Here is a 188629-nt window from a genome sequence, read left to right as displayed (position 1 = left end):
TGGTGTTCCTCCATATATCTACGCATTTCACCGCTACACATGGAATTCCACTCTCCTCTTCTGCACTCAAGTCTCCCAGTTTCCAATGACCCTCCCCGGTTGAGCCGGGGGCTTTCACATCAGACTTAAGAAACCGCCTGCGCTCGCTTTACGCCCAATAAATCCGGACAACGCTTGCCACCTACGTATTACCGCGGCTGCTGGCACGTAGTTAGCCGTGGCTTTCTGGTTAGATACCGTCAGGGGACGTTCAGTTACTAACGTCCTTGTTCTTCTCTAACAACAGAGTTTTACGATCCGAAAACCTTCTTCACTCACGCGGCGTTGCTCGGTCAGACTTTCGTCCATTGCCGAAGATTCCCTACTGCTGCCTCCCGTAGGAGTCTGGGCCGTGTCTCAGTCCCAGTGTGGCCGATCACCCTCTCAGGTCGGCTATGCATCGTGGCCTTGGTGAGCCGTTACCTCACCAACTAGCTAATGCACCGCGGGTCCATCCATCAGCGACACCCGAAAGCGCCTTTCACTCTTATGCCATGCGGCATAAACTGTTATGCGGTATTAGCACCTGTTTCCAAGTGTTATCCCCCTCTGATGGGTAGGTTACCCACGTGTTACTCACCCGTCCGCCACTCCTCTTTCCAATTGAGTGCAAGCACTTGGGAGGAAAGAAGCGTTCGACTTGCATGTATTAGGCACGCCGCCAGCGTTCGTCCTGAGCCAGGATCAAACTCTCATAATAAAAGTTAGAACAATCTTGCGATTGTTAAGCTCAATTTGTTTGCTAGCATATTGCTTGCTTGTTAAAAATGTTTGTTGTCTTGAATTGAATCAAGACGCCCTACACATTTGGTTCGTCTATTCTTTGTTCAGTTTTCAAAGGTCTACGTTACCTCGCAGCAACTTTTATATCATAACAAACTTTCGTTTGAATGTCAAGAACTTTTTTAAAAAAGTTTTTTTAAGTTGTTTTGCTCGGTCGTTGCCGTCTGCTGTGACAACTTCTATATCTTATCATTATCTCAGTTGTTTGTCAACAACTTTTTAAAACTTTTTTGTTATTTTATAACAAGTTTTTTTGATCAAATGATTGATTTAAAAGCAATCTCTTTAACGACTTTGTTATTCTAACATGTTATTTATCTTTTCGTCAAGAAAAATTTTTAACTTTTTAAAACTTTTTTCTTAACGAACTGTTTGTCAGAACAGATATTAATATACCAAGGATTTTTCTAAAACGCAACTATTATTTTGCAGAAAAATAACATTTTTTTCAATTTCGAACGATGAATATTTTCTGCAAAGAAAACATTCGTTTCTTTATCTTATAATCCCTTTTCTCTTACTGAAATGTTCGTTAATCATTCGTAAAAAAAGCAACGTACTTTATTGTACGTTGCTCTCTTCTTTTATTCCAGCGATTGGAATAAAAATTCTAAAGATTGTTCCTTGATGCAATACGCTTTCTGCATCAATACGTCCTTTATAGTTTTCGACTAATTGTTTTGCAATCGATAGACCTAAGCCATTACCGCCTTTATTTCTTGCACGGGCTTTATCTACTCGATAGAATCGATCAAATATTTTCTCCAAGTCTTCTTCAGTGATTCCTTCACCAAAATCTTGCACAGCTATTTCAAATTCATTCATCGTTCGAGAAATGGAAATATGCACTTCTTTTCGATCTGTTGAATATTTAATCGCATTATCTAATAGAATAATTAGCAATTGTTCAAAGTGATTACGATAGATTTTCAGTTCAACTTCGGTTGGTAAATCGTCATCTAATGTGATATGAAACTCAGGATAAACCAATTGGAAGTTATTAAATACTTGGTAGACTACTTGTTTAGCATCTGTTCGTTCATTTGCATATTGGGTGTCCACTTGTTCAGCGCGTGAAAGGTCAAGCATTTCTTGGACCAAACTCTTCATACGACTAATTTCTTGTAAACTGGCCTTTAATGATTCATCTAAAATTTCAGGATCGTCTTTCCCCCAACGATTTAAAAGGTTTAAATGGCCTTCCATAATCGCAACGGGCGTTCTTAATTCATGGGAAACATCTTCAACAAACTGCTCTTGTTGTTCGATATAGCGTCTCATACGATCTAACATTTCATTAAAGATTTCCGAGATATCTGCTAACTCATCTCTCGTATTAATCTCCGGCATGTGGACATCTGATTGCGGGTCTTTGCGGATTGTATCCATCGTATCTCTCAATACTTTTAATGGTTTTAAGAAATAAGAAGAGAGGATAAAGCCTAAGACACTACTTACAATCAGAGAAATCACTTCTAAAACTACAAGTGTTAATAATAAATGATTACGAATTTCATAAAAAGAAGAAAGTTCATAAAACGCTTGAATATAGCCAATCTTTTCTCGTGTTTCTTTTGAAAAAATAGGTTCCACGGAATAAAAACCGGTTTTATCAAAAACGGTTCGAACAACAGGTAATTGTCGATCCAATTGTAATAACTTATCATATTCATTTTGTGTTTTAAAAACTAGCTTTTGGTTTGTGTCATACACAGATAAATAAAGTTCTGGTTGTCCTAGTTCAGATATGAAACTGTCCATTTCCATAAACGAACCTTCTACTGCTGTATGCTTATTATAGTAGTTTTCATCTCTTTCACTCGGCGTTTTTAAATAGTCAAAAACGTCTGTTACCGTTAAATTTTCATTGGCATTAGCTAATCGATTTGTTACTTCTGCAATCGTTGCTTCGACATTTTCCTTTTCTTTGGCAACAATAAGACTAACAGAAGACTTATAGGTAATCACCGCAAAAATGGTAAAAACTACAAATATAAAGAAAGAACTTGCGAAAGCCCACTTTATAGTTAAAGATGGGCCTTCCAGTTCTTTTTTAATCGTTCTTTTCATTAATTAGTTCTCACGAACGCATAACGTAGCCAGTTCCACGGACAGTTTGGATGTAGCTTTCTTCTCCAGGTACGTCAATTTTATTTCGTAAGTAGCGGATATACACATCCACAACGTTTGTTTCTACTTCTGTTTCATAGCCCCAAACTTTATTTAGTAACACATCACGTGCCAAGACAACATTCACGTTTTCCATTAGCGTTAATAGTAATTCGTATTCGCGTTTTGTTAATTCAATCATTTCAGAATTACGACGAACGACACGATTTTCTTTTTCAATTGTTAAGTCACGATATGTAATCGTTGTTTGTTTTGCAACGTTTTTATCGCCCTCAATATCAATACGACGAAGTAACGCACGTAAACGAGCTAACAATTCTTCAATTGCAAATGGTTTAACAATATAATCATCCGCTCCATGGTCTAAACCAGAAACACGGTCAATTACTGAATCACGCGCAGTCATCATAATAATTGGTGTATTTTTCACTTGGCGAACACGGCGACATACTTCTAATCCATTCAATTCTGGTAACATCAAATCAAGAAGGATAGCATCCCATTCGTTGTTAAGAGCGGCTTCCAATCCTGTACGACCATTGTAGTGTACTTCTGTCGTATACCCCTCATGTTTTAATTCAAGCTCAACGAATCTCGCTAAGTTCTTTTCATCTTCAATAATTAAAATGTTGCTCATTTGATTAATTGTCCTTTCTCTTTAAAAGCTATACTCAAGCTCAACCTTTTTATTCCTTACTACTTATTAGAGAATTACTACTCAATCTGTCTGGTTCTTTTTTAAGCCACAGTAAAACCATGAGCATGGTGAGCCACACTCATGGTCTCCAGCGTGTTTATTCTTCGTTGTACCAGCTGTAATGGTAGATTCCTTCTTTGTCTGTGCGTTCGTACGTATGAGCACCGAAGTAATCACGTTGTGCTTGAATTAAATTCGCTGGTAAGCGATCTGAACGATAAGAATCGTAATAAGCAATTGCAGATGAGAATGTTGGTACAGGAACACCTGCTTGAACAGCAATCGCAACAACTTCACGAACGGCTTGTTGATATTTTTTCGTAATTTCTACGAAGTATTCATCTAACAACAAGTTTTCAAGTGCTGGATTTTTTTCATATGCATCGGTAATTTTTTGTAAGAATTGTGCACGGATAATACAACCTGCTCGCCAGATTTTTGCAATTTCACCAAATGGTAAATCCCATCCGTATTCTTCAGAAGCTGCACGGAGTTGTGCAAAACCTTGCGCATAACTCATTAATTTACTAAAGTATAATGCTTCGCGAATTTTTTCAATCAATTCTTTTTTATCACCTGCAAAGTTAAAGGCTGCAGGTTTTGATAAAATGCCACTTGCTTTTACGCGTTCTTCTTTGTAAGCCGAAATAAAACGTGCAAATACTGATTCTGTAATTAATGGTAATGGTACGCCAAGATCTAACGCACTTTGGCTTGTCCATTTACCTGTTCCTTTGTTGCCTGCTGCATCAAGAATAACATCAACGATTGGTTGGTCGGTTCCTTCATCATCTTTACGTGTCAAAATGTCAGCCGTGATCTCGATAAGGTAACTGTCTAATTCGCCTTCGTTCCATTCTTTGAAAATCTCTGCCATTTCATCAACAGATAAACCTAAGATTTGTTTCATTAAATCGTAGGATTCAGCAATTAATTGCATGTCCCCATATTCAATCCCATTATGAACCATTTTTACATAATGTCCAGCACCATTTGGGCCAATGTAAGTCACACATGGTTCACCGTCTTCTGCTTTAGCTGAAATTTTTTCAAGAATTGGCGCAACTAACTCATACGCTTCTTTTTGTCCGCCAGGCATGATAGACGGTCCTTTCAAGGCTCCTTCTTCTCCGCCAGAAACGCCAGTACCAATAAAGTTAATTCCTGAGTTTGCTAGTTCTTCATTACGTCGCATTGTGTCTTTGAAGAACGTATTACCGCCATCAATTAAGATGTCGCCTTTATCAAGGTGTGGTAACAATTCTTGGATTGTCGCATCTGTTGCAGGTCCAGCTTTAACCATCAACATAATTCGACGAGGTTTTTCAATTGCATTCACAAATTCCTCAATTGAGTATGTTGCTTGAAAGTTTTTGTCAGGATGTTCTTCAACCACTTCTGTTGTTTTTGATCCTGTACGGTTATACAGCGCAACTGTATAGCCTCTGCTTTCAATGTTTAAAGCAAGATTTTTTCCCATGACAGCCATGCCGACTACGCCAAATTGTTGTTTTGTCATTTTATGACCTCCTATATTATAATCAACGAAAATTCTATGAGCATTCTCTTATAATCCTCACTATTATAACGCACTATCTTTCATATGAAAACAATATAGTGCCAATAAATTTCCAATTTCTTCATATTTTCTTAAAAAAATACAAATCCCCTAGGCTCCATGGTTAGCCTAGGGGATTCAACATTTCAAAAAATGTTTTTATGCTTATGCTTCTTTAGACATTACGTCTTTTCCATCGTAGTGACCACATGCTGGACATACGTGATGGCTTTTTTTCATTTCACCACAGTTTGAGCATGCATTTAAGCCTTTGATTGTTAATTTGTAGTGTGTGCGACGTTTTGCTTTTTTCGCTTTAGAAGTTCTTCTAGCTGGTACTGCCATTGTTGTTCCACCTCCTTGTAAAGATGCGTGTATTTACATACACAATATATTCCAACCTAGCTGTTATCTTCCTCTTCAGCATTATCGCTGAGTAATTCTGATAGTTTAGCCAGACGAGGATCCACTGTTTGTTCTGCTGCTTTCTGCTTACTTTCCAAATATGCTTCTTCTGAAATCACTTCCCAGTCATTGCCACTTGGCATTTCTTGACTGTTTTGTTCTTCTTCCGTAAGCACTTGAATTGGAATGGACAATAGAATGTTGTCTTCGACAGATTCATCTAAATCAATTGTTGGCTTGTCCAATAAAATAATCTCTTCAGCTGCAAATCGTTCATCTCTTGTATCCATTTGTTCTTTTGTCATAAAGACTTCATCGACCGTGATTTGCATTGGCAAAGCCACAGGTTCTAAAGAACGGGATGAAGGAACGGTTACAGTTACCTGAATAGTGTAATGAAGTAAATATTCTGATTTATTGACTGCTAATAAGCCTTCTACTTTGATTGGACTAACATCCAACAAGGTATCATCTCGTTGAAGAAGCTCTTCTTTAAGATGCAATGTTTCTGAAAACACTAGCGGCTCTTCTTTGTATTTATTTAATTCTAACAAAGACCACTTCATAATTATCACTCCTAAGCAACAAAAGCTATTATACAGGGGTATGAAAGCTTTGTCAATGAAATTTTCTTGACAGCCCTTTCTTATTTCCTGTTTTTCTTTCGTTTTTTTTATAATTGTTTTTCTGTTGAAGATAACTTAGCGCTTATTTAATTAAATAACAAAATTTTTGTGTGAAATAACATAAATAATTTAAAACTCAGACATAATTTTACTATTTGCGCCCAACTCTTTATTTACTGAATACGTGTTTTCTGAACATTTCATACCACTGTCTTCCTTGTAAAAAAAGCTGAGACAAACTGACGAATCGGTTTGTCCCAGCTTTGCGTCCGAGTACATATTGCTTAAAATCAAATGATTGAATTAATTAGACTTAGATAGCTGTTGTTGCTCCGCGGTAAACAATACCACGACGAGGATCAACAGTAATCACTTCGTCATTATTAATTAATGATGTTGCATCTGCAGCACCTACGATAACTGGAATATTTTGCGCAATCGCTACAACAGCTGCATGAGAAGTTAAACCACCTTCTTCAACAACTAATGCTGATGCTTTTTCAATTGCAGGCATGTATTCTTTATCTGTTGTTTTTGTAACTAAAATAGCTCCTTCAGTCGCTTTAGCAACTGCTTCTTCAGCAGTTCCTGCAACAACGGCTTTTGCAATAATTGCTTCTTCGCCGACACCTTGACCTTGAACTAATTTAGAACCGATCATTTGAATTTTCATTAAGTTTGTTGTGCCTTTTTCGCCAACTGGAACACCAGCAGTGATAATGATTAAATCACCTTCTGAAGCATAACCTTCTTCTTGTGATACTTTTGAAGCTAAATTAAACATTTCATCTGTGCTTGATGGTTTGTCAGCAACTGTTGCGTAAACACCCCATGATAATGATAAGCTACGTGCTTTTTGTTCTGAGAACGTAATTGCAACGATATGTGCTTTTGGACGGTATTTAGAGATCATACGTGCTGTATGGCCTGATTCTGTTGCCGCAACGATTGTTTGGATACCCAAGTTACGTGCTGTATGGCCAACAGATTGTCCGATTGCTTCAGTCATATCTGTTTTGCTATATAATTTCAATGCGAATGAATCTTGGTTAACTAATGTTTCTTCTGTACGAACTGCAATACGAGCCATTGTTTGAACAGCTTCTAATGGGTAATCCCCTGCTGCAGTTTCGCCTGATAACATTACTGCATCTGTTCCATCGTAGATTGCGTTTGCTACGTCATTTGCTTCCGCACGTGTTGGACGTGGGTTACGTTGCATTGAATCTAACATTTGTGTTGCAGTGATAACTGGTTTACCTAAAGCATTACATTTTTTAATTAAAGCTTTTTGGACAACTGGAACATCTTCTGTTGGAATTTCAACACCCATGTCACCACGAGCAACCATTAAACCATCAGAAACTTTTAAGATTTCATCGATATTATCGATACCTTCTTGGTTTTCGATTTTAGGAATGATTTGGATGTGTGTTGCGTTTTCTTCTTCTAAAATTTTAGTGATTTCTAAAACGTCAGAAGCACGACGAACGAAGCTAGCTGCGATAAAGTCAATTCCTTGACCAATTCCGAAACGGATATCGTTAGCATCTTTTTCAGTGATCCCTGGTAAGTTTACAGAAACGCCTGGTACGTTAACGCCTTTTTTGTTTTTCAAGACGCCTTCGTTTTTAACAACTGTTACGATTTCGTTTGCATCACGGTCGATATCAGTTACTTCTAAATCGATTAAACCATCATCTAAAAGAATGTGTGAACCTACGTTTACATCATTGATTAATTCTGGATAAGTGATTGAGAATTTTTCATTTGTTCCTAAAACTTCTGTCATAGAAATACGTACTGAGTCACCAATTTTCATTGTGATTGCGCCATTTTCCATGTCATTTGTGCGGATTTCAGGACCTTTTGTATCTAGTAAGATCGCTACGCGTTTCCCTGTAATTTTTACAGCTTCACGAATGTTTTTAATACGAGCACCATGCTCTTCGTAGTCACCATGTGAAAAGTTCAAACGGCAAACATTCATACCTGCATTAATTAAGTTTACTAGCATATCAACGGATTCACTAGCTGGTCCAATCGTACATACGATTTTCGTTTTTTTCATTACTAAAACGCTCCTATTCCAAATTTGTTTATACAAAGCTAATAAGATTAGCTAATATACAAGATTAAAAAGAAATTTCATGATTTAACTCATAAAGAGATAAATCTGGTTTGTGTTTATTGTTTTCTAACGTATCAATAATATCAGCTGCAACTACTTGGTTATCTAACATACCGATACATAAACCGCCTTTGCCTTCTTTTAGAAGTTCAACAGCATATGACCCAAATTTACTTGCTAATACACGGTCACGAGCACTTGGCGAGCCCCCACGAACCACGTGTCCTAAAATTGATACACGCGTATGGAAATCACCGTATTCAGAAAGTTTATCAGCAAATTCATTTCCACCCATTACGCCTTCTGCTAAAATGATTAAGCAATGTTTTTTCCCGCGGTCGCGGCCTTCTTGAATACGTTTGGCAACGTTTTTCATATCAAAATCATGTTCAGGAATAATGATTTCATCTGCTCCGCCTGCCACGCCTGACCACAATGCGATATCACCAGCGTTACGTCCCATTACTTCGATAACGAATGTACGAACATGAGAAGTTGCTGTATCACGAATTCGGTCAATTGATTCCAAAACAGTGTTAATCGCTGTATCAAAACCGATTGTGAAATCTGTTCCAGGAATATCATTATCAATTGTTCCAGGAATTCCAACAGCGGGGAAACCACGTTTTGTCAAAGCCATTGCGCCATGATAAGAACCGTCTCCACCAATAACAACTAAGCCTTCAATACCGAATTTTTTCAATTGTTCGATTCCTTTTAATTGCCCTTCTTCAGTAGCAAATTCAGGATAACGAGCAGAGTACAAGAATGTTCCACCACGTTGAATCTTATCGCCAACGTCAGCAACATCTAAACGACGGATGTCGCCTGCGACTAAACCGGCAAATCCATAGTTAATACCGTAAACTTCGATTCCATCAAAAATACTTTTGCGTACGACTGCACGAATTGCAGCGTTCATTCCAGGGGCATCTCCCCCGCTGGTTAAAATACCAATGCGTTTCATTCGCTATTTCACCTCATATAATATACTTTCAACTGCCAAAAGAAACCTTTTCGCAAAAATTGATATACAAAAATATTACGTCATTCATTTTACCATTAAAGAACCAAAATGTCTTGAGTTAAGAAGAAAAAAATGAAAAAAGTTGAAAACAACTAGTATTTTTTACCGTAAATCATTTGAAAATGACGTTTTGCTCGCCTAAAACGTAAGCTAATTGTTGCTGACTAGCGCTTGTATGAGCGACCCAATTTTCTTCATTTAATACTATTTTCTTTCCTGTTTTTTCAAAATAGACAATCACTGGAATATGTCCAGCGTGACGACTGAGTACCTCTTTCATTTTCTGAAAAACGTCCGTTTGTTCGACATCTTTTGTAATTCTGATAAAACACGTTTCGTCACTAATTGATGTTTCTACTTGTTGCGCTTTTTCTATTCGTTGAACCAATATTTGCAATTCTTGATTGTAAGTACTGCGTTCCACTTTTCCTTCCACATAATAAACTTGCCCTTTCTCGACACTCTGTCTTAACTGGCGAAAAACGGTTGGGAACAACGTTAGTGAAATACTTCCTGTTGTATCATCCCCATCAACAAAGGCCATTTGTTCTCCCTTTTTGGTCCGAATCGTCCGAATGTTTTTGACATAAATCAATAATTTCGTGGGCTGATTTTCAACAAGTTCATGAACAAGTTGCGTTTGCTTGGCTAAGCGTGTTTTTTTGAACTCTTCTGTCGGATGTCCTGATAAATAGACCCCTAAATATTGTTCTTCTTGTTCTAGTCGCTCTTCTAACGGATAATCGGCAATTTCTTCTTCCTTGGGCTTCAATGTTTCTAACAAATCCATACTACCACCGCTGAGAAGAATACTTTGGATATTACTCTCTAAACCTACCGCTAATTGACGGCGATTAGGCGCAATTTCGTCAAATGCACCGATGGCAATCAATGGTTCGATATTTTCAACTTTCAACCACTTACGGTCAATTCGCAAAAGAAACTCATCGAACGTTTTGTACGGTCCATTTTCTCGGCGTTCATTTAAAATATTTTGAATGAAGTCTCGGCGGATTCCTTTTAAAGAACTAAAACCAAATAAAATTTGCTGTTGCTGATTTAGGTAAAAGCTGTAGTGACTTTGGTTAATTGACGGCTGCAAAATCGTCTGCTTGTTTTTTCTAGCTTCGCCAATATATTCTTTAATTTTTGTTGGATTATGACGAACAGAATGCAACAATGCGACATAAAAAGCACTCGGATAATGAACCTTCAAGTAAGCCATTTGAAAACCAATAAAGGAATAGGCAAATGCATGCGAGCGGTTAAAGCCATAATTAGCAAAGCGCTCAATATAATCGTACACTTGGTTAGCTGTTTCTTGGGGATAGCCTTGTTGTAACGCACCATTAACAAAATGATTCCGTTCTTCATCTAGCACATCTTTTTTCTTTTTACTAATGGCCCGACGTAAAATGTCAGCTTGCCCTAAAGAGAAGCCAGCCATTTTCGCAGCAACTTGCATAATCTGCTCTTGGTAAACAATAATTCCGTACGTATTTTCCAAAATGGGGGCGAGACTAGGCTCTGGATAACTAATTTGTTCCAAGCCTTTTTTCCGGCGGATGAAAACATCAATATTTTGCATCGGACCAGGACGATACAGGGCATTGACAGCAGCAATATCTTCAATGCTAGTTGGCCCTAATTTTCTTAATACATTCCGAATTCCAGCAGATTCAAACTGAAAAACACCACTTGTTTCCCCTTTTCTAAATAAAGCCAGCGTCGTTTCGTCATCTAATGGAATCTGATTCAAACGAATGGTTTGATTATAGACGCGTTTAACAGCTGTGAGGGTATCATCAATGATGGATAAATTTCTTAAGCCCAAGAAATCCATTTTCAGAAGACCAATTTTTTCAACATCATTCATAGTAAATTGGGTCAATAAAATTTCATTCGATCCTAGTTGTAACGGAACCAAATTCAAAAGATTTTCATCACTAATTACCACACCTGCTGCGTGCGTAGAAACATGGCGAGGCAATCCTTCTAGCTGAACAGCTGTTTTATAGAGCAATTGATTATTTGGTGAAAAATTGACCAATTCTTGCATCCGTTTTGACTCTTGGTATGCTTCTTCTAACGTAATTTTCAGCTTGTTGGGGACAGCTGCCGACCAACGATTCGCTTCACTCTGGGACAACCCGAAAACACGTGCAACGTCCCGTAAAACCATTTTCGCAGCCATCGTACCAAACGTGGCAATTTGCGCCATGTGATAATGACCATATTTTTGACTGACATAAGCTAAAACTTCCTCCCGCCGATTATCAGGAATATCTAAATCAATATCGGGCATCGTGTAGCGTTCCGGATTCAAAAAACGTTCAAAGAGCAAATCATATTTGATTGGATCTACATCTGTAATTGATAGCACATAGGACACTAAAGAGCCTGCAGCTGAACCTCGGCCAGCGCCTGTAACAATTTGATTGTTATGACAGAAGTCCATCACATCCCAAACGATTAAAAAGTAATCATCAAAGCCCATATTGTGAATGATGGTTAACTCTTTTTCTAATCGTTTTTGGTAAACTTCATTTAGATGAGGCACTCTTTCTGGTAATTTTTCTAAACACAATGTGCGTAAATAAGAACCAGCCGTTTGATTATCAGGCACAGGAAAATGCGGTAATAATTTTTGATGTAAAGGAATGTCAACTCGGCAATTTTCAGCTAGCTGAATCGTATTCTGGACCACTTCTGCACCAGCTATTTGAAGCATTTGTTCCATCGTCGTCTCTGCTTCACGCAAGTAATTCAGACCTTCTATTTCCGGTGTTTGGCTTGTAATATTCAATTGATTATTTTCTTTGATGCTCTCAAGAACAGTTACGGCAAAGCCTTCTTCCCTTGTTAAATGACGTACCTCTTGCAAAGCCACGCCAGGTAATTGTTCTCTTTGGTAAAAAGAAAAGAGCGCTGGATTGCGTTGTTGATTCATTGAAAAAGAATGTTCAACAAATAACGACTGGGGATCAAAATATGAAGCAAGTTGTTGGAAAGCGTGAACCGCTTGTTGTTCATCTTCAAAAAATGTTTGGGCGACTTCTCCTTTGGCTGACAAAGTCACGGCAAATAAATCACTTAATAAGGATTGATGTTCCGCTAAGTAAAAGGGACCCTCTGTCGTCATTTTGCTGCTAGATAGTTGCATTAATTGCTGATACCCTTTTAAATTTTTAGCAAATAAAAGCAACTCGGAATGCCCTTCTTTTTCTGCTGGGGTATATTCTAATCTTAAACCGATAATTGGTTGAATTCCCGCTTCTTGGCATGCTTCATAAAATTCAACCACCCCATGCAAGACATTGATATCGGTAATCGCTAATGTTTGATAACCTAACGCTTTCGCTTGTTTTACATAGGAACGAATCCTAACCGTACTAGATAAAAGCGAATAGGAAGTAACGGTATGTAATTGTGGAAATGACATTGGACAGCTCCTTTTTGAATCCTTGCTATTTTTTGCCTCTTCTCTTATTTTCCTATCGCGGATTCTTTACTTTTAAAGAAAATATGCTAAACTAAGAGCTAGAAAAGAGGTGCTCATATGCGTTATCTTGTTGTATTTTTCTGGACCTTCGCATTAGGCCAAGTCGTTGGATATATCGGCGGTGCATTATCTGGTGGTTCATACGACTTTAAAATGACAACGATTCTATCGTTGGCAACAGCCGTTATTATTTTATTAATTGCACACTTTGCAGTACCGAAAGAAACCAAACCTGTTAAATAAGAAAAAACCAGTTACTAAAGTTATTGTAACTGGTTTTTTTATCTTTTCAACTGTTTAGAGCTTTTTATTTAAAACTTTTCGGAAATTAAAGAAGGACAACCCAATGTTTCCTAAAACGAAACAAGCGGTTACCAGAAAAACAGAAGAATAGCCAAAACCATGGGCAACTGTCGACCCTACCATCGGTCCTAAAACTTGACCGAAATTACTACACATCTGATTGTAACTATAAACTCTACTTACGCCCTCTGTTGGCGTTATTTTACTAATTAACGTATTAATTGATGGCATTAAAGCACCTGTTGAAAAACCTAAAAGGAATCGTAAAACACCTAACTGAAAAGGTGTTTGCACAAACGCCATGGGAATGTAACAAATAAAAGAAAGAATTAATCCGCCTAATAAAACTTTTTGGTTCCCAATGCGGTCCCCAATTTTTCCCAAAGTTGGAGAAGAAATAATTGCTGAAACGCCGGCAATCGAAACAATCAAACCACTAACAAATAATACATTCTCTGTATCGCCACTTAAAGATCGAATATATAGCGTTAAGATTGGGCTGATACTTGTAATTCCTAATTGTAAAATTAACGTAGTCACAAACAAACCAATCAATACTGAAACATGATCCATCTTACTAAAAATTTCTTTCGTCGTTAATAAATCCTTTTTCTCAACTGGTTGAAAATCTTCTTTAACTAAAAAGATAGTCAACAACGTTGTAATGAATAAAATAACGCCGGTAATAATAAAGACATTTTCCATTCCAAACCACTGTGCCAACGCACCGCCAATCGATGGCGCAATTAACGTCCCAGCAATTGCACCTGTTGATAATGTCCCTAGAGCCCAGCCATTTTTCTCTTTTGGCGCCTGCGACGCAATCATCGCTGTTGCGTTAGGAATATAGCCGGATAAAATCCCGTTCATAAAACGCATAATCAACAGCCAGTATACATTAGGGACAAATGCTAACGCCCCCATTGTGATCGTCATTCCTGCTGCAGCCCGAATCATCATAATTTTCCGACCTTTTCGATCAGCTAAATTTCCCCAAATCGGTGCAACAATCGCAGCAGCAAACGCCGTGACAGAAATTGCCAATCCAGAAAACAACTCTACTTGACTCTTAGGCGTCCCTAATTGTTCAACATATACTGGAATAAACGGCATAACTAAGCTAATACTCGCCCCTGTAAAAAAGCAACCAATCCATGCGACTAATAAATTCTGCTTCCATTTTATTTTCATACTTTTATCCACCTTATCACCTCTTCACCTACCACTATACTCTAAAAGAGTGAATCTCTCAAAAGAAAATTCTTTTTTTAAAAAAGTCTAGCAGACCGGTCAAAACGACCAATCTGCCAGACTTCTTAACACTTGGGCTTAAGATAAACAGCTGAATAAATGCAACACCTTCAAAGCTAACCGCTGTTATCTCAGCCTCACTTCTATTTACTATAAAATAGCTAAGATTACAAAGTTTAAGATAAACAACGCATCAATGACCCAAATAATTGGTGAAACTTCTTTGGCTTTTCCTTTGACTACTTTCACCACTGCATAAAAGATGAACCCAGCAGCAATCCCATAAGAGATGCTATAACATAATCCCATGAAAATTGAAGCAAAAAATGCTGGAATCGCATCTTCTAAATCCGTCCAATTGATGTCTTTGAAAGAAGCTAACATCATAATTCCCACTAAAATTAACGCTGGAGCCGTAGCTTGTGCTGGCACAATAGCAATAAGTGGTGAAAAAAGACTACTTAGGGCAAATAGAATTGCTACCACTACCGATGTCAAACCTGTTCGACCACCCGCACCGATTCCTGCTGCACTTTCTACATAAGTTGTCGTATTCGATGTACCAAAAATCGCACCGATAGATGTTGCAATAGCATCTGCAAATAGAGCTTTGTCCATTTTAGTGCTGAAGCCCTTACTATCTTCTAAAGCTAATTCATCTTCTTTAGAGAAAATCCCTGTTCGACGTCCCGTACCGATAAATGTTCCAATTGTATCAAACGTATCTGATAAACTGAAAGCAATAATGGTCATTAAGACTTGAGGAATTTTTGAAGAATCACTAAACAATGACTGTAAGCCCTCAGCACCAAAAGCAGCGCCAAAAGTTGTACCTAATTCTTTAAATGAATTGCCCAACGAATTAGCATGCCAATCAACCGAAGCAGTGTCTACCACCCCCATTGGAATTGCGACTAACGTAGTAACCACAATGCCAATTAAAATAGCCCCACGAACATTCGTGACAACTAAAATCGTTGTTAAAACTAACCCAATTACCGCCAAAATAATGGTTGGATTATCAAAATTTCCTAAAGCGGGCACGATACTCGAACCATTCACAACACCATTTTGAGGTTCTGCTTGTACTGTGAAACTTAGTAAGCCAGCATTTTTCAACCCTACATAAGCGACAAAAATTCCAATCCCACCACCAATAGCATGTTGTAAACTCTCTGGAATTGCTTTAATAATCATTTTGCGAATTTTTGTCACTGTAATCAAAATGTTAATCAAACCACAAATAAAAACCATTGCTAATGCTTGTTGCCAAGTATACCCCATCCCAAAAACGACCGTAAACGTGAAGAAAGCATTGAGTCCCATTCCCGGTGCTTGAGCGTAAGGTACATTAGCAAACAGCCCCATAATTAATGTACCGATGATTGAAGCAATAATGGTCGCTAAAAAAACAGCCTGAAAAGGCATCCCTGTTTCTGAAAGAATGGACGGATTAACAAATAAAATATAACTCATTGCAAAAAAGGTCGTAACCCCCGCCATTATTTCAGTTGATACCGTTGTCTTGTTTTCCTTTAATTTGAAAAACGTATTCATAATTGCACTTCTCTCCCTTAAAATCCATGTTTTCGAATAATTACTCTTTGATTATAAGAGAATCACTATCTTTTTACAACAAAATATTAACTATTATATATATATTTCTATATAACGTTCGTGTTTTTCGGATGTAAAAAAAGAAAAAGCTTTACATTGCTTCTTCTTTTCCTAATAATTGGATTAGCCCAAACAACAGCATCTGTAGAAACATCATTAATAAAATAAACATTAATTTTTGAAGGGACCAGTCAAAAAAGATAATTTTCACTGTTTCAATTGGACTCATAAAAAGATAGACACTGTGTAATCGATCAAAACGTCCAACATAAATCGCCAAAGCAGACAAGAAATGAAGGCTGGCTTGAAAGACTACAATTGTTCTATAGCCGCAATAACTTTGCAATTTCTGGCTAACAGTTGTTACTGTTTTCATCCCTAAAAGCCCATATATAACAATCCCGCTGGTTAAGCAAACAAACGCCCACCAATCACCAATTTGGTTTGCAAAAATCGTATTAAAGCCTCGATAAATAGATAGCGTTTCTAAATGAAAAAAATCCGTAAATAGGTACGGCGCATTAGGATAAAAAATTAACCAAGCAAAACCTATCAACCAATCCCTTTTACGTTTTTCTGCGTTTAAAAGATAACTAAGTTCAATTGGAATATAGGCTAACAACACGTTCAACGCCATAAAATGAAAATGCGTAGCAAATAACCACATATAGATACAATAGACTAAGGTGATCACTCGTAAATAATTTCTAGAATTTTTCAAGATGCTCTGCGCTCCTTTTTCAAACGGTTTATTTTAGTGTAGCATACTTCTTAAGCTTTTTTTTAAACCTTATAAATGAACATGCTTCTCCCCTTGATAATCTTCGGTTTTATGCTAGACTGAGTAAAAGGCATTTAGGAGGAATTTTTACTTGAAAAAATTAATTGCTATTGATTTAGACGGCACAACATTAAATGCACAGTCTTTAATCAGTCCAAAAACCGAACAAACACTAAAAAAAGCGATTGACAACGGTCATTACGTCAGTATTGCCACTGGACGTCCCTATAGAATGAGTCATCAATTTTACCAACAACTTGGCCTAACGACCCCTATGGTTAACTTTAACGGTGCTTTAGTCCACATTCCAGAGAAAAAATGGGACTTGGAAAGCGAAGCCAATATTGAGCGTGACCTAGTCTTTGACATTTTGGCACAGAAAAAAGAATTACAATTAGATTTTGTTGCTGCTGAAAACAAAGAAACATTTTATATCGATACGTTAGATGGGTTCGATCCGAAATTTTTTGCTTCCAAAGCAACCTTAGATAATTTACTTACTGCTAAAAATTTACGAACAAATCCTACCTCAATGATGGTTCGGACCACACCAAACCAAGCTGAAAAAGTTGCTGATACATTGACAAAACAATATGGTGATTATATTGATGTCCGCACTTGGGGCGGTCCAATGCCTATTTTAGAAATGGTCGCAAAAGGAATTCAAAAAGCCCATGGCGTTGATCAAGTGGCGAACTTTTTATCTGTCAAACCAGCTGATATCATTGCTTTTGGCGATGAACATAATGACGAAGAAATGTTAAGTTATGCTGGTTGGGGTGTTGCTATGAACAATGCCACGGATAAAATTAAATCCGTAGCCAACGATGTCACTGAAAAAACAAATGATCAAGATGGTTTAGCAGATTATTTAGAAAATTATTTAGATCTATAAAAGGCTAAGATAAAAGTATTTCTTTAAAAAGAACTTGCTTTGGTTTAGCTGATAATCTTAAGATTACGAAAGTGGGGCATAAGTCGAAACGACTTATGCCCTACTTTCGTTTTTTTATTCCTTCAATGAATTTTGAAACGTGCTGATTCTTTCAGCTAATCTTTGATAAGTAGTAAAAGACGGATGCTTTAGCTCTTGTTCTTCGTTAACGGATAAAGTTTGTTGTGTCGTAATGGCCTTTGTTAGTGCATCTACAAAATGAATAAAAGAATTGTTGGTTTGTTTATTATATCCTGGTGAATAATATTTCGATTGACGATAAAAAGGCCGCAGAGCTGTTTCTGTGATTTTTTCCTGTTCATCTGAAAAGTATTCATCATAGCTGACATGTTTTATTTTCTGCTCTTCTGTTATCACTTGAAGTCGAGCGATTAGGCCATTGCCTAAATCTTCTGCGTAACCGATATACGTTTCTTTCGATGGCTCTTTTAGCCAAGTGTCCATCTCTGCTGCTAAAGGCATTAAACCTTAACGCGCAGAAGTTGATGAACCACGTACCGTATAAAAATTACCTGTGACACGATTTTCGTCACGCATTTGTTTTTCTACATAAGTAATACCATTAACAACGGTGACTAACGTATCGTCTGTGCGCGTGTTGCTTGCTTGAAATTCAGGATAATCCGACAGGCGTTTGTTGACACCCGAATAGCGTGTATCATAATAAGGATCACTAGCAAACTCTGTAAACTCAACATTCAGAATCCTTTGCGTTTCAGGTTCCGTAATAATCTCTACAATGCCGTAATTTCCGCCAGTAAATACACCTTCATTTTTATAATAGTTACCCGTCATTAATCCCAAAGGCGGTTGATTGGACCAAAACATTTTTTCCTTTTTTTCTTCTGGTGTATATTTTGCTGGTGGGGTTGTCCCAAATGTCGTTTGTGTGGCCCCTGTAACCACTTCGTACGTGTATTCATGAGAATCAAAAGTCAATTGATTAGCAATCAGTTCTTCATTTTTAGTCGGCGCTTGTTTTTCCGCCGCAGAAGTCGTTTGATTGGTGACGGTAACTTGCTTCACTTGCTTTGTCTCTTGCGGACCACTTGTTGTTTGTTTCGTTGGCTCTTGATCTGGCGTACAACCGACCAAAACAAATAATCCGATAAAAACCAACATTCCTTTAATATGTTTCATTCACTTCTCTCCTTTTTATAAACGCTTAATTTCCTCTTATCTCCAGTGTAGCAAACATTTATAAACCAAAACTGACGGAAAAATGAATAAATAATAAACAAAAACGCTAAGCCTCTTGCAGCTTAAGAGACTTAGCGTTTTTTTATTTAATTGCTTGGCGCTTTTGGCGCAACCACTCTTCTTTAATGTGTTCAGATAGGCGAATCATTCGTTTACCAACTTCACTATATTGGTTAGTAGCTAAATTGGCTAAAGAAATTCGAACTGACCATTTGTCACTCCCGAAAGCATCCGCTTTTAAAAGCATTAATTTTTCTTTTTCTGCTAAAGAGGTTAATACTTTTGTGATCGTCCAAGATTTCGTTAAATAACTTGAAAATTCTGGGCCATAACGTTTTTCTGTCCAATCTCTAAAGTTAATTTCACAATAATATGCTGTATTTAAACTTGCTAAAGGCTCTTCAATACCTAAAGTGCGGAACAAGAGCTTTTCACGCGTATGACAAATATCCATCACTTCGTCTTTATATGCTTGACCGTCTTTTAACAAAGCATACAAACTAAATAAAGCCATCATCGCTTGCTGAATAGAAGAAAGTCCCGCTGCATGGTTCAACGCAATATCGCGGCTGTCTGCGACTAAGCGGCTGATAAAGTTAATTTGACTTGTGTCTGCATTCAATGTAGCATAACGTGCCTGTAATTCCATTTTTCGAGCCACTGGCAATTCTTTTAATAATTGATCAAAGATGTTCTCTTGGCTAACCGCAATAGTCCCCACACGCCAACCAGTAGCGCCAAAGTATTTAGAATAAGAATAGATACAAGCTGTATTGTAAGGTAACTCCGTAAATAGTGAACGGAAAGCTGGCACAAAAGTTCCGTAAACGTCATCTGTTAAAATCATTAACTTAGGGTTATCCACTGCAACGATTTGTTTGATTTGTTCAATGGTAGGTTTTCCCATAGCATTAGCAGTTGGATTGCTGGGATTTACGACAAAAACCGCTTTGATGGACGGGTCTTTTAGTTTATCAATTTCCTTGTTTGAGTATTGATACGTCGTTTTTCCATCAATAATCATTTGCTCTGCTTTGATTTTAACCACGTCAAAATCATAACGTGGTAGTTCTGGAATTTCTAGATAAGGAGCAAACGTTGGTAATAACAACGCAATACGATCACCTTTTTCTAGTAAATAATTATTTGCCAACGTATCAAACAAGTAACAAATCCCTGCTGTACCACCTTCAACGGCAAAAATATCAAACGGTTGTGCTTCGCTGGAAAATAATTCTTGATTTAAATATGCTTTAATCGGTTGTTCACACGCCTTCAAGCAACGAACAGGATTCGGATAATTATCCCCAATCACATAGTCTAACATGGCATCTAACCACATTTCCTTATCCATCCCAAAATAGTTATGCTCTGCTGTCCAAATTTCTTGTAAGAAGGTTGCCCCTTTGCTAGGATTTTCTGCTAAAAAGTTTAAGAAGCGTTGCGTTCTACCAAAACTTGGCTGAATCATACCAGCCGTTTGTTCGCTCCCCTCTCTTAACGTTTCTTTTGTAGCAAATTGACCTAATAAAAAAAAGGCTTCCCTTGGTGTTGGCGCCGTCCAATTAGGATTGCCTCGCCCTGCATTTAACAATGTTTCTAAATTATGATTTTCTTCATGTAATTTCTTCTCTAAAAATAGACTTAATTCAAACGGACTAAGATTTTCTGTCAATTCATCACTTGTTATCATTTTATCCTCCTGAAGCACATGCGGTCATTTAGTATTTAGTATGTAGTCTATACTACTCTTCTACCTCCAGATGTCAACCATTTAAGCGGAATATTCTGACAATTAATAAAAAAGAAACAATCCTTTATAAAAAATAAAGGATTGCTTCTTTTTCGCTGATTAACCAAAGAACCGTTGCATCTCAATTTTTGCTGATTGGACAGAATCAGAAGCATGAATTAAATTTTTGGTGACAGACAACCCATAATCCGCTCGTAAGGTGCCACTTTCAGCATCTAACGGATTCGTTGCTCCAACTAATTTACGCACTTTTTTAACCACATTGTCCCCTACAACGACCATCACAACCACTGGGCCACTTGTCATATAGGCTAATAATTCAGGGAAAAATAGTTCATCTTTTAAATGCTCATAGTGTTCCTTCACTGTTTCTACTGTTAGTCGTTCGAATTTAAGGTGCAATAAGTCAATACCTTTATCTTCAAAACGTTGAATGATTTTGCCAACTAACTTCCGTTCAACGCCATCTGGCTTAATAATTACTAAACTTGTTTCCTTCATTTTTTCCATCCCTTTCAAAACTTCCTTTTGCCCTTTCCCAAGGGGTAGCTACAGAATAAAATGAAAGCGGATACTTTGTCAATGATAAATTTTCTTTTCCTTTTGATTAAATAAAAAATTAAAGATTATTCACAAGGTTTGTGAATTGTTCTTTCAGTTCTGTATTGCTTGTTTCTTTTAAAAACAAATAAGGTTGCTCCTCTACTGGCTGTTCTTTACTCACATAAACTTTGGCTTCACCATTCACTAAAGTAAATAAATAGACATGCTTCTGGGCAACTTGTGTCGCACTGTCAGAGTATACTGCCACTAGGCAATAACCCCCTTCGCTGCCTGTTTCTGACCAATTTAACCAAATGGGATTGTTCCCAATAGCTGGTTGTATTTTAGGTTCATAACTCAATAAATCATCAGGCACTTGAATCGTGTAAAAAGCTACAGAGTGACCTGGTTGGTACGCTTGATAGTTCTGATTGCGTTCTTGACCCCAGATTTCCATGTATTGTCCTAACTGTTTTGCTTTTTGCTGATTCCAAATCGTCCCTTCTTCTGTAACTAATTCAGTTAATTCTTGTGTTTGCGTTGTTTGCTCTAATTCCAACGCCGTGGTTTGACTAACTTCGGTTGCTGAAATTGCTCTTGTTTCTTCAGTATTTACATTGTTTGTTTGTACGGTTTGTACTTTCTGTGATTCCTCTTTCGATTTTTGCCAACCACAGCTAGATAAAACGCTTCCAAAAACCGCTATCATAATAATCCCGTTTAGTTTCATTCCTTAAACTCCTGTTTTTATTTTTATTCTATCGAAATAAACCTAAAATCTCAATCCCTTTCTTTGGATAGTTGAAAACCATTTGGGAACTAGTAATTCTCCACAATTATAGTCCTCTAGTAATTGTTGGTATTGCTGTTCCATAGTCCTGATTTCTTTTTCACCAAAGCTCAGTGCCCAAACTAAAGAATAGAGTCCTGCGTGAAAAGTATAAAGCTTTTGAAACTGCCAAAATAAGGTAGGAACTTTCCCAGCAAAATAACCTTGTAATTGACCATAAGCAAACAATGGCGAAACATTTCTTGAAAAAAATTGTAACTTGTAAAATTCTTCATAAGGATCCCCAAAATCCCATCGATTAAAATCAATCACACCGACCTGCCTAGTTGGCAAGTAAATAAAATTTCCCACATGGAAATCTCCATGCTGATAAACCACAGGCCGTTGTTGCAATAACGGTAATTGTTTTTCTAAATATGAAATTATTGGCTGCTGGTACGGCATACAAAATTGAGATTCCTTATACTTATTTAGTTGGCTCTGCTTTTTTTCGTATAAATTTTGCGCAAGCTCTCTTTGACTAATCCTTTCAGGCAACAAAAGCTTATGGATTTTGTTTAAATAGCGGCCTGCCTCTACGCCTAAGTTCAGTTGTCTTTTGGGAGAAAGAGCGGGTAAAACATCGCTTAAGTCTTCACCTTCTAGATACGTTAATAACATGTATCCTTGTTCACTTTCAGGAATAGGTGCACATAAAAAAGGTTTAGAACTGGGAAATCCTAACGCCGCTACTTTTTTGATAAATTGATATTCTTGTTGTTTGGCTAATAACTCTTCTTGTTGAAAAATTCGCAATAAAAAGGTTTCTTGATTTTTGGTAACTTTAAACTTTAAATCAGTTGACCAACCACGGTGAATAGCTTCAACTTTTTGCCATTGCTGAAACTCTGGAATCTTTTCAAACGCCCTCATTACTTTCGCCTCCATTTCCCTATTGGTTTTAGTATACCAAAGAAAAAAGGCTGGAGACAATTGGGGATAAATTGTCTCTAGCCTTCACTGGTTATTGTTTTCTAGTTTTCCTTATATAAATCGTTCCACTCGTTACTAAGAAAGCTCCTCCTAAAACAATCCAGAAAGTACTAGGTACTTCTGCACCTGCTTTTGGTAATACTTTTTTGGGAAGCTGTTCTTGTTTCCCAATCATATTTTTATCAGAAAAAGCATGTGTACTTCCTGTTGATTTGGTTCCCTGATTTGCTGATGAATTCAGCGAATTAGCTAAGGATGACTCACTAGTAGTTTTTCCAGCTTTGTCTGGGTTTTGGTTTTTTCCTTCGATTGGTTCTTCACTTGTTTTTGTTTCTTTGTCTTTATCTGGTTTGCCACTTGCATCTGAGTCTTTGTCCTTTTCTGGTTCGCCACTTGCATTTGGCTCTTTGTCTTTTTCTGGTTCTTTATCTTTATCTGGTTCGCCACTTGCATTTGGTTCTTTGTCTTTTTCTGGTTCGCCACTTATATCTGGTCCTTTATCTTTATCTGGTTCGCCACTTGTATCTGGTTCTTTGCCTTTGTCTGGTTCTTCTACATGTGGTTGATTTATCTTGTGGTTATTTTCAAATAAAGCACCTAATTGTAGCAACGTTCGGTCTTCATTTAATGCACTATTAAATTGAATCCCCAAAGGCAGTCCTTCTTTTGAAACGTAAGTTGGTACACTTAATGCTGGATGTCCAAATAAATTTGCTTGTTGTGTAAACGGTGTATATGTGAACGCCGTCAGCCATTGGTCATAAATCAATTGTTTTTGTTCTACTGGTGACAATTGATCAATTTTTTCCATCTGTGCTGCATGTTCTGGCTTTAGTAACGGATTATCAATACTAGGTGCCGTGGCAGCTGTCGTTGGTGTTAATAAGATAGGATACTGTTGATAAAATTCGTCCATCGCTTGTGCTTGTAAAGCAATATCTGTCCAAGCCGCAGTTGTCTCTTCACTCGTTATATTTTTTCCTGTTTGAAAAAGCGCCCATGTTAACAGTTCTACATCATTTCGTTCAAGCGGTCTTTTCAATTTCTGCCGCGCCATAAAATCGGCAATTCCTGCTGAGCCAGCAGCTACAGTATAATAATTTTTCATTAGACGTTCCCCATCAACAGGGTGCTTCACTTCAACCAATGTGTACCCTTGGTCTTTTAAAAAAGCAACAGCTTCAGCGACCGCCTCTTTTGCTTCGGCACTTACAGGCGTTCCGGCAGGGGATTCTGTTGTATAAGCAATGGGTTGCGCTTGACTTAAATGTCCCGCAGGAAGATCTTTTTTGGTTAATAAGGTTTCAAATAATGCATTTGTATCCGCCACGGTTCGACTTAAACCAAAGTGAACAGTTTGACCTTTTGCACTATTAGAATTGCCAATGATTACTCCTCTAGAAGGTTTCAAGCCTACGGTGCCTGTCCAAGAAGCAGGGATGCGGATAGAGCCACCAGCATCACTTCCAGAAGCAATGGGAACAAATGCCGCGGCGACACTAGCACCCGCTCCGCCTGAAGAACCACCTGAATAATGGTTAGGATTCCATGGATTGACGGAAACGCCATATAACTTTGAATCTGAAATATTCTTCCAACCTAATTCTGGATAATTCGTTTGACCAATGATTATGAATCCGGCATTTTGTAGTGCTTTGACAAAGGTCGATGTCCCACCAGCTACTTGATCTCGGAGAAAACCAAAACCGTTCGTGTTGCTTTCACCTTTCAAGGATTGTCCTAACCCTTTTAGTAAGAGCGGCACACCTAGAAATGGTTGACCTGTATCTTGTAAAGCTTTTGCTTCTGTCAAAGCCGCTTCTTCTCGTAAAGTAATGACCGCATTTAATGTAGGATTTTCACGTTTAGTGATGGCCAACGCAATTTTTACTAGTTCTTCGCTCGTCACCTTTTTTTCTCTTACTAAAGTTGCTAACTCCAGTGCAGTTGCTTGTTTATAATCTGTTTCTGAAAAAACACTCTCTGCAGAAACAGCTTTTCCATCTGTATCACTATTTTGTATCTCATTTGTGGTTTCAGTGGTTACTGCAACCACATTTCGGCTACTGCTTTCGGCGATTGCCGAAGAGGATTCTTTTTCCTGCATCACCGTTTGGCTAGTAGTTTCAGATTCCAAGTTAGCTACAGTCTGACTGGTTTCTGTTGTTACTGATTCCGTCTCTGTTTGAACGGTTGTTTCTAGTATACTTTCTTGTGCCAACATTGGTACCCCTACCAGTGTTTGGCTAATTAATAAAATAATCCCTAACATTTTGAACAAAATCGACTTCTTCATAAGTCACATCCTTTATCTATTAATACAGTTAAAAAATCTGTATTACTTATAGCATAAATGAAAGCGATTAAAAAGTAAAGTTCTCTTGAAAATTCCCATGTTCAACTTTTAGGCTAGGTTCTTTTTATATGCTAAAATAGAATAGAAACGGAGGTTTTTTAATGGAATGGATTGAAATTAAGCACGCAACACAAAATAATTTGAAGAATATCTCTGTCAATATCCCTAAAAAGCAACTAACTGTTGTTACTGGACTTTCGGGTTCAGGAAAGTCCTCCTTAGTATTTGACACATTAGCCGCTGAATCACGTCGTGAACTAAATGATACATTTAGTTCGTTTGTTCAAAATTACTTACCCAAATATGGTCGTCCAGAAGTTGAAAAAATCGAGAATCTTCCTGTTGCAATTGTCATTGACCAGAAAAAAGTAGCAGGTAATTCTCGTTCGACAGTGGGAACGTACACAGATATTTATACGTTTTTACGTTTGCTGTTTTCACGAGCAGGTTCTCCATTTGTTGGTTATTCAGATACTTTTTCGTTTAATCATCCAGATGGAAAATGTCCAACATGCGACGGCTTAGGAAAGATTACCGAAATCAATCTTCATCAGCTAGTTGATTATGACAAATCATTAAACGAAGGGCCTATCGATTTCCCCACATTTACAGTTGGCAACTGGCGGTGGAAGCGTTATGCCCATAGTGATCTATTTGATTTGGATAAAAAAATCAAGGACTATTCTCCTGAAGAGTTAGCATTATTTTTATATGCTCCACAACAAAAACTAGCTAATCCACCCAAAGAGTGGCCTCATACAGCTTTGTATGAAGGAATCGTCCCGCGTATGCAACGTAGCATATTGCATACAGACGAAGGCAAACGTCATCAAAAATACCTTAATCACTTTGTTACCGTAAAAAGATGTCCTGATTGTTTAGGAAGTAGAGTCAATGAACGTGTTCGTAGCTGCAAAATTAATCAGAAAAGTATTGCTGATGCTGTTGACATGCCACTCACTGAATTACATTCTTTTATTCGTTCGATGGACCTTTCCTTAATAAAAAATATTCAAGAAGAGCTACTTGTACGTCTAGAAGCATTAATTAATATCGGTCTCTCCTACCTCACATTAGGACGAGCAACTGAAACACTTTCTGGTGGTGAAGCACAGCGGATTAAAATTGCTAAGTATGTAAACAGCGCCTTAAACGATATTATGTATATTTTAGATGAACCAAGTGCTGGCTTACATCCAAAGGACATCGAACGGATCAGTCGTGCATTGCTCAATTTAAAAAATAAAGGAAACACCGTGGTTCTGGTGGAACACAATCCACAATTAATTAGAGAAGCTGATTTTATCATCGATATAGGACCTTTCGCAGGCGAAAATGGTGGCCATGTCCAGTTTTCAGGAACGTATGACGCATTTTTAGCCTCCAAAACCTTGACTAGTCAAGCGCTTCAAGAGCCGCTCCCTTTAAACGACCAACCAAGAAAAGCAAGGAAGTCTTTATCAATCGAACATGCGACACTGCATAATTTAAACAATCTATCTGTCGAAGTTCCGTTAGGAGTTTTGACTGTTATTTGTGGGGTCGCTGGTTCAGGTAAATCATCATTAGCGGAAGAAATTTATCAAAAAGCCCAAGCTGATAACCAAGAAATTATTCATCTTTCACAAAAAAGCATTACCGCAAATTTACGATCCACACCAATGACCTATCTCAATATTTTTGATAAGGTCCGCAAACTGTTTGCGGAAGAAAATCATGTTAGTCCAGCTTTATTTAGCTATAATTCCAAAGGCGCCTGTCCTACTTGCAAGGGGAAAGGAATAATTGTCTCCGATATGTCTTTTATGGAGGATGTTACTAGTGTTTGCGAAACCTGTCACGGAACGCGTTACAAAGAAGAGGTGCTTCATTATCTGTATAACGGAAAAAATATCGTTGAAGTACTAGCTTTAAGCGTTAAAGATGGCTATGATTTTTTCAAAGACCAGCCTTTTGCTCTTTCATTAAAAAATTTACTGGAAGTTGGCTTAAGCTACCTTAAACTCAATCAATCGCTCTCAACATTATCCGGTGGCGAATTGCAAAGGGTAAAATTAGCAGACACACTTCACCAAAAAAAAGCTATCTATTTAATGGATGAACCTACAGATGGCTTACACTTAATTGATATCCAACAAAGTCTTCAACTTTTCAATCGAATGGTAGAAGAAGGAAACAGCTTAATTTTATTAGAACATCACATTGATGTGATTAAAAGTGCCGACTGGTTGATTGAACTAGGCCCCGAAGGTGGAGAAAAAGGCGGACAGCTTCTTTTTACAGGAACGCCAGCAAATATGCTAAATTCCACTCATTCTATTACTAAAGGCTATCTGTAAAATAAAAAGTACAAACGGTGCAAGCAACAAGCACCGTTTGTACTTTTTCTATTTCAACCCCACTTCCATCTTCACAGGTTGGTGATCTGTATATTTAAATTGTTCGTTCTTTGTTTTCACGCTATGAACAGCCACATTATCAGAAACAATAAAACCATCAATTACATACACTTGGGATGTTTCATAAGAGCCAGTGTATGGCTTATTAAGCACCCGCACAGTCGGCTGTTGATCATCATAAGCAAGTGAAAAATGTTTAGGTAAGTCTGCTGGATCAATTTCTCCTGGTGCCCAACCAGCTTCCCCTAGGTCAGGATATCGATGACTGCCTTTGAAAACTTGATTAAAGTCACCTCCAGCAATTACATAGTTTCCTTTAGCGTATTCTTGGGATAATACGTCAGCTAACTTTTTGCTTTGAGCAATCTTCCCTTCTCCATTGTCATAGGCTTCCAAATGTAAGTTAAAAACCACTAATTCTTTGTCTGTGCCTTTAATTGAAAAGCGCGTTTCTAGAAGCGCTCGTTTTAAGTTACTAATGCTAACGGGCCAACGAAAGGGATTGGGTAAAGCAATGCGTTTAGCCTCTGTTATTTTTTCATTTGATAATGTTAATAAACCACTTTCTACTCGTCCAATCGGCGGCCAAGGAATGGGCACATAATCTACCTTAAAATTATAAGCAAATGCGCTGTTCAGCTGTAGCTGTTTTTGTAATTCTTCCTCTTGATTGACTTCATAAGAACGTTGCGAGCGACGATCGACTTCTTGGAATAAGTAAATCATCGCTGGTAATTCTTTTAAAGTTCCTTCAATGCCTGTTAAATTCTGTTGGACCATTGCCTTATTAACTGGTTGGACAGTTTTGCCACCGTCCATAAAAAAATCTTCTGTTTGTCCTAGGCCAGCATAGCCTATGTTATACGTGACTAAAGAAATGGATTGCTTTTTTTCGATGGTTTGCTCTGAAAATTGTTTATTTATAGCAACTGGTTCAACCGCTCGTGGTCGAAACTCTCGGAAGGTTAAATATCCTATCAAAATTAAAGCTATGCTTAGAAGAAGGACCATCAAGCTACCGAGATATTTAAAAAACTTTTTCATTGATTCCGATGTTCCTTTCACATTATGTCAAACCAAAAGTAGTAATTATCTTCGTTGCTACTTCTTCTGGTGTCATGTTTGAATTATTTATTTTCGTTATTTTTACATTTGGAAATGTACTTTCTAGTTCACCTTCGTGGCTTACTAATCGATGTTCTTTAAAGGTATTGAGTAATTCTTTTCGAGAAGAGTCGACATCGCGTTTTGAAGGTTTTGCCTCTAGCCGCTCTGGATGAACATTTCGTTCTAGACGGATTGCTGTTGAAGAGACGAGTTCGACGAAATAGACGGCTTCATGTTTATTAAGAAAAATTTCTGATATTTCTTCTAAAAATTGAAAATCCTGTTCTTGATCAAAAGCAATCACCACTGTAAAAATAATATTTTTTGTTGTATTTGTGGCTGGATTTTCTACAAAGGCATGAAAAAGTTCCTTTCTAACGGAATCAGACAATTGAAACGCACGTTCCGTATACCCAAGATAGTTTGCAAATAAGTCAATGGTTTGATGATTAAATAGTAATTTAGCATCTAACTGCTTTTCTAAAGCCTTGCCAACGGTCATTTTCCCGACAGCTTGGGCACCAATTAAAACGATTAAAGACATCAACTTTCCCTCCTCTAGTCTAATTTTTAGGTGGCTATCTTCTACTATATCACACTATATTACAACACCTTACAAAACTGTTCGGAAAATTTTCTGTTTTTTATTACAAAAAAAAGACAAAAGACTCTATAATGAGAGAGGACTCGATTGATTATAGATGAGATAGGTGACGGAGAATGGCAATAGAAAAATATTTTGAAACAATAGATGGCAGTCAAATTTTTTATCAAATTTTTGGCAAAGAAACAAATTATCCCCTTGTGTTACTTCATGGTAATGGCAATGATCATACTTTTTTTAATTATCAAATTTCTTATTTCTCCAAGGAGTATCAAGTTATTGCGGTGGATACCCGCGGACATGGACGTTCCACCAATACACAAAGTCAATTAACTTTTCCGCTTTTGGCAGAAGATTTAGCTGGTATTATTCAACAAGAACACTTAACAAAAATTAATTTATTGGGCTTTAGTGACGGAGCAAATATTGCCATGGTTTTTACCCATTTATATCCTGATTTCGTCAACAAACTCGTCTTAAATTCTGGAAATGTCACCATGTCTGGTCTGAAAAAATATGTAACGATTGCCACTTATTTTCAATATTGGTTTTGTCGTATTGGCGCTTTTTTTTCAAAAAAATTGCGCGCACAGCTCCCTATCGTGGCTCTGTTATTTGAAGATACTGGACTGACAAAACAAGATTTAGAACACATCCCCTGTCCTACTCTTGTTATTACTGGCAGTCGAGATTTAATTGCGCTTTCCCATTCACGGGCGATTGCTGATGCCATTCCTGATGGTAAATTGGTCTTGGTAAATAAACAGGGTCATTTATTTGCCAAAAACTCACCAGATATTTTTAATAAAACAATCGAAAAATTCTTAAAGGAAATGAAGGTGTCTAAATGAAACAAATTATTCATTGGATCAAAACGCATACAGGATTACTAAAAACACTGTTTGTTATTGCGGTCTCAATTATTGTTGTTGCCCAACTTTTATCAATTGGTAAAACGATCTCATTTGAACAGTTAAAACAGATTTTTGATGAGATTCCGCTATGGAAATTGTTATTGATGATGGTTATCGGTTTAGTTTCCGTTACTCCGATGCTAAATTATGACTTAACATTAAATCGCATTTTAAACTTGAAAGTCTCAAAACGGGAACTCCTTGAATCTAGCTGGATTGTCAATACCATCAATAATATTGGTGGATTCGGTGGTTTGGTCAGCATGGGACTTCGTTCTGAATTTTATGGAAATAAAACAGAGGAAAAGAAAATTTTACCTGCGTTAACCCATATTTTACTTTTTGTGTTATCCGGTCTATCTATTTATAGTATTCTTTGCTTTTTCCTTGTTCAGTTTGACCCAAAGATGGCTTATTTACAGCAATATTGGATTTGGTTATTAGGTGGCGGTCTTTATTTCCCATTACTTTATCTTATTTTACATTTCCAAAAAAATAGTTCCTTTGGTAACCTCGATGCAAAAAATCGCTTATCTTTAGTTGTTTCTTCGTTTTTAGAATGGACAGGTGTTTTAATTACCTTTATCAGTATTGGTTACTTATTAGATGTACCGATTCCTTTAATTGATATTGTTCCTTTATATGTAGCAGCTTCGATTATTGGGATTGCTTCGATGATTCCAGGGGCTTTAGGTAGTTTTGATGTCATGATGATTTTAGGACTGAGCAACTTAGGTGTCGATCGTGAAATTATTGTTTTGTGGTTATTGCTCTATCGTTTATTCTATTATATTATTCCTTTCTTAATTGGCTGTTTGTTCTTTACAAAACACTTAAGCCAAAAATTGGATACTCATTATCGACAATTACTGAAACAAATTACTTTGGAAATTGCCCACAAATTAGAAGTGGTTTTACTTTATTTTTCAGGAATTATGATGGTGCTCCTAGCCACTATTCCAGAAGCCTTCACTCAAGTGCATTGGTTAAGAGATATTAACCCCTTCCGTTCACATATTATTATTCAAATTCCGAGTATTGTTTTAGGCTTTGCATTATTAATTATGGGACGTGGGATTGCTGATCGTGTTAAAAGAGCCTATTATCCAACGATTATTTTATTAATTGGTGCTATCTTGTATTCATTTGTTGTTGACTTTAGTATGTTTTCCATTTTCTATTTAGCTATTTTATTATTTATCGTTATTTTTTCAAAATCAGAATTGTACCGTGAACAACTGGTTTACTCTTGGGAGTGGATGACGATTGATGGGTTTATCTTTGGCTTGTTGACTTTGTTATACCTGGTAATTGGTGTTTATAATTTACCGAACTTCCCACACCATCGTCATCATTTTGTGGAATTTTTCTTGTTCCCTTCCGAACGGATCTGGTTGTCAGGATTTATCGCTATCCTCTTAGTTATGAGTTTTAACTTTCTATTTGTTCGCTACCTCCAAGGGAAAAAACACCAAGTGGGTGAGTTTCCAGAAGATAGTATCTTGCATAATATCTTAACAACTTATGGCGGGAATATTGACAGTGAACTTGTCTTTCTTCATGATAAACAGGTTTTCTTATATCCCAAAGAAGAACCGACTGTCTTTTTACAATTCAACACCATTAATAATAAATGCGTTGTGATGGGCAATCCTTCGGGGAACAAAGAAGATTTTCCTGCGGCGATTGATGCATTCCTTAAAGAAACAGATCGTTTCGGCTATGTCCCCGTCTTTTACGAAACCAATGAGGACAGCGTGATGTTACTACACGAATATGGCTACGAATTTATCAAAATGGGCGAAGAAGCCTTAGTTAATCTAGAAACATTTACGATGTCTGGGAAAAAATTCAAAGGCACCCGAGCAGTGTTTAATAAAATTACCAAAGCCGGCTATTCATTTGACGTACTCCAACCTCCTTTTAGTGCCGAACAAATGCACGAATTAAAAGCTATTTCAGATAGTTGGTTAGACAATCGAAAAGAAAAAGGCTTTTCACTGGGATTTTTCGATGAAGCGTATCTTCAAAGAAACCCAATTGCTGTTGTCCGAAATGCTGAAGGAGAAATGGTCTCTTTCGCTAATATCATTCCTAGTTACACAAATGAAGTTGGTACCATCGACTTGATGCGTCACCATAAAGAAAAAGCCCCTTCTGGAAGTATGGATTTCCTATTTATTCATTTATTTGAATATATGAAAACAGAAAATATTCATTATTTCAATTTAGGGATGGCTCCGTTAGCCAACGTTGGTCAATCAAGAAAAAGTTTTATTCAAGAACGGATTGCTGCGTTAATTTATGAATTTGGTTCAGAAATCTACTCCTTCCAAGGATTACGCGAATACAAGGAAAAATTTGCTAGCAAATGGCAACCCCGCTATACACTTTATTCTAAAAGTAGCTGGATTGTCTACGTGATGATCGCTTTACTCATTGTCGATCAAAAAAATATTGACTAACAAAAAGAAGCCCAATTAAGTATAAAAAGCTTGGCAACTTCACTGAAATTTAGTGAGGTTGCCAAGCTTTTTAATTTCTTTCATCTAGTTTTTCTTTAATTAAAAAGGCTGTTTCTTCGACAGATTTTGCGGTTACATCAATCACTGGGATACCATACTTCGCAAAAATTTCTTCGGCATAGGCTAATTCTTGTTCAATCCGTTCAACATTGGTATAACTGGTCTCATTACCTAAACCTAAAGAAGCCAACCGACTGCTACGAATCTGACCTAATGTTTCTGGCGAACAAACTAAACCAATCATTTTTTGTGGATCCATTTCTTCCAAAATTGGCGGCAATGGAACTTCTGGAATTAATGGTAAGTTAGAAACGCGGTAGCCTTGATTTGCTAAATACATACTGACTGGCGTTTTTGAGGTCCGCGAAACGCCTAACAACAATATATCAGAATCAAGAAACCCTTGAGGATTTTTGCCATCATCATATTTTACAGCAAATTCAATCGCTGAGATTTTATCAAAATAGGCACGATCTAGTTGGTGGCGTCGTCCAGGCTCTTCAATAGGATCTACTCCGGCTTTCGCTTGAATTAATTCAAAAAATGGCGCCATTAAATCTAAATATAACAACCCTGTTCGTTCACTAAATTCTTTCGCCGCTGTGATTAGTTGTTTACTGACTAATGTACTGACAACTAAGGCTTTATCTTTTAAGGCATCTTTTAAAATCTCCAATAATTCTTCTTCTGTTGTGACAAAAGAAAAATTGTATCGATTAAGAAAAGAAATATCTGGATATTGTGCGCTTGCTGCAGCTAACAATTTTTGTGATGTTTCTCCAAGTGAATCGGAAATAGTATAAACAATGATCTCTTTTTTCATAATTAAGCTCCCTTATCTATTTTGTGCGGCTTCTTTCGCTTGTTGCGTAATATAGGTTAAAATTTTCGTTTTCGTAATTTTTCCAATAACTTTTTTAGGATTTTCTTTTTCAACGACTGGCAAAGAATCCACTTCGTATTTTTGCAAAGTGTCAGCAGCTTCAAGAATAGTAAATTCTGGTGTGCAGGTTTTCACATGTGGCACTCTTGTCATACAAACAGCAACAGGTGTGCCATCAATATTTGTATTTAAAGAGGCCCGTAATAAATCTTTTCGTGACAAAACCCCTAATAATTCTTTTGCTTCATCCATGACATAAAGAGAACCGACATCATACATAAATAAGTTGGTAATCGCATCTCGAATTGAGGTGTCTTGGACAACCATCAATGGTGGACTCATGATCTCCTGAACTTTTGTTTGAAAAACGTCAAAAAAGAAAAAAGCCTCCATATTATCACTTTCGTAAGTATAACCAACTTTCGGACTTGCTTTTAAAATTCCTGAAAGTGTTAAAAAAGACAAATCAGAACGCAATGTCGCACGTGAAACGGCTAGTATGTCCGAAATGCGTTCACCACTAACTGGCTGATGCTCTTTTACAACAGCGATAATTTGCTCTTGTCGTTTACTTAATTTCATCATTTCCTCCTCAATTCCTCTTAAACAAATTGTGCATTCGCTTACAATTATACACATATTTATTGTTTTTTCAACATATTGATAAGAAACTTTTTCTATTGACAAACTTATTTCCGTCTATTATGATGTTTATTGAACATATAAGACACATATTAAACGGAGGTCACGCATGAAAAAGTTTATTTATTCTTTTAACGAAACACACAATGAAGGTAAAGAGACTCTTGGTGGTAAAGGGGCGAACTTGGCAGAAATGACACGCTTAGGTTTGCCGATTCCGCAAGGATTCACGATTACAACCCGTTGCTGTATGGACTATTTGGCAGATGCTACTTTCTTTGAAGAACACTTACAATCAGAAATTTTGAAAGCGGTTAAAAATCTAGAAACTGAAACAGGCAAATCTTTTACCGCGGACAATGAGATTCTCTTAGTTTCCGTTCGCAGCGGTGCTGCCTTCTCGATGCCTGGTATGATGGATACTATTTTAAATTTAGGTTTAAATGATCAACGTGTGAAAAAATTTGCGACCTTAACCTCTCCTGGTTTTGCTTTTGACTGCTATCGCCGACTTATTCAAATGTTTGGAGACGTCGTCTATCACATTCCCAAAGAATTATTTGACCAACAAAAAGAGCGCTTGGAACAAGAGCTAAACAAAAAAATTATCGCTTTTCAAGAAGCAGATCATTTCGCCTTGATTGTCCGCTACCAAGAAGTTTTTGAACAACATCAGGTGGTCTTCCCGCAAGACCCTGTCGCACAACTTTTTGAAGCAATCAAAGCTGTTTTTGATTCATGGAATAATCAACGTGCGGTGGTTTATCGAAACTTACATCATATTGCACATGATTTAGGTACAGCTGTCAACATTCAAGAAATGGTTTTCGGCAATCGTGGACTAGACAGTGGCACTGGCGTTGTTTTCACTAGAAATCCGGTCACAGGGGAAAATCAACTGTTTGGAGAGTTTCTTTTGAACGCGCAAGGAGAAGATGTAGTGGCTGGTATTCGGACGCCAGAACCCATTCGTCGTTTACGTTTGACTATGCCAAAAGTTTATCAAGATTTTCGCCATTACGCAGAACTTTTAGAATATCATTATCGTGACATGCAAGATATTGAATTTACCATTGAAAATGAAAAATTATATATTTTACAAACAAGAAACGGGAAACGAACCGCCGCAGCTACGGTTAAAATTGCTTTAGACTTAGCCAAAGAAAATCGCATTACTAAACAAGAAGCACTGTTGCGTGTGACACCTGATACGATTGATCAATTAATTCATCCCGTGTTTGATCAAGAGAAACGACAACACATGGAACGCTTAGCTATGGGTCTTCCTGCTAGTCCTGGTGCAGCAAGTGGCCAAATTGTTTTTACAGCAGAAAAAGCCAAAGAACTGACCAATCTAGGAAAGAAAGTCATTCTTGTTCGTCAAGAAACTTCACCAGAAGATATTGAAGGCATGGTTGTAAGCGAAGCAATTGTGACCAGTCGTGGCGGAATGACTTCTCATGCCGCTGTGGTCGCACGAGGAATGGGAACTTGCTGTGTGACTGGTTGTGAAAGTTTAACCGTCAATGAAGAAGCCAAACAACTACACTGCGGGCCACAGGTCATCTTAGAAGGAACAATCATTTCCGTCGATGGCTCAACGGGGGAAATTTATCTTGGCGAAATTCCTACAATTTCTGCTGATAATAACGATGACCTTCAAGAGCTCTTGTCTTGGGCAGATGCATATGCTGATTTAACTGTTCGTGCCAATGCAGAAACTACACAAGATTTAGAGACTGCTATCCGTTTTGGCGCAGCGGGGATTGGTTTAGCGCGAACAGAGCATATGTTTTTCGGTGAAGAGCGTGTCTTGGAAATGCGTCGCCTGATTTTAGCAGAGTCTGAAAAGGAAGCAACCTATGCGTTGGAGCAACTTCTTCATTTTCAACAGGAAGACTTTTATCAAATGCTGAAAGTAGTTCAAGACAAGCCCATGGTGGTCCGCTTGTTAGATCCGCCGATGCATGAGTTTTTACCTCATGAAAAGAATGATATTCAATTATTGGCGAAGCAACTACAACGGTTCCCGGTGACCATCGCCAAACAAATTGAACGGTTACAAGAAACCAATCCAATGTTGGGCCATCGTGGTTGTCGTTTAGGTGTGACCCAACCACAAATATACAAAATGCAAGTTACAGCCTTATTTACTAGTGCCATTCGATTAGTCAAAGAAGGAATTACTGTTTATCCAGAAGTGATGATTCCTCTAATCGCCGAAAAAGAAGAACTTCTCTATCTCAAACGCATTTTAAAAGAAACGATTGACGGTCTCTTTGAAGAACATAAGATGACTCCTTTCCCTTACGAAATCGGGACAATGATTGAACTACCGAGAGCTTGTCTGATTGCGGATCAGTTAGCAGAAGAAGCAGACTTTTTCAGCTTTGGAACAAATGATTTAACACAAATGACCTATGGTTTTTCTCGTGATGATATCGGTAAATTCATTAATACGTATCGAGAAAAGAAAATCATTACCCAAGATCCGTTTCAATCACTAGATCAAACAGGTGTTGGTCAACTGATTCAATTAGCTGTAGAGAAAGCGCGTCGCACTAAACCAAACATGAGTATTGGCGTATGTGGAGAAGTCGGTGGTGATCCGCAATCCATCACGTTTTTCCAAACACTTGGCCTAAACTACATCTCTTGCTCACCTTATCGGGTACCTATTGCGAAACTCGCAGCTGCCCAAGCCAAAATTTTAACCGAACCGGCTGTGACTGAAGAACAAATGGTCCTTCTTTAATTTAACGTGTGTAACAAATGATTCATCCTTACAAGATAAAAAGTGCTAGGAACATCAGTCGAAACGGCTGATGTTCCTAGCACTAAATTTTAAGATCAATGATTGCACTCTGGTTATTTTCTTATAAACGCGGCATCTTTTGTCAAGGGGTCTGTTACATCTGATACATATCTTTCTACTTTCATATGCAAATCATATTTTTCTCTAAGTTCCGTAATACGGGTCATCATTGGAGAAGCGTGGTGTTTGTCTAATGCTTCCTGATCTGTCCAACTATCAATCAGCAGAACTGTTTCTTCATCGTCCATTGGAAAAAAGTATTCATAGCGACTATTCCCTTTTTCTGCACGAATCGCCTCTACAATTCCGCTGGCAATCATTTCTTTGGCAAATTCTCTTGCACCTCCATTTGTCCCACTATAATAAATATTTATAGTAATCGCCATCTGTCTTCCCCCCTAAATTTACTTGCCTTTTTACGTTCCCGACTGGAATTGAACCAGCGACCTACCGCTTAGGAGGCGGTTGCTCTATCCTACTGAGCTACGAGAACAATCTGTTTTAATTTTAGAAGTCTTCACTACATCTGTCAATAGACAAAAAGAAAGTATCCTGCATAAATAATTATGCGAGATACTTTCTTTCAGTGAAACACGTCGTTCGTTTATCTATTATTTTTTTTGCCGCCGATCAAGAATCATTTTTCCTAAATAATAAAGTCCTGTCGCAATAGCTATATATTGCCCAATTTTATTATTGCGTGCAACTTTTTCTTGTTTCGTTTTCGCCATTGTCCCCATCACCTTTCTAAAATAATTCTTTTTACATTTTTATTATAGTAGGTTCTGTCATTTTTTGCGAATAAACACACTTTTAAAAATAATCTTCTAAAATTGGCATGCCTTTGACTAAACGTTGGCCTAAACGTCGAACTGCCGTTGCGTCTCCTTGCAAGCGTTCATAAAAAGATAACGTTTCTGTTGAACGATAGCCCAAGAATAGTTGCGTCCACGTTTGGATATCTGCTTTCAAAGCAGCAGTCCCTTCCTTTTCCACAGCACCTTTAGTCACTGTCGCTTTTCCTTGTTCGTCAATTGTGATTGTCCAAATACCTTCATTCCATGGCCCATAGGAATCTTCAATCTCTAAAGAATACGTTTCTTTTTCTCCTGATTGAAATGGATACTTTTCCAGAAATGTTTGTAACTCAACGATTCGTGCCATCATGTAAGGTAAAATTTTTACAGAAGCTGCTGGCGTTGGCATTAAATCATTTAAATCTTTTCCAGCAAAACCATTAATCCAATGGAACGATTGAACGGAACCACTATGTGAGCCAATAAACCCAGCTAAAGCTTTAAAAGCTGTATTAGTTAAATAGTTCCATTCTACGATTTCAAAGGTGCCAGCAGCTATCCGATAAATCACATAGCCTTCCGCTTTCCCTTCTGACGAATAATAAATCGCTTGATTATTTGGTTTACTTGCACGATTCAGCGTATAATCCAGCCACCAAGTTTCACGGATCACACCACCAGAGTGCGCTCTTTGATTTTCAAGGTATACGTCTTTAATGACCTCTTTACCGTCAGCCCAAGAAACTCGTTTAATGGTACCCGGAACTCGTTTAACACGTGGCCAATCTTCCGTTTTAATTGTATACTCTGCTTGTTCAAATGTTTGTTCATAGCCATATTGACGATAAAATGGATATGAAAACGGTGCTAAGTAAGAAAGGGCAACCTTTTGTTTCGCTAAATCAGCCAACATTTCTTTCATAATAGCAGAGATGCCGCCTTCACCACGATATTCTGGATAAGAAGCCACATAGCCAATTCCAGCCATGGGATAGCGGACACCATGGAAATTCACTTGAAAAGGTGTCGCCATCACTTGACTTGTTAATTGCTCATCAATTAGGAAGCCATAGCTTTGCGTATGTGACAACAATTTTTCAAAACGTTCTTGGCGTTCAGCCGTGGGTTCCTGATTAAAAGCATAGATGACAAGATCAAACATCTCTTTCATTTCTTCTTTGCCCATTTTTTTGACTCTTTTAGTTGTCATTTTCTTTCCTCCTCGCACATTGTATCAATTCATTTTATCACAGAAACAGTTCTCTTTCTAAAAGCCGTTATTTGCTGTCATTTCTTTGAACCAACGACCGCTTTTCTTAATGGTCCGTTTCGCATCATCATCTAAATCCACAGCGATGAAGCCATAACGATTTTTATAGGCATTAAGCCAAGACCAGTTATCCATACACGTCCACATATGATATCCTTGAACATTACTACCTTCTTGAATCGCTTGATGCACCCATTTCAAGTGATCCTGCACGAATTCAATCCGATAATCATCTTCAATGACTCCTTGTTCATTGACAAAGCGTTCTTCTCCTTCTACGCCCATGCCATTTTCTGAAATGTAGCAGCGAATGTTGCCATAATTTTCTTTTAAATTCATTAATGTATCATAAATACCTTTTTCGTAGATTTCCCAGCCACGGTAAGGATTCATTTTTTTGCCAGGCATATCGTAGACATCATAAAAATCTTCTGGAAGTAAGCCTTCTGGTCGTGTTTCAACAGGTGTTTCTTTTGCTTTGGCACGACGTGGTTGATAGTAGTTTACTCCTAATAAGTCCACAGTATTTTCAGCAATTATTGCTAAATCTTCTGGCGTTGTTTCTGGCAACAAGTCATTTGCTTTCGCCCAAGCAACCATATCTTCTGGAAAATGACCTTTAACAGCCGGGTCTAAAAACGAACGGTTAAAGAAACCATCGACAAATTTAGCCGCATTTACATCGGCTTCGTTGTGCTCATCACGAGGATAAGTCGGCGTTAAGTTTAAAATAATGCCAATTTCACCTGATAAGTTCATAGAATGATAGACGGCAATCGCTTTGGCACTAGCTAAAGCTTCATGATAGAGTACTTGAATCCCTTCTTTTAGATTCACTTTATCAGGATAATGCCAGCCATAGAGATAACCACCTTCAACTGGTACAATTGGTTCATTGTGCGTAAACCATTTTTTCACGCGATCGCCAAACAATTCAAAACAGGTTTTGGCAAAGTCAACATACAAATCAACCACTTCACGGCTTTCCCAACCACCTTTTTCTTGAAGTACCATCGGCATATCAAAATGATACAAGTTCATAAAGGGCTCAATCCCTTGTTCTAATAAATCATCAATCACTTGATTATAAAAATCAACTGCTGTTTGATTGACTTTTCCTGTTGTAGGATCTGGAATTAAACGGCTCCATTGAATGGATGTTCGAAAAGAGTTATGTCCCGTTTCTTTCATTAACTGAATATCTTCTTGGTATTTTTTATAAAATTGTGAGGTCTTATCTGGACCGACTTGTTGAAAAAATTTTTCTGGCGCTTCTTGATACCAAAAATCCCAAATATTTTGACCTTTACCATCACCTTCAAAAACGCCTTCTGTTTGAGGACCGCTGGCTGCAGAACCCCACCAAAAATTTTCTGGAAATTGATATTTCATGTTATTTGCTCCTTTACGATTTAATCATTAAAAAAAGGATTGAACCCTCCGTAAGAGTCCGGACGATTCAATCCTTCGATTTTTTACTCGGCTGCTTCTGCGGCTGCTTCTTGTTTCAAGTATTGATCTGTTGCTACTTTTACGAAAGGCATGTAGATCAAAATAGAAATCAATAAGTTAACAGCTGCTAAAACTCCGCCGGCGATACTCTTCGTTGCTAAAAATCCGCCAATAATTGGTGGTGTTACCCAAGGTGGCATAAAGGTTGCAGCTGGTACTAAACCAGTTGCTGTCGCCACATACGCAACAGTTACAAGAACCATTGGGACTAAAATGAATGGGATAAACATAATTGGGTTTAAAACAATTGGTAAACCGAACATGACTGGTTCATTAATATTAAATAGTCCTGGTGCTAAACTTAAGTTTGTAATGACTTTGTATGGTTTGTTACGACGACCTACGATAAAGATAGCAATTAACAGACCTAATGTTGCCCCTGTTCCACCTAAGTTTACAAATGAATCAAAGAAAGGTTTGTTTACAATATAAGGAATTGCTTTACCTGCTTCTAAAGCTTTAATGTTCGCATCAATCGCTGGTACGTTGATTGTTTGCATTAATGGGTCAACCATGTTGGCACCATGTAAACCAAAGAACCATAAGAATGGTGTAATGAAAGCTAACAATAATGCTGATGGGTAGCTGTTTGCAAGTCCCATAAATGGTTGTTGAACTGCTTCATAGAATGAAATAACGATATTGTCAATTCCTAAAGCAAATAGAATTGATGTAATTAAACTAAATAAACTGATTGTAATCATTGCTGGTAATAATGCCGCAAATGATTTTGCTACTGCTGGTGGTACACCATCAGGCATTTTGATAACTAATTTAGGATTGCCAGATAAACGTTGGAATAGTTCTCCTGAAATAAGTGCAATAATCAAAGCAATAAATAATCCAGTTGCGCCCATGCCTTCTAAGCCGCCAACTGCGAAGAATGAAGCTACAGAAACTGTACCGGCTGCAATGCCGTCTTTTCCATAAGATTTAACTAAATTGTGTGCTACTAAAAAGGCTACTAAAACGGCAAAGATTGCGAATGTACCGTTCCAAATGTTACCACCAAAGCTTTTCCAAATTGGTGCATCGTTATACATCATTGGGAAAATTTTGTTTAAAAAGTCCTCATATCCTGGAATTGGAATATTATTAATTAATACCGCCAAAGCCCCTAAAATCATTAATGGCATCGTTACGACAAACGCGTCACGAATTGCTACCAAGTGCCGTTGCGCTGCGATAACTGACGCTTTCGGCATAAAGTGTTTCTCCATCCATTGAACAAATCCGTCCATTGTTATTCCTCCTAATTAACGCTTTCTCAAGCGCGTTTTTCTTATAAGACGCATTGACAACGAGATTACTCGTTATCAATACGGCGATAAAGATCGATAATTTCTTTTGCTAAATCTGTAAATGCAATCGCAGTCATTAAATGATCTTGACTGTGCACTGTTAACAATGTTACTTGCATGTTATTGCCTTTTGCTTCTTCTGTTAACATTCCTGTTTGCGAATGATGTGCATGTACAAGTGATTCTTCTGCATCTGCAATTTTTTTGTCTGCTAATTCAAAATCCCCCGATTTTGCTGCGGCAATCGCTTCCATTGCATCGCTTTTAGCATTTCCGCCATACATGATTAAACCCATGATTGCTTCTAAGTTCTGTTGTCCGTCCATTACCTCTACCCCATTTTCTGCTCTAGTTTGATGATCCCATTAATGAAATTGCTTGATCTAAAACTTTTTCGCCATTCATCATGCCATAGTCCGCCATGTTAATTACATCTAAAGGAATCCCTTTTGGTTGTAATTTTTGTTCAAATTGCCCTTTCATGAAACGAACTTGTGGGCCTAATAATAAAACATTCACCTCTTTATTTTCCAAGTTTGTATCTGCTTCAGAAGCCGATACTGCAAAGATGTCTGCTTCCATACCACGATCTTCTGCTGCTTTTTGCATTTTTGTTACTAATAAACTTGTGCTCATTCCTGCGGAACAAACTAACATAATTGTTTTTTTTGCCATTTTCCTTCATCTCCTAAATTCTCTTTGTTTTGCTTTACACCTTTATATAAGCAAGAAGCGTGCCAAGTTTTAACACATTAAAAACCTTGATATGACAACGTTTATTGATATAGAAAGCGTGTACACACTAAAAATAAAACGATTACACACAGCTTTTTTGTGTGCGTTTCCAAAATAATAGGGCAACAAAAGAAAGTGAGCGATAACCCGAAACGACTCATCGCTCACTTTCTAAAGCTGAAGAGAATCAACTGGACAAAAGCCGCTTTTTCCCTTTAAGCAGTTTCCATCATTTTAAGCATTTTATAAAACTGTTTCTTTTTAAAATAACTTAAAAAGATACCTAATACTGCATCATTCAGTTTTTGTAACGCCCCATAAGAAACCATTGTTTCTGTATAACGCAGTTCACAGCTTTTTTCATCAATTGGCTGTAGCTCATACCGCACCGAGAAATCATTTTTAGTTGTGGATGTTCGAAATTGATAGGTCTTATTTTCTACAGCTTCTTCAATAACTATTTTCGCGCGACTATTTTTACTATATTCTTTGATATATTCAAACTTACGTAACTGCTTTCTTGTAAGAGTTTTGCCTGTTTGCTTACGGATATCAAAAATAACAGAATTCATTAATTGCGTGTAAAATTCATCTGCTGAAATAGTTAATGTTTTCGTAATTTCCATTACCGTTTCACCTCATCCTTTGTCGCCTCTTCTTCAGCAACTTTTTTTCCTTTAAAAAACAGGTAACCACCAAGTCCAATGAGAAAAATCCCCGTTGTCAGACTTAATAAATCATAGTTTAAGGAGCTGGGATTCAACGAATACAAAACAATCAAGAAGCCAATACTACATAAAAATAATCCATTTCTAATCATTTTCATCCATCCTATCTTTTTAGACTACCGTTGCTTGGAAGTATAAAACGCCACCCCAAGGTTGTTCCTTAATCAGCTGTTTTGCAACTTGTGCAGCAGTTTCAGGGTCTCCTTCAACTTCAAAAAATAACTTAATACCATTTTTTTCTTTAAAAGTAAATGTTTCATTTTCCCCTTGATATGCCTCTAATAAAGTAATAATTTCCTCTTGCTTCATTGCACTTGCAATCGAAATCATGCCGCTCGCTCCTTTCTATACAAGTAATTGCTGTTTTTATTGCTTATTGCTCTCTTTCGCCTAATGCAGGATCCATTTTGTTAGCAGCGATAACAAACGGTGTCCAAATCAAGAAAGTGACTACCATACATACCAACGCTACGATTGGTGCGCGCCAGTCGGCACCTGTCGCTAAGAAAGATAATAGCAACGGCGGTGTCACCCATGCGACTTGTTGAGAAACTGGGGCGACTAGCCCAAGATACGTTGCAACCCAGCCAATTGTAGTAGCAACTAATGGCGCAATTACAAATGGAATAAACATAATTGGATTCAGAACAACTGGTAAACCAAACATAATCGGTTCATTGATATTAAAGATCCCAGGCCCTAATGATAATTTACCAACTGTTAAATAATCTGCTCGTTTGGAGAATAACAAGATTGCAATAATTAGGACGATTGTACCGCCTGAACCACCAAACCAAGCAAAAGCATCAAACGAACCACGGACCCACATGTAGGCTTTACCGTCGTCAATAGCGGCTAAAACCGCAGCTGTTCCTGTTTTTCCTTCATAACCTTTTTGGAAAATATCAATATTGATTAATTGTGCTTGTCCCCAAATTCCTTCAAGAACTGGTGCCAAAACGTTTGGCCCATGAATACCAAAGAACCAGAAAATTTGAACAAAAACCGTTACGATTAACACAGCGCCTAGTCCTTGTGATAACCCAAGGAACGGTTCCGCGATATATTTTTGAATTAAGTCAATTAATAATTGACCGCCTGAAAGTTTTGACACCGTAAAGTTAATAATTGCTACGACATACAATGCGATTGTTGCTGGTAAAATTGCCGCAAACGCTTTTGAAACTGCTGGTGGTACAGAATCAGGCATTTTTATTGTTAAATCCGCTTGCATTAATTTACAAAAAATAATGGTTGATAAAGCGCCCATAATCATCACCGTAAAGAAAGCGTTACCATTTAGATGGTTGAGATTTAACCAACCCCATGGATTGACAGTCAATTGATTATTAGCAATTGACGCACCAATTTCTGCCCCATTAATTGCGTTGGCAATCTTTTCTGGCACTTTTACAGCTAATTCAGCTGTGTTATTTGGTGCAAAAGCAACACCTGAAATTAAGGTAGCTAAACTGACAATCCCACCAGCTAGCTCATTCACATTGTATGCTTTCGCTAAGTTATAGCCCCAAGAAAAAGCGAAAATCAAACCAGCGATAGCCAATGTACCATTCCAAACAAAACCATTAATCCCAATGATGACATTCAATACTGCAAAAATACCTTTGTCTGCTTCCAAACTTGCCGCATAAGTTGAGACAAACTCTTGGGGAAGATCTCGAATAATTGCGTTAATCATTACGGCGACTGATCCAGCCATTGTCGCAGGTAATGTACCAATAAAAGCATCCCTTAGTGCCACCAGATGTTTCTGTGCACCAATTTTTGCGGCAGTTGGTAAGATATATTTTTCCATCCATGCCATTAATCCGTTCATTTTTATTCCTCCTGTATCCATTTATATTTATTAAAAAGGCAGTAGCCTCATTAAACGAATGAATCGAGCGTACAAAACAAAACCTTTGGTAACATGCACTATCCTTATTTGCTATTCACTTTTCCTAAACGTTTTAATTCCTTATCCCATTAATGAGATTGCTTGATCTAAAACTTTTTCGCCATTCATCATGCCATAATCTGCCATGTTAATTACATCTAAAGGAATCCCTTTTGGTTGTAATTTTTGTTCAAATTGCCCTTTCATGAAACGAACTTGTGGACCTAAAAGTAAAACATTCACCTCTTTATTTTCCAAGTTTGTATCTGCTTCAGAAGCCGATACTGCAAAGATGTCTGCTTCCATGCCACGATCTTCTGCTGCTTTTTGCATTTTTGTTACTAATAAACTCGTGCTCATTCCTGCGGAACAAACTAACATAATTGTTTTTTTTGCCATTTTTTCTTCATCTCCTTAAAAGTTATGACGTTATACACTTTATTTATAGCAATAATTGTGCCAAGTTTTCCCCTCATTAAAATACTGATATAACAGCTTTTGTCATAAAAAAAAGCGTGCACACACTAAAAGAAAACGCTTACACACATGGAATTGTGTGTAACTTACAAAAAGAAAACATCAAGAAAAAAGAGAGCGTTTTCTCATTTCTTGATGTTTTTTTATTTATTATTGTTTACTTTTAATTTCATTTTCTAAAAACATTTGGGTAACATGCGCAACTTCCGCTTCTGGAATCGTCACACGATACGCCCGTTCAATTAACATAAAATTCGTGCGTACGACATCGATTTCTAAACGATGTGTTTTAACATATTCCGCTAAGTTTGGAAAATTTCTTGTTTCTTCTCCTTTAATTAAAGCATCTACCAGAAAAGCCAAATGAATCATGATTCCGGCATCCACCCCTGGTTCAACAATAATATGCATATCTGTTTGTATTTGATGAACTGTTTTTTGTAACATGAGAATTAATTTTTGTAAGGAGTCCACAGAAGTAATGACGCCACTTAGTGAATGAACAATTGTATCAATCGCCACTTCATCACTAGCAATCCGTTTCAGTACATTTAATTTTTCATCATCAAAAATATCATAGACGGAAAAGAAGGGAATATTTTGATATTCAACATCCACAGTTCCCGCAATGGCCTTAATTTCATATTCTTCCATCAAGTTGTCGATATGCTTTTTAAACGTTTCTCGTTCAATAAATTGCATTTGAATCAGTTCCACTTTTGTTTCATCAATAACGGGTAAGATTCGTTGGTATAGTTTTGCGGCGACCCCTTCTCCTGTAAAGCACGTCACGATTACTGCTTTTTTTACGTTTTGACGTTTTTGCAGACTAGAGCGAAATTGTTCTCTCACAACGCTTTCAAAAGAAAGTTGAATATTTTGGTAAATGTCCTCTAAACTTCGTCCCACGCTTGCCATTCGAATAGCTTCTAAGACAATCATCGTGCTCGTCATTGTAATCGCCTTCGTTCGGATACCTGTTTCTTCAAACAACATATTTCCAAACGAATTTAATGAACCCATATCCGTCAGTAATAAAATCCCATTATTTAACGATTCTTTTTGCGTAATTACTTGGTTTCGTAATTGTTCATACATTGTTTGAACTTCCATCGTTAACGGCATATTCATCGCTGTTCCGATTGATGTTCCTAAAAGTTCTTGGGCGGTTTTCAACATACTTGAGGCAGTAGAATCCCCATGCATTAAGACGAACACACCAACATTATTTTCTGGAGTTCTTTCTTCTTTACCGACATTTATAGATAAAAACATACTAATAAAGCCAATTTCATCGAAAGGAATCTCTATGTTGTTCTCTTCTTCAATAATAGAAGATAAATCTAAGGCTACTTGAAATTCTTTTTTCATGTTTTTACGGACATTATTTAAATCAGGATGGACAATCACATGACCTTCTTTGACACGTTCAATCGTACTTTGTAAATGAAGCGCAAAGGCAAAGCGTGCTGTTTCGTTGTACGTGTGTTCCAAACGCTCTTCTGCGATATCATAAAGACGATTCGTTAAGTCCCAAATAGCTTCTGGTAATAACTCCTTATGTAAAGAATGTTGGGTTAATTCTTCGACATAATTTTTAAAATACGCATTCATATCTTTGGAAATCAATTCTTCTAAATCAACATTTTCTAAGTCAGCTTCGGACAAGTCAGCGACTTTTTCTTCGATTTCATTGTAAACTTGCATGTCTCTAGCTGGATCTTGTGACCAAACAATTTTGTTGGTGCCTGGCTGGAAAGATAAATAATTACTTTTACTATCGACAAATTGATCCAAGCGCTCAGGTACTTCTTTAATTTTTAATAATCCTTTTTGGACAGGTAACGACAAATCCCGTTTACGGATAACCAAATGTTCTAAATTGTGCGTCCGATAATAAAGAAATGACTTAGCACAAACCAATTTTAAGTCCCGCTTCACCTGACCAATATTTCCTTCTGCATCGTATAACATAAAAGCCAAAACTGCTTCGCGTTCGATATCAATTTGTTGGCCCAAACGTGTTGCCTCTTGCTGAATAAATAACGAAATGATGGCATAACGCTCATCTAGCGTCCGTGCATCTAAAGATGGTAATGTAATCGACATCGGAATCCGCCGATTGAAAGTGGTTAAAAAGTTTTCTGAGGATTCCGTTGTCGCACCAATAATTTGAACAGAGGCTTCATAGGTTTGACCACTTTCTCCTAATGGACGGTACACGCCTTTATCAATAAACGTAAAGAGCATTTCTTGACCTTCTGGCGGTAAGCGATGAATTTCATCTAAAAAGAGAATCCCGCCATCTGCTTTTGCCATTAAGCCTGGACTATCTTCATTCGCACCAGTATAGGCGCCTTTTTTTACGCCAAAGATATGACCAAATAATAATTGTGGGTTTTGTGCATAATCAGCACAATTAAAAGAGACAAAAGGGGCATCTTCATCTAAGGTTTTTGAATCAATTGCAAAACGGTACATACATTCAGCAAAAAGAGATTTCCCTGTTCCTGTTTTCCCAAAAATAATCGTATGCAAACCTCTTGGTGGATATAAAATAGCCGCCTTGGCCTGCTGAATACTCACTTTTAAAGAATCATTGGCACCTACTAATGTGTCAAAACTAACAGAGGTGGACTCATCTACATGGACTTGTTCTCCTTCATTGATTGTTGGCACTGAATAGATAACAGGACGTCCAGTACTTCTAGTAATTTTCTTTTCTTTGAATAATTCATTTAAATAACGGCTGGCATTACTGCGATCAATCATTAACTGTTCTGCTACCGCTCCTGCCGTTAAGCCAGTTTCATTTTTTTGAAGTAACGCTAAGATTTCTTCCTTCCGAGATTTCATGGAATCCTCCTCGATACAACGTTCTGCTTGAAGCTCGTAAAGCGTTATTTCTTCGCTTTACGAGCTCCTTTGTTTTTCGTGTTTTTCTTTTTGTTTTTCTTCTTTTTGCGTGTTTCTTGCGGTTCTTTGACAACAGAATTTACTGTTTCTGGTTTTCTTTCTTTCGTACTCTTTTTTTCTGAATACGTATCTTTGACTACGTTCTTTTTTTCTAGTTCATCTTTGGCTTTTGGCTGCTCATGAAGTGCACCATCATATAAAAAGATTTCCTGATAAGGAATGGCCAATTGTTTCATCAAACGTTGATAATCCCTTTTGGTGCCATCGTTGATAAACGTAATCACTGCCCCTTGTGCACCCATCCGGCCAACGCGACCAGAACGATGAATATAGCTCTCTTCGGTTAAAGGAACATCTACGTTTACGACGTAAGGGACCCCTGTGAAATCTAAGCCCCGTGCCGCAATATCCGTGGTTAATAACAACTTCACTCGTTCTGCTTTAAATTGATCGATCGCCAATTTACGCAACTGTTTACTTTGATCTGAAGCCAGACCAATAGCCGGCACATTCTCATAAACTAATTTTTCTTCTGCTGCACCTAAATCAGCAACTTGATTGAAAAAGACCATGCTTCTGAATGCTTCTGTATGGACCAAACGACGTAAGTAATCAGCTTTTTTTCTTGGTGCTAACCGAATAAAGTAGTGGGCGACTTGACCTGCTGAAGTATCTTCTTCCGTCACATCAATCACCTGTAATTTTTGGCTTAAAGATTGCGCTTGATTCACGACACGATCAGCAGTCGCTGAATAAAAAACAAGTTGGTATTCGGTTGGTGTGTGTGTCAAAATTTGCTTGGTTAAACTTAGCTCTTCCTCTTGGAAAAGTTGATCAACTTCATCCATTACAATTGTTTTTAACAACTGAGCTTTGACTTTTTTATTCTTCATTAACTCTAAAATCCGACCTGGTGTTCCGATTAACACTTCAGGACGTTTTTTTAACTTGTCAATCTGGCGTGAAACATTTGCCCCGCCGATTAACGTTTGAACCGTTAATTGAAGTGGCTTAGCCCAAGTCCGAGCAACTTCAGCAATTTGCATAGCTAATTCTTGAGATGGAGCAATAATCAACAATTGATTTCCCTGTCCTTTTTCAACAGTTAAGAGTAAAGGCAGCATGTAAGCAAGTGTTTTTCCAGTTCCTGTCGGCGAAATTCCTAAAACATTTTCTCCTTCGCGAAGGGGCGTAAAACTTTTTTCTTGAATTGTTGATGGTTCGTTAAAGCCAGAAACTTGCCACTGTTCTTGCCAAGCCTCTGGAAGTTGTTCTAAAAATCTCATATTGTTCCTTTCCTATCGCTTAATTCTTATTTATCAGCATCAAAAATAATGCCGGCACTATGACGTAAATCAGTGACTACTTTATTGACATTTCGAGCAAGCTCAACCCATTCTTCATACTTGGTGCCCCAATACTTATCTGTTGGGTTATTTAAAACTGCTGCAAAATCACGGGCTTCTTCAATCATTGGATTATCGGCTACTTGAATATCTAAGACATCACGTTCTTCATGTGCGCGATCATGGTACTCAGCCGAAGAAATAGCATTGACACTATCTAAAATCAAGGTCCCGTTTTCAAAGTAAATTTCGGATGGGGCAAAAGAATCACTAATTTTCCCAGTGTTTAACGTCACGTCAAACTGATCATATCGTAAAATAATTGTTCCTAAGCCATCGACACCTGTCGCAATTTTACTAGCAAAATAATGGCTTTCGTTTGGTACGCCAAACCAGCCCAAGGCTGCATAAACTAAATAAACGCCTAAATCTGCTAAGGCTCCCCCAGAAAAATGAGGAGAAAAAATATTTGGCTCTTTGCCTTCTAATACTTGATCATAGCGAGAAGAATATTTCATATACGTAAAATTCGCACCTAAAATTTGGTTTTTTAATGGCAATAATTCAGCAATTTTTTGGAAACTTTGCTCATGAATATTACGGGCCGCTTCAAAGAAATACACACGATTTTTATTCGCTAATTCAATAATTTCTGCCATCTCATCAGGTGTTGAAAAAGCTGGTTTTTCAACAATTACATTTTTTTTCGCTAAAATTGCTTGTTTCGCTTGTTCAAAATGTAATGAATTTGGTGAGGCAATATAAACCGTATCCATATGTGCAATACCAAAAAACGTCTCTAAATCAATTGCATATTCCACATCCCCATAGCGAGAACCAAATTCTTGTGCCGTTGCTAGTTTCCGAGAATAAACAGCCGTTAAATCGTACGCACCCGTTTCTAAAGCTGCTGCAACAAATTGATGACTAATCCAATTGGTACCAATTACGCCTAAATGTATCATAATCAAAAACCTCCATTTTTTGTTTATTTACTCTCTTTATAATAGTAATCTCTCGTACAAAAGTCACGTAATTACCCTGCCTTAAAGCGCTAGGAGTTCTTCAAGTTATTTATTAGGATCATCAAATGCCTGTAATAAATCAAAGGTTACCTGTGACTTAAGTTCAATCGTTGCTGGTGTTACGTGGCAATTGTAAGCAAGGACTTGCACACCTTGATCAATTGCAGCACCCAGATTTTCAGCAAAGGCAGGTTGCATCTCTTGGTGAATCGTTGCTTGCTTAATTTCTTCAAATTGGACCACAAACAAAATGTAACAGCGGTAACCCGCTTTAGTTGCAGCCATTAGTTCAGTGACATGCTTCAAGCCACGAAGTGTTGGCGCGTCAGGAAAAGCACCGATGCCTTTATTTTCTAAAGTCATGCCTTTCACTTCGACAAAAGCTTGTTCGTCTGCATCCGTTTCCACTAGAAAATCAAATTTTGAATGTGCAAATCGTTGCTCACGTTTAACAGTTTGGATCGTACCAACTAAACCAGGAAGCACAATTTGACCATTTTTTAACGCTTCATTGACTAATGTATTCGGTACTTGGCTATCAATATTAATCCAAAAAGAACCTTTTTTTACTGCAATCAAATCGTAATCTGTTTTTCTTTTAGGCGATGGTTGATAACTAAGCGCCACAACAGCACCTGGTAAAAAAACTTCTTTCCCTCTGCCAGTATTTTTGACATGTGTGATTACTTCTTCATTCGTTTCCATTAAACGACAGTGTGCAATAAACCGATTGGGTCGTTCGATAAAATAAGCAAGTTGGACATTTGGGTACTTCATACACAGACTTCCTTTCTTACACACTATACCATAAAAAAACAAGGAAAAGTATAGACCAAAACCAACAATTTTACTATCTTGTGTCAATCATTAAATATTTGTCAATTCTCAGCGATTTAGTCGAATATTTTAGACAAGTTCTATATAATAAAGGTAACGAAGACGAATAAATGAAATGAAGGTTAGGAGGAATTTCTTTGAAAAAACATTGGACTTTCTTGGTTGGTGCATCTTTACTTACTGGATTAGCAGGCTCTATCCTCTGGAAAAAAAATAAACAGCTCCCTTCCCCACAGGAGCTTCAACACAACTATACTGGACATTGGTGGTTTGTAGACGTGAAGAAAGCCACGCAACACACCTTGGAAATCACCTCATCTTTCAATGTTTTCATTGATGGCAAACAAATGCATGCCTTGCTTGTTGAATTAACCCCTAAACGCTTAGTTATCTTAGACAAGTTAGGTTACCATTTAATCATTCAATGTGAAAATGGTGTCCCTGCGACGCTTTACGATGAAGCCGACGACGAAACCTACACACTAGAACGGGCCATTTACAATTAATAAATCACCCACGACACATAAAATGAAGTATGTGCGGTGGGTGATTTATTTTTTTACATCCCTTGCAAAAGCATTCAGAAAGTTTTCTTACAACTTGAATATTATTAAATAGTCAAATGCGCCTTTTTCTGATAAACTTAGGATGATGTTTTTTTGAAAGGATGAGCCCCTATGACACCAAATCGCGAAGACTATTTAAAATTAATTTTTGAATTAGGTGGCGACGAAGTTAAAGTGAATAATAAACAAATTGTTTCTGGACTCGATGTTTCGGCAGCTTCGGTTAGTGAGATGATTTCAAAGTTAGTAAAAGAAGATTTGGTTGAGCATTCTCCTTATCAAGGGGTACAATTAACTGAAAAAGGCTTAAAAAAAGCGAGTACGTTAATTCGCAAACACCGAATCTGGGAAGTCTTTTTAGTAGAGCACTTAAATTACACTTGGAATGATGTGCACGAAGAAGCAGAAGTTTTAGAACATGTTACTTCACAGACGCTTGTGAACCGTTTAGCGGATTATTTAAATCATCCAGAATTTTGTCCACACGGTGGTGTTATTCCCGAAGATAATCAACCCATTCATGAGGAGAAACGCCAAACGTTAACAGACTACCCTGTTGGCACAAAAATTCGGATTGCACGTGTCTTAGACGAAAAAGAATTACTGGATTATTTAGTTTCCATTGATTTAAATATTCAAGAAGAATATACGATTAAAGAAATTGCTGCATATGAAGGACCGATCACCATTTATAATGAAAACAAAGAATTATCCGTCAGCTTTAAAGCAGCAAACACAATTTTTGTTGAGCCGTTGATTAGAGAAAGTGAGGAAAACTAATGAATGAAAAAGTAGCATTATTTACTATTTTCGGGGGGACAGGTGATCTTGCCAAACGCAAATTGTATCCTTCCCTGTTCCGCTTATATAAAAAAGGATTATTAGCTGAGCGTTTTGCGGTGATTGGTACCGCACGTCGGGAATGGACAGACGAATACTATCGTGAAATCGTTCGTGAAACCATTCAAGACTTAAATCCTACGGCCGAAGAGGCAACTGAATTTTCTAGTCATTTCTATTACCAATCACATAATGTGAATGATACGGAACATTATAATACCTTAAAAGAATTATCTGATCGCCTAAATGAACAATACCACTTAGAAGGCAATCATGTTTACTATTTAGCTATGGCCCCTCAATTCTTTGGAACCATTGTTAATCACTTGAAATCACAACATATTATTTCGGAAGAAGGCTTTGATCGTCTAATTATCGAAAAGCCATTTGGTTCTGATTATGAATCTGCCTACGAATTAAATGAAGAAATTCGTGCTGCATTTCCTGAACAAGATATTTTCCGAATTGACCATTACTTAGGCAAAGAAATGATCCAAAATATTTCAGCCATTCGTTTTGCCAATAATATTTTTGAATCACAATGGAACAATCGTTACATTGATAATGTCCAAATCACCTTCGCTGAAAGCTTAGGTGTCGAGGATCGTGGCGGCTATTATGACCACAGTGGCGCACTAAAAGATATGGTTCAAAATCATATTTTACAAGTCGTTGCTTTGCTTTCTATGGAGCCTCCTGTTGCCTTTTCTGAAAAAGAAATTCGGACTGAAAAAGTAAAAGCTTTACGTGCCATCCGCCTTTATTCTGAAGAAGAAGCCCTTCAAAATTTCGTGCGTGGACAATACGGCGAAGGTCAGCTAGCTGATCAAACATTTGCAGCCTATCGTGATGAACCGAATGTGGCAGAAACTTCATCCACTGAAACTTTTGTTGCTGGTAAATTTTTAATTGATAATTTCCGTTGGTCTGGCGTCCCTTTCTATGTTCGCACAGGTAAACGATTAACTGAAAAAGGCACACGCATTAACATCGTCTTTAAACAAGTACCTATTAATGTCTTCAAAGATGATACGTGTGAAGAATGCGATAAAACCGATTTACCACCGAATGTTTTAACTATCTATATCCAACCAACTGAAGGATTTTCATTAACCTTAAATGGAAAAGAAATCGGTCAAGGGTTCAATACAACTCCAGTGAAACTTGATTTCCGTCAAAGTGCTGAAATGACTGAAAATAGTCCAGAAGCATACGAAAAACTTCTATTAGACTGCCTAAATGGCGATAGTACAAACTTCTCTCATTGGGACGAAGTTGCCCAATCTTGGCGCATTGTTGACATTATTCGACATGCTTGGGATAAAACAGACGTTTCTTTCCCTAATTATGCCGCTGGCACAATGGGCCCGCAAGCTGCCTTCGACTTATTAGAAAAAGATGGCTTTACTTGGGAATGGCAACCAGATAACTGGTACCGTGACCGCGGTCAACTTGATCAATAAATAAGCCAAAAAAGATCCGCTAGTTAACGACTAGCGGATCTTTTTTCTTGTTTATTCGAATCCTTCAGCAACCGCTTCTGGATAATTTTCTTCAACAATGTGTGCACAACGGCCACAAAGTGTTGGTAATTTTTCATCTGAGCCGACATCTTGACGAACGGAACGACAACGGTCGCACGTTTCGCCTTCTGCTTTTTCAACTAAAATAGCCATGTCTTCAAATTGAACAGCTTCACTAGGTGCTACTTCTTTTGATACTTCAAAGTCGGAAACAATTAGTAATTGAGCAATATCTGCATCAACAGCTGTCATTAATTGACGAATTTGTTCATTTGGATAAACAGTTACTTTAGCTTCTAACGATTTACCGATTAATTTAGAATGACGAGCTTCTTCCAACGCTTTTAAGACATTGTCACGGAAATCCATAAAGGCTGCCCATGTATCCATCAATTCTTCTTCATTAGTAAACGTTTCGTAACCTGGGAATTCAGCTAATTGCACATACTCTTCTTCTTCTTGTAAGAAACTCCAAATTTCTTCCGCTGTATGTGGAATAATTGGTGTCAATAATTTTGTTAATGAAACCAATGTTTGATAGAAAACAGTCTGCATACAACGACGTTGATAATCATTTTCTGCTTCAATATAAACGACATCTTTCGCAAAGTCTAAATAGAAAGAAGATAGATCCACAGTTAAGAAGTTCATAACTGTCCGATAAATATGCATGAAATTATATTTTTCATAACCATTTTCACGGATTTCTTGAATGACTTGATTTAAACGAACCGTCATGTATTTATCTACAGAACGTAAATCAGCATAAGCTACAGTATGCTCAGCTGGATTAAAATCACTCGTATTCGCTAACAAGAAACGCATAGTATTACGGATTTTCCGGTACACTTCAGATACTTGGTTTAAGATATCCATTGAGACACGCACATCGGCTTCCGCGTCAACACTACTTACCCACAAGCGTAAGATATCTGCACCCATTTGATTGATAACTTTTTCAGGTAAGATAGTATTGCCTAACGATTTACTCATCTTACGGCCTTCGCCATCGAGAACCATCCCTTGAGAAATAATTGATTTATAAGGCGCTACTCCATTGATAGCGACACTTGTTGTAATACTTGAGTTAAACCAACCACGATATTGGTCAGAACCTTCTAAATACATATCTGCTGGGAAAGTTAACTCTTCTCTTTCTCGTAAAACTCCTTCATGTGAAGAACCTGAGTCAAACCAAACGTCCATGATATCTGTTTCTTTGGTAAACTCGCCATTTGGTGAACCTGGATGTGTAAAGCCTGCTGGTAGTAACTCTTTTGCTTCACGCATAAACCAGATATTTGATCCATGTTCTGCAAATAAATTCGCTACATGTTCAATTGTTTCTGGCGTAATGATGGCTTCCCCGTTTTCAGCATAGAAGATCGGTAATGGTACACCCCACGCTCTTTGGCGAGAGATTACCCAATCACCACGGTCACGAATCATATTATATAAACGTGTTTTTCCCCAAGGAATTAGCCAGTCAACTTTCTCAACTTCATCTAAAATATCTTGACGGAATTTAGAGATTGAAGCAAACCATTGTGGCGTTGCACGGTAGATAACTGGTTTTTTGGTACGCCAATCATGTGGATAACTATGCGTAAAGAAATCTAATTTTAATAACGCGCCTTTTTCTTCTAATAACTCAGTAATCATTGGATTCGCTTTGTCATAGAAAATTCCTTCAAAACCAGGTGCTTCATCTGTAAAGACCCCACGGCTGTCAACAGGAGAAATAACAGGTAAATCATATTTACGGCTGACAATATAATCATCTTCCCCATGTCCTGGTGCGGTATGAACTAAGCCAGTCCCGGCATCTAGCGTCACGTGGTCGCCTAGCATAACAAGTGATGTTCGATCATAGAATGGATGTTGAGCTGTCATACGATCTAATTTTTCACCAGAAAATTCTCGCAAGACTTCTACTTCTTCCCAACCAACCGCTTCTTTAACTGTTGCTAATAAATCTTTAGCAATTACAAATTTACGACCGTCTGCCTTCACTTCAACATACGTAAAATCAGGATTAACTGAAATACCTAAGTTGGCTGGTAATGTCCAAGGGGTTGTCGTCCAGATGACGAAGGCTGTCTCGTTATCTAAAAGACCTTTACCATCGGCCACATTAAAAGCTACGTAAATAGAAGGTGATTTTACATCTTTGTATTCAATTTCTGCTTCTGCTAAAGAAGATTCACTTGAAGGAGACCAATAAATTGGTTTTAAGCCTTTATAAATATAGCCTTTTTCTGCCATCTTACCAAAAACACGAATTTCTGCTGCTTCATACTCTGGATCTAACGTAATGTATGGATGTTCCCAATCGCCTGACACACCTAAACGTTTAAAATCGTTACGTTGTTTATCGACTTGTGATAAGGCATACTCTTTACATTTTTCGCGATACTCAGCGACAGTCATTTCTTTACGTTTAACCCCTTTATTGGTTAACACTTGCTCAATTGGTAAACCATGAGTATCCCAACCAGGCACATAAGGAGAACGGAAACCAGACATTGATTTTGAACGAATAATAATATCTTTACTGATTTTATTCAAAGAATGTCCTAAATGAATATTTCCGTTTGCATACGGAGGGCCATCATGTAAAACAAAGGTTGGTTTTCCTTCGTTTAATTTTTGACGTTGTTCATATAAGCCTTTTTCTTCCCAGTCTTTTTGCCATTCTGCTTCACGGTTTGGCAAGTTCCCACGCATTGGAAAAGCTGTTTTTCCTAATTGCAATGTTTCTTTCATTTTCATATGCATTTGCCTCGCTTTCATTTTATCGATTTAATTGTGTTAGTTCATACTAAAGATGAACGATAGCTGATAAAAGTAGATAAAAAAAGAGTACTCCATCCCAAGGGACGAAGTACTCGTGTTACCACCCAAATTCAAAGTAGAGTTGCCCCTACTTTCTCTGAAATTGATAACGGTAATTATCCGGCAGTTCCTACTCAAGTGTTCAGAACTGCATCTAGGATAGAGGATCTGTTTAATGCCAGTGTCTGTCAAACTTTCACTATCATTGACTCGCTGCTAAGAATAAACATTAAACGTTCTGTTCTATCTATTTTGATTCTTCTTCAATTGTTTCTTCAGTGACTTCAATTACAGGCTTTTTTTCTACTACAGCATCTGTGTTCTCTTCAGAGTTTACAACAGTTTCATTTTCGTTGTCAAGGTCTTGTTCATCAAGAATTTCCTTAACTGCTGTATGTTTGTCTCCGACATAACTAGAAAAAGGCTTTAAAATCTCTTCCCACTCTTCACTCTTCACTTGCTCTAATTGAGTTTCAAGCATTAAGCTTAAGCGTTGATGGAAGACACGTGTTTTCTTCTTCAAGTCTTCTGTTTCCCCAGCTAATTGGCGAGCACGTTCAATTGCTTCTGCTAAGATTTGTGTTGATTTCGCTTCAGCATCTGCAATCATTGCATTTGATTTACGTTCAGCTTCTACCAAGGTTTCTTTGGCTTGGTTATCTGCCGAAGTGATAATCATTTCTGATTCTTTGTTGGCACTTGATTTCACTTTATCAGCGGTATCTTGTGCAACAATAATTGATTGGTTCAATGCATCTTTCAATTCATTGAAGTATTGTAATTTTTCTTCTGCGTGTTTTAATGATTTCTCAAGTTCACGATTTTTTTGTAATGCATCTTCATAATCACGTGTAACTTGATCTAAAAAGTCATCTACATCGTCTTGGTTATAGCCTCTCATTTTTGTTGAGAAGTCTTTGTTTTGAATATCTAATGGAGTTAATGCCATATTCCTTCACCTCTTTGGATTATTTTTGTAAAACCCCTTATGAACACATTCTCATACTAATCCTGAAATAGCAAATATCTTACTTTTTTTATTATACACAACTTCGTCTGAATGAACAGCCAAAATGGTTTTCTTAAACAAAAGTTCGAGATTATTTTCTCAATACCCCTAAGAGGACACGAAATTTTTCTTTCTTTGTTTTTCCTTCTAATTCTTGAATCTGAAGGCGCCCAAATCCCCGTATCGAAACAATATCTAATAAGTCTAAAGCAAAATCTGGTCGTGTCGTTTCTGTCCAATTGACTTTTACTTTACCAGATTCGATCAATTGTTTTGATCGCTGCCTTGAAATATTAAATACGGCGGAAATCACACTATCCAGCCGCAAAGAGCTCATAGTCGTTCGCTCTTCCTGCCAACCATCCTTCGGTATCAAAATTTGTGTATAATCACGCTCTTCTAAACGAACAGTAATTTTACCAATTTTGTCGACTTGGTTAACAACGAAGCCAGCTACTTCTTGTGCTATAAAAACCTGCCACTTATCACCATCGGAAATAATATCTCCAAAGGCTTCCCTACGAACCCCAACATTCATCAAGGTGCCTAAAATTTTCCCATGAGATAATGTCGCAAATTTAGATGGATAAATAATTTCAAATAATACAACACCAAAATCTGTCTCTTCTGGTATGTAATACGCTGGATAAATCAAGCAGCGTTTTCGTTCTGCTTGCTCATAACCACCATAAAAAGTAAACGATAAATCACTGTTTTGTCGAATCAACGTTTCCAAAATATACGCCTGTCTAGGATCAAGAAAGTCTGTCAAATAAGGCGCGTATTGCATCTCCACTTGCTCTAGCCAATCCCCGACAGTGTCAATAAAAGGATGTTCATCTTTGCGGAAATGTTGATACACATTTGCGTTCATAGATAAATCATCCTTTCTAAAAGTTATTAATAAACAATAGCTCGTAAAATGACTGCTAAGCCACCCGCTGCTAGGTTAAGGACAATAATCCCTACCATTACGTTAAATCCAACCATTCCAATCCTTAAATTCAAACGGTCAAACAAACTTAAGTATGGTTCACAAATTCTAGAGAGCAAACGCCCAAAAGCAGAATCATATGCTCCTGGAAACCATGAAAGTAGCGCGTAAATCACTAGTAATCCTGAATAGATTTGAACGCCTTTGTATAATAGAGTAATCAGTGTTGCGATAATAACACCTCCCTAAGGCTTAGAAATCAAAGAATTGTTTGTTGGCTAAAGATTGTGCTGTCGCACTATCAATTTCCATATTCGCTGGTGTGCATAAGAAGATTTCATTGCCAACGCGCTGAATATCTCCGTCTAAAGCATACACAGTACCAGTTAAGAAATCAACGATGCGTCGTGCTTGGTCTTCTTCTACTAATGTAAAATTAACTAGCACAGCTTCTTCAGCAAATAAATGTTTCGCAATGCTCATTGCTTCTGAATACACACGTGGTTCAATAATAGTAATTTTATGTGTTTTTGCATTGGCGGTGCTTTCTTGTGCTCGTCTTGTATTCGTAGTCGCTGATTGATTAGAACTACGCATAGAAACCACTTTTTTCTCTGTGTAAGCAGCTTGTTGTGTGTCTCTTTCTTGATGCGCTTCAGCAGAACGATAGCGTGCAGAAGGTTTTTCAACTACAGGCTCACTTTGTTGTGTATAAGCTGGCTGACTGTAACTTTCCTGTTGTTGAACAGGGCGTTGTGGTTTAGGCCGAGCTGCACGACGCGGTGGTTCATTAACTGCTTTGCGCTCTTCATATTCTTCGTAGTTATCATAATAATCATCTTCTTCGCCAGATAAGCCAAAAAAGCTCGATAACGCATCCTTGTTAAAAATTGACATAAATTCCTCTCCTTTACGCATCTCTGAATAACGCTGTTCCGATTCGTATAAAAGTTGCACCTTCTTCAACTGCGATTGGGAAATCGTTACTCATTCCCATGCTAAGTTCTGTACAAGGAGCAAAAGATAAATGTTTCTCATTTACGGTCATTTGCAGCTCTTTTAATTCTCTAAATGTTGCATGTAATACTTCTTCACTTGCCCCAAAAGGTGCCATAGTCATTAGACCGACGATTTGAATTTTGTCCAAATCAGCAAGTTCTTGAATGAAAGGTAAGACGTCTTCTTTACGAAAGCCGTGCTTGCTTTCTTCCCCAGTTATATTCACTTCAACAAAACAACGAATAACTTTCGTTGCTCTTTTTTGAATTTCTTTGGCTAGACTCAGACTATCTAATGCATGAAAATAATCTATCTCATTAATAATTAATTTTACCTTCCTACGTTGTAAATTACCAATTAAATGCCACTGAATATCATTAAATTTTTCCAATCCAGCTTTCTTTTCTAGTAACTTATCTACTCGGTTTTCAGCTAAATTCTGGACACCAAGCTGAACAAGCTCTGCTGCTTCCTCAATTCCTACTGATTTAGTGACGCCAATCATTGTCACATCAGCAACAGAGCGCTGTGAGCTTTTGCATGCTAGCTGAAGTTGATTATTAATATTTGTTAAGTTTTCAGCTATCATTTCTAATCGATGCTCCTTATCGTTTTCTGCGGAAAAATGGTGGCGTACTTAATTCGTCATCATTGTGATTTGGTTCTTCACGGTGGAATGTGTCAAATTCTTTTTTGTCTACTTGTTCTAATGAAGATTCATCAACTTTTGGACGTGTATTTTGTTCTCTGCGAATATCCCAATCGCCAAAAGCACTTGCTTCTTCTTGTGATTTTGGTTGATCCATTTCCACAGATTGAGTTGTTTGTTGCATTGGTTGAACCGCTTGTCTTGTTTGACGGTGCGGTTTTCTATCCTTTTTTGATTCATCAATACCTGTAGCGATTACTGTTACACGAATTTCGTCGCCTAAATCTTCATTGATTGATGTACCTAGGATGATGTTCACATCACCTGAAGCAGCATTTGTAACGATATCTGAAGCATCTTGTGCTTCAAACAAGGTCATGTCTAAGCCACCAGTAATGTTTAATAAGACTTGTTCCGCACCATCGATTGATGTTTCTAACAATGGTGAAGAAATAGCTTTTTTCGTTGCTTCAATTACGCGTTCTTCGCCGCTCGCTACACCAATTCCCATTAAAGCTGTTCCTTGGTTTTCCATCACTGTTTTCACGTCAGCAAAGTCCAAGTTTACGTAACCTGGTGCAGTGATTAAATCTGAAATCCCTTGAACACCTTGACGTAATACATTATCAGCTTCTCTAAATGCTTCAAGCATTGGCGTTTTCTTGTCAACGACTTCTAATAAGCGGTTATTTGAGATAATTAATAGTGTATCAACGTTTTCTTTTAATAAGGCAATTCCTTCAGCGGCAAAACGACCACGTTTTGGACCTTCAAAACTAAATGGACGAGTTACTACACCAACTGTTAAAGCGCCTAATTCTTTAGCGATTTTTGCAACTACTGGCGCAGCACCTGTACCAGTTCCGCCACCCATACCAGCAGTAATGAAAATCATATCCGCGCCTTGTAATGATTCTGAAATCACTTGTTCACTTTCTTCTGCAGCTTTTTGGCCAACTTCAGGTTGTGAACCAGCACCTAAACCACGAGTGTATTTAGGGCCTAATTGAATCACTGTTTCTGCTTTTGAATGTTTTAATGCTTGAACGTCTGTATTGGCTGTGATAAATTCCACGCCTTTAACGTTTTCTTCGATCATACGGTTTACAGCGTTTCCGCCGCCGCCACCTACACCGATAACTTTAATGACTGCACCGTTGTTAATGTTATTGTCTAATGAAAATTCCATGATATCGTATCCTCCTGTTTATGTGATTAGTCGAAAATGTTCGAGAAGAAGTCTTTGATTTTGCCTGTCACTTTTTCACCAGACTCACGTTCGTTGAATTCTTCGTATTCTTCTTGAGGCTGTTCAGCATATGTGTCATAGCGAACTTCTTGTTGGACAGCGACTGATTGTGCTGGTTTCGATTTTTCACCAGGGATTGCATATTTGGCAATGTGATAAATATCGTTTAGTTGCGCTGAATATTCCACAATGCTAATGACATTAGCAAAGACTGGGTTACGTAAGCCCATGTGATTTGGTACGTATAGTTTTACGTTGGCTTCAAAAATCTCTTGCGCCAAATCGACAATACCTGGCATACTAGCGGCGCCACCAGTTAACACAACGCCTCCAGGTAATTCAAACGCATCAATTTCATCCAGAACTTCTTTTGATTTTCTCAAAATTTGTTCCACACGCGCTTCAATAATTTCTGAAAGGTAACGTTCGTCCACTCTTACAGGCTCTGACTTACCGATAACATCAACAGGAAACTCTTCGTTTGCTGAAGTTCTTTCTGGATAAGCATCCCCATAATTAATTTTTAAGGCTTCGGCGTTGTTAAAAGAAGTATTCAATACGATTGAGATATCTTTAGTGATGAACTCGCCGCCTTCTTGGTTAACATGAGTAAATTTCAATTGTTTGTCGTGGATAACAGATGTCGTTGTTTGACCGCCACCCATATCAATGACAATTGTTCCAAAGTCTTTTTCGCCATCTGTTAAAATTGTTTCCGTTAAAGCAAGCGGTGTAATCACTAATTCGTTAATTCCTAAGCCAGCTTTTTCAACACATTTACGGATGTTATGGATGATTGTTTTTGGTCCAGTATAGACAACGCCAAACATCTCCATGCGAACGCCAAGCATTCCACGTGGGTCTTTGATGCCTTCAAAGCCGTCGACGGTAAAGTCTTGCGGTAAGATTGCAACAATTTGACGTTCAGGAGGAGTTGAACGAACCAAAGCTGCAGATGCGACGTTGCGCACATCCTCATCTGTAATTTCTTTTGATTCACTGCTAACAGCTATCATTCCTTGACAGCTTTCTACTTCTAATAAATTCGCTGGTAATCCAACATTTACGCTTTTAATTTGAATGCCGGCTTTTTCTTCGGCTTGTCGAACGGCCCGTTGGATTGCTTGAACTGTTTGATCAATATCGACGACAATCCCTCGATTCAAACCGTCTGATTTTGCATTTCCAACGCCGATGATGTTCATTTGACCTTCAATATATTCAGCGACAACTACTTTGACAGAAGTTGTACCAATATCGAGGCCTACATACATTCCTGTTTTTGCCATGAACGGAATTCCTCCTCCTATTAATTCCAATATCTAAGCGGACAAAGGCGTCCGTTTAACTATCTCTTTTTTAGTATTATTCACTTCTTCCAATTTTACCATAAAAATGGGGGTTTTAGAAAGCAGATTATACGAATTTGTTCGTTAATTTTTGAAACATTTTTGTAAAAAACTTATTCTGCTTGTTGCACTTCTTGATTTTCTCCATTTGTCGGCGTACCGTTATTCGCTCCATCCGTTGCTACGCCTGCATTTGGGTCCACAACTTCTTGATTTTCAACCGCTGAATCTTCGGAAACTTCACTGCCCGTTTCTTCACTTTCTTTTTCATACGGATAAGAAAAAATGCCGACTTCCATATCAACGATTCCAGGTTTGTCCATTTGTTCGGCTACTTGTGAATAATAAGCCATTTTCTCACTTAAATCAGAAATATTAACAATCACTCGGTTTCCATCATTCATATAGACATTAATCAAGTCTTTATTGGTTTTGGATGGTGCATATTTAATTTCTGAAATTCCTTGTTTAATTTCTTGAGGTAATTTGTTGTAAGAGGCCATTAATTCAGGGATTAATTTATCCTCTTTGAAATTCTCAAAAATTGGTTTGCCACTTTCAGCAGCTTTGGTGGTTTCCGCCAAAGTTTTACCATTCTCTAAAATCGGATGATAGCCGCCTTTAGTCGCAGCAAGAGCGACAATTTGATACTCTTGAATATCAATTTTAAATGAATTAATACCATTTAACTTAATGTTCGCCTTTTTTATAATTGGAAACTTTTTCTGAATATTTGCAGAAAAATAATTTCTATTTGAATACTGCTCCCATAAGCCACTGCCCGTTTCAAGTTTTGACTGCTGAATAATCGCTTGACTCTCCACACTTTTGTTGCCTGAAACTGTTACTTCACTCAATCGACTAAGAGGCGAAACAAAATACAATGCCACTAAAATGGCTGTCCCTAAACAAGTTAAAATAAAGGCTAAACGCCTGTATAAGCGCTTGTTCCGTGTTTTCTTAACGTTCGGTAAACGATCTGCAAAATGCTCCTCTTCTTCCACTGTTTCTTGTGGAAGATGTTGTTGAGGCTCTTCTTGACTTTGTTCTTGTAAAGTGATGGTGACTTCTGCTTGTTCGTTTTCACCTTTTAAAGCAGCTTCTTCCGCTTGCTTCTTCAAATATTCTTGGTTTTGTTTTTGCCAAGGTGTCAGTTCAGGTTGAGACTCTTCCGATTTTTTTGGAGGTAATGGTTTTCTTTTTTTGAATATATCGTTCTCGTTACTAATCTTCCACACCTCCTATCTCAGACTAACGTTTTCACAACTTGATACAAACGATCACTTGCATCTGGGATGCCTTCCCCTTTGGACGCCGTTGCCATCTGTTGTCTTTTTTCATTGTTTAATAAAATATCATCAATTGCCGCAACTAAACGAGCGCCGGTCAATTCTGCATCTGGAATCATTTCAACAGCACCAACTTTTACTAAGCTTTGCGCGTTTTTCGTTTGATGATCATTCGTGACGTAAGGACTCGGAATTAAAATTGCTGGTAATCCTAATGCGGTGAACTCCGCAATTGAGGTTGCTCCTGCACGTCCCACCATTAAATCGGTATTAGCCATCACTTCAACCATTTTATCAATATACGGTTGCACACTTATGTTTGTCAATTTCTTTTCAGAAAGCTTTAGACTTTCTTGAAGTTCCTGATAATATCTTTCTCCTGAAGCGTATAAAACTTGATACTCTCTCTCTTCAAACAAAGGAAAGGCCTGTTCAAACGCTTGATTGATTTTCAAGGCGCCACGACTTCCGCCAAATAAAACCACCGTTTTCTTTGCTGGATCCAAGCCAAACTCTGATAAAATAGCTGACTTTTTCACCGTTACGACTTCTTGTCCCCGCGGGTTCCCTGTTAAAATTGTTTTTTCTTTCGGGAAAAAACTAGCGACATCTGGAAAACAAATCGCAATTTTATCCACATAACGACTTAAAAATTTATTTGTCATTCCGGGGATACTATTTTGTTCATGAATAATTGTCGGTATTTTCAATTGGTGGGCCGCATAAACTACTGCACCAGAAACATAACCACCTGTACCAATGACCACATCTGGTTGAAATTCACGAATAATTTTTTTTGCTTTATTAATGCTTGTTAAAAATAAATAAATTGTTTTAAAATTTTGAGGACTTAGCGAACGCTTGAATCCTTGAATTTTAATCGTTTTAAATGGAATTTTCGCCTTTGGCACAATTTGACTTTCTAGACCATTTTCTGTTCCCACATACAAGAATTCTGTTGCAGGTGCTTCTTTTTTGACGTGTTCGACGAAGGATAACGCAGGGTAGATATGCCCACCTGTGCCACCACCAGTTACTAGTATCTTCATTTTCTCACATTTCACTTTCTTTTAATTGTTGAACAGCTTGCATAAAGGCTTCCCCGCGTACTTCAAAATTCGGGTATTGGTCCCAACTTGCGCAAGCAGGTGATAGTAAAATAGTATCATCTTTTTCCGAATAATCAAAGGCAATGGTAACCGCCGTTTGAACATTTTCAGCAAATAAAATTGTTTCAATGTTCGCTTTTTTAGCAGCTTCCGCCAATTTTTCTTTGGTTTCTCCAAATAAAACAATTGCTTTGAGTCCCAGCAGAGCAGGAACCAATTCATCAAATGAGTTACCGCGATCCAAGCCACCCGCAAGTAAAAGTAGCTTTTGGTTGTCAAACCCACTTAACGCCATCTCTGTAGCTAAAATATTGGTTGCTTTTGAATCGTTATAAAAACGTCTTTGCTGAACTTCGCCAACAAATTGCGTTCGATGGGGAACGCCTGAAAAGTTTGTCAAAGTTTGTCTAATCTGAGCATTCGATACATTTTTTAATTTAGCTACACAAATCGCTGCGAGTGCATTTTCAATATTGTGACTGCCAGGAATCCCTAGCTCATCGGCGGGCATAATATATTCTTCATTAAAATATAATTTCCCCTCTAAAAGATAAGCCCCTTCTACTGCTTCTTTCGTTGAAAAAGGCAATACGTTGGCTGCTGTGGTTTTAGCTAACGTTTGAAGCTCTACTTGATTCCAATTTAAAATCAAGGTGTCCTCTGCGGTCATGTTTTTTTGAATGGCCCATTTTGCAGCAACATATTCTTTCCGCGAACCATGATAATCCAAGTGTGCTTCAAAAATATTTGTAATTACTGCGATTTGTGGGTGAAACGTCTCAATTCCCATTAACTGAAAACTAGAAAGTTCCATCACAAGATCATCCTTGGCCGTTGCTTCTTGAGCCACCGTACTCGCTGGAAAACCAATATTTCCCGCCAAACGTGCCTCACCAGCCGTTCTGTCAGCGTTTAGCAGTAAACCAATCATCGTGGTCGTGGTTGTTTTGCCATTGGTGCCCGTAATGCCGACAATTGGACATTCGGCAATTTGACCTGCTAATTCCACCTCAGTTATGATAGGAATTTTCCGAGTTAGTGCTTCTGCCACAAGTGGGTTTGTATAAGGAATGCCAGGATTTTTAACAATTAGTTCAAATTCTTCATCCAACAATTCAATTGGATGCCCCCCTGTAACAACACGAATACCCAAGGTTAATAAATCTTGGGCGTCAGGGTTTTGATCAAATTGTTTTGCGTCATTAACGGTAACGAGCGCACCTAACTCATGTAAGAGTTTCGCTGCGCTGACACCACTTTTAGCTAGTCCTAAAACCAACACTTTTTTGTTTTGATAGGTTGTTATTTTTTTCATTGTCAATTTCCCCTTTGATAGATTAGAAAAGAATCCATAATGTGATTCCTGAACAGATTAAACCGACAGACCAAAAGACAAAATCAATTTTCCATTCAGACCAACCACACATTTCAAAATGGTGATGAATTGGTGACATTTTAAAAATCCGTCGACCAAATAATTTAAATGAAGCAACTTGTAAAATAACACTTGCTGTTTCACAAACGTAGACAAGTCCAATTAAAAGTAGCGTCCATTCTTGATGCAAAATAATTGAAATTGCTGCTAACAATCCACCTAATGCTAATGAACCAACATCACCCATGAAGATTTTTGCTGGTTTTCTATTATAAGGGAAAAAGCCAATCAGCCCACCAATCACACTTAGGCAGATAATCACAACATCAAATTGTTGTTGTTTCCAGGCAATAATTGCATAAGTACCAAATGAAATTGTTCCTAAACCAGCAACTAAGCCATCAATCCCATCTGTCAAATTCACGGCATTAGAAAAACCGACTAACCAAAAAATAATAAACACGCCATAAAAAATACCTAACGGAACTTCTGCTACTCCAAACAAATCTAAGGTGTCTGAAAAGCCTTCACTTCGATAAACAAAGTAGAAAACCAACCCACCAAAAATTTGACCAATTAATTTTTGACGAGAATTTAAGCCCATGTTCCGTTTTTTAAAGACTTTAATGAAATCATCCAAATAACCTAGCAAACCGTATAACACTAAAATAAATAGAATAATTAGTAGCGACGGCGTAAATTGGTGGAAAAATAACCCCATTGCTAGCGAAGTAATCAAGCTGGCTACAAGGAAAACGACTCCACCCATTGTAGGGGTACCTGTTTTCACGCTATGCCAAGTTGGGCCATCTTCACGAGTAACCTGCCCTTGTTTTTTCATTTGAAAATAGCCAATGAATAGTGGCATTACGCTCACTGTAATGGCAAAACTCACCACTATGGGAATAAAAATCTGTGTCCACTCCATGTTATCTCTCCTAATTATTCTACGTTATTATTCTGTGCCTTCTAAAGTCACGGTTAATTTTTTCTCCGTAATTTCAGTTTCAGCAGCGATACTTTGTTTCGTCACATAGCCTTCACCTTTAAACTCGACAGTCAAACCTAATAGATCGCCAAACTTGGTAACATCGCTCTTGGACCAGCCGGTTAAATCAGGCATATAGTTCGTTCCATTTGTGATCAAAATCAATTTCTGATTAGGCATTAATTTTTCACCAGACGGCGTTGATTGTTTTTTGATTTTTTCACCATCACCGATAATCACAGGATCAACCCCGTTCACTTTGGCATTGGCCAACGCTTCCGCTGGTGTCATGTTTTTATAATCAGCAACTGTGACTTTATCAGAAGCTACTTTCGTTGTTTCCGGATCTGTCTCTTTAATGTCTAACGCTAATTTCATTAATGGGTTTGCAATTGCCGCCATTGCTTCTGAAGGCGAACCTGATTTTGCTTGTCTAAGTGTAATATACAAAACATATTCAGGATTATCCGCTGGGACCATTTCCACTACAGAAGACAAGACTTGACTTGCTCCATCAACGTACCCTTTACCATCTGAAATCTGGGCAGTTCCTGTTTTGGCAGCAACATGATAGCCTGGTACTTTATAAATATCATACGCAATCCCGTAAGTCGGGTCTTCAACAGTATCAATCATGTACGTACGAATCTGTTGAGCTGTTTGCGCTTTGATTGGGGTTCCTACGATTTGTGGTTCCGTAATCGTTTCTTTTCCTGTATTTTTGTCAACAATTTTGCTGATGTAATGAGGTTGCAACATTGAACCGTCATTTGCAATAGCTGAGAAACCTTTCATCATTTGGAAATTAGTAACTGTAATTGCTTGACCAAATGCCGACATTGCTCTATCTACAAAGTTTGTTCCTGGCAATTTACCAGCAGATTCACCACTTAAACCTGAATGCGTGCTCGTACCAAAACCAAATTTTTTCAAATATTCCATCCATTTTTCATCACCCATTTTTTGTTCTAGTTTTACCATACCAATATTACTAGACCAAGAAATGGCTTGACGATAATTCAAATATTCTTTCCCGTTCAACCGAGTGTAGTCATGGTCATTCACAGTTACATCCCCAACTTGAATTCCACCAACACGATTGAATAATTCATTAGGATTAAACTGTCCTTGTTCCATAGAAGCAGCTGTTGTAAATAATTTGATTGTTGAGCCTGGTTCATAAGGACTTTCAACTAATAGGTTCTGCCACGTACCATTATCGTCTAACCCTTGTTTCGTTTCAGGATTAAATGTTGGCCGTTGAGACATGGCAACAATTTCGCCTGTTTTTGCTTCCATTAACATGGCAGTCATAGAAACTGGTTCATATTTTTCATTAACTTGCGTCATTAAATCTTCTAAGGTATTTTGCAAGCGACTATCCAGCGTTGTGTAAATATCTTGACCATCCACTGCTTTTTTCTCTTCCGCCACAGTTCCTGGTAAGGCATTACCGTAAATATCTTTTTCAAAATACACACGGCCATCGGTTCCGCTTAAAATATCATTATAGGTCTGTTCTAGTCCCATCGCACCTACTAAGCCTTCTTTATCATCATCTGGATTGGCTGCTTTTGTATAGCCAATAAAGTGAGAAGCAAACTGCCCATTGGGATATAATCTGGCTGGATGTTCATTGAAATAAACACCTGAGATTTTTTTCTTTTTCAAATCTGCTTCAATTTTTTGGCGTGTTTCCAAGGTGATGTTTTGACCACCTGTACCAAATTCCACTTGATATTGTGTTGACCCATCTTCATGGATCCCATTATTCAAGTATTTCAATGCTGTTTTTTTGTCTAGTTTGGTATATTTCGCTAAAATTTCAGCAATATCATCGAAGTCTTTTTTCTCCGCATATAGCTTTTCATTATTTTGTCCCGTATATTTTTTTGATAATACGACATATAACGAATAGGAAGTAGCATCTTCTGCGATTGGATTACCATATCGATCTAAAATTGATCCTCGCTTAGCTTTTACCACTTGGCTTCCTTCATATAAAGAAGCTGTTTTTTCCTTTAGTGAGACACCGGCTACTTTGCCTGTTGCCACAATGTATGTCGTTCTAAAGGCAAATAAAAAGAACAATCCAATACTCGTAGCGAATAAAATGATGCCTACTTTTTTACGATTGTTCATCGGATTTAAGTTTTTCTTTTTCATGAATTGTTTAAATTTATGTCTTTTACTCATTATTTAACAGTCCTAACATTGTCGCCGTTATTTTCTAGTCCTTGTTTTTTAGCGACATCTTTGATTCGATCTGATTTAGAAAGTTCGCTTCTTTCTTGTTCCAATTTCAAAGCGTTATCTTCCTTTTCTTTAATGACTGCTTGTGTTTCTGTAATATCGTTCATGGTTTGGACAATTGTCGTTCTTACTTGAATTGTCGCAATTGCAATACCAATCGTTGCACAAACTAATACAACACCGATTAATTTTTCTAGTAAAGAGACATTTTTTAGTTTCTTTTTGGGTAATAGAGCGGGGACAGGTAGTGTTTCCTCTTGCATTTTTCTGTCTTGCTCTGTTGCCACAGTTGGCTGATCCATTTCTGGTGCTTCATAATGGAAATCATTTACTTTCTTCAATTCAGCCATGTGTCTACCCCTCTCTCTATCTAGATTTTATTTTTTCGGCAATGCGTAACTTCGCACTTCGTGAACGATTATTCTCAGATAACTCACTGTCACTTGGTAAAATTGGTTTTCTGGTAATTACTTTTAATTCTGGTTGAAATTCTTCTGGCACCACTGGAATGCCTGGTGGCAAATCTTGTACCGTACTGTATTCTTTAAACATTGTTTTAACAATACGATCTTCTAACGAATGGAACGTAATCACACTGATTCTGCCATTTTTCGCTAGCAAATCAATTGCTTGTTCTAGCGACTCTTCAACTGCCCCTAATTCATCATTAACGGCAATGCGAATTGCTTGGAAAATTCGTTTTGCAGGATGTCCACCTTTGCGTCTTGCTGGAGCTGGAATCGCCGTCTTAATAATCTCAACGAGTTCACCTGTTGTTTCAATTGGTTGCTTTTCGCGAACACGTTCAATTTCTCGAGCAATCTGTTTCGAAAATTTCTCTTCCCCATAACGAAAGAAAATTTTTACTAACTCACTATAGCTATACGTATTCACCACTTCGCGAGCCGTCAAGGGTGCGTCTTGATCCATGCGCATATCTAAGGGCGCGTCTTGATGATAGCTAAAACCACGTTCCGCTTCATCTAATTGTGGTGAAGAAACACCTAGATCGTATAGAATCCCATCAACATGGAACACCCCGTGTTCTGCCAATTCTTCTTTAATATTTCTAAAATTTGATTTGATGAAGGTCACTTGACCTTTGTCTACATATTTCTGCAAACGAGTCTTAGCATGTGCCAACGCTTTTTGGTCTTGATCAAAGGCATATAAATGACCGTGCTCATTCAATTGTGTCAGTAAGTATTCACTATGTCCGGCACCACCGAGTGTGCAATCTACGTATACGCCATCCGGCTTCACTTGTAATCCATCCACTGTTTCTTTTAAAAGAACAGTGTAATGGCGAAATTCTTCAGTCATCATTTGCCTCATTCCTAAAATCCAAAATCAATCATTGTTTCTGCTAATTCATCAAAGTTTTCTTCAGCTTCATCAGAGAATGCATGCCAACGTTCGTCACTCCAAATTTCAATTCGGTTAGAGACGCCGATAACAACACAGCCTTTTTCTAAACTGGCATGTGTTCGTAAATTCGCCGGAATATTGATACGACCTTGCTTATCAATCTCACATTCTGTTGCAGCGGAATAAAAGAATCGTACAAAGGTACGTGCATCTTTCTTAGCTAAGGGCATTTCTTGAAGTTTTGCTTCAAGTTGTGACCATTCATTTAAAGGATAACCAAATAAACAGCCATCCATCCCTCTCGTTACCACAAATTTTTCGCCAAGTTCCTCACGAAACTTTGATGGAACGATTAGGCGGCCTTTGGCATCGATATTATGTTGGTATTCACCCATAAGCATAGCCAATACACCCGCTTTTCCACTTGATAGAACAAGTCTACCACATCCCACCACTTTCTACCACTATAAATCTAAAAACTTCTATTTTTTAACTGTTATTTAAAATTTCTGTAATATTTACAGGGTTTTATGTAACAAGCATCACCCAACAAAAAATGTTATTATAACAAGGTTTTTACTATGTTTTTTATAAAATAACCCCACAAATAACAAAAAAACCCCACGGAGTGGGGAGTTGTGGGGGACATTTTCCCACAGCGTATTTCCCCTATTGTCTCCACGCTTTATTACAGTAGATAATGACTGATATTTAGCAAGATAAGCAACACATACAACACAAACGTTAGTAAAAACGTCAACCGCCAAAACATCTTGAAATATCGTCTATATAAAATCTCTCCATAATAATAAGCTTGAAACAGGGCAACAGCGACTCCTAATAACAAAATAGAAATCACAAAATACGGCATAATCGATTCATCATAACTATCTTTGGATAACTCATGGATCCCTATGAATAAAAACGGAATGGCCAAATCCGGTGCTTTTATTTTCCAACGTTCCGTTAGGGAAAAAGTGGACACGAGAAAATTGCACGCAAAGAGCACAATTACCGGAAAAATATACCAAAATAACATTATTGCCGAAAACGACACCATTCTCTCAACAAATCCTTTCATTCCACCTGCTATAACTATACTTCATCAACGTTACACAGATGTTTCATTTCGTTTAAATATATGTGCTAAAAGCCCTTTTTGCTTGCTTTTTCATATAAAAAACGGATTACTTATCAAACCATTTTCAAAACGAGGCCTCACCTATCGCGGCCACTTATTTTTGAATGTTTTTTATAAGCTTTTCTTCTCGTATTGTGTCATACTTCTATTATAATGGATTTAGAACAAAAAATGTTGATTCGGGGTGAATCTTTTGATTAATTATTTATTATTAAAAAATGACTATTTTGAACCTTGTTCACCAGACGATGAAGCCCTAAGTTGGATTTCGGTAGAATCTCCTACAGAAGAAGAAATCGAGCGTCTCGTCAATCAATACCACTTACCAACAGATTATCTTACCGGCGTTTTAGATGATGAAGAAAATGCTCGAGTGGAAGGTTTCCGCCACGAAAAATTACAAACGCCTACGTTACTTTTATTTCGTTATCCCAAAGCGAGTATCAGTCCTAGTGGCTATCTGCAAGTAGAAACGGTGCCGATTGCTTTAATCGCAACCGTCGATAACAAACTAATTACTGTTAGCAATGGGCCTAACGACATCGTTCATGGGATTCAAAAAGAGGCGTTCACGCATCAAGATCTTTCTATTGAGAAGGCCTTAATTTTAGCCCTTTCATGGAAGATGGCCCTTTCCTTCAATAAAAACTTACAAGCACTTATCCAACAAACCAACAAACTTGAAGGAGAGCTCCAAGTAGCCACAGAAAATAGTCAATTGTATCAGATTATGGACATTCAAAAAAGTCTAGTTTATTTCGAAGCAGCTTTAACGGATAATTTAAAAGTATTAAAACGTTTATATAGCGCTGAAATTTTTAATCATCCAGAAAAACATTTGCCATTTTTAAGGGATATTCTGATTGAACTAGAACAAGGACTGAATACGACTAAAATACAACTAAAATTAGTTGATAACATTAGTAATACTTTTTCAGCAATCGTTTCAAATAACTTAAATAATGTCATGAAAATTTTAACATCCTTAACAATTGTCCTAACCATCCCGACCATCATCGGGGGAATCTACGGCATGAATGTGAAACTCCCTTTTGCAGAGCATGAATATTCTTTTTGGATTATTTTTGCTATCACTACCTTAATCTGCGTAATTAGTATTCGAATTTTAAAGAAAAAGAATCTCTTATAACTTTAGGTTGCTGTTTTCAGGAAAAGGTTGTACACTATTAGCAGAAATTAAAAAGGACGTGTCATTTATGAACGACAAAGAACAAAGTCGCTTTTCAAAAATCACGAAAGTCGTGGTTTGGCTAATGCTGATCGCAATTGTAGGTTCAACTGTTTTAACAGCAATTCTTAGTCTTTAAACTGGAGAACTTTTTCACACATTAAAAGTAAAAAAACAGTCCCTTCTATCAATTGAAGGGGCTGTTTTTTTACTTGCTCAAATAGAGCGGCTATTTTTTCGCCATCGCCAACAGCTCTTGTGCATGTTCAATGGTTAATTTCGTAATTTCACTTCCTGCGAGCATACGCGCAATTTCGTTTACTCGCTCTTTTTCAGATAAAATTCGGACGCTTGTTTCTGTCCGACCCGCCACGATTTCTTTTTCAATAAAATAATGTTCATCGGCAACGGCCGCCACTTGTGGCAAGTGCGTGATACACAACACCTGCGAATTTTCTGAAATTTGATAAATTTTATCGGCAATCGCCTGTGCTACTCGGCCACTAACTCCTGTATCCACTTCATCAAAAACAATACTAGTGATCCCTTGCGTTTGAGAAAAGATTGTTTTCATAGCTAGCATCACTCGCGAAAGTTCTCCGCCAGAAGCCACCCGAACTAACGGTTTTAATGGTTCCCCTGGGTTAGTAGTAATATAAAATTCTACTCCGTCTAAGCCATTTTCTTGTAAATGCTCAAGTTCTGTAAAACGGACTTCAAATTCCGTTCGCTCCAAATATAGTTCTTTTAATTCGGTTAAAATTTGTTGTTCGAGCTCTTTGGCTAGGCGCTTTCGTTCTTTTCGTAAAGCTAATGCTTGTTGATGAGCGGCTTGTTGTTTCTCTGCAAGCAACGCTTCTAAGTCACCTGTACCACCTTCCAAAAAATCAGCCTCTGCTAACTCTTTGGTGATTTCTTCATAGTAAGATAAAATCGTTTCGATTGAATCGCCATATTTACGTTTCATTTGACGGATTAATTCCAAACGATTTTCTACTTCATTCAAGCGGCCTTCGTCTAGTTCTAAGCCATCAATCAACCTAGAAAGATCTCCACTGGCTTCTTGTAGTAAGTAGTAAGCATTTTGAACAGTATCTGACAATGTTTTATATTCTGAATCAAGGGATTCAATCGAAGCGAGTTCATTCATACTTGTTCCGATTTTATCCAAACTACTATCGTCTTCACCATTTAGCGCGGCATAACTAATCGTCAGTGCATCAGCAATCTTTTGAAAATTGTTCAGTTTATTGCGTTCTTCTAACAATTGTTCTTCTTCGCCAGCGACTAACTGTGCACTAGCAATTTCATCACTTTGAAAATGAAGCATGTCCATTCTTTGGGCAAATTCTTTTTCATTTTTTTGTCGCTTTCTGACTTTGGCTTCGAGTGCGCGATACTCTTGATACGCCTGTGTATATTTTTCTTTGATTGCTAAAAGTTTTTTCCCACCAAATTCATCTAACATATCAATATGGCGTTCACTTTGCATCAATTCTTGATGTTCGTTTTGGCCATGAATATCTACTAAATATTCCCCAATTCTTTTTAAATTAGTAATGTTGACAATTCGTCCGTTGACACGGCAAACATTTTTACCAGAAGCGGAAATATCTCGTTGAATCACTAAAGAATCTTCTTCTGTTTCAATACCTAATTCTTCTAATAATTGCTTTAATTCTTGACTTTTCGGCATTGAAAAAAGTCCTTCTAAGGTGCATTTATTTGCTCCTTGACGAATATAGTCACTGGAGCCACGTCCGCCTGTGAGTAATCCCATTGCATCAATAATGATGGATTTCCCCGCACCCGTTTCTCCCGTTAAAACGGTCATACCCATTTGAAACTCTAATTGTAACGAAGAGATAATCGCAAAATTTTTCACGGAAAGTTCTTGTAACATCTTGTTCACCTCATTCTTTATAGATAGCTTAACAGCTCTTTATGAAGTTTTTCTGCTGCTTCCTCAGTTCGTGCAATCATGAGGACACTATCATCATCGTTGATGACGGCAAAAAGTTTCTCTTGGTAATTCTTTTCGATTAAACTACCACACGCCGCCGCATTGCCAGGAATGGTTCGTAATACGACATATTTTTCCATTTGTTCTGCAGCTACAAAGGCATCTTTTAAAAGCTTTGCAAGTTTAGCACTCGTATTAGCTTGTGTTTCTAATGGAAGGCTATATCGATAACCCCCTTCTGCAGATGGAACTTTGATCAGTTTCATATCTTTAATGTCGCGAGAAATTGTTGCTTGTGTTACAGCTACGCCCTTTTCTTGTAAGTAGTTGACAAAATCTTCTTGCTTTTGAATATTTTTTTCAGTCAATAAACGTGTAATTAAACGGTGTCTATCTTGCTTTCTCATGGCGCCGCTCTCCTTTTCAGTTTACTCTTGCCCTCATCATAGCTTATTTTTATGCATTTTAAAAGATGAATTACTAGATTTATACAAAAAAGAAGCTTTCACCTATAGGCGTCCACTTCTTTCTTCTAACTTTTCTCATCATTCCGCTAATTTTTGATGCGCATGCGCGACAACTTCTTCAATGGATTCTGGCGCTTGATAGGATCCTTCCCCTTCAACAGAAACTAAATGTGCCAAAAATTCAATGTTTCCTTCGCCACCAGTGATTGGTGAAAAATCTAAGTTTTTCACATCATAACCGTTATTCATGGCAAAGCGTGTAATTTCCTCCACAACCATTTGATGGGTTTCTGGATCACGCACGATTCCTTTTTTCCCAACAAACTCTTTGCCAGCTTCGAATTGTGGCTTAATTAACGCCACCACACTACCGCCTTTTTTCAAAATATCATGAAGAGGTGGCAAAATTAAGCGTAATGAAATAAAGGAAACATCAATCGTTGCAATATCCGGCACCCCTTCAGTGAAATCTTCAGGTTTACTATAGCGAAAATTGGTACGTTCCATTACCACCACGCGTTCATCTTGCCGAATTTTCCATGCTAGTTGGTTATAGCCAACATCTAAAGCGTAACTCAAACGAGCCCCATTTTGTAAAGCAACATCGGTAAAACCACCTGTGGAGGAACCAATATCTAACATTGTTTTGCCTTGAACGTTGATTGCAAAAACATTTAGTGCCTTCTCTAGTTTTAAGCCCCCACGAGAAACATAAGGCATTACTTGGCCCTTAGTATGTAAGGGTGTCTCCACAGAAATTTTTTCCCCTGGTTTATCTAAACGTTCATTTTTATCATTGTAAACCAAACCAGCCATCACACTACGTTTGGCTTTTTCTCGTGTTTCAAATAGTCCTTGATTAAACGCCAAGACATCGACGCGTTCTTTTTTCATAAGTGCCTTCTTTCTATCTCAATTGTAACTGAGTTAACAAGTTTGCTAAATGTTCTTCTGAAAAGTTGGGAACATTTGCTTTGATTTTTTCTAAAACAGCGCTACCTTCTGCTAATTGATGTGTTAGCGCATCTTTCGCACCGGCAATCCCTAAAAGAGCTGGATACGTACTTTTATTCAACGCTTCATCTCGGCCTACTTTTTTACCTAAATCTGCTTCTGTACTTGTGGCATCTAATAAGTCATCACGAATTTGAAAAGCCAAGCCATAGTGATGCGCAAACTGTGTCAGTAAACCAATGACTTCTTCTGTTTGATTGGCTAATATGCCCCCAGCAATTAAGGCGAATTCAATTAGCGCTCCGGTTTTCTTTTCATGAACAGCCGCTAACTCTTCTAAAGTCAAGCTGACTTTTTCTCCTTCAATATCACCCATTTGGCCGGCAACCATGCCTTGATTCCCCGCTGCCTTTGCCAGTTGTTGCATCAGTAAAACTTTTTCACTTAAGCCTAATTGGCTCAAAGAAAGTAACTGAAATGCGCCTGTTAATAAGCCGTCCCCTGCTAAAATGGCAGTCGCTTCACCAAACACTTTGTGATTGGTTGGTTTGCCACGACGTAAATCATCATCATCCATTGCTGGTAAATCATCATGAATTAATGAATACGTATGAATCATCTCTAAAGAGGCAGCCACTTGATAGTCTTGTGTTTCCATCTCTTTTTGAAAAGCGGCCACTGTTGTTAGCACTAATAGCGGGCGTAATCGTTTGCCACCTGCGTGTATTGAGTAGAGCATTGCTTCTTTCAAACGCTCATTTTCAGTATATTCTGCGATAAAATCGACCATGACTTTTTCAACCAACGGTAAATGCTGTTGACTAAAATTCGTCATTACGCTTCCTCGCTCTCTTCAAAAACAATTTCTTTATTGTTTTCTGTCATCATTTTCGTTAAAGTTTTTTCCGCTTTTTCCAATGTATCTTGACATTGTTTACTTAATGCCATGCCCTCTTGAAAGGCAACTAAGGCTTCTTCCAAAGGAACATCTCCTCGTTCTAAGCGCTGAACGATTTCTTCTAAGGCATTTAATGATTCTTCAAACGTTTTTTCTTTTGCTGGCATGTTAAAACTCCTCTTTTTTCGCTGTTATTGTTTCGACGTTTGCTTGAACTGTACCGTCAGCATAATGAATCGTTAATTGATCTGCTGGCTGTAACTCGGTAACAGTTTTAACGACACGGTCCTCTTTTGTAGTATAACTATATCCTCGACCCATAATTTTGAGTGGGCTGAGTAAGTCTAATTGTTGAACAGCAGACGTGAATTGCTTTTGTTTGTTTAGGAACAATTGTGTCATTTGTGTTTGCAAGTTTCGTTGTAAAAACGCCAACTGTTGCTGACTTTCTCTTAATTGTCCCTTTGGTGTCTGTTGTTGCAATTGAGCGATAATTCCTTGGGCTTGACGTTGTTTTTGGTGATGAATCGTTGTCATTGCTTGGAAAAGACGTTGCGTCATTCGATCTAATTTAATCGTTTGACCTTCATAAAGTCGCTCAGGTTGCTTAAACACATAAGAATTTTGTAGTCGTTGGAAACGTTCTGTTCGTTGTTGTAAGAGATATAAAAAGCTTTGTTCTAAACGACTACGCCGTTCACTAATTCTTAATAGTTCTTCATTTAAAACTGGTACCGCTAGTTCCGCTGCTGCCGTTGGCGTTGCTGCACGAACATCTGCTACCATATCGGCAATTGTCACATCTGTTTCGTGACCAACCGATGAAATAATCGGTGTGGTGGCAGCATGAATGGCTCGAGCCACTTTTTCTTCATTAAATGGCCATAAATCCTCGATTGAACCACCGCCACGGCCGATGATCATCGTATCAAAATCGCCTTGCGCATCGGCTCGCTGAATGTTCCGCACAATGTCATCCGCCGCCTGCTCGCCTTGGACCAAGGTTGGAAAAAGGACCAGTTGTGCAATCGGATACCGTCTTTTAACTGTCGTAATGATATCCCGAATAACAGCACCACTAGGACTTGTAACCACAGCGATTCGTTTGGGATAACGAGGCAACTGTTGTTTAGGCCCTTCAAAAAGTCCTTCTTTTCCTAGTTTTTCTCTTAATTCTGCCAATGCTTGATAAAGTGCACCTACACCATCTGGTTCCATATGTTCAATATAAATTTGATAGGAGCCGCTGTTTTCATAAAGCGAAATCCGCCCCACCACCATGACTTTCATGCCTTCTTTTGGTTGAAACTTCAATTTTTGAAAGGCTGATTTAAACATAATTGCAGAAATCTTCGCATGGTCATCTTTTAAACTGAAGTACTGATGCGCGTTCGCTCGGAAGCGAAAGTTCGAAATTTCACCTGTTAAATAGACACGTCCTAAGTAAGGGTCTGCATCAAATTTACGTTTTAAATACTTCGTTAAGGCTGTTACTGTTAAATATTGTTGCGTCATTTTTTCACCTTACTTTTGTTTTTTTGCTGCCTCGACTGTTTGATACATTAACATGGTAATCGTCATTGGGCCAACACCTTTGGGAACCGGCGTGATATAGCTTGCAATTTCAGAAACTTCATCGAATGCTACATCACCAATCAGTTTTCCTTCTTGATTGCGATTCATACCCACATCAATCACTACCGCACCTGGTTTCACGAACTCTTTGGTGACAAAATGCCCGCGTCCAATTGCTACAACTAAAATATCCGCTTCTTTTGCAACTTCTGCTAAATGTTCAGTTTTAGAGTGGGCAATCGTCACGGTCGCATTTTTCATTAACAATAATTGTGCCATTGGCTTGCCAACAATATTACTTCGACCAATAACCACCGCACGTTTACCTGTTAAATCAATATCATAAGCTTCAAACATCTTCATAATTCCATACGGCGTGCAAGGAATCATTTCAGGTTTGCCTACAAACAAACGGCCTAAATTCATTGGATGGAACCCATCTACATCTTTTTTGGGATCAATCGCTAATAAAATCTTTTCTTCATCAATATGTTTTGGCAAAGGTAGTTGTACAAGAATGCCATGAAAGCGTGAATCTTGATTATATTTGTCAATCTCAGCCAATAATTCTTCTTCTGAAATAGTTTCTGGTAGTTTTTCGACCTTTGACAGAATGCCAATTTTGGCTGCTGCACGTTCTTTATTTCTCACATACGTTTGGCTGGCAGGATTTTCCCCAACTAATAAAACAACTAATCCTGGTTGGATGCCTTGTTGTGTCATCTTTTCTACATCTTTTTGAATCTCTGCTTGCATTTGATCTGCTAATTCACGACCGTTAATTACTGTACTCATTCCTTCGCTCCCTCTATTGTTTCTTTACTTCTTTAATAGTATTTATTTTAGCATATAACCCAGTATCTTAACACCAGTTAGATAGTAAAAAAAGATTCAGAGCTTACGCCTCTGAATCAATTTCTTTCATTACATTTGATAACACACCATTAACAAATTTACGTGAACGGTCGTCGCTGTATTTTTTACTTAACTCAACGGCTTCATTTAATGCCACAATGTTTGGCACATCTGAAACGTATAGCATTTCAAAAATAGCTAAACGTAAAATAACAATATCTATTTTTGCTAAGCGTTGCATAGACCAGTTATTACCTAAATGGTTCGTAATCACTTCGTCTAGTTCTGCTTTGCGGCTACACACACCGCCGACAAGTAAATCTAAATACGTAGGGACTAGGTCTTCGCCATCTTCACTGACGATTTCCCGATTATCATAAGCCAATGCATAATCAATGGCATCTTGTTTGGTTAAATCAGCATTAAAATCTAAAGGAAAAAGGGCTTGGAGCGCTTTTTCACGAATCTCGTGACGGGTTAATTCTGTTTTACTCATTCTCTTCTCCATCTTCATCTTCTGGGAATAATTCATTTAAGTCTGGTTGAGGGATTTTTTCAGGTACTACCGCTACAACATGAATATTCACTTCAACTAAATCAATATCTGTCATAAATAAGACTTGTTGTTTCACACGGTCTTGCATTTCTAACGCAACTTTTGGTACAGAAACACCGTAGTTCAAGTAACAATAGATATCGACTTTTAAGCCTTCTTCTTCTGTTCGTAAATATACACCTTTGCCGTGTGCTGCACGGCCTAATAATTCATTCACATTATTGGCAAACGTGCCGCGCATCCCATAAACGCCCTCTACTTTTGAAGCAGCGATTCCGATAATTACTTCAATGACTTCAGGAGCGATCACGATTTCTCCTAAAGAATCGTTTGCATTGATTACAAGATTTTTTTCTTCTGACATTTGGTTGTCCTCCTTATCTATTACGCACAAAATCGTTAAATAAACGATTTATTTGATGAATCACTAAGTCTCTTAAGGATTCTCTTTTAAGCAACGGATGATTCTTAAAAATTAAAACAACACTGGTTTCTTCAGTTAGTTGTGAAAGAACGTCCAAATTTTGCTTATCAATACTCGTTCTTAGTTTATCATTAATTAGCCTATTTCGCTACCAGAAAAGCTAAGTTCTGACTAAAAGAACAGATAATTTCTTGTCATAAATTTCTAATTCAAGCCTTTAGACGTAAAAATAAGAAAGACCAAGTAATTTTGGCTTTCTTATTTTTACATCTTTATTCTTCAGGATAACGTTCCATTAGTTTCGTCCGATGCTTTTGCATAATCATTTCTAAAGAGATGTCATATTTATCGGCTAAAATAAATAAATTATCCAACACATCGCCTAACTCTTCCGTTAAATTTTCCAGATTCTCTTCATCCGCCAAAACTGTTTCATCCGGTCGATCACGGCCAATTTCAATTGTCCGAATGGCCCGACAAACTTCGCCGACTTCTTCTGTTAAAAAGTTGGAACGAATAAACGGATCATATTGATACCAGTTACGTTTTTTATAAAACGCACTAATAAACCGCTGATACTCTTGGATATCCATGTTCTCCCAACCTTTATAAAATGATTAATTCTTTTGGCGCATGTGTTAATACACGATTACCTTCAGCAGTAATTAATAAATCGTCCTCAATACGCACGCCACCAATTCCTGGCAAATAAATTCCAGGTTCGTCCGTAATCACATTCCCTGGTACAAACTGTTTATCTGCTCGGAATGAAACATTTGGTCCTTCATGAATTTCTAACCCAATGCCATGACCAGTGCTGTGACCAAACGCATCGCCATAGCCATAGGAAGCAATATGATCCCGTGCAATCGCATCTAATTGAATGCCCGTCAACCCAGGTTTAGCTTCTGCTAACACTTTTAATTGTGCTTCTAAAACAATGTCATAAATTTCTTTTAGTTTTGGCTGAATACTACCAATGGCAAATGTCCGTGTCATATCAGAAACATAGCCTTCATAATAACAACCGAAATCTAAAGTGATTAACTCACCTTTTTCGATGACTTTATGGCTAGCAACACCATGTGGCATCGCCGAACGTAGACCGCTGGCCACAATTGTCTCAAAAGAAACACCACTGGCTCCTTTTGACCGCATGAAGAAATCTAATTGATTAGCCACTTCAATCTCTGTCATTCCAGGTTTAATCATCTCTAAGACAAAGGCAAATCCTTGATCCGCGATGGCACACGCTTTTTCAATAATCGCTACTTCTTCTTCATCTTTCACTTCTCTTAATTCTTCAATCAAACCCATTACAGGAACTAATTCACATGGTAAAATTTCTTCCAATAAGCTATAATCAGCGAAACTAACTTGCGTTTCTTCAAAAGCTAAATTATCTAATTGCAAACGTTCAGCTAAATCTGCTACTTCGTCAAAAATATGTCCTGTGTTTTTAACGATAGTAAAACCAGTTGCTTGTTCCGCAGCTTGTTCCGTATAACGAAAATCCGTTACAAAAAAAGCTTTATCTAATGTAATCATTGCCAAGCCCGTTGTCCCAGTAAAATTGGTTAAATAACGTAAATTATACGGACTTGTCACTAAAAATCCTTGTAAATTATTTTCTTTCATTAACTCCCGTAGCTTTTCGACTCTTGCCATCATTGGTTCGACCTTCTTTCTTTTTTCTCATTTTTCATTATAGCAAATTTACTTCAGAAAAGCATGAATCACCAAAAAACTTCATCGAGAAAGTTTACTGAAAATTTTACCTTTCCTTATTTTTTGCTTAACACTTTTGTAGTAAACTAATTTAGCGACTTCAAGGAGGAAATTATGAACGTTTATTTATTTCTGGCACTATTTTTCATTATTATCGGCATTTTAAGCTATAGTTTTTTTATTGAACCTAACTGCTTAGTCATACACAAAAATCAAATTAAAGTAACAGAATCAGGGAAAACCTTACGGATTGTTCAACTCTCTGATATTCATTTAAAAAAGAATTATTCTGTGAAGGCCTTAAAACAGATTGTTGAAAAAACAAATACATTACAACCAGACATAGTCGTTTTTACAGGAGACTTATTTGATGATTATGCCCGTTTCGGTATCGAAATTCAGGATGAAGTGAGTCAACTTTTCCGTAAAATTAACGCCCCATATGGCAAATTCGCTATTTATGGCAACCACGAGTATAGCGGCTTAGATACCAATTTTTACGAAACAATCTTAGAAGCTGCCGACTTTACCGTACTAAAAAACACGGGCAAATTACTGCCTGTCTCACACCGTATCTCCTTGTACGTCGCTGGTTTAGAAGATTCGTTATATGGACAAACCGACTTAGCTGCAGCTTTAGTCAACCGCCCTACTGGAACGCCCACTCTGCTACTAACCCATGAGCCAGATGTCGCAGACTCAGCAGTCAACAAAAACATTGACCTCATTTTAGCAGGACATAGTCACGGCGGACAGATTCGCTTGCCTTTTTTCACTTACAAAAATCAGCTTGCTAAAAAGTATACACATGGGCTTTATCATTTAGAAGATGAAACGCCGCTAATTGTTCACCCAGGAATCGGAACCACTAAAATCAGCGCACGCTTTGGTGTCTTACCAACAATTGAACTGATTGAGTTAACTATTTAACTATGCATTAAAAAGACCGCCCCACGTTAGAGAAAAATTCTCACGTTAGACGGTCTTTGATTATGTTCGATTAATGATGAAAATCTTGCTCGTGATCTTCTTCTACTTTCGCTTTTCCTAGCGTATAAAATTTGCTGCCATTTAACCCGAGAATAAATAGCACAACCACTAGTAAAAGAATTGATAAAGATAACAATAAAGTCTGCAAGCCATCGCCATGTGCAACCATTAATTGACGTAAAATTGCGGTTAAACAAATTAAAATCAAATAACGAATCGGAATATGGTGTCCTTCTTGAATATAGCGAAGAATCATCATAATAAACTCAAATAACATAAAGAATGAAATAATTTCTTGCATGATAACTGAAAAATTATCCGGCGTCATTGGCTTCATGAGATATGTAGCGAGGTCAACTAAATAACTAGCCATAAATACTAATAAGAAAACTCCTAAAATCCCTAATACAATATCCAAAATCAAATTCACGTACTTCTTTACTACACTAAAATTCTTCTGCATAATACCCTTCTTTCTTTTGACTCAATTATGTTATAACATGCTTGTTATTACATTAAATATATCATCAATTAACCTTGTCAGACAAGCAGTTAAACCCAATGTGAGATTTTTTTTATTTTGAGATGTTTCTTCATTTTCCGGCTAACCCTTTATGCAAGACAAAAAAAGCTGAATCCGCAGATTCAGCTTTTTAATCGTATTAGTTAGCTACTGGATAAACTGATACTTGTTTTTTGTCGCGGCCTTTACGTTCGAAACGTACCACACCGTCAACTTTTGCAAATAACGTATCGTCGCCACCGATTCCAACGTTCACACCTGGATAAATTTTAGTTCCGCGTTGACGGTATAAAATTGAACCACCTGTAACTGTTTGGCCATCAGCACTTTTAGCGCCTAATCGTTTAGATTCAGAGTCACGGCCGTTTGATGTAGAACCGCCACCTTTTTTATGGGCAAATAATTGTAAATTCATAGTCAATAACATAGTCTGCACCTCCTATTTCTCAGTGATTGTTTTTATTTGAATAAATTCAGTATTTTCGTTCTCTATTGATTGTAAACCTAATAAAAGATTTTCTAATAGAATTTGGGCAATATTTTTTTGTTCCTGATTGACAGTTGTTAACATCTCGACATAAAGGTAGCCACCTTCTACATCGTCAACTTCGACAATCGGTTCAAAACCTGCTAAGGCATCAATCCCATTGACTGTGCTAATTGCTAAGGCAGAAACTGCCGCGCAAACCACATCGCTGCCATAAGGACCTGCTTCAGCATGCCCGGTTAATTCGAATGAAACGATTCGGCCGGAGCCTGTCCGTTTAAAAGAACCTTTAATCATTGATAGGCCTTCTTTCCTGTCAACAAGAGAGATTAAGCGTTGATTGCTTCGATCATAACTTTTGTATACGGTTGACGGTGACCTTGTTTACGGTGAGAGTGTTTTTTAGGTTTGTATTGGAAAGTCACGACTTTCTTTTGTTTGCCGTGTTTTTCAACAGTTCCTTCAACAGTTGCGCCTGCAACAGTTGGCGCACCAACTTTTGTAGATTCGCCACCTACTAAGATAACTTCGTCAAAAACAACTTTCTCGCCAGCCTCAACGTTTAATTTTTCAACGTAGATTGCTTGACCTACTTCAACTTTCACTTGTTTACCACCAGTTTTGATAATTGCGTACATGCTATACAGCACCTCCTTCTTCTAGACTTAGACTCGCCATCCCAAGTGATGATTACTCATGCTTAAAAACTTGTTCTGTGCGGTTGTAGCTGTGGAGACCACAATTACAACACTAACTATAATAACAGAACCAGAAAACCTCGTCAATATAAACTCTCTATTTTCTTCACTTTCTCTCTCCAAAAAAACTTCTTCTGTTATTTAAATTTCCGATTGACTTTCTAACACTACTTCCATTATAATTAGCTTTGTTGTGTTACAACTATTGTCATAGTAGCTCAGCAGGATAGAGCATCCGCCTTCTAAGCGGACGGCTGTACATCCGCCAACAATCTTTTGCGTCCGTAGCTCAGCTGGATAGAGCATTCGCCTTCTAAGCGAAATGTCGGGGGTTCGAACCCCTCCGGACGCGTTTAAAGCGTTGTTCAATCAACGTTTTGACAATTTAATAGGTGGTTAGTAAAGTATCTATTTTGCTAACACTTGCTTAAAATGATCTGTTAGTTGACCTCGAAATCTGCTAACAGGTTTTTTATTTTCCTAAAAATCATATCAAAACACCTCGTTTTTGCTAACACTTTTGAACAACATTTTATTTCTCCCCACTAGCTCTCTTCTATTTTCCCAGTAGCAATAAATTTTCACGCATACTTTTTGGTAAAGCTTGCACAACTTTCAACAACTCTTGCTCTTCCTCACCTAAAACTTCAATGTTATTTTTAGGTTCTTCGCCATAAAATTCATCGTTTAATTTAACCGCATTAAATCGTCTATCTTCATCGAGAATATGACTATAAACATCAGTAACCATATCTGCTTTTGAATGTCCTGTATCCCCCTGAACACTTTTAATATCACCATTGGTCATTTTTAGCTTATAGCTCGTGCTTAAGTGTCGTAAGCTATGAAACTCTATCTTAGGTAGATTATGTTTCTTACAGAGCTTTTTAAGCCTATTTCCAATCACTGTGTTTTCACAAGGACGTCCATCTTCGAGACAAAAAACAAGATTAAAATCGTGGTACTCTGAACCCAAAATTCTTTTCAGATTTTCTTGCTTCTTTTTATGTTGTAAAATCATATTTACAACTACCTTTGGAATCCAGACAGTTCGATAACTAGACTCTGTTTTAGGAGTCATTAAAACAACTCGAGTTGTGTTCGTTGGAAGCGTGGGAAAGATTTTTACAATATCTTTCTCTTGTAATCTATCTATAGCTTCTTTAGAAACTCTTGATAATTGCTTTTCGACAACTAATCTCGCTCTATTTTCTGCAACAGTGACTTCATCAATAAAAAGGTTATCCCATGTTAAACCTAATATTTCACCTATGCGTAAAGAGCAAGAGAAAGCTACGTGCATACAAATTTCAAGTAGATCATCCTCTACTACCTCTAACGCTTTTTTAAATGTCTCAATTTCCCAAACAGTTCTTGTATATTTAGGAATTTTAGGTAAAACAGCTGATTTTGCAGGATTAGTAGATGTCATAGGTAAATACTCCCAAGCAATTGCTTGCTTTAGCGCTGAACGTATAATATCATGAATTTTTTTCACATTTGCAGGTTGAAGTAACTTTCCTCTAGCAGGACGATTTCCTGCTGCTTCTTCTACTGTTAACAATTGATTGTAATACTCTGAAAGCATTCGTGGTTTTATATCGGTTAGCAATACATCTCCAATATAAGGAGTAATGTATTTGTTAATCAGCATTTCTTTATTCCTCAATGTATTTACTGACCATGTTACACGTCCATAAATTTCCACATAACATGCCAAGAATTCTTTAAAAGTAATTCTGTTTGTCTCAGAAATTTCATCAGGACTCATTACAGCATCATTTTCAGGGGGAACTAGAACTGAACCATGAACGGATTGATAGTATTCAATAAATTTTTGTCGTTGAACAGCTTCTTTCTGTAAATCATAAGACTCCCATTTCTGCTTTGTCTTATTTTCTGAATCAACATAACGATAAATTACTGCAAAATTTTTATTTCTTTTCTTCAAAGTAGCCATCAAAAAAACTCTCCTAATCTGAATGATTAGTGTTAGCAACATTATTCAACCAATTATCGAAAGATTTTTTTGAAACACGTATAACTCTACCTATTCTTACAACTGCAAACCTATTTTCTTTAATAAGTTTATAAGCTGTTTTGTTGCTAATTGATAACAATTCAGCAACTTCTTTGATAGTATATGTTTCTTTAACATCCATTGCTTTTATGGCAAAACTCCTTCCTCAAACTAGTGATAGCTTGAATTAATTATAACATATTTTAAACGCTTTCTTCTTTTGTTAGGCTACTCTTTTGCATTGAGTACATAGGAATTTCACCTCTCCGCAATTTACGCCGAGCTTTACAGAAGTATCATTATCTTTCTAAAGGTCATGGCTACTACATACGCACACATATAGCTTATTGCATTTATTTGACCGCAAAAGCGATAAACCAACAATGGCTAACTTTAGAAATAAACGTACCTAACAAATCTATTTAGTTTTCAAGGAACAAATTTGAATCTTCACTGTATAAATAACCAATTAATTTCAAAAATGAAACTTTAAAACTAAAGTTTTTACCAACTTTTCAATAAGAAAAAACCTGCTGAGACTTCCCTCAAAGCAGGCTTTAGCTTATTTTAAATTTCTAAGATTATGAAATAGTTTTATTTTTCCCTTTGGCAATTCTTTTTTCATTCAATTTTCTCCACATTAAGAATGTATTATCAAGCTGATTTTCGGAAAAAGCAGTATGTTGGCGTATTTGTTCATTCACCCAACTAGATATCTCGACAATCGGAATATTTCTCCTTAATTTATCATCCAATTCTTTTAACAATTGATCATAATTTAGTAAATCATCTACAATTGGAATTTTAACATTGATGAGATCTCCGGGTAATATTTCTAGTGCCCCACCACCAAAAATCCTTCCTTCCAACTCAAAAGTTAAAAGCGTAGGAGAAGAATACATTAAAAATAAAAATTTAGATATGTTTATACCCTCACGAAATTTAATTCTATGAAAAGTATCTGTACTAGTCGCTTGAATTTCATTTTTTACAATACGAGGAAATTCTCCAATCCGCCTCAACATAAATGCATCCGGTACCCAAATGGAAGGGATATCGAACCAACGTTTCCTTAAGCTTAATTTATAGCCATTATTCTCACCATTTTCAATTCCATAGTCTATATAGTTTTGGGCATTTCTCGATAACTCTTTACCGTTAAAATCCAACATCCATACTTTTTGATTAGCGCTAATGTTTTTTTCTAAATCCTTTTGTTCATAAAAAACACCGTTTACTTCTATACTTCTTCCTAATAACGGACGCGCATATTCCTGCAAATCATAACTTTGAACAATAGAATTATTAACCACAAAAAAGTTATTATTACCCGTAGTGACTCCTATTTCACCTTTAGCAAATTCATTAAAACTCTTCATAAACTTTGGAAAATCAAGTTCATAGAAGATTCTTTCTTCTCGTGAAAGATAAAACTTAGTCCATTTTTCAGAACCATAGGATGTGTATTGATCGAAAGGCACATTAAATATATCGTTATTTAATCCGCTACTGTTCTCTAAATTAATAATTCTTAAATTATGAGTTCTAGATCGTTGTAAATCTAGAATATTTTTTTCACCAAGTAACAACACAACATCTTGTTGTATTCCTTCGAACACTAACTCGTCAAAAGTAATTATAGTTAAAGAAGACAGACTATTAAACAAAAAATCTCTTAATTGCTTAGCATAAGATACTTGCAATAAATCTGTTGGCAAAATAAAAGCAATTTTCCCTTCCTCTTTAACCATTTCAACCGAAGCAATTGTGAAAGCCATCCAAGCATTGATTAATTTGTTAGATCTTACTCCATTATTTTCAAGGATGTCACTTTGGAAATCACGTTGCTCTTTTGTAAGATATTGATATCTAATATACGGAGGATTTCCTAGAACAACATCATACCCTTCTGTTTCTCCTTTAAGCTTTTGGCTTCTAAATTCTTCATAAAAATCATAAAAATCTATATTTTCAACCTTAAAATTAGGAAAATCTTCTGTTTTTCTAACAATCTTACTTGCTTCTTCCTCTAAAATCTCCACTGCTGTAACATCTATATTTCCATCAATACCTTTTAAACTTTCTATAAACACCCCGTCACCAGCAGACGGTTCCAAAATCTTTTGGTATCTATCAGGTTCAATTGCCCAAGTAGTTAAAAATTCTGCAATTTCAATAGGTGTATAGTATCCTCCACGTAGCTTTTGTGATGTTTGCTTGTTCTTATCATTCACTTTGATTCTCCACCTTAAATTGAATTAACTCATTAAATAAAGTATTTATTTTATCTATATATGCAGCTTTTTTCTTTTCTTTAAACTCTAGTTCTCTAGTTGTTAATTTAAGATTTATTGAATTATTTATAGATTCTATTTTTTTTACATAATCTTCAATCAGCTTATACCTATCAAACTCAAAATTATTAGTGAAATCAATTGGTAATAGCGGAATGTCTTTGTATGTTCCAGTGCCATGTGTATAGAACTCTCCTTCAAATGAACTACCAATAGTTTGAAAAATCATATCCGTGAACGGATGACTTAACCAAGCTTGAATATACTCTAAACTATAAGGAGACCCTTGCTTCATTAATAATGCAATAAATCCAGCCGTCCCCCCTGAAGCAAACAACATCCTGTTACGATCAATATTGAAATTGGGTTGATTTGACATTACTCCTACAAGTATTTTATCAACATTGGATTCTTTTAAAAACTGAGTTCGGCCATATTGATACCATTCGCTAACATATTGAACATCCCTTTTACCACCTAATGATTTAGGAAGCAGTTCTTTTTTATGTCTAATTAGATAACTCAACGTATTTGGATATTTAGCTTCCATTGTTGCATAATCAATAATTTTACCATTAATATATGGAAAAATAACATATTTACTTGCTTTCATCTGCATATATGATTTCCCCTGTACCTTAGAAGGGGTTTGATAGAACTCTTTTAATAAAGCTTTCTCTATTGTAACATATTCAATATCTTTCTTTTTAGTTACTTTAAAAGTAACAGTTTCTTCATTTTCTTTCACTATAAATTTTTTATCAAGCAAAAAAACAGTATTCGCACTTGTTTGAATCCCGTTTACTGGAGTTATTTCTGACTCTATATTCGGAAAATTATTCATTGCAAATCGATATTGGCTCCTTAACTCTTCATTTTGAGTCAAAAACCAATGAGAGTTACCCAAATCTCGAATATCATAAGTTAATCCATTATCACTTTTAAATGCATCATCTACAGATTTGACAACAGAATATTGAAATTTAGGACTAGAAAATTTTCCAAATTGTACAACTGCAACATAGTTAATAACATTTTGAAATAATTGAGTTGTTTTAAAATCAAGTATTGATGATAATCCTTGATTTTGATAAATTCTTTCTCTAAGTTTATTCGCAGCTCCAACTGTAAAGAATTTATTTGGAACCAATAAAATGGCTATACCATTTTCGTCTAAAAGATCTAGAGTACGTTCTATAAATAAAAAATACTTGTCATACTGCTTATAAGAAGAATAATACTTAGACTTATAAATTTCAATTTCTATTTCAGAAGTAGATTCTAATATTTCCTTTGTTTGAAGATAAGGAGGATTCCCTACTATTATATCAAAATTCATTCCATCAAAAATTGTATCTGACATCGGTGCTATATCTGTAGCATCTTCATAAGAAAGAGTAGTGTAATCTATATCACTTTCATTTACTAATGAATTACCACAAACAATAGTATCTTTCAAAGATGGAAGTAACGGAGTTATTTCTTTTATTCGATCTTTTTTTTCATAGGATAGCAATCGAAGTAACAACGAAAATCTAGTAAGTTGGACAGCTTGATTATTAATATCAAAACCTCTAAGCACATTTTGAATAATTTTCTTTTTTATTTTAAATGGAACTAAATATGGTGTAGGTGCAACCTTCTCTTTATTTGAGTACCAATCTACTAAATAATTCTCTATATAATTATATGTCTCAATAAGAAAAATACCTGATCCCACTGCTAAATCACCGATTTTTAATCGTAAAATTTCATCCGGCGTTAACCCATCAATCTTTTTTTTCATAACTTTTTGAACCATCAATTTTACAAGTGAATCTGGAGTGGAAATAACAGCTTTAATTTTAGCGCTCTTTGTTTTCTCCAATTTGACATTATTAAAAGTATCAAAAACAATTTCTTCTTGTAAAAAATTTTCATAAATTCTACTCAAGATTGATAAATCAATTACTGAAAAATCATATGAAGCATTTGGAAAATACAAACTTTCAACAATAGTTTTTAAAGTACTTTCTTTTATATTTAAAATAACATCTGGTGTTTCAAAAATACCTGAATTATATCTTTTATCTAAATCTTTAAAATAAGATTGATAATCAATATGTTTATTGATTGTTCTCTTCAGTTTTTCAGTGTCTTCAAATCTATTATCTTCAATAAATCTCAAAAAAATAAGTTGATTCAAAAATATTTGTACGCTTTCATTTAACGTAATTGGATCTTTAAAGTCCGCTACCGAGCTAGTGATTAAATCCTTAGCCACTAAAAGTCTCCATTCATTTAACTGCTCTAAAAAAACTTGATCCAAAGCCAGTTTTGTTGCATTGGATGGTGCAATACTATTAGTCCAATAGTCAAATTTGCCACTTACGACGCTTTCCCGTGACAACAAATCATATATTTCGTCAAACTTGTCAACAAAGTCTTTATAATGATAAAGTTTATATCTATTATTAGCTACTGTATCTTTTTCTTTGGGTTGCTGATAGGTAGTGTAAATTGCAAGATATTCGAAATTTGTTAGAACTGAAATTCTATGACCGCTATTCCATCCATATCGTCGTACTTGCATAGCTGGTTCAATTTCCTTATCTATATCAACACTTACTTTTTTTGCTTCTACATAAAAAATACTTGAACTATTCATTCGGATTGAATAATCTGGCCTATCAAAACGATTGGAATATTCCTCTGCAACAACTTCTCGATCATTAAAAGTCAAATTATCTGGATTTGATATATCCCAACCTAGCAACCTAAGAAATTTATCAATATATTGTTGTCTTGTCATTTGCTCGTTAAACTTAGAATTTTTGGCTTTATATAAATTGTAATCACGTTCAAAAGCTGCAACGATTTTTTTTAATTCTTCTTTTTCCATCAAATGATTCATCGTAAACACCCTTTTCATAAAAAATAAAACCTTTTTAATAGGCTAAATTGTTTGCTTAATTATAACAAATCGGTCTAAACTATACTATGTTTTTATTGTGATGAATTAATTTTCTACCTGTACTAGTTAAGCTTGAAGAATCTATCAATGTTTGAGATACTGTATACAAAGGTATACAAAATGAGATTTCTATCTAATAATGTTAAGTCCGACAGAATATTGTATACTTACTTTTACAGGATTAACTATTAAAGGAGAGAATAATTTGTCTTTAGAAAATGAATTAGAACAAAAAAGTAATCAAATCTATAGAGACTCTTACCAAATGTCTATTGGTGAATTAATTAACATTTACAGAGATGAAGAAATGGACATCCATCCAGAATTTCAAAGGCTATTTCGCTGGAATAACTTTCAAAAAACTCGTTTGATTGAATCAGTAATGCTGAATATTCCAATACCTCAAATTTTTGTTAGCCAAAATGAAGACGGAGTATGGGATATTATCGACGGTGTTCAACGTTTGTCTACTATTTTTCAATTCGTAGGAATCCTTAAAGACGAAAACAACAATTTAGTGCCACCTTTAGTTCTAGAAAAAACGGAATCCCTACCTTCTTTTGAAGGTTTAACTTGGAATTCTGGTGACTTATGCTTTACAAAAAAACAACAACTAGATTTTAAAAGATCTAGATTTGACATCACAATAATGAAAAAAGAAAGTGATTCCAATACTAAGTATGAGTTATTTCAACGACTTAACACTGGAGGAACCTCTTTAACTGGACAAGAGGTTAGAAATTGCTTAATTATTATGAGTAATAAAAGTTACTATGATTTTCTGTTGGAGTTAGAAAAAAATTCAGATTTTTTACAAACTATTCCAATTACCTCAAGAAAAGAAGACGAGCAATATCGTCTGGAGTTGATACTGCGCCTTCTAATAAGCTTAAATTTTGATTTTGATAAAATAAATAACTATAATGACTTTTCTCAATTATTAGATAAAGAAGCGATTCATATGTGTGAAAATAACTCTTTAGATGAAAAAGAGTTCCAGGCTAAATTCAATACTTCGTTCAAAATTCTCAATAATTTGTTTGGGGAAGACTCTTTCAAAAAATATCATCATGATAAATTTAGCGGACCTTTCCTAGCATCTTCTTTTCAAACAATATCAACTGGTATGTTAGCTAATATTGATGAAATAGAAAAACTTCCTGATGTTAATACATGGTTGTCAGAGAAAATTAAAGATATTTATGATAATCCTATATTTCTAAAAAATACTACTCCCGGTGCACGAGCTATTCCTAGATTCAAAGAGTTGTCACAATTTGGAATAGCACATTTTAAACCATGAAAATTAAATCTGTAAATAAACTGAATGATTTAATTGATGAAGATTTATCTTGGAGAAAAATTGAAATTTCATCTACAAAAAAAATTATTCAGAAGGCTAATGGATTAGCAAAAGAAACAGCTTTACGTGCTGGAGTAGCACTTCTTTATGCCCACTGGGAAGGTAGCATTAAAAATATGTGCACCTATTATTTAACTTATGTTTCTCAATTAAAGCTTCCATACTCTCAGTTAAAAGATAACTTTGTGGCACTTGCCATGAAAAAGAAAATCACTGAATTCAATACCACTCACAAGAATGAATATCATACGCAATTTATAGGAGAAATATTTTCTTGCAAAAACCAACAAGCTAAAATTCCATGCGAATCTATAATTAACACTGAGAGTAATTTAAACTCGATAGTATTCATGAATATCATGAATACTATCGGCCTAAGCTACACTGAATATTCATTAAAGTTTAAATTAATTGACGAGGTTCTTTTAGCAAATAGGAACTCCATTGCTCATGGGGAAAAAATTTCATACTATATTGATGAAGATCGATACTTTGAATTATGTGAAAAAATTATAGAAATCATAGATAAGGTTTCTATACAAATTTTAAATGCCGCAGTCCAAAAAGAATATCTATCTAGTAGAACTAGCTAATATGTCTGTAACAACTTATTATCCTTTTGAGCAATTACTTTATGGAAGCTCTACAACATCCCTATCTTGATGTTGTAGAGCTTCTGTATCTTTAAATTCTATCAGTATCAAATTGCCGAACAGCTTTAATAAATCGTTCAGATAAAATTTGATAGCAATCTTCATCAAAAGAACCTTTAGTATCTTTTGATAGCTTAACTAACAAATATTCAAAACGTTGAAATAACTGTGTCATTGCTTGAATATCGCCTTTTTGTGCTTTAATAATAAGTTTTGTTAACTCTGCATATTCATCCATCGCTCTCTCCCCTTATTTGTTTATTAAAAATTAGATAAGGAGGTGGACGTATACGTTTTCTATCTATTTGATATAAAAAGACTTTCTTAATTTTTTTATTATAGCTTTTCGCTTTTTTGAAACCGCTTGACTAGTTATGTTCAGCTCTTTAGCAATCGAAGGATCTTTTTTTCCTGCAATATATCTCTCAAATAAAATAAATTTTTCATCGTAAGAAAGATTTTCTATTGCATTAATTAATTCCACATTATCAAATAGTACAACAAACGCTTCCATTTTGAATTCAGTAAGTTCCTCAAAAAATTTAAAAGATTTATCCTCAATACTCTCAAGAAGATTTTCATCACTCATTAAATCGATACGGTTTTTAACTACATTACGCATATAATTTTTCTTCTCGTTAGTTAATACTTTTTGAATGTAACATATGAATAAATAACCTATCTCTCTTTCTTTAGTCATATCAGTTACTTCCTTTTTGATTTGTATTGCCAATAACCTCTGCCAACTTTTTCAACTGAAAAATTATTTGAATCCATTATTCTGGGTAAAATATTGTTAGAAAAATTGTTATATAAAATATGCACATCATACTCGTTTATCAATTGATCAAATAATTCTTTGCTCCTAATTGGATATTCGGAGCTTTTTAAAATTTCAACAACATACCCAGCAATTCGTTCAAAGGGATAATATTTTCTTTTCTTCGAATAGCTTATTTTTTTCTTGAATTTATTTTCTTGTTTATCTAAAAATTCATTTTTTGTACTTTCGTGTTCTTTAAACTTATTAATTTTTGAAGTCATAGACAATGTATCTAGTTTAACTTTTAGATCATAATATTGCTTACTCAATTCCCTGCGCTCTTCAACTATTTCTCTCATTAAAGCATAAATTATTTTCTTTTCCTCATCCATGTTCACCCCTCCTATATTTTTATTTTCTTCATAGATAAATAACCTCAAAAAAGTAAAAATGAAACCTTTAAAAAAAAAGAAAGTGATAATCTATAGAATCATCACTTCAAGTTAGTATTAAAATGTTTTGTTTACATTCTATAAGAGGAGAAAATATTTTTATTAAATATTAATTTAAACAGTTAAATGTAAATTATTATTTTTACTGTATGGAAAAAGGACGTACCATAAATACGCCCTCTTAAAATTTGTAAATAATTGAAAACAAAAAATTTTCAATACCAATAATTTACTATTTTTTTAGAATAACAATCTCTTTATAATATGGCTCCTTCTTCCGGTGTTATATTTGAATCTGCCTTCTTTATTTTGAATAATGTAATAACCTTTTTATTTCTTTTTGTATATGTTACTTCAACCTTATTATTAGTTCTCAGTAAGCTTAGAACAATTAGTTTATTCTTATTTTCTTTAGACAGTCCAAGTTCTTCCAGCAACTCTTCAAAAGTTAGCTGACTTTGCTTGTCCATTAATACCTTTTCAATTTCTTCTTGATTTACACACATCTACAAATACTCCTTTTTCTGAGATGCACTACTCGTCTTCGTTACGTCTTTTAACTCTGTTCATTAGAATGATCACAATTAAACATATAAAAACAACTCCTATAATTGTATAGATATAAGTTACAGAAGTTCCTGTATTTGGAAGAAATTTTTTTAATCCACTATGTGATTCACCACTTCCTCCATGCGTACTTCCTTTAATTATATCTTCACTGCTACTTGAATTTTTACTTCCATCAACACTACTGTCTGTTGAGCTATCAACACTACTGTCCTCGTTAGTATCACTTGTTTGAACCTCATAAAAACCTACGTTACCTTCAGATTTTGAACTGTTTCCTGTTTGCGCTGCTACCGACTGTGCAGTAAACCCTAGACTAAATAATACAAGCACTACTACCATTAAAATATTCTTTTTTTTCAATGTTCTCTCTCCTTATTACTTTTATAATATTTTTTCTGCGATACTCACGTAGTATCTAGCCTATTCATTTACTACAGAATCAGACAACGTCCATTCTAAAACCGCTTGGTACGTATCAGCTAAAGCTTCTCCAGTAAAAACTTTCAAATTTAATCCAGACGAATCTTCCCACCCTTGAGAAATATTTTTAACATCATGTGTTGTACTCGTCCCGCTACATACTATTCTAGATTCTGTTTCACTAATAACTTGTTTATTACCATCTTCTAATATATAACTTAATTCTCCACCTAGCTTGTGATTACTATTTTTCCCAGTAAATGGTGAAGTAAGTTGAGCAGATATACTCCAAGAGGATCCTAATGTTCTTAAGTCTTGAATTTTTAAAGCTCCTGTAAATGAAGCTAGTCCATAAGTTTCATTTGTATTTGATAATTGATGACTCCCAAAATTTACTTCAGATGGTGCTTCAATAAATAATAGTTCTCCATTATATACATAGGTTACGGTTTGCTCTTCCTTGTTAAACACCCCTTTAGCATTTTCTGGAAGTTGTGTTTCATCTAATGTATAGTTATCAATCTTAAGTTTATACTCAGGCGTTGTTACATCGTATTCTTCATTTACTTTTCCATTAAGAACTTGGCTTTCATGAATCTCATCACCATCAGTATCCACGTACTTAACTATAACAGATGCTGGTTCTTCATTGGGATCTTCAACTTCTATTTCTGATTCGCATTCCATGTCCACTTCATTATGAGTAGTACTATCGTTCGCTGTAATGGATGCTATATTTAATATCTTATGATTCTCTACTTGATCATTTATTGTGCCATTATATTTTACTTTCATTCCCATTTGATTTTCAAATTCACCAAAAGAAATCTGTATCTTCTGATCTGTATTTTCGATTATCTGTACAGTATTGGTAATTTCACTTTCATTTCCTTCTGCATCCACTTCAAAAACTTGTAAGCTTTCTTTATTATAAGAGAAGCCTTTAGGCATATTATCCTCCAAAATAACTTCCGTTAGTCTACCTGATTCTTTTACATTTTTGTAAGTAATAGAATACTCTAAAGAATCCCCGATATAATTCAAATTAGACTCATTTCCACGTGTGAGGTTTTTAACAGTTTTTTCCCCTTCAGCAGAGTATGCTCTTTTAAAAGCTCCAGAAACACCAGAGACATACTCGCCCTTACTTGTTTTCAACACTGATTTTTGTCTAAACGGAATTAGTTTTTTTTCTCCAATTACACCTGGTTTTAATGCAAATTCAAAGCGTAAGCCTAAATCGCCCTTCTCAGTGTTCCGATTCAAATAATTTGGTAGCGTGCTTAAATCATAATGTACATGAACTGAATGAGAACTTTCATCATATTCATAATCAGGAAAACTACTTGGATCAGCAGTTACATAGTTCTGACCACTCCCAGCTTTTGGAGGATAAGTAGCCAAACCTTTATCTCCTGTCCCCTTAAACTCCAACAGTTCATCTAGCTCAAGCGTGACATCCAAACTTTCAAATGTACCTATACGGTTTGTAGCTAAACCTAATTTCTGTAAACCACTTCTAGCATCTATCCACAACCTTCCTTGCTGAGCCCATTTCTGATCTTCATAGTATGGTGCTATAAAAAAATCATCTTCTGTTGTATTGTGGTTTCCTCCATAAAAAGCACCACTCCCATCACTCACCCAAGGCATCGCCCGTAAATAACGGCTTTCTCCCGATCCATTGCTTTCTGAATTTTCCCAGTAATGATCTTCGATAGTGTCATCCAGTGCATAGACCTGCTTAACATTGGTTAAAACACCCATAATTGCTATCAATGTTATCAAATATTTTAAAACTTTATCTTTCAAATTACTTCTACTCCTCTTCCGTCTTATTACGTTCTAACTTTCTATTCAATTGCCTAATTTTCTCGTTTTTCTTTGCATTATTGTTCATATAAAACCCTACAAGAACTAGAATAACCATGAGCAAAATTACTGCAATAATTATATAAATATTTTTCATACTCTTTTTAGGTGCTACTGCCTTTTTATTTAATGATTTACTCTCTTTTTTATCAATCTTAAATGCTTTATTAAATGACCATTTCTGTTCTTTTGAAACAATTGTCACTTGTGCTGTGTATTCACCAGGTGCAAATTCCTTATCTTTTGTACTTAATTCATAATTATATACAGAATTCGGTGCTATTTGTCCGTTTTCTTTTTTATCCGAATAAACTACCTTTTTACTCCCCTTAGAAAATACTTTGGCATCAACAATAACTTTATTTAAAAAACCAGGACTTGCGTTTTCAATAGGTATTTTGATAGAATTTCTACCATTAATTTGATCTGCACTAATTTCTCCCAAAGATACATCATTTTTAGTTATTTCTTTATCACCATTTAAAACAACAGCAATCGTATAGGCATATTGATTTTTCACTGCCATACTACTTTTTGATGTACTTTTTTCCTCCATAGGTTGCTGTACGAAGTTTAACCCACCTGCTACTACACCAGAAAAAGCCTTTTCTGGCATTGTCACTTTAAATTTAACCTGTTTTTCTTCCCCAGGATTCAACTCAACTTTTGTAACATCTGGCTTAATTATTTGAGTAATATCATTCACCAAATTAATATTTTTGAAATTTTTACTATTCTTGTATTCTACTACTCCATTTGAGTTAGTTGTTGTCTTATCTACATACGTATCTATTGTTATCTCATGATTACTGATGTTTTTCACTGTAACCATTAAGTTATCTTCACTGTTAGGTTCCAACTGTAAATCAAAGTATGAAACATCTTTATTTTTCTGATGTGCTGAAGGATTAACTTGAATACTATAATCCACTCCTGATGCAAATGTATCTTGCTCACCCATAACTATAATAAAAACTAGCGCTACCAAACTAAATAAAATTTTAACTATATTTTTCATAATTGAACCTTTCCAAAAAGTAAAAATTTGCCAATAAGATCTTTGCTAACATTCATCTCATTGGCAAATTCTACTATTTTTAATTAAGCATTATCCACTGTGTCATTTAATGACCAAGTTAAAGTTGTTGAATAGCTACCAATAACTTTTGACGTATCTCCTGGAACACTTAAAGTTACACTATCGGTATCAAACAATTCGACTGTTTTACCAGCACCTTCACCATTTGCGGCTGTCAAAATAGTAGCTGTTTCTCCAGTTGGTTTCAATGCAACATTTTCACTGACTGTAGCTGTTCCTTGTGAATCTGCATCTAATGTAGGTGTTACAAATGTAATTTGAGCATTTTCTAATTCGGAATCTCCATTTTTAAATTGTGCTTCTTGTGCCACTTGTACTGTCCATCCAGCTAATGTTCCACGGATATCTTGAACGGATGTTTTAGCTGCTGTTTTATTTCCATATTCTTCATCATCAGCTGAAATTGGATTATTTCCAAAATCCAAGTCTGCTACTTCTGTTAAAGTTAAAGCTCCATCTGCTGGAGTAGTGAAGCCTACTGTACCGTCTGTTGTATTAGTATCAATTTCTGCTGCTGATACTCCCGCCCCAATTGCTAAAGTTCCTAATACTGCTGCTGTTGTTAATAATGTTTTTTTCATTTCTTTTTTTTCCCTTCTTTTCCTAATTAATTATTTATGATTAAGCTAAATATTTAGCAATAACCCTTATTTAATACAGACTTCTCTATTAATCATTTGCAACGCTATCAGAAATTGTCCATTCAAGAACTGCTGTGTAAGCATCTACTAATGCAGTTCCTGATTTTACGTGCAATTGAAATCCAGATTCATCTCCCCAAGTATCAGAGATACTTTTGATTTCGTGGTCTTCTGTTTTATCAGAATAAATAACCGTTGATTCCTTATCGCTAATTGTTTGAGTCAATCCTGTTGAATCTATATAATTTAATGCATCTGCTAACGAACCACCTTGTCTTTCACCAACAAATGGTTGTTTCAGTTGAACAGCAATCTCATAAGTAGAACCTAATTTTTTTAAACTTTGGACTTCTAAATTTCCCGCATGGCTTGCTACTGCATAATTTTCATCATTTTTTGACAACGAATGTTCGCCAAAACTAATAACTGCCGGTACCTCTTTAAATAACACTGTTCCAGCATAAGTATAAGTGATTGTTTGATTTTCTTCTGTATATGTTCCTGTTTCTTCACCTTCTACTTTTGAAAAAGTATAGCCTTCTATTTCTTGTGGGCTTGTTTGATAAGGCTCTCCTATCGCACCACTGAGTATAGTGTCTTCTGCAATTTTCTCTCCGTCTTCATCTTTATAACTTACAGTAACTGTGCCTTCTTCGGGTGCAGAATCATCTTTATAAATGTAAGTAACAGTGACACCAGCTATCGTAAACACTCCTGTAGCATTATCGGGGAATCGATCTTCGTCTAATGTATACCCAGGGATTTCTAAGAGAAACCTGCTTGTAGTGACATCATATTCTAGACCACTTGTACCTATATCTTTTTTAGGCGGATGTATTTCTTTTCCTTTAGTATCTTTATACTCCACTGTTAATTTTTGTTGGTTAATTAATTCTTGTACATACGTACCTGGCTTTGATCCGTCATACTCAGCCATAAATTGTTTGCTTGAACTAAACCTCACCTCGTCATCATCAACATATATCCAATTTGAGGTATAATTGGGATTAGTACTTAGCATAATAAGATCACTCTCTGAAATAATGGTTTTAGCTCCAAGTGTCAAGCCTCTTAGTGCCGGCTGACCCTTTTGACCCGACGCTACACTATAGTAAGTAAAAAGCATTTCACTTTTATTAGCATTTGTTAAATCCAATCCCGAAATGTCTAAGTTATTTATTTTTGCATTCTTAAACATGCCTTTAACATTATCCGGCATGCCTTTAATATTACTTAAATCCAAGAATTCTAATCCATCATTAACAAAAAAATCAGTCTTTTTACTGACATACATACTAGTATTTTTAAACATATTACTAGCACTTTTTAAATTTGTAGAACCCAAGGCACTAGAATTTTCTATATTTTCAAGCTTAGCACATCCCGCAAACATACTATCGGTTTGCTCTAAACTTGTCATCTTAGAGCCAGTGAAATCTACAGTTTTCAGAGTTCCATAAGTTCCAAATTGTCCAACTCCTGTAGGATCCACAAACATACGTGCTGCATTCTTTAAATTAGATAAATCTAGATTTCGCATATAAATCGATTCTACGGTAAAGTTTTGACTAAACATATCCGCCGTATTTTCAACGTTATGAGTATCCCAGCCAGAAATATCAATAGTTTTTACATTGTAACTCTTAAACATGTTCGACATATCTGTAACTTGACTAGTATTTAATTTTTCCAAGCCTTGAATTGATTTTATTTCGTTGGGTTCCTTTGCTTTATCTCCTCCTGAAACCGATGCAAAGAAAAAGCCTGAATAAGGTTGTAACACCACTTCTCCTTCGAATATGATTGTCAGCGGTGAAGTATTGCTTGTATAGTTGCTATATGGAAAGGTATGTTTACCTTTTCTATCACCTTCTGGGGCCTCACCGGCTCCTATATGAAGGATATTCGTGTTTGGCTCTAGTTCATATGGACAAGTCCCCCACACTCCAGATATACGAGTTTCTTTCTCGTTAGTAGTTTCTGTACTAGCAGTTTCTTTACTATTCTTTGTCGTACTATCAGTATTTTCAACAAATTCTTCTGTTGTAGATTCACCACTTGTTGATGAGATCTCTGCTGTATCATTTATAGATGAATCTAATAAATTTTCTTGATTAGTATTAGAGGAAGTTTCTGTAACTGTTTGTGTCTCAGAAGTACTCTCTGTCTCAACAGCTCGTGATATTAGTGGGACACATATTGTTGCAGATGCCAACATACCTACAAAACTAATTGCTTTTAATTTGCTTCTCATTTTCTCCTCCTAATTTATCTATAATTGTATTTATCCGTAACGACAAAATATAGTTTACTCATTTCACAAGAATAAAGGTGATAAAAAAACGACCCTAAAGTTTCCTTTTTCTTGCGAAACATTCTTTTATTCGTTATTTTTTTATTATCAATAAAAGAAAGGACGTTATAATTATGAGAATCGTTTATAACAAAAATTGGAAAAATTTAGAAACAATAAATGTAGGGTATGCTAGAGTTAGCTCTAGTGACGATCGTCAAAAACTAGGTTTACAAGTTCAAATTGATTCACTCAAGACATGTGACATTATATTTACGGAAAAAGATAGCGGAGGGAAAGATTCACGGCCTGAATTAAATAATGCTCTTGCATTAGCAAAAAAACTAGCAAATAAAGGAAAACAAGTAATTTTCATCATTTACAAGCTAGATAGGTTGACAAGAAAAATGACTACTTTAAATCATATTGTGGAAGATTTAACTGAAAATAATATTAAGCTAGTTAGCTTACAAGAAAATATTGAAACGAGTTCCTTAGTCGGTAAATTGTTATGTACTGTATTGGGTTTTGTAGCAGAAATAGAACTAGATAATATTAAAATGCGTACTGCTGCAGGACTAAAAAAAGCCAAAGAAAACGGAGTTATACTGGGGAATAAACCATTAACTACAAAGCAAGTTGAAAATATATTGTCATTGTATACATCAAGTAATCTGACAGTTAAAGAAATTTCACAGCAATTAAACTTAAGCGAAAGTTCCATCTATAAAGTTGCTAGGATTAATGGGGTATCCAGAAAACAAAAAATATTTATGAACGATTAACTAATCGTACACTTTTTTATCTAAACAAGTTCTTATGATATAATTGTGTAGATAATTTCTTCACTCTGTGCCAAACGGACGCGTTTGAAGAAGTACCTTATTCAAATTAAATAAACCATTAATTCAGCTAGATTAGATGCGAAATTTTGCCTAATAGCTGTTTTTTTATTATGTAATCCCAACCTTCTTCAAACGTCCGTTTGAAGAAGTCTGTACCCCTTATCTATCTTAAATCAAAATATCCCAACTTATTTATAGTTATCTAATATATACAATTGGGGACGATAATTTTGATGGAAAACACACTTTTTGAAAAAAAACATATTTATTCAATACATTTACTGAAATATCTGTATGAAAAACAAGAATTTGTTTTAATTGAAGATTTAGCAATGAATTTAAAAATTAATAGAAAATCCGTAACTCAATACTTAAACAATATTCAAGCTATCATATCTCAATCAAAAAAATTAAATGATGATATCCTCAAAATTCAAAACAGACAAGGCGCCTATTTTTCTGGAACTCCTTTTGAGTATAATTATATTTGTAAACAAATACTCAAATCTTCATTGACCTTTGAAATATTGGAAGTTCTTTTTTTTAAAAACGAGCCTTCCCTTGTTTCTTTCTGTCGAAATAATTTCACTACCGATTCCAGTGTTCGCTTAAAAATAAAAAAGCTCAATATGCTTGCTGAAAAACAAAATATACACATTTATATTTCAAAAGGACTTATAAAAGTTTCAGGAGAAGAAAGTCAAATCAGATACTTTGCCTACATTCTATTTTGGAAATTTTTCAAGGGAATTGAATGGCCCTTCCCACAACTAGACGAAGTCAAAATAAAAGAATCTGCAATAAATATTTTATCTAAACTAAATATTCCAGCCACAAATATTTCTGTACGATCTTTGATGTACATCATTGCTATAAATATTAGTAGATCACGTTCACATTTTCCTATAGAATCTGACTTTGGATACTTCCTTATGCCTGATCTTCCAATCATTGATTCTTCTATATATAATTTAATAGAACATGAGCTTGGATTGCCTCGTCCGTTACTTGAAAATGAACTACGATATTTAACTATTCAATTGCTGGGATATCCACAATTTTATTTATATTCTGACATGTTTTCAAAATTGCAAGCATATTTAAAAAGTAGTACATCTCCTATTTCTAAAATGTATACGAAAGCGATTAAACTATTTAATACAAGTATAGACTGGACACTTCTTTCTATAGAAGAGAAACATATAAGTGAAGCAACTATCATGGCTGCACTTATATCTTCATTTCTTTTTCCAAATTTTAGTTTCAATTCACTGGGTACCTATTCTGGAAATGTTCTCCGCCAACATGTTCCAAAATTAATGGATAAGATGGATACTTATATAAATCAAATTGTTGGAGATATCACATTTCCGTTCAATAAAAATTATCTAGTCGCTCATTTAACAGAAGCATACTGTTATGTACACAATTATATTGACGTAGAAAAATGTATATATTTTACATTAGAAAGTGATTTCGACTTCATAACACATCAATTACTAATAAAAAAATAGAGCAATTTTTAAATGTATTTTTCAACGTAAAATATGTTAAAAACTCCCTCTCTAATCCTGACTTTGCAATACAAACAATCGAATTATCTAAAAATAGAACGCAAGATATTCCGACTTTTGTAATGAAGAAACCAATTAAAATAAATGAGTTTTCTCTTTTGCTCAACTGGGTACAAACTAATTTTCCATCACAAATACAAAATTAATAAAAACAAAAAAGTTCGATCTAATAACTGAAGATGTAGTTATTAAATCGAACTTTTTTAGCTATAAAATAATTTTAATGCCAAATTTTCAAAGAAATAATCATAGCACTCTATTTTTGTAATGTCTTTCAATCCAGGATAAATACTTTCGGCTTCTTTTACAACGTTTGCATCTTCTTTTACCACAATTAATCTACGAAAAGATAAATTTTTTTCTGAAGTAAAGCCAACTGCATACATTGAAAATCTATCCATTATCAAAAACTCTATTTTTTCTTCACCATTAATTAATTCACTAGAAATATGTCCGTGCAAAAAATATTCTAAGGATTCTTCTTGTTTAAGAGCCACTAATTTTTGAATTTCCTCTTGACTTTTATCAGCATCTGTAACAATTCGATGAAGAACATTATTTTCCTTATCAAAAATATGATAAATACTGCAATCTATCATTTTTTTTAATACTCTCATTCAGACAACTCCAATCTTTATTTTCTATGTAACAGAGCATACTCTTATTTTTCTTTTATTTGTACTAAATTTTAGGATGCATATCTTCCCTTTTTTTAATTTGTATGCTCCCCTCTTCATAAGAATATAGCTTTAAAACAATAACATGGGATGATTGACTGACTTTCTAAACATTTGACATTATTTCCCCTCAAAAATCCTTGTTTACTAAATTTTCACAAAAAATAACTACGTGGAATTAATGTTTTGCTACAAAAAAATAGCTTTTCACGAAAATATTGTTTACATTTTTGCGAGAAGCTATTTATTTTCTGTTTGACTGTTTTTACTAGTTCACTTCTTTATCAGTTATTTTAAAACAACTTTTACGATATTACTGGTTTTATAGTTAGATTTCACTTGAAGATAAAGTGTTTCACCTGTTTTAGGATTATAGTTTGATCATTTAGTTAGTGTGAATTTCCCATTACTGTCTGCTTGTGTTTGAAAATAATCAATCAAATTGCCTTTTTCAATTGCAAAGTAAATACATACACCAAACTTCTTTGCGCCAAAAAAAGGAACTCTAGAAGTTATTTATAGGAAAAATTAAATACAGAATATTTTTCCATGGATATTAATACAGTGCTCCTTTTAATGATTATTAGTCGATTGAGTTAAAAACAAAGATTGTTTCTTTTCTTGACAATCTACATTTTCTTATTGAACAATAATCCAATTTCCCTGCTTTTCAAGCAACAATTGAAACTGTGAAATTTGTATCGCCTTGGTCTCCTTATCCAAATATTTGACAGAAACTGCTACTCTGACTTTTTTATCTTCTTTTTGGTATATCGGTTGAATTAATTCTGAAAATACTAACTCTTTTTCAATTGATTTTAAGGATTTGTTACTAACATAATAGTCTAACTCTTTTTGGCTAGCTTTAGGATACAATCGGAAAAATGTTTCTAAAAATGTTGTGATTTCTTCATTTGTTTTACTATCAATTGTCCCATCATTCTCTAGCTGTTTTGGTTCATACTTTGACTTTTCTGTTTTAGAAGTAAGTGTTGGATTTTGTGTAATCACCATATCACCATTTGTCTCCACATGAATAGTTAATTTATATGCAGAGGTAAGATTCGTTGTTTTTTTATTTTCAGTTATCCCTTGTTCTACAGAAAAAAGTACAGTATAGGTTTCTTTACTTACTTGTTCAATCTCCCAAAACTGAACATCTCTAACTGTTGCAGTAGTTGGTATGTCCACTCGAATCATTTCTTGATTAAGTTCTTGTAACGCTGGCGTTAAATATTTTTCAAGCTCTTTGTTTCGCTGTTCCAATACTTCGGGTATCTGTTGCCAAGAATAATAAGTTTTAACAAAATTCTCCACAAAACTTTGAATTTTAGTTGTATCAACTAAGGTTAGTTGAATGACTTCTTTCTCTTTTATCGTATGCGTATCAATTGCAGTAAAATTCTTATACACGCCAAAACTAAGGCTAGCCAATAATAATCCCCAAAGGAAGACAGTTGATTTTCGTTTTAAGCCTACATGAATTGTTTTGGCTTTCTGTTCCTTGTTAATTTTAGTTGCTCTTTTTATTTCAAATTTCATAGTTATCCTTCTTTCTTTAAGTATAAACTCTTCCTACACCGATTAGATGGCTTTGCCAGTAAGAATCGGTTAAATCTGCATATCCAATTGGATCTCCAGCATGGTACATTTGATTATTCCCAAGATAAATGCCAACATGCGTCACATATGTTCCTGCATCATACGTAGAATGAAAAAAGACCAAATCTCCTGCTTTTCCTTCTGAAAGAGGAAAGTGTTTCGTTTCATCATACTGTGCTTGTGCAACACGAGATAACACAATTCCTGCTTTTCCGTAACACCATTGAGTCAAGCCCGAACAATCAAATGATGTTTCCGGGGTTGACCCTCCAAATACGTAAGGAAATCCTTGATATTTCAATGCTTCATCCATAATTTTCTGAACAATCTCATCATCAAAATGGATACTCCCACCTAAAAACTGAGAAACTAATTTTACATAGAACTGATTCCCATAGTTATACCGCCAGCCGCCATTAACTGGAATGGCAATTGGATTGGGATAAGCGACTTTTACTCCACCAGATTTCTCTTTTGAAAAACTTTCTGCCAGCTCATAAGAATATTTTTTCCCACGAATACTTACATAAGAAATAAATCCGCCGCCATAATTATACGATTGAATCACTGTATCAATATCACAACCGTTTGCTTCCATACTTTTCACTAATTCTGAAAAATATTTGCAGCCTTGCTTAATGGATTCTTCTGTGGATAGACTATTTGGTGGTAATCCTAGCGATTCAGAACTCTGCATCACATCTTCTACAGTTCCTCCTGATTCCACTTGAATAATCGCTAAGATATAGTTGACATACTCTTCAATACCAAATTCTTTACAATATTTCTCGACCATTGGCTTATGCTTAAGTACTTCGACAGAAACATTGCTACCACCATTATTATTTGTCACATTTTCTTCTAAGCTTTCATCTGAAAGTAAAATAGCTACAAAAAACAACAACCCAAACAAAAAGAAAAACAGCCCTGAAAATCCTATCGTAAATTTAGCCTTTAGCATTTTCATCATTTACGACGTCCTTTCTTTTGTTTGGTAGAAATTCCTTTAGGTACCTTGTTTGAATTATTCATAGCTATTACTTGTTTCCGTTGATGATTTTTAGTTATTTCTCTTTTCTTTACAGTTGGACGCTTTACAGCTTTTCTAAACTCCTCTTGCGTACGTTTCGGTGCTCTACGAGGAGGTATATTGATTCGTTCATGTGTAGCTTTTGCTAGTTTCTTGGGCTGTTGTGAAATAGAGTTCTTCTCCTGTAATTTTTCTTTAAGGGACTGTTGTGGATTTTGACGAAGTTGTTTTGCTCTTTCCATTTCCAATCTCCGTTGTGCAATAGTTGCTTGCCGCTGTTTTCGTTGATTTAATCGTTCTTGTTGCCTTATTTGTTGTGTATTCCCCACTGTCTGTTGGAAGTCAGTCAAGTTCCGAACCATCTTTTGCTTTCCTTTATACGCAGCATACTTTGTATTCGTTGGAAGTTCTCTTGCTTTCTCCATTGGACGTTTTACATTATCTATCACTCGATTTTTACTATCTAAAACAATTCCTACCTGTTTACCTAATCTTTTTCCTGCCGTTGTTCTAATAGGAGTTGCTTGTTCCTGATGGTTGTTTTTAGAAATAACATTTTTTTGATTTGGTCGAGTGTGGGTATCCGTAGATGCTCTGACATTTTTATTCGTTTTTGGCTGAAGATACTTCTTTTTATCTCCGCCCATTGAACGAGTTATTTTTCTTTGTAACTGTCTAGTTTGACGACTCATCATCTGTCTTGGTCTACGCATCATTTGTCGTCCCATACTTTGTAAATCTCCTCCTTGCAAAGCAAAAAGACTCATCAAATCCCCTAGTTTGAAATAAATACCACCAAAAGTTACCATTTGTAAAAACGCAATTAAAAAGAATGGAGAATTTGTTGATAGAGTATACAACATGGTAGAGATGCTGAACGCAACAGTAATAATTAGCGTAATTCCTGCACGTGCCATGATTGTATTAAATAGCTTTGTAATTGCTCTTTTGGATGTTCCTTCAAAAGTAGGAACCATACTCATCAAAAAGCTAACAGGTAAAAACATAGCATAAAGAATAAACAACACTTGAGAAAAAATCATGGTTGCAGTGAGTAAAAAAACAAAAGCAGAGATACCAATATTAAAGAAAAAGAGGAAAAAAACAGTTCCCAAACGATTAATTGTTTTTGTAATCGTCAAGTTACTATTGTCTTTTTCCTCAATTTCCGTTTTAATAATCTCTTCTCGATCTTTACCATCATTCAAATTCGGACTTGCTGAAATTAATTCTTCTACACGTTCTTCACCAAGGGATTCTTTATCCGAATCACCATATTGCAAAAGTAACCAAGGTTGTTCGACTTGAATGGAGAATAAGGCATCTCGAATCAAATCTACACTGTCTTTTCCTTTACTTTCAGAATGAGGCAAAATCATCTTTGTTCCAATATCCAAGCTAGCAGTACTGACATCTTTAGAAAAATCGTTAATTTTTTTAATGTAATCAGGTGCATATGCAATGAATGAAGCTGATAAAATAAAAACAACGATAAAATTTATTACTGAACGTGTGGCTTTACTTGTTTCTCGTTTGATTAAACCTGTATAAGCCACGTAAATCCCTATTATTAAAACTAAAAGAAGTAAGAAACCCACATAAAATCCCGAATTTGAAAAACCATTCGCACTTACTCCAGAAATTGTTTGCATGTTTTTCCCAATCGCTTCTGCAGTATCAGTAATAAAATCTAACTTGTAGGCTTCTTGTATTAAGTATCCTGTTGCATTGGATAAATAAAGTGAGATTGTCCAAATAAAATTGGTAATAGCGTATAATCCATACATGACTTGTTTTCCAATACCATCTCCCCAGTTCCACGGCAGCCAATCCCAACTACTATCTACATAAAAATCCAATTGAAAATTATCTAATGGGTATTGGGAATAACGATTATTTGCATTGATAGTATCATCTACAAGACCAGTTGCTTGAGCAATGGTTCCAACAGAAAGTAATAAGAAAAAAAGAAATCCTATCGTAACAACTAAATATTTAGCCATACGTAGTAATTTCTTATGAGTAATCATCCATTTTTTTATTTTTTCGCAAAAGTTTGTGTACCTTCGTTGCCACTTTTTTCCGTTCATTCTACCACCTCTTTTCGTAGTGGTGGACGAGTATCAAAAGCCTGCAATAGCTCTTTAAAAATGGGATGGAATTGCATCACCCCTACCCGACCATATAAATCAGAAATCAAACATTGTCCATTCTCTAAATCTCTTAATCGTTTTTGATTCGCTTCATCCTCACTGTCTACACCGAAAAACGTTAAAGTCTTCTTAATCTCTACCAAATCAGTTGAACGAAAAGCAAATTTCAATCCAATATTATTTTTCATTTTTTCATCCAATAAATCATCAGCGTTTTGAGTTACAAAATAAACACCAGCATTCATTGCTCGACCTGCTCGGACAAGTTTCATTGATAGTGTTTTTCCTTGTGCAACTTGTAAAAAGCTCCATGCTTCATCCAAATCAACAATTTTAAAAATAGAGCGATCCGAATGAATAAAGTCTAATGCAAAAGTGCTAATAACGATTAACATTGCCACACTCAATAATTCTAATGTGGTATATTCTTCAAATCCAGTATCTGCATCTGGTAAAACTAAATCTGCTACTTGAATAATATTTAACTGTTTTTCTAAACTTATAGATTGTTGAATCGAACCATCACTAAACAGAAGGTGGGCAAAATCATAGTCTGTAAAACTTTCAATGTGGTCAGCAATATGATGACTGATAACAGAATTCTCATATCGTAATTCATCAATAACTCGTAATAACCCCCGCTGCTTACTTTGAGTTACTTGACGAATTGCTTTTCGTAATACAGGAAATTTCTCTCCGTCTCGAGAAGATATTCCGGTTAAAAATGTCAAAATATCTATTGCTAAACTTTCACTATCTTTCGGTCGAGTTAAAATCACATAAGGATCAAGTAATCCTCGATTTTCCTTTTCACTCGTCAAGTTGACTATATTAATTTCATGAGCAATTTCAGGTAATGTTTCTTTCCAATCTCCACGTTCAGCTTTTGGGTCTACAATCACAGCTTGTCCACCAAATAAAACAGCATAATACACCAACATATTATTACTAAACGATTTTCCACCACCTAATGAACCAATAAACGCACTGGCTAAAGCATTGGTAATGGAACCTTTTACGCCTTGACTTGCTAAACTAGGCTTAAGATAAATATTTCTACCTGTGTCTAAATTGTATCCAACATAAATCCCTTCATGTTCGCCAAGCATTTGTGTCGCTCCAAAACCAAGTCCAGCCAAAAAATCTGAGGTCACATATTGAATGTAATCGTTGATATAGCGTTTGCTGGAAGGGAGAAATTCATTGTGTAAACCAAGCATATCTCCAAATGGACGAACTAATTTAATGGATAAATCATCGTAGAAATCCTTCACTTCATCGCAACGCTGTTTTAATTCATCTAAATTTTTAGCAGATACACGTACAACATAGCTCAATTTGTACATTGACTCTTTTGTCTGATCTAACGTTGTTTCAAGTTCATTCACAGAATCTAGAGCTTCTTCCACATTTGAACTTGTTTCATTGTTGCTTTCGAAAGCATGATTATCTAAATCTTTCAACTCTTTTTTCTTGTTTCGAACAGTCGTTAGTGCTTTTTTATTCGTCACAATTTCAACATTCATACTTGTATCAATCGGAAAAGTAAACTGTTGTTGCTGGTAGTAGAAAATTTCACTGCTAGGAAAATCCAATTCGCCTACAATAGAGTTGATAGTAAAATATGCTACATAAAGTTCCTGCTCTTCATGAATAATCTTTAAGTAACGCTGATTTTCTTCAATTAGACAACGAGTTGGTTTTAGCAAATCATATTTCTTTAATAACACTTCTTTTTCGTTGTATCGTTTTGGTAAATGAAATTCATACGCTTCAAAAGACGTTCCTGTTTGCCCATAAAGATGCTCAATAATATAGCCAAAATCATTTTTATCTAACGGACGTGCTTTAAATCGCCGAGACAGTTTACTTTCCAGTAACTGTTCCATTTTAGAAAATCGTTCAAGCTCAGCTTTTGGCATCGCTACAAAATCTCCCATTAGCTTATGGTTCACTCCATAGAAAAATTCCTGAAAAGCTTTTTTTATTTCTTCAGCCATATTTTTAACCGTAAGCTCTTCTTCGTTCACTAATAGCTTAAAGCCAATAAAAAAGCGATAGTCTACTTGATTGTCACCAATCATGTCTACTAGCGCTTCGGTTTGTTCGTCTATTTTTTTGTACGCTATGTCTTTCAATCGTCCAGTAACCTCTTGTTTTGAGCGTTCTTGGGAAGTACGAATGCTCGACTCTGTCGCAAGTTGTAATGCATGGATTTTCCCGTCTCGGTTTTGAGCAATCAATTGCCGAAAATTATCATGAACTTGATATTTTTCATCAGGACTTAGAAAACTATAGTTATAAGGAATCAATTCATAATATGCAAAACATTCACCTTCGTGATTAAAAACCAAATTGTTTTCAATGTACTTAATTGGATATGCCATAAATAGCCTCACTCCTAACAATTGTAATTCGTTCGTTGTATTTAATTCTTAAATAACGTACATCTTTCCCAGCATATGTCTGTTTATGTCGGAAAACATACGTAATCATTGATTTCAAAAATCCATAAGGCTTTTTCCCATCAAATGTTTTTTGACTCATAAACCATGTAATTCCTACTGGTAATCCAATATATTTCAGTAGCGCTCCTTGAATAAACGAGAGCGGGGGTACATTTCCAAAAATAATAATGAGAAGTAATGATAGAACAAACCATGTCATTTGTGTAGATGTGACTGGAAAAGGCAACTGCATATCATTAATCGCATAGATTACTTTTTCTACTGACCAGATACTAGTGTAACTTTTTATTTTTTTCATCGTTTCACAACCTTTCAGAAAATAAAAAAAGAGCAATCCACATATGTAGAATTACTCTTTAACAAAAAAATCAGGTATTTGTTAATTGATCAAAAAGTATTGCTCTAAGCAAATCATCTAACAAACAACATGTGTGTAATAATATCCAATTTAATCTACTATATTCTGCATAATCAAAATGAAAGTTTATCATAAATTGTTGTGCAAAAAATTCTGCTTTAGAGTTAAACCCTTTAAAATCACCATGTCCAATTTTATTTCTCATCTGTCTTAATAGCTTCACCACAGCAATTGAGTCCTCACCATATCTATCGCTAAGGTACGGGATTAATAATTTATCAACTTCATTAGTTTGTTGATAAGGTTTCAATAGTACTAACTCTAACAACGAAAACGATTTCAAGTAGTGGTTTTGGTTGTAACTATTGTCTTTATAAATACCATTTATCAGATAATCTAATTTATAGTATTCCGTTTCTGATTTTAAGAAACTATCTATTTTTTTACCTGTATCTAGTATTTTATTGATGGAGTCATTGATGTTTTTGCTGTAGTTTCTTCCAGAAAACATTTTAAATCCTAAATTAAATAGTATTCTTGTTTTTTGAAAAGGAACATCATTACTTGAGTAAATGATGTTTACATGAATTTCATCTGGTAAATCTCGATGAATAAAATTAATAAAGTTAATAATTTTTTCAGCATAGTCTTCTTCACAACATCTTGTTTCAAAACAATTTGTCTCCCAATCAAAAAACGGCATATCTTCGTCTTCATAATCAAAATACAGACAAATCATGTTATCTACAAGATACTGGACACATTTCTCAATTGAATTTATCTCATGCGAAATGTCAGCATTGATATTAAACCTTATAATATTTTGTAAGTGAGACAATGAGTATTCCATTTCATAAGATTGAGTACCATTAACTATACTTTCTAATATATCGAACTTTTGTTGTCTAATTTCTTTTAATATCTCTCCAGCAATTTCTTCCTTCCAATCTTCTGGAATATTTGCTATATACATTTTTAATTTATTAGAAACCAAAGTTCTAGGAATCTTTCCACAAAAGTCTATTATAACCAAGTTAACACTTCCCTCTTGCATCATTTACAACTATTCTAACAGAGTTTTTAAAATTACGTAATATACTCAAAAATCCCATGAGAAGTAATCAAGTAATTCCCTTCAATCTCCATATCCCTTCCTAATGCAGAATAATCAATATACATCTTCACCTTTTCAGATATTTCTCCTAAACAGCCACTTTCTAAAGCCTCATTTGCAATATCTTTCATCGAATCGCAATCTGAATAACAAATAATATCTTCCACATGCTCTAAAAGTTCTTCAATACTACTAAACCACATACTCTGTATTTCTTTTAATTCTTCATAAATAGGAGAGCCCTCTAATTCCTTAATAGCTTCGCATAATTCATTAATTCGATCTATTGATTCATATTCATCAATATCAAATGGTAATTCATAATCATGAATCGCAAACTCTTCGTACTCATCATTTAAACCAATTCGCTCAGCTACCTCTTCCTCATCAATAGGTGGCTGAAACCATGCACCAACTAACTCTCCTTCATTACATTTTCCAAGATTGGCAATGTATACTTGCATTTCCATTATTTAATCACCTCCAAAAAAACAGCAAGGAGTTCCTCACTGTTTAATTCAAATATTCATTTAAATACTCTGTAATGTCACTGATAATGCTTATGATTAACTTTGATTCATTTTTCCCAATAATATCTTTATTCGGATGCGCTAGAGAATGACGGTTTCTTGCTTCGTTTAAACTATTAACCATGCCGTTTGCAGAACGAATTGTTGCCTTGATAATGTTAGATAACTCTTGTGGTTGTATTCGGTCCTCTATTATTGGTTGTAGTTGATTGTATAATTTTGATAAATTATCGTTATCATTAACAGTTTTTCCATTCAATTTCAGTATTTCTTTCAAATACCCCTGAAACGCTGTATGAGCTCTATCGAATGCAGAGTCATATTTACCGTTCACCATAAAAAATTCTGCATCCTCAATCGCCTTAGCAATGTTGTCTGTAACGCTCATTTGTCGTAATTCTATTACTTCGAAACATTCTGGAAGAGATTGGAGAATCGTAGCAACCAATCGTTGCTCACCTTGTTTTCCATAGAGATTCCTAGCAAGCTCCGTTACCCGTTCTGTAAAATTATCAACAAAATCCATTTTATCAAATGGTACGGATATCCTTAGATATGTGGCTCGTGTATTCCATCCCATGTATGCCCATTCTGGAGTTTCATCCAATTCTATTTGTGAAACAGATAAAACTGAAATTAAATCTGGTAATTCATCATTCATTATACTAAAAGAATTTTTATTATACTCCTTTTCCAACATCTTTATGAGCATAGCTTTAAACTGGTTATTATCAAACACCAAATCTCCTCCTATTTCTATATTCTAGAAATAGTTTAGCACATAGAGTATCTATTTAGGCACCAATAATTCGATTAAACAAGCTTAATAGCACATCTTTGACTCCAGCAGCATTAAAAACCAAACCGACTGCAATTAATGCAACAATCAAAAAGCCAATCAGCTTAGAAAATTCTCGCTTAAATCCTAGGTATAAACCAATCACTACAATTGCCAGTAACACTAAAGATTGAGCGTTCTGTAAAAACCAAGTATATAAATTTTGTCCAAAATTCATTCGATGATATTCCTCTCTTCCAAATAATTCTTTCTATTTGTTAAATATTTAGTTACCCGCTGTATTAAATAAAAAGCAGTTAATCCTGCTCCATAAACCGTAACAGTGTTAGGATGGTGTGGATAAAATGTTTGTTTGTAAAAAACATAAAGATACATAGATTTATGTTTTTCTTTCATTCCTTCAATAATTAAACTAGTATATTTTCCAGTATCTTTGATGTATAATTCTTGTTCAATAGCACAAAAAAAGCCTAACTTTTTTAGATGTTCTGTAAGTAGACTTATAAAATCACCTCATCTATAGTTAGACTTAGTTGTTCAATTAATTTTTCATGTCTTTCTGTTAACTCAGCTTCACGGATCATTTCGTCAAGTAGTTCAGTAGAAAGTATGTTATCAAGAATTGTCGTAACTTTCAGTGTAGGAGCCACTTGATGCCGTAGCCAGTTTAATGTTCGCTCAAATGTATAAGGTTCTGGCTCTGTTGTTAACCGAATAGCTTCTCTATGCTCACCGATAAATATTGCCCACTGTTGATTGATTTTCCACTTACTTCGACGTTTATCGATTTCTTTATCTACAAACCGAATATAACGATTGATAATCCCGAAAGCAGTTTTTTCAGGATTTCTATATTTTAACAACTCTTTAATTGCTAACGCAGCGCGCTCATTTTTAAGCCGAATTTCAAATCTATTTTTTACTAAAGTTTCTTCTAATGATATTCCTTGTTTTACGTACTGCTCATAATCTTTTTCATAGATACAAAAATAGATTTCGCTTTTTAAAGAGCCAATGTACAGTGTATTACCCATATCTAATTTTTCGTCTTTATGAACCAGTTCTCCACTTCGATAGTTTTTAAAACTACGAAAAACAGAAATACATTCTTCTTCTTTGCATTTTTGAGCTAACTGAGGAATATTTAAAAGTCCAACTTTATCATTGATAGCTAAATCAATCCGTTTAAAAATTCCTTTAGCATGAATACAATCAGTAAAAAAATCAAACCAGCTTCGATGTTGAGCCAGTAAAAAAGTTTCAAACTGACGACAACCTTTTCCTTTTAGCTCAAGCAAGACTCCTTTTTCTACCTCATGTGAAGTCATAATCATAATATCTCCAAATTTATAATGTTCTGTGTAAGAATAGTACGCAAAATCTTCATGTAATAAATAATCCATATTTAAATGTAAAATACCTTCGATTACATCTGTAGGCTTATTAGTAGGAAATCGTATTCTTACATAGTCAAATAGTAATTCTAGAGGCACTTCAGGATTATATTGTTCTAAAACCTTATCCAGCAGATTTTTGAGAGACTTTTTAGGAATCGCTTTTCCTGTTTCTATTCTGTTCAAATGTACCCGACTAATCCCTGCAGCAACTGCTAACTTATTTTGCGTAACACCATAATCTAAACGTCTTTGACGTAACTCTTTATGCCACAACTCTTTTTCCATCACATTCCTCCAACAAAAAAAGCCGAGGTAAACTTTTAATTATTTGTTTACCTCGGCTATCTATCCTTCCAGACCTATTAACTAAAGTACAAGTAACGATAGATTTCTGTATTTTATTGTTTTTCTGCCCCCCTGTTAGATAGAGGGGGCTTATCAATAGTGGGCTACCGCCCACTATTGAGGAGGCAACATCTTTACGTCGGGTATTCGCTAAAAGCGAAACCCTACGCAAAGATTGCCTACAATTGGTAAACATCCACTTTTCAATTCTATTTCTAAAGATCTATAATTTATCTACAGATGTAAAATATAAATCTTTGTAAATTGCATCATTAAAAGGTAAAAATTTACTCTTATTTTTTTCTTTACCTAAATTTCCACGAAAATATATTTGAATCTCTTCATCAGTGTCTGCATATTTAGATACTATATCCTTATTTTGTCTCATCACTCTACTTTTATTAGTAAAGATTGGAATCATTTTTTTATCATTAAATACTATCTTCAACATATCTTTTTTAAAAGTTGATATTTTTCCAATTCCTTCATAAATATGCAAATCTAAAGTGTATTGTGCTTTATCTACTTTTAAAAATAAATCCTCTAAAGAAACTAATTTTTTACCTATTCTAATGATTGGCCTAGTATTATCTACACTCGGAGAATTATACAAATCAACAAAACTTGCTACTGAATACATATTAGTAGTTTCATGAGTCTTTATATTTTTCCTACTGGATGCTTTCACATCTGAAATTATTTCACCTTTACCATTCTCTTGCTCTACTTTAAGAATTGATTTTGCTTTATTAGGTGACAACGTCATACGGATTGTTCCATCCTTTTTAACTGCTCCTTTTGCTGTCGCTACTTCACGTTCTATTTGTTCTTTTCGGTCTTTAGAACTTATCTCTGAACAGTCTATATGATGCAACATCTCTTTACTTGTAGGAGTGTAATAAAATCTTTTCCCTCCTATCTTTCCAAAATTCACGCAAGTTAATTGAATAGCACAATTAGAATCTTTACAATGAAATGCAGTTCTATCAGTTAACACCTTTTCTAATGATTTTTCGTGTGCAGTTTTTGCTAGTAATTCTTCCCCTAATTCATCGCTAATTGCTCTTTCTACCATAGCAACCCCATCCTTCTATCAAATATTTATTTTAATTTTCCCAACAAATTATGAATAATATTTGAATAAAAGTTAGCGTTTTCTTGATTTGATAACTAAATATTTTATAGTTTTTAAAAAATCATGTTTTTTTGGTACTAGTGGCGTATAAAACTCACTAATCACATTTGTGCCCACATCAACGTAGCCACGTCCCTTAATTTTCTTTAAGAAAAATTTTTTCTGAACATCACTCCCAAACATCATTCCAAAGCCTAGTTCACTCATACGACCTAGCGCCACTCGAAAATGAAACTGATCTCGAATACCATCCCCAAGATATTTTGCATCAGGGCGTTGACAAGCTAAAATTAAGAAAAAACCAGACTGTCGACCAAGCATTACAATCTGTTTTAGCTTACTCAATACCTCGTTCCCCTCACGTCCCAACATATCCATAAATGCTACGTATTCATCAAAAATCAAAAAATTTGCGGGTAAGTTCAAATACGCATAATTTTCTCCTGTTTTATAGTTAGGATGTTGCTTCATTTCTTGATTTCGTACCAACATATCATCATAAAACTTATTGATACATCGAATCATGTCGTCTTTTTTTGAATATACATTGGGCAATACAATTGCTAAATCAGCTAAGTCAGCATTTTTAGGATCAAGTACATACAAGTTAGCATTCGTTTGCAATAATGCTTCAATAATCGTTAAAATAAAGTAGGACTTCCCACTTCCAGTCCCTCCAGCAATTAACATATGTGGTAGAGAATCATATGCCCAATAAACAGTTTCCATTAGTTTTAAATACCCGTTTTCAGCAACTACCTTATCAATCGAAATTCGATTAGCAATCGTATCATACAGTAATACATATTCAATATAAGAATCGTGTATCTCTTTCTCTACTAGCTCACAAAAGAGTCCTGTTTCTAATTTTTCCTCTAAACGGAGAAGTTGCTCCTGGTATCTCCCTAAAACAATCTCCACTCGAATCGTAATTAAACCTTTGTGTAGTCGGTAATAAGCTTTTGGAAAACGAGTAATTTTTTCCTTTGTTTTATGACTAGATAAATCTTTAAAAAAACCTTTGCTATTTACTTGTTCAGATTCGTACCATTGATTTTCTATAAACATTCGTGCTAATTTTTGCCGATGAACCAGTTGCTTTAAATGACTACTACAATAAAAACAATAGATAAACGTTAAAAGAAGACATGTTCCAATCGTAGTCACAACACTACAGACAAGCCATGGAGTATCCCCCGTAATAGCAGAGGGTAATCCACTTAAATTCTGCCAATCTACAGATTCCATACTCCCTTGATGAAACAAAACAAGTACAGCCAAACTCACGGGAACTAAGCTCACCAATGAAAAATGATAGACTAAGTATTTATCCGAAGCTCTAATACGATACCCTTTTCCAAACATAATCGAATCCTCCTTTTCCTTAAAAATTACTGATTAAAATATACTTGACTGTCTTTATTAAATGTTGGCTGTTCTATCACTTCGTATTTTCGATGAGCTATACGTTTTTCAAATAGCAGCTGTTCCTGCTTGGGATAAGAATGACGAATATACAACGGGTTTTGTTCTAGTAATAGACTCGCTTTCTTCGTCAAAGGATAAAGATAACGAAACATTCGACCATTAATTTTTTCAATTCCTTTATATTCACAATATTCATGGGTTAACCAGTTTCTTTTTTGAACACCATCCATTTGAGCATTTTCTTCTAACAAAATACGAGCACTTCTAGGATGGATTTTTTCTAAGGTCTGCTTTTCTCGATAAACACTCGTTTTAAAATATCCACCATAATAAAAATTAGCTGCTTGATACACATAACCACATTTCCCTTCAATTCCATCTGCTAATGTATACAAGAATAAGCAATTCGTTTGTCCTTTCATCCATTGAATTAAGCAAGAAAGAGCGAGACTACCAAAATACTTAGTCTGATTCATTTCAGGTAAAAAACACATTTTGCCAATCTCTAAATAATCTCGTGTAGTAAAGGACTGATCTGGAAACAATTTACGAATTGTTTGTAACGGTTGCGTTCCCCATCCTAACTCAACAACACCTAATATTTTATTTTCACAAAAAATTCCTAGAAAGTATTTACACAATCTAGGAATTACTTTGGAATAATGATACCTACGGATAAACTCAATCGCTTCGTTTTTTTGAATTTCTTTAATTATTAATTTTTGTCTCATCTACTTTTTCTGCTGAGGAACTTCTTTAGAAATTGCCATTGTTTTGATCTTTAAAATAATGTCTTCAGCTTTAATATACCAATCTACATCCGCCCCCATATACGTAGCTGTAGCGACAGTATCCGCAACAGGATTCACTAATTCAATTTCTGTATTATACTCAAACTCTTTGAGTGGTACTTCTGCTGGAATACTTACTTGAATCATTCGACCTTGATTCTTTGATTTCAAATCATAGGTTCGTTCTTTTACTTCATTTGAAACAGAACCATCTTCATTCATCATTCGCACTTCTCGACGTAATGCAGAAAATTTTAATGTTCCAAATGTAGCCTCTTTTTCAATAACGATACCTTCTGCTAATCTCATTAAGTTCCACCTATCCTTTCACCATATCATCTGCTAACAAAATATAATTTGTAAAACCTCGTGTTCCAATCTTATAACCTTCTGCAATAATGCGTGGGTTAACCAATCGAACTTGTTGTTCTGGTTCAAATACTTTTTCTCCTGCCTCATTGGGTAGTAGTACAACAATATCATCTGCACGTTGAATCGTTGAATATAAGTTATAACTACGAGAAACTATCTGGAGTCGTCCATCAATACGTCGTTGCTCAACTTTCCCCTCTCCAGCAAATTCAAGGACTCCAAATGTTTTTTCCATGTTTGGAATAATGTGTTTTAATTCCATATACTTTCCTCATTTCTTTAGTTTATTGATTTATTTAATTTTCCAATACATTTGTAGGGGAACGAATAGTCTTCATAAAAACACTCTCTTCTAAAAAAGTTACAAAAAAAGTAGATACCTTGAAATACCTACTACTTTGACTATAATTTATTTTTCTTTTTTAAATATACCAATGTTGCTCCTATTAACAAGACACTACCAAACAAGGCTAAAATAGGATAATTTTTTGTACCTGTTTTTGGTAAATCCACCGTAGGAACTTCTATTTTTTTATTCATCATTTCCACTTTCACTAAGTCTCCATCTTCTTTCATTTCAAATTTTAATGGCGTTTCATCAAGTTCATAACCTTGAGGCGCATCAAATTCTTGGAAAAAATAAGTTCCTTTAGGCAATTGTTCAAAACTAAAAATGCCTTTTTCATCTGTTCGTCCTTCAATAACAATATTTTTATTTGTATCTAAAATGCGTATCCCTGCGTTGGTTAATACCTCTTCGGAGCTACTATCTTTTTTCACTAGTTCAGCAGTCCCCTTTACTCGTTGATTTTTAACTTCAAACAGAAGTGTTGCTTCTCCTGAATTCATTGTATTTGTCTGTTCAGCTAACAATTCATTCTGTTCATTAAATATTTGGACACCTGTTTTTTTAGATTCAATACGATAAACTTCTTTTGATAATACATATTCGTCAGAAGAAGTTTGTTTTTCCTTTAGATAAAACGTGCCTACTGGAATATTTTTGAAAAAGGCTATACTATCTTCATTTACTACTACTTCTTGAAGCGCTCTTCCTTTCTCTTCCTCTAAGCTAAAGATAGCTCCCTTAGCAGTTTCTTCGTAAGTAAATTCATATCCTTCTTTATCCGTCAACACAGTTTCTTCATTTAATTTTTTCAAGGTAAATTGATTAAAATAAAGCTGATTTACAATCGGATCATAATTTATTTTTTTCAATGTCTCTTTCCCATATAAAACACGATCTTGATAAACATGTATAGGGAAAGTCACATGATTATTTTCAGCTGTAAATTCAAGATCATATTCTGTTTCATCTAATTGATGTCCTTCTCCAGCGTCCAATTCTTTCAGGTAATATTGTCCTTGAGGCAGCTTTAAGTCAAAAGATGCTATTCCTTTTTTGACAGTTTGATATGCTACTAACGCATTTTCAGGAACAATTAACTCCTCAGATAAAGTCTGTGGCTCTCGTGTAAATAAGCCAAAAACTTTTTTCTCTCCTTGAATAGATTCAATAACAGGCAAATTATTTTTCCAATCTTCTATGCTTTCTTCGTTTTTAAATAGCTGAATTGCTAGAGATTGAAATTCATTTGTAGCAACTAACACACTAGAAGTTAGTTCCACTTCTTGCCCAGCATATGTTAATTCAAACGGAATAGGATTCTTATCAATCACAAAACCATTTGGTGCAGTTTCTTCAATCGCTTGGTATTTACCTAGATATAGTTCTGGTGAATGCCAAGTTCCTTTTTCATCAGTTATAACAGTTGCAACCGTCTCTCCTTTTTTCACTCGAATTGTCCCGTCATTGGTTACAATGTCTTCGGCTGCCTCAAGTCGATAAGTTACATCTGAAATAGGCGAATAATCATAGACAAATTCATGAAGTATCCCATAGTCAGACTCACTCTCTGTTATATCTACTGGTGTTTGCCCTATCTTTGTTAGTACTGCAATTCCTTTCTGTGAATAATCTTTAAACCGAATTTCAATTGTTCCTTCATGAGTACCGTCCACTTTAAACTTCACAGGATCCTTTGCTAAAATATATCCTTCAGGCGCTTGTACTTCAATTAATTCATATTCTCCATAAGCTAAAGCTTGCGAAGTCAAAAGGTACCCTTTCTCATTCGTATAAAAAGTGTCCGTCTTCCCTTCCTCATTTGGTTTCGACATAGTCACTAACTTTCCAGTTTGAAGATTTTTAATCTGGAATCCAGCGCCCGAACGAGGAATCGTTTTACCAGTTTCTGCATCTACTTTAACAACTTTTAGTTTTTCCTCAATCACTTTATTTTCAAGAGCATAATGATGTGTTTCGTTCTGTTCTTTGATTGTCACTTTAAATGCTTCTATTGGCTGATAACCTTCGGGCGTTTTTGTTTCTTTTACTGTGTACGTATCATAAGGAAGATTCTTAAATTGTAAATATCCCTCTTTATCAGTTAGTCCTTTTTGAACAAGTTTTCCTGTAGTATCACTAAAAACAGAAAACTCTACCTTTTCTAACGGTTTAGTTTTCTTTGTTTTAGAAAAAGAATTCCGAAGATTTTTCTGCCAATCATAGTTACCAAACTTTAACAAATCAAAACTACCTGTAATTACTTTCTCTTTAACTGTTGTTTGATGCACAGCTGTTTCAACATTTCCCCCTGCATAAGACAGAGTAAAGAAGTGTTTTTCTGTATCTAATTGATAACCTTCCGGCGCTTTTGTCTCAATCCAATAATAATCATCTAGATAAAGATTTGTAGCTTTCCCTCTCCCTTTTTCTATAGTAATGGTTTCAATAACTTCATCCGTAGATTTTTTTCGTAATTCGTACACAGCCCCATCTAATTTTGCTGCACCTTGTGGCTTTGTCCCAGTTTTCTCATCTTCTTTAAAAAGTTCAGCCATTCCTTTCTGTTCTTCTTCCTCATGAGTAATAGCAGTAGTCGTTACTTCAACTATTTGTCCTGCATAAATTAATTCAAATGGAATTTTTTCAGGATTCAAAAGATAGCCTTCTGGTGCTTTTTCTTCTTGAACATAATATTTTCCTAACTTTAAATTACCAAATCGTGCAATCCCTTTCTGATCCGTCGTCATCGTTCCAATTTTTTTACCATCAATGGAATAGACTCCATAGATAGCTCCATTTAAAGAATAGTACTGATTAAACATTGTTGTTCCAAATTCTCGACCGATTTTACTTAGTACAACTTCTCCTAACTGTTCCTTATTATTTAATATAACTTCAATGGTTTTGTTCGGCTCAATTTTAACAGTTTTAATTTCTCCTTTATTTACATAGCCATTTGGAGCCGTAACTTCGGTAATTTTTACTGTTGTTCCTGCTTTTATCTCTTTCACTTCTGCAACACCCTTACTATCCGTTAAAAATTCCTTAGATAGACCATTGTATTCAAACTTTAATTTTGTATTCGGTAGAGGTTTTCCTATTTCTTCATCAATCTTTTTAACTTTCACACTCCCGTTTAAATTCACTTTGATATTTAACTCAAAAGTTCCACCATCAGCTAATTTAAAGACAGCAATTTTTTGTTCTTCACCTTTGGTATAAACAAAACTCTGACCAATATCTTTATTTGAAGCAATCGAATATTTCACTTTTCCTTTCTCTTTAGAATTTGCCGCAGCTGTTAGTTTCAACAGGTTCCCATTTTTATTGATTTGAAGGTTCGCAGAGTTTTCAATCAAATTTTGATAATTAGTTAAAACACCTGTTTGATCTGTTAATGTAATTGAATCCCCAGCATTCAATTCAACTGTTTGATTATTAAAACTAGGTTTAGCAGTATGTTTCGCAACTTGTGCTAATATTTCTGCTTTTCTCCCTCCATAATTTGGAACATTAGAAGTTAATAGCTGATCACCTAATTCTTCCCAAATCATATGTTGGGTTATTACATAATTATCATTCGTTGGATTCACTTGGTACCCATAATAAGAAATCAATGATAGACGATCTTTCTCCGAACCTGTTAACTCAGAAGGTTCAAACCCTGAACCAGGAGACAACGTAACCCCATGTTCTATACAAAAAGCTGGTACCCCATCTACTTTCTTCATCCAAACAGAATTATCTGTCCAATGAAGTCCATTAAAACGACTTAAATACCAAGTTGTTGTATAATTTGCGATTGGCTGATCTGTAACGGTAGCTGCAATTGCAACAGCTGGGGTAATAAAAAAAGCAACTACGATAGTCAAAAGACTATAAAGCGTAGTTGCTTTGCGCGTTATTTTATTCATATTTTTTCTCCATTCTTTTTCACAATGTAAATAGAGCTAAACGAATCTCTAAATGTTCTGTTTAGCTCTATATTCTAAAAACTAATCTATTGATTTATTTTTTTTGGCTAACCTGTTGCTAACACTTATCTAGTTATTTTAGTATATTAGCTATCACTAAGTTCCAAACGAAGCATTCGCCAAATATCAATTTTCAAGGAAAAAATGCTATTACGTTCCATTACTTTCTATTATAGATTATTGCTTGAAAACAACTTCTAAGCGGACGGTCGGGGGTTCGAATCCCTCCTGTGACGTAACAGACTGACAAAGACAGCGTTACCTTTAGAGGTGACGCTGTTTTTTTTAGAGTTTATCCAATTCTTTTCGATATGTTCTCGTCCATTCACGTTCTTTTTCCTCTAATTGTTGTCTATAACGATTTCCTTCTTGATGTATCAGATGATCACTTTGTTCCATTGCATGGTAAAATTGCTGTTTGTGCCATTGATCATTTTTCGTTAAATAATTGACTTTATCTACCAATTGTCCAGTTTCTCTTCTAAAGTTTACCAATTGATTACTCAGCACTTCTTGTTGGCGGTGAATTTTATTTTTTTCTTCATAATATTGTTCTTCTAAATATTGCCGTTTTCTTCGCTGTTCCTCCATTTGTCGGTCACTCTCCCTTGACAGGTGTTTTTAAATTTGGTCTCTGGCTTCCTTTTAAAAATTTTTCTGCTGATTCTGCACTTTTCCCCTGCAAAGCTCCGTTCAAGGCATTAGGTAGGGCACTATTTGTTTGTTGAAACATGGCTTCTGAAAGTTCTTTCAAACTTGCGGTTGTGTTTTGTTTGGTTGTAGTAATTCGTGTTTTTTTAGCAGTAATTACTGTCTGGATTGCTACTCGTTCACGAGCTTTTTGTTCTACTTCTAATTTTTCTTGAAATTCTCTTTCATCCATAAGAAAACCCTTTCATTTGTTATTTTTGAAATAAACTACTTCTTGCTTGTTGATCGTATGCTTGAATATTTTTAGCAACAGTTGTTAATTTTCCGCTAAAATCAGTTAATTTTTGCTTGTATTGCTTGGCTTGGTTGCTAGTATTTGTTGCTTCAGCGCTATCCCAAAGACGACTTTTTTCGTAAGGAGCAATCATTGCTTGAACTTCTGCATAGGATAGATACTGTCGGATACTCATTGCACTTTCACAAATTTCCTTTGAAACTGTCTGGACTTCATCTTCTGCTTCTTGGAGGATATTTTTCACAAGTAGTTCGTATTCTTTTCCAGCTTGCTGAGCTTGTTTTGCAACTAGTTCTGCTAATTCACTACGTAATTCAATCTTTTCACTACCTGAAGCACTGGCTAAACTTTTCTGAATACGACTCACTTTCCCTTGCCATTGGCTGGCAATTTTTGCTTCATGAATGATTTTTTCATATTCTTTGATGATTTTCTGGCGATTTTCTTCAGATAGCAGACTTAACAAAAATTGGAGACTGTTTTTAGCTAAGGATTCACCTGAAGCATCCATGATTTTCCCTAAATATTTATCAATAAGTTTGGAAACTTTTACTCCTGCCGCAAAAATATAGCCATGTTCCTTTAGATTGGCTTCTTTGGGCGTACCATCAGGATTTAATTGATACTGACCAAAATCATGACTAGAACCGTATTTGTCCGTCAGATCAAAAGTAGTGGTGAACGTTTTCGGTAATAGATAATGCACCCGACCAATTTCATCTACCCCTTTTTTATTTCGATTCAACATGGAGACAATATCAAACGCATTCACATAATAATCGATTTTCCCTTGTTCTTCTAATTGTTGAAGATTTTCCTGAGCTTGTTGAGACATTTTATTAATGCTTTCTCGCGCATCAGGCCCTTGAAACAATACTATTTTATCAATTTTAGCGAGATCTGCTTGGGGGAGATTGGCCACCGCTTGAATAGAAATCATGGTTCCTAAAGAATGACCTGTAATCGACATAGTCGCATTAGGGGCTTTAGCACTCATCTCCATTATCTTTTGATGCATGGCTTCATTGGCTAATTTTGCTTGAGGCAAATAGGCATTAAATAACGTAAAGGAACCATTATTATTGACCCAGTCATTCAAATTATTCCCTGACCAACCTTTTTTCACGTCCATTGAAACGCCGTCACTACCGCGAGTGGCAAAATATGTATGCTGCGTTTTTGGACTCAAGGTCGGCGTATCTGTTACATAATAAGAATTATAGCCAGCTTTCTCATCTGTTAATAACCCTTTTTTATAAAACGTTTCCCTACCTACCCAGTTTTTTTCTTTGATTGTTTTTACAGTGTTGTCGGGTTGGAGGTAGACAGTACTGGCGTCATTTCCGTGGGCGTCTTTGGCGTTGGGGAAGGTGAATGGAACAGCCTCTTTATTTCGGTACTTATCTAATTGTTTATCATTCCATTTCTTTGCACTATACGGAAATTGTATGGATCTGCCATTATAAGTTGCCTGCGCTAAATCCGCGTATAAATTACTATATTTTTCTAAGTCTGCCATATTATCCTCCTTCTGTATAGTAATCGTAGTCAGCATTAATCGTATACAGTTCTTTTATTTTAGTAGGCTCATTCCAATTATTTGGTTTTATTGCAAGTCCAAATGAATTTATTTTATTGTTATTATTATCAATAATTTGTATTCGGATAGATAGAATATCTCCTGCTCCTTGTGGAAGACCATTTCCCACTGACTCTTGTTCTAACGATTCCCAACAAAACGCAACTTTAGCAATCTTTTCATTTTGCTGTTTTACATACTCCGTCATTTCTTCTTCATGCTCTTTTAAAAAAGCAATTTGTCTTTCTTTTTCTGTTGGTTCAGTCATCTTCTTCACTCCAATCGTTCCAATTATGGCTAATGCTATTATTGTTGCAATTAACACACCAAATTTTATTCGCATTTTATTTTTCACTTTTTCACCTCCTTAATATGTATGGGGAAGAGTTTCTATGTGATTTTTTCGATTTTGATTGTTTTTGATTGACTTTTTCTATGTTGATAACCCTTTTTTATAAACCTTTTCCCTGCCTACCCAGTTTTTTTCTTTGATTGTTTTTACAGTGTTGTCGGGTTGGAGGTAGACAGTACTGGCGTCATTTCCGTGGGCGTCTTTGGCGTTGGGGAAATGGAATGTAGCATGTTCATTTAGCTTAAGCTCTTCTTTTTGAACTTGTGTCAATTTAGCAAACATAAACCCTTCTTTTCGACCGATGTATGCTCCTTGGGCTAAATCAGCATAAATATTAGTATACTTTTCTAAATTTGCCATTAAATTTCATCTCCTTAACTATTCAATATTTTTTATTTCAGTTGGATTTTTTACATTATCTGGAAGCACATATATTTCAAACCCATCTAATTTTTTACCAATACCATCAAAAATAGATACTTCAACAGCTATAGTTTTTGGGCTAAAAGCCATACTTCGAACTTCAATCACTGATTGCCAACTATAGGTTACTTCTTTAACATCATATTGTTTTAAAAGTACATATTCACTTTCATACTTTACATACTCCGTCATTTTCTCTTCATGCTTTTTCAAAAAAGCAATTTGTCTTTCTTTTTCTGTTGGTTTATTCATCTTCTTCACTCCAATCGTTCCGATTATAACTATTGCTATTATTGTTGCGATTAATATACCAAATTTTATCCGCTTTTTATTTTTCAATTTTTCACCTCCTTAATATGTATGGGGAAGAGTTACTATGTGATTTTTCTATTTTGATTGACTTTTCCTAGTTGTCGGGTTGGAGGTAGATAATTCCACTATTTGGGAGATTTTGACCTCCTTTAGTTCTATCTCCTTTTTCATCAATTACATCTAAAGAGTAATTAAATTCTTCTTTTTCCTTGCTATTTTGATATTTTGGAAAAGCGTTAGGTCTACCATTATAAGAACTCTCAGATAAACTTGCATAGATACAATTAAAGTTTTCTAAATTATTCATACAACATTCCTCCTATCCTAAAAGAATTATAACTTGTCATACTTTTAATACTTGGTAATTTAGTAGATTTATCAAATTTAAATTGTAAATAAAAGCTAGAATCATAAATACTATTGAATTTTCCATCAATCGTGAGTATTTTTCCAGCTCCTATAGGTGTTCCGTTACCAATAGTTCCAACCTCTACACTTTCCCAATCATATTGAACACTGTAAATCTTTGAATTTTGAGATTTTACATACTCCGTCATTTCTTCTTCATGCTCTTTCAAAAAAGCAATTTGTTTTTCTTTTTCTGTTGGTTCAGTCATCTTTTTCACTCCAATCGTGCCGATTATGGCTACTACTAGTATTGTTGCGATTAAAACACCGAAGTTTATTCGCTTTTTATTTTTCATTCATTTAGTCTCCCTTTGTATCTACATACAAGAATTAATCTTTCGCTTTCTCCTTTTATTCCATTGATTTATCAAGATTTTTACAGCCAGTTTTTCTTTGTTTACAGTTTATCAAAAATCAATCTGGCATTTTCTCAATTTTTTTAACGTTAGATTAATTATTAGAGAATATTGCTGTATTTCTATGACACACTAACTTTCTATCTCCAATTTTTTACTGCCTTGTTGATCACTACAGGATCATTGGTATTTTACTTCTATTGTAAAATAAAAAAAGAGCGTGGGACAAAAATCACTTTGGATTTTTGCTCCACGCTCAAAAACTAATAAACGGCGGGAACAGAAGCAACTCCTTCGGAAATAAGCCGAAATTCTCCAAAAATTAAAGAACAATTTTCGGAAATTCCTTCTTATTTCTCGGAGTTAAACACTTCTGTCCCGACCTCTCCTTACTACATTTCTTTTTCTAAAATTTCTGTTCGCTCTTCAAAATTTAGTTCTTGGTTAATTTGATGTACCATCCACATGTAACCAAATGGATCAACAAATAACGAATTTTGAATAGCTCCTTCCATCATTTCTGTAACTGGTTGCATCTCAATGCACTTATTTGCTAAGGCTTTTTTATGAGTTTGCACAATATCTGCTACCGTGATATTGAACCAAATTGTATTGGGATGTTCTGAATCTGGTGCTTTTAAACCAAATTCTTCATTAGCATCTAACATATGGAACCGAGTATCATATAAGTTAAACACTACTTCATTCCTTCCAACAGGATACTTTGTCGCTTCAACTACATGGACCTCAAAGATTTCTTTATATAAAGCTAATGCCTTTAAACTATCACTAACAATAAAATCAATTTCTGTGCCTGTAATCATTGATTGTTCCTCCTTAAAATTTTTTGCAGCAGAAAGCTACTTTTTATTTCTGTTTTCCGCAAACCCTTCAGAATTTCTTAATACTGGCTATTTTCCACTTCGTTATTCTTTTTTAGAAGTTCTTCGATTCATTTGTTTCAACACTTATTTTTCTGGCACTGGATATTTCACCGCATTTTTCTTCAACTTTTCTTCGATAATTTCGTCCAAATCAAACCCTAAATTATCAGCCATCATGTAGGAGTAAATGAGAACATCAGCCAATTCTTCTTTGATTCGTTCTTCTTGTTTGATGCCTTCTTCTGCTGTTTTCCATTGAAAAAGTTCTAACAATTCTGCTGCTTCTAAACAAATTGAGAGCGCCAAATCTTTTTCATTATGGTGGGGGCGCCAATTTCTTTCATCACGAAATTGATTAATTTTTGCCATTGTATCCATCTGTTTCCCTGCTTTCTTATTCATTTGATGGCAACTGAAACCCATCGAACGTTTCACCATCATAGTATTTTAATAACTGCTCTCTAGACAGTAATGAGGAGGTTATTTCTTCCTCTTCAACAACTGCTTGATTCTCTTCTCTATACAACAAATAAGCCTGTAAAAGCTGTTGGTAAAGTTTTTTTCGTGAAGAGGCTTCCGCTGAAAGAAACGTTAATTCTTTTAAGTGTCCGCGATAGACAGGCAAATCATCAACAAATTCGATTGGTAATTCTACTACAGTTAACTGAAATTCTTCAAAGACTTCTTCGTACATCTACCATTCCTTCTTTCTGTCGATATTGTTTTGGGGTCATGCCCATTTCTTCTTTAAAACGTTTATAAAAAAAGGCTTTGTCTTGATAGCCGATTCGTTCAACAATCGTTTGAATCGATAAATCTGTTTGCTTCAAGTAGTTTTTCGCCAATTGGATTCGGTAGGCTAAGACAATTTCCGTAAACGTTTTGTTTGTTTTGTCTTTTAAAAAATTCGATAAGTAATTCGGATGAAAATGAAATTTAGCGGCGACTTCTGCTAAAGTGACATGCGCAATCTGTTGCTCAATATACGCTAAAATCACCTCAACACGTTGATGATTCGACAAATAATTATCTTGCATCTTTAAAGCTTCTCTAGGCAGTTGATCTAGTTCCACCACTAGCAAAACAAAGGCCGCTTTGGTCACTTTATTATTAAAATAGGCCATTTTCACAATTTGTTTCAGCAATAATAGCGAATAGACATGAACATCCGAATTTGGCTGGCTGGCAAAAACGAAATATCGAGGAATGTTTTCAAATTCACTGCTAGCAATTTCTGTAAAAAAACGATACATGACTGGTTCTTCCGCCAGCTGATTTAAGAGCGTATCAAGAAAATAGTGCTTTTTAAAATAAAATATAATCATAGACATTCCTTGCCCCTGATAGCTAACCGAGGTGGCCTCATTGACAATCATGACTTGGCCAGCCGAAAACGAACACCTTTGTTGATCCAAATAAGCATTGCCATCTTGCTCTAAACAATAGATCATCCGAATAAATCCTTTCGGAACGTCAATGGTTTCCGAAGATGCCAGCATAAAGCCCGCAATTTCTCGATGTGGATTTTCCTTAAATTGCGCTACTTCATTCTCAAGAGCATTGGTAGTGGTTAAATAACAATCTAAGGTCTCTAAAAACTGATAAAATGCTGCATATTGTTCTTCTTTGCTTGCCAATTAATCACCTCATAATCCAACACTTTTTACTTTACTCCCTCTATTTTTTTCTTTGGCGTTTCCTTCTATACTAGATACATGGTAACACGAAAAAAGAGATTCAACAGTTTTTAGGAGGAATTTTTTATGAAAATTAGTTTTATTGGTGCTGGAAATATGGCATCCGCTATTGCCAAAGGTGCGCTAAAAAAGCAATTTATTGCCGCAGAAGACCTTTATTTTTATGATATTCAAGTCGAAAAAACCGCCGCTTTTGCACAAGAAATTGGTGCACACGCGGTTGCTTCGCCTCAAGAAGCTATTACAGTAGCTGACTTAGTTATTTTAGCAGTGAAACCGCAATTCGTTCAAGCGGCTTTACTTGAAGCAAAAGAAGCAATTTTAGACAAGCAACCGTTAATTGTTTCCATTGCGGCAGGTACGACTATTGCAGAATTGTATCAACTGTTTGAGACTACCCAACCGCTTCGTCTTGTTCGTGTGATGCCCAATATGAATGCGTTGATTGGCGCGGGTGCAGCAGCTGTCTGTGGTAACGCTTTTGCATCCCCTGAAGACATCCAGACTGTTTTATCGTTGTTTCGAGCAGTTGGCCAAGCCTGGGAATTAGAGGAACAGTATTTTTCGATTTTTACTGCTATTGCAGGTAGCACTCCTGCGTATGCTTTCTTATTTATTGATTCGATTGCCCGAGCAGCCGTTAAAAATGGTATGAACAAAGAGTTGGCCTTAGAAATTGCCACACAAGCTGTACTAGGCAGCGCTCAAACTTTGGCAAATAGCACAGAGAATCCTTGGACTTTAATCGACCAAGTCAGTTCTCCTGGTGGAACCACGGTTGCTGGGATTGTCGAATTAGAAAACAATGCGTTTATTTCAACAGTCATCAAAGGGATTGAGGCCACCATCCTTCGGGATCAAGAATTAGCCAAACAAGACTGATAAGAATAATTACATGAGCGAATAAATAAGAAAAAGCGCTGAAAATTCAGCGCTTTTTCTTATTTTAGTTGAATGAGTAAGCCAAAATGATCACTGACTATCGGTGTTTTCCTACCATCAAAAATTACTTCATATTTTTGTACGTGCCACTGTTTTGGAACAAATGCGTAGTCAATCCGCAAGGCTGCTTCATTTTCTTCCCAGCCATCTATTTTTTTCTCTACTGTCGCTTCACCGCTTGTCTCTTCCGCTACAACAAATGCATCTTGAATCGGCAAGTAACTATTTTCCACTAATTGATAGCCAGTTGTACCAGCTGGGTTGTTTAAATCGCCTAAAATGACTAACGGTTGTTGCCCCGTCGCTAAGTATTTCTCTAATTGTAGCCATTCATAGGCAAAACCTGTACAGGGTGTTTCCCACCAAGAAAAGTGACCAGAGACAACAGTAAGCGTACCTTTTGAACTCTCTGTCTCCGCTACTAAGATTTTTCTTGTTCGATAATTCGTTGGTTCTTGGCTTTCTGAAATAAGGAGAGCTTCACTAGTCAACGGACATTTCGAAAGTAGTGCGTTCCCTTCTTCATAAATAGCATAACCAATGTGGCTCATTTCCCAACTCCAATAATAGTGTTGGCCTTTTTCAGCTAGATATTGAACGATTAGATATGCAAAATTATCTTCATGGACCGGTGTTTGGGTCGCCACGGGACAAAAAGTAGTTAACTGTTCTAACGGCACTTTCTTGGAAGCGACTTTCTGATTCACTTCTTGTAAGGCAATTATTTCACTTTCAGAAGATAAAATCACCTTGGCAATCTCCTCTAATTTTTTTAATGGTTCTTCTTCTAACCAGCTATGAGTATTGATTGTTAAAAGATTCATCTTTTCACCTTCTCTTACATGTGATTAGGTCTGTGAGTGGGACAAAAATCACTTTGGATTTTTGCTTCACGCGCAAAACCTGATAAACGGCGGGAACAGAACCAACTCCTTCGGAAATAAGCCGAAATTATCCAAAAATTAAAAAGCAATTTCCGGAAATTCCTTCTTATTTCTCGGAGTTAAACGGTTCTGTCCCGACCTCATACCTAATCATTTAAATTTCAATCTGTCCGATCACAGTCCCCGCAGTGGTGGTTCCTAGTTGATTAATAACTACTTGTTCCACTTTGTCGCTATTTGTAAAGGCGACAATAATCGTTGTTTCTTTGCCAGCTTGTTCAATCACATCCAAGTTCATTTTAGCTAGTTTCGTCCCAGCTTTCAATGATTGTCCTTCTTTAACAAAAGATTCAAAAGCAGGAGTTGCCATTTCAACTGTATCAATCCCCATATGGACAAGTACTTCGATGCCTTCTTCTGTTTGTAGCCCAATCGCATGTTTGCTTGGGAAAACACTTAGGACTTTCCCCGAAATTGGTGCCACCACCTCTCCTTCTAGAGGCTTAACTGCAAATCCATCCCCCATCATTTTTTGTGAAAAGACAGGATCATTGACTTGCGCCATTGGAATAACTTCCCCTGTCGCCACAGCCACGAAATCTTTTTTCTTGCCTAAGAAATTCGTTATTGGCACTCCTGCTGTACTTTCTGCTATAACTGGTTCTGGAATGTCAACGCCGGAAGCTAATAAATCTTCAATATCGGATTTTAAAACATCGGCTTTTGGTCCATAAACGGCTTGAACGCCATTATCTTTCACAATCAAGCCCATTGCACCTGCCCGTTTCCACGCCTCTTCCGAACCGACTTTTTCTCGATCCTTTACACTGACACGTAAGCGTGTCATACACGCATCAACTTCTTTGATATTTTGTTTACCGCCAAGTAAGTAGACAATTTGCGCGATTTGCTGATCGACAACGCCTGAACCAGCCGCGCCAGATGCGATTTCTTCGCCGTTATCATTGTCATAGTTTCCATTTCTTCCAGGTGTTGCGTAATTAAATTTTTTAATTAAGAAATTCGCTAAGAAATAAGTGACAACACCAAAAATGATGACCATTAAAACAAAATTGATTAAATCGCCACCTAAACCAGCTTTTATTGCTAGCGGTGTTCTTGTTAACAATTCAATATTTCCAAACGAATGCACACGCAATGGTAAAATATCAGCCATTGCAAAAGCAGCACCTTGGATTACGGCATAAATCACATAAAGCGGCACTGCAGCAAACATAAACATGAATTCTAACGGCTCTGTCACACCAGTTAAGAAAACAGCTAAAGCAGCAGAAAAATACATTGATTTATATTTAGCTTTTTTATCTGCATCGACATTACGATACATCGCCAAAGCCATCCCCATTAAAATCCCTGAAGAACCAATCATTTGGCCTACTTTGAATCGAGCTGGTGTCCAATTTTCTAAGACAAACTGATACTTGCTCATATCACCAGCACCTTTAAGATTCACTAAGTCTGTTGCCCAAGCCAACCATAAAGGATCTTGACCAAAGACTTGGGTTCCAGCTTGTGCGCCAGATAAAATTTCATACGTTCCACCTAATTGTGTATAGTTGATTGGAATCGTCAACATATGATGTAACCCAAAAGGTAATAACAAACGTTCCAACGTTCCATATAAGAATGGCGCTAAAATAGGTGCACTATCTTGAGATTGCGCAATCCATAACCCAAAATTATTAATTCCCGCTTGAATATTTGGCCAAATAAGTGCTAATGCAATTGAGACAATTGTAGACCACAAAATAACGACAAATGGGACAAACCGTTTACCATTAAAAAATGATAGCGCATCTGGTAATTTCCGATAATTGTAATACTTGTTGTAAGCCATCGCACCGACAAAACCAGCAATAATCCCTACAAAAACACCCATATTTAATGCCGGAGCTTCTAAGACACTTGTAAAGAATCCCTTCACCATAATCTTGGTGCCAAATAAGGTATGCGTGAAAGCTTGTTCATCTGCCAACATTTCATTTGTTACACCAAAAATGGCTCCAGTAATACGGTTGATTAAAACAAAAGAAATCCCCGCTGCAAATGCGCCACCTGCACGATCTTTGGCCCAACTGCCACCTATTGCTAACGCAAATAGTAAATGTAAGTTGCCAATAATTGCCCAACCGATACTCTCTAGAACTCCGCCTGTTGTTACTAACAAACCTAAATTAGGATCGATTAAGGGAAGCGATTTCCCAATACTAATCATTAAACCCGCTGCGGGCATTACTGCCACAACGACCATTAAAGCTTTCCCGAATTTTTGCCAAAACTCAAAACTAAACATTTTTTTCATTCCTGCCACTCCTTACGCAATCGGTTTCGTTATGTTGCCATTATATACTCCTGTTTCCTTTTTGTAAATGCTTTAATTTCAAAAATATTGTGGAAAACAACTCCCTACTACTTAATCCTTTTTTATTTTGTCTTTTGATAAAGCAAATAAAGCTCCTTCTACCCTACCTTTGTTTCAGCTTTTATTCATAAGATTACACTTTTTAAGCATTGACTATTGACTAATGCAATCGGTTGCGTTTATGATAGACCTATCAATAAAATCACTGAGGGGGATTCTCATGAAACAAATCAAACGTTTATTCCAAATTGATCCTTGGAAAATCCGTACTACACACTTAGATAAAGAAAATTTACGGTTACAAGAATCATTAACGAGCATTGGCAATGGCTATATGGGGATGCGGGGAAATTTTGAAGAACACTATTCTGGCGACCACCATCAAGGAACCTATTTAGCAGGTGTTTGGTATCCAGACAAAACACGTGTTGGTTGGTGGAAAAATGGTTATCCTGAATATTTCGGCAAAGTGATTAACGCAATTAATTTCATCGCAATGGACTTACAAATTGATGGACAAACAATTGATTTAGCCACTACACCTTACGAAGATTTTTCTTTAGAATTAGACATGCAAAATGGGGTCCTTTCTCGGCAATTCACCATCCAAACACCGAAGAACAAAGTGCGCTTCTCTTTTGAACGTTTTTTAAGCTTAGAAAAAAAAGAAGCAGCTTACATCCACTTAACAATTGAAATGCTGGAAGGTACAGGCACAATCACTCTTCACTCAAAATTGGATGGCGATGTTCAAAATGAAGACAGCAATTATGAAGAACATTTTTGGGAAGAAAGAGCTATTGAAACACAAGAAACACTTGGCTTTGTTACGACTAAGACCATTCCTAACAATTTTGAAATAGAGCGTTTTACAGTGACTGCAGGTATGCGCCATTTCATCGATGGAGCCTCTGTTGTGCCTACATATACACAACAGCCCTTGGCCTTAACCGCAGAATTGACAGTGTCTTTAAACGAAGGCGAAACGACCGCCATCACAAAAGAAGTGCTTGTCGTTACCAGTCGTGATGTGCCAGAAACGCAACAAATCACACGAGTAAACGAATTATTTGCAGAAATGACTACCTTGTACCCTGAAGCAAAAGCTGGTCAAGCTGCCGCTTGGGCAAAACGTTGGCAATTAGCTGATGTTGTTATTGAAGGAGATGACGAAGCCCAACAAGGCATTCGTTTTAATCTTTTCCAACTTTTCTCAACCTACTATGGTGAAGACGATCGTTTAAATATCGGACCAAAGGGCTTTACTGGCGAAAAATATGGCGGTGCCACATACTGGGATACCGAAGCATATGCTGTCCCACTTTACTTGGCGTTGGCTAAGCCCGAAGTTACTAAAAATCTACTGAAATATCGCCACAATCAATTGCCTCAAGCCATTCATAATGCCCAACAACAAGGGTTAAAGGGTGCGCTTTACCCAATGGTTACTTTTACTGGTGTGGAATGTCATAACGAATGGGAAATCACTTTTGAAGAGATTCACAGAAATGGTGCGATTGCTTATGCGATTTATAATTATGTCAACTATACAGGAGACGAAGACTATCTAAAAGATGCTGGTCTAGAAGTGCTTGTGGCAATCGCTCGTTTTTGGGCAGATCGGGTCCACTTCTCCCAACGTCATAAACAATATATGATTCATGGCGTAACGGGGCCAAATGAATATGAAAATAATATCAACAATAACTGGTATACCAATACCATCGCTGCGTGGGTTCTACGTTACACACGTGAGTCTTATTTAAAATTCCAAGAAGAAACAACGCTCAAAATTGCAGACGACGAATTAGCTAAATGGGCAGACATTGTAGAGAATATGTACTTCCCAGTGGATAATGAATTAGGCATTTTTGTACAACATGACACTTTCTTAGATAAAGATTTAATGCCTGTTTCTGATTTACCACTTAGTGAGCTGCCTTTAAATCAACATTGGTCATGGGATAAAATTTTGCGGTCTTGTTTCATTAAACAAGCCGATGTTCTTCAAGGAATTTATTTCTTTAATGACGCCTTTTCTTTAGAAGAAAAACGCCGGAACTTTAATTTTTACGAACCAATGACTGTCCATGAATCTTCCCTTTCACCAAGCATTCATGCTGTATTAGCTGCTGAATTAGGCATGGAAGAAAAAGCAGTGGAAATGTATCAACGAACAGCGCGCCTTGACTTAGATAATTACAATAATGATACAGAAGATGGCTTACACATTACCTCAATGACTGGTAGTTGGCTAGCGATTGTGCAAGGTTTTGCCCAAATGAAAACGGACCATCAACAACTAAAATTTGCACCCTTTTTACCAGCGACATGGACAGCCTACTCGTTCCACATTAATTACCGGAATCGTTTACTATTTGTTGAAGTTGCAGCAGACCAAGTAGCCTTCACTTTACTCGACGGCCCTGCAATTCCATTAACTGTTTACGATCAAAAACACACATTAAAAGATCGATTAGTTTTACCGATCAGAAAGGAAGAAGTTCATGTTTAAAGGCGTTTTGTTTGATTTAGATGGCGTTATTACTGATACAGCAGAATTTCATTACCACGCTTGGAAAAAATTAGGGAACGAAATTGGAATTTCCATTGACCGTGTTTTCAACGAACAATTGAAAGGTGTAAGCCGTGAAGATTCTCTGCAGTTACTGTTAAAATACGGAAAAAAAGAAGGCACGTTTTCTTCTGAAGAATTTGCCCAGTTAGCGCAACGGAAAAACGATTATTACTTGGAAATGATCCAAGCAATTACGCCTGAAGATGTCTATCCAGGAATTCTTTCTTTATTAACGGAATTACGTGAAGCCAATATTAAAATCGCCTTGGCTTCTGCAAGTAAAAATGGGCCTTTCCTTTTAGAAAAAATGCAATTGACGCCCCTTTTTGATGCCATTGCTAATCCAGCAGACGTCCAGGCAGGCAAACCCGCTCCAGATATTTTCATTTTAGCTGCGAAAGAAATTGATTTGACACCAGCAGAATGTCTTGGCATTGAAGATGCCAAAGCTGGGATTCAAGCGATTCTTGCTAGTGGAGCGCAGCCTGTTGGCGTTGGCCGCAAAGAAGAGTTAGGCGAAGGGTTGCCCATCGTGCCAGAGACGAGCGCTTTAACGTTTGATTACTTAAAAAAAGTGTGGCTTGATCATGAAGGATAATCGTATCACCGTAACCGATATTCCAAACACAAACTTAAAAAAAATTACTTTGAAGAACGACTTTTTAGAAGTCGTTCTTCTCAATTATGGCGCGCGCCTCCATCAACTTTTGATGCCAAACAAAAATAATCATTGGGAAAATATCCTTTTATCGTATGATTCTTATCAAGATGTATTAAAGGATCAAAGCTTTTTTGGCGCCACTGTTGGACCAGTTGCTGGACGCATTCGTAATGGCCATTGGCAAAATGGAATATTAGAACAAAATAGCGACGGTCATCATATCCATGGTGGCTCAAAGGGGTGGTCTTTTCAATATTGGACAGTCGAGCCCTTTGAAAAAAAGGATATCATTGGCGTTGCTTTTCATTTAACCGACACCCTTTCTGGCTATCCCGGACCAATTGAGGCCACCATCACCTACCAGCTAGAGGATAATCATTTACGAATGATCAGTACTGGACGGAGTAAACAGGAAACACTTTTTAATCCTACAAACCACGCCTACTTTAATTTATCTGGCGACGGAAAGTTAGACATTCTGTCACATTTGCTATCTTTGAACTGTCAAGGTATGTTAGAATTAGACGATAATAAGCTGCCTACTGGACGGATTTTACCAGCTTCTGAACTATCCATACGTTTTAATGAACTGACACCTATCGAAACAATCCTCCAACGCTATCCAACTGGGTTAGATGATGTTTTCCCCTTAGTTGGCTCTGACTTAAGACAGCCACAATTATGCTTACAAGAACCTACTTCTGGAAGAAAAATGACGATAGCAACAACGAACCAAAGTATGGTATTATTTTCTACGACTGGTTTTGAGGCTCCTTTTTCTATTAATGGACAAGCGATGCATTCAAACTATGGCTTAGCAATTGAACCACAAGAGTATCCAGACATTGTTCATCATCCTCAGTGGGGCTCTATTTTATTACCAGCTAATAAAAAGCAAACCTACCAAACGGTTTATCAATTTAACCTTCTATAATCACTAAGAAAGGCGTGGCAAAAATGGCAATTACAGTAAAAGATGTCGCTAAGAAAGCGGGGGTTGCAACTTCAACCGTTTCGCGTGTCATTAACGATCATCCTAGTATTTCTGAATCGACAAAAAAGAAAGTGCGAAAAGTCATGGATGACTTAGGCTATGTGCCAAATATGACGGCACGGAATTTGGGTAAACGAATTTCAAGTGCCATTGGCGTAATTTTACCTCCTTTAGATTCGAAAGAACGGTTAGGGAATCCATTTTATTTAGAAATTATGGAAGCCATCAACGAAGAAGCCCGTCTTTACGATATGACTACTGCTATTGCAACTGCCAAAAGTTTTGATGTACTATTAGAAAACGTTAAAAGAATGCATCTTCAAAAACAAGTGGACGGTTTTATTCTTGTGTATTCAGATAGTAAGGACCCCGTCATTGATTACTTATATGAAAACAACATTCCCTTTACTTTAATTGGTCAACCTTACCAACATGAAACGGAAATAGTTTACGTGGATAATGATAATCAATTATTAGGGAAACAAGCGACGGAATTTTTAATTGAAAACGGCCATAAAAATATTTTATTTGTGACCAATACAACGCATGAAAGTTTGTACTTTGAACGTTACTTTGGTTATCAAAAAGCAATGATGATGCAAGGATTAACTGTTTTACCAAGCGTTGCGTTAGAAAAACCTGAAGATTACATGGCTTTTGATGACATTCTTCATCAAAATAATGCCACGGCGTTGGTGGTGATTGATGATATCTTTGCTTTGCGGACGATGCAACTTGCGCAAATCTATGGTTATCAAGTTCCTGAAACGTTATCCATTATTAGTTTTAACAACTCAATCTTTTCAACATTGACACATCCTTATCTAACAAGCATTGACATCGACACGTCAGAATTAGGTCGAATGGCGATGAAAAAATTATATGAATTAATCCATGAAGAATTGACGAATGGTGTCCGTCTCGTTATTCCTCACAAATTAATTAAGCGTGAAACAGTTATTCCTATTCATTAAAAAAGAAGCGTAAGCAGTTTAACACTGCTTACGCTTCTTTCTATGTGTACGCTCTTATTCGTATGTATTACTTTTATAAAATAACTTTTTGCGAAATTTTTTTCCAAAACGTTTCTTCTTTTGCATCAAATTGAGCTGGTTCCCCGTCAGACAATTTTTCATTTAATAATGATAATTTTTCTTGATGTTTTGCATACTCATCTTTTTTTATTAGCTCTAAACGATACGCACGATCCAAGATCGACTCTCGATAGTTAACATTCATTTTCGTTGCCTTCGCCATTTCTTACATTCCTTCCCAAAATAAATTTTCATTTTTTCGTTAAATTCTTCTATAATTATAACAAAAATATCAGAAAAATAAATATGAAACAAACGATAATTGCGAAAATTTTGTTTTTTCATGCAATTATCGTTCGATTATTTAAGAAATTAAAATTATTAACCAATAATTAATCAATCAGCAAACGCATTAAATGAACATCTAAAAATTCACCTTGGTCTGTTTTGGCGCCCCGAGGCATAATTGCCTCTGTTTCAAAACCTAATTTTTTATAGACATGAATCGCTCGTTGATTACGATCCTGTACCGTTAATTCCAAGCGACGAATAACATGACTTTCATGCGCCCAGCGAATAAGTTCTTCCATCAGGATACTGCCCAGTCCATAGCCCCAGTACTGTTTTAAAATACTAATGCCAATTTCACCAATATGCTCCATCCGCTTTTTAGAAGAAGCAGACACAGATGCGGTCCCAATGATCGCTTCTCCCGCTAATGCCACCAATAAAACATTATTTGGCGATTCATAGAGTGTTGCTAGATTTTCAGCCAATTCTGCTGTCGACATAGCCATTCCTCGCTCATCCATTACCAAATAGGGCGTTTCACTCCCAATTTTTGACATCACAGATAGTAATTGATCCGCATCAGTAGGCACTGCTTCTCGAATAGAAAATGTTTGTTCAGTCATATTCGCGAGCCTCCCACGCTTGTAAAATCTCTGCTATTCTTTCTTCTGCCAATGGACCAGTTCCGCGGAATTCAAGAACTCTCTTGTCCACTTCTTGAGAATCTTTATTTAAAATAATTTCTAAATAATCTTCTGGCAATTCTTCTTCAATCAAGCTGCCCCATTCTACAACGGATAGCCCATCTCCTTCAAAATACTCATCTAACCCTAATTCATCCGCACCCTCTTCAACACGATAGACATCCATATGGTATAACGGAAGTCGTCCTTGTGGATATTCTCGGATAATCGTATAGGTGGGACTTTTAATCATTTGGAAAATGCCTAATCCTAAAGCAATCCCTTTCGTCATTGTCGTCTTACCGGCCCCTAAATCACCAGTCAGGACAATTACATCACCAGCTTGTGCCTTTTGTCCAATGATTTTAGCAATTGCTTCTGTTTCCAATGGATTGTTCAGGACAATGTTCATTTTTTTGCCTCCCATCTGCAAGAATCTATGTATGAAAGTATACCGAAAATTCAATAAGTTGACTAGTGGCAGCTTCAAAAAAATAAAGTTGAGGCCCAAGTGTCCTGGGAACCTCAACTTCTACTTTGCTTATTTATCATGCTTCGACATAGTTAATTAGTCGTTCATTAATGTTTGAGCAGCTGTAATGATTGATAATTTATAAACATCTTCTTCGTTTGCACCACGTGATAAATCAGAAACTGGTTTGTTCAATCCTTGTAAGATTGGGCCAATTGCTTCAAAGTTACCTAAACGTTGAGCAATTTTGTAGCCAATATTTCCTGATTGTAAATCTGGGAATACAAAGACTGTTGCTTCTCCAGCAACTTTTGAGTTAGGCGCTTTTAATTGTGCGACAGAAGATACATAAGAAGCATCAAATTGTAATTCACCATCAATCGCATATTCAGGTGCTAATTCTTGCGCAATTTTTGTAGCTTCAGCAACTTTTGTTACTTCTGGTGCTTTTGCAGAACCTTTTGTTGAAAAACTTAACAATGAAACTTTTGGTTCAATGTCAAATAATTCAGCTGTTTTGGCACTATCAACAGCAATTTCAGCTAATTCTTGTGCAGTTGGGTTCACGTTAATCGCGCAGTCTGAGAATAAATATCTTTCTTGGTCACGACCACGAATCATTAAGAAAGCACCACTTGTACGGCTCACGCCTGGTTTTGTTTTAATGATTTGTAACGCAGGGCGAACTGTATCACCTGTTGAGTGGATAGCACCACTAACCATACCATCAGCAATACCCATGTAAGTTAACATAGTACCGAAATAGTTGACATCTTTTAAGATTTTTTCAGCATCTTCTTTAGTAGCTTTTCCATTACGGCGTTCAACAAATGCTTCGACCATTTCATCCCATTTTTCATAATCATTTGGGTTGATAATAATAAAGTTTGATGTGTTGATTCCACGAGCCATAGCAGCATTTGCAATATCTGTTGGATCACCAATTAAGATTGGTTCTACTAATTCATCAGATTTTAAGCGGGCAGCAGCACCTAAGATTCTAGGATCTGTTGCTTCAGGGAAAACAATTTTGATATTACGGCGTACGACTTTAAATTTTAAGCTATCGAATAATTCCACGATAAACCCTCCAGTTTTATATTTACAAAATCCATCATACACTATTCTCAATGAAAATAACAGTTTTTTCTAGCTGTATTAGTCAAAAAAACCAATAATCCGATAAACTTTTCACAAACTAACTCTTCTACACTATAACAGTTTGCACTGTTACATTACACTGTTTCAGGAAGTTGCCAATCAATCGGCGTTTCCCCTAAACGTTCTAGAGCGGCATTCGCTTGAGAAAACGGACGTGAGCCAAAAAAACCACGATGTGCTGACAATGGACTTGGATGTGGCGATTTGATAATCACATGCCGAGTCGTATCAATCATTTTAATTTTTTCTTGAGCTGGACGTCCCCATAAAATGAAAACAACGGGTTTTTCACGCTCATTCAACTTTTCGATAATGACATCTGTCAGTTGCTCCCACCCTTTACCTCGATGGGAATAGGCTTGACCTGCCCGAACGGTCAACACAGTATTTAATAACAACACGCCTTGTTTGGCCCAGCTTTCTAAAAAGCCATGGTTGACGGGTTGGTATCCTAAATCAGCTTGTAATTCTTTGTAAATATTCGCAAGAGATGGCGGCACTTTCACACCTGGCTGGACAGAGAAACTTAGTCCGTGTGCTTGATTGGGTCCATGATATGGATCTTGTCCCAAAATTACTACTTTTACTTCTTCAAAAGGGGTTAGTTCTAACGCTGAAAATAAATGATACATATCTGGATAAATCGTTTGTGTCTGATATTCTTTTTTCAAAAATTCCCGCAATTCTTGATAATACGGTTTTTCAAATTCAGCAGATAAAACGGTTTGCCAACTATTGTGAATAATTTCTTTCATAATGCTCACTCCTTCGCTCTCTAAGCATAACGAATTTCTCCAAACCTGACAAGAAATTTCTGGGTACTTTCTCTTGGAAAAACGTGGTAAACTATAGGTAAGCTTTAAATAGATAATGAGGTGTAGAGAATCGATGATTAAATTAATTGCTTCAGATATGGATGGAACACTTTTAGATGCAAAAATGAGCATCACAAATGATAACACTTCAGCAATTCGCGAAGCGGAACGTTTAGGAATCGAATTTATGGTTGCTACTGGCCGCGCATATACCGAAGCGAAACCCGCGTTAGAAGAAGCTGGAATTGACTGCGCCATGATTACTTTAAACGGCGCCCAAGTGTTCGACAAAGATGGACACTCACTTTTCACGGCTGGGATCGAAAAAGAAACAGTAACAGAAGTACTAACTATTTTGAGTCAACACAATGTTTACTATGAAATCTCTACAAATAAAGGTATTTTTTCTGAACATCAAGAAAAAAGAATTGAAAACTTTGCCGCTCATATTGCAGAATCCATGCCCCATTTAACTTATAAAGTGGCGATTGCCATGGCTTCAGCACACCTATCTTTATTGCATATTACCTATGTTGATCGTTTAGACGACATTTTAAAAGATGATTCGATTGAAGTCCTTAAAATTATTGGCTTCAGTATGGATGGGCCGAAAGTATTAGGTCCTGCTGGGATGGAAGTAGAAGAACTAGATGATTTGGTTGTTACCTCTTCTGCGCTTAATAATATTGAAATTAACCACCGCCTAGCACAAAAAGGGATTGCGGTTGCGCGCGTCGCTAAAGAACGTGGGATTCCCGCTGAACAAGTCATGACTATTGGTGATAATTTAAATGACGTCAGCATGATTCAATGGGCTGGGGTAAGTTTTGCAATGGGCAATGCCGAACTGGAATTAAAAGAATACGCTAAATATGAAACAGCCACTAATTTAGAAAATGGTGTTGGCGAAGCCATCCTGCGTGCAATAAGAGAAGATTTGTAATAAGCACTACCAGTTACAGCACTCATTTATATATAGAAAGGAGATCGTGTCGTGTCTGAATTTTTTATTCAAGAACAACAGTTAGGAAAAGTTACGCGAACCATCGTGAAAGACCAAGCAGGCCGTTCACTTTTTCTATTGGTGGGGCGCTGGGGCACACGAGGAGATGCGCTTTCTTTATATGCAATGAACGGAGAAATTTTAGCCAGTATTAAACAAGTTTCTTGGACTTTTGGCACACGATTTGAGTTATATCAGCGTTTTGAAAAAGTGGGTACTCTACGAAAACTGTTCAATTTGAATGCTGATTTCTATTATGTTCAAGGCCTTCACTGGGCAGTTGTTGGTGATATCAAAGCGCATCAATATTCAATTTATCAAGTCCATAAAAAAATTATGTCAATGGATAAAACCATGCTTTGTACAGGCGACTATTTTGTTTTAACTGTTGCCAATGATGAGGACGCACCGTTGTGCATCTGCATAGCAGCTGTCCTTGACTACTGGTTATATAATAAGAAAAAACAAAAAACTTCCGATGATTTTGGATTAGATTTTGATCCTTTAACGGATTAATGAAAAATAACGAAGCTAAAGTGATTGACTTTAGCTTCGTTATTTTTACACTTCTTTTTGCATATGATTGTATAAGTGACCACTAATAGTCATTGTTGTGACATCTTTAAAGCCTTTACTTGCGTATAACTTTCTCGCCCCTGGATTGTCAAAATCAACATTTAGACCCAAGGCTTGCTTCCCGCTAGCTTTGGCTACTTCAGGTAAAGCATCTAATAACTTAGAACCAATTCCCATTCCGCGGAAACGTTCATCCACAGAAATCGTGTCTAAATACCATTCATTAGGCAAAGTTTCTTCTTCAATAAATAGCCGAACATCTTCTGCTAAGCCATGTTTTTTAAAGACTTCTCTTAAAGGTTCATCAATAATCTTTTCATCTTCTGCAGGATAGCCGACAGCAATCCCTGCAACTTCACCTGCATGTTCATAAACTAAAATTCGTTGATAGCCATAGCGATAGGTTGGATACGCCGTTGCCTCTGCTAACAGGTCAATCATTTGTTCTTCTGAGACTTCTTCTAAAATTGGTAACTCCATATCTTTTAAAATAACTAAGACCAGCCGAGCAATCGCTTGACCGTCTTCTTTTGTTGCCGAGCGAATCATTGTAATTCTCCTTTACATTTAACTAAAAAAGAACTGGCTACTATCATTACTGACTTAGCCAATTCCTTTTATCTTGTCTTTAGTATAACAAATTTATTATTGAATTTCTACTGTAACCTGACGTCGTCCCCAAAGACGGCATTGGTCTACTGAATCAAAATGAACATCAATAATATTTCCTTGAATAGCGCCACCTGTATCTCCAGCAATAGCAAAGCCATAACCAGAGACTTTCACTAATGAACCTAGAGGAATTACACTTGGATCGACTGCAACTACATTGCTTTCTTTACTTAAGTCAATACCAGTAGCACTTAGATTACTTGCACCAGCTTCGCGCCAAGAATAAGCAGTTGATTCCATCTGAAGCACACGACCAGAGCCAGTTCCTGGTGTTGATGATTCGCCTGTCGATGATTCTGGCGTTGATGACGATTCGGATGAACTAGCAGAACTTGAAGATTCAGTGCTACTGCTTTCCGTACTTGTAGAAGAGCTTGATGCTTGACTGCTTGACTCTTCAGCAGCTTTGGCTTCTAGTTTAGCCGCCGCATCTGCTTGCGCTTGTTTGTCGGCAGCTGCTTGTTTCTTCGCTGCTTCTGCTTTGGCAGTTTCTGCTGCACGTTTTTTCTGTGCCTCAGCTGCTGCTTTTTCGCTGACTAAGCGTTGTTGCTCTTTCTGTTTGTCTGTCGAAATTTGAGCCAATAATTCTTCATTATTCGCCATTTTTTCTTTTAACTCAGAGACTTTATTATTCATTGAAGAAGCTTCAACTTGTAATTTCTCTTCATTTTGTTTTAAAGTTGTTTGCGTATTTTCAACTTTTTCTTGTAATGCAGCTAATTTTTCTTTTTCGCTAGTTAAGCTTTCAATCTTTTCCCGTTCAAAGTTTTGTAAAACGGTCATGGCGTAGGCCCGATTAAAGAAATCTGATAAATTTTCTGCATCTAATAAGGCTTGCCAAGTACGTTGGTCGCCATTTAATTGAATATCCTTCATACGATCGCCAACAGCTTCTTTACGACGAGAAATATTTTTTTCTGTTTTTTCTATTTCCTCTTTCGAAGTTTTCAACGTATCTTCCGCTTTCGAAATTTGCGTTTTTAAACGTTCGATTTCCGCATATTTAGCATTTACATCGTCTAAGGCTGAATTGATTTCTTTACTAATTAACTCCCCAGATTGTTTCGCTTGCGCTTCTTTTTCTTGCAACGAATCAAGTGATTCTGCTGCCGCAGCGACTGGAAGTCCAAAATTGATAAGCATCATTGTTGTTAAAAATGGTATCAACTTTTTAACCTTCACTAAATCCAACACCTTTCCTAACTTATCTAAAACACCTACTCATTATACTAGTCAGGAGGGCTTGTTTTATTTCAATCGTGTTACAATTTGTTACAATTTAAATGCAACTCTTTTTTTATCCTGCGTTTATTCATTAGTCCATTTCTATCTCAATTCTTTAAGAATTTCTTAAGACGCCTTAAAAACTAGCTTTTGACGATTTTTCTTTTTTTTATCCCATTAGACCATTGATTGAAATATTTTGTAATATTTTTTGTTAATTATTGGCCCTTTTTCTTCAAATCTTCTAAGAGATGCCGAACTTCTTTGGAATTTTTAATGTTTTTTAAAGTTAGTTTTGGGTAATTGTTAATAAAACGACGTTGTTGGAAATTTAACCGATTTTGGAAATGCTCTTTTTTGGTTCGTTCTTTTAACTTCTGCCAATCAGCTGTAGCGATTTCCATTTTTGTGTTCAACCGTTGCTTAAATTCTTGTTGGTTCGTTTCCAACGTTTGGCCCATCTCGGTAATAAGTTTTTTGAAACCTTGCATGTTCAGCAACGTATAAATTAAGTCAAGCCCCATTACAATCACTATGCAAAGTGCTAAGTAGTTGCCAAAGGTTGCTTGTAAAAAGCTGACAACTTTGGCGATTTCTGGTTGAATAACTTTGACAATCAAGACACACCCCAATCCCCAAAAAAGAGAAACCGGTAAAGCCACGCGACCGTTTAAATTAAAAGGTACATCATGATAATCCCACCAAGAGGCATGGAACAATTTTTCCAAGCCATAACTAGTGACATATTCTAAAATCGTCACTAAAACAGCCGATCCGACATACAATACCAAGAGATTGTTCTCAAAGGGTTCCACAAAATAGAGAACGCTTAAGACCCCAAATCCATAAATAGGACAATAAGGCCCTACCAAAAATCCTCGATAAACAAATTTTTTGGCTTTTAATGAACAATACACCGTTTCCCATAACCAGCCGATAAAGGAATAAATAAAAAATAACAAAATAACCTGACTCATTTTTTCCACGTTTCTGTCACACTCCACTTCTTTGCTCTTTTCTTCTATTTTAACAGAAGTTGAGAAAATGTAGCGAACAACTTTCTTTCATTGAAAGATTAGGCTACAATGAGAGCAGCAAAGGGAGGAATCTTATGTTTGGTTTATTGAAATACGCAAAAAATTATCGAAAACAAATTATCCTCGGTCCAGTCTTCAAATTTTTAGAAGCTTGTTTCGAGTTAGTCTTGCCCTTATTCATGGCTCACTTAGTCGATGTCGGTATTCGTCAAAACGACCGACAGACTGTCATAGAAATGGCCCTCTGGATGCTTGTTATGTCGTTAGTTGGTTTATTTTTTGTCATGATTTGTCAATATTATGCTTCAGTCGCTTCGCAAGGTTTTGGGACGGAGCTAAGAAATCAATTAATGAAAAAAATTAATCAGCTTTCACACAAAGAATTGAATAGTTTTGGTACAGATACCCTCATCACTCGGATCACAAACGATATCAACCAGCTTCAATTGGCTTTAGCGATGTTTATTCGGTTGGTCATTCGGACACCTTTTTTAAGTATCGGTTCTGTGGTCATGGCTTTTTACATTGACGTGCAGATGGGTTTTCTTTTCCTATTACTTTTACCAATTTTTAGCCTTATTCTCTTTATTATCATTAAAGTGACTGTGCCTTTATATCAAAAAGTCCAAGAATATTTGGATCGGTTAAACCGTCAAATCAGTCAAAACTTAAGCGGTGTCCGTGTGATCCGTGCGTTTGCTAGAAAGGAAACAGAGCAACGACATGTTGATAAAGCTTCAGATGATTTAGGCGATATTTACATTCGCGTATCGAATGTCTCTGCTTTATTAACGCCTTTAACCACTTTGATTATGAATGTTGGAATTTTATTTTTACTTTATTTTAGTGGCTTAAAAGTTTCTTTTGGTTCCTTGCAACAAGGGGAAGTTTTAGCATTGATCAATTATATGAATCAAATGATGCTCGCTTTAATTGTTGCTTCTAATCTCGTGGTAATTTTTACGCGAGCTGCCGCTTCCGCAAACCGTGTCAATGCGGTTTTAACTGTAGAAAGCCAGTTAACAGATACACCAGAATCAGCAAAAACATCTCCACAATTTGGTGATATTACCTTTGACCATGTAGATTTTCGCTATGAACCAGAGGCCGGTTTGGCTTTGGAAAATATCAATTTCACGATTCCTAAAGGCTCAATTCTAGGCATCACAGGACCTACCGGCAGCGGGAAAAGTACCTTAACCCAACTCATTCCCAGATTTTATGATGTGAGTGCAGGAAACCTTTTTATTAATGGTGTAAATGTGCGCGATTGGCCGCTCTTTACTTTACGCCAACAAGTTGCAAGTGTTCCACAAACTGCCGTCTTATTTACAGGGACTATTCGAGAAAACTTACAATGGGGCAAACCAAATGCAACTGATGAAGACTGTTGGGAAGCATTAGCTATCGCCCAATGTAAAGAATTTGTTGAACAATTAGACCAAGGGTTAGACACGCCTGTTAACGAAGGCGGAAAAAACTTTTCTGGTGGACAAAGACAACGGTTGACCATTGCCCGTGCCTTGATTAGGAAACCGCATTTACTTATTTTAGATGATTCCTTGAGTGCCCTCGACTATCAAACAGATTTGAATCTGCGCCGTGCTTTACAAAAAGAACGAGCAGAGACAACCGTTATTTTAATTTCACAACGCGTGAGTTCGATTGCTACGGCGAATCAAATTTTAGTCCTAGATAGTGGAAAAGTCGCTGGCCTTGGCACCCACGAAGAATTACTTACTTCTTCTAAAGAGTATCAAGAAATCGTTGCGTCACAGGAGGAGGATACCCATGCAAACTAAAAAAATTCATTTTGGTGCCTTCTCACGTTTTAAGCCGTATTTACTACGCTATCCAAAAGAAATTATTGGCGCCTTAATCCTAGGAATTCTCAGTGGTTTTTCGACTGTCCTCATGACTTATTATATAGGTAAATCCGTTGATACAATGGTTGGTAAAGGACAAGTCAATGCTGCGCAACTCATCAAAATTTTAGGTTTATTAGCAGGGATTTTACTCGTAACCGTTCTAAGTCAATGGCTGATTCAACGTCTCGGTAATCGCGTGTCTTATTTATCGACCACACAGCTGAGAAAAGATGCCTTTGCCCATTTAAATCAATTACCGTTAAGTTATTATGACCAAACGTCACACGGAAATATCGTCAGTCGCTTTACCAACGATATTGACAATATTTCAATGGCTTGCTCGGCTGTCTTCAACCAATTATTTTCTGGCATGGCCACCGTCGTTGTTGCTTTGCTCTTTATGATTCGGCTAAGTCCCCTGCTCACATTAGTGGTTCTTATCAGTACGCCGATTATTTTTATTGTAAACTGGCTTGTTGCAAAAGCTTCACAAAAAAACTTTGCTGCACAACAAACGATTGTTGGTGAAATTTCCGGCTTCGTTTCAGAAATGGTTGGCAACCAAAAAATTGTTAAAGCCTTTCAACAAGAACAAGCTACGCAAGAAACATTTGAAGCATTGAATCAAACGTTGTATGAAAAAGGACAGAAGGCTCAGTTTTCTTCCTCCTTAACCAACCCACTTTCTCGATTTATCGATCATTTATCTTATTTATCAATTGGATTAGTCGGTGGCTTGTTAGTTTTAAGTGGCAATCCTTTAGTCACAGTTGGTGTTATTTCCAGTTTCACCATTTACTCTAGTCAATTTTCTAAACCTTTTATTGAACTCTCAGGAATCACCAACCAAATCCAAGCCGCCTTAGCTGGATTGGAACGTACCTTTGATATGATGGATCAACCAGTTGAACGTCCTGATGCCCCGAACGCAATTGTTTTGAAAGAAGCGCGAGGCCGTGTTGAATTTAAAGACGTTGATTTTTCTTACACGCCGACGCGACCTTTAATCGAAAACTTTAATTTAATTGCTGAACCAGGAGAAACAATTGCCATTGTTGGGCGAACCGGTGCGGGTAAATCAACATTAGTGAATTTGTTAATGCGCTTTTACGAGGTCGACCATGGTCAAATTACGGTTGATACTCACGACATTACTCAAATTACTCGGGATAGCTTGCGAAAAAGTTTTGGTATGGTTCTCCAAGATACTTGGCTATTCGATAGCTCCATTCGGGAAAATTTAACGTACGGGAATCCTGAAGCCTCTGACGAAGAAATTATAGAAGCCATGAAAAAAGCCCATATTTTTGATTTCGTCATGCGTTTACCTCAAGGACTAGATACCGAGATTGGTTCTCAAGGCGTTAAAATTTCTGAAGGACAACGACAATTAATGACTATTGCACGCACGATGATTAGTAATCCGCCGATGCTTATTTTAGATGAAGCGACCAGTTCAGTTGATACATTGACCGAGCAAAAAATTCAGGATGCTTTTTTACAAATGATGACTGGCCGGACCAGTTTTGTTATTGCCCATCGCTTAGCAACAATCAAAAGTGCTGAAAAAATTCTAGTTATGGACAATGGTCAAGTGGTTGAAATTGGCACCCATGACGAATTATTGCAAAAAGAACAGGGTTATTATCGTGACCTTTACGAAGCACAGTTTAATCAAAAAGCACAATAAAAAAGAGTCACTTTTCTGGGATGATGAAAAGTGACTCTTTTAATTTTAAATTTATTGATCTAATTCAGATAATGGCTTTCCAAATAAACGTTTAAAGGGAATTTTATTGCCTAAATAATAAGTGGCAATTACTTGAATAGGAAAGAAAATAACTGTTTTAATTAAGCGTGGCACCCACCAAGCAAAATTTGCTAGGTTAACTCCATACATTAAACTTAACCACAAAGGAGTTAAAATGATATTAATTAAAACGGTGACCAACAATGTCGCCAAAATCACTCGTTGCCATGTCATTTCTTTCTTATAATAGAAATAACCATAAATAGCACCAGCCAAAAAGGCATTTAAAGTAAACCCAGGAAAATAGCCTGCCTTTGGAAAAAGTAGCATTCCTACCACATCAGCCACCGCCGTGCCGATTCCAGCCCAAAAAGGTCCGAAAATCATCCCAATCAATGATTCTGGGATAAACGTGAAACTGATTTTTAAAAACGTTGTTTCATACGCAAAAAAGCGTGAAAAGACAACGACCACCGCAATGAGTACGCCCATTAACGCAATGGATTTTGTGCCAAATTTTTTCTTTGTCATTTTTAGCATCTCCTCTAAGAGCTGCTACATGACGAACCATGCAGCGAATGCGAAAACAAAACCGCGAACATTAAAAAGCTGAACGTGTTGTTCTGATGATAAGCAAAGTAAGAACCTTTGCTTTCTAGCAACACACTGTTCATGTTCTTCGTCCAAAAGGCAACATCCCATCCTTTTAGCACTTAACGCTTTGTCTCCTACTCTGTTATTTTATTTGGACAAAAGTCCTCATAAAATATACCACAAAATAGTCAAAATAACCATTAAGGTTCTCTAAAAAGCTAACGGTCGACGATCCCCTTCATGGATAACTTCACGGAAGTCCGCAAACCCCGCCTCGACACCTCTCAAAAGAATTTCAGCACTGCCGATATTGGTTGCTAAAGGAATTTCATAGACATCACTTAGACGAATCAAAGCCGTCACGTCTGGTTCATGCGGTTGCGCGGAAAGAGGATCTCTTAAAAAAATAACTAAATCAATGTTGTCTTCTGATATCATTGCGCCAATCTGTTGATCCCCACCTAATGGCCCCGATTTAAAGCAATGCACGGGTAAGCCAGTTGCTTCCATCACTTTCATGCCTGTCGTTCCTGTTGCATACAATTCATGTTTTTCTAAAATATGTTTATAAGCGGTTGCTAGTTTGATCATTAATGTTTTTTTACGATCATGAGCGATTAAAGCGATTTTCATGTTATCCAACTCCTGTCTTTGTTATATTATAACAAAAGTTTAGCGATAAATCTGCTGAGAGTGTTTGTCCTTTGTCACCTTGACGAAAAAGTCTTCTTTTTCTTGTGCAACTCTCCCTTGCTGAAAGATAGCGTTTTCATTTAAACTATGAGTAACAAATCAAAAAGAAAAGAGTGACGTATCAAATGGTGGAAATGGCGCTTAGAAATGTGTATAAAAAATATGACAATGCAGAACATTATTCTGTTACAGATTTTAACTTAGAAATTACAGACCGTGAATTTATCGTCTTTGTCGGACCTTCTGGTTGCGGTAAATCAACAACATTGCGCATGATTGCTGGCTTAGAAGATATTACTGAAGGTGAATTATCAATTGGGGACAAAGTCATGAATGACGTTGCACCGAAAGATCGTGATATTGCCATGGTTTTCCAAAACTATGCGCTTTATCCGCATATGACTGTTTTTGATAACATGGCTTTTGGTTTAAAACTAAGAAAATATGATAAAGCTGAAATTAAAAAACGGGTGGAAAATGCTGCGGATATTCTGGGCTTAACAGAGTACTTACAGCGTAAACCTGCGGCGCTTTCTGGTGGACAACGCCAACGTGTTGCACTTGGCCGGGCAATTGTCCGTGATGCCAAAGTCTTTTTAATGGATGAACCTTTATCAAACTTGGATGCAAAATTACGTGTAGCCATGCGTGCTGAAATCGCTAAACTACACCAACGTTTAGAAACTACGACAATTTATGTGACACATGACCAAACCGAAGCGATGACCATGGCTGATCGAATCGTAATTATGAAAGATGGCTTTATTCAACAAATTGGTTCACCAAAAGAAGTTTACAATACACCAAAAAATATGTTCGTAGCTGGGTTCATCGGCTCACCTGCCATGAATTTCTTCAAAGTTACCTTAAACAATGGGGTTATTTCTAACCAACATGGCTTAAAACTAGCAATTCCTGAAGGAAGAAACAAAGAGCTTGTTGAACATGGTTATGAAGGCAAAGAATTAATTTTCGGTATTCGTCCAGAAGATATTCATAGCGAACAAGTGGCTTTAACGGCAATGAAAGATGCAGTGATTAAATCTGAAGTCGTTGTTTCTGAATTATTAGGGGCTGAATCCATGCTTTATACAAAAATTGGTGATACAGAGTTTATCTCAAAAGTAGATGCTCGTGACTTCCACCATCCTGGTGAAATGATTGACTTAGCTTTTGATATTAACAAAGGACATTTCTTCGACCCTCAAACAGAAGAAGTCATTAAATAAAAAAATTTCGAGGCATCTGTCACAATGACGGATGCCTCGATTGTTTCTCTTTATGCTAATTTAACCTTCTTCTTTATCACTTTGGGTTGTTTCGCTTCTGTAAAAGTTGGAATATCTACATGTTTACTTAAGGTACTTGCTAAAAAGTAGGCAATACTGAAATCCACCAAACTATGAATTAATCCACCAACGCCCATCAAAAGAAAAATAGAATACATGAAGCCGGCTGTATAATAGGTTCCTGGCAAGTTGCCCATTGTGTAAAATACAGAAACAACCACTAGCTCGGCAGCGGAATGAATCACTCCAATTCCCACGTTAAACAACTGTAATTTCCCATTTAATAAAGTGAATTTCCCCTCTTTATTGATTAAAATTTCTGGATGCTTTTGTAAAATCACTGCGCCAATGACTGCAAAAATCAAATGAGATAAGGCCCGCAAAGCAATAATCGGTGTTGCGGATAAGAAAAAACCAAAACCTGTTCCTAGACTAACCGCAATTGCCACCACTGGCGAAATAAACATGGCAATAAAAACTGGGACGTGACTTGCTAATGTAAAACTGGCTGGACCAATGGTAATTCTTGGCATAACCATTGGAATGATAATCCCCATTGCAATTAAAAGTGCTGAAATTGTTAAACGTTTTACTGAGTTTGTTTTCATTAAAACTGCCTCCTAAAGGTGTCATGACACCTTTTTGTTTTTCTCAAGTGTAGCTGAACAGCCGCAATGTGTCAAGACACATAAAAGAACTTTCTGTTATTTCTCATAAATAACAGAAAGTTCTTTTTTATACTGGTTTATTTTTTTCTAAGGCATTACTTAAACGAGCGAATTCTTCTAAAGACAATGTTTCACCACGTCTAGAAGGATCAATTTCTGCTTCAGCTAGGCTCTCTTTTAGCCAAGCCACCGTTTGTTCATCTTTCCCATAAAAATGCGTTAAGTTATTCCACAATGTTTTACGTCTTAATTGGAAACTGGCTTTGGTTAATTTGAAAAATTCTTTTTCATTGGTCACTGTCACCGCTGGTGTAGCACGGCGCGTCAATTTAATAATCGCCGAGTCAACATTGGGTTGCGGCACAAAAACTGTTTTTGGCACAATAAAGGCGACACTTGCTTCCATAAAATATTGGACAGCAATTGATAATGAGCCATAAGCTTTCGTTCCTGGTTTAGCAGCAATTCGATCAGCGACCTCTTTTTGCATCATCACAACCATTTCGGCTACATCTAAAGAAGATTCTAAAAAATGCATCATAATTGGCGTAGTAATATAGTAAGGTAGGTTAGCTACCACTTTAATCGGATACTTCTCTTGAAAAACTTGGTTGGTTGTCTCGACCAAATCAGCTTTTAAAACATCTTGATGCACCACTGTTACATTATCATAGCGACTTAAGGTATCCGCTAAGACAGGAATCAAGCGATCATCAATCTCAAAGGCCACAACTTGTGCTGCGTTCATCGCTAATTGCTCTGTTAATGCACCAATTCCAGGCCCGACTTCGACAACATTTGTCTGCTGATTAATTCCCGCTGTTTCTACAATTTTTCTTAAAATATTAGGCTCTGTCAAAAAATTTTGACCTAAACTCTTTTTAAATGAAAATCCATGCTTTTTTAGTATTTCTTTGGTTCTGGATGGTGTGGCAATTTCTTTATAGTCCGTCACGCTTGTTCCTCCATGTAGTTATTCTTCGTTTGCAAGTTCTTTTAAAATACGTGTCATGCTTTCTTTCAATTCTGCTTCTGTAATCCGAAACATGCTTAACCGTTTGACTAACTGTTTGCTATTTGTATAGCCAATTCTTAGGTCATCTCCTAATAATTCACGGTATTTTTTGGCATTTGCTCCCGCTATTAAACCATATTCAACTAGTGTTTGTCTAGGAATTTCTTGATAGTCTTCATCAGCTTGCACAGGTGTTACGACTTTTTTTAAGGCTTCAATAATTGCTTCATCACTAGCATGTTCAACCCCTAGGCTACCGCCATTTTTTTTAGGCACTGCGACTTTTCTTGATAAAAAAGCATGCTTTGCATCAGGGACAACTTCCATTATTGTTTTACGAATTTTTTCGCCCGAATAGTCTGGATCTGTAAAAATAATCACGCCTCTCGTTTCTTGTGCGTGTTCAATTTGTGTCAAAATTTCATCATTGATAGCAGAGCCAATCGTTTCAATCGTATCTGCTGTAACTACCTCTTGAATGCGGCGTGTGTCGTCTTTTCCTTCAACGACAATGATTTCTGCAACTTTCATTTTTTCCTTCATTTATCTATCCGAAACAAGCGATGAGCGTTGACTCTCGTTTGTTCTGCCACTTCTTCAAAGGTTAGTTGACGCAATTCAGCAATTTTTTCCACTACGTATCGTGTATAGCCCGGTTCATTCCGTTTACCACGATAAGGAACGGGAGCTAAATAGGGTGCATCTGTTTCCACCAACATTCGTTCGAGTGGTACCGCCATCGCCGCTTCTTGAACATCCAATGCCTTTTTAAACGTTACGACGCCACTAAAAGAAATATGCAAACCTAAATCTAAAAATTTCTTCATCCACTCAGCATCGCCACTGAAACTATGCATGATTCCACCAATATCTGAAATTTTTTCATCTTTTAAAATTCGATAGGTATCTTCTAATGCCTCTCTCGTATGCACACTAAACGGTAAATTCATTTCCCGAGCAATCGCAATTTGACGGCGAAAGACTTTTTCTTGCACCTCTTTAGGATCCTCCATCCAGTAATAATCAAGACCGATTTCACCTAATGCGACAATTTTTGGCAACGTTAATTGTTCTTGTAATCGTCGTTCAACCTCTGGCGTATAGCTACCCGCTTCTGTTGGATGCCAACCAATGATACTATAAATATTGGCATATTCCTGACTAAGTAAAAGAGATTTTTCAATCGTTGGTTCATCAAAACCGACCACGGCCATCTCTGTAACACCCAATTCTTGGGCATGTGCAATCGTTTCTGGAATATCATCATTAAATTGTTCTGCATTCAAATGTGTATGTGTATCAAAAATCATTATGATTGCCTCCTTTATCTCCTCTCTACTTTATCATATTTCTTGAAAAATCTGAATGACTAGGCGACAAGATTCGCCATTTCCTCATAAACAGCGCTTGCATTTATGCTAAAAGTAACGTATACTATTCAGTCATGTTATTAAAAGGAGGAATCTCCATGACCGATGAAAAAATTTATGAACAACAGCATTTAACAACGGTTTATCATGAGCTACAAGCGGCTAAGAAAGTTTACGAAGAGCAATTGGCGAACACAATGAAAGATGGCAAACATATGCTAGAGGAATTTGGTCGCGATTCTAAGCTGAATTTTGATAGTTATGCCGATAATCTAGAAACGTTTGCCATGTTGGAAATGAAGAACCGTGAAATTGATCAATGGAACTTAAAAAATGAAGCAACGGCTAAAAATTTAGACAAAGTGAAACGCCTATTACAAGTTCCTTATTTTGGCAAAATTGGCGTGACTTTTGAAGACAGCCCTGAAGAGCCAGAAAACTTTTATATTGGCGTAAACGATTTTACTTCTTTAGAAGAAGAAACGCGCATTCACGATTGGCGCTCACCGATTGCTTCGTTATTTTATGACAATGTTTTAGGAAAAACAGCCTACATGGCACATCAACAAACCATTCCTGTACAACTTGATTTGAAAAGACAGTTAATTATTGAAAAAGATCAATTAATCAACTATTTTGACACAACCATTGCGATTCAAGATGATGTGTTATTGCATTCTTTAGAAGAAGATGCTTCTCCTTATATGAAGGACATTACGACAACCATTCAACAAGAACAAAATCAAATAATTCGTGACGAAACGCAGCCACTCCTACTAGTCAACGGGATTGCTGGTAGTGGGAAAACGTCTGCGATTATGCAACGGATTGCTTATTTACTTTATCAACATCGAGCAGAAATTACAGCGGATAATATTTTATTACTTTCACCAAATTCAACATTTATTGATTATATTTCTCAAGTTTTACCGAATTTAGGCGAACGAAATCCCTTGAATTTGACTCTTTTACAATTTTTGCGCTTCACTACCAAAGAAGCATGGCCAATGGAAGAAGAAACGGACTATTTCGAACGCATTACTCGCTCTGAGGCAACGGAGCAAGAGCACGTTATTCGTTCAAAAGAATTTGCAACGTTTCTTTTAAGCAATCCTGAAAAAGCAGTTGTGCAGCCACATTTTTTCCGTCCTTTAACTTTTAAAAAGCAGACCTTATTTACTTCAGAAACAATTTTTAAACTTTATCAAGAAACACCAGCTGACTTGAGTATTCGCCAACGAATTTCAGCCACAAAAGAAAAGTTAACCAGTCTTTGGACACGGTACTTATTAAAACAAGCCCATTCTAAAAAAATGTTGGATCAATTCCAAGATTTAACAGAAGCTGAACAAGTTCGTTATTTTGGCACAGTGATTACCGAAGATAATGAAAAACATCTGGCTGATTTTGCTTTAAAACGTTTGAAGAAAAAATATCGCTCTATCACTGCCGCTATTAAAAATGATGCTTGGCTAGATCAATGGGCCTTTTTTGAAACGTTTTATTCTTTATTCACTGAAAAATCGTATCAAAAAGAGACAGCTGTTTTCACAGCCGATGAAATTGTGGCCCTTATTTTGGTGAAACATGCATTTATTGAAAACCTCGCCAACCAGCAAATGGCTTTTATCCTAGTCGATGAAGTCCAAGATTATACAGAAGCCCAATTATTATTACTGCTGACACTTTTCCCTAAAGCTAGTTTTACTTTAGCTGGTGATGAAAATCAAGCCATTTTTAATACAGCCATTGAATTTTCTGAAGCCCATGATCTATTGGTTAACGAAACCAGCCGTTCTGTTGGAACCTATCAATTATTAAACAGCTATCGTTCAAGTAAAGAAATTACACGACTCTTCCAAACATTAGGCACTCAACCAGAGCAATTAACCATTGTGCCCATCCGGCATGATGGAGAAAAGCCGACATTTATTCCTTGTGACTCTGCGTCTGACTATCTTAAAGCAATCGTCACTTCCATTGCAACTTTTGATCCGAAAGAAAGCACCGCCATTATTACTAAAACTTTTGCAGAAAAAGAACAATTAACAAAAGAACTTAGTGCTTCTCTTTCATTGGAAGAGCATCCGTCACTGCAAGTTTTATCAATTGATATGGCAAAAGGTCTAGAATTTGATAATGTAATTCTTCATAACCCAAATGTTAATCGTTATTCCGACAATAAACGAGATAAAAAAATTCTGTATACTGCTATTTCTCGTGGAATGAAACGGGTCGTTTTACCTTATACCGGCACACTTTCCGAATGGTTTACACCTTACTTGGCAGCCCAGTAACTGAGACTTAAGGCGGATTTTATTTTTAGAAAAACCACTTATAATAGACGAGTAGGCACTGCTTTTTAATTAGCAGACCTACTCGTTTGTTGTCTCTTAAGTTGAGAGGAGCGTGAGAAGGTGAAACAATCACCTGATTTAGAAAACTTTTTAAAAACCTCTATCCAAAAAAATGTAACTATTGAGCGAAAACAACAAAACCAAACCATTTGGCACTGGCTACTGCTTATTTTATTTGGCTTGCTAACCTTTGGCTCACTGACACAGCAGTTACTCCTAATTGGCTTGTTTACACTTATTGCCGCTATTGTTAAAGGTCCCTTAATGCTCGTCTGGGGAACCATCTATTCGGCGTTAGTGGCTTTGTTTCCACCTTTTGCTTTAGTCCTATCTTTACTTTTTTTTATAATTAATTTAGGCACCGTTATGAAAAGTTGGCGGATTACTTTAACAAGTGCTTACTTTTATCTAATTCCTTTAGGTTTTAGCCTTTTGAAAACGACCGACTGGGTATCAACGCCTTATTTCCTGACAGGCTTGGCTTTGTTAAGTATTTTAGGGCTGCATTTTATATTAGAGTGGCTCTATAAAAATAATAGCTTAGGCCGTTTACTCACGTGGCAAATTATTAGTGTCCCTTTTTCACTCTTACTGATTATTTTACCAAGTCGCCTAACGAAAGGCCGTTTTGGTAAAAAACGAATACCTAAAAAAGTGAAACTCTAAAATAAAAAAGCCTAGGAAAAATCGCAAATGATTTTTTCTAGGCTTTTCTGCGATTCTTTTAATTTAAAAATTCGTTGATTTTCGATTTTAGGACGTCGATAAAACTGGAGAAAGAGAGTTCATTTGTTTGTGAATATGTCCAATGAGCCAATAACAGAAAAACTAAAATAACCAGTATCGCAACCACTAAAAAGGTTCTAATTCTTGCCCTTCTTTTTCTACGTTGAACTGTTAGCCGTGCTTGTTCCCTTACTCTCATAGCTTCTAAATAATACGGACGCCATTTAGGATCATTTTTTCGTTGCTCATAAAATTTAAATTTATGATAAGCCATCAAACTTCCCCCACATCAAATCACTTTTCTTCTAGTATACAAAAAAAGTAGTAAAGATAAAAGGTTACAATTCACCTTTTATCTTTACTACTTATGCTTTTATGCGATTCCTGCACCATTTGGCATTTCTTTTGGTGCTTCAACAATTTGAAGTTTCCCTTCTGGTGATTCAGCTGAAAGAATCATTCCTTGGCTAATTTGACCACGCATTTTTCTTGGTTTTAAGTTAGCCACAATGACTACTTTTTTGCCAATTAGCGCAGCTGGATCTGGATAAAATTCAGCAATACCTGAAAGAATTTGACGATGGTTTTTATCTCCAGCATCTAAACGGAATTGCAATAATTTATCTGCTCCTTTGACTTTTTTACAGTCAATAACTTCGGCAACTTTTAATTCCACTTTATCGAAATCATCGTACTTAATTTGTTTTTCTTTCGTTGAAACCAACGTTGTTTCTTCTGGATTCCATTTAATATCCTCTTCTGTAGCACTTTCGCTTTGGGACATTTTCTTTTGAATATACGTTACTTCTGTTTCAATTTCTAAACGTGGGAAAATAGGTGTTCCTTTACTTGTTACTGTTACGTCTGTTGGGAACTCACCAAAATGAATATTTTCCATGTTCATTGTTTCTGGATCTAAGCCTAATTGTTCGAAAATTTTCCCTGGTGTTTCTGTCATGACTGGTTGCAATAAGATTGCCACAATTCGTAAGCTTTCCGCTAAATGGATCATGACACTTTCTAATTCGTTGCGTTTCTCTTCTTCTTTAGCCAATACCCAAGGCGCTGTTTCATCAATATATTTATTGGCACGAGAAACTAGCGTCCAGATTTCTGCAATGGCCGTGTTAAATTCCATTTTTTCCATTGCTTCATGATATTTTCCAATAACATTCGCCGCAGTTGTCGATAGTTCACTATCAAATGGGGTAACTTTTGAAGCATAGGCTGGTACTTTGCCATCACAATATTTATTAATCATCGCAATTGTTCGATTCAACAAGTTTCCTAAGTCATTAGCTAAATCATAATTTAAGCGAGAAACGAAATCTTCTGGTGTAAACACGCCATCACTACCAAATGGAATTGCTCGTAATAAATAATAACGTAACGCATCTAGACCGTAGCGTTCTACTAACATTTCAGGGTAAACAACATTTCCTTTAGATTTAGACATTTTTCCGTCTTTCATCAATAACCAACCATGTCCAAAGACTTTTTTCGGTAATGGTAAATCCAAGGCCATTAACATAATTGGCCAATAAATCGTATGGAAACGCACGATTTCTTTCCCAACCATTTGCACGTTCGCAGGCCAATATTTTTGGAATAATGAATCATCTTCTGAGCCATAACCTAGTGCTGTAATATAGTTTGATAACGCATCAATCCATACGTAAACCACATGTTTTGGATCATTTTTTAATGGAATTCCCCAAGAGAAAGTCGTTCTTGAAACGGCTAAATCTTCCAATCCTGGTTTGATGAAGTTATTTAGCATCTCATTTTTACGAGATTCTGGTTGAATAAATTCTGGATGTTCTTCGTAATATTGTACCAAGCGATCCGCATATTTACTCATGCGGAAGAAATAGGATTCTTCTTTAACTAATTCGACTTCGTGACCACTTGGTGCTTTCCCACCAATGACATTGCCTTCATCGTCACGATATACTTCAGCTAATTGTGTTTCAGTGAAAAATTCTTCATCAGAAACTGAATACCAACCTTCATATTCTCCAAGGTAGATATCTCCTTGTTTTACTAAACGATCAAAAATTTGTTGCACGGCTGCCATGTGATAATCATCCGTTGTCCGAATAAATTTATCATAGCTGATATCTAATGTTTTCCATAATTTTTGAACATCTGCTGCCATTTTATCAACGTACTCTTTTGGTGTCACATTCAACTCAGCAGCTTTTTTTTCAATTTTTTGGCCATGTTCATCCACACCTGTTAAATAAAATACATCAAAACCCATTAAACGCTTGTAACGGGCCATTGCATCGCAGGCGATTGTTGTATATGAATTCCCAATATGTAATTTCCCACTTGGGTAATAAATTGGGGTGGTAATATAAAATGTTTCTTTCTGTGACATACAGAAAAAACCTCCTTTAGTCATTTTCCTAAACCCTCAGGATTTACTCCTAAACAGTATACCATAATTAGACATTATTAAACTATATTTCTTGTCGGTTTTCTCTTGAAAATGAAGAAAATGCCAGAAAGAAAAGAGAGAAAGACCTGTCTAATTGACAAGTATTCCTCTCGTTTTTTGTTCATTTTTATTCTTTTGTCTCGAAGCGAACGATACTATGGTGTCGTCCATAAAAGAAATAAATAGCCAAACCAATCACTACGGCTATGCCAAATACTTGCCAAGTAGCTAAAGACAATTGGAACATCAAAGCCGCGCAAACCACGATTGAAATTAATGGTAGAACCGGCACAAGTGGTACTTTAAATTCACCTGCTTGCGGTTCTCCTTTCATTGTCCGTAATTTGATAATTCCTAAAGCTAGAAACATCAGATAAAAGAGTGTCACGATATTTGTAAGTTCAGCCAACATCTCCATTGGAACAACACCAGCAAAAACCATTGCTAAAAATCCAGCTACATAGGTTGCATTCTTAGGTGTGTGCCGCTTCTCATCGATTTTGCTCATAAACTGCGGCAATAATCCATCTTTACTAATCGCATAAATCACACGGGCTAAACTGTACATCATCGCAATCGTCACTGTTAATAAGGTTAAAATAGCACCAACTGAAATGATTGTCGCGATTGCACCATGATTAATGAAACGCATCGCAAAAGCCACCGGATCTTTGACCCCTAAATCCGTAAATGGAACAATCCCAGTTAAAACTAACGTAACAACAATATATAACAATGTTGAAATAATAATGGAACCAATAATCCCTTTTGGAATATCTTTTTTCGGATTCTTCACTTCCTCCGCGGCCATGCTAACCGCATCAAACCCTAGAAAGGCAAAGAAAACTAAGGCAGCACCACTGAAAACGCCTGAAAAACCATAAGGAATAAATGGTTGCCAGTTCGTTGGTTTCACATAAAAGATCCCAACGAGAACAAATAATAAAATAATCCCAAACTTCACGAAAACCATTAAGTTATTTAAACGTAACGCTGTTTTCGCTTCTAAAGATACCCAAAAAGTTACGGCTACAACGACCAACATGGCAATCAAATCAATATATGTACCATTTGTTGGATTATAAGCGCCACTTAACGCTTGCGGCAAAGAAAAACCTAAGCTATCCAAAAAGCCATGGACATAGCCTGACCAACCTGAAGCAACGGATGAAACCGCCAAGAAAAACTCACAAATAATCATCCAACCAGTCATCCAAGCCACAATTTCTCCAAAGACCACATACATGTAGGCATACGGCCCACCAATGACCGGAATACGTGATGCAAATTCTGCATAGCATAAACCAGATAAAATAATCGCGGCTGCTGCTACCAGAAATGATAAGACGAGCCCTGGACCTGCATAGCGTTCCGCTGCGACACCTGTCACAACAAAAATCCCTGTTCCTACTACAGCCCCAATTCCTAGAAAAATTAAGTCCATCGTCTTAAGATTTTTTTTCATCCCACCACTGTCATTGACAGGCACAGTGATTTCTTTTTTTCTGAAAATAGACATGTGTTTACCCCCGTAAAAAAAATAAGCGTAAATAAACTATTTACGCTTTCATATACCCTAAAAGAATACCACCTAGAATAACAAAAATGCAACCAAAAATAACATAAAACATTTCTTTTTTTGATTTTCTTTCGCCTAAAAGGAAGATGCCCCCAAGAGTCGAAATAATAATCCCCATTTGTGATAAAGAGAAGCTAATAGCTAAGCCAATTTCACGCATGGTTAATAACATACAAATATTTCCTAAGCCCCAAAGCAGACCCGTCGTCATATTCATCCAAACAAAACGATCAACTTTGACTTTTTTGAAGGCAAAGAAACTAGCCCCCACTAACATACCAATACTTTGTGGCAAAATAATTCCCCACGGATCTAAACCAGTGGCATTAATAATGATGGTATAGACACCATACCCAACTGTTGAGAAAATCAACGCCCGAATCCCTTTATTAAAATCTAACATACTGTTTGAAGTTTTCGGTTGACTGTCATCATCTTGTCGAGCTGTTAAATACACCCCAAAAACTAAAAAGGCTAAAGCGATAAAGCCCACAACAAAGTCTTTTGTTTTTGTCCATTCATGGAAAAAAACAGCCCCTGCAACGGTATTAACAACTAACTGCATCCCAGTTGAAATTGGTAAGCCAACTGAAACGCCCATATATTTCATGCTATGAAATTGTTGATTCTGTCCCAAACTCCAGAATAAACCAGATATAAATCCAACAATTAATGTGGCTGTCGTCAACGTAGGCTGGATGACAAAAAAGACAACAATTGAAAATAGTAATGCGCCGATTGTCATACCTAACGTTTGTTGATTGGCGCTTCCACCAATTTTACCGCTGACTAAACCAATACTGCCCCACGCAATCATGGGCACTAAAGCGATAAGTAAACTCATAATATTCTCCTAACAAATTTATTTCATTTCATTCTAACAATAAAAACGTTTTCTAAACAACTAAGAAGAGTAAGAGAAGTTAGCAAGAAAGTTTTAATAAATAAAAAAAGGCCTATCACCTCTTTAATTTGCTGATAGACCTACTTTTTATTTCACTTCATTATAATAACTGAGGGAAGGAAAAAACAATGTCATCGTCGTACCTTGCCCCTCTGTCGACTCAACTGTTAAATCATGACCTAATTTTTTCGCTAAGCTATGGGCCAAATACAGGCCTAGACCAGTCGAATGCTGTTCACTTTTTCGCCCGTTTTCACCAGTAAATCCTTTATCAAAAATGCGTCGTTGATCTTGCGTCGGAATGCCAATTCCAGAATCTTTTAAAGATAAATAAACACCTTGTTTATTTTTGGAAATTAGGACCGTAATCGTGCCACCTTCTGGCGTATATTTGACTGCATTACTTAATAATTGGCGGAAAATAAAAATGACCCATTTTCGGTCGGTTAAAACCGCTTCATCTTCTCCTTCAATTGAGAATTGCAATCTTTTTTGGATAAAATAATTTGCTTGCGTACGAACAACAGATTGCACAATTTCTTTTAAAGAATATTCTTGGAGTAAATAATCTCGAGAAAAGCTGTCCAGTCTAGCATAATATAGGACTTGCTCGACATATTCATCAATTTTCCCTAACTCATTTTCCAATAGATAATATTTTTTCTCTGGAATATCATCTTCGACAGATTGTACCAGTAAAGTGATAGCCGCTAGGGGGACTTTGATTTCATGAACCCAAGAGTCAATGTAATCTTTTTGGTCCTGTTGGTTGTTAATTGCTTGTTGCATGGTTTGTTGGTGCTCTTGCAATAAACCGTTAATATACGTTTGGACAAGTAGTTCTTCTTCTTTTTCTGCTGTATTCAAATATTCTTGTAAAGAAGGCGGCTCTTTTTCCGTTGCCAACGAAAGCCACCACTTACGTTTTAAATAATAATCAATTGTTAAAAATAGCGATAAAAAAACACTTTGCAGTAAAAAGATATAGCCAACCACTGTCCAATCTAAGCGGACATTAGGAGCCAACCATAAAATAAAACAAGTTAAGAACAGAAAAAATAACCAACCAATTAGTAATAACCAGCGATCTTTTAAATACTTTAGAATGGTCATTGTCTACTCCTATCTAGGGCACCATATAACCGACGCCCACTTTGGTTTCAATATAGCCAGCAATCCCCGCTTGCTCAATTTTTTTTCGTAAACGATTGATATTTACCGTCAACGTATTGTCATCCACAAAACGTTCATCGTCCCATAAAGCGCGCAATAGTTTTTCACGTGTTAAAATTTTTCCGTGCTTTTTCATTAAAAGATATAGTAATCGGTATTCATTTTTACTTAAATCGATCATTTCGCCTTTGATTTCCATCCGTCCATTGTCCACATTTAAAGTAATGCCATTATGTGAAAGCACTTCACTATCCGTATCGGAATAGTTATAAGAGCGGCGCAACAAAGCATTGATTTTAGCAATTAAAACATCTATCTGGAACGGTTTTGTAACAAAATCATCCGCGCCCATGTTCATCGCCATAATCATATCCATATTGGTACTACGACTCGAAATAAAAATAATTGGTACTTTAGAAACTTCACGAATTTTTTGACACCAATAGTACCCATCGTACACAGGTAAATTAATATCCATCAAGACTAATTGGGGATTCTCCTCTTGAAAATCATCCAATACATCATTAAAATCGGTTGTTCCAATCGTTTCAAATTGCCATTTTTGTAATTCCTCGCTAATTAATTCTCGAATGGTTGTTTCATCTTCGACAATCATGATTTTAGCCATGCAATCCCACCTCTTTTATTTCTAAATTTTCATCTTTCTTATCCTAACAAACTTCATTCTTTTTGGATATAGGACTTTATGATGATTTTTACACTATTTCAAAAATAGGCGCTAATAATTCCCATTCTGATAACATGATGAATTTGCCAACGAAAGCAAAAATACCATCTAATAATAACACAGACATATTAATTCCTAATATAATAGAAGCTTTTTCGACAATTGGCATGGACTTTTTATTTTTCAAAATAAGATATAAAACAAAGTTCGTTCCATAAGTAAAAACTGTTAACAACACAATTAACTCAATCATTTTACCACTTCCTATTTCGGACTTTTCATTTTTCCTTCAATAATTTACTACTCTTAATTATAGCATAATCTTATAAAAAAATCGGCAGAGTCCTAACCCTTAAGATAAACAACAGAATAGAAGCAGCCTCTTTGGAACTCGCAAGAATCGAGCCTTTTTTAAGAGTTGAAGGTCTCAATCCTTAAAAGACAAGTCCTTCAACTCTAGTATGTTCCATGTATTGGAATTGATACCAACGTAACGAAGTGTAGTCGATCAGACAACCTCAGTTTTTCTAATGATTATATTTGTCATACACTTCTTTTAACTGGTTTAAATCTATTTTTTTCATTTGGTACAATTTTTTGGTCACTTCATTTGCTCTAGCTGGATTTGAGTCAGATAAATAACGTTTCAGTTCAGGATTGCCTGTTTGCCAACTGACTCCAAATTGATCTTCCATCCAGCCACACGGCCATTCTTTCCCTTTAGCAGTCACTTGTTGCCATAGCTGATCTATTTCCTCCTGATTTTCACAATCAATATAAATGGAGAAGGCCATGGTAAAATCAAAATCATGTTTATCTCGTGCATCCATTACTCGAAACGGTTGCTCCTGTAATGTGAAAAGTGCTTGAGCAATGTTCCCATCTTCATATTCAACTTTTTCAATTATTTCGCCTGGACCGAAAATCGCCAACCATTCTGATAGAGCTTTGGCTGCTTCGCCATATTTTTCATTAGCAAACATAAAGGTTGGTACAATTGTTTGTTCTTTTCCTGAAAAAGACACTTGCCAAGAGACACCAAATTTGTCCACTACCCAACCATATAAAGGACTAAAAGGATATTCCCCAAAAGGCATCAATATCTGTCCATCTGTTGTTAAATTTTTCCACAACGTTTCTGTTTGTGATAATGTTTTACATTCAACAAAAAATGAACTAGCTGGCGTAAAGGAAAATTCTGGTCCACCATTTAAACCAATGATTGTTTGGTTCGCCAAGGTAAATTCAATGGTCATTAATGATGTTCCTTGAGGTTGGTGCTCCTCATTAACGTAGTTCGTTTTACTTAGAATTGCACCTTTTTCAAAGATTGTTGTATAGAAGTTAGCAGCTTCTTCCGCTTGTGTGTCAAACCATAAACAAGGTGAAAATTTAGGCATTGTGGTTCCCTCCTTCGTTTTCTTTAGTGTAGTCAAAGATTGATAAATAAACAAAAAGAACGTTTTAGTATTTATTCATTTCCGTCTGATAGAATCGATAAATTGCTTGTTTTACTTCTTGAAGCAAGGAGGATTTTAAATGTCCCCGTGTCAAAAAATAAAAGGAACGCCAGTACTTTTCACCTAACGTTTGGAAGGGGATTTTTTCAGTAATCGCCTTTCTTGAAAGCAACGATTGCCCCATGCCCAATTCCAACATTTTAACAATCATTTCATTATTTTTAACCGTCATGAGTGTTGGGCTTTGATTACTTTCTTCTAAATACTGTTGGGTATAATGAAAGACCCCAGAATCCTTTTCACGTACCAACCAATTCTGATTGGCAGGGTTCCCAGCTAAAACCAATTGATCCTGAATAATTTCTTCACGAGAGGCGCCTTTCGTAATTAATGGTTTTTCGATAAAGCCAAAATCAACTTGATGTTTTTCAACTTTTTCCACTACTTCTTCTGAATTGTTCATTTCTAAAACAAAATTGATCGTTGCATACTGTGTCTGTAAATGCTGCATCAGTTGCGGCAAATAATAAACTGCAAAAGTATTAGACGCAGCAATTCGGCAAGTTTCTTTAGGTAATCTCGCCTGATGAAGAGCTGTTAATGTTTCTTGCCAATCATCAGCTAAATTTAGCAAACGATTATACAAGACTTCCGCTTGCCTAGTAGGGACTACATCTTGTCGACCATTTCTTAAAAACAATGAACAGCCTAATTCTTCTTCTAATTGTTTGATTTGATTAGAAACGGCTGGTTGTGAGATATATAAGCAGGTAGCTGCTTTGGAAAAGTTCATTTGCTCATATACAATTTGAAAAGTCTTTAATAATTTAAACATAGGCATCCTTTCGATAACTTTCTATTATAAATATTATTTTAACTATTTATTTCTCAAATGTAAAAAATTTCGTTATACTGGAAGTAATGAACAAGAAAGAGAGATTTTTTCAATGAAAAATTCAGAAAATGATTATATCCAATCTTTATTCCAAATTCTTCCCGGCTTGCTAACAGCTTTCCTTGTCGCCTGCCTTAGCAAGTTTCTTGCCATCTGGTTACCTAGCTTAGGCGCCGCAACGATAGCTATTTTACTAGGAATCTTTTTGGGAAATACCTTTGTTCGCGGTGCCAATTTAAATCGCGGAACCAAAGTAGCCGAAAGTAAATTACTAGAATTTTCTGTTGTTTTATTGGGAACCACCGTGACCTTTCAAACGATTGCCCAAATTGGCTTACAAGGTGTCGCATTTATTCTCATTCAAATGTCGCTGACCATTATTTTTGCCTATTTGATCGGTAAAAAACTGGCTTTTTCTGATAATATGTCTTTATTGATGGCTGGTGGTAATGCCGTTTGTGGGTCTTCTGCCATTGCTTCGATTGCTCCAGCAATTCAAGCAGATGAGGAAGAAAAAGGCCAAATCATTACTTTAGTAAACTTATTAGGTACCGTTTTAATGTTGACCTTACCCATTTTAAGTGGGATTCTCTATGGTACCAATTTGTTGGCTCGTAGCGCACTAATCGGAGGGACTTTACAATCAGTTGGTCAGGTTGTCGCCAGTGCCAATATGGTCAATGAGAACGCAGTTCAACTTGCGATGCTCTTTAAAATTATGCGAATTGTCCTACTCGTAGCAGTTGTCTATTTATTTGGACGTTTCAAGCAAAGTAAGACGGCAGAATCAGAGGCTGAGTTGGTAGAAGTCACCAAAAAAAGTAGCGCCCTACCTTGGTATGTAGTTGGCTTTTTCATTGCCTGTGTCTTTAATAGTTTGATTCATTTCCCCGTCGTGATCAGTGAGACTGCTCATTTCTTTAGTTCTTGGTTTGAAATTACTGCCTTGGCAGCAATCGGGTTACGACTCGATTTTAAAAAGTTTTTCCAAGAAGGCAAACGTTTCTTAATCTATGGTTTATCAGTAGGAACTGTTCAAGTCGTCCTAGCCATTTTGTTGTTGGCACTGTTACAGTTCTAATAAAAAAGTTTGACGTTAATACGTCAAACTTTTTTATTTCAGCTTATTCATGCTATTATGAATAAGGTTTTATTAACTTAAAGGAGTTTTTCGATGTTATTTAGTATTAAAAAAAGCGAATGGTTAGGCAATGAACGAAATGATCTATTTGCGGGTCTCGTTTCTTCTGTCGCCATTTTACCAGAAGTAATCGGGTTTGCGATTATTGCTGGTGTTCACCCGCTTTCTGCAGTGTTTGCTTCAGCAGTTACTTTACTTGTAATTACTTTTACGGGCGGCCGTCCGGCAATGGTTTCGGCGTCTGCTGGTTCAATGGCCTTAGTCCTTGCAGGCTTAATTCAAGCACATGGTTTGTCATACATGCTTGCTGCGACTATTTTAACAGGCTTTCTGCAATTTATTTTAGGTTATTTAGGTATCCATAAATTGATGCGCTTTATTCCCAAGACAGTGATGTACGGATTCGTCAATGCGTTAGCTATTTTAATTTTCATGGCGCAAGTACAACAATTGCCTCATCAAACACTGTGGTCCTACGGCATGATTATCTGTAGTATCTTACTTATTTATCTATTACCTAAGTTTATTACAATTGTGCCTCCTGCGTTAATTGTTATTTTATTCATGACTATCCTGTCCTATTTTTTAAAAGGTCATTTACAAACGGTAGGTGATCTTGGTGAAATGAGTCAGTTTCATCCAGCGATCCGTTGGCCTAATGTACCCGTCAACTTAGAAACGTTGTGGATTATTTTACCTAGTTCTGTTGCCTTAGCAATGGTCGGGTTAATTGAATCTTTATTGACGATCCCCATTGTGGACAAAATGACAGCGAGCCAAAGTGATAGCCAACGAGAAGTTAAGGCGCAAGGATTCGCTAATATAATTACCGGCTTTTTTGGTGGCCAAGCTGGCTGTGCGATGATCGGGCAAGCGGTCATTAATGTTAAATCAGGGGGACGAAAACGGCTTTCTACTTTGATTTCAGGTATTACCCTCCTTCTATTCATTTTTGTTTTTAAATCCGTGATGGTAGCCATTCCTACAGCTGCATTGATTGGGATCATGATGACGGTGGCAGTCGACACCTTTGATTGGGAAAGTTTGCAGCTTTTCCGAACTTTTGAAATTACTGAAATTGTTATTTTACTCGTGACAGTGGGTGTGATCGTCTATACGCATAATTTAGCGATTGGAATTATTCTAGGTGTTCTTTTAAGTGGTCTTCTTTATCATTTTTTCAAAAAAGAACCAAAAAAAAGTTGCTAGCTTTAGCAACTTTTTTTATTTTTCCCAATATTTCTTCAACGCTTCTTTTTCTATTTTCTTAATGAACGCATCTTTGCCATCCATATATTTATCAATGCTATCGGGGTGTGCTTGGGCCAATTGCTTTTTTAATGTACCATAGGTTGTAGCAATTGCCGGATTTTCTCGTAAATAATTTCGAAAAGCAAGATGGCGCAAAATTTCTTGCGTATTGTCAAACTGATAAATATGCACATGGTGTGTTCTTTTTATCGGGCCTTTTCGTAAATAACGACGTCCTGATAGTCCAAATTCCCCCATATATTCATAACCGATTCTTTCAAATTCCCCTTGTAACAGGTCTACTTTTTCAATTTCTTCAACAATAACCAAAAAATCAATAATTGGTTTGGCTGCTAAATTAGGCACAGATGTGCTACCGATATGTTCAACTTTAAGACAATTTTCCTTTAGAATCTGTTTCAACGCTTGGGCTTCTTCTTCAAACTGTTCCACCCAAGCTGGTTGGTATTCTGTAACGATTACTCGCATGGCTTCTCCCTTCTTTTCTATATCCGTTTCATATGTAAAATAGGAAATGGATTTCCTTGAGGATCTTCCTTTGATTCACCAATTACTTGAAATCCTTGAGATTGATAGAACTTCACTGCCCCTTCATTTTGTTTATTAGCATCAACAAAGACAATTGATTCTTGCTCTATTAACTTTTGGATAATTTCTCCACCATAGCCTTTACGAAAATAGACTGGGTCAATAAATAACATTTCCAAAGTTTGTTGATTTGTTCCACTAAAACCCACACATTTCTGTTCTTCATTTAACCACATACTTAATTGAACTTGTTGAAAATAATCAGGTAAAACCACTTCGATTTTATCAATATCTGCCTGACTCAAAAACAAATGAGTAGCTTCTACTGAAGAGCGCCATAGAGAAATTAATTGAGGATAATCGGTTTTTTTTACTTCTTTTTGGTTCAGCATTTTTAATTCCTCCCTATCTAATAAAAAAAGTATACCACATTTTGTCTCTCTCAATTCCATAAAAAATAGTCAAATCAACCGTGTTTTTTCTGTCGATTTGACTGTCTCTCTCTATTAACTCTGATGGCTAAACGAGTAAACTAAGCAAAGCCACGATAGCTAAACCGCCTTGTGTTAAAATGATTTTTTTATCACTAGTTAAGCTACCGTACGCCGCCACTAAAATAATATAAATCAATAAAAATTTTGTCATCTCCATCGTTGCTTGCGCAAAATAGACACTATAAATAAGTCCTGCACCGATTAGTCCATTATAGATTCCTTGATTTTTAAACAATGTAGTCACTGATTTTCTTTGTAACTCTTGCTTATCCATTTTAAAAACACGGCTTGTTGTCTCAGATGTTGGTACAATCGTTTCTAAATACATAATGTAGAAAAATTCTACAGCCACCAAGGTTACTAAAATTGTTGAAATTAATGTCATCTGCTCCCTCCTCCCATTCCTTTGAACGAAGTAATTTTATGTAATTTTTGCTATGATGTAAATAGATATGCCTAGCCTTAACGAAAGGAAGAAACCTATGACTTTTCAAGAAACTATTAGCGCCTATATCCAAGAACGTTATCAGATAACGCCCGATTTTCCTTTTGAAAAACACCCAGACTATCTCGTCTTTCGTCATCCTAGAAATGCAAAATGGTTTGCTTTAATTATGCCACTGGATGCACAACTGCTCGGCGCTACCGAGAATAAGCAGCTCACTATTTTAACCGTTAAACTTGCGCCTGAATTGATTGCCTTATTAAAGAACCAACCTGGCTATTTTCCTGCCTATCATATGAATAAAGAGCATTGGTTAAGTCTTTCTGAAGAAATTCCGCTCTCACAAATTTTTTCATTTATAGATGAAAGTTACCAACGGAGTTATTAAAAAAACACCCTACTCAATGAGTAGGGTGTGAAAGATTATTTAAGCTTATTTGCTTAAAGCGTCTTTTGCTTGTTCAGCTAACGCTGTAAATGCTGCTGCATCGTTAACGGCTAAGTCAGCTAACATTTTGCGGTTGATATCAATCTCTGCCAATTTCAAACCGTGCATTAATTTAGAATAGCTTAAGCCATTCATGCGAGCTGCCGCGTTGATACGTGCAATCCATAATTTACGGAAGTCACGTTTCTTTTGACGACGGTCTCTGAATGCATAGTAATAAGAGTTCATTACTTGTTCTTTTGCTGATTTAAATAAAGTATGTTTTGATCCGTAGTAGCCTTTCGCTAACTTAAGGACTTTTTTACGACGTTTACGGGTTACTGTTCCACCTTTAACACGTGCCATGTTGAATTCCTCCTAATATCTTGTTTCTCTTGACGGTAATCTAAAAGTCACCGAGTTGTTTTATTTCATTCTTGCTAATTGTTGGCGGATACGTTTGTAATCGCCTTTTGCAACCATGCTTGCTTTACGCAATTGACGGCGTTGTTTTTTAGTTTTACCGTGGAAACGGTGAGATGTAAAGGCACGGCCACGTTTTAAGCCGCCTCCACCAGTACGTTTTACACGTTTTGCTAATCCGCGGTGTGTTTTTTGTTTTGGCATGACTAATTTTCCTCCTCAAAATCTTTGCTTCAAGTGAAAGACTCTAACAGTCACAACTGTCGAATATCCTTCTTGTAGAAATTACCAAAAGTCCGAATGTTCGGTCTCTTCGTTTACTTGTCGTTTTTCGGTGCCAGCGTTAGAAACATGCTGCGTCCGTCCATTTTCGCTTTTTGTTCCACTGTGGCGATGTCCGCAGTTTCTTCAGCTAAGCGATCAAGAACTTTCTGACCAATCTCTTTATGGGTAATGGCACGGCCTTTGAAACGGATAGAAGCTTTCACTTTGTCTCCTTTTTCTAAGAACTTACGCGCATTACGAAGTTTTGTATTGAAGTCATTTACGTCAATTGTTGGACTTAAACGAACTTCTTTGACGTTGATCACTTTTTGTTTCTTGCGAGCTTCACGCTCTTTCTTTTGTTGTTCGAAACGGAATTTTCCATAATCCATAATTCGCGCAACTGGTGGTTTCGCTCCTGGCGCTACAAGTACTAAATCCAAGTTTGCAGATTCAGCGATTTGTAATGCTTCTGCTTTGGTTTTTACACCTAATTGTTCACCATCTTGTCCGATCAAACGTAACTCGCGTGCACGAATGCCGTCGTTAACCATCATATCCTTTGCTATGGTCATTCACCTCCAAAATTTTTAAGAGAAAATCCTAACGGAAGTCTGCTTTGTTTGCTAAATGCAATAAAAAAACAGGTTCCTATCCAGAACCCGCCAACAGTCTGCCTTACTTAAAAAAATAAGGAATACTTTATCTAGCCCAGCGATATACTCAACTAAGGCGAGAAGCGGGTGCTTCTGCTTTCATTTCTCAACTTCACTAGTTTACCTTAGATTATCCTAGTTGTCAATATATTTCCTCAAAAAAAAACGAATCTAGCACTAGATTCGTTTGAACTCGTATTTTGATCATTAATAATTAGTGGACTGTCCCAATGTGACTTCCTAGAAACAAATGGTTCAACACATGGTGTACATTTTCTATCCCCTAGGCGATCCCTGTAGTCCCTACAGTTCTTCTATTTATAAGGTTTCTCGTTTAGACAAGCCACGTTCTAAGATTTTTTGGCTTCTAAGATACTCTGAATTTTCTGTACTTTCAGAAAAAGACAACTCTGTTTCGATCTCCTCTGACTCAATACAAATGAGTTCTTTGCCATACCATTGTGCTTTATACAACAGTTTAGCTAAAAATAAAGACCAAGCTAGTTCAGAACGATCATGTTTTGGCGGCCGCTCATTACTGTGATGGGCTTTTTCAATACAAATAACATCGTAACTTGAAACCAATTCCGTTGTAATTTTGTTTAAAATATCCGTCCGTTGGTTGGCTATTTTTTCGCGAATTTTTGCGACTTTTATTTTTTGTTTTTGATAATTTTTTGCTTGCGAAAGATCGACACCTTTTTCTAAAGCAATCATTTTACGCTTGTTTAATTTTCGTTCTTCTTGACGTAGTTTTTGCTTTAAATGCTTTGAACAATAGCTTTTTTCGAAGCTTTCACCATTCGAAAGCAGCGCAAATTTTTCCCTACTGCTACAAATTCCCACCATTTTTTGTTGCTTTGTTTTCGTTTCAATCGGCGCTTCACACAAAATGGAAACATAATAATTGTGACTCGCACTCATAGAAATAGTTACAGATTTTATCTCCCCCAGCGGTTGGCGGTGTACCTTCATTTTAATTAAAGATTTCAATTTAGGTACTTTCAAATAACGATTATCCAAAATTTTGACCGTGCCATGTTGATTGTTCGTAGTGTAGGAATGCACCGTTTCTTTCTTTTTCTTTTTTGGAAATCCCATCCCTTTTTCCCGATAAAAATTTTTAAAGGCTCGATCCAAATAAACTTGTGCATTTGCCAAGGCTAAACTATCAACTTCTCTGAGGACAGGGTATTGTTTCTTATATTTAGCTGGCGTTGGCATTTTAAACGTTTGTTGAGGATTTTTTCGCATCTCTTTGTAGATATCAATCCGGTCTTGTAACATTAAATTATACACCAATCGAACACAAGAAAATGTTTTTTGAATAAACTCTTCTTGTTTTGAGGTTGGATAAAGTCTGTATTTATAAGCTTTCAGAGCCTTCATCTCATAACCACCCTACCAAGATAGTTAGAAAAGAAGCTGGTTATAAACCAGCTTTTCTTTTCTTCTCTTCAATTTTTTCACGGTACATTGCAACTTCGTCTTCAGCACAATAAACATAGTGTCCATTGAGAATTTCACGGAGCTCACGATCTTTCCCATCTGCCGCTGCAGGCTGGTAAACGATCCGTTTACGTGTGCGTTCATAGTCTGGATCTGGTAATGGAATCGCAGAAAGTAAACTTTCTGTATAAGGATGAACGCCGAAATTATAGACATCATCACTTGTGCCCATTTCCAATAATTTCCCACTGTGCATTACGCCAATTCGGTCACTGATATGTTTTACCATCGATAAGTCATGTGCAATAAACAAGTAAGTTAAGCCTTGTTCTTTTTGTAAATCTTGTAATAAGTTTACTACTTGAGCTTGAATCGACACATCCAAAGCCGAAATCGGCTCATCACAGATAATGAAACGTGGATTAACCGCTAAAGCACGAGCAATCCCAATCCGTTGACGTTGCCCACCAGAAAACTCATGAGGATAACGCGTACTGTGACTTGGATTTAATCCCACCGTTTTTAAAAGTTCATTGACTTTTTCTTCCCGCTCTTTTGGTGTTTTAGCTAATCCATTGACATCGATTCCTTCAGCAATAATATCATTGACTTTCATTCTTGGATTCAATGAAGCATATGGATCTTGGAAGATCATTTGAACATCGCGGCGGAATGCTTGCATGTCCGCTTTTGATTTAATTTTGCTAATGTCTTTTCCATCGAAAAGAATTTCACCAGCAGTTGGATCATATAAACGAATGACACTGCGACCAGTTGTTGATTTTCCACTTCCTGATTCGCCAACTAATCCAAAGGTTTCGCCTTCAAAAATATGAAAACTAATGTCATCAATGGCTTTTACTTCGTCTTTACGACCAACATTGAAATACTGTTTCAAACCAGTGACTTCTAATAGGACTTTTTTCTCTTCTGCCATTAATTACTACCTCCTGGATTTTTTTGACGCTCTGCATAAATTGCCCAACGACGAACAATCTCTGCTGGAGGCGTAACTTTTGGTGCTTGTGGTGCTAATAACCACGTTGCTGCTTTGTGTGTCGGTGATACTTCAAAATAAGGTGGTTCTTTTTCTGTATCAATTTTTAAAGCAAACTCATTCCGTGGATAGAAGGCATCTCCAGTTGGTGGATCTAATAAATCTGGAGGTGAACCTGGAATCGCATAAAGTTTGTCTTCTGTTCCTTCCATCGTTGGCATTGACCCTAAAAGTCCCCAAGTATATGGATGTTGTGGATTATAGAAAATTTCTTCTGCTGTTCCCACTTCAACCAGACGTCCACCGTACATGACAGCGACACGGTCAGCCACGTTCGCTACTACCCCTAAATCATGGGTAATGAAAATAATCGAAGTGCTAATTTTTTCTTGTAAGTCTTTTAATAACTCTAAAATTTGTGCTTGGATGGTTACATCCAACGCTGTAGTTGGTTCATCTGCAATTAGAACTTCTGGATAACAAATTAAAGCAATTGCAATGACAATCCGTTGACGTTGTCCACCAGAAAATTGGTGCGGATAGTTTTTCAAACGTTTTTCAGCATTAGGAATGCCGACTAATTTTAGTAATTCTAATGCTTGCGCTAAGCCTTCTTTTTTTGAGACTTTATTATGTTTGATTAATGATTCCGCCACTTGTTTGCCAATTGGCATCGTTGGGTCTAATGAAGTCATCGGATCTTGGAAAATCATTGCGATTTCTTTACCACGAATGGCTTGCATTTGTTTTTCTGTTTTATGAACAATATCTTGCCCTTTAAACAAAATTTCCCCGTTATCAATATTGGCATTACTGCTCAACAAACGCATAATACTGCGAGTTGTAACAGATTTACCACTCCCTGATTCACCTACGATGGCTAACGTTTCACCTTTATAAAGATCAAAACTCACACCACGAATGGCGTTGACTTTACCTGCAAACGTATCAAAGGAGATTCTTAAGTCTTTAACTTCTAATACTTTTTCCATAGTCATTCACCACTCTTACTCTTTCATCTTAGGATCAAATGCGTCACGTAAACCATCAGCTAACAAGTTGAAACAAATCATGATAACTGAAAGTGTTGCCGCTGGAATCCACATTAAATATGGAAGGAAACGGAAAGTTTTGTATCCTTCGTTTAACAAGGTTCCTAAAGATGCGGTTGGTGGACGTAAGCCTAACCCAATAAAACTTAGGAACGCTTCAAAGAAAATTGCCGATGGGATACTGAACATCATTTGGACAATAATGACACTTGAGATATTCGGTAAAATATGTTTAATAGCAATTTTCCAACGAGATTCGCCCAATGTTTCTGCTGCCATGACAAACTCTTGGTCTTTTAGTTTCATGGTCTGGGCTCGCACAATCCTGGCCATTGATATCCAGTTTGTAATAACCATGGCTAAAACAATCGAAACAATCCCTGGATCAAAGACTGTTAGCATCAAGATCATAACAACTAAGTTAGGAATACCAGAAAGAACTTCTAAAATACGTTGCATCACTGTATCGACACGACCGCCGACTAACCCGGAAATCAGTCCATACGTTACCCCAATCGTAATATCTAGAATCGCCGCGATAAACGCAATTAATAAGGAAATACGTGTTCCCATAAATAAACGACTTAGGACATCACGACCTAAACCATCTGTTCCTAGATAAAAGTTTACGTTATCTGGAACGTTTGCTTGTGCATATTTATCAACTAATTGACCAGCAACTGTTGTTTTACCATTTAAACCATTCACGCTTTCCAAGCCAGGAATTCGTGGTGGTAAGTTAATGTAAGAAACATTTTGTTTCGTTGGGTTATGTGGTGAAACCCAAATGGTAATAATAGAGATAAAGATAATAACTGCTAAGAAACTCATTGAGATAACTGCAGCTTTATTCTTTTTCAAACGACGCCATGAGTCTTGTAAGAAACTTAAAGACGGTGTGGCAATACGCTCTCTTTCTTTTAGAGTTGAAGTGTTTAGAGGCTGAAACTCATCTGCCGGAATATCTTTAATCGCTTGTGGTAGATTATTTTTATTGACTGTTTCCATTAGCCTTTTGCACCTCCTGATACGCGAATTCTTGGATCAATTAAACCATAAAGTAAGTCAACAATCAGAATTACAACAACTAACATTGTTGAATACAAAATAGTTACTGCCATAATTGTTGGATAGTCGTTTGTCATAATTGATTTTACAAACTGTTCCCCAATTCCAGGGATGGCAAAAATATTTTCTACTACTAAAGAACCTGTCATTAAACCAACGGCTAAAGGTCCTAATAAGGTAATCAATGGAATTAAACTGTTTCTTAACCCGTGGCGGAATGCAACTTGCCAGCGACTCAAGCCTTTTGCTTTGGCTAATTCGACATAATCACTATGCAAGACCTCTACCATCTCGGTTCGAATAAACCTAGCCGAATCGGCCATTGGACTCATTGCCAAGGCAATAGTTGGCAAGATTGTGTATGCAAAACCATTCCACATAGCAATTGGTAAGATTCTTAATTTCATTGCAAAAATGTATTGTAATAATACCGCGAAAACAAAGTTTGGAATAGAACGACCTAAAATGGCTAACAATGTTGCCAACGTATCTACCCAAGTATTTTGACGCATCGCTGCGATAATCCCCAATAAAATACCGACTAACGTACCAAAGATAATCGCTTGTCCACCCAGTTGAAGGGATGGTCCAATTCGACCAGCTAATAACTTAGCAACAGGTTGGTTTTTAAATTGGAATGAAATACCAAAGTCTCCTGTTACCAGGTTCTTTAAGTAAATTCCGTATTGAACAATCACTGGTTTATCTAAGCCAGATTGTTTATTCAACATAGCGATTGTTTCTGGACTAAGTTTTTCTTGGTTGGTATAAGGCGTACCTGGTAATAATTGCATTAAGAAAAACGTAATCGTTGCGATTAACCACAAAGTGATAATCATGAAAAAGATCCGTTTAAGAAAATATTTTCCAAAACTATTCAATAATGACACCTCCGAGATTTTTTTGACTTCCTCAGTTATTTTCGTTAAAGTAATGACTAGATAGACCACAATAATAGATAGGGTGAACACATGAAAACTTTTAAATGGCCAATTATTACAGCCGTTATTTCCAGTATCGGCATTTTTCTTTACTTATTAATAAGTAAAGAACCTATCACTACCTCCTCATTATCAGATACCTTCTTTATCGTTTCGCTTTTCTTTTTAATTATCGGCATTGCTTTATGGATTATGTCCTCTGGCTTTTTCGATAACTTTCAGCGCTCAATGAAAAACGCGTTTCGTTTTAAAAAGAAAAATGAACCGAAAGAGTTTATCCCGCTTTCAGTCATTGGCGATGCACATCGCTCTTTCTGGCTAAAAACTGGGGGCATCTTACTGATTCTGTCTTTAGGCTTTCTACTATTTTACTTGGTCTAAGACAAGATAGCAAGAGGACCGTTGCCTTTTATTCCATGGCAAAGGTCCTTTTTTGTTTGCTATCGATCTTTTGTCAGGTTATTCTGAAATGTATGCCCATTTGTAGTCATACGTTGCGCCAGCAGGATGAACTGCGACATCTTTGACTTTTTCAGCACGTAAATGCGCTTCTGATTTTTGGAATAATGGTACCACACCCATGTCTCCCATAATCGTTTTCTCTGCATTTAACATATCATCCCAACGTTTTTCAGGATCTGTCGCATCTGCACTACTTGCAGCTTTCACGAACTTGTCAAACTCTGGATTGTTATAACGTCCACGGTTATATGAGTTATCTGAAGCAAATAAGTCTAAGAAACTACTTGGATCAGCATAGTCAGCACTCCAACCACCGATTACTGCATCAAAGTCGCCTTTGTTTGAACGATCTAAACGAACGGAGAATGGAACCGGACTAACCGTTACCTTCACACCATCTAAAGCATCTTGAATTGACCCTTGAACAAATTCAACTGTTTTCTTAGAAGAATCTGCATCTGAAGAAAGAATATCCATTGTTAAGGTTGAAATCCCCAATTCTTTTTTCGCTTTTTCCCAGTATTCTTTAGCTTTTTTCGTATCATATTCAATTTGACTACCTGCTTCTTTAGCAAAGTCTTTGCCGCCACTTGGGTCTTTTGCCATATCTGCTGGTACTAAACCGTTCGGCTCGATAGAACCATCCCCTAAGATTGATTCAACTAACGCTTTACGGTCGATTGAGTAAGAAATTGCTTTACGTAAGTTTGCATTTCTAAATGGTGATTTTTCATCACGTTGATTTAGTTCCATATATTGTGTTGATGCTTCTTTTTGACTAACAAAAGCTGGGTCATTGGCCATTTGTTGGGCTAATTCACCAGAAAGAACGACATCGTCTGTTTGTCCATCTTGGAACAAGTTCAACGCGGTTGGTGATTCTTTCACAACATTCACATCTACTGAGTCCAGTTTCACTGTGTCTTTATCCCAATATTGATCGTTTTTCTTGAATGACCATTTTGTATCTGTACCAGGACCATCAAAGCCGTCTAAGACGAATGGCCCATTGTAGACAGCACTTTCGCTGTTTGATGCATAATTTTTACCATATTTTTCCACAATATCTTGACGTTGCGGGAAGAATGATGGGAAAGCTAATAAGTAATCAAAGTATGGTGTTGCTTTTTCTAAGGTGATTTCTAATTCTGTATCACTGACTGCTTTAATTCCTAATTCTGATTTATCTTTTTCCCCTTTAGCAATGGCATCACCATTTTTTACAGAGGCATACAGATAAGCATATTCAGAAGCTGTCGCTGGATCAACTGTTCGTTGCCATCCGTAAACATAGTCATTCGCAGTCACTGGTTTACCGTCTGACCATTTTGCATCTTTGTTTAATTTAATTTTGTATGTTAGTCCATCTTCAGAAACTTCTGCTTTTTCCGCTGCACCTGCAGGTTGGACTTTGTTATCTTTGTCTAAACGATAAATTCCTTCATATACATTATTTAATGCAATAAAACTAATTCTGTCTGTTGCTAGTGATAAATCAGCTGTTGGCATTTCTTGTTGTTCTGTGACACGTAAAACTTGTTCGCCACTTGCCTTACCGCCACCAGACGCGCTTGAGCTATCTGACGTTCCGCCGCCTCCACAAGCCGCTAAAGTTGTTACGCTAAATAATGTAATCACACCGAATGTTAATGACTTTTTCAATTTCATAGTGTTGCCTCCTAAAATAATACAATCTGTATTTTCTGAAAAATCAGAATTTAATAATTATTTATTGCTATGGAATATATCTTACATTTTTCATATTAAAATTGCAAGTCAAAATGTTAACTTTTTTTAATTTTTCTTCTCTTCCTATCAGAAATCACTCTTTTTCTTCCTGTCTTTTATTGCAATTCTTTTGTCAGTTTTCTAAACATTATGGTAAATTAGGAAGTAAAGGAGTGACAAAATATGAAAAATTCTACGTTTTTAAAGGATTTGTTTGCTATTGATAAAGCAAATGACGAATTATTTCGGTTAGTTGGTGTCGCAATTTGTATGGCAATTCCATTATTAATTGGTTATTTTTCCAATAATTTACTCATTGGGACCTTTGGCTCGATGGGCATTTATACGTTTATTTATTATCAGCCGCTTCCTTTGCCCCAATTATTGCGCAGACTGAATATTGTTGGCTTTTTTATTGTTCTGGGCAACAGCTTAGGAATGCTAAGTCACCATGTACCTTGGTTGATTCCCATTACAATTGCCATCGTCGCTTTTCTTGCACGCTTACTTTTTAGATTGTATGGCATTGAGAAGCCTGGTGCTTTGTTAGTTATCATGTCAACCGCAATGGGAACAAGCAACAATTTTCCTTTACATAAGATTCCCATCATGGCCAGTTTTGTTCTTTTAGGAGTAGTGACCGGCATTATCATGGGCATTGTGCTTCATTTCATCGACAAGCGCCCCTACGTTTTTCAAAAACGGATGTCTCTTCAAGAACGACTTTATATTGATCCCGCTTCTTTATTAGATGCTTTGCATTATGCGGCCATTTTATTTTTAGCGGCTTATTTAAGTCAATCGCTTCATTTAGTCAACGCTTATTGGATGACGTTTACTTGCGCAGCCATTTTACAAGGGGAAAATTTACATTCTGTGATGCAGCGAAATGTGCAACGGATTCTAGGTACGAGTCTTGGGTTGTTGCTTTCTGCAATTTTATTAATGATTCCCTTTACACCTTTACAAACAATCGGTATCATTAGTATTCTATATGCAGCTTTTGAAGGATTCATTAACAGAAACTATGCGATTGCCAGCTTTTTTATTACCCCGATGTCCTTATTATTATCAAATCTTGCACGACAGCAAGTCATTAGTAATCTTTTAAACTATCGATTAGTCGGGATTGTGTTAGGTAGTTTACTTGGTTTTGCCGGCGCTTATGTTTTCACAACTGCGCTACGTTTCTATAATCGGGCCTACTCAATTGATGAAACCTTTGAAAATCAACAAGAAGAAAGAGGCGTTTTATGAAAATAACTTATCCCTTGCCACCAAATCTACCAGAACAACTTCCTCTATTAACGAACTGTCAATTAGAAGATGAGGCAATCTTAGAAAATCATTTGTATCAGCAGATTGATTTACCGAATCAAGAAGTTCGTAACTTAGTCTTTCGGGATGCTGTTTTCGATCATCTTTCATTAGCAAATGGCCAGTTTGCTTCTTTTGATTGTAGTAATGTGCGTTTTGAAGCTTGCGATTTTTCTAACATCGAATGGCTGTCTGGAAGTTTTCATCGAGTGACTTTCCTTCGTTGTAATTTGACAGGAACGAATTTTGCAGATAGCTATTTAAAAGATTGTCTATTTGAGGATTGCAAAGCTGATTATGCTTCTTTTCGTTTTGCAAATTTTAATCTTGTTCACTTTAATCAGACTCGTTTAGTCGAAAGTGAATTTTTCGAGGTCACCTGGAAGAAACTCCTTCTAGAAGCTTGCGATTTAACCGAAAGTAATTGGCTAAATACTTCTTTAAAAGGATTGGATTTTTCCCAAAACACCTTTGAACGCTTGACTTTCTCACCAAACTATTTATCAGGTCTTAAAGTCACCCCTGAACAAGCCATTTATTTGGCAAGTGCCCTTGGTTTGGTGATTACCTAAGAAAATTTTAAAAAAATAGCCGAATAACTGGTTCTGTCGGTTCTTTCTTATTAAATTGTTATTAATTTTTTGGAAAAACCAACGGAACCATTTTACTTGTGCCTTATTTTTAGGTAAACTATCTTAGGTTAAGCAATCTCTTTTTTTGGAACAAGAGAAACTTTTGGAATCATTTCCTATAAATCATGAAGAGATTATGACAAACGTTCTTCTAATCCAAGAACGTCTTTTGTCCTATACTCGATTCTACTCAAAAGGAATGTCAGTGAATGAATATAAAAAAACAAG

Annotated in this window: 180 protein-coding genes, 2 tRNA genes, 1 rRNA gene, 2 pseudogenes, 1 riboswitch and 2 other annotated features (2 of these 188 running past the window's edge); of the genes and pseudogenes, 36 read left to right on the top strand and 149 right to left on the bottom strand. The window is 36.4% G+C overall.

Annotated elements, in window-relative coordinates:
- From IGL36_RS04195 to dnaE, 9 genes are all read right to left on the bottom strand, one after another.
- Nucleotides 1-739 (bottom strand): 16S ribosomal RNA (locus IGL36_RS04195) (it extends 822 nt beyond the left edge of the window).
- A gap of 644 nt (nt 740-1383) precedes the next feature.
- Nucleotides 1384-2892 carry a HAMP domain-containing sensor histidine kinase gene (locus IGL36_RS04190; RefSeq protein WP_002363430.1) on the bottom strand — a complete coding sequence of 503 codons (1509 nt, stop codon included), beginning with the start codon at nt 2890-2892 and terminating at the stop codon, nt 1384-1386.
- Nucleotides 2893-2902: 10 nt separating this feature from the next.
- The gene (locus IGL36_RS04185) at nt 2903-3589 is read right to left on the bottom strand and encodes a response regulator transcription factor (RefSeq protein ID WP_002355954.1); all 687 of its coding nucleotides are present in this window, start codon (nt 3587-3589) and stop codon (nt 2903-2905) included.
- A 157-nt stretch (nt 3590-3746) separates the two neighbouring features.
- Nucleotides 3747-5168 carry an NADP-dependent phosphogluconate dehydrogenase gene (gndA, locus tag IGL36_RS04180; protein ID WP_002355953.1) on the bottom strand — a complete coding sequence of 474 codons (1422 nt, stop codon included), beginning with the start codon at nt 5166-5168 and terminating at the stop codon, nt 3747-3749.
- Between the two features lie 204 nt (nt 5169-5372).
- Nucleotides 5373-5552 carry a 50S ribosomal protein L32 gene (rpmF, locus tag IGL36_RS04175; RefSeq protein WP_002355952.1) on the bottom strand — a complete coding sequence of 60 codons (180 nt, stop codon included), beginning with the start codon at nt 5550-5552 and terminating at the stop codon, nt 5373-5375.
- A 56-nt stretch (nt 5553-5608) separates the two neighbouring features.
- Nucleotides 5609-6178 (bottom strand): YceD family protein, encoded by a 570-nt coding sequence (locus IGL36_RS04170; RefSeq protein WP_002363429.1) that lies wholly within the window; start codon nt 6176-6178, stop codon nt 5609-5611.
- Nucleotides 6179-6551: 373 nt separating this feature from the next.
- Nucleotides 6552-8309: a pyruvate kinase gene (gene pyk, locus IGL36_RS04165; RefSeq protein ID WP_002355949.1), complete on the bottom strand. Its 1758-nt coding sequence runs from the start codon at nt 8307-8309 to the stop codon at nt 6552-6554.
- Nucleotides 8310-8373: 64 nt separating this feature from the next.
- Nucleotides 8374-9336 (bottom strand): 6-phosphofructokinase, encoded by a 963-nt coding sequence (gene pfkA / locus IGL36_RS04160; RefSeq protein WP_002355947.1) that lies wholly within the window; start codon nt 9334-9336, stop codon nt 8374-8376.
- A gap of 172 nt (nt 9337-9508) precedes the next feature.
- Nucleotides 9509-12838 (bottom strand): DNA polymerase III subunit alpha, encoded by a 3330-nt coding sequence (dnaE, locus tag IGL36_RS04155; RefSeq protein WP_002405021.1) that lies wholly within the window; start codon nt 12836-12838, stop codon nt 9509-9511.
- 117 nt (nt 12839-12955) lie between these two features.
- Here dnaE and IGL36_RS04150 point away from each other — a divergent pair, with 117 nt between their 5' ends.
- The gene (locus IGL36_RS04150; RefSeq protein ID WP_002355945.1) at nt 12956-13141 is read left to right on the top strand and encodes a YjzD family protein; all 186 of its coding nucleotides are present in this window, start codon (nt 12956-12958) and stop codon (nt 13139-13141) included.
- Nucleotides 13142-13195: 54 nt separating this feature from the next.
- On the opposite strand, the gene IGL36_RS04145 is transcribed toward IGL36_RS04150, so the two are convergent.
- From IGL36_RS04145 to IGL36_RS04135, 3 genes are all read right to left on the bottom strand, one after another.
- Entirely contained in the window at nt 13196-14392 is a 1197-nt protein-coding gene (locus IGL36_RS04145; RefSeq protein WP_002381323.1) for a multidrug efflux MFS transporter, read from the bottom strand.
- A gap of 210 nt (nt 14393-14602) precedes the next feature.
- Nucleotides 14603-16009, bottom strand: coding sequence for an NCS2 family permease (locus IGL36_RS04140; RefSeq protein WP_002397905.1), 1407 nt, complete (start codon nt 16007-16009; stop codon nt 14603-14605).
- A gap of 151 nt (nt 16010-16160) precedes the next feature.
- Nucleotides 16161-16736, bottom strand: a complete 576-nt coding sequence (locus IGL36_RS04135) for a DUF1361 domain-containing protein (protein ID WP_002385113.1) — start codon at nt 16734-16736, stop codon at nt 16161-16163.
- A gap of 205 nt (nt 16737-16941) precedes the next feature.
- On the opposite strand from IGL36_RS04135, the gene IGL36_RS04130 reads away from it, so the two are divergent.
- Nucleotides 16942-17745 (top strand): Cof-type HAD-IIB family hydrolase, encoded by an 804-nt coding sequence (locus IGL36_RS04130; RefSeq protein WP_002355941.1) that lies wholly within the window; start codon nt 16942-16944, stop codon nt 17743-17745.
- A 114-nt stretch (nt 17746-17859) separates the two neighbouring features.
- Here the strand turns inward: IGL36_RS04130 and IGL36_RS04125 are convergent.
- From IGL36_RS04125 to IGL36_RS04100, 6 genes and pseudogenes are all read right to left on the bottom strand, one after another.
- A pseudogene (locus IGL36_RS04125) lies at nt 17860-18945 on the bottom strand (hypothetical protein).
- A 142-nt stretch (nt 18946-19087) separates the two neighbouring features.
- Entirely contained in the window at nt 19088-20698 is a 1611-nt protein-coding gene (gene aspD / locus IGL36_RS04120; protein WP_002355939.1) for an aspartate 4-decarboxylase, read from the bottom strand.
- Nucleotides 20699-20857: 159 nt separating this feature from the next.
- The gene (gene ndk, locus IGL36_RS04115) at nt 20858-21268 is read right to left on the bottom strand and encodes a nucleoside-diphosphate kinase (RefSeq protein ID WP_002381321.1); all 411 of its coding nucleotides are present in this window, start codon (nt 21266-21268) and stop codon (nt 20858-20860) included.
- Nucleotides 21269-21377: 109 nt separating this feature from the next.
- The gene (locus IGL36_RS04110) at nt 21378-22031 is read right to left on the bottom strand and encodes a DUF4767 domain-containing protein (RefSeq protein ID WP_002397907.1); all 654 of its coding nucleotides are present in this window, start codon (nt 22029-22031) and stop codon (nt 21378-21380) included.
- Between the two features lie 42 nt (nt 22032-22073).
- Nucleotides 22074-23018 carry an aminoglycoside phosphotransferase family protein gene (locus IGL36_RS04105; RefSeq protein WP_002397908.1) on the bottom strand — a complete coding sequence of 315 codons (945 nt, stop codon included), beginning with the start codon at nt 23016-23018 and terminating at the stop codon, nt 22074-22076.
- A 76-nt stretch (nt 23019-23094) separates the two neighbouring features.
- Nucleotides 23095-25359 (bottom strand): amidase family protein, encoded by a 2265-nt coding sequence (locus IGL36_RS04100; RefSeq protein WP_002397909.1) that lies wholly within the window; start codon nt 25357-25359, stop codon nt 23095-23097.
- A 161-nt stretch (nt 25360-25520) separates the two neighbouring features.
- Between IGL36_RS04100 and IGL36_RS04095 the strand changes: the two genes are divergently transcribed.
- Nucleotides 25521-27758: an ATP-binding cassette domain-containing protein gene (locus tag IGL36_RS04095; RefSeq protein WP_002397910.1), complete on the top strand. Its 2238-nt coding sequence runs from the start codon at nt 25521-25523 to the stop codon at nt 27756-27758.
- Between the two features lie 48 nt (nt 27759-27806).
- Here the strand turns inward: IGL36_RS04095 and IGL36_RS04090 are convergent, their stop codons facing one another.
- Nucleotides 27807-28862 (bottom strand): endonuclease subunit UvrC, encoded by a 1056-nt coding sequence (locus IGL36_RS04090; RefSeq protein WP_002397911.1) that lies wholly within the window; start codon nt 28860-28862, stop codon nt 27807-27809.
- Between the two features lie 22 nt (nt 28863-28884).
- Nucleotides 28885-29469, bottom strand: a complete 585-nt coding sequence (locus tag IGL36_RS04085) for a hypothetical protein (protein WP_002397912.1) — start codon at nt 29467-29469, stop codon at nt 28885-28887.
- Nucleotides 29470-29645: 176 nt separating this feature from the next.
- Between IGL36_RS04085 and IGL36_RS04080 the strand changes: the two genes are divergently transcribed.
- Nucleotides 29646-30380: an alpha/beta fold hydrolase gene (locus IGL36_RS04080; RefSeq protein WP_002397914.1), complete on the top strand. Its 735-nt coding sequence runs from the start codon at nt 29646-29648 to the stop codon at nt 30378-30380.
- Nucleotides 30377-32908 carry a bifunctional lysylphosphatidylglycerol flippase/synthetase MprF gene (gene mprF / locus IGL36_RS04075; RefSeq protein ID WP_002358907.1) on the top strand — a complete coding sequence of 844 codons (2532 nt, stop codon included), beginning with the start codon at nt 30377-30379 and terminating at the stop codon, nt 32906-32908. The genes IGL36_RS04080 and mprF overlap by 4 nt, the downstream gene beginning before the upstream one ends.
- 70 nt (nt 32909-32978) lie before the next feature.
- On the opposite strand, the gene IGL36_RS04070 is transcribed toward mprF, so the two are convergent.
- On the bottom strand, nt 32979-33791 hold the full coding sequence (locus tag IGL36_RS04070) for a pyruvate, water dikinase regulatory protein (protein WP_002355927.1): 813 nt from the start codon (nt 33789-33791) through the stop codon (nt 32979-32981).
- 12 nt (nt 33792-33803) lie between these two features.
- Entirely contained in the window at nt 33804-34433 is a 630-nt protein-coding gene (locus IGL36_RS04065) for a helix-turn-helix transcriptional regulator (RefSeq protein WP_289861556.1), read from the bottom strand.
- A 169-nt stretch (nt 34434-34602) separates the two neighbouring features.
- Here IGL36_RS04065 and ppdK point away from each other — a divergent pair, with 169 nt between their 5' ends.
- Entirely contained in the window at nt 34603-37248 is a 2646-nt protein-coding gene (ppdK, locus tag IGL36_RS04060) for a pyruvate, phosphate dikinase (RefSeq protein ID WP_002364650.1), read from the top strand.
- 113 nt (nt 37249-37361) lie between these two features.
- On the opposite strand, the gene IGL36_RS04055 is transcribed toward ppdK, so the two are convergent.
- From IGL36_RS04055 to sfsA, 16 genes are all read right to left on the bottom strand, one after another.
- Nucleotides 37362-37694 (bottom strand): putative quinol monooxygenase, encoded by a 333-nt coding sequence (locus IGL36_RS04055; RefSeq protein ID WP_002355924.1) that lies wholly within the window; start codon nt 37692-37694, stop codon nt 37362-37364.
- Nucleotides 37695-37727: 33 nt separating this feature from the next.
- Nucleotides 37728-37801 (bottom strand) — tRNA-Arg (locus IGL36_RS04050).
- 320 nt (nt 37802-38121) lie between these two features.
- Nucleotides 38122-39315, bottom strand: a complete 1194-nt coding sequence (locus IGL36_RS04045) for a GNAT family N-acetyltransferase (protein ID WP_002363416.1) — start codon at nt 39313-39315, stop codon at nt 38122-38124.
- A gap of 57 nt (nt 39316-39372) precedes the next feature.
- The gene (locus IGL36_RS04040) at nt 39373-40767 is read right to left on the bottom strand and encodes a glycoside hydrolase family 1 protein (RefSeq protein WP_002364647.1); all 1395 of its coding nucleotides are present in this window, start codon (nt 40765-40767) and stop codon (nt 39373-39375) included.
- 83 nt (nt 40768-40850) lie between these two features.
- Complete coding sequence (locus IGL36_RS04035) at nt 40851-42128, bottom strand: PTS sugar transporter subunit IIC (protein ID WP_002355920.1); 1278 nt, start codon at nt 42126-42128, stop codon at nt 40851-40853.
- 65 nt (nt 42129-42193) lie between these two features.
- Nucleotides 42194-42514, bottom strand: a complete 321-nt coding sequence (locus IGL36_RS04030; protein ID WP_002355919.1) for a PTS lactose/cellobiose transporter subunit IIA — start codon at nt 42512-42514, stop codon at nt 42194-42196.
- A gap of 22 nt (nt 42515-42536) precedes the next feature.
- Complete coding sequence (locus tag IGL36_RS04025; protein WP_002355918.1) at nt 42537-42863, bottom strand: PTS sugar transporter subunit IIB; 327 nt, start codon at nt 42861-42863, stop codon at nt 42537-42539.
- A gap of 275 nt (nt 42864-43138) precedes the next feature.
- On the bottom strand, nt 43139-43549 hold the full coding sequence (locus IGL36_RS04020; protein ID WP_002355917.1) for a DUF3284 domain-containing protein: 411 nt from the start codon (nt 43547-43549) through the stop codon (nt 43139-43141).
- On the bottom strand, nt 43549-43749 hold the full coding sequence (locus tag IGL36_RS04015; protein WP_002361416.1) for a DUF3188 domain-containing protein: 201 nt from the start codon (nt 43747-43749) through the stop codon (nt 43549-43551). Before IGL36_RS04015 ends, IGL36_RS04020 begins: the two co-directional genes overlap by 1 nt.
- Before the next feature lie 13 nt (nt 43750-43762).
- Nucleotides 43763-43981 (bottom strand): hypothetical protein, encoded by a 219-nt coding sequence (locus tag IGL36_RS04010; RefSeq protein ID WP_002355915.1) that lies wholly within the window; start codon nt 43979-43981, stop codon nt 43763-43765.
- Between the two features lie 43 nt (nt 43982-44024).
- Nucleotides 44025-45488: a PTS sugar transporter subunit IIC gene (locus tag IGL36_RS04005; protein ID WP_002369870.1), complete on the bottom strand. Its 1464-nt coding sequence runs from the start codon at nt 45486-45488 to the stop codon at nt 44025-44027.
- 141 nt (nt 45489-45629) lie between these two features.
- Nucleotides 45630-45947: a PTS sugar transporter subunit IIB gene (locus IGL36_RS04000; RefSeq protein WP_002355913.1), complete on the bottom strand. Its 318-nt coding sequence runs from the start codon at nt 45945-45947 to the stop codon at nt 45630-45632.
- A gap of 228 nt (nt 45948-46175) precedes the next feature.
- Nucleotides 46176-48881 carry a sigma 54-interacting transcriptional regulator gene (locus IGL36_RS03995; protein ID WP_002373633.1) on the bottom strand — a complete coding sequence of 902 codons (2706 nt, stop codon included), beginning with the start codon at nt 48879-48881 and terminating at the stop codon, nt 46176-46178.
- Nucleotides 48882-48925: 44 nt separating this feature from the next.
- Nucleotides 48926-50227 carry a DEAD/DEAH box helicase gene (locus IGL36_RS03990; protein ID WP_002397917.1) on the bottom strand — a complete coding sequence of 434 codons (1302 nt, stop codon included), beginning with the start codon at nt 50225-50227 and terminating at the stop codon, nt 48926-48928.
- Between the two features lie 26 nt (nt 50228-50253).
- Nucleotides 50254-51252, bottom strand: coding sequence for a Gfo/Idh/MocA family protein (locus IGL36_RS03985; protein ID WP_002355910.1), 999 nt, complete (start codon nt 51250-51252; stop codon nt 50254-50256).
- Between the two features lie 105 nt (nt 51253-51357).
- Nucleotides 51358-52089: a DNA/RNA nuclease SfsA gene (gene sfsA, locus IGL36_RS03980; protein WP_002397918.1), complete on the bottom strand. Its 732-nt coding sequence runs from the start codon at nt 52087-52089 to the stop codon at nt 51358-51360.
- A 197-nt stretch (nt 52090-52286) separates the two neighbouring features.
- Here sfsA and IGL36_RS03975 point away from each other — a divergent pair, with 197 nt between their 5' ends.
- The 3 genes from IGL36_RS03975 (at nt 52287) to zwf (ending at nt 55018) form a co-directional block, all read left to right on the top strand.
- Nucleotides 52287-52655, top strand: coding sequence for a DUF4828 domain-containing protein (locus tag IGL36_RS03975; protein WP_002397919.1), 369 nt, complete (start codon nt 52287-52289; stop codon nt 52653-52655).
- Between the two features lie 171 nt (nt 52656-52826).
- A complete protein-coding gene (locus IGL36_RS03970) occupies nt 52827-53495 on the top strand; it encodes a metal-dependent transcriptional regulator (protein WP_002358896.1) in 669 nt (222 codons plus the stop codon).
- Nucleotides 53495-55018: a glucose-6-phosphate dehydrogenase gene (zwf, locus tag IGL36_RS03965; RefSeq protein WP_002355906.1), complete on the top strand. Its 1524-nt coding sequence runs from the start codon at nt 53495-53497 to the stop codon at nt 55016-55018. Before IGL36_RS03970 ends, zwf begins: the two co-directional genes overlap by 1 nt.
- A 51-nt stretch (nt 55019-55069) precedes the next feature.
- On the opposite strand, the gene ileS is transcribed toward zwf, so the two are convergent.
- From ileS to IGL36_RS03880, 17 genes are all read right to left on the bottom strand, one after another.
- On the bottom strand, nt 55070-57850 hold the full coding sequence (gene ileS, locus IGL36_RS03960) for an isoleucine--tRNA ligase (RefSeq protein WP_002387984.1): 2781 nt from the start codon (nt 57848-57850) through the stop codon (nt 55070-55072).
- A 310-nt stretch (nt 57851-58160) separates the two neighbouring features.
- Nucleotides 58161-58862: a cell division protein DivIVA gene (gene divIVA, locus IGL36_RS03955; RefSeq protein WP_002355904.1), complete on the bottom strand. Its 702-nt coding sequence runs from the start codon at nt 58860-58862 to the stop codon at nt 58161-58163.
- A gap of 151 nt (nt 58863-59013) precedes the next feature.
- Nucleotides 59014-59796 (bottom strand): RNA-binding protein, encoded by a 783-nt coding sequence (locus IGL36_RS03950; protein ID WP_002355903.1) that lies wholly within the window; start codon nt 59794-59796, stop codon nt 59014-59016.
- Nucleotides 59797-59822: 26 nt separating this feature from the next.
- Nucleotides 59823-60080 carry a YggT family protein gene (locus tag IGL36_RS03945; protein WP_002355902.1) on the bottom strand — a complete coding sequence of 86 codons (258 nt, stop codon included), beginning with the start codon at nt 60078-60080 and terminating at the stop codon, nt 59823-59825.
- Nucleotides 60081-60108: 28 nt separating this feature from the next.
- Complete coding sequence (locus IGL36_RS03940) at nt 60109-60753, bottom strand: cell division protein SepF (RefSeq protein ID WP_002355901.1); 645 nt, start codon at nt 60751-60753, stop codon at nt 60109-60111.
- A gap of 13 nt (nt 60754-60766) precedes the next feature.
- Nucleotides 60767-61444 carry a YggS family pyridoxal phosphate-dependent enzyme gene (locus IGL36_RS03935; protein WP_002358890.1) on the bottom strand — a complete coding sequence of 226 codons (678 nt, stop codon included), beginning with the start codon at nt 61442-61444 and terminating at the stop codon, nt 60767-60769.
- 16 nt (nt 61445-61460) lie between these two features.
- Complete coding sequence (ftsZ, locus tag IGL36_RS03930; protein WP_002355899.1) at nt 61461-62693, bottom strand: cell division protein FtsZ; 1233 nt, start codon at nt 62691-62693, stop codon at nt 61461-61463.
- A 26-nt stretch (nt 62694-62719) separates the two neighbouring features.
- Nucleotides 62720-64042: a cell division protein FtsA gene (gene ftsA, locus IGL36_RS03925; protein ID WP_002355898.1), complete on the bottom strand. Its 1323-nt coding sequence runs from the start codon at nt 64040-64042 to the stop codon at nt 62720-62722.
- A 173-nt stretch (nt 64043-64215) separates the two neighbouring features.
- Entirely contained in the window at nt 64216-65340 is a 1125-nt protein-coding gene (locus tag IGL36_RS03920; protein WP_002397920.1) for a cell division protein FtsQ/DivIB, read from the bottom strand.
- 8 nt (nt 65341-65348) lie between these two features.
- A complete protein-coding gene (gene murG, locus IGL36_RS03915; protein WP_002378131.1) occupies nt 65349-66440 on the bottom strand; it encodes an undecaprenyldiphospho-muramoylpentapeptide beta-N-acetylglucosaminyltransferase in 1092 nt (363 codons plus the stop codon).
- A gap of 4 nt (nt 66441-66444) precedes the next feature.
- Nucleotides 66445-67815, bottom strand: a complete 1371-nt coding sequence (gene murD, locus IGL36_RS03910; protein ID WP_002397923.1) for a UDP-N-acetylmuramoyl-L-alanine--D-glutamate ligase — start codon at nt 67813-67815, stop codon at nt 66445-66447.
- A gap of 22 nt (nt 67816-67837) precedes the next feature.
- Complete coding sequence (mraY, locus tag IGL36_RS03905) at nt 67838-68803, bottom strand: phospho-N-acetylmuramoyl-pentapeptide-transferase (protein ID WP_002355894.1); 966 nt, start codon at nt 68801-68803, stop codon at nt 67838-67840.
- A 27-nt stretch (nt 68804-68830) separates the two neighbouring features.
- On the bottom strand, nt 68831-71059 hold the full coding sequence (locus tag IGL36_RS03900) for a penicillin-binding protein (RefSeq protein WP_002391503.1): 2229 nt from the start codon (nt 71057-71059) through the stop codon (nt 68831-68833).
- On the bottom strand, nt 71059-71466 hold the full coding sequence (ftsL, locus tag IGL36_RS03895) for a cell division protein FtsL (protein ID WP_002385090.1): 408 nt from the start codon (nt 71464-71466) through the stop codon (nt 71059-71061). The genes IGL36_RS03900 and ftsL overlap by 1 nt, the downstream gene beginning before the upstream one ends.
- Before the next feature lie 16 nt (nt 71467-71482).
- Nucleotides 71483-72439, bottom strand: coding sequence for a 16S rRNA (cytosine(1402)-N(4))-methyltransferase RsmH (gene rsmH / locus IGL36_RS03890; protein WP_002355891.1), 957 nt, complete (start codon nt 72437-72439; stop codon nt 71483-71485).
- Between the two features lie 14 nt (nt 72440-72453).
- Nucleotides 72454-72939, bottom strand: coding sequence for a division/cell wall cluster transcriptional repressor MraZ (gene mraZ / locus IGL36_RS03885; protein WP_002383402.1), 486 nt, complete (start codon nt 72937-72939; stop codon nt 72454-72456).
- A 233-nt stretch (nt 72940-73172) separates the two neighbouring features.
- The gene (locus IGL36_RS03880) at nt 73173-73565 is read right to left on the bottom strand and encodes a DUF3397 domain-containing protein (protein WP_002383401.1); all 393 of its coding nucleotides are present in this window, start codon (nt 73563-73565) and stop codon (nt 73173-73175) included.
- 244 nt (nt 73566-73809) lie between these two features.
- Here IGL36_RS03880 and IGL36_RS03875 point away from each other — a divergent pair, with 244 nt between their 5' ends.
- Together IGL36_RS03875 and IGL36_RS03870 are read left to right on the top strand one after the other, a co-directional pair.
- Nucleotides 73810-74775 (top strand): magnesium transporter CorA family protein, encoded by a 966-nt coding sequence (locus tag IGL36_RS03875; protein ID WP_002383400.1) that lies wholly within the window; start codon nt 73810-73812, stop codon nt 74773-74775.
- A gap of 67 nt (nt 74776-74842) precedes the next feature.
- Complete coding sequence (locus IGL36_RS03870; RefSeq protein WP_002383399.1) at nt 74843-74953, top strand: DUF4044 domain-containing protein; 111 nt, start codon at nt 74843-74845, stop codon at nt 74951-74953.
- A gap of 90 nt (nt 74954-75043) precedes the next feature.
- Here the strand turns inward: IGL36_RS03870 and recN are convergent, their stop codons facing one another.
- The 11 genes from recN to IGL36_RS03815 all read right to left on the bottom strand — a co-directional run bounded on the left by recN (nt 75044) and on the right by IGL36_RS03815 (nt 84177).
- Entirely contained in the window at nt 75044-76717 is a 1674-nt protein-coding gene (gene recN / locus IGL36_RS03865; RefSeq protein WP_159154335.1) for a DNA repair protein RecN, read from the bottom strand.
- A gap of 17 nt (nt 76718-76734) precedes the next feature.
- A complete protein-coding gene (locus tag IGL36_RS03860) occupies nt 76735-77184 on the bottom strand; it encodes an arginine repressor (RefSeq protein ID WP_002358881.1) in 450 nt (149 codons plus the stop codon).
- Nucleotides 77185-77322: 138 nt separating this feature from the next.
- Nucleotides 77323-78138 (bottom strand): TlyA family rRNA (cytidine-2'-O)-methyltransferase, encoded by an 816-nt coding sequence (locus IGL36_RS03855; protein WP_002364633.1) that lies wholly within the window; start codon nt 78136-78138, stop codon nt 77323-77325.
- 13 nt (nt 78139-78151) lie between these two features.
- Entirely contained in the window at nt 78152-79033 is an 882-nt protein-coding gene (locus IGL36_RS03850) for a polyprenyl synthetase family protein (protein ID WP_002371528.1), read from the bottom strand.
- Nucleotides 79033-79263: an exodeoxyribonuclease VII small subunit gene (locus tag IGL36_RS03845; protein WP_002364628.1), complete on the bottom strand. Its 231-nt coding sequence runs from the start codon at nt 79261-79263 to the stop codon at nt 79033-79035. Before IGL36_RS03845 ends, IGL36_RS03850 begins: the two co-directional genes overlap by 1 nt.
- Nucleotide 79264: 1 nt before the next feature.
- Nucleotides 79265-80611 (bottom strand): exodeoxyribonuclease VII large subunit, encoded by a 1347-nt coding sequence (gene xseA, locus IGL36_RS03840; RefSeq protein ID WP_002355877.1) that lies wholly within the window; start codon nt 80609-80611, stop codon nt 79265-79267.
- A 9-nt stretch (nt 80612-80620) separates the two neighbouring features.
- Nucleotides 80621-81466: a bifunctional methylenetetrahydrofolate dehydrogenase/methenyltetrahydrofolate cyclohydrolase gene (locus IGL36_RS03835; RefSeq protein ID WP_002355876.1), complete on the bottom strand. Its 846-nt coding sequence runs from the start codon at nt 81464-81466 to the stop codon at nt 80621-80623.
- Between the two features lie 103 nt (nt 81467-81569).
- Nucleotides 81570-82022 (bottom strand): transcription antitermination factor NusB, encoded by a 453-nt coding sequence (gene nusB / locus IGL36_RS03830; protein WP_002355875.1) that lies wholly within the window; start codon nt 82020-82022, stop codon nt 81570-81572.
- Nucleotides 82015-82446, bottom strand: a complete 432-nt coding sequence (locus IGL36_RS03825; RefSeq protein WP_002355874.1) for an Asp23/Gls24 family envelope stress response protein — start codon at nt 82444-82446, stop codon at nt 82015-82017. Before IGL36_RS03825 ends, nusB begins: the two co-directional genes overlap by 8 nt.
- 332 nt (nt 82447-82778) lie before the next feature.
- Nucleotides 82779-83099 (bottom strand): MazG nucleotide pyrophosphohydrolase domain-containing protein, encoded by a 321-nt coding sequence (locus tag IGL36_RS03820; RefSeq protein ID WP_002355872.1) that lies wholly within the window; start codon nt 83097-83099, stop codon nt 82779-82781.
- A gap of 13 nt (nt 83100-83112) precedes the next feature.
- Nucleotides 83113-84177: a M24 family metallopeptidase gene (locus tag IGL36_RS03815; protein ID WP_002391500.1), complete on the bottom strand. Its 1065-nt coding sequence runs from the start codon at nt 84175-84177 to the stop codon at nt 83113-83115.
- A gap of 171 nt (nt 84178-84348) precedes the next feature.
- Here IGL36_RS03815 and IGL36_RS03810 point away from each other — a divergent pair, with 171 nt between their 5' ends.
- Nucleotides 84349-85164: a metallophosphoesterase gene (locus IGL36_RS03810; protein WP_002355870.1), complete on the top strand. Its 816-nt coding sequence runs from the start codon at nt 84349-84351 to the stop codon at nt 85162-85164.
- A 70-nt stretch (nt 85165-85234) separates the two neighbouring features.
- On the opposite strand, the gene psiE is transcribed toward IGL36_RS03810, so the two are convergent.
- From psiE to rplU, 4 genes are all read right to left on the bottom strand, one after another.
- Nucleotides 85235-85687, bottom strand: coding sequence for a phosphate-starvation-inducible protein PsiE (psiE, locus tag IGL36_RS03805; protein WP_002355869.1), 453 nt, complete (start codon nt 85685-85687; stop codon nt 85235-85237).
- Nucleotides 85688-85886: 199 nt separating this feature from the next.
- A complete protein-coding gene (rpmA, locus tag IGL36_RS03800; protein WP_002355868.1) occupies nt 85887-86174 on the bottom strand; it encodes a 50S ribosomal protein L27 in 288 nt (95 codons plus the stop codon).
- A 12-nt stretch (nt 86175-86186) separates the two neighbouring features.
- The gene (locus IGL36_RS03795; protein WP_002355867.1) at nt 86187-86531 is read right to left on the bottom strand and encodes a ribosomal-processing cysteine protease Prp; all 345 of its coding nucleotides are present in this window, start codon (nt 86529-86531) and stop codon (nt 86187-86189) included.
- 32 nt (nt 86532-86563) lie between these two features.
- Nucleotides 86564-86872: a 50S ribosomal protein L21 gene (gene rplU, locus IGL36_RS03790; RefSeq protein WP_002355866.1), complete on the bottom strand. Its 309-nt coding sequence runs from the start codon at nt 86870-86872 to the stop codon at nt 86564-86566.
- 19 nt (nt 86873-86891) lie between these two features.
- Nucleotides 86892-86967: a sequence feature (ribosomal protein L21 leader region), on the bottom strand.
- Nucleotides 86968-87210: 243 nt separating this feature from the next.
- On the opposite strand from rplU, the gene IGL36_RS03785 reads away from it, so the two are divergent.
- Nucleotides 87211-87284, top strand: a tRNA-Arg gene (locus IGL36_RS03785).
- Nucleotides 87285-87488: 204 nt separating this feature from the next.
- On the opposite strand, the gene IGL36_RS03780 is transcribed toward IGL36_RS03785, so the two are convergent.
- The 4 genes from IGL36_RS03780 to IGL36_RS03765 all read right to left on the bottom strand — a co-directional run bounded on the left by IGL36_RS03780 (nt 87489) and on the right by IGL36_RS03765 (nt 94127).
- A complete protein-coding gene (locus IGL36_RS03780; RefSeq protein ID WP_129238650.1) occupies nt 87489-88892 on the bottom strand; it encodes a site-specific integrase in 1404 nt (467 codons plus the stop codon).
- A 13-nt stretch (nt 88893-88905) separates the two neighbouring features.
- A complete protein-coding gene (locus IGL36_RS03775; protein WP_129238649.1) occupies nt 88906-89094 on the bottom strand; it encodes a helix-turn-helix domain-containing protein in 189 nt (62 codons plus the stop codon).
- A gap of 439 nt (nt 89095-89533) precedes the next feature.
- Nucleotides 89534-91186, bottom strand: a complete 1653-nt coding sequence (locus IGL36_RS03770; RefSeq protein WP_159154353.1) for an Eco57I restriction-modification methylase domain-containing protein — start codon at nt 91184-91186, stop codon at nt 89534-89536.
- The gene (locus IGL36_RS03765; RefSeq protein ID WP_201292315.1) at nt 91179-94127 is read right to left on the bottom strand and encodes an Eco57I restriction-modification methylase domain-containing protein; all 2949 of its coding nucleotides are present in this window, start codon (nt 94125-94127) and stop codon (nt 91179-91181) included. Before IGL36_RS03765 ends, IGL36_RS03770 begins: the two co-directional genes overlap by 8 nt.
- 211 nt (nt 94128-94338) lie before the next feature.
- Between IGL36_RS03765 and IGL36_RS03760 the strand changes: the two genes are divergently transcribed.
- The gene (locus IGL36_RS03760; RefSeq protein ID WP_430609060.1) at nt 94339-95502 is read left to right on the top strand and encodes a DUF262 domain-containing protein; all 1164 of its coding nucleotides are present in this window, start codon (nt 94339-94341) and stop codon (nt 95500-95502) included.
- Nucleotides 95499-96155 carry an MAE_28990/MAE_18760 family HEPN-like nuclease gene (locus IGL36_RS03755; protein ID WP_129238645.1) on the top strand — a complete coding sequence of 219 codons (657 nt, stop codon included), beginning with the start codon at nt 95499-95501 and terminating at the stop codon, nt 96153-96155. The genes IGL36_RS03760 and IGL36_RS03755 overlap by 4 nt, the downstream gene beginning before the upstream one ends.
- A gap of 91 nt (nt 96156-96246) precedes the next feature.
- Here IGL36_RS03755 and IGL36_RS03750 read toward each other — a convergent pair whose 3' ends face one another.
- From IGL36_RS03750 to IGL36_RS03710, 9 genes are all read right to left on the bottom strand, one after another.
- Nucleotides 96247-96453 carry a helix-turn-helix domain-containing protein gene (locus IGL36_RS03750; protein ID WP_129238644.1) on the bottom strand — a complete coding sequence of 69 codons (207 nt, stop codon included), beginning with the start codon at nt 96451-96453 and terminating at the stop codon, nt 96247-96249.
- A gap of 63 nt (nt 96454-96516) precedes the next feature.
- Nucleotides 96517-96915, bottom strand: a complete 399-nt coding sequence (locus tag IGL36_RS03745) for a sigma-70 family RNA polymerase sigma factor (RefSeq protein WP_129238643.1) — start codon at nt 96913-96915, stop codon at nt 96517-96519.
- A gap of 5 nt (nt 96916-96920) precedes the next feature.
- The gene (locus IGL36_RS03740) at nt 96921-97370 is read right to left on the bottom strand and encodes a hypothetical protein (protein WP_129238642.1); all 450 of its coding nucleotides are present in this window, start codon (nt 97368-97370) and stop codon (nt 96921-96923) included.
- Between the two features lie 317 nt (nt 97371-97687).
- Nucleotides 97688-97936: a hypothetical protein gene (locus tag IGL36_RS03735; RefSeq protein ID WP_129238641.1), complete on the bottom strand. Its 249-nt coding sequence runs from the start codon at nt 97934-97936 to the stop codon at nt 97688-97690.
- 28 nt (nt 97937-97964) lie between these two features.
- The gene (locus IGL36_RS03730) at nt 97965-98360 is read right to left on the bottom strand and encodes an LPXTG cell wall anchor domain-containing protein (RefSeq protein ID WP_289861558.1); all 396 of its coding nucleotides are present in this window, start codon (nt 98358-98360) and stop codon (nt 97965-97967) included.
- Between the two features lie 60 nt (nt 98361-98420).
- On the bottom strand, nt 98421-100232 hold the full coding sequence (locus IGL36_RS03725; protein ID WP_129238639.1) for a MucBP domain-containing protein: 1812 nt from the start codon (nt 100230-100232) through the stop codon (nt 98421-98423).
- A gap of 7 nt (nt 100233-100239) precedes the next feature.
- On the bottom strand, nt 100240-101310 hold the full coding sequence (locus IGL36_RS03720; RefSeq protein WP_129321613.1) for a DUF916 and DUF3324 domain-containing protein: 1071 nt from the start codon (nt 101308-101310) through the stop codon (nt 100240-100242).
- Nucleotides 101311-101393: 83 nt separating this feature from the next.
- Nucleotides 101394-101972 (bottom strand): WxL domain-containing protein, encoded by a 579-nt coding sequence (locus IGL36_RS03715; RefSeq protein WP_129238637.1) that lies wholly within the window; start codon nt 101970-101972, stop codon nt 101394-101396.
- 88 nt (nt 101973-102060) lie between these two features.
- Nucleotides 102061-104286: a MucBP domain-containing protein gene (locus IGL36_RS03710; protein ID WP_129238636.1), complete on the bottom strand. Its 2226-nt coding sequence runs from the start codon at nt 104284-104286 to the stop codon at nt 102061-102063.
- A 173-nt stretch (nt 104287-104459) separates the two neighbouring features.
- Between IGL36_RS03710 and IGL36_RS03705 the strand changes: the two genes are divergently transcribed.
- Together IGL36_RS03705 and IGL36_RS03700 are read left to right on the top strand one after the other, a co-directional pair.
- A complete protein-coding gene (locus IGL36_RS03705) occupies nt 104460-105110 on the top strand; it encodes a recombinase family protein (RefSeq protein ID WP_129238635.1) in 651 nt (216 codons plus the stop codon).
- 293 nt (nt 105111-105403) lie between these two features.
- The gene (locus IGL36_RS03700; protein WP_430608844.1) at nt 105404-106684 is read left to right on the top strand and encodes a helix-turn-helix domain-containing protein; all 1281 of its coding nucleotides are present in this window, start codon (nt 105404-105406) and stop codon (nt 106682-106684) included.
- A gap of 263 nt (nt 106685-106947) precedes the next feature.
- Here IGL36_RS03700 and IGL36_RS03695 read toward each other — a convergent pair whose 3' ends face one another.
- From IGL36_RS03695 to IGL36_RS03555, 29 genes and pseudogenes are all read right to left on the bottom strand, one after another.
- Entirely contained in the window at nt 106948-107361 is a 414-nt protein-coding gene (locus IGL36_RS03695; RefSeq protein ID WP_129238633.1) for a hypothetical protein, read from the bottom strand.
- 699 nt (nt 107362-108060) lie between these two features.
- Nucleotides 108061-108963, bottom strand: a complete 903-nt coding sequence (locus IGL36_RS03690; RefSeq protein ID WP_129238632.1) for a conjugal transfer protein — start codon at nt 108961-108963, stop codon at nt 108061-108063.
- Nucleotides 108964-108979: 16 nt separating this feature from the next.
- Nucleotides 108980-109984, bottom strand: a complete 1005-nt coding sequence (locus tag IGL36_RS03685; RefSeq protein WP_277750872.1) for a lysozyme family protein — start codon at nt 109982-109984, stop codon at nt 108980-108982.
- A 5-nt stretch (nt 109985-109989) separates the two neighbouring features.
- Nucleotides 109990-112083: a CD3337/EF1877 family mobilome membrane protein gene (locus IGL36_RS03680; RefSeq protein WP_164973227.1), complete on the bottom strand. Its 2094-nt coding sequence runs from the start codon at nt 112081-112083 to the stop codon at nt 109990-109992.
- 56 nt (nt 112084-112139) lie between these two features.
- Nucleotides 112140-114593 carry an ATP-binding protein gene (locus IGL36_RS03675; protein WP_129238630.1) on the bottom strand — a complete coding sequence of 818 codons (2454 nt, stop codon included), beginning with the start codon at nt 114591-114593 and terminating at the stop codon, nt 112140-112142.
- Nucleotides 114577-114972 (bottom strand): conjugal transfer protein, encoded by a 396-nt coding sequence (locus IGL36_RS03670; RefSeq protein WP_129238629.1) that lies wholly within the window; start codon nt 114970-114972, stop codon nt 114577-114579. The genes IGL36_RS03675 and IGL36_RS03670 overlap by 17 nt, the downstream gene beginning before the upstream one ends.
- A gap of 70 nt (nt 114973-115042) precedes the next feature.
- Nucleotides 115043-116065: a hypothetical protein gene (locus IGL36_RS03665; RefSeq protein WP_129238655.1), complete on the bottom strand. Its 1023-nt coding sequence runs from the start codon at nt 116063-116065 to the stop codon at nt 115043-115045.
- A gap of 53 nt (nt 116066-116118) precedes the next feature.
- A complete protein-coding gene (locus IGL36_RS03660) occupies nt 116119-116616 on the bottom strand; it encodes an antirestriction protein ArdA (RefSeq protein WP_129238628.1) in 498 nt (165 codons plus the stop codon).
- A gap of 43 nt (nt 116617-116659) precedes the next feature.
- A complete protein-coding gene (locus IGL36_RS03655) occupies nt 116660-117415 on the bottom strand; it encodes an abortive infection family protein (protein WP_236550187.1) in 756 nt (251 codons plus the stop codon).
- A gap of 55 nt (nt 117416-117470) precedes the next feature.
- On the bottom strand, nt 117471-117692 hold the full coding sequence (locus IGL36_RS03650; RefSeq protein ID WP_129238626.1) for a hypothetical protein: 222 nt from the start codon (nt 117690-117692) through the stop codon (nt 117471-117473).
- Between the two features lie 283 nt (nt 117693-117975).
- The gene (gene mobT, locus IGL36_RS03645; RefSeq protein ID WP_129238625.1) at nt 117976-119157 is read right to left on the bottom strand and encodes a MobT family relaxase; all 1182 of its coding nucleotides are present in this window, start codon (nt 119155-119157) and stop codon (nt 117976-117978) included.
- A gap of 283 nt (nt 119158-119440) precedes the next feature.
- Nucleotides 119441-120292, bottom strand: a complete 852-nt coding sequence (locus IGL36_RS03640) for a hypothetical protein (RefSeq protein ID WP_129238624.1) — start codon at nt 120290-120292, stop codon at nt 119441-119443.
- A 72-nt stretch (nt 120293-120364) separates the two neighbouring features.
- Nucleotides 120365-121717, bottom strand: coding sequence for an FtsK/SpoIIIE domain-containing protein (locus IGL36_RS03635; RefSeq protein WP_129238623.1), 1353 nt, complete (start codon nt 121715-121717; stop codon nt 120365-120367).
- Between the two features lie 26 nt (nt 121718-121743).
- Entirely contained in the window at nt 121744-122511 is a 768-nt protein-coding gene (locus IGL36_RS03630) for a hypothetical protein (RefSeq protein ID WP_129238622.1), read from the bottom strand.
- Nucleotides 122512-122880, bottom strand: a complete 369-nt coding sequence (locus tag IGL36_RS03625; RefSeq protein ID WP_129238621.1) for a YdcP family protein — start codon at nt 122878-122880, stop codon at nt 122512-122514.
- A 10-nt stretch (nt 122881-122890) separates the two neighbouring features.
- Nucleotides 122891-123205, bottom strand: a complete 315-nt coding sequence (locus IGL36_RS03620) for a YdcP family protein (RefSeq protein ID WP_129238620.1) — start codon at nt 123203-123205, stop codon at nt 122891-122893.
- A 140-nt stretch (nt 123206-123345) separates the two neighbouring features.
- Entirely contained in the window at nt 123346-127206 is a 3861-nt protein-coding gene (locus IGL36_RS03615; protein WP_129238619.1) for a SpaA isopeptide-forming pilin-related protein, read from the bottom strand.
- Between the two features lie 345 nt (nt 127207-127551).
- Nucleotides 127552-127857 carry a hypothetical protein gene (locus IGL36_RS03610; RefSeq protein WP_002355865.1) on the bottom strand — a complete coding sequence of 102 codons (306 nt, stop codon included), beginning with the start codon at nt 127855-127857 and terminating at the stop codon, nt 127552-127554.
- A gap of 7 nt (nt 127858-127864) precedes the next feature.
- Nucleotides 127865-128149: a hypothetical protein gene (locus tag IGL36_RS03605; protein WP_002355864.1), complete on the bottom strand. Its 285-nt coding sequence runs from the start codon at nt 128147-128149 to the stop codon at nt 127865-127867.
- Nucleotides 128150-128168: 19 nt separating this feature from the next.
- Complete coding sequence (locus IGL36_RS03600) at nt 128169-129731, bottom strand: cutinase family protein (protein WP_002391498.1); 1563 nt, start codon at nt 129729-129731, stop codon at nt 128169-128171.
- A 1-nt stretch (nt 129732) separates the two neighbouring features.
- The gene (locus IGL36_RS03595) at nt 129733-130146 is read right to left on the bottom strand and encodes a hypothetical protein (protein ID WP_002364695.1); all 414 of its coding nucleotides are present in this window, start codon (nt 130144-130146) and stop codon (nt 129733-129735) included.
- 81 nt (nt 130147-130227) lie between these two features.
- Nucleotides 130228-130503, bottom strand: a pseudogene (locus tag IGL36_RS03590) (hypothetical protein); the annotation flags it as partial.
- 18 nt (nt 130504-130521) lie between these two features.
- Nucleotides 130522-130905, bottom strand: coding sequence for a hypothetical protein (locus IGL36_RS03585; protein ID WP_002355860.1), 384 nt, complete (start codon nt 130903-130905; stop codon nt 130522-130524).
- A gap of 67 nt (nt 130906-130972) precedes the next feature.
- On the bottom strand, nt 130973-131185 hold the full coding sequence (locus IGL36_RS03580) for a hypothetical protein (protein ID WP_002397925.1): 213 nt from the start codon (nt 131183-131185) through the stop codon (nt 130973-130975).
- A complete protein-coding gene (locus tag IGL36_RS03575) occupies nt 131178-131582 on the bottom strand; it encodes a hypothetical protein (protein ID WP_002355858.1) in 405 nt (134 codons plus the stop codon). Before IGL36_RS03575 ends, IGL36_RS03580 begins: the two co-directional genes overlap by 8 nt.
- 452 nt (nt 131583-132034) lie before the next feature.
- The gene (locus IGL36_RS03570; protein ID WP_002355856.1) at nt 132035-132466 is read right to left on the bottom strand and encodes a VOC family protein; all 432 of its coding nucleotides are present in this window, start codon (nt 132464-132466) and stop codon (nt 132035-132037) included.
- A 144-nt stretch (nt 132467-132610) separates the two neighbouring features.
- Nucleotides 132611-132928 (bottom strand): nucleotide pyrophosphohydrolase, encoded by a 318-nt coding sequence (locus IGL36_RS03565; RefSeq protein ID WP_002355855.1) that lies wholly within the window; start codon nt 132926-132928, stop codon nt 132611-132613.
- On the bottom strand, nt 132921-133220 hold the full coding sequence (locus IGL36_RS03560; protein ID WP_002355854.1) for a hypothetical protein: 300 nt from the start codon (nt 133218-133220) through the stop codon (nt 132921-132923). Before IGL36_RS03560 ends, IGL36_RS03565 begins: the two co-directional genes overlap by 8 nt.
- Nucleotides 133201-134163: a helix-turn-helix domain-containing protein gene (locus tag IGL36_RS03555; protein WP_002397927.1), complete on the bottom strand. Its 963-nt coding sequence runs from the start codon at nt 134161-134163 to the stop codon at nt 133201-133203. The genes IGL36_RS03560 and IGL36_RS03555 overlap by 20 nt, the downstream gene beginning before the upstream one ends.
- A 126-nt stretch (nt 134164-134289) precedes the next feature.
- Between IGL36_RS03555 and proC the strand changes: the two genes are divergently transcribed.
- Nucleotides 134290-135105 carry a pyrroline-5-carboxylate reductase gene (gene proC, locus IGL36_RS03550; protein WP_002397928.1) on the top strand — a complete coding sequence of 272 codons (816 nt, stop codon included), beginning with the start codon at nt 134290-134292 and terminating at the stop codon, nt 135103-135105.
- Nucleotides 135106-135164: 59 nt separating this feature from the next.
- Here proC and mapP read toward each other — a convergent pair whose 3' ends face one another.
- Nucleotides 135165-135989, bottom strand: a complete 825-nt coding sequence (gene mapP, locus IGL36_RS03545) for a maltose 6'-phosphate phosphatase (protein ID WP_002397929.1) — start codon at nt 135987-135989, stop codon at nt 135165-135167.
- Between the two features lie 214 nt (nt 135990-136203).
- Nucleotides 136204-138372 (bottom strand): PTS transporter subunit IIBC, encoded by a 2169-nt coding sequence (locus IGL36_RS03540; RefSeq protein WP_002397930.1) that lies wholly within the window; start codon nt 138370-138372, stop codon nt 136204-136206.
- A 280-nt stretch (nt 138373-138652) separates the two neighbouring features.
- Between IGL36_RS03540 and IGL36_RS03535 the strand changes: the two genes are divergently transcribed.
- The 4 genes from IGL36_RS03535 to bopD are packed head-to-tail and all read left to right on the top strand — an operon-like array spanning nt 138653 to nt 143639.
- Nucleotides 138653-140947 (top strand): glycoside hydrolase family 65 protein, encoded by a 2295-nt coding sequence (locus tag IGL36_RS03535; RefSeq protein ID WP_010716838.1) that lies wholly within the window; start codon nt 138653-138655, stop codon nt 140945-140947.
- Complete coding sequence (gene pgmB / locus IGL36_RS03530) at nt 140940-141608, top strand: beta-phosphoglucomutase (protein ID WP_002355844.1); 669 nt, start codon at nt 140940-140942, stop codon at nt 141606-141608. Before IGL36_RS03535 ends, pgmB begins: the two co-directional genes overlap by 8 nt.
- Nucleotides 141598-142605, top strand: a complete 1008-nt coding sequence (locus tag IGL36_RS03525; protein ID WP_002405005.1) for an aldose epimerase family protein — start codon at nt 141598-141600, stop codon at nt 142603-142605. The genes pgmB and IGL36_RS03525 overlap by 11 nt, the downstream gene beginning before the upstream one ends.
- Nucleotides 142606-142628: 23 nt before the next feature.
- On the top strand, nt 142629-143639 hold the full coding sequence (gene bopD / locus IGL36_RS03520) for a LacI family transcriptional regulator BopD (RefSeq protein ID WP_002358859.1): 1011 nt from the start codon (nt 142629-142631) through the stop codon (nt 143637-143639).
- A 73-nt stretch (nt 143640-143712) separates the two neighbouring features.
- Here the strand turns inward: bopD and IGL36_RS03515 are convergent, their stop codons facing one another.
- The 5 genes from IGL36_RS03515 to IGL36_RS03495 form a co-directional block, all read right to left on the bottom strand.
- A complete protein-coding gene (locus tag IGL36_RS03515) occupies nt 143713-143922 on the bottom strand; it encodes a hypothetical protein (protein ID WP_002355840.1) in 210 nt (69 codons plus the stop codon).
- A 169-nt stretch (nt 143923-144091) separates the two neighbouring features.
- On the bottom strand, nt 144092-144613 hold the full coding sequence (locus tag IGL36_RS03510; protein ID WP_002355839.1) for a GNAT family N-acetyltransferase: 522 nt from the start codon (nt 144611-144613) through the stop codon (nt 144092-144094).
- Nucleotides 144606-145100: a tRNA (adenosine(37)-N6)-threonylcarbamoyltransferase complex ATPase subunit type 1 TsaE gene (gene tsaE, locus IGL36_RS03505; protein WP_002397934.1), complete on the bottom strand. Its 495-nt coding sequence runs from the start codon at nt 145098-145100 to the stop codon at nt 144606-144608. The genes IGL36_RS03510 and tsaE overlap by 8 nt, the downstream gene beginning before the upstream one ends.
- Nucleotides 145101-145241: 141 nt before the next feature.
- Nucleotides 145242-146225 (bottom strand): phosphate acetyltransferase, encoded by a 984-nt coding sequence (gene pta / locus IGL36_RS03500; RefSeq protein ID WP_002355836.1) that lies wholly within the window; start codon nt 146223-146225, stop codon nt 145242-145244.
- A gap of 155 nt (nt 146226-146380) precedes the next feature.
- A complete protein-coding gene (locus IGL36_RS03495) occupies nt 146381-147061 on the bottom strand; it encodes a uracil-DNA glycosylase (RefSeq protein WP_002363309.1) in 681 nt (226 codons plus the stop codon).
- A 133-nt stretch (nt 147062-147194) separates the two neighbouring features.
- Here IGL36_RS03495 and IGL36_RS03490 point away from each other — a divergent pair, with 133 nt between their 5' ends.
- Both IGL36_RS03490 and IGL36_RS03485 read left to right on the top strand, forming a co-directional pair.
- A complete protein-coding gene (locus IGL36_RS03490) occupies nt 147195-148064 on the top strand; it encodes a Cof-type HAD-IIB family hydrolase (RefSeq protein ID WP_002386188.1) in 870 nt (289 codons plus the stop codon).
- 51 nt (nt 148065-148115) lie between these two features.
- On the top strand, nt 148116-148640 hold the full coding sequence (locus IGL36_RS03485; protein WP_002355833.1) for an LURP-one-related/scramblase family protein: 525 nt from the start codon (nt 148116-148118) through the stop codon (nt 148638-148640).
- A 45-nt stretch (nt 148641-148685) separates the two neighbouring features.
- Here IGL36_RS03485 and IGL36_RS03480 read toward each other — a convergent pair whose 3' ends face one another.
- From IGL36_RS03480 to IGL36_RS03470, 3 genes are all read right to left on the bottom strand, one after another.
- Nucleotides 148686-149249 (bottom strand): GNAT family N-acetyltransferase, encoded by a 564-nt coding sequence (locus tag IGL36_RS03480; protein ID WP_002355832.1) that lies wholly within the window; start codon nt 149247-149249, stop codon nt 148686-148688.
- Nucleotides 149250-149345: 96 nt separating this feature from the next.
- Entirely contained in the window at nt 149346-150566 is a 1221-nt protein-coding gene (locus tag IGL36_RS03475; protein WP_002397936.1) for a 3D domain-containing protein, read from the bottom strand.
- Between the two features lie 248 nt (nt 150567-150814).
- Nucleotides 150815-151582, bottom strand: a complete 768-nt coding sequence (locus tag IGL36_RS03470; RefSeq protein WP_002387023.1) for a putative ABC transporter permease — start codon at nt 151580-151582, stop codon at nt 150815-150817.
- Between the two features lie 125 nt (nt 151583-151707).
- Between IGL36_RS03470 and IGL36_RS03465 the strand changes: the two genes are divergently transcribed.
- Nucleotides 151708-153435 (top strand): ABC transporter ATP-binding protein, encoded by a 1728-nt coding sequence (locus IGL36_RS03465; RefSeq protein ID WP_002397937.1) that lies wholly within the window; start codon nt 151708-151710, stop codon nt 153433-153435.
- Nucleotides 153425-155191 (top strand): ABC transporter ATP-binding protein, encoded by a 1767-nt coding sequence (locus IGL36_RS03460; RefSeq protein WP_002361379.1) that lies wholly within the window; start codon nt 153425-153427, stop codon nt 155189-155191. Before IGL36_RS03465 ends, IGL36_RS03460 begins: the two co-directional genes overlap by 11 nt.
- A gap of 51 nt (nt 155192-155242) precedes the next feature.
- On the opposite strand, the gene IGL36_RS03455 is transcribed toward IGL36_RS03460, so the two are convergent.
- The gene (locus tag IGL36_RS03455) at nt 155243-155791 is read right to left on the bottom strand and encodes a folate family ECF transporter S component (RefSeq protein WP_002385065.1); all 549 of its coding nucleotides are present in this window, start codon (nt 155789-155791) and stop codon (nt 155243-155245) included.
- Nucleotides 155792-155821: 30 nt separating this feature from the next.
- A riboswitch (THF riboswitch) is annotated at nt 155822-155989 on the bottom strand.
- A 66-nt stretch (nt 155990-156055) separates the two neighbouring features.
- Complete coding sequence (gene mgsA, locus IGL36_RS03450; RefSeq protein ID WP_002355823.1) at nt 156056-156478, bottom strand: methylglyoxal synthase; 423 nt, start codon at nt 156476-156478, stop codon at nt 156056-156058.
- A gap of 185 nt (nt 156479-156663) precedes the next feature.
- Here mgsA and IGL36_RS03445 point away from each other — a divergent pair, with 185 nt between their 5' ends.
- Entirely contained in the window at nt 156664-157767 is a 1104-nt protein-coding gene (locus IGL36_RS03445) for an ABC transporter ATP-binding protein (RefSeq protein WP_002355822.1), read from the top strand.
- Nucleotides 157768-157817: 50 nt separating this feature from the next.
- Here the strand turns inward: IGL36_RS03445 and IGL36_RS03440 are convergent, their stop codons facing one another.
- From IGL36_RS03440 to IGL36_RS03425, 4 genes are all read right to left on the bottom strand, one after another.
- On the bottom strand, nt 157818-158435 hold the full coding sequence (locus IGL36_RS03440; protein ID WP_002355821.1) for a hypothetical protein: 618 nt from the start codon (nt 158433-158435) through the stop codon (nt 157818-157820).
- A gap of 127 nt (nt 158436-158562) precedes the next feature.
- Nucleotides 158563-159450, bottom strand: a complete 888-nt coding sequence (gene rsmA / locus IGL36_RS03435) for a 16S rRNA (adenine(1518)-N(6)/adenine(1519)-N(6))-dimethyltransferase RsmA (RefSeq protein WP_002358849.1) — start codon at nt 159448-159450, stop codon at nt 158563-158565.
- A gap of 18 nt (nt 159451-159468) precedes the next feature.
- On the bottom strand, nt 159469-160053 hold the full coding sequence (gene rnmV / locus IGL36_RS03430) for a ribonuclease M5 (RefSeq protein WP_002383361.1): 585 nt from the start codon (nt 160051-160053) through the stop codon (nt 159469-159471).
- On the bottom strand, nt 160050-160820 hold the full coding sequence (locus IGL36_RS03425) for a TatD family hydrolase (RefSeq protein WP_002358846.1): 771 nt from the start codon (nt 160818-160820) through the stop codon (nt 160050-160052). Before IGL36_RS03425 ends, rnmV begins: the two co-directional genes overlap by 4 nt.
- A 134-nt stretch (nt 160821-160954) precedes the next feature.
- Here IGL36_RS03425 and IGL36_RS03420 point away from each other — a divergent pair, with 134 nt between their 5' ends.
- Nucleotides 160955-163177 carry a HelD family protein gene (locus tag IGL36_RS03420; RefSeq protein WP_002397939.1) on the top strand — a complete coding sequence of 741 codons (2223 nt, stop codon included), beginning with the start codon at nt 160955-160957 and terminating at the stop codon, nt 163175-163177.
- A 120-nt stretch (nt 163178-163297) separates the two neighbouring features.
- Nucleotides 163298-163903, top strand: a complete 606-nt coding sequence (locus IGL36_RS03415; RefSeq protein ID WP_002383359.1) for a hypothetical protein — start codon at nt 163298-163300, stop codon at nt 163901-163903.
- Between the two features lie 58 nt (nt 163904-163961).
- Here IGL36_RS03415 and IGL36_RS03410 read toward each other — a convergent pair whose 3' ends face one another.
- The 9 genes from IGL36_RS03410 to IGL36_RS03370 all read right to left on the bottom strand — a co-directional run bounded on the left by IGL36_RS03410 (nt 163962) and on the right by IGL36_RS03370 (nt 173045).
- The gene (locus IGL36_RS03410) at nt 163962-164237 is read right to left on the bottom strand and encodes a hypothetical protein (RefSeq protein WP_002361374.1); all 276 of its coding nucleotides are present in this window, start codon (nt 164235-164237) and stop codon (nt 163962-163964) included.
- Nucleotides 164238-164336: 99 nt separating this feature from the next.
- The gene (gene metG, locus IGL36_RS03405) at nt 164337-166346 is read right to left on the bottom strand and encodes a methionine--tRNA ligase (protein ID WP_010716833.1); all 2010 of its coding nucleotides are present in this window, start codon (nt 166344-166346) and stop codon (nt 164337-164339) included.
- A gap of 187 nt (nt 166347-166533) precedes the next feature.
- Nucleotides 166534-167925 carry an amino acid permease gene (locus IGL36_RS03400; RefSeq protein ID WP_002364708.1) on the bottom strand — a complete coding sequence of 464 codons (1392 nt, stop codon included), beginning with the start codon at nt 167923-167925 and terminating at the stop codon, nt 166534-166536.
- A 40-nt stretch (nt 167926-167965) separates the two neighbouring features.
- A complete protein-coding gene (locus tag IGL36_RS03395) occupies nt 167966-168829 on the bottom strand; it encodes a GRP family sugar transporter (protein WP_002355811.1) in 864 nt (287 codons plus the stop codon).
- 147 nt (nt 168830-168976) lie between these two features.
- Nucleotides 168977-170002: a two-component system sensor histidine kinase SapS gene (gene sapS / locus IGL36_RS03390; protein WP_002355810.1), complete on the bottom strand. Its 1026-nt coding sequence runs from the start codon at nt 170000-170002 to the stop codon at nt 168977-168979.
- A gap of 13 nt (nt 170003-170015) precedes the next feature.
- Nucleotides 170016-170690, bottom strand: coding sequence for a two-component system response regulator SapR (sapR, locus tag IGL36_RS03385; RefSeq protein ID WP_002355809.1), 675 nt, complete (start codon nt 170688-170690; stop codon nt 170016-170018).
- 88 nt (nt 170691-170778) lie between these two features.
- Nucleotides 170779-171003, bottom strand: coding sequence for a hypothetical protein (locus tag IGL36_RS03380; protein ID WP_002368169.1), 225 nt, complete (start codon nt 171001-171003; stop codon nt 170779-170781).
- A 274-nt stretch (nt 171004-171277) separates the two neighbouring features.
- The gene (locus IGL36_RS03375; protein WP_002397941.1) at nt 171278-172150 is read right to left on the bottom strand and encodes a VOC family protein; all 873 of its coding nucleotides are present in this window, start codon (nt 172148-172150) and stop codon (nt 171278-171280) included.
- Between the two features lie 64 nt (nt 172151-172214).
- Nucleotides 172215-173045 carry a LysR family transcriptional regulator gene (locus IGL36_RS03370; RefSeq protein WP_010716832.1) on the bottom strand — a complete coding sequence of 277 codons (831 nt, stop codon included), beginning with the start codon at nt 173043-173045 and terminating at the stop codon, nt 172215-172217.
- Between the two features lie 112 nt (nt 173046-173157).
- On the opposite strand from IGL36_RS03370, the gene IGL36_RS03365 reads away from it, so the two are divergent.
- Both IGL36_RS03365 and IGL36_RS03360 read left to right on the top strand, forming a co-directional pair.
- On the top strand, nt 173158-174186 hold the full coding sequence (locus IGL36_RS03365) for a YeiH family protein (protein WP_002355805.1): 1029 nt from the start codon (nt 173158-173160) through the stop codon (nt 174184-174186).
- Between the two features lie 93 nt (nt 174187-174279).
- Nucleotides 174280-175455, top strand: a complete 1176-nt coding sequence (locus IGL36_RS03360; protein WP_002380126.1) for a SulP family inorganic anion transporter — start codon at nt 174280-174282, stop codon at nt 175453-175455.
- 15 nt (nt 175456-175470) lie between these two features.
- Here IGL36_RS03360 and IGL36_RS03355 read toward each other — a convergent pair whose 3' ends face one another.
- From IGL36_RS03355 to IGL36_RS03345, 3 genes are all read right to left on the bottom strand, one after another.
- Entirely contained in the window at nt 175471-175986 is a 516-nt protein-coding gene (locus IGL36_RS03355) for a GrpB family protein (protein WP_002361365.1), read from the bottom strand.
- A 17-nt stretch (nt 175987-176003) separates the two neighbouring features.
- Nucleotides 176004-176498, bottom strand: a complete 495-nt coding sequence (locus IGL36_RS03350; protein WP_002397943.1) for a GNAT family N-acetyltransferase — start codon at nt 176496-176498, stop codon at nt 176004-176006.
- Nucleotides 176499-176565: 67 nt separating this feature from the next.
- Nucleotides 176566-176925, bottom strand: a complete 360-nt coding sequence (locus tag IGL36_RS03345; protein WP_002370721.1) for a DUF1304 domain-containing protein — start codon at nt 176923-176925, stop codon at nt 176566-176568.
- A 67-nt stretch (nt 176926-176992) separates the two neighbouring features.
- Between IGL36_RS03345 and IGL36_RS03340 the strand changes: the two genes are divergently transcribed.
- Nucleotides 176993-177373, top strand: coding sequence for an MmcQ/YjbR family DNA-binding protein (locus tag IGL36_RS03340; RefSeq protein WP_002397944.1), 381 nt, complete (start codon nt 176993-176995; stop codon nt 177371-177373).
- Between the two features lie 45 nt (nt 177374-177418).
- On the opposite strand, the gene rplT is transcribed toward IGL36_RS03340, so the two are convergent.
- The 8 genes from rplT to opp1B all read right to left on the bottom strand — a co-directional run bounded on the left by rplT (nt 177419) and on the right by opp1B (nt 184202).
- Nucleotides 177419-177778: a 50S ribosomal protein L20 gene (gene rplT, locus IGL36_RS03335; protein ID WP_002355799.1), complete on the bottom strand. Its 360-nt coding sequence runs from the start codon at nt 177776-177778 to the stop codon at nt 177419-177421.
- A 60-nt stretch (nt 177779-177838) separates the two neighbouring features.
- Complete coding sequence (rpmI, locus tag IGL36_RS03330) at nt 177839-178039, bottom strand: 50S ribosomal protein L35 (RefSeq protein ID WP_002355798.1); 201 nt, start codon at nt 178037-178039, stop codon at nt 177839-177841.
- A 113-nt stretch (nt 178040-178152) separates the two neighbouring features.
- Entirely contained in the window at nt 178153-178674 is a 522-nt protein-coding gene (infC, locus tag IGL36_RS03325) for a translation initiation factor IF-3 (RefSeq protein ID WP_002355797.1), read from the bottom strand.
- A gap of 54 nt (nt 178675-178728) precedes the next feature.
- Nucleotides 178729-178860, bottom strand: a sequence feature (ribosomal protein L20 leader region).
- A 213-nt stretch (nt 178861-179073) separates the two neighbouring features.
- Entirely contained in the window at nt 179074-180144 is a 1071-nt protein-coding gene (locus IGL36_RS03320) for an RNA-guided endonuclease TnpB family protein (RefSeq protein WP_002355796.1), read from the bottom strand.
- Between the two features lie 40 nt (nt 180145-180184).
- On the bottom strand, nt 180185-181141 hold the full coding sequence (gene opp1F, locus IGL36_RS03315) for an oligopeptide ABC transporter ATP-binding protein Opp1F (RefSeq protein WP_002361357.1): 957 nt from the start codon (nt 181139-181141) through the stop codon (nt 180185-180187).
- The gene (gene opp1D, locus IGL36_RS03310) at nt 181141-182199 is read right to left on the bottom strand and encodes an oligopeptide ABC transporter ATP-binding protein Opp1D (protein ID WP_002355794.1); all 1059 of its coding nucleotides are present in this window, start codon (nt 182197-182199) and stop codon (nt 181141-181143) included. The genes opp1F and opp1D overlap by 1 nt, the downstream gene beginning before the upstream one ends.
- A gap of 9 nt (nt 182200-182208) precedes the next feature.
- Nucleotides 182209-183261: an oligopeptide ABC transporter permease Opp1C gene (opp1C, locus tag IGL36_RS03305; RefSeq protein WP_002355787.1), complete on the bottom strand. Its 1053-nt coding sequence runs from the start codon at nt 183259-183261 to the stop codon at nt 182209-182211.
- Nucleotides 183261-184202: an oligopeptide ABC transporter permease Opp1B gene (opp1B, locus tag IGL36_RS03300; RefSeq protein WP_002381304.1), complete on the bottom strand. Its 942-nt coding sequence runs from the start codon at nt 184200-184202 to the stop codon at nt 183261-183263. Before opp1B ends, opp1C begins: the two co-directional genes overlap by 1 nt.
- 90 nt (nt 184203-184292) lie before the next feature.
- Between opp1B and IGL36_RS03295 the strand changes: the two genes are divergently transcribed.
- On the top strand, nt 184293-184643 hold the full coding sequence (locus IGL36_RS03295; protein ID WP_002355784.1) for a DUF3899 domain-containing protein: 351 nt from the start codon (nt 184293-184295) through the stop codon (nt 184641-184643).
- A gap of 78 nt (nt 184644-184721) precedes the next feature.
- On the opposite strand, the gene opp1A is transcribed toward IGL36_RS03295, so the two are convergent.
- Complete coding sequence (gene opp1A, locus IGL36_RS03290) at nt 184722-186392, bottom strand: oligopeptide ABC transporter substrate-binding protein Opp1A (RefSeq protein WP_002381303.1); 1671 nt, start codon at nt 186390-186392, stop codon at nt 184722-184724.
- Nucleotides 186393-186635: 243 nt separating this feature from the next.
- Here opp1A and IGL36_RS03285 point away from each other — a divergent pair, with 243 nt between their 5' ends.
- The 3 genes from IGL36_RS03285 to mvk all read left to right on the top strand — a co-directional run.
- Complete coding sequence (locus tag IGL36_RS03285) at nt 186636-187709, top strand: FUSC family protein (protein WP_002355782.1); 1074 nt, start codon at nt 186636-186638, stop codon at nt 187707-187709.
- On the top strand, nt 187706-188341 hold the full coding sequence (locus IGL36_RS03280; protein ID WP_002397946.1) for a pentapeptide repeat-containing protein: 636 nt from the start codon (nt 187706-187708) through the stop codon (nt 188339-188341). Before IGL36_RS03285 ends, IGL36_RS03280 begins: the two co-directional genes overlap by 4 nt.
- Nucleotides 188342-188610: 269 nt before the next feature.
- Nucleotides 188611-188629: the start of a mevalonate kinase gene (gene mvk / locus IGL36_RS03275; RefSeq protein WP_002397947.1), read on the top strand. Its footprint extends 926 nt past the window's final position; 19 of the gene's 945 nt are visible here — the first part of the coding sequence; it begins with the start codon at nt 188611-188613; its stop codon lies off the right edge, out of view.

It is taken from the genome of Enterococcus sp. AZ011, from assembly GCF_050548355.1.
GTDB classification, from domain to species: Bacteria; Bacillota; Bacilli; order Lactobacillales; family Enterococcaceae; genus Enterococcus; species Enterococcus faecalis.
This window is presented reverse-complemented; position numbering and strand designations above follow the sequence as displayed.

Coding starts and splice junctions, on each gene's coding strand:
- pfkA (WP_002355947.1), bottom strand. CDS start 9,336: ATGAAACGCATTGGTATTTTAACCAGCGGGGGAGATGCCCCTGGAATG.
- pgmB (WP_002355844.1), top strand. CDS start 140,940: ATGTTTAAAGGCGTTTTGTTTGATTTAGATGGCGTTATTACTGATACA.
- IGL36_RS03720 (WP_129321613.1), bottom strand. CDS start 101,310: ATGAAAAATATAGTTAAAATTTTATTTAGTTTGGTAGCGCTAGTTTTT.
- IGL36_RS03620 (WP_129238620.1), bottom strand. CDS start 123,205: ATGGAATTAAAACACATTATTCCAAACATGGAAAAAACATTTGGAGTC.
- IGL36_RS03760 (WP_430609060.1), top strand. CDS start 94,339: ATGTTAAGTCCGACAGAATATTGTATACTTACTTTTACAGGATTAACT.
- IGL36_RS03425 (WP_002358846.1), bottom strand. CDS start 160,820: ATGATTTTTGATACACATACACATTTGAATGCAGAACAATTTAATGAT.
- IGL36_RS03690 (WP_129238632.1), bottom strand. CDS start 108,963: ATGAAATTTGAAATAAAAAGAGCAACTAAAATTAACAAGGAACAGAAA.
- mapP (WP_002397929.1), bottom strand. CDS start 135,989: ATGAATCTTTTAACAATCAATACTCATAGCTGGTTAGAAGAAGAACCA.
- ndk (WP_002381321.1), bottom strand. CDS start 21,268: ATGGAAAAAATGAAGGAAACAAGTTTAGTAATTATTAAGCCAGATGGC.
- xseA (WP_002355877.1), bottom strand. CDS start 80,611: ATGACGCAACAATATTTAACAGTAACAGCCTTAACGAAGTATTTAAAA.
- IGL36_RS03510 (WP_002355839.1), bottom strand. CDS start 144,613: ATGACTGAACAAACATTTTCTATTCGAGAAGCAGTGCCTACTGATGCG.
- IGL36_RS03650 (WP_129238626.1), bottom strand. CDS start 117,692: ATGAATTTTGGACAAAATTTATATACTTGGTTTTTACAGAACGCTCAA.
- psiE (WP_002355869.1), bottom strand. CDS start 85,687: ATGCAGAAGAATTTTAGTGTAGTAAAGAAGTACGTGAATTTGATTTTG.
- IGL36_RS03820 (WP_002355872.1), bottom strand. CDS start 83,099: ATGGATATCCAAGAGTATCAGCGGTTTATTAGTGCGTTTTATAAAAAA.
- IGL36_RS03695 (WP_129238633.1), bottom strand. CDS start 107,361: ATGAGAGTATTAAAAAAAATGATAGATTGCAGTATTTATCATATTTTT.
- IGL36_RS03860 (WP_002358881.1), bottom strand. CDS start 77,184: ATGAGAAAGCAAGATAGACACCGTTTAATTACACGTTTATTGACTGAA.
- IGL36_RS03880 (WP_002383401.1), bottom strand. CDS start 73,565: ATGAAAGGATTTGTTGAGAGAATGGTGTCGTTTTCGGCAATAATGTTA.
- IGL36_RS04020 (WP_002355917.1), bottom strand. CDS start 43,549: ATGGAAATTACGAAAACATTAACTATTTCAGCAGATGAATTTTACACG.
- IGL36_RS03465 (WP_002397937.1), top strand. CDS start 151,708: ATGTTTGGTTTATTGAAATACGCAAAAAATTATCGAAAACAAATTATC.
- proC (WP_002397928.1), top strand. CDS start 134,290: ATGAAAATTAGTTTTATTGGTGCTGGAAATATGGCATCCGCTATTGCC.
- gndA (WP_002355953.1), bottom strand. CDS start 5,168: ATGACAAAACAACAATTTGGCGTAGTCGGCATGGCTGTCATGGGAAAA.
- IGL36_RS04105 (WP_002397908.1), bottom strand. CDS start 23,018: ATGGAGGCGAAAGTAATGAGGGCGTTTGAAAAGATTCCAGAGTTTCAG.
- IGL36_RS04040 (WP_002364647.1), bottom strand. CDS start 40,767: ATGAAATATCAATTTCCAGAAAATTTTTGGTGGGGTTCTGCAGCCAGC.
- ppdK (WP_002364650.1), top strand. CDS start 34,603: ATGAAAAAGTTTATTTATTCTTTTAACGAAACACACAATGAAGGTAAA.
- tsaE (WP_002397934.1), bottom strand. CDS start 145,100: ATGGGAGGCAAAAAAATGAACATTGTCCTGAACAATCCATTGGAAACA.
- IGL36_RS03280 (WP_002397946.1), top strand. CDS start 187,706: ATGAAAATAACTTATCCCTTGCCACCAAATCTACCAGAACAACTTCCT.
- rplU (WP_002355866.1), bottom strand. CDS start 86,872: ATGTACGCAATTATCAAAACTGGTGGTAAACAAGTGAAAGTTGAAGTA.
- divIVA (WP_002355904.1), bottom strand. CDS start 58,862: ATGGCATTAACTCCATTAGATATTCAAAACAAAGACTTCTCAACAAAA.
- IGL36_RS03365 (WP_002355805.1), top strand. CDS start 173,158: ATGAAAAATTCAGAAAATGATTATATCCAATCTTTATTCCAAATTCTT.
- IGL36_RS03320 (WP_002355796.1), bottom strand. CDS start 180,144: ATGAAGGCTCTGAAAGCTTATAAATACAGACTTTATCCAACCTCAAAA.
- pyk (WP_002355949.1), bottom strand. CDS start 8,309: ATGAAAAAAACGAAAATCGTATGTACGATTGGACCAGCTAGTGAATCC.
- rpmF (WP_002355952.1), bottom strand. CDS start 5,552: ATGGCAGTACCAGCTAGAAGAACTTCTAAAGCGAAAAAAGCAAAACGT.
- murD (WP_002397923.1), bottom strand. CDS start 67,815: ATGAAAAAAATAACAACCTATCAAAACAAAAAAGTGTTGGTTTTAGGA.
- IGL36_RS03420 (WP_002397939.1), top strand. CDS start 160,955: ATGTTATTAAAAGGAGGAATCTCCATGACCGATGAAAAAATTTATGAA.
- IGL36_RS03575 (WP_002355858.1), bottom strand. CDS start 131,582: ATGAAAAATAAAAAGCGAATAAACTTCGGTGTTTTAATCGCAACAATA.
- mprF (WP_002358907.1), top strand. CDS start 30,377: ATGAAACAAATTATTCATTGGATCAAAACGCATACAGGATTACTAAAA.
- IGL36_RS03755 (WP_129238645.1), top strand. CDS start 95,499: ATGAAAATTAAATCTGTAAATAAACTGAATGATTTAATTGATGAAGAT.
- IGL36_RS03780 (WP_129238650.1), bottom strand. CDS start 88,892: ATGGCTACTTTGAAGAAAAGAAATAAAAATTTTGCAGTAATTTATCGT.
- IGL36_RS03460 (WP_002361379.1), top strand. CDS start 153,425: ATGCAAACTAAAAAAATTCATTTTGGTGCCTTCTCACGTTTTAAGCCG.
- sapS (WP_002355810.1), bottom strand. CDS start 170,002: ATGACCATTCTAAAGTATTTAAAAGATCGCTGGTTATTACTAATTGGT.
- opp1C (WP_002355787.1), bottom strand. CDS start 183,261: ATGGAAACAGTCAATAAAAATAATCTACCACAAGCGATTAAAGATATT.
- IGL36_RS04005 (WP_002369870.1), bottom strand. CDS start 45,488: ATGAACGGATTAATGGCATGGATGGAAAAATATATCTTACCAACTGCC.
- ftsA (WP_002355898.1), bottom strand. CDS start 64,042: ATGGCAAAAACAGGAATGTATGTAGGCCTCGATATTGGTACAACTTCT.
- IGL36_RS03810 (WP_002355870.1), top strand. CDS start 84,349: ATGAACGTTTATTTATTTCTGGCACTATTTTTCATTATTATCGGCATT.
- IGL36_RS03700 (WP_430608844.1), top strand. CDS start 105,404: ATGGAAAACACACTTTTTGAAAAAAAACATATTTATTCAATACATTTA.
- mobT (WP_129238625.1), bottom strand. CDS start 119,157: ATGGAAAAAGAGTTGTGGCATAAAGAGTTACGTCAAAGACGTTTAGAT.
- IGL36_RS03340 (WP_002397944.1), top strand. CDS start 176,993: ATGCCTAGCCTTAACGAAAGGAAGAAACCTATGACTTTTCAAGAAACT.
- nusB (WP_002355875.1), bottom strand. CDS start 82,022: ATGAGTAAAACAGAATTAACCCGTCACGAGATTCGTGAAAAAGCGCTC.
- IGL36_RS04025 (WP_002355918.1), bottom strand. CDS start 42,863: ATGGCAAAAAAAACAATTATGTTAGTTTGTTCCGCAGGAATGAGCACA.
- IGL36_RS03490 (WP_002386188.1), top strand. CDS start 147,195: ATGATTAAATTAATTGCTTCAGATATGGATGGAACACTTTTAGATGCA.
- opp1A (WP_002381303.1), bottom strand. CDS start 186,392: ATGAAATTGAAAAAGTCATTAACATTCGGTGTGATTACATTATTTAGC.
- IGL36_RS03295 (WP_002355784.1), top strand. CDS start 184,293: ATGAAAACTTTTAAATGGCCAATTATTACAGCCGTTATTTCCAGTATC.
- IGL36_RS04110 (WP_002397907.1), bottom strand. CDS start 22,031: ATGAAACTAAACGGGATTATTATGATAGCGGTTTTTGGAAGCGTTTTA.
- IGL36_RS03625 (WP_129238621.1), bottom strand. CDS start 122,880: ATGAGATTAGCAGAAGGTATCGTTATTGAAAAAGAGGCTACATTTGGA.
- bopD (WP_002358859.1), top strand. CDS start 142,629: ATGGCAATTACAGTAAAAGATGTCGCTAAGAAAGCGGGGGTTGCAACT.
- IGL36_RS03395 (WP_002355811.1), bottom strand. CDS start 168,829: ATGAGTTTACTTATCGCTTTAGTGCCCATGATTGCGTGGGGCAGTATT.
- IGL36_RS03515 (WP_002355840.1), bottom strand. CDS start 143,922: ATGGCGAAGGCAACGAAAATGAATGTTAACTATCGAGAGTCGATCTTG.
- IGL36_RS03995 (WP_002373633.1), bottom strand. CDS start 48,881: ATGAAATCTCGGAAGGAAGAAATCTTAGCGTTACTTCAAAAAAATGAA.
- IGL36_RS03565 (WP_002355855.1), bottom strand. CDS start 132,928: ATGAATAAGAAAGCAGGGAAACAGATGGATACAATGGCAAAAATTAAT.
- IGL36_RS03495 (WP_002363309.1), bottom strand. CDS start 147,061: ATGAAAGAAATTATTCACAATAGTTGGCAAACCGTTTTATCTGCTGAA.
- IGL36_RS03285 (WP_002355782.1), top strand. CDS start 186,636: ATGAAAAATTCTACGTTTTTAAAGGATTTGTTTGCTATTGATAAAGCA.
- IGL36_RS03825 (WP_002355874.1), bottom strand. CDS start 82,446: ATGTCAGAAGAAAAAAATCTTGTAATCAATGCAAACGATTCTTTAGGA.
- ftsL (WP_002385090.1), bottom strand. CDS start 71,466: ATGGCTGAATTGAAGAAAGTAAATGATTTCCATTATGAAGCACCAGAA.
- IGL36_RS03345 (WP_002370721.1), bottom strand. CDS start 176,925: ATGACATTAATTTCAACAATTTTAGTAACCTTGGTGGCTGTAGAATTT.
- IGL36_RS03400 (WP_002364708.1), bottom strand. CDS start 167,925: ATGTCTATTTTCAGAAAAAAAGAAATCACTGTGCCTGTCAATGACAGT.
- IGL36_RS03710 (WP_129238636.1), bottom strand. CDS start 104,286: ATGAGAAGCAAATTAAAAGCAATTAGTTTTGTAGGTATGTTGGCATCT.
- IGL36_RS04080 (WP_002397914.1), top strand. CDS start 29,646: ATGGCAATAGAAAAATATTTTGAAACAATAGATGGCAGTCAAATTTTT.
- IGL36_RS03570 (WP_002355856.1), bottom strand. CDS start 132,466: ATGATTACAGGCACAGAAATTGATTTTATTGTTAGTGATAGTTTAAAG.
- opp1F (WP_002361357.1), bottom strand. CDS start 181,141: ATGGCAGAAGAGAAAAAAGTCCTATTAGAAGTCACTGGTTTGAAACAG.
- IGL36_RS03580 (WP_002397925.1), bottom strand. CDS start 131,185: ATGAATAATTTAGAAAACTTTAATTGTATCTATGCAAGTTTATCTGAG.
- ileS (WP_002387984.1), bottom strand. CDS start 57,850: ATGAAAATGAAAGAAACATTGCAATTAGGAAAAACAGCTTTTCCAATG.
- IGL36_RS03410 (WP_002361374.1), bottom strand. CDS start 164,237: ATGGCTTATCATAAATTTAAATTTTATGAGCAACGAAAAAATGATCCT.
- IGL36_RS03445 (WP_002355822.1), top strand. CDS start 156,664: ATGGTGGAAATGGCGCTTAGAAATGTGTATAAAAAATATGACAATGCA.
- IGL36_RS03685 (WP_277750872.1), bottom strand. CDS start 109,984: ATGCTAAAGGCTAAATTTACGATAGGATTTTCAGGGCTGTTTTTCTTT.
- IGL36_RS04015 (WP_002361416.1), bottom strand. CDS start 43,749: ATGAAAATGATTAGAAATGGATTATTTTTATGTAGTATTGGCTTCTTG.
- IGL36_RS03610 (WP_002355865.1), bottom strand. CDS start 127,857: ATGGAGGAACAGCGAAGAAAACGGCAATATTTAGAAGAACAATATTAT.
- IGL36_RS03615 (WP_129238619.1), bottom strand. CDS start 127,206: ATGAATAAAATAACGCGCAAAGCAACTACGCTTTATAGTCTTTTGACT.
- IGL36_RS03775 (WP_129238649.1), bottom strand. CDS start 89,094: ATGGATGTTAAAGAAACATATACTATCAAAGAAGTTGCTGAATTGTTA.
- IGL36_RS03715 (WP_129238637.1), bottom strand. CDS start 101,972: ATGAAAAAAACATTATTAACAACAGCAGCAGTATTAGGAACTTTAGCA.
- IGL36_RS04010 (WP_002355915.1), bottom strand. CDS start 43,981: ATGATTTCGATTGCAAGTGCAATGAAGCAAGAGGAAATTATTACTTTA.
- murG (WP_002378131.1), bottom strand. CDS start 66,440: ATGAAGATACTAGTAACTGGTGGTGGCACAGGTGGGCATATCTACCCT.
- IGL36_RS03850 (WP_002371528.1), bottom strand. CDS start 79,033: ATGACGAATTTTAGTCAACAGCATTTACCGTTGGTTGAAAAAGTCATG.
- IGL36_RS04150 (WP_002355945.1), top strand. CDS start 12,956: ATGCGTTATCTTGTTGTATTTTTCTGGACCTTCGCATTAGGCCAAGTC.
- rpmA (WP_002355868.1), bottom strand. CDS start 86,174: ATGTTATTGACTATGAATTTACAATTATTTGCCCATAAAAAAGGTGGC.
- IGL36_RS03985 (WP_002355910.1), bottom strand. CDS start 51,252: ATGATACATTTAGGCGTAATTGGTACCAATTGGATTAGTCATCAATTT.
- IGL36_RS03680 (WP_164973227.1), bottom strand. CDS start 112,083: ATGATTACTCATAAGAAATTACTACGTATGGCTAAATATTTAGTTGTT.
- IGL36_RS04065 (WP_289861556.1), bottom strand. CDS start 34,433: ATGAAATTAAGTAAACGACAAGAGCAAATTATCGCTGTTGTAAAAGAG.
- IGL36_RS03605 (WP_002355864.1), bottom strand. CDS start 128,149: ATGGATGAAAGAGAATTTCAAGAAAAATTAGAAGTAGAACAAAAAGCT.
- IGL36_RS04095 (WP_002397910.1), top strand. CDS start 25,521: ATGGAATGGATTGAAATTAAGCACGCAACACAAAATAATTTGAAGAAT.
- IGL36_RS04000 (WP_002355913.1), bottom strand. CDS start 45,947: ATGGCAAAAAAAACAATTATGTTAGTTTGTTCCGCAGGAATGAGCACG.
- IGL36_RS03990 (WP_002397917.1), bottom strand. CDS start 50,227: ATGAGATTTTTAGAACAACTTCCAGAGGCTTGGCAAGAACAGTGGCAA.
- IGL36_RS03745 (WP_129238643.1), bottom strand. CDS start 96,915: ATGACTAAAGAAAGAGAGATAGGTTATTTATTCATATGTTACATTCAA.
- IGL36_RS03635 (WP_129238623.1), bottom strand. CDS start 121,717: ATGTTTGGAAAAGGGTATCGTATTAGAGCTTCGGATAAATACTTAGTC.
- IGL36_RS04185 (WP_002355954.1), bottom strand. CDS start 3,589: ATGAGCAACATTTTAATTATTGAAGATGAAAAGAACTTAGCGAGATTC.
- IGL36_RS03950 (WP_002355903.1), bottom strand. CDS start 59,796: ATGAACGCAAATGTGTATCAACATTTCCGCAAAGATGAACATCCTTTT.
- IGL36_RS04055 (WP_002355924.1), bottom strand. CDS start 37,694: ATGGCGATTACTATAAATATTTATTATAGTGGGACAAATGGAGGTGCA.
- IGL36_RS03705 (WP_129238635.1), top strand. CDS start 104,460: ATGAGAATCGTTTATAACAAAAATTGGAAAAATTTAGAAACAATAAAT.
- IGL36_RS03560 (WP_002355854.1), bottom strand. CDS start 133,220: ATGTACGAAGAAGTCTTTGAAGAATTTCAGTTAACTGTAGTAGAATTA.
- ftsZ (WP_002355899.1), bottom strand. CDS start 62,693: ATGGAATTTTCATTAGACAATAACATTAACAACGGTGCAGTCATTAAA.
- infC (WP_002355797.1), bottom strand. CDS start 178,674: ATGACCATAGCAAAGGATATGATGGTTAACGACGGCATTCGTGCACGC.
- IGL36_RS04070 (WP_002355927.1), bottom strand. CDS start 33,791: ATGAAAAAAGAGATCATTGTTTATACTATTTCCGATTCACTTGGAGAA.
- IGL36_RS03360 (WP_002380126.1), top strand. CDS start 174,280: ATGTTATTTAGTATTAAAAAAAGCGAATGGTTAGGCAATGAACGAAAT.
- IGL36_RS03540 (WP_002397930.1), bottom strand. CDS start 138,372: ATGAAAAAAATGTTTAGTTTTGAGTTTTGGCAAAAATTCGGGAAAGCT.
- sfsA (WP_002397918.1), bottom strand. CDS start 52,089: ATGAAGTACCCAAATGTCCAACTTGCTTATTTTATCGAACGACCCAAT.
- IGL36_RS03525 (WP_002405005.1), top strand. CDS start 141,598: ATGAAGGATAATCGTATCACCGTAACCGATATTCCAAACACAAACTTA.
- aspD (WP_002355939.1), bottom strand. CDS start 20,698: ATGATAACAAGTGATGAATTGACAGAAAATCTTAGTCCGTTTGAATTA.
- IGL36_RS03970 (WP_002358896.1), top strand. CDS start 52,827: ATGACACCAAATCGCGAAGACTATTTAAAATTAATTTTTGAATTAGGT.
- IGL36_RS03355 (WP_002361365.1), bottom strand. CDS start 175,986: ATGCGAGTAATCGTTACAGAATACCAACCAGCTTGGGTGGAACAGTTT.
- IGL36_RS03855 (WP_002364633.1), bottom strand. CDS start 78,138: ATGAAAAAAGAACGCGTCGATGTCTTGGCGTTTAATCAAGGACTATTT.
- IGL36_RS04170 (WP_002363429.1), bottom strand. CDS start 6,178: ATGAAGTGGTCTTTGTTAGAATTAAATAAATACAAAGAAGAGCCGCTA.
- IGL36_RS04030 (WP_002355919.1), bottom strand. CDS start 42,514: ATGGACGGACAACAGAACTTAGAAGCAATCATGGGTTTAATCATGTAT.
- recN (WP_159154335.1), bottom strand. CDS start 76,717: ATGTTACAAGAACTTTCCGTGAAAAATTTTGCGATTATCTCTTCGTTA.
- IGL36_RS04145 (WP_002381323.1), bottom strand. CDS start 14,392: ATGAAAATAAAATGGAAGCAGAATTTATTAGTCGCATGGATTGGTTGC.
- IGL36_RS03670 (WP_129238629.1), bottom strand. CDS start 114,972: ATGAAAAAAATAAAAAGTTACACTAGTATCTGGTCAGTAGAAAAAGTA.
- IGL36_RS03380 (WP_002368169.1), bottom strand. CDS start 171,003: ATGATTGAGTTAATTGTGTTGTTAACAGTTTTTACTTATGGAACGAAC.
- IGL36_RS03870 (WP_002383399.1), top strand. CDS start 74,843: ATGAACGACAAAGAACAAAGTCGCTTTTCAAAAATCACGAAAGTCGTG.
- rsmH (WP_002355891.1), bottom strand. CDS start 72,439: ATGACTGAAGAATTTCGCCATTACACTGTTCTTTTAAAAGAAACAGTG.
- rplT (WP_002355799.1), bottom strand. CDS start 177,778: ATGGCACGTGTTAAAGGTGGAACAGTAACCCGTAAACGTCGTAAAAAA.
- IGL36_RS04090 (WP_002397911.1), bottom strand. CDS start 28,862: ATGAAAAAGTTTTTTAAATATCTCGGTAGCTTGATGGTCCTTCTTCTA.
- IGL36_RS03375 (WP_002397941.1), bottom strand. CDS start 172,150: ATGCCTAAATTTTCACCTTGTTTATGGTTTGACACACAAGCGGAAGAA.
- IGL36_RS03845 (WP_002364628.1), bottom strand. CDS start 79,263: ATGCCAGCAAAAGAAAAAACGTTTGAAGAATCATTAAATGCCTTAGAA.
- IGL36_RS03795 (WP_002355867.1), bottom strand. CDS start 86,531: ATGATTAAAGGTTCTTTTAAACGGACAGGCTCCGGCCGAATCGTTTCA.
- IGL36_RS03750 (WP_129238644.1), bottom strand. CDS start 96,453: ATGGATGAATATGCAGAGTTAACAAAACTTATTATTAAAGCACAAAAA.
- IGL36_RS03350 (WP_002397943.1), bottom strand. CDS start 176,498: ATGGAATTGAGAGAGACAAAATGTGGTATACTTTTTTTATTAGATAGG.
- IGL36_RS03940 (WP_002355901.1), bottom strand. CDS start 60,753: ATGTCAATTTTTAACAAGGATGCGTTATCGAGCTTTTTTGGCTTATCT.
- IGL36_RS03480 (WP_002355832.1), bottom strand. CDS start 149,249: ATGATTCGCTCGGCAACAAAAGAAGACGGTCAAGCGATTGCTCGGCTG.
- IGL36_RS04035 (WP_002355920.1), bottom strand. CDS start 42,128: ATGGACGGATTTGTTCAATGGATGGAGAAACACTTTATGCCGAAAGCG.
- dnaE (WP_002405021.1), bottom strand. CDS start 12,838: ATGTCATTTCCACAATTACATACCGTTACTTCCTATTCGCTTTTATCT.
- IGL36_RS03900 (WP_002391503.1), bottom strand. CDS start 71,059: ATGAGTAAAAGACATAAATTTAAACAATTCATGAAAAAGAAAAACTTA.
- mraY (WP_002355894.1), bottom strand. CDS start 68,803: ATGGAGTGGACACAGATTTTTATTCCCATAGTGGTGAGTTTTGCCATT.
- IGL36_RS03935 (WP_002358890.1), bottom strand. CDS start 61,444: ATGATAGCTGAAAACTTAACAAATATTAATAATCAACTTCAGCTAGCA.
- IGL36_RS03835 (WP_002355876.1), bottom strand. CDS start 81,466: ATGAGTACAGTAATTAACGGTCGTGAATTAGCAGATCAAATGCAAGCA.
- IGL36_RS04100 (WP_002397909.1), bottom strand. CDS start 25,359: ATGAAGAAGTCGATTTTGTTCAAAATGTTAGGGATTATTTTATTAATT.
- sapR (WP_002355809.1), bottom strand. CDS start 170,690: ATGGCTAAAATCATGATTGTCGAAGATGAAACAACCATTCGAGAATTA.
- opp1D (WP_002355794.1), bottom strand. CDS start 182,199: ATGACTATGGAAAAAGTATTAGAAGTTAAAGACTTAAGAATCTCCTTT.
- IGL36_RS03660 (WP_129238628.1), bottom strand. CDS start 116,616: ATGGAAATGCAAGTATACATTGCCAATCTTGGAAAATGTAATGAAGGA.
- IGL36_RS03455 (WP_002385065.1), bottom strand. CDS start 155,791: ATGCTAAAAATGACAAAGAAAAAATTTGGCACAAAATCCATTGCGTTA.
- IGL36_RS03640 (WP_129238624.1), bottom strand. CDS start 120,292: ATGGTAGAAAGAGCAATTAGCGATGAATTAGGGGAAGAATTACTAGCA.
- IGL36_RS03735 (WP_129238641.1), bottom strand. CDS start 97,936: ATGTGTGTAAATCAAGAAGAAATTGAAAAGGTATTAATGGACAAGCAA.
- IGL36_RS03535 (WP_010716838.1), top strand. CDS start 138,653: ATGAAACAAATCAAACGTTTATTCCAAATTGATCCTTGGAAAATCCGT.
- IGL36_RS04085 (WP_002397912.1), bottom strand. CDS start 29,469: ATGTCTTTAATCGTTTTAATTGGTGCCCAAGCTGTCGGGAAAATGACC.
- IGL36_RS03815 (WP_002391500.1), bottom strand. CDS start 84,177: ATGATGGCAAGAGTCGAAAAGCTACGGGAGTTAATGAAAGAAAATAAT.
- IGL36_RS03765 (WP_201292315.1), bottom strand. CDS start 94,127: ATGGAAAAAGAAGAATTAAAAAAAATCGTTGCAGCTTTTGAACGTGAT.
- IGL36_RS03440 (WP_002355821.1), bottom strand. CDS start 158,435: ATGAAAACAAACTCAGTAAAACGTTTAACAATTTCAGCACTTTTAATT.
- IGL36_RS03675 (WP_129238630.1), bottom strand. CDS start 114,593: ATGGCATATCCAATTAAGTACATTGAAAACAATTTGGTTTTTAATCAC.
- metG (WP_010716833.1), bottom strand. CDS start 166,346: ATGTCACAGAAAGAAACATTTTATATTACCACCCCAATTTATTACCCA.
- IGL36_RS03630 (WP_129238622.1), bottom strand. CDS start 122,511: ATGAGACAAAAATTAATAATTAAAGAAATTCAAAAAAACGAAGCGATT.
- IGL36_RS04135 (WP_002385113.1), bottom strand. CDS start 16,736: ATGTGGTTATTTGCTACGCATTTTCATTTTATGGCGTTGAACGTGTTG.
- mgsA (WP_002355823.1), bottom strand. CDS start 156,478: ATGAAAATCGCTTTAATCGCTCATGATCGTAAAAAAACATTAATGATC.
- IGL36_RS04045 (WP_002363416.1), bottom strand. CDS start 39,315: ATGACAACTAAAAGAGTCAAAAAAATGGGCAAAGAAGAAATGAAAGAG.
- IGL36_RS04140 (WP_002397905.1), bottom strand. CDS start 16,009: ATGAATACGTTTTTCAAATTAAAGGAAAACAAGACAACGGTATCAACT.
- IGL36_RS03600 (WP_002391498.1), bottom strand. CDS start 129,731: ATGGCAGACTTAGAAAAATATAGTAATTTATACGCGGATTTAGCGCAG.
- IGL36_RS03370 (WP_010716832.1), bottom strand. CDS start 173,045: ATGTTTAAATTATTAAAGACTTTTCAAATTGTATATGAGCAAATGAAC.
- rpmI (WP_002355798.1), bottom strand. CDS start 178,039: ATGCCAAAACAAAAAACACACCGCGGATTAGCAAAACGTGTAAAACGT.
- IGL36_RS04190 (WP_002363430.1), bottom strand. CDS start 2,892: ATGAAAAGAACGATTAAAAAAGAACTGGAAGGCCCATCTTTAACTATA.
- rnmV (WP_002383361.1), bottom strand. CDS start 160,053: ATGAAGGAAAAAATGAAAGTTGCAGAAATCATTGTCGTTGAAGGAAAA.
- IGL36_RS03740 (WP_129238642.1), bottom strand. CDS start 97,370: ATGGATGAGGAAAAGAAAATAATTTATGCTTTAATGAGAGAAATAGTT.
- zwf (WP_002355906.1), top strand. CDS start 53,495: ATGAATGAAAAAGTAGCATTATTTACTATTTTCGGGGGGACAGGTGAT.